The following is a 221,620-nucleotide window of genomic DNA, read 5'->3' as shown; positions in this document are numbered from 1 at the left end:
GAAAGTGAAGCTGCTCCGTCCTAACGAGGAAGACATCCGCATGGACGCGGTGTCCCGGTTCATTGGAGGATTCGGCGCTGAAAGCACCCAGGACCTCGAAGGACGCGGGCTCGACGTCAAGGTCGATCTCTTCCCTGAGCTCCCGCGCCAAGGCCGCATCCGGCATTTCACCGAGGCCGATCTTTCCGCCCGGCTGCATGAAGGCGCTCGCCCCGCGCTTGCGCATGAGGAGCGTTTGCCCGTCGGGGCGGATCAGGAGGGCAGCGGCGATGTGGATGGTGGTCAAGTTGATTGCCTTGCTTTGCGGCGGCGGAGCGCTGAATCACAGATGGGACAATAGGGTTGGCGTTAAGCGAGACCAACTGCACTGGGGGCCCAAGGGGCGAGGGCGTCGCGTTTGCCGCGGCGGCAAGCAGTGATCGAATTCAAATCGTTGTTAAGCGTCTTGATCGGATTCTACCTATGGTGGAGAATTCGATTCTGCTGCTATAACTCGCTGCACGAGAATCAGTTTAATTAGGATTGAGCGATGCATCTGAGGACTTTGTCCATCGAAAACTTTCGCGCTATCGAGTCAATTGATGTTGAGTTTACGGAGCGTGTTAACGTTGTCGTTGGCCCGAATGCGGTTGGGAAGACTACAATTCTGGAGGCGATCCGTCTGCCCAAGGCAGTCTTGGCTCCGCGTACTCAAAACGAGTCTGCTCAAGCACTTATTTCTATGGGTGCGGTTTCTCCCCACAATCCTCAGCAACTTATTGCAGAGGCGATCGCTCGCGACCCCTTAAAGCCCGTAATAATCCGATGCGGCTACCAACTTAATGCCGATGAGATTGCAACAGTCGCCGATGGACAGCAGCAACTAGTAACTCGACTTATACGTTCGCGATTAAACGACAATCTTTCACCTGCAAATTTCGCAGCTTTTCTGTCCTCTCAGGCCGGGCAATCAACTTTGCAGGAGGCGAGCAAGGAAATTGCTCAAGGGCTGGAAAGACTCCAGGCAATGAGAGGCATTTGCCGGCTCGATTTGCTAATCGATTTTCGATCTTCGCAAATTTCCACACCGGACCCGACGGGCGCAGCGATCATCGCTTTCCTTGATGAGCGCTTGTCTCCTGAAGAGACGAAGTTTAGTTACTTTCCCGCTGACCGAGCTCTACCTCGCGGTGAACAGCCAATACAACTTGGAATACAAGACGCGGTTCAGCAGCTTGAAGCACACAATTCACAGCCGCAAAGTAAGTATAATCGCCTGAAGAACACGATTTTCAACGCGATAGTGGGTTCTGAATCAGGACGAAACGCGATCCGTGAAAACTTTGAACGGATCTTCTCCGGCGTGCTGAAAGGCCGTGAGTTAGTAGGAGCGGGCGTTAATCAGTACGGTCTGTTGACGATCAACGTGAGAGATTTGGAATCCGGACGCGTTTTCGACATTGATGCAATGAGCAGCGGCGAAAAGGGACTAATTCTCACATTTCTCTTGATTGAACGAACTCTCGCAAACGGCGGCGTCGCTCTACTTGATGAGCCAGAGCTGCATCTAAACCCAGCAGTTTGCAAAGATATTCTCGCCTTCATGGTAGATGCTTACGCGATCAGAAAAGATCTGCAAGTAATTCTGTGCTCCCATTCCCCAGAGATACTTGCTGGCACATTTGGGCGCGAGGAATGCGCGCTATTTCACCTGGTATCCGGTACTCTTCTAAGCCGCGTGCGGAGAAGTGATGGAGAGGCCGTCGCCGAAGCACTTCGCCAGTTGGGTACATCGGAGAGCGAGGGGCTTTTATACAAAGCGACGATTTTTGTTGAAGGGGAGCATGACGTTGAGCTGCTCGAGTTGGGCTTTGGCTCTATTTTGCGGCAACACAAACTGAAAGATCTGGGAGGCCGAACAGAGGTCGAAAAGCAAATCAGACAGCTTCAAGAAGCAGAGAAGTCCGGCGTGACGTTGACGCCCAGATATTTCATTTTTGATAAAGATGACGTGCCCACAAATTTGGAGAGTTCGAGCAACATCAAGGTATTGCAGTGGGATCGTCGTTGTCTTGAAAATTATCTTATCGACGTAGACATCTTGACCACCTTATTAAAGGATACGGATATTGTCAGGACACCGATTGCGAGTGAGGGCGAACTCAGCCGACTTCTAAAGCAACTCGCTTTGGGGCATCTGGATGATGCAGTCGTCAAAGAAGTCTATGACGGCATGGCGTACGAAAACCCGGGTCGACGGCCGCGCGAGACTAGCGGCAAAACCTTCGAAGAGGTTTCCGCTATTCTGTACGGTCGGCTCGAGCAGATTTCGCAGCAGATATCTGGTCTTCACCAGCGGGATTGGCAGGTGAAATTCGTCAGAATGTGCGAGGCGCGAAAGGCGGAACTGCTGCCGCTTTGGGACGCGGAATGGAAAGAGCGCTGTGATGGAAAGCGGCTTTTTCGGGAACTGCAGCAAAATATTTCTATGAAGATTCCGATGCGGAGTTTCAAGCGACGTATCATGGAGCGGATGCGCGGAGTCCCGACAACTGACAACTGGCGAGCAATCGAGGGGCTTCTCAAGCAATTGATTGCCTGATGGCTGGAATATGGCGCGACGTGCCGTACGTGTGAGCGGCCAAGGTAGGCGAGTCCGCTGTCACACCCCTGTAAAACACCGGCTCTATCCCTCGGCACCATCTTTCTCCCACCGAGGGCAATCCCATGAAAACGCTTCTCTCCGCCGTTGCCGCAGCGCTCGTCGCCGGCCTCATGTCCACCACGGCTTATGCCGAAAGCCTGGTGCTTTATACGAGTCAGCCGAATGAGGATGCGCAGGCGACGGTGGATGCGTTCGAGGCGGCTAACCCGGGCGTCGAGGTCGAGTGGGTGCGCGAGGGGACGACGAAGATCATGGCCAAGCTGATGGCCGAGATCGAGGCGGGCAATCCGGTGGCGGACGTGCTTCTGATCGCCGACACGGTGACGATGCAGCGGCTGAAGGAGGGCGGGCATCTGCTGCCTTACAAGTCGCCGGAGGCGGCGGGCTACGATGCCGCGCTCTATGATGCGGATGGAGCCTATTACTCGACCAAGATGATCACGACAGGCATCGTCTACAACACATCCGCCGCGATGAAGCCGGAAGGCTGGCAGGATCTCGTGAAGCCCGAGGCCAAGGGCCTCGTCACCATGCCGAGCCCGCTCACCTCTGGTGCTGCCCTGATCCATGCCGAGACGCTTGCCGGCATTCCCGGCCTCGGCTGGGACTATTACAAGGCGCTTGCCGAAAACGGCGCGACGGCCGCCGGCGGCAATGGCGGCGTGTTGAAGGCGGTCGCGACCGGCGAGAAGGCCTATGGCATGCTCGTCGATTTCATGGCGATCCGCGAGAAGGCCAAGGGCGCGCCGGTGGAGTTCGTCTTCCCGGCCGAAGGCGTTTCCGCCGTCACCGAGCCGGTCGGCATTCTGAACACCGCGAAGAACGTCGATGCCGCGAAGAAATTCGTCGACTTCCTTCTCTCCGAGGAAGGCCAGAAGGTGGCGGTGAAGATGGGCTATATCCCGGCCCGCAACGGCGTGGCGCTGCCGGAAGGCTATCCGGCCCGCGAGACGATCAAGGTGCTGCCGGTCGATGCCGCGGCGGCGGTCAAGAATTCCGAAGCGGACCTCAAGACCTTCTCCGGCATTTTCGGGACGAACTGATCGCCTCATGACGCGAGCGGACGAGATCGCCCGCAGCCGGAGCGCGAGCGCTCCGGTGGAAGCTGACGCGGAAGGCGGCTCCGGGCTGAAACTCCCGGAGCCGCCTCGGCGTCTGCTGTCGAGGGTGCGGCGTTTCGGCCCATTGCGGTTTTTCTTCGGCGGCGGGGAGGCGGCGGAAAGCCGGCCTCCCCAAACGGCTCCCGCAAAACTGCCCGGCGAACTGACGCGGACGTTGCGCGTCCAGTTGCCGGCGATGCCTTACGTCACGGAAGATAACTCCCTCAAGGCGATGCCGCCGCATGGCGCCGGGGCAGGGCGCGCCTTCCGCGCCCGCAAGCGGCGGGCGGCATCCGGCGGCGAGCCGGGCTGGCTGCTGCCCTTCGTGCTTTGTGCCGTGCTGCTGCTCTCCGTGTTGCCTCTCGCGCGCCTTGCCGGGGCGGGGGTGAGCGGGCTTGTGGACGGTGAGGCGGCGCGGCTGATCTTCGAGCCAGCCACCTTCGCGGCGCTCCGCAACACGCTCGTCACCGCCACCGGCGGCATGGCCGTCTCGCTTATCCTGGGTTCGCTCTTCGCCTTCGCGGTGGCGCTCACCGATACCAGGGGCAAGCTCACTTTAAGCTTCGCCTTCATGCTGCCGATGATGATCCCGCCGCAGGTGACGGCGCTTGCCTGGGTGGGAATGTCGGGGCCGGCGAGCCCGTTGCTCAAGACGCTGGGGCTGGCGCCGCCGCTCGGCAGCCCGCAGCCGCTCTATTCGCTTTCCGGCATCGCGCTTCTTTTGGGCGTGCAGCATGCGCCGCTCGTCTTCCTGGCGCTCAAGGCCGGGCTTGCGGCGAGCCCGCGCGACGGCATCGAGGCGGCACGGCTTGCGGGGGCGGGGCCGTTCCGGGTCTTCCGCGACATCGTGCTGCCGCTGGCAACTCCGGGGCTGATTGCCGGCGGGGCGATCGCCTTCGTCTCAGGCGTCGGCAATTTCGGCATTCCGGCGATCCTCGGCATTCCCGCCGGGATCGAGACGCTGCCGACGCTGATCTTCAGCCGGCTGGCGAGTTTCGGCGCCGCCACCTTCGGCGAGATCGCGCTGATCTCGACGCTGATCGCGGCGATCTCCGCCGGCGGTCTGCTGGTGCAGCAGCGGGCGCTTTCCGGCCGCGACTATCGCCTCATCGGCCATTCCGGCGCGCGCGCCGCCTTCGCGCTCGGGCGCTTGCGCATCGCTCTCGAAGCGCTGCTATGGGCCGCGCTGGCGCTGGTGCTGGTGGCGCCCCTTCTCGCGCTTATCGCAAGCTCGCTGGTGCCGGCCTATGGCGTGCCGGTCAATTTCAAGACGGTATCGCTCAGTGCCTATGGTGAAATCCTCTTCCGCCAGTCGATCACGCTGACGGCGCTCAAGAATTCGCTCTTCCTCGCCTCCGCCGCGGCGCTCGGCCTGCTGGTCGTCACCGTGCCGGCCGCCTATCTTCTGACTCGGCGGAAGGGCGTGCTTGCCAATCTCGTCGCCATCCTGATCGAGATCCCCTATGCGCTGCCCGGCATCGTGCTTGCCGTCGCCTTCATCCTCACCTTCGCCGCGCGGCTGCCGTTCGTCGGCGTTTCGCTCTACGGCACGATCTGGATCATTCTCGCCGCCTATTTCTCCTCCTTCCTCGCCGTCAGCCTGAAGCCTGTCATGAGCGCGTTTTTGCAGATGGACCCCTCGCTCGAGGAGGCGGCAAGACTTGCCGGTGCGGGTTTCTCCCGGCGGATGCGCGACGTGCTGCTGCCGCTGATCGCGCCGGCGGCCGGAGCTTCCGTCATCCTCGTCTTCCTGATCGCGGCGAACGAACTGACGGTCTCGGCGCTGCTCTGGTCGGCGGGCACGCAGACGCTCGGCGTCGCGATCTTCAATCTCGACGACAGCGGCTCGTCCGATCTCGCCTCGGCGCTCTCGGTGCTCGTCGTCCTCCTGGTGATCGCGCTGATGACGGCGCTCGAATTTTTCGCAAAGTACCTGCCGGAGGGCGTGCTGCCGTGGCGCAACTGATCCTCAATCACGTGACCAAGGATTTCGGAGGCGGCCGGCCGGCGGTGGCGGACGTCTCGCTGACGCTCCGCCGGCAGGCCTTCCTCGCACTCCTCGGCCCCTCGGGCTGCGGCAAGACGACGGTGCTCCGCATGATCGCCGGCTTCGAGCAGCCGACGGACGGCTCGATCTCCTATGGCGAGCGGCGGCTTTCGGATGCCGAACGCGCGCTGCCGCCGGAAAAGCGCAACATGGCGATGGTGTTCCAATCCTACGCGCTCTGGCCGCACATGACCGTCGCGCAGAATGTCGGCTATCCCTTGAAGGTGAGGGGCATTTCCGGTGCTCAATGGCGCAAGCTCGTGGGCGAGGCGCTGTCGCTGGTCAGGCTCACCGACCTTGCCGAACGGCGGCCTGCCGAGCTTTCCGGCGGCCAGCGCCAGCGGGTGGCGCTCGCCCGCTGCCTCGTCACGCAGCCGGATGTCGTGCTGCTCGACGAGCCGCTCGCCAATCTCGACCAGCATCTGAGGAAGGCGATGGAGGAGACGTTTCGCGCCTTCCACGAGCGCTCCGGCGCCACCATGGTCTATGTCACCCACGACCAGGCGGAGGCGATGGCGCTCGCGACCGACGTCGCGGTGATGTCGGAAGGCCGGCTTCTGCAGGTGGCGCCGCCGGCGGAGATCTATGCCAGGCCGGAGGGCCGCATCGTCGGCGGACTGATCGGCCGCGGCAGCATCCTCCGGCTGCCGCTGGCGGAGAGCGGCGAAAGGCAACTCGGCTGGCCGGTGCTGCGTGAGGCCCTTGGGTCGCGCGGTGCAGATGGTGCGAGCGGCGGGCTGCTTGCCGACGTGCCCCCTGCCGACATGCTGGTCAGGCCGGAACACGTCCACCGCGGCACGGACGGCATTCTGATGCGGGTCATGTCGTGCGTCTTCGAAGGCGAGCGCTTCGCGCTCGATCTTGCGCTTGGAGATGGCCAGCGGCTGAAGGCCTTCAGCAGCGTGGCGATCGCCGAAGGGCAGACGGTGCCCTTCGTGATCGCGAGCGGTTGGCGGCTTTGAAATTGGCGCTGGGCCTGCGCGTTCAGTGCGTCGGCCCCGCCACTCACCCGCCATCCCCGGGCCCAGCACGGGACAAGGGTGCCGGTGCGCCGGTGCCGTGAAGGCGGGGGACGATCTCCGCTGCGGGGTGCACAATTCCCCATCCGCCATCCTCGGGCTTGACCGAGGATCCATCGTCAATGGGTTTTGTCGGCGGCGCTTTTCAACGCCTTGTGTTTGGATCCTCGGGTCAAGCATGACGGAGTTGATAGGCTTGAACTCGACCGAGCGAACACGGAGGGCCAGCCGGCAAGGGAAAGATCAGACCGCGGAGGATGCGAGGGTTGGCGTCTCCGCCGCCTGAAGACAGACTCAAAAACAAAACCAGTTGCTTTTTGCAATCATTGTTGTCATAGTGCCATGGTGATCAACAAGGGAGGTGACAATGAAGCTCTATCAGGGCATTGGGCCGAACTCTTATCGGGTCCGCATCTTCATGGCCGAAAAGGGCATCACGCTGCCGATGGTGAACATCGATTTCTTCAAGGGCGAGCACAGGGCGCCGGACTTCCTCAAGCTCAATTCGCTCGGACAGATCCCGGTGCTGGAACTCGATGATGGCACGATCATCACCGAAAGCGTCGCGATCTGCCGATATCTCGAGGAGACGCATCCCGAGCCGCCGCTCTTCGGCACCGGCGCCGTCAGCCGTGCCAAGGTCGAGATGTGGAACCGGCGCGCGGAACTGGTGATCTTCGCCACGATCGGCAATGTCCCGCTCCATTCCGAAGAGTTCTTCAAGGACCGCCTGACGCAGTTTCCGGCCTTCGCGGAGACTGAGCGGCAGGCCGTGCCGAAGAAATGGGCCTGGCTCGATCGCGAGCTTGCCGACGGCCGGCCGTTCCTCGCCGGTGAGAATTTCTCGATCGCTGACATCACCGCCGGCGTCTGCGGCTGGCTGGGCGAGGCCTTCGGCATGGAAATCCCGGGAACGCTCGAAAACGTGAAGCGCTGGAATGAGCGGGTCAGGAGCCGGCCGAGCTGGAACGCGTAAGGCGGCGACGCCGCGCCCACAGCGAGCCTCCGGTTCGGCGATGGGCAACCCATCGCCGGTCGAGCGGACATAGCCCGCGAGCCTTGGCCGCTGCCGATACGCGCTCGCCATTTTTTTGAGGCCGGCCGCACGTAGCTGTGGACTCGCCTCGTTTTTGCCCTTCTTGCCTTCTCCGTGGCCTTTTTGAGTTCCTAAAATATGTGACTGATTCGCGCCCGCACCGCTTTCGTCGCAGTTTCCGGGGACGGACGAGACCCCACGAAACTGCCCAAGGAGAAGAGCCAATGACAGAGTACAAGAAGCCGATCATCACCGAGATGCGTCCGAAAATCACTGTCATCGGTGTCGGCGGCGGGGGCGGCAACGCTATCAACAACATGATTGCCGAGAACCTGCAGGGCGTCGATTTCATCGCCGCCAATACCGACGCGCAGGCGCTTTCGATGTCAAAGGCGGAGCGGCGCATCCAGCTCGGCGCCGCCGTCACGGAGGGTCTCGGTGCCGGTTCGCTGCCGGATATCGGCAATGCGGCGGCGCAGGAGTCGATCGACGAGATCATGGATCACTTAGGCGGCACGCATATGTGCTTCGTCACGGCCGGCATGGGCGGCGGCACCGGTACCGGGGCGGCGCCGGTGATTGCGGAGGCTGCGCGGCGGGCCGGCATCCTGACGGTCGCGGTCGTTACCAAGCCTTTCAGCTTCGAAGGCAAGCGGCGCATGCAGACGGCGGAGATGGGCATCGATCGGCTGCGTGAGAGCGCCGACACCGTCATCGTCATCCCCAACCAGAACCTCTTCCGTATCGCCGACGCCAAGACCACCTTTGCCGACGCCTTCATGATCGCCGATCGGGTGCTCTATTCGGGCGTCAGCTGCATTACCGACCTGATCGTCAAGGAAGGCTTGATGAACCTCGACTTCGCCGACGTGAAGACGGTGATGAAGGGCATGGGCCGGGCGATGATGGGAACGGGCGAGGCGACCGGCGAGAGCCGCGCGATGATGGCGGCGGAAGCGGCGATCGCCAATCCGCTGCTTGACGAAGTCTCGATGCGTGGCGCCAAGGGCGTGCTGGTCTCGATCTCCGGCGGCATGGACATGACGCTGTTCGAGGTCGACGAGGCGGCAACCCGCATCCGCGAGGAGGTCTATGACGAGGCCGACATCGTCGTCGGCGCGATCTTCGACCGCACGCTCGACGGCACCTTCCGCGTCTCGGTGGTGGCAACGGGTCTCGACAGCCCGCGCACGACCGGCGACATTCAGGGACAGCCCGAGTTGGCCAACGGCCAGCCGGCACAGGTTCCATCGCGCACGCTGCAATAGTTCTTTGACGCAATTCCGGAGGGGAAACCGCTACACACTTTCCTGGAATTGCTCAGGCGGGGGAGCCGGAGAAGCAGCGGCAAAAGGCGAGCCTTCTCGCGCTGCAAGCTTCTCCGGCACTGTCTTTTCGGACAGTCCGGACGGCGAACCGCTTTACACTTCGCCTACAAATGCTTTTATCCCGGCAATCCGGCCCGCTCGAGGTCGGTGGCGAAGCGGTCGATGAAGTGTTCCGGCATGGCCGGAATGCCGCCGAAATAGAATTCGGCGCGCGCCTTTTCGAGCGTCATCTCCGGCCGGAATTTTAGAAGCTCGGTGAGCGCCGCAGGTGCCGCCCCGGCGTTGCCTTGGGCGCCGAGGACGGCCGTCAACACCATTGCCGGCCAGAATGTGGTGTTTTCCTGCCTGAGCGACGCGCGGGCGGCGGCTTCGGCCTCCGTGAGCCGGCCCGACTGGTAATGCGCGATCGCAAGCATGTTGTAGAAAGTCCAGAGATGCGGATCGCGCGGGCTCAGCCGGAACGCCTCGTTGATTTCGGCGATGCCCTCCTCGGGGCGCTCGACGTAGCAAAGGGCTTGACCGAGGGCGAAGTGGCCTTGCGCAAAACTCGCGTCGAGTTCGAGCCCATTGCCCAGATATCTGATGCCGCGTTCCGGCTGGCCGCGCAGCGCCAACGCCCGGCCAAGCGCGAGATGGGCAGCGGGCTCCCGGCTGTCGAGCGCGATCGCCCGCTCCGCGAGCCGGATGGCATCGGCGATCCTTGCACCCCGCTCCTCTAGGGCGCCGTACCAGCCGAGCTGGATATGGACATAGGCGAGCCGCGCATAGGCCTGCGCGAATGCCGGATCGACGCTGGTTGCGCGTTCGAAGAGGTCCTTTGCTATCCTCAGGTCGTCGAGGTTGAACTTATAGAGGTGCCAGAGACCTTTCAGGTAGATGTCCCAGGCATCCATGTCGGCGGCCGTCTGCCCGCGCAGCGCGGCAAATTCGATCATGCCGAGCTCGGGCCCGACCGTTCCGGTGATCTCGCCGGCGATCTCGTCCTGGAGCACAAAGAGGTCGTCGAGTGTCCGGTCGTAGCGCTCCGCCCAGAGAAGGGTGGCGCTCTCCGCGCGCAGAAGCTGGGCGGTGATGCGGATGCGGTCTCCGGACCGCCGGACGCTGCCTTCGATCACGTATTTGACGCCGAGGTCTTCGGCTGCGTTCCGGACATCGACGGGCTTGCCCTTGTAGGCGAAGGAGGAGTTGCGGGCGACGACCTGCAGCCAGCGGCAGCGCGCGAGCGTGTGGATGAGCTCTTCAGTGAAGCCGTCGGCAAAATGCTCCTGTTCGTCGACGCTCGACAGGTTGATGAAAGGCAGTACGGCGATCGACGGCCGCTTGCGGTCGGGCAGGGTGCGAGCGGACGGGGGCCGGTCGGACCGCGCCTGTCTGTCGGCTCCAGCCGTCGTCGGGGTCTCGGACGCTTCGTCCGGCGTCCAGCGCCAGGCGCGAACGGCGTGGCGAATGTCGGCGAGCGTGCAGCGGCCGAGATCAGTCAAGGGGAGGTCGAGCTTTGCTCCGATATGGTCGTGGACCTGTTGCGACAGGCAGATACCGCCCGGCGGGGCGATTTCCTGAAGCCGCGTGGCGACGATGACGCCGTCGCCATGGATGCCATCATCGTCGATTATGACGTCACCAAGATGAATGCCAATGCGTAAGTGCATGTGGCGGTCGGGGGCCACCGTCTCGTTGCGCCGGAGCATTGCCTGCTGGATCTCGAGCGCTGAGGCGACCGCCTCGACGACACTCGAGAACTCGGCGAGCAGGCCGTCGCCGATATACCTGACGACCCGCCCGCCGTGTCCGGCAATGGCGGGAAGAATGACTTCCGTCTGGTGGGCCTTCAGCGCCGCGAACGTGCCGGCCTCGTCGTGCCGCATCATCCGGCTGTAGCCGGAAAAGTCCGCATCGAGGATTGCTGCCAGCCGCCGCTTCATGCGCTCCGTCTCCTACAGCGCACTTGCGTCCGTTCAGGCGCTCGAAGGCCGCTGTAGCATTTAGATCGCCCCCAAAATTTAGGGAGACTTGCTGTGGAAGAGTAACAATCGCAGCATCGGGAGTCCATGAAGGCAGGCGCTGCTACGGAGCTTGTTCGATCAGCGACGGCGCAAAGCATGTGAGGAACCGGGCGATAGCGCAGTTCAACGCCCGCCTGCCGGTGTCACACGCCAGATTGTGTTGCCGACGTCGTCGGCGACCAGTAGGGCGCCTTTCCTGTCGATCGCCACGCCGACCGGGCGCCCCGCCGCCTTGTCGTCCCTGTCGATGAAACCGGTCAGCACGTCCTTCGGCGGGCCAGCGGGCTTGCCATTGCGGAAGGGTACGAAGATCACCTTGTAGCCGCTGCGCACGCTGCGGTTCCACGAGCCGTGCTGACCGACAAAGGCGCCGTTGCTGTAGTCCGGCCCGAGCCGCGCGCCGTTGGCGAATGTCAGCCCCAGCGAGGCGGTGTGGGCGCCGAGCGCATAGTCGGGCTTGATCGCCTTCTCGACAAGGTCCGGGCGCGGTGGCTTCACGCGCTCGTCGACATTCTGGCCGAAATAGCTGTAGGGCCACCCGTAAAAGCCGCCGGCACGCACGGAAGTCATGTAATCCGGCACGAGGTCGTCACCGAGCTCGTCGCGCTCGTTGACCGCGACCCAGAGCCTGCCGTCGTCCGGGTTCCACGAAAGCCCGTTCGGGTTCCTGAGGCCCGAGGCGAAGACGCGAGCGCGGCGGCTCGCAAGATCGACCTCCAGAACGGCGGCGCGGTTTCGCTCTGCCTCGATGCCGTTCTCGCCGACATTGCTGTTCGATCCGACGGTGACGTAGAGCTTGCGGCCGTCGCGGCTGGCGATGACGTCCTTGGTCCAGTGATGGTTGAGGTTGCCCGCGGGCAGGTCGATGATCTTCTCGGGCGCCGCTCTCATCCGGGCCTGGCCCTCGGAATAGGGAAAGGCGACGACGGCATCGGTGTTGGCGACGTAAAGTCTGCCTTTCGAAAGTGTCATCCCGAAGGGTGAGTTGAGACCCTCGATGAAGGTACTGCGCTTGTCGGCGACACCGTCGCCGTTGGTATCACGCAGGAGCGTGATGCGGTTGGCGCTCTCGGTGGCGGCGCCAGCCCGCTTCTGGGCCTGGTCCGTGAAGACCTTCTTGATGCTGAAATATTCGTCGTGTTTGGCGGGAGCATTGCTTTCGGCGACCAGCACGTCGCCGTTCGGCAGGACATGCAGCCAGCGCGGATGGTCAAGGTCGCCGGCAAAGGCGTTCACCTTCAGCCCGCGTGCTGCCTTCGGCTTCGCGCCATTCGGCCAGCCCTTGGCTTCCGCGATGTTGACCGTCGGGATCAGCGTGCGGCTGGGCGCCGGCAGTTTTGGGTGGGGACCGTAGCCACCGCTCTGCTCCACGCGTCCTTGTGCCGAAACGCCGGCGCAAGCCGTGACGAGCGCACCATTGAGGACGATAACTGCAATTCTAAGCGAACCGATTTTCATCTTGCGTCCTCCAAACGGGGTAAACTCACACCTCGGAATAAGACAAAATGCCGCTCCCCATTATTCCTCACCTCATTCCTAATAGCGGCGCCCGGCCATCGTTCCCTGCAATCTTTGCGTGGGGCGCGATTGAGGAGTATTCTTCGATGCCTGGGCGAAAAAGCCTATGTTTTCGGGAGGAAAAGATGAAACGCAGAACCCAGTTCGGGGGGAGGACGTCGCGTCGCAAATTCCTGAGCGGCGCAGCAATGGCCGGGGCGGCAATGGTGGCTGCGCCGAGTGTCGTCAAGGCACAGGGGCCGGTGAACATGCGCTGGCAGAGCACCTGGCCTTCGAAGGACATCTTTCACGAATTCGCACTCGATTTCGCCAAGAAGGTCAACGACATGACCGGCGGCGACCTCAAGATCGAGGTGCTGCCGGCGGGCGCCGTTGTGCCGGCATTCGGCCTGCTCGATGCCGTCTCGGAAGGGACGCTCGATGGCGGCCACGGCGTACTCGTGTATCACTACGGCAAGCAGACCGCGCTCGCACTCTGGGGCTCCGGCCCGGGCTTCGCCATGGATGCCAACATGCTGCTCGCCTGGCACAAATACGGTGGCGGCAAGGAATTGCTGGCAAAGCTTTATGAATCGATCGGCGCCAATGTCGTATCGTTCCCCTATGGGCCGATGCCGACACAGCCGCTCGGCTGGTTCAAGAAGCCGGTGTCGAAGGCCGAGGACTTGCAGGGTCTGAAGTTCCGCACGGTCGGCATCTCGATCGACGTTTTCACCGGTCTCGGTGCGGCCGTCAACGCGTTGCCGGGCGGCGAAATCGTCGCGGCACTCGACCGTGGCCTGCTCGACGCCGCGGAGTTCAACAATGCCTCGTCCGACCGCGTGCTGGGTTTCCCCGACGTCTCGAAGGTCTGCATGCTGCAGAGCTACCACCAGAATGCCGAGCAATTCGAGATCCTGTTCAACAAGCCGAAATACGAGGGACTGCCCGACCAGATGAAGGCGATCATCACCAACGCGGTCGAGGCGGCGTCACAGGACATGGCCTGGAAGGCGATCGACCGCTATTCGCAGGACTATGTGGCGATGCAGACCACCGACAAGGTCAAGTTCTACAAGACACCGGATGCGATCCTCAAAAAGCAACTGGAAGTTTATGACGAGGTGGTGAAAAAGAAGGCCGGAGAAAACCCGCTGTTCAGGGAGATCCTGCAATCACAGATCGCTTTCGCCGAGCGGGCAACGCGATGGGAACAGGACACCGTCGTCGGCCGGCGGATGGCGTTCGACCACTATTTCGGCCAGGAGGGTGTGGCCAAGGAGCTTTAGTTTGAGAGGGTCTTGGGCTTCCAGGCCCAAGACCGCAACGTCACCGATTGCAAATTGCAATAAGAGAGAGCGGTGATGCGGCCACGGCTGCGTCTGCCGCCGCCGTGGGAGGCGCGGGGTGAACGTTCAGCATATTCTCCTGAGAATAGATGCGATCAGCGTCTGGATCGGCAAGGCTTCCGCCTGGCTGATCATCGGCCTGATGACGCTCGTCTGCGTCGAGGTCGTCAAGCGCTACATCCTCAACATGCCGACGGCATGGATCTTCGACGCCAGCAATATGTTTTACGGCACGTTGTTCATGCTTGCCGGCGCCTATGCGCTGGCGCAGAACGCCCATGTGCGCGGCGATTTTCTCTATAGTTCGCTTAGGCCCCGCACGCAGGCAGTGCTCGACCTCTTGCTTTACATCCTGTTCTTCCTGCCCGGCGTCGCCGCCCTGATCTATGCCGGCTACGACTACGCGGCGCTCTCCTGGCGGATCGGCGAGCATTCGACCGTGACGGCGGAGGGGCCGCCGATCTACTATTTCAAGACGGTCATCCCAATCGCGGGCGCGCTGGTGATGCTGCAGGGGCTTGGCGAGATCGCGCGATGCGTCCTTTGTATCAGGACCGGGGAGTGGCCGGAGCGGCTGCGTGACGTCGAGGAGATCGACGTGGTCGCCGAGCAGCTCGCGCACAGCGAATATGTCGATCTGGAAGCCCGCGAAGCGGCGATCGAGCGGGCGCAAAACATCGAAAAGGCGGCCCGGCAACGGGGAATGGGGGGAGAGGTCGAACCGTGAGCGATCAGTTCCTCGGACTGACGATGCTGGTGCTCATCGTCGTCGTCATCATCATGGGCTTTCCGACCGCCTTCACGCTGATGGGGCTCGGCATGCTGTTCGGCTTCTACGCCTTCTACAATCCGGCCGAGCACTGGATCGACAACCGCGTCTTCGACCTGATGGTCCAGCGGACCTATGGGGCGATGACCAACGACGTGCTGATCTCTATCCCGCTCTTCGTGCTGATGGGCTATGTGATGGAGCGCGGCGCGCTGGTCGACAAGATGTTCTACAGCATCCAGCTTTCGTTCCGGCGGGTGCCGGCGTCGCTCGCCGTCGCGACGCTGATCGTCTGCACCTTCTGGGGCATCGCCAGCGGTCTCGTCGGCGCCGTGGTAGTGCTGATGGGCGTGATCGCCATGAGCCCGATGCTGCGCGCCGGCTACGACGTCAAGCTTGCCTCCGGGGTGATCACCGCGGGCGGCACGCTCGGGATCCTCATCCCGCCGTCGGTGATGATCATCGTCTATGCGGCGGTGGCGGGGCAGTCTGTCGTCAAGCTCTATGCCGCCACGATGTTGCCGGGCTTCTTCCTGTCGTTCCTCTATCTCGCTTATATACTCGGCTGGGCGGCGATCAATCCGAAGATCGCGCCGACGCTACCCGAGGAGCAGACGCGGGTTCCGGTGTCTGCCTGGATGCCCAAACTGCAGGCCGCCTATTCGCCAAACATGCTGGCCGGGCTTTTCCGCGCACTGGTCTCGCCGGCGAAGGCGCTGGCGCTGGAGACCGGCGAGGGGCGACTGACCTATTGGCGGCTCGTCAAGAACTTCGCGGCGGCGCTCGTGCCATTCTCGCTGACTGCCTTCACCCTCGCGCTGGTATGGTGGTATGCCGTCATCCATCCGCAGGCCACGGCCGAGGCGGAAGCGCCGGAGGGGCTGGAGCAGTTGGGCGCGCCCGCCGCCGATAGCGGACCGGCGGTCGTCAACGGGCCGACGACTGCCTTCTATGTGTCCTTCGGTATCACCGCAGCCATCGCTGCCCTGGTCCTCATCCGCTACTATCGCAACATGAGCGCGGAGCGGCTTCAGGTGATGAAGCTGCTCGCCTCCTCCGTCATGCCGCTCGGCATTCTCACCGTCGTCGTGCTCGCCGTCATCCTGTTCGGCATCACGACCGCAACCGAGTCCGCGGCGGTCGGCGCCGCCGGCGCCTTCCTGCTTGCCTTCCAGGCCCGCACACTCAACTGGCAACGCACCAAGGAGGCGGTGTTCCTGACTGCGAAGACCACGGCCATGGTGTGCTGGCTCTTCGTAGGCTCAGCACTCTTCTCCGCCGTCTTCGCCATCCTCGGCGGGCAGGCGCTGATCGAGCAATGGGTGCTCGCGCTCGATCTCACGCCCCATCAGTTCATGTTCCTGTCGCAGGCGATCATCTTCCTTCTCGGCTGGCCGCTCGAATGGACCGAGATCATCATCATCTTCGTGCCGATCTTCCTGCCGATGCTGAGGCACTTCGACATCGACCCGGTGCTCTGGGGCGTTCTCGTCTTCGTCAACCTGCAGGCGGCCTTCCTGTCGCCGCCGGTGGCGATGTCGGCCTACTATCTCAAAGGCGTTTCGCCGCCGCATGTCACCCTGAACCAGATCTTTGCCGGCATGATGCCCTACATGCTGATCGTCATCCTTTGCATGATCATCATGTATCTCTGGCCCGGCATGACGCTCTGGCTGCCGGAATATCTCTACGGTTGAGCGCGGGTGGCGTTTCGGCCTGCGCTACTGTAGTGAGAAAATTGGACGGCCGCGACATATTCTGTTCGCGGCCGACGGCATTCGTTCTCCCCTTACGCTGGCAATGGCGCCGGCTCGGCGTTGGCCTTGGGGAAGGGCCTGAAGGTCAAGGCAATCAGGAAGGCGCCAATACCGATGCCCCAGGCGCCGATATAGAGCCAACCGTAGCTCGCGAAGGTGTCGTAGATCAGGCCGCCGGCCAAGGGACCGGTGGCCATCCCCAAGCTGCCGGCCATTGCCGTTCCGCCGATGACGGTGCCCATCATGCGCAGCGGAAAATTCTCGCGGGCGATCACGGCGTAGAGCGGCATGATGCCGGCGTAGATGAAGCCGAACACCGCCGCCACGGCATAAAACGCTCCGAGATCGCGGACGAAAAAATAGGCCAGTGCGCCGAATGCTTGCAGCAAAAGCCCTGAGACCAGGACGCGCTTGGCGCCGAACCGGTCTCCGAAAAGACCGAAAGCGACGCGGCCACCCATGCCGGCCAGTCCTTCCACGCTGTAGATCGAGACCGCGGCGATCATCGGGATGCCGCAGCTGATCGCGTAACTCACCGTGTGAAAGATCGGGCCCGAGTGCGTGGCGCAACAGAAGAAGTTCGTCAGAAACAGGATGATGAACTGGGGCGATCTTACCGCCTGTGCCACGGACATGTCGGACCGCTCTCCGTCGGAGGAGGCGACGGCATTTTGGCTTTCGAGAGCGGGCGGGCGGCGCACGAGCAGTGCGACCGGGATCATCACGGCCCCGGTCAGGGCAGCGATGATCAGGAGAGAGGTTCTCCAATCATAGATGGTGACGAGCCAGGCTGCGAAGGGCGACATGGTCATGGGCGCCATGCCCATGCCGGCCGACACGAGAGACACGGCAAGGCTGCGCTGCGTGTCGAACCAGCCGGTGACGCAGGCCATCATCGGGGCGAAGATCGCGGCGGTTGCGCCACCGACAGCCAGACCGAAGACGAGTTGAAACTCGATAAGCGAAGTCGCCTGGCTCGCCAGCGCAAGCGCTGCGGCCAAGACAGCCGAGCCGATCGATACGACAAGACGAGGGCCCCAGCGGTCCGACAGACTACCCCAGATCATGCTCGCGAGCGCCATCGCGATAAACCCGATGGTCATGGCACTGGAAACACCGGTGACGGACCACCCGGTCTCCTCGGAAATGGGCCGGAGAAAAACCGGCAGCGAAAACATGGCGCCGATCGCGATGCAGCCCAACAGGCCGCCGGCGGCGACAATTACCCAGCGATATGGACTTTGCTTCTGAATATGCGCATTCGACATGGAAAGACCTCGCGGAAAAATTGGCGACGCCGCGCCTCGGAAGGGCGGCGCTTCTCAAAGACGAACGAGTTGCTTGAAAATCGACATGCCTCAAAAAAGAATCTGCAGCTGGCGCAGCGCCCAGGCTTACCTCGGCCTCCGTACGGCTCTGATCTTCCCGGCGCTTCCACCGCCGCAGAAGAAGCGATCTCCGCCGTCGGACTCAAGTCCGGACACGCCCATACCGGGCGGCATGTCGAGGCGCTCCAGAACCGCGCCCGTCTGGGGATCGATACGCCGGACATCGGCCCCGTCGCCTTCCCAGGTGCCGTGCCAGAGCTCGCCATCGATCCAGGTTACGCCGGTGACGACGCGGTTCGACTCGATGGTGCGGAGGACCTCGCCTGTTTCGGGATCGATCTGGTGGATCCTGCGGCCACGGTGCTGACCCACCCAAAGCGTGCCTTCGGCCCAGGCGAGCCCTGAGTCACCACCGCCGCCCGGTGCCGGGATTGTCGCGAGCACACGGCCGGTCTGCGGATCGATTTTCTGGATGCGATCCTCGGCGATCTGGAAGAGGTGCCGACCGTCGAAAGCGGTCCCCGCATGGGCGGCGACATCGATCGAGCGCGTGATTTGGCCGCTTTCCGGATCCACGGCGTTCAGCTTTTCGCCGGAGGCGAACCAGACCTGATGACCGTCGAAGGTGACGCCATGCACCTGCTCTGCTTCCGGGAAGGGACCGTATTCACGAAGAATTTCGGCGGCGGATCGTTTCATGATTTCCTCCTGGGACATGATTTCCTGCAGCATGGCACGAAGCCCGCCGCACCTTTGGTTTACATCGGTCCGATGGGCGAACATCGCTGCAGCCGGAAGCCTGCTGAAAAGTATCCGTCTTAATCCAGCTTGCAGCAATCCGGCCGTGACCGATGAGATCGCCGACCAAACTAGTCACTCGGCAGCGGGCCGGGGAGTAACAAGATTGTCGGGAAGCCGGTGAGCGGCGGGGTCATCCAGCGGCGCGCCGGCCCGCGGCCGAAGGACTGCACCTTGCCGGCCGCCGCAAGGGAATCTAGCGCGCGCTGCACCGTGCGCGGGCTCGCGCCAAGCGCGATCGCCAGCGCCGAGCTCGACCAGGACTCTCCGTCGGCAAGGAAGGCGAGCACCGCCGCGTGCCGCTCCTCGACCGGGGGCGCGAGCACGACGACCTCGCGGGCATGACGCGGCGCCAACGCAAAGCCTCGGTTCGTCGCGCTTATGTCCGCGAGCGCCCGAAGCTCGGCGCGCAGCCGCCCGATTTCCACCCGGAGCCGCGCGCGATGGGACTCATCAGCGTGTTTGGCGCGGAAGGCGCGGGAAAGCAGCGTGCTCCTCGGCGCGTCTCCCGGCCAGGCCTCGGCGAGCGCACGGGCCAGCGCGAAAAGGATCGGGCGCGTCGCGAGCGAGACCGTCAGTCTCTCGTCGCGCACGACATTGCGGCAAGCGTCGACGACGAGCGCCCCGGATGAAAGCAGCGCCTCGACCTCTTCGAGCAGCAGGGGTCGTTCCTTGCCTTGCGCGATCAGACGCGCCGCTGGCGTCTTCAGCACCAGCGATGCGCTTTCGACCTCCGCCGTCAGCGCCGGGATATCCGCCACGCGCGCGGCCTCGGCGGCGCGCGTGAGCGCGGCGCGCGCGGCCTGCGTCTGCACGCGCCGGGCGGCGATGCCCGCGACCGCCAGTTCATGGGCGGCTCGCAAGGCGGGCGGCAGCGGGGAGGGATCGAAGCCGGCGAGCATCCGTTCGGCCTCGTCGAGGCGGCCGATCAGGAGCAGGCGCCGAACCTCGACGTTCAGTGCATGCGCGGCATTCACCCGGTCGCCATGCGCTTCGAGCGTCGCGCGCGCGGCATCGAGCGCCTTTGCAGGCCAGGTGAGATCGCGCGAGACGAGGGCGATTTCGGCTTCGGCGACGACGCAACGCGCGCGTGCCACCGCCTCCTTCCTGCCGAAGGCGCGGGCGGCGCTCTTGAGAAGCGCCTTTGCCCGGACAAGGTCGCCGAGCTGCGCCATGGCGATGCCCCGGAGCGCGAGCGCGGGCGGGTCGTCGCGCAGCGCAACCCGCTTCAATGCGCCGAGCGGATCACCCGTCGCAAGAGCGTGTGCCGCGGCGGTGATCAGCGAGTCCATCGGAATCCCGTCACACTTGTCACTCTCACCATTCGAAATCCGCTCCTAACCTAGGACCAACGAAGCAACAGGTCGCGCCGGGAAGGTACGACGACAGATGGCCAAAGGAGAAGAGTGATGACGGCACATGTGACCGGAACCCGTGACGAGTGGCTCGCAGCACGGCTCGACCTGCTCCAGGAGGAGAAGGAGCTGACGCGGCGTAGCGACGAGTTGGCGCTCAGGCGCCAGACGCTGCCCTGGGTGCGGATCGACAAGGACTACCGGTTCGACACCGAGGAGGGAAACGTTTCGCTCAAGGACCTCTTCAAAGGTCGCTCGCAGCTCCTCGTCTACCATTTCATGTTCGGCCCCGACTACAAGGCCGGGTGCCCCTCCTGCTCCTCGATCGCGGATGGGTTCAACGGCATCGTCGTCCATCTTGAAAACCACGATGTCGCCTTCTCGGCAATATCGCGCGCACCGCTTGCAAAACTGCAGGCGTTCAAGCAGCGGATGGGATGGACCTTTCCCTGGGCCTCTTCGAACGACGGCGATTTCAATCGCGACTTCAGCGTCTGGTTCACGGAGGAGGAGCAGCGCAAGGGCACGATAGAATACAACTTCCGCCGCGAGCCGCCGGCGCCTGAGCCGCTTGCCGGCAAGACCGTTCAGGAGTGGCGCGGCGACGAGGGACCGGTCGCCCAAATCGCGGCCATGACCGGCACGGACGTTCCCACCTATACGCGTGACAGGCCGGGGGTCAGCGCATTTGCGCTGGATGATGGCGTCGTCTACCACACCTATTCCAGCTATGCGCGCGGACTGGATGGCCTGTGGGGCATGTATCAGTGGCTCGACCGGGCGCCTCTGGGGCGCAACGAGAACGGGATCTGGTGGCGTCACCGCGACGCCTATGGCCGGGGCTGAGTCAGATGCTGCGCCGTCGCGAGAGCTCGAACAGGATGCCGGCCGCAGGCAGCGGATCTGCCTGCGCCCCAGGCGCCGACGCCGCCGCTTTCGGTGCCGCCGACTGGCTATTATCCTTCGCGGCGGCGCCGACCTTCGCGATCATGGCGCTGCTGACCAGCGTTCTTGGCGGGTCGGCGGACATGCTCTGCTCGTCGATGGAGGATGCGTCGCGCTTGACCGGGATGGTGCCGATGTACCTGCTGATGAGCGTCTTCCATTCGGGACCATGGCTGAGGCTTGTTGCAAGCAGCCGAAGCCCTGGCCGCCGATCCTGATAATCTTTGGTTCCGGGGACGGCGTGGCCCGAAACCAAAAAACAGAGCCCGCTCCGCTGGAACGGACTCTGATGGTAGTTCGCGACGAAATGCCTGTCACATACTGGCGCTCATCTATTGCCAGAAACGCCGTGCCCGCCCGATGATGACTTCGGGCTAATCCGCTTGTAATCCCCCCCCTCGGGAATCGCCGCCATTCCTGCGAGTTCGTACTCCCAATCAGAGCCCACTGTCGGTAGCGAGCTCTGATCTAAATGGCTACTGAAATGAATTCTTAGAAAAGAATTCTCACGGATTTGCGAGCTCATATTTGCCAAATCCCACGCTCGGGTCCAGTAACTTTTAAGGGCGATCTGTAACGAAATTCGATTGTCTTCCGTGCGACGACGGTTGCTCCGGAACCAGTCCCAAATCCGAAACGTTGAGCCTTTCGTATGGCCTCCTGAACCGGGACAGACCAGGACGGGATTGGTCGAAAATTCAAGTCGTTACAGGCGGTTTTTCGCGCCTCCGATAGGGTGCGTGGCGCCGCGGGTTATCGGATTACGAAAGGAGACCAGAGATGGCTCACACCGACGCAAATGCGACGCATCATACCCAGAAGATGAAAGGCGAGCTGAACGCGCTGATCGACCATCTGCGCGAGGACATCGACAAGGTCGATGATCCGCAATTCAAGGCGATGTTCGAGACCTCGGCGGAGGTGCTCGGTGGGCTGGTCAAGGCCTTCAGCCACTACGAACAAAGGAGCGAGGCCGCCTGGAAGGCGTGACGGCGCTCGCGCCGACCGTGCCGAACAGCATCACTGCGTGCGCAGCGGCGGGGAGGGCACGTCGACGCGGATCAGCCCCGAAAAGTCGGGCGACAGGCCTGCCGCCTGAGCTCGGTCCTTGATGTGGGCGAGCGTGCGCAGTTCGGCGAGTGGCAGGTTCGTGTCCAGGGCGCCGAGGTCATAGGCATAGTCGGGAAGATAGCCGTTGACGATCAGCCGCCAGTCAAGGGGAACAACGTCGCCGACGGCGCGCATCATCTTGACGATGGTCGTCGTGCAGTTGGTCGTAATCGAGTTGTAGAATTCCGGCGTCGTGGCGAGCGCGTTGGCGTCCCGGACATATTCGAGCAGCAGCGTCCTGGCGGCTTCCGGCGGGGCTCTGAGGCGATAGATCTGGACGTCTTCTCCGCGAACGTTCGACCGCACGCGGACAACGTCGCGCTCGTCGGCAGCAACGATCACCAGCGGATTGCTCTTGAAGAGATCGGCAACGGGCGAGAACTGGCCGCCGATGCGCCGCCGGACCTCGATCGACCAGGCGAGCTGGTCGCCGCCATCGAAGCCGAAGCTCATGATCACATGCGCCATTTCGGGACCGGCCCAGTAGGACATGAAGAGGTCGAGCGAACGCAGCTTGTCGAGATCATAGGTGCGGATCGTCCAGCGCTCGGTGAAGTCGGTATTGCTGCGCCACTCGAAGTCGCGGACATTCGTCAGCGTCAGCAGGTTGCCGTCTAGCGCACCCGTCACCTGACGCGCGACGTCCGGGGCCCAATCGGCGTCCTTCGGCGGCCTGATTGTGCTCCACCAGGCGAGCATGATGCCAAGCGCCACGAGAAAGACGGCGCCGGCTCGGTAACGCCAGCGGGTGAAGAGCGCGACGACCGCCGCAAGGCCGAGCAGGATAAAAGCGCCGCTCGCTGCGGCTTTTGCTAGCGGTGGGCCGGGGAGCCGGTACCACAGAGCAAGCGCCGCCCAGACGGTGACGAACGCGATGGCAAAAGCGAGAGCGATGGCGACGAATATTCGCGTTGCGACACGCACTCCGGATCCTCCTCTTGTAGTGGCCACCAAATCGCGAGAGCTACGGATCGTAGTCGCCGGCGCACCGTTGACAATACCGGAACGCCACAGCCGCCGCGCCACGGTTCGCCCTCCTTGCCGGGCTAGCGTCCACCCGCCTCCTTCAGCCGCCGAACCAATGCCCGCCCGCGGCGGAACGCCGTCAGCGCCGCGCCGAGGGCGACCAACCAGAGGGCGATGATCAGCACCTCGTTGTGGCCTTGCCACAGAGGCTCGGCGATGGAGAGGGCCGCGGCGGCGGTGACTGTCGCCATGCGGTGCTGCTTGGCCATCGGCCCGGAAAAGTCGCTCGGATTCCCGATGGCACGGCCAAGTTCGCGGACATAGGCGGTGAGGACGGCGAAGGCGCCGGCAGCCCAGCCGAGTCCCGGCGTGCCGATGCCATAGCCGAGCCCCGTGAATATGAGGAGGTCGGCGACGCGATCCGGAAACTCGTTCCAGAAAGGGCCATCCGGCTCGCCCTTGCCGCCCTCGACGGCGACCATGCCGTCAAAGAGGTTGCAGAGCAGCCGGAGCTGGCAGAACAGGGCGGCCAAAAGCAGGCAGGCGATCCGCACCCCGCCCATGTTCTGCCCTGCCAGGAAGAACGCACCGCCGGCGAGAGCCGCGGCCACCATGCTCGCTTGCGAGATCTGGTTGGGCGTGATCGCCCGCGCCGCCATCCAGCGAGCGATCGCGCCGGCCCAGCGTGTGTTGCGGCTTGCAAGCGGCCGCCGGTCGCCTGTCTCGGTCATTGTTCGCCTCTTTTCCTGGAAATCGAATAAGCGTAGGACCACGCGTAGGTCGTCGAGACCAAGAGCGGGACTGCGACGGTCTTGAGTATTTCGGGCGTGCCACCGAGGGCGTGGAGCGACACCAGCAGGCTCGCCGAGCCGAGGCAGGCGATCAAAGGCGGCGCCCAGAAACGCTCAGGTCCGCTGAAGCGCTTCGAAAGCCCGTCGATCACAGACTTGAGGAACAGCGTAAGACCGGCCGATAGCGCGCCTTGCAGGACCCCGGAAACAAGCGGCTGCGGCATAGGATGAGCGCTGTTGGCGAAGACCGCCCAGCCGCCCATGGCCAGAAAGGCGAAGAGCACATGCACCGTGCTGCTGCGCGCCCAGTCCCTCAACACGGATCTCATGAGAGCGACCACCAATAGCGCACGAGATGGAAGAAGATCGGCGCCGAGAAGACGACGGAATCAAGTCTGTCGATCAGCCCGCCGTGACCTTCGATGAGATGGCCCCAGTCCTTGACGCCGCGGTCGCGCTTGATTGCCGACATCACCAGCCCTCCGAGAAAGCCCATGAGGGTGATGATGAACGACATGAGGCCGGCCTGAAGCGGCGTGAACGGCGTGATCCACCACAGGGCGGCCCCGATCAGTGTGGCGCTGGCAACGCCGCCGACAAAGCCTTCGACCGTCTTCGACGGCGAGAGTTTCGGCGCGATCCTGGTGCGGCCGAAGAGCTTGCCCCAGACATATTGCAGCACATCGCTCAGCTGCACGACGATCACCAGAAAGGCGATCAGCAGCACGTTGCGCCCCTCGTAGCCGGGTATGTCGAGGGTCAGCAGCGCCGGTACATGCGAGACGCAGAAGACGCAGATCATCAAGGCCCATTGCACTTCGGCGACGCGAAGCAGGAAGCGCTCGGTATCGCCCCGGAGCACCGAGATGATCGGCATAAGCAGGAAGGCATAGACGGGAATGAAGATCGAGAAGATACCGTATTCCTCGGCCCAGAGCAGATAATACTGGATCGGCAGGACGAGGAAGAAGGCCGAGGCGAGCGCCCAGTGGTCGGCGCGCCGGGTGTAGATCAGCGTGATGAATTCCCTGAGCGCCGCAAAGGAGCAGAAGGCGAAGAGGAAAAGGACACCGATCCGGCCGGCGATGAAGGCAAGGCCGATCAGGATGACCATCGCCCACCACGCCCGGATGCGGGCGTTGAGGTTTTCGACCGCGGCGTTCGGTTCGTTGGTCGCGAGACGTCGCTCGAGTATGTAGCCGACCGTGGAGGCGACGATGAGCACGCCGAAGATGCCGAGGACGAGGGTCACGAGATCGGAGCCTGCCGCAGTCATTCGCCGCTCCCTGCCGGTTTCGGAGCAAGCGCCAGGAGAGCGGCCCGCATCCGTTCGAGAAATGTTTCCTTGTCTTCGCCGGGTGCGAGGCGGAGCGCGCGGCCGAAGGTGACGGTGCAGATCAGCGGGATCGGCACGATCTCGCCCTTGGGCATGACCCGGTTCAAATTGTTGATCCATACCGGCACGAGATCGACCTCCGGGCGCTGATCGACCAGATGGAAGATGCCGCTCTTGAACGGGAGAAGCCGTTCCTCCGTCTGGTTTCGCGTGCCCTCAGGAAAAAGGATCAGCGACGAGCCGGCATCGATCGCCGAGACCATCAGCGCGATCGGATCCTGCGTCCGCTTCTCCCGTTCACGTTCGATCAGCACCGCATTGAAGACGTCGCGCCCGATGAAGGCGCTCGTTTGCGATTTCAGCCAATATTCGGCGCCGGCAACGGGGCGGGTCCGGTGGCGGAGCCTCGGCGGCAGCACGGCCCAGACGAGGACGAAATCGCCGTGGCTCGAATGGTTGGCAAAATAGACGCAAGGCTTGGCCGGCAATCCCTCTTCCGGCCAGATGGCGCGAACCGCGGTTATCGCGCGGGCGAACAGAACGAAGGCAGCCGCAGCAACCTTCGCAATCAAAGCCTTCATCCGGATCCCACCCCCGCCAGCCCCCTTTGACGCATGCGCAGACTGTAGCACGGCCATTGCGGCAGGGAAGACGCGTTGTTTGGTGCAAAGCGGGGACGCGACGGGGCCCGCCGAGGGCTGCGCATGCCGGGTCGAGGCTGAGCAAGAAGCGGGGATGACCAGTTTTGGCGCCAGAGGCCGCCGCAGGCTCGAATTACCGCCATCGACTCATGGCGGACATTCGCTACAGGCTCCGCTTTCAACAGTGCTCAGACTGCGTAAAGCTCAATCGGCTTATCGAAGCCTTTCAGGCGGTATTCGCGGCCTTCGCTTTCGGCCGGTTGGCTCTTCGCCCGCTCACAAACGGCCCTGGTGACGAGAATCTGCCCCGCTTCAGCGGCTGACTGGGCGCGAGCGGCCGTATTCACAACCGTACCAATCGCAGTCAGGTCGCGATGCGATCGGCCGAACTCTCCGAAGCTGGCCTCGCCGGAGTCGATGCCGATACCGACGCCGAGTTCACTTCCGCGCAGTCCGACACCCTCAGCCGAGTGACGTTCACGACGCAATTGGCAGCGGCGCTGAATCTCCCTCGCAGCGAGGACAGCACGTTCGGCGTGGTTCTCGCGGGGGATCGGAAAGTTGAATATAGCCATGACCGCGTCGCCGACCGTCTTGTTGAGAAGACCGTCGAATTCCCAAATGGCTGCGGCACATTCATCGTAGAAATCATCCAGCAGCGACGAGACGGCATCTGCCGAATGCGACTGCGAAAGCGTCGTATAGCCTCTCAGGTCCGCGAAAAGCACAGACACATCAACAGTGATCTTGCGAGCCTTCATCACGCGCGTGAACATGAGTTCGCAAATCGTGCAGGTGTTCGGATTCATCCGGCTTGGGCGGATGCCAAAGCCGCGAAAGGGAATGGAAGCCGGTCCGCGCAGAGGCACGGGAAGGCGCATCTGCTCCCAGCAGCCCTTGCAAATCCTCGATTGAGAAAACGACATCTCACCACCGCCCTTTTCCTGTCGCTCGGCGATCGTAGCACATCTGGGTACGCCGCCAATGTCCGCTCCGCGGAAGCGAGGCGCGAATTGAAGCGGCCTTCCGTGGTATATTCTGAAGGGGAGAATGAAACATGAGGTTGCCGCCGCCGGCACGGGAGCACCCGGCGAGCGGTTAAGGGAGGAAAGCATGGAAATTCCTGTTCCACTACACCCTTATCTTGACGCCGGCATGGGCAAGGCTAGCGCCACCTTCAACGGTGGGACGCTGGTCTGCGCCTGCAAGGATCGTCCCGTCAGGGTCCGCGTCAGCGGCGGGATTGCCCACAATCACGCCTGCGGCTGCACCAAGTGCTGGAAGCCGAAGGGGGCGGCCTTCTCGATCGTCGCGGTTGCGCCGCATGACAGCATCACGGTCGTCGAAAACGGCGACAAGCTCGAAATCGTCGATCCGACCGCGCTTATCCAGAGGCACGCCTGCAAGGAATGCGGCGTGCATATGTACGGGCCGGTGGAGCGCGAGCACCCCTTCCAGGGACTCGACTTCATCCATCCCGAACGGTTCGAGGAGAGCGGCTGGCCGGAGCCGGGCTTTGCCGCCTTCGTCTCCTCTATCATCGAAAGCGGCGTCGATCCCGCGAAGATGAACGGCGTGCGCAATCATCTGAGGCGGATCGGGCTGGAACCCTATGACTGCCTGTCGCCGGAATTGATGGACTTCGTCGCCACCTGGGTGGCGAAGAAAAGCGGCGCACTGAAGCAGTGATCGAAGGGAGCGGGCGGGGTAAGATCGATTTCGGCGCACCCGAGTGGGGCCGGCGCGGAATCGCTCCCGTCGGCTTCACGACATGGCTTTGCGAGCGGCTAGCGGAGGAGGGCGACCGTGGCAAACGAACTCAAGCATGCGCCGGATTTCAGCCTCAAGGGCAAGGTGACCTTTGTGACGGGCGCCTCGCGCGGGATCGGCCGCGCCTGCGCGCTGGCCTGCGCGGCCGCCGGCTCGGACATCGTGCTCGGCCTGCGCGACATCGCGGCGTCCGCGGAACTGATCGGCGAAGTCCAGGAGATGGGACGGAAAGTTCTTCCCGTGCAGCTCGATCTTTCGAAACGCGCCGACATCGAGACATCGGTTGCTGAGGCGATCGCGATGTTCGAGCGGATCGACGTGCTCGTCAACAATGTCGGGGTCGCGCCCGGCAATCTCGCGGAGGACGTCGTCGTGGCGGATCTCGACGAAATTCTGAACGTCAACGTCAAGGGCACGTTCCTGATGACGCAGGCGGTCGGCCGGCAGATGATCGCGCAGAAGGCAGGCCGCATCATCAGCATCAGCTCGCAGGCGGGCACCGTGACGCTGCGCAGGGAGGCGATCTATTGCATGAGCAAGGCGGCGATCAACCATCTCTCCCGCTGTCTCGCCGCCGAATGGGCGCGCTACGGCATCACTGTCAACACCGTCGCCCCGACCTTCATCTGGACCGACGGGACGAAGCCGGCGCTTTCCGACAAGGACTTCTACGAACGCACGCTCGCACACATTCCGCTCGGCCGGATCGGCGACACCGATGACGTCGTCGGCGCCGTCGTCTTCCTGGCCTCGCCAGCCGCATCGCTGATCACGGGCTTGAATCTCCTTGTCGATGGCGGCTGGTCGGTTGCCTGAGGCGAGTCTGACGGCGACATTGCGGGGTGTGGCGGAGGCGTGATTTGGCTTGGCGAAGCTGATATCCTGCGCGGACGGAAAACGCGGGGAGGAAAGGCCATGCGGATCGCGGTGATGGGTTCGGGCGGGATCGGGGGCTATATCGGCCTCAGGCTCGCGAAAGCGGGCGAAGACGTCACCTTCATCGCGCGCGGCGAGCATCTTTACGCGATGCGCAGCCGTGGGCTCCGGCTCGAAAGCCCGCTCGGCAATGTGAGCCTGTCGAATGTCAAGGCTACCGACGATCCCGCCGAGGTCGGTGTCGTCGATCTCGTGATCTTCGCGGTCAAGCTTTACGACAGCGAGGAAGCGGGGGCCGCGATCGCCCCGATGGTCGGGCCGAAGACGACCGTCTTGACGTTGCAGAACGGCGTCGACGGTGTCGATATCCTCGCGCGTTTCGTACCAAGCTCGCAGGTCGTGGCCGGCGCCATCTACATGTCCACCTATCTGGAAGAGCCCGGTCTGATCAGGCAGACAAGCGGGATGACGCAGATGACGGTCGGCGGGCGCAGCGATCTGATGGTTGCCGCCTTCCGCGAGGCCTGTGCGCGGGCCGAGGGAATCTCCCTCCAGGTGGTCGACGATGTCGAGCCGGTGCTGTGGATGAAGTTCGTGACTCTTGCGGCCTTTTCCGGCGGCACCAGCCTGATGCGCTCCGGCATCGGGGCGATCATCGCCGATCCGGAAGGCCGGAAGTTCATGGAGCAATTGCGCGACGAAGGCATGGCGATCGCCGCGGCCAAGGGTCACCCGATGCCGGAGGGCTATGTGCAGCAGGCCATGTCGCTTTGGCAGATGCTGCCGCCGGAAACGCAATCTTCCATGGCCAACGACCTTCAGCGCGGCAAGCGGATCGAGCTCGAATGGCTATCGGGGCGGATGCACGCCCTCGGACAGGAACTCGGCGTGCCGACCCCGGGGCACACGGCGGTCTACCGGGCGCTTCATCTTTACGCGAACGGCGCGCCGGCGCGGTGATGCCGTGCATTCCGGCATGAAGTTGGGCGACAACGCCAGGCGTCTGGTCAGACGCGCAAAGATTTCTCCAGCGCTTTGATTTGTCGCGCGATTCTCGTCTCCGGATCATCTCCGATTTATCGGACCCTGCAGCAGGAACCCCTCGACATTTGCCGTTCAATGCCTAAGCTCCGCGACACGTTGTTTTGCGGAATTGCCTGATGTCGCTTCGCCTTGCCACCTTCAATATTGAAAACCTCATGAGCCGCTTCGATTTTTCCGGCTTTCGCAATCAGTTGAAACAGGATCGGGTGCTGCGGCTTTTCGACGTCCGCAGCGAGGCGGAGTATCAGCGGCTGGAGGAGGCGCGCACGATCGCGCATACGGACGACACGCGGCAGATGTCGGCGCTGGCGATCGCTGATTGCGACGCGGATATCCTCTGCCTGCAGGAAGCCGACAACATGGCTGCGCTGCAGGCCTTCGAATACGGTTATCTCTTCCGCATGGTCGGCAATGGCTATCGACAGAAATACCTGATCGAGGGCAACGATTCACGGGGCATCGATGTGGCCGTGCTGATGCGCGAGGAGACCCGCGACGGCCAGCCGATCGAGTGCCTCGACGTCAAGAGCCATGCGGGGCTCACCTATGCCGACCTCGACCTTTTCAACGACGAGCTGGCGCAGACCAACCGGCCGGGCGACCGCATTTTCAAGCGCGACTGCCTGGAGGTGGACTTGAGGATCGGCGGCCGGCCGCTGACGCTTTATGTCGTGCACTTCAAGTCGATGGGGCCGGCACGGGAGGGGCTCGACGGCCGACAGGCGACGATGCCGCTCCGCGTCGCCGAAGCCAAGGCCGTGCGCCACATCATCGAAAGCCGCTTCGGGCGGGGCCGCACCGCCGACAAGACGTTTGCGATTTGCGGCGACATGAACGACTACCAGGAGAAGGTGGAGATCCGCGGCGACCGGCGCAACGGCTACGAATTCGTGCCGAGCGAGGAGGAGACCAGCGCACTCGACATTCTTTCGCTCGACGGTTTCGTCGAAAACCCGATGCTGCGCCGGCCGGTGCTCGACCGCTGGACGCTGTTCCACAGCCGCGGGCCACAGGAGCGGCATCTCTGCCAGCTCGACTATATTTGGCTGTCACCGGCGCTCAACAGCCGCAATGCCAGTCGGACGCCGGAGATCATCCGCGCCGGCCAGCCATTCCGCACCATCTTTCCGGAAGGGCAGGAGGTGGAGCGCTACCCGCGCACCGGTTGGGACCGGCCGAAGGCCTCCGACCATTGCCCCATCGTGATGACACTGGATATCTGACCATGAGCCATCTTCAAAGCAACCGCGCCGAATGGCCCGCCGAGGGCACGATCTTTCCGATTTCGGTCGTCCGAATCGATGTTTCCCCGGAGCCGCATCCGTTCCATGTGGCGGAGGTGGAGCGGGCGCGGGAAAGCTGGCAGCGCGAGATCGCCGCCAATCCGCATCTTTTCGACGGCAGGATGGTGCTGCAGCGAGCGATCCGCATCGAGGACGGACGCATTGCCGCGAGCGGCCACATCGTTCCCTATTCCACCTTTCTCTGGTGGCGCAGGAGCCGCGCGCCCGAAGCCTTGCATATCTTCGGCATGCCGCTGCTGCTTTCGTCGGACGGGGCGATAATCGCGATCCGCATGGGGAGCCACACCGCCAATGCTGGACGCGTCTACTGCCCCGGCGGCTCGCTGGAACCCGAGGATATCGTCGATGGGCGCTGCGATCTCGATGGCAACATTGTCCGCGAGGTGCGGGAGGAGACCGGCATCGAGCTCTCCGAGGCGACGGCGGAGCCCGGCTACCAGGCGGTGCACATGAACAGCACCCTGATCGTCTTCCGCATCCACCGGCTGCAGGGTACGGCCGACGAAATCGTTGCGCGGGTGGCGGAACATGTCGCGGCCGACCCGCATCCGGAAATCGACGAGGCGGTGGCGATCCGCGGGCCAGATCCTGAGGCACACAACTATCCGGGTTTCATCCCGCCGATCCTCGAATGGCTTTTTGTGAAGAACGGGAGATAGCGTTCGCCATCGTGGCAGATCGGATGGCGCCCCGCTTCTCGCTCGAATGCCTTTCGACTTTTATGAGGACGGGCTAATCTATCACGTGCTGCGTGTGGAGGCGGGATGATGAACGAGCGCGTCGAACGGCGAGTTGCGGTCATTATGGCCACCGACATCGTCGGTTACTCCCGCCTGATGGAGGCCGACGAGACTTCCACGCTCGACGCGGTCAAGCGGTTGCAGGCTTCCATTCTCTCACCGAACATCGCTGCCCGGGGCGGCCGCATCGTGAAGCTGATGGGCGACGGCTCGCTTGTCGTCTTCAGCTCGGCGGTCGACGCGGTGGACTGCGCGATCTCGCTTCAGGAAGAACTGGCGTCCGATCAGAAGGACGTGGCGCTCGACGATCGTATCCTGCTCAGGATCGGCATCAATCTCGCGGACGTGGTCATCGAGGGAGGCGATCTGTTCGGCGACGGCGTCAACGTCGCTGCCCGCCTGGAGGCGTCGGCCGAGCCTGGCGGCATCTGCGTCGCCGATATTGTTCACCGGCAGCTTGGCGCAAAGTGCCGTTCGGATTTCCGGGATGGAGGCGAGGTAGCGCTGAAGAACATTGCGCGGCCCGTGCACGTCTGGCACTGGAGGGACGCACCGATGGCGGGGCCATCGACGTCTTCGCCGGCCGCGCGAATGTCGATCGCAGTCCTGCCGTTCGAGAACCTAAGCGGAGCGCCGGATCAGGACTTTTTCAGCGACGGCATTACCGAGGACATCATCGGCGGCCTTGCGCGGTTTCGCTCGCTTTCCGTCATCGCCGCCAGTTCATCCTTCAGCTTTCGCGGCAAGGAGGCGGGGCTCAAGGAAATCGGCAAAAGGCTCTCCGCCACCTATCTGGTCGAGGGCAGCGTTCGGCGGTCAGGTGAACGGATCCGCATCACGGCGCGGCTCATAGAGGCGGCAAGCGGAGCGCACCTGTGGTCGGAGCACTACGACCGGAGCGTCACCGATATTTTCGCCGTTCAGGACGAGGTGACGCGGATGATCGTCTCGACAACCGTCGGGCAGATCGAGAGCGCCAATGTCCGACAGGCGCTGCGCAAGCCGACGACGAGTCTTGCGGCCTACGAATTCTACCTGCGTGGGCTCGTGCATATGCGCAGCTATGGCCCCGACGACAATGAGCAGGCCCGGCTCATGTTCGAGGCGGCCATAGAACGCGACCCGCAATTTGCGCTCGCTCACGCATATCTGGCACTCGCGAGGCTCGCGCTTCGCGGCTATGCCAACGCGCCGGCCGACATTCTCGACGCGGCACTGGCACTTGCGCGAAAGGCGGTGCGGCTCGATGAGGGTGATAGTGGCTGCGAGCGCTTGCTGGGCCTCATTCATTACTTCCGCCGGGATTTCGAGCTGGCGGAACGGCATTATCGCCGCGCCTATCAGCTCAATCCCAATGATGCGAACACACTGGTGCAGATGGGCGGGCTGCTCACGCGGCGTGGCAGGCTCGACGAGGCGATGCGGTGGATCGACGAGGGTTTACGCCTCAACCCATTCCCTCCGCAATGGTACAGCGTGACCCTCGGCAACACCCTCTACATCCTCGGGCGATACGAAGAAGCGGCGGCGGCGCTCAAGGAACAGCCCAATCCCGGTCAGTTCACCTGCGCACGCCTCGTTGCCTGCTATGCGCAATCCGGAAACGCGGCCGCGACTGAGGAGGCGAAGGCGCGCCTTCTGAAACTGTGTCCGGATTTTTCGACGGACGACTTCATCAACCGCGGCTTGCTTCTGGAGCGGCCCGAGCAGCGCGAGCTGTTTCGCCAGGGATTGCTGAAGGCGGGCCTGCCAGAGTGACCCTAGTCGGCAATTGCTGGAGGCGCAGCCGGAACACCGACCGCCCAAGACAATTGCACCTGTCGTTGGTGCGCTTCACCGCGCCAACTGCGAGCGGAACTCCGCAGTCGAATTGCTGTGCGGAAATGGTTGGGAGGGAGCCGGCACCCCGAGAAAGGAACAAAGCGGCTTCCAGCCGTCGGAAATCTCGTAGGTGAGAAGGCGCCCCGCGGGAAACGCTTTTGTTACCGCCGCATTGTGCGCTTCGTAAATAGAGATTGCGTGGTCGCGGTCGCCGATGCGCCCGCCGAATACGGTCTGTCCAACCACCGCCACGCCGAAGGAGGCCGGGTCGTTCGTAGCCGGATCCGACATGGGCCCGATCGTCTGCATGACACTCCTGTGCCAGGCTTCGGGGTCGCGAACTGTGAGTATGACCTTCGCATCGGGATAATAGGCGCTGAGTTCGCGCCAGAAATGTGCCGTCGGCCAGTCGACCGCAGAACGATAGCCGGCATAGGCCTCGTCCCAGTCTGGCAGTTGACCCTTGCCGGCGGCGCGCCACAGCGCCTTCTGCTCGGGGCTGCGGCCGACCTCGCTCATGTGATGACAGGGTCCGAACCCGATCTGCTCCAGCGCCAGCTTGAGTGAATGCGTGCCGGTGCGGCCGAAGCCGGCTCCAATGATGTCCAAAGCCATGATCGCCCCCTCCCGGCGCGCCTCGATCGGCCAGCTGGCCCCCAAACGTTGCCGATTGTCTAGTCTACCAATCTTCGGTCGTTCCGCCTACGCGTAAGGTTTGTTTCAGGGCCTTGTGAAGGATGCGCTCGCAGCTTGGTGGCAAGCCTCGCGGCGACGGGTTCAGGCCGGCAACCCCGCTTGCTCAAGCCCTCGCGCAGCCGTTCGGCATCCGGTGCTCGCGCCCGCACATCAGCTAAAGCCAGCCGCCGGTAAATCCCGCCCGGCGCAGGCCAGCGACGATCGGCTGGCAGCGGCGCATGATGTTCCAGAGGAGGCCGGTGCGGTAGTTTTCGATCATCAGAACGACCGGGCCCTGGTCGATGCCGAAGTGGTAAGGGCTTACCCACCAGCCCGGGTCGCTGTCTTCGACCGTGAAGGTCCGGTTGAAGGACGGCTTGAAGCCGTAGAGGCGGGTCATTCCCAAAGGCATCCTCGCAAAGTTCCAGACTGTCGGAATGACGATCTCCGGAGCGAAGGGCAGGGACGCCACGACCACCCAGGGCGAGACGGTGCCGTCGTCGGGTCCGAAGGGCGCACCGCGCGCGATGTAGTCGAAAAATTCCCTTTCCCCGCCATCGCCATTTCTCGTGATCCAGCCGGGACCGTCGCTCGCGGTGAAGCCCCAGCAGTGCTCGCCGTAGCCGGCAAAGTTTAACGGATTGCGGATGGCGTATTCACGCTGGACATAGGTCGCGTGTCGGCTGTTCTGGAAGTAGTCGCTGTCGTGGTGGCGCATGAATTCATCGCGGATGCCGCGGAAGTCGATCCACATGTGCGAGAGCTGGTGGGTGAAGAGCGGTCCCGAATAGAGCAGTTCGCGCCCGTAGATGTTTCGCCATTCGTAGCTTTCGGTATAGGCGGCATAGACTTCGGGCGGCAGCGGATGCGTCGGCGAACCCAATCCGAGGATGTAGAGCAGCAGGCCCTCGTCGTAACCGCGCCAGCGATAGGGGATGAAGCCGCTTTCCGGTCGCCATCCGTGGGTCAAGGTAAGCCCGTGGTCGCAGGCCCAGTTCCAGTCGGCCCGCTCGTAGAGCGTATTGGCAAGCCGCCGGATCTCGACCTCGTCGGCGCTGTCTCCGTCGAAGTAGGTGGCCACAGTCAAGGCGCCGGCGAAGAGGAAGGCGGAGTCGATCGTCGACAGCTCGCACTGCCAGACCCGGCGGCCGGTCTCGATGTCGAGGAAATGATAGAAGAAGCCCTTGTAGCCGGAGGCATCGGGCTCCGGGCCCTCGGGGCAGGCAAGCAGGAACGCCAGCTTCTTGCGGGCGAGCTTGGCCGCAAACTTGCGGATCAGGACGCCGCGCTCGACGACCACAGGAAGCGTCGCCAGTGCCATGCCGATGGCGGCGATGCTCGCCGGCGCGTCAGGCGCGGTCTTGTCGCGAACGAGGCCGTTGTCCGGGTTGGTGCAATGGAGGCAATAGAGGATCGTCGTGAACTGCAGCCGACCGAGGTCCTGTTCGGTCGGCATGCGCTCGAGTTTCGGGGCGATCGAGAGCATCCGTGACATATTGCTAGTCCGCTACGCCAGCAGTCTCGCTCAGACGTTGTCTCCCTCGGTCGATGTCCTCGGGCGGGCTGGCGGTGTGCTCTTCGCTCCCCACTTCCATCCGCTAATCTGAGGCATGTCGTCGCCGTATTTTTCGATATGCTCGCGATGCTCGATCAGCTTGGCGTGGATCGCCTGCTTGAAATAGGCCGCCCGCGCACCGAGCTGCGGCAGCCGGTCGATGACGTCCTCGACGAGGTGGAAGCGATCAAGCTCGTTCAGCACCACCATGTCGAACGGGGTCGTCGTCGTGCCTTCTTCCTTGTAGCCGCGAACGTGAAGGTTATCGTGGTTCGTCCTGCGATAGGTGAGCCGGTGGATCAGCCACGGGTAGCCATGGAAAGCGAAGATGATCGGCTTGTCCCGCGTGAACAGGCCGTCGAAATCGCGGTCCGACAGGCCATGTGGGTGCTCTTTCGCAGGCTGCAGCTTCATCAGGTTAACGACATTGATGACCCGGACCTTCAACTCCGGCAGGTGTTCACGGAGCAGCTGCACCGCCGCCAGCGTTTCGAGCGTTGGAACGTCGCCGCAGCAGGCCATGACCACATCGGGCTCGCTGCCCTGGTCACTGCTCGCCCAATCCCAGATGCTGACGCCCATGGCGCAGTGCCGCACGGCCTCCGACATCGTCAGCCATTGCGGTGCCGGCTGCTTGCCGGCGACGACCACGTTGACGTAGTCGCGGCTGCGCAGGCAGTGGTCCGTCACGCACAGCAGCGTATTGGCATCCGGCGGCAGGTAGACGCGGATCACGTCGGCCTTCTTGTTGACCACGTGATCGATGAAGCCGGGGTCCTGATGGCTGAAGCCGTTATGATCCTGCCGCCAGACATGGGAGCTCAGGAAGTAGTTCAGCGAGCCGATGGGTCTGCGCCACGGGATCTCGTTGCACACCTTCAGCCACTTGGCATGCTGGTTGAACATCGAGTCGATGATGTGGATGAAGGCTTCGTAGCAGGAGAAGAAGCCGTGGCGGCCGGTAAGCAGGTAACCTTCGAGCCATCCCTGGCACTGGTGCTCGCTCAGCACCTCCATGATACGGCCGTCCGGCGACAAATGGTCGTCTTCCGGATAGATCTCCGCCATGTAGCAGCGGTTGGTCACCTGCAGCACATCCTGCCAGCGATTGGAGTTGTTCTCGTCCGGGCTGAACAGCCGGAAGTTCTTGCTCTCCATGTTCGCCTTCATCACGTCGCGCAGGAACATGCCCATGACGCGGGCCGACTCGGCGACTGTCGCACCGTGGCCGGAAAACTCGACGGCATAGTCGCGGAAATCCGGCATCTTCAGATCACGCAGGAGCAGTCCGCCGTTGGCGTGCGGATTGTCGCTCATGCGGCGATTGCCCGCCGGAGCGAGCGCTGCGATCTCAGCCTTGAACCGGCCGTCGTCATCGAAAAGCTCCTCCGGCCGATAGCTCTTCATCCATTGTTCGAGGATCTGGATATGCTCCAGCTTGTCCATCTCGCCCATTGGCACCTGGTGCGAACGCCAGTAGTCCTCGCATTTCTTGCCGTCGATCTCAGCCGGGCATGTCCAGCCCTTTGGCGTGCGGAATACGATCATCGGCCATGCCGGGCGCTTGAGATTGCCGTTGGTTCGCGCATCGGCCCAGATTTCCCGGATTTCGCCGACGACGGTGTCTAGCACTCCGGCGAGCTGCCGGTGGACGTCCTCGGGGTCGCGTCCTTCGACGAAATATGGCTTATAGCCCATGCCCTCAAAGTACTTCCGTAACTCCTCCTTGGGGATGCGGGCGAGGAAGCAGGGGTTGGCAATCTTGTAGCCATTCAGGTGGAGGATCGGCAGCACGCAGCCATCGCGGGCGGGATTTAGGAACTTGTTGCCCTGCCAACCGGTCGCAAGCGGCCCGGTCTCGGCTTCTCCGTCGCCGACGACACAGGCGACGATAAGGTCGGGGTTGTCGAATGCCGCGCCATAGGCGTGGCTGAGCGCGTATCCGAGTTCGCCGCCCTCGTGGATGCTACCGGGCGTTTCGGGCGCGACGTGGCTCGGTATGCCGCCGGGGAAGCTGAACTGCTTGAACAGCCGCTTCAGGCCCTGCGCATCCTGGCTGATATTGGGATAGACCTCGCTGTACGTGCCTTCGAGGTAAGCGTGAGCGACAAGTGACGGCCCTCCGTGGCCGGGGCCGATGACGTAGATCATGTTGAGGTCGTCGCGCTTGATGACCCGGTTCAGGTGCACATAGAGCATGTTGAGGCCCGGGGAGGTTCCCCAGTGGCCGAGCAATCGCGGCTTGATGTGCTCGCGCTTCAGCGGTTCTCTGAGCAGCGGATTGTCGAGCAGGTATATCTGGCCGACCGAGAGATAGTTGGAAGCCCGCCAGTAAGCATCGAGCAGATGCAACTCGTCAGGCGAAAGAGGGGAATCGGTTTGGATTTCGTGTGCGGTTTCAAGCGTAGACATCGAATCCTCCTGATCGAAGCCGGAATGTCACAGGGCGACGATTTACGAGATGCGGACGTCGGAACTCACAACGCGCGGCAGCGGCATATCCTCCATATCCGCTGCGGCCCCCACAGCGCCGCGCGTCTTATAAGACGCGAAAGGGACGCTGTAGCACTTTAGAGACACACAGAGCCGTACTGCCTCCAGAATGGGCAGCGACAATGTCGCACAAAAAGCGCTCCGGGCACAGGAAAAATCAGAATGAACGCCCGTCCGCGGATCTGGCCATCAAATAAATCGCATCCGATTAAATCGAAACCGCTTGACATCACCCTTTCTCTCACGTATTTAACGCGCATCCGATTGAAGCGGATACGATGTAAATTGAAACAGAAAGGATTTCCCATGACCGAGAAGCTTCTTTTCACCGGCAAGACTCACAACACCGGCGGCCGCAATGGCGGCACGCGGAGCAGCGACGGCAAGCTCGACCTGAAGCTTTCGCAGCCGCACCCGGCCGCGGAACAGCTCTTCGGGGCAGCCTGGTCTGCCTGCTACATCGGAGCGATCGAGCTCGCCGCCTCGCAGCGAAGCGTCAAGCTTCCGGCCGGACCCGAGGTCGACGCCGAGATCGACTTGAACCTCGATGACGGCTCCTATTTCCTCCGGGCGCGCCTGAACGTGAGCCTGCCGGGGGTCGAGCGCGAGCTTGCAGAGGAGCTGATCGAGGCGGCGCACGGCATTTGCCCATACTCCAAGGCAACGCGCGGCAACATCGACGTGACTACCAGCCTCGCCTGAACGGGATCAGTCCGGTCTTCCTCTCAAGCAATTCCAGGGAATGTGCGAAGCGGTTTTCCGTCCGAATTGCTGAGTCTTCAAAGGGCAGGGCGGTTCACTCAGCGAAGCAGTGAGCCGCCCCGGCAGGCGGACCCGACGCCTCGCCGAATTTGCTGACACGACAACAAGATAGGACACGCGAATGCCCGACAGCCGCCTGAACAGATCAATACGGTCGAAGCCATCCTTGTCACGGCAAAGGCGCGCGGAGAGGTCGACTTCGGACTGGATCGCCAGTCCCATGCCCTGATGAGCTGCCTCGTGCCTTCGGCCGGTCGGAGTCGCACCTGCATTTCTTCGATGGCGTGGACGGCGGCTATGCCAAGGCGGCCGAGACCAGGGAGGCGAAGGAGCTTGCCGCTGCGTCGTCACGTAAGGTGAAGAAACATCAACTTCTTCCCGCTCGCGGCGTTATCAGCCTCAACCTCCGCGATCAACCGAGCCGCATAGTGACCTTCCAAAGTCATTCACGGCGCGGACGCGCCGCACGGCGTCGGCGACGCTGGGAGACTGCTGCATGTTCATTGAATCGCCTTCTGCCCATCCAGCGCGAATAATTGCGCAAGGCAGACTTGACAGGTCGCCGAAATAGGTAGATCGGTCTGCCTATTAGTTGGAGAGACAAAATGACCGAGCGAACGCCTGCCAAGGAGCGCCTGCTGAACGCCGCTGCCGAGCTGTTCTACCGCGAGGGAGTGGGGGCGACGGGGATCGATGCGATCACCGCCCATGCGGGGGTCGCGAAAATGAGCCTCTACAACAACTTTTCGTCCAAGGCGGATCTCGTCAATGCGTATATGCAGCGACGTCTCGATGAATGGCGGGACGTCTATCGGGAGCGGCTGAGAAACGCGACAACTGCGCAGGAGCGTATCCTGGCGGTGTTCGATTCCTATGTGGACCATGCGGCCCTTGCCTATGAGTGGGGGTTTCGAGGGTGCGGGCTCCTCAATGCCGCGGCGGAGCTTCCCGTCGGTGATCCCGGCCGGGCGGTCGTCGCCGTCCAGAAGGAAGAGGTGGAGAGGCTGTTCAAGGAACACCTCCTCGAGATGCAACCGGAAGCCGGCGTCTCGATCGACGAGACCGCGCAACATCTTTCCTTTCTGCTCGAGGGCGCGATGTCGCGTGCGGGTCTCGACGGGCATGACGCACGGCTGAAGACGGCGCGCAAGATCGCTATCTCGATTCTGGAGCGATTTTCATAAGTAGCGCGAGATGCTGGCGGAAAGCCGCGCGCAGTTTTCATCCCGCAACGATTCAAAGTTCTACAGCCACTGTTGCACCTCTGGTTAGACGCGCGGCGCTGTAAGAGCGCGTTTTTTTCCCGCGCTCAAGTCTTCCGAATTCTCACAACTTCTGCCAACGCCAGAACGGACCCCATAAATGAGCGAAGCTGTAGCCGCGGCCTCGTACCGCACGAGAAAGGGAATCTGGTCGGTTCTCATCCTGGTCATTCTCGAAGCGGCTCTGGTGATTTCCTGGAGCGCCGGCTTCGTCGGCATCCGGTTTGCGATCGATCACGCGCCGATATTCCTGATCCTTCTCTGGCGAAGCCTCGTGTCCGGGCTGCTCCTGCTTCCCTTTGCGCTCATCATGGGGCCGGCGATGAGGTGGAAAGATGCCTTCTCGCAGATGTTATTCGGCGCGCTGGCGATGTCCGGTTACCTCGCCGGGTTCGCGCTTGCGATCTCCTATGGGGTGCCAACGGGCCTCGTCGCCCTGATCGCCGACATGCTGCCGCTGGCGGTCGCGATATTGTCCTGGCCAGTCCTCGGGCAGGCGCTGACAGCGCGCCAGTGGCTCGGATCCTTGCTCGGCATGGCCGGCGTCCTGATCGCCTCTGGCTGGTCACTCAACATGGGCGACGTGCCGCTCTGGGCCTATGGCCTGCCTGTTCTCGGCACGCTTTCGCTCGCAATGGCGACGCTGCTGCAGAAACGCAGCCCCACCAGCGCCATGCCCGTCTACCAGAGCCTGTGCATCCAGTGCCTTTCAGCGTCCGCGATCTTCGCCGGGTTCGCCTGGCACGAGGGAGCTGTTCTCCCGGTTCTCGACAGGGGATTCATCGGCGGCATTCTCTGGCTCGTCTTCGTCGCGACATTCGGAGCATGGAGCCTCTACTACATCGCCCTTCGCAAATCGTCTCCGGCCCGGGTTACGGCAATCCTCTATCTGAGCCCGCCGGTGACGATGATCTGGGCCTGGGTGATGTTTGGCGAGCCCTTGTCCTTTGCCATGGCCGGCGGGCTGGTCGTTTCGCTCGCCGGCATCATCATCGTCGCGCGATCGCAAAAGCCGACTCACGCGGCATAGGGCCACCGGTCGGTCGATGACGAGTCAAGACATCATGGACGCCGGATCGCGATTACCCCCAAAATGTTAGTGGAAAAGTGGGAAAAATCTGGCAGGTTGTACTCGTGTTGTTAAACCATTTTAGCACGTTTTCAGGGCCCACTTCTCCGGAAGTGGGCTTCTTTAATTCCTTTGGATGGTGGCCTCTTCTCACCCAACAAATGGCGAACACGCTCGCGTAGGCAATGCCGTTGCCGCCGCAAGCGGCGATTGGTGGCCCTATCGATTTAGTGCATGTCGCCAAAAAGGGTGTGCCGGTTTTCGGGACAACGACATGCATGAGATCAATGACCCAAGCGCGTCGCACGACGCCGATTGAACGCGACGCGCTTTGGCGGACAATCGGCCAATTCTGGCACGATTGCAGGGCCAACATTATTGACGTCAAACTCAGGCCCGCCGGTTTCATTCCAAATGGCGGGCTCTTTTTTCACTGCTTCCGGAAACGTCGATGCAGGCGGCGCAGCATCCCTTGCGCGTCTGATAAAAAGCGCGGTGCTGGGCGTTCCCGCCGGCGCTCACAGAATAGCTCTTATGGGCTAGTAGACATGCAATTTCAGTTTGGCAGAATGATTCGGCTACAACTTTGTAGCGGTCATATCATCACCCATTCCTTTTCAGTAGCAATTTAGAGCAGAGCCCTGAGAGATGACTGGGGCTCTGTTTGCTGCTGCTCATTCAACGAAGGGATTAATTACAGGCCTGTCCGAGCCGGACGGGAGCTTGTCATCCATCTTGCGGCTGTGGGGCGTCAGGGGCAGGGCCGCCCTCCAGAAACGCCACAACCTCGGCCTGCATGTCGAGGCAAAGGTTCTGATATTCGCGCAACAGTTCCTCCCGCAGAGGATACTCGTTCCGCAGGCTTTCGATGGCTCCCGCGGCAAGAGCGTAGGCTTCGAACAGATCTTCCATCTCCTGGTTTTTGATGGCCCGAAGCTTTTGTCGGTGACGTGGTAACGCCAGTGCGAGCCTGGCTCTTCCGTTGCGCACTAGGGACATTGCCGCAACCCCGGCAGTGCCCGCCGGATTGCGGACACTGCTGCTGGTTTGTGTGTGGCGTGTACGCCGACCTCGGATGAAGGACGACGTCCTATAAATTCCGAAGCTCACACTTTGTTCCGTGACATGCAGTAAGCCGATCACCGCTCGCCCTGGATGGCGCGCAGGAGGTTGTCGCGCAGCCTCGCCACGCTCTGCTGTACCGAGTGGAAGTCGTCTCCGAGCCCGGTGGCATCCGTCAGCGACGCGCCGGGCTCGGCGTCTACCAGGCTGCGGCCGGCCGGGGTCAGGCTCACCCGAACCTGGCGCTCGTCTTCCGGGTCGCGGCGACGGCTGATCAGACCGATCTGCTCGAGCTTCTTGAGGATCGGCGTCAGCGTGTTGGATTCGAGGAACAGTTTTTCGCCGAGTTCGCCGACCGTCTGGTCGTCCTTTTCGGAGAGCGCCACCAGGGCGATGTACTGGGTGTAGGTGAGGCCAAGCTCATCCAAGATCGGTTTGTAGGCGCGGCCGAAGGCAAGATTTGCCGAGTAGATCGCGAAGCACAGAAAGTTCGCCAGCTTCGGCTTTTCCTTGCCTGGCTGCGGGGAATCGGGCGTGATCGCGTCCTGGTTCTTTGCTGTCTGGGAAGGAGTCATGGGCATTATTCAATCCGGTTCTTTGCTGTCGGAGTTTATATAAATCGTATCCGATTAAATCGCAATGGTATTGATGCGGTTCGAGCGATCTGGATCGCATCCGATTTAAGCGGCCTCTTCTACCTCCCGAGGGCGACACCCCTCTATCGGGCATCTCCCCCACAAGGGAGGAGACCGAGGAGGCACCGCTCTGCACCACCGCCACCTCCTAGAGTGAGGTTGACCCTGTCGAGGAGACACGCGGGGGAGCCCGCGCCTTGCCAATCTTCCCCCTTGTGGGGGAGATACCCGGCAGGGCAGAGGGGTGTCAGCACACTTCTGCGAAATTGCTTCGCCGCGACCCGGTTTCGCTCCAACTTTTTGAAACGCAAAAGCGGAGCGGGCCCGGAGTTTGCCTCGGTCGGTGCGAGCGGTTGCGGATTCGGTGGACTGTCGTGTAGCTTGCCGCCCAAGGACAGGAGGAGGTCATGGCTGACACGAGTTCCGGTACCGCCAGGATGCTGACCGGCAAATGTCTCTGTGGGGCAGTCGAATACCGGGTGGCGGACCGGTTCGAATATGCGATGAACTGCCATTGCTCGAATTGCCGGCGTGCCACCGGTTCGGCCTTCAAACCGTTCGCCGGCGTCAAGCGCGGCGAACTCAGCCTCGTTCGGGGCGAGGACGCGCGCCTCGTCTATGGAGACGAGGGTGAGGCGCATGACGTTCATTGCTCGGCCTGCGGCTCACTGCTTTATTCCGTCGTGCGCGAGGGTGCCTATGCGCATGTGACGCTCGGCACGCTCGTCGATGCGCCGGCGATCCGGCCCTCGGCGCACATCTTCGTCGGGTCGAAGGCGGAATGGTTCCAGATCACCGACGACCTGCCGCAATACGAATGCTTTCCCGGCGATTGAGGCGTGCCGCTTTTCACACCGTCACGACGACCTTGCCGAACTGCTCGTTCGACTCCAGGAAGCGATGCGCCTCGACGATCTTTTCGAACGGAAAGGTCCTGGCGATCACTGGCCGGAGCGAACCGTCCGCCAGCCCATCGAGGACAAAGCTCTTGGCGGCAGTGAGCCGCGCCGGATCGGCGACGATCTCATGGACCAGGTAGCCACGCAGCGTCAGGCTCTTGCTCAGCACGGCAAAGAGCGGGAAGGGCGTGGGCTCGGGGCTCAGGCCGCCGTACTCGATGAGGGTGCCGCCCCGTGACATGGCCGCCGTCAGCGGCTCGAAGACGGGGCCGCCGACTGCGTCGAACACCACGCGCACGCCCGCCGGGCCGACGATCTCCCTTAGTCGGGCTTCGAGATCCTCCTCGGCGGAGGCGATCACATGCGCGGCGCCGAATTCGGTGAGGGCCTGCTTCTTGGCGGACGTGCGCGTGACGGCGATCCCGGTCGCGCCCACCCTGTTGGCAATCTCGATCGCGGCGAGTCCGACGCTGCTCGATGCGGCGGTGATGACGACGAAATCCTCCCGGCGCAGTCCGGCGATGTCGATCAGCGCGCCATAGGCGGTGAGATATGGCATCCAGACGGCGGCGGCCGCTTCGAAGCCCAGCGATGGCGGGTGCCTGACGACGAGCCTCGCCGGAAAGCTGGCAAGCTCGCCATAGGCAGGCCAGCGGACCATCGATGGGGGCGGCACGACGCTAACGGCGTCGCCCGGTGCGAAATCCTCCACACCTTCACCGACCGCTTCGACGATGCCCGCCGCCTCGAGACCCAGACCGGAGGGCAGCGGCGGCGTCTCGATATAGGTGCCGGAGCGGATCAGCGCCTCGGCCCTGTTGAGGCCAAGCGCCTTGACGCGGATCTGGACCTCGCCCGAACCGGGCCCAGCAACATCGATATCCTCGATGCGCAGGACCTCGGGACCACCGAGCTCATGAAACGGACGACACGGACCATCGGCACAACTCCAAAACATTTTAACTGAATGAGCTATGCCAGCGCGCTGTCGGGGGATAAATAGCGATCAAGGCAGGAAAGTCGAAACCAGGAGTTATGAATATGGATCGCCTTGCGAGCATGGCCGTCTTCGTCAAGGCCGTCGATCTCGGCTCGTTTGCGGCTGCCGCGAGTGCTCTCGATCTGTCCGGACCGATGGTCGGCAAGCATGTGCGGTTCCTTGAAGAGCGGCTCGGCGTACGCCTCCTCAACCGCACGACGCGGCGCCAGAGCCTGACGGACTTCGGTCGGGCCTATTATGAGCGCTGCCGCGTGGTGCTCGCCGAAGCCGAGGCTGCGGATGCGCTCGCGGCCGATCAGTTTTCCGAGCCGCGCGGACGACTTCGGGTGACGATGCCGGCGCTCTTCGGTCGGCGCTGTGTCGTCCCCATCCTTCTCAAGCTTGCCGAGCGATATCCGGCCCTCGAACTCGACCTGTCGTTCAACGATCGCTTCGCCGACCTTGCGGGCGATGGCTTTGACCTTGCGATCCGCAGCCTGGCAGCCAGCAGCCGCAATCTGGAGGACAGGGCAGGGACGATCGCGCGTCGCCTCGCGCGCCATCACATGGTCGTTTGTGGCTCGCCATCCTATCTCGATAGGCACGGCCCGCCACGGCAGATCGAGGACCTCGGCAGCCATCACGGCATCATCTACAGCCGGTCGGGCCGTGTTCACCCCTGGCTGTTTCCGCGTGACGATGGGCTTCCGGCAGAGGTGACGCCGCGCAACCGCCTGCGCCTCGATGATCTCGACGCGATCGCCGACGCCGCCGTCGCCGGCCTGGGGCTTGCCTGGCTTCCCGGCTGGCTTGTTCGAGAGCGCATCGAGGCAGGTGCGCTCGTGCCGCTCCTGTCCGATCAACCCGGGCTCCACTTCGACAATCATGCGCTATGGCTGCAGACGCCGTATCTGCCGCTGAAGGTGCGATTTGCGGTCGATGCCTTAGCGGCCCAGTTGCCCAGGCTCATGAGGTGACGGTGCGGACTGTACCGTCGACGAGCGCGGCGGGTCTTCATTTCATGGGCCAAAAATCACCGCGATCCGGACCCTGCCGGGGCGCATTCGAATGCCGCAACGGGCCGGGAAAACCCTTTGAGCCGCCGACGTTTCATTGCGCTGAAGGCGTCCGGGCTGCCAAGCTCGCGATAGACGTTCTCCGAAACAAGCGTCTGATCGGCGGCAGCAGCCGAACACAGGCGGGCCGCGAGTTGCACCGTGGTGCCGAAAAGATCGTTGCTGTCCTCGACCGGCTCTCCGCTATCGATGCCAATGCGGATGTGGATCGGTTCGGCGTTTCCGCTGTTGTAGCGCCGGAAATCACGATGAATCGCGATTGCGCAATCAACCGCGTGCTTCGTCGACGCGAAGGATGCCATGATCCCGTCGCCGGTGTGCTTCACCTCGCGCCCGCCAAACTCGTTCAGGCACCTGTGCACGATCGAATCGTGCGCTCTGACCAACTCGGTGGCCATGCGGTCCCCAAGGCGCGCCGTCATTTCCGTGGAGCCGACGATATCGGTGAACATGATGGCGCGATGCCCACAGTCCTTGTTGTTCTGCAGATCGCCGGCGAGCGGCTCCGGGTCCTGGATACGACCGAGAAAAGCCTCGACGGCCGAAAGCGCGACCTCGACGATCTCGCCGGCAACATGCCCATGCGCCTCGCGATGCACGCACTGGGCGGTTTCCTTGTCCGGGGCGTCGATGAGGCAGAAAGTGGTGCCGCGCTGCTGGTCGAACCAGTAGGTGAGGAATTTTACGCCATACTGATCCTGGATTTCGAGATCCTTGCGATGCGCCTCGGCGACGTCGGCTGCTGTGTACCCCTTGAGGTCATGCCGGTCCATGAAGATGGCCATTATCGCCCCCGCTGTTATCTCATCTCGCGTGTTGCAGTCTATGTGCGATCCCATTGATGAGCAATCGCTAAAGTCCCGAGTGTCGCCCGGTGGAGGCGGAGCTCGTTGCTTGCAGCTGTACAGAACGATGAAGTAGTTCAAAGTGACCTCTGTTCGGGGAGCCCACGGAGGCAATGTAGGTTCGATGAAGACTTCCGAGACTGAGGTTCTGATCGTCGGCGCCGGACCTACGGGGTTGGTTCTGGCGCTGTGGCTGAAGCGGCTCGGCATCGATTTGAGGATCATCGACAAGGCGCCCGGGCCGGGCGAGACCTCGCGGGCGATCGCGGTGCAGGCACGCACGCTCGAATTCTATCGCCAGCTTGGCATCGTCGACGACGCGCTGGCGGCCGGCATCCGTGTCGAGCGCCTGGCCGTGCGCACGCCGTCGGGGATCGCCGCAACCTTGAAGCTCGGCGATTTCGGTGCCGGGCTCAGCCGCTATGCCTTCGCCTTCGCGCTACCGCAGGACATTCACGAGCGCATCCTGATCGGCCACCTCGAAAAAATGGGCGTTGCCGTCGAGCGGCGCGCGGAATTCGTCACCTTCAAGCAGGATGCCTCAGGCGTGACCGCGACCGTCACGAAGGACGGCACTAGCGAGGTCATCCGGGCCGCTTATCTCTGTGGCGCGGACGGCGCGAGCAGCACGGTGCGCCATGGCATGAAGCTCGGCTTTCCGGGCGGCACCTACGAGCAGTCGTTCTATGTCGCCGATGTGGCGGTGGAGAATGCCTGCAGCGGCCTGAACGTCTGCCTCGATACGCATGGCTTCGCGATCGTGCTGCCAGTGCGCCAGTCGGGCTCGGTGCGGCTGATCGGCATCGTGCCGGGCAGCCATGCGGCGGAGGAGACGGTCCGCTTCGAGGCGATCCGCGCCGAGGTCGAGCGGCTCACCGGCGTCGTGGTCAAGGCGGCCAACTGGTTCTCCACCTATCGGCTCCACCACCGGGTCGCCGAGCATTTTTGCGTCGGGCGGGTATTCATCGCCGGCGACGCCGGCCATATCCACAGTCCGGCCGGTGGGCAGGGCATGAACACCGGCATCGGCGATGCGGTGAACCTCGGCTGGAAGCTCGCCGCCGTTCTCGGCGGGTGCGCGGACGCGCGGCTGCTCGACAGCTATGAGCCGGAGCGGATCGCCTTCGCCCGGCGGCTGATCAAGACCACCGATCAGATGTTCCGGGTGTTGACCAGTCGGTCGACGCTCGCCGGTCTCTGGCGCCGCTACCTGATGCCGAAGATGATCGCCCTCTTCGTCGCAAACAGGGCGGGCGCGAGACTCGCGTTTCGGACAGTGTCGCAGATAGGCATTGACTACCGCGAAAGCGCCATCAGCCGCGGCGGGGCCGGCCGCGTGCGCGGTGGCGATCGGCTCCCCTACGTCGAGGGATTGGCTGATGCCGGCGAGGGGGACAATTTCGCGCCGCTTTCCTCGCTTGACTGGCAGATCCATGTCTATGGCGCAGCAAGTCCGGCATTTCGCGCGGCGCTGGCTCCGACCGGAGTTCAGATCCACGCCTTTGCCTGGACACCGGCCGCCGGAGCGGCTGGCTTGAGCCGCGATGCCGCGTATCTGGTGCGCCCGGACGGCCACGTAGCGCTGGCCGTGGAAACGCAAGACCCGGGTTCGTTCCTCGGCTATATCGCGGAGTTCGCCATCAAGGTTGGCGTGGCGACGCGCGGACCGCAGTGAGGCGCCTGCTCGCGCGCAATTTTGCCTTGCCGCGCGCGCGATGGCATTGCAAGGTCTTCGATGGAGCGCCGCGATGCCTGCGGATGACTTCGTGTGTGCGACACGACATTGAAACGAGCGTGATTTCCTTCGCAGGGCCGGTCGGCTCTCCACAGCCACGCGCGACAGTGCCAGCGCGTCTGATCAAGAGGCGCAGGTCGCTGTAGCATTTTGAATTTCTGCGTGATTTTCTATTTGAATCGGTTCCGATTTGAGGAAACATGCGGTACCGGCGAGGGGGATGAATGACACGGCGCTACGCGATCTACGACGTGTTCACCGAGAAGCGTCTGGAGGGTAATCCTCTCGCCGTAGTGTTCGATGGCGACGGCCTGAGCGACGGCGCCATGCAGGCGATTGCCCGGGAGTTCAATCTTTCGGAGACGGTGTTCGTGCAGCGGCCTGGAAGTGCCGCCCATTCGGCGCGGCTGAGGATCTTCACGCCGGTGCATGAATTGCCCTTTGCGGGCCATCCGACCGTCGGGGCCGCAGTGGCGCTGGCGGAAGCCAGCCATGGCGATTACGGCAAGCCGCTCGACCTGATGCAGGTGCTCGAGGAACGGGTGGGGCCGGTGCGCTCGGCGGTGCGGCTGAAGCCGGGGGAGGCGAGCTTTGCCGAGTTCGACCTGCCGCGCAAGCCGAGCCGGCTCGACGCGCGCTTCGACAAGCAGGCGATCGCCGACGCGCTGAGCGTGAAGGCAACGCAGATCGGATTCGAGAACCACGTGATCTCGTTCTGGACCGCTGGCGTGCCCTTCGTCATGGTGCCGCTGCACGACGTCGGCGCGGTGGCGGCGGTGGAATTCGACGCGCAACGGTGGGAGCAGCTTGCGCCGATGGCCGAAGGCAGGCTCGCCGGCGCCTATCTCTACTGCCGCGGCGGCGTCAACCACATGGCGCGCTTCCACGCCCGCATGTTCAACCCCGAGAAGCGGGAGGATCCGGCGACCGGCTCGGCGGTCGCAGCCCTTGCCGGCGCCATCAACCTCTTCGACGAACTGGTCGACGGGCACCATCCGATCCTGATCGAGCAGGGGGTGGAGATGGGGCGGCCGTCCTTCCTTCACCTGCATCTCGACATCGCCGGCGGCAAGATCGCGACCGCCCGCATCGGCGGCCATGCGGTCAAGGTTGCGGACGGCGAGCTGGCGGTCTGACGTAGATTCACGGACATTCGTTCTGCAAGGCGAACGGGAGCAAAAGATATGGCATTGCGTATAGTTTCGCTGAACGCATGGGGCGCCCGGGTGCATGCGCCGCTGATCCGCTATCTCGCCGAGATCGACCCGGATGTGCTCTGCCTGCAGGAGGTGACGCGCACGGCCGCCTCGCGCGCCAACTGGCTGGTCTACCGCGACCGCGGGCTCGAATTGCCGCAGCGCGCCAATCTCTTCGACGAGATCGCCGCCGTGCTTCCGGGACATGACGGTTTCTTTTGCCCGACGGCGAGGGGCGAGCTCTTAGACGGCGAAGACGTGGCTCCGAGTTTGGACTGGCCACCTTCGTCCGCAAGTCGTTGCCGGTCATCGGCCAGGCGCTCGACTTCGTTCATGGAAGCTTTTCGGCCGACGGTTGGGGCGCGCATCCGCGGGCGCGAAACGCTCACTGCCTGCGGCTGATGAGCTACGCGGACAGCTTCACCATCACCATCGCTCATATGCATGGCCTGCGCGACCTTGCCGGCAAAGAGGACACGCCGGCGCGCCGGGCGCAGGTGGAGGCGCTGGTGAGCCTGGTGGAGCGGGTGCGGCGCGACAACGAGCGGCTGATCGTCTGCGGCGACTTCAATGTCCTGCCGGGAAGCGAGACTTTCGAGGTGCTGGGGAAGCTCTGGCTTACCGATCTCGTGACATCACGCGGCTTCACGGATACTCGGACCTCCTATTACGAAAAGGAGAACCGCTTCGCCGATTACATGCTGGTGACGCCGGAGGTGAAGGTCAACCGCTTCGACGTGGTCGAGGAGCCGGAAGTTTCCGACCACCGGGCGCTGCTCGTCGAGGTGGGGTAGGCGAGCGGCGGGCACCGTGCGTCCTTCCTGGCGCGCAAAAGGGCAATGCAACACGTTGAATTCAAGCGATCACGCAGCGGCAGCCGACCGGATCTCCACCGGGACGCCCTGTTTGAGCGTGTTGGCGACCATGCAGATCGCCTTGGCGCGATCAATGATCGCCTGCGGATCGGAGCCGTCGAGCGTTTCGCAGCTGACCGACATGGCCGCGGCCGTCGTCAGCAGCGGCTCGCCTTCGAGCTCCACCGTGACGGTGACGGCGATCTTGCCGAGGGCGACGCCCATCTGGTGCGCGGCGTAACGAAGATCGTTGCAGAAGCAGCCGCCAAGCGCCAGCGCCAGCAACTGCGCGCCATTGAAGCCGAGCCCCCGGCCGCCCGCCTTGCCCTCCGGCCGGTCGACCACGACGGTGTGGCTTCCGGCCCAGCCGATCGCCGCCTCCGTGCCTTCGACATTGCGCAATTCAACCGTCATCGACGCCATTTCTTGCTCCTCCAGAACGCCGGCCTGATGAGCGCAGTTTAGAACGGGACGGGGGATAAGCGTGAGCGGTTTTGCGCAGCCGAGGCGCCGCACCGACGAGAGGAAAGGGGCGGACGGCGTCGTCCACGCGAGCTGCACCACCGGTTTCGCCGCCTCACTGTGAGCCGTTGAAGAATTTCCCAAAAATTTTGCAAAGGGTGCTGGACAAGCCGGGCGAACGCCATTATACGCCCCACCAGACCGCAGCGACGCGGTTCTGGACGGGTGATTAGCTCAGTTGGTAGAGCAGCTGACTCTTAATCAGCGGGTCCACGGTTCGAGCCCGTGATCACCCACCAGCTACTTTCATGTTTTTGTTTCTCGCATTCCTGTAAGCTGCCGGTTTCCAACAAATTGGAAACGGTTTTCAATTCACGTTCCGTTCTTGTCCCTGAAAGCAGCCGGCTCGGTCTCGCTCCAGCGGGGTTCCATGAGCTCCATCGGATGCGACGGCATATTCTTCAGTTGGGTAAGCCGCTCGCAACGTGTACTTCTCGCGGCGCTTCTGCCACCCACGGGTTATCGCTGCGTCAACCTGAAGGTAGTATCATCTGCGGACCCATAGGGGCGGCGCAAGCTTCTTGGATCAGCATCGGCCGCTCTTCAGTACTGGGGAGGAACAGGTCATGGCGAATCTGATCGGTGGCATCGGGCCTTATCCCGGGCTCGACAATGACATCTTCGGGACGAACGATCCGGACATCATCTTCGGAGACCCCTTCACGACGGGTAATACATTTGGTGTCCTCGAGATCGGCGGCGCCCTGTCCTCGGGGCAAGGCGGCAGCGACCGCCTTTTCGGCCGCGGCGGTGACGACACCATCTTCGGCGACGCCTGGGCGATAACCGACCTGGGTCGCGGCGGCGACGACCGGCTCGACGGGGGCAATGGGATCGACACGCTCTACGGTGATGCCTTCTCGATTGATTCTTTCGGCGCCGAGGGCGGGAATGATCGGCTCGACGGGGGCAGAGGGAACGACATACTCTATGGCGATGCCTTCGAAATGGCTTCCGGGCGCGGGGGCAACGACAGGCTGGATGGCGGCGCTGGAGACGATACCCTGTCTGGTGACGCACACGCCACAGAGGACTTTTTCTTCGGCGGGGACGACCGGCTTGAAGGCGGCAACGGGAAGGACACACTCTACGGCGATAGCGTCACGACGCTGTTTTTGAGCAGCGGCTTCGGCGGCGACGACCAGCTCTACGGCGGCTCGGACGATGATATCCTCTACGGCGATTTTATCGGCGAGCGCGGCGCCAGCGGCGGCAACGACCTGCTCGACGGAGGCACGGGTGACGACGTCCTCTATGGCGATGTGGAGAGCGCCGTGGATACCGACGGTGGAACCGACACCCTGATCGGCGGCCGTGGCAACGATCAGCTCTGGGGCGATGGCGTGCTTGGCTCTAGTTTTCCTGGCCCCTTCCCCGACTTGACGGGTGCCGACCAATTCCTGTTTGCCCGCTACAGCGGGCGGGACCAGATCTTCGATTTCGGGATCGACAAGGATGTCATTCAGATCTCGGGCTATGGATACACGAGTTTCGCCGACCTGTTGCCCAACATCAGCGACGATGCCAATGGGAATGCCGTTCTGCATCTGAATGGCACGGTCGACCAGGTCACCCTGCTCGGCGTGCAGACGGACGAACTCAGCGCTGACAACTTCATCTTCTCGAATGCGGGCTTCGCGCTCGTTTGACTGAGGGAAGCCTGAAGAAGCTCTCACGTCGGCCGCCGACTCTGCGGCTATCTCTGCGCGAGCAGCGAGCCATCGACCGTGCCCGGCGCTGCTGCGGCGAGGAAAGGCGGCGGGCGGCGACCGACAATCCGAGCGCCTCGGCTTTTTTCCTGCCAACGGCAGTTTCGCTAAGTCCTGGTGACTTAAGGAAACATGCAGCAAATCAAAGCGCTGCAGCGTCCTTTGCGCGATAATCGCGCTGTGTGTAGGACTTTAGTCCCATATGGAAATGGGCCATAAGTCTTAGCCCAATTTGGCTTTATCCCATTGAGCGCGCTGGGTAATCCTTGACTGCAACCTGTGCTGTGAGACCATTCAACCTTCTGGTTGTAGTGCGTAGGGTAGGGGGACAATGAACTTCGACGATGACGTTGAACTGGCGCTCGCTCTGGCCTGCGAAGAACTCCAGATGACCCGAGACGAGATAATCCGGCTCATCCTTCGTGAGTGGCTGGAGCAGTACGGCTTTCTGTCCGTCCATGAGTTGGACGAAGGGAACGGCGACGGAAGGGGGTAGTGCATAGTATGAGTCTCTTCCGTCGCCGACGAGGTGCAATGACATCCCGGGATCATGCCGAACCATCTCCGCGCGTTCGTTGCAGATCGCGCTGGCCTGGACAGCTTCTGCCAGGTTGAGGGGCCGAAGGCCGCCACCGAGACAACTACGAGGCTAAGAGCCTTCACCCTCGCGAGTGAACACCAGCCATCGCCGTTCGTAAATCAGCGGCAGCGGGAGCAATAGTCAAAGTTGCGGTTTGATCGTCAGCAGCCCGATGCGGATGCCCGCTAGCACGGGACGATCGAAGCGACCGGCCCACCAGGAAGAGTGTCGACGCGAGGCATGGTGCGCGCGACATGTGCTGCAGTCTGCGACGATGTGCGCATGAACAGAGGCCCAAAAGTCCGCGAACCTTACGGCGACGCGCCGCAGTTGTTTAATTGCGCGTCCGGGTGGCGGTCTAAATTGAACGGACTAGTCGCCGATCGCCACTGTGCTATCCTCGGTAGTGAGGTAGGGCACAAGATGAATATCGCACGTGGCCTCTTTCGACTGTGGTTGATCGTCTCTGCGCTTTGGGTGCTGACACTGGTCGTCTACGTTGAAGTCGAAGGACGGCGGCGAGACGTGACGGATGGAGGCTCCATCTTCGTCAAGGGCTGGGCAGTGGTCACCGACGGGTGGAAAGCCGAGAAAGAGGCAGCATCCATAAGGGAAAAGGCCGCGACACCCGGAAGTGCGAGCATTGTCGTTCCAGACGAAATCAACAGCCGACTTCAAGCCGGCAGGCGAGTAGAAAACGCGGCTTTGTTTTTCGGCGGCATGCTGCTGGGGCCGCCGCTTATCCTGCTTGTGCTGGGGGCCTGGGTGATCCGCGGTTAGGGTAAGGTGTCGCGGCCGCCTGGACGCGCCATTTTCAACTTTATTCTAATCGGGCAAGATCCAATTCGGCTTGTTGCCGCAGTTGCTCAACTGTTATTGCCTCACAAACGCCACTTTACTAGGGTCCACGCGCGGCCACGTGGCAAAGGGGCAATCATGTCGATCAAGGCGATAGACCATTCCGGTTTCCAGGAGACGGTCTCCGTTGTCCCGGCGGGAGAGGCTCCCAAGAAGATGGGGTCATCCTTTTTCCGGGGTAGCGCCAGCAACTTCAATCCATACGGCTCCGACCACATGAAGGACGACTTTGCGTCGCGCTTCCTGCTTAAGGGCTGGACCCCGGACAAGCCGTTCATCTCTCCCACGACGAACGTTACTGCCTTCGGTTCGTGCTTTGCCGAGAACATCAGCAAGCATTTAGCGAAGCTGGGATTCGATGTATCAAAGAACCGCGATCGAGACATCTACATCTCGTCGATGGGCGAGGGCCTGGTCAATGTCCACTCGATCGTCCAGCAGTTCCGTTGGGCGCTCGAGGGTATAGCGCCGCCGACAAATCTCTGGCATGGCTACAAGGCCGAAGAGTTCGACCTGACGGAAGAGATCCGGACGCGCACCCGGGACGTGTTCCTGAAGACGGACGTCTTCATTCTGACGTTCGGCCTGTCGGAAATCTGGTACGACGAGTTGACGGGCGGCGTCTTCTGGCGTGCCGTTCCGATGAAGCACTACGATCCCAGCCGGCACAAGTTCCGCGTTTGCACCTTCGCCGAGACGAAGGCCTGCATCCAGGAGATCATCGAGCTCATCGGAAAACACGTGCCCCAGGCGAAGATCGTCGTCACCGTCTCGCCGATTCCGTTGATCGCGACATTCCGGCCCATCGCCTGCCTGACGGCCAACTCGGCATCCAAGGCGATCATTCGGGCCGCCATCGACGAGACGATCCGCGAGCGCAGCGATGCATGGGCAGGGCGCCTTTATTACTTCCCCGCCTACGAGATCGTGACCGAGGCGTTTCCGAACCGTTTCGTCGAAGACGGCAGGCACCTGCAGAACATGATCGTGCCCGCGGTGATGAATTTGTTTCAGGCAACCTTTTGCAACACCGACCTCACGATCGAGCAGGCCGAGACCATGCTGAAGATCGCGCGGCTGCAGTCGGCCAATACTCTGGACGACCATGCGCTATTTTCACAGGCAAGGTTTGGCCCGAGGTTCGGCGCGATGGTCAGGCGTCTTGTCGGGCGCAAGAGGGCGGCTAAGTCTCGCTAAAGAGCGGCGTCCTGTGCTGGGGCGTACGGAGTTTGCTTAGCGCATCGGCCCGAAAATCGGACCCGATTTTCGGAAAGCACGATGCGTGGAATCAAAGAGTTACAGCGTCCTTTGTGCGTCCTAAAGGACGCACGGCGCTGTAGCTATCGCCACAAACGCGAAAGCGCGCTTGTTTGGGCCAAGCGCGCTCGAGGCGAACGATCTACCGAAGGGGTGCCGGCACCCTCGATCGAACGGCCAAATATAGCACCGAAACGTGAGACGAACAACGCGTCGGGCCGCCTGAAGGGATGCGCGGGCCTCTGAAGCGCGGTGCTTATTTTGAGTTACATAGCCCGCGCGCTGTTGCATATTTGCGTCGATGACGAATTACGCACCCGTTTTCTCAGGAAGATCGGGCCTGGGCGGCAGAAAATTGTCCATATTGGCGACTAGCCGCGCGTTTCAGATTTAGTGAAACGTAATATAGGCAACCTGATGCGCGGATACCTGATCCTCTCCGAAGCAAGAAGCGGCTCCAGTTGGCTGAGTACTCTCCTCGGCAATTCCGGCGAAATGGGATTGCCGGCCGAGTGGCTCGCTCCAAAGGCCCATCAGTTGGACGCGAAGACCCTGCCTTTCGAGGCGTTCTTCGCGGAAATCATCAGGAAATGCTCCACCGCAAACGGGGCGTTCGGCATGAAGATCTTTCCGAACCAGCTGTTCGTGACCCAGGAGCGCTACGGCCGGGACTTCATCCGCCATTGCCTCGCCGAGCATGAGACAGCGCTGGTCTTCCTGAGGCGCAGGGATACGCTGAGACAGGCGATTTCCTTTGCGCGGGCGCGTCAGACGCGCGCCTTTGCCGCCCACCACGGAGCAAAGGCGGAGCCGCGCTATGACTTCGAACAGATCGCCCGCTGCTTCTTCTATATCCGGGAAAGCTACAACTTCTGGCAGACCTACCTGGACCTCTTGGCTGTGCCCTTTACCGAATTTGCCTACGAGGATCTTGCCGGCGACCCGCACCCTTTCATCGCGCATGTCGCGGAACATCTTGGGGTTGGCATCCCGGCAAGGATCGAAACCAGGATGGCCGTTCAGCGTGATGGCATGACGGAGGAATGGATCGCGCGCTTCAACGACGATTGCCGGTCGGGAGACCTGCTCAGGGCCTACGACCGTCGCGAACACATTCCGGGCAAGATGCGCAACTTCGCGAAACTGGCGACCGGCAAGCTCGAACCGCGCTATCCTTTCGCGTTTTAGCTGCTGGTGCGCGGTGAGGAAGTCACCGGCTGCCGAGTTGAATTCCGGTGATGATCCCGATAAACGCAGCTATCGTAGCGGCACCTGGAGCGGATCTTGAAGGACCTTCACTACCCCTTTCGTCTTTTCGACCATGAAAACGGGCGGGGTCAACGAAGCCTTCTCGACCGGATCGTGACGAGGTACGAAACCTTCAAGCTGGCGGCGCGCGAGCGCAAGCGGGAGCGCACCATCGACATGACATGTCTGAACGAGGGCGGTGCGCGGCCGCTCGGTCGAGACGACATTCCGGTCGTCTTCAACACCCACAACGATCAGAAGCTCATGCCGTCTTTTCTCGCGCACTACAGAAGGCTCGGCGTCTCGCGCTTCATCTGCGTCGACGACGTTTCCTCGGACGGCACGCGCGAATATCTCAGCTCGCAGCCGGATGTGGATGTCTGGACGTCTCCGCTGCGCTACCGGGACGCCCGGCGCGGGCGCGAATGGCGCCAGACGCTGTTCGAGCGCTACGGCAAGGACCGTTGGTATCTCAACGTCGACTCGGACGAATTCCTGATCTACGACGATTGCGAACGCCAGCCGCTTCGCAATCTCATCCGGGCGCTCGAAGCGCGCGGCGAAAAGCGCCTCGCGGCCCCCATGCTCGACATGTACCCGATCGGCCCGCTTGGTTCGGCAACGCTCGACGGAACGGATGCGCGGATGCCCTGGGAGATCGCCGATCACTTCGACGGCGCAGGGTACGAGATCACCTACACCAAGCGTGCGATCAGCATTACCGGCGGACCTCGCAAGCGGAAGTTCGCGCATGTGCTGGAACTCATGAAATATCCGCTGATCTTCTGGGACAGGGACTGCAACCTGGGTGTCAGCATTCACCAGCCGCTTCCGTGCGAGCGGAATTTTCCGGCGATCTCCGGCGTGCTGCTGCACTTCAAGTTCTTCTCCGACTACAAGGAGAAGATCGAGCACGCGGTGACGGACGGACAATATTTCGCCGGCGCCGCCGCCTATCGTAAGATGCTGGACGATTTGCAGCGCTCCGGCGAATTCGACTTCCAGAGCCCGGACTCCGTGCGGTTTTCCGGCTCGAAGCAGTTACGTGAACTGGGCTTCATTGCGCCTGTCGCGTTCACGCCGGACTGAAACAGGTGTGCAACGCTGCGCGAAGAGCAGCCGAACCCGGGCGCATCTCCATCTGCGCCGACGATAAAGTTTGAGCCTTCTCGCGCCGCAGACGCGGCGCGGCAGGATTCCTGTGACAGGCACAGGAATGAGGTGCGCATACGTCAGCGCCGGCGGCCCGGAACCGCCGCGAGCGCTTTTGCCCTGCCGTGTGGTTGCGATCGTATCGCCATACCGACATCGAACTCGGCCTTGACTGCCTTCGATGACCGCCGGACTGTCGAAACAAGCGAGCGCCTGCGCGACGTAGGTTTTGACCTCATCTGAATATTTCGGATTGGCCATCTCTCTATAAAGGCTCCATCAAGGTATGCTCTTTGCGGTCGCGTGCAACGATGATGGAGGCACAAGTGGACGACCGTGAAATAGAGCGCCGTGCAAAGAAGCTCTGGGAGCTAGAGAACCCAGGGCGGCCGTGGCAGCCTATCGCGCACCGGATTGAGACGGGGCAAGACCTCTCCACGGGAGCAAACGAAGAGGACCGAGAGCGTTACCGGCAGCGCGTTCGCGATGGTGAATGATCGGGACTAGGCGACCCCAAGTTGGCAGGTGCCGCACGCATGTGCGATCTGCGCTTTGGCGATCTCTGGTGGCCGGTTTGCAGCGTCGACGATTGCACGGACGCCTGCGGCATCTGCCCCGTAGCAACAACGACGCCCACGAACTCTTCGACATCCTGACCGCGGATGACGAACACCGGGCGGCCTGTCGATCGGCTGAACTTGGGAGCGCCGGATGCATCCGTCTCTTGTGCAGCGTGGTAGAGCTCGTGCTCGACCAGCGCCATGAACTCGGCGTTTACGCAGAGAACGCTTTTTACGATTCGAACCTGCTTAGGGGGCGCAGCCCACTTGCACGCTTTTAACGCTGCCGGCCACACCCGTAAGGGCCGATCCAGGCGCTGGTTGCAGGCCGGGAATGAGCCACGCGGCTTACTGTCTCCAATGAAGATCGTCTCTGATATGATCTGATAACCTTTAGCGCGCCTTGCCTTTGCCCAGCGGCTGGGCGAACTTCCCATCTCGGGCATTCTTCAGGACTGGCATTCGATACCTATGAGCAAAACCGTTTTAGACAATTTGACCGGCATGTACTTCACCCTCGACGCTCCCGATGGAACCTATGGGACAGGCCAGGTAATTCGCCTTGCTGCCGAGGGCGTCTATTTCGTCCGCTTCGACGGCAACGAGGTGACCTTACCGCTGGAGCTCGTGACCGTTGGCGAGATGCTGGAAACGACTGAGGAGGAGTACAAGCTCTGGCGGTTCTTCGACACGATCGAAGAAAGGGATAAGTGGATCGAGTGGCTAGATGCGCCGTCTAAGCCACGGGTCGTGTCGCTTGTGAAACCAACTAAGTAACACCTTCGAACCTGTGACCTCCAGCTTATGAGTCTGGACAGCTACCGGGCTGCTCTACGCCGACGAAAGGTGCCTTGCCCAAGGGCTGCTCAAATCCACCCATGGCGACGCCGACCGTCGGCACAAAACGTCGGTCATTCAGTGGCATCTGCCCAGAGCGAGGCGGGCTCGTGAAACTGAAGGCGACCACCCTACCGCATAGACGGCGGTCATCGGGTGGTCACCTGCGCTCTCGCGTCTTACTTAGCTCGGTCAACGCGAAATACGCGAGAGATGCGACAAAGCCAATTGCTCCCGCAAAAAGCGCAACGACACCACCGAACCACGCTGCGATCACTATTGCGAATCCGTAGACCGCGGTGGTGGTGGTGATAATTTTGAATGCGAGTTTCGAGTCACCAGTTGGCAGCATGCCAACAACTTAGCAACCATTGCGCTCGTTGCTAGCTCCCGGCTGAGCCACGCAGCGTACGAACCTGAGGATGCGTCGGCTTTCCGGCAGGCGATCGTCGGCGGCCGCCATGCGGTGATAGCCGCGGGCGGCGCGGATTCCGTACAAACGTGATCTCTTTATGCTTTTCCCCACTTCGTAATGCGATGGCCTGCAAGTGCCCTGGATTGGTGGTGTTGGCAGTATTTCCCGGCAGCCTTGGCAGCACAGAAAAGGTAAGGGCCGCCGTTGTTGAGGGGCCACTTGCATTCGCCAGGGAGCAAATCCTCTAGATGCTTGGCATATGGCAAACGCTTCACATCGTAATCGGAGACCGGGATTGGTTCTCCCTCGTGCGGCGTGTACAGCTTGCGCGTTTCGACCTTCCTCGGAGCCGGTAGAGGCCTTTTGGGCCTGGTACTCCTAGATCGTTGTTTCTCCGGGAAAAACGCGCGATTTCGAAATGCGATCCCAACGATCACGTTTCGGCTGACACCCAAACGCGAACCGTGAGCGTGAACACTCCCGGCGATTTCTTGTCTCCGCTATGACAACACGCTCCGTCATCCCTGCGGCAGCCGCAACCGCAAGCGCGGGGTCATCCTTCGCGGCTCTGACTCAACCGCATGGCATCAACGGAACGGAAAGGACCGCAACAGGCGATCAATCGTCTCCGCGGATGGAACGGCGGGCGCGTTGCCGGCCACCGTGCCAGCCGCCAGCAGGCTATCGAAATCGACCGGACCGGGGAGGGGCGCGCCGCGGAAGCTGAAGTAATCGGCAAACTTGAATCCGTCGCCCTTTATCTTGCCGTGGGGCTCCATCCAGATCGAGGGCACGCCATAGGCGTCGGCGACGATGAGGCCGTGGAGACTGCTGGATATCACCAGTTCACTGGCGGAAATCGCCTCGCAAATTTTCCGCGGGTCTCCGAGAAGATTGAGAACCCTCCAGTGCCTGGGCAGGGAGGTTCCGTAGCGCTCCAGAAAGGTCTGGTAGGTGACGAAGTGCGGGATGACCACAACTTCCGACGTGGCGACAACCTTCTTGGGCCAGATCAGCGGCAGCAGGATCGCCGGATCCCCGAGCGCAATGTCGCGGTCGGGCGCGACTCTTGCCTTCGACAATTCGCCGCGAACCGCGTCAAAGACGAGGCGCTGTGGCCAGAGCGCCGGCGTTCCGCTGTTCATGAAGCCGGAACCCCAAACGTGCAGTGTCCGCCAGGGGCGCTTGCGCCAGAACACGTATTTCTTGCGGCTGTAGCGATAGTAGGCGTCGATGATGCTGCCGACACCGATGAGTTCCGCCCGGGCGGGTTCGACATAGGTCGGCTCGACGGAAAACACGTCCTGGAGGATATCAGCCATCAGATTGTCGCCGAAGTTTTCGGTGGTCTTGCCGAAGCTCTCGCCGACGGTGGCGGAGAAGACTTTCACTTTGCGCACGCGCGGACTCCTGTGAAGCCTGCTCATCAGGCCTGCTGGGAAGCATCATTGACGATCGCTTGCGAACGCCGCATCCATCGCGTCATTCGCAGCATCGTGGTCATCTACCGGACCTGAGGCGTCGCGCGTGTTTTCAGGTACGCAAGGTCGCCGCAGCACTGCGCACTGCTGTATGATTTTGTCCTTAAATTGGCCTACTGCATGTTTGCTTAGATCGTACTCGATTTAAGGGTAAAAACATGCAGCACTTCACAGTGCCACAGCGTCCTTTGCGCGTCTTACAGGACGCGCGGCGCTGTAGAGATCACGCAGTGATTCATTTGAAAGTCCTAATCAAGTCGTGAAATACCCGAATCCTGATCCGAGAGGAAGGCGGCGGTCGACGGCTTGTGTCAGGGCGCACGATACTGCCGAAAGCTCACAACGGCGGCAAGGCAGGGAAATCGGCCCGCAGCCCTTAAACTTGGTCCGGGCAATCGCTATATGGCTTACTGCGGCCCGTGCGTCTGAAGACGCACAAAGGTCGCTGCAGCACTTTAAACTGGTGCATGGCTCTCTTTCAAACCGGATTGAAGAACCATGCACGGGCCGGGATCCGGCCGGAGGAAACAACGGGAATGGATGGCATGCAGCGTTTTGGACGAGTTCTGGCGATGGTCGCGGTTGGCCTAACAGTCATGCTGACGGTGGTCGACGTGGCCGAGGCACGGCGCGCCGGCGGCGGTTTCGGCTCGCGCGGCAGCCGCACCTTTTCCACCGCGCCGATCACGCGCACGGCGCCGACCAATGCCGCGCCGATCGAGCGGTCGATGACGCCGCGGCCGAATTCGGCGACCAATCCCGCGACCAACCCCGCGGCGCAGAACGGAATGGCCGGCCGGCGGCCTGGCTTCTTCAACGGCTTCGGCGGCTCGATGCTCGGCGGTCTGATGATGGGCGGCCTGATCGGCATGCTGCTCGGCCACGGCCTTGGCGGTGGCGTCGGCTTCCTCGGCCTCCTGCTGCAGGTGGGCCTGATCATCGGCGCGATCATGCTGGCGATGCGGTTCTTCCGCGGTAGCCAGCAGCCAGCCTATTCGGGTGCGGGCGCTTCGGCCCGTTCGTCGGCTGCCGCCTCGTCAGGAGGGCCGTCCTTCCGCATTCCAAACATCGGCGAGGGAATGGGCAGGGGGGCGACCTACGGGCAGGCTGCGACTGCGCCTTCCGTTTCCGCGACTTCTTCCGCCGCAGCCGCAGGCGAAACCGACGAAATCGGCGTCACCCAGCGCGACCTCGACCGCTTCGAGGCAATGCTGAAGGAGGTGCAGGCGGCTTACGGTGCCGAGGACTATGCGGCCCTGCGGCGGCTGACCACGCCGGAAGCTATGTCCTATCTCGCGGAGGAACTCAGCGAGAACGCGACGAGCGGGCTCAAGAACGAGGTTCGCGACGTCAATCTCGTGCAGGGCGATGTCGCCGAGGCCTGGCGCGAGAACGGCATGGACTATGCGACCGTCGCGATGCGCTACGAGAGCATCGATGTGATGCGCGACCGCTCGACCGGCCGCGTCGTCAGCGGCGACGCCGACAAGCTCACCGAGGCGGTCGAGCTCTGGACCTTCCTGCGCAAACCCGGCGCGGAATGGCAGGTCTCCGCCATCCAGGGCGTTCAGGCGTGAGGCCCGGCTTCTATTTGGAGTGATGCCCGATCTACGTCGCAGCCTCTCCGAGCGCCCCAGGATCTGCCCCCCTCTGCCCTGCCGGGCTGCCCGGCAGGGCAGAGGGGGTATTTCGCCATTGCTACCTGATCGGTAGCCGCGTGGCGCCATCATTCCCGATTTCGTGACCGCATATTCGCTTAAGCACGGCGCGGTTTGAGCGTAGAATTACGTGGGCGCTCGACGTGGCCTAACCGCTCAAGGTGTGCGCGCGGGCGCGCACGGTCTTGACGAAGACGATCATTGCGTGTCTGTTCTGACGGGCAATGATCGGTGTAACGCCTTGAATTGCTGGAAAATTCTTTTCGTTGCGGGCGTTGGAGCAAGGGGATGGACATCGCTGGTAAGAGGCTGAAAGGTTCGGCCGATCTGGTTTCGCGGACAGAAGGGGGACCGGACCATCCGACAGCCGCGGGGCGCACATCGTCGCTCTTGCTCGGTGTGGCGGCGCTCGTTCTCGCAATGGCGGCCTCACCGTTTACCGGCTATGCCCAAGGGGCAGCGGACTGCAAGAGTTCCGCCGGTCCGGAAACAAATTGGCAGGACTGCAACAAGCGGCTGCTCATGCTCGGCGGCAGCGACCTGGAGGGGAGCAATCTCACCAATACCGATTTCACGCTGACCGATCTCAGGGGGGTCACGCTTCGCTCCGCCAATCTCGAAAAGGCGACGCTGATGCGCGCCTCGCTCGCCGGCGCCATCGCGGACAAGGCGAATTTCAGCCGGGTAGAGGCCTATCGCGGCAATTTTTCCGACATTTCCGCCGAGGGCGCTTCCTTCGTGGGCTCCGAACTGCAGCGCACGGATTTCAGCCGCGCGCGCCTGACAGGCGCCGATTTCGAGAAGGCCGAACTGGGGCGCGCAAACTTCAATAAAGCGGTGCTGACGGGCGTCCGCTTTTCGATGGCCAATCTCTCGCGCGCCAATCTAAGCGGCGCGGTCTTCGAGGGTCCGATCGAGTTCGACCGCGCGTTCCTGTTCCTGACGAGGATAGAAGGCCTCGACCTTTCGGCCGCGACCGGGCTCGAACAGGAGCAGGTCGACCTTGCCTGCGGCGACGCGGCGACGAAGCTGCCCGCCGGCCTTGTCGTCCCGTCCAAATGGCCGTGTCCGACCGACGACGACTGACGCACGGTTCGCCTGCGTTGGACGCGGTAGATGGGAATTATCCGCTGCGCGGAACGCTGCGCCGGTGGAGGCTGTCGGTTTGGACGGTTGTCCGGCCGCTGTTTGGCGCCGGGCTTTCCTCTTGTTCCGTCATCCCCGGGCTTGGCCCCGGGGTCAAGCCCGGGGATGACGGCGCGGTAGGCGGATTACGGAGAGTGACGGCGCGATGCCGTGAATCGCGATAGTGGAGCGGATCTGCCGGGATCCCTACGTGCTTCCTGAGATTTAAGCGTAAGATTCCGCCGTAAACCAACGTGGATTTCCATCGCGCGCCTATCGCGCCGCGCGCCTGCAGCGCGGCGCGTCGTCTCAAGACGCGCAAGGGATGCTGTCGCACTTTGAATTGCTGCATGTTTTTGTCGTTGAATAGGCTACGATCTAAGAAAACAGGCAGTAGGTAACCGCCATGATGAAACGCCGATGGCCGCTTGCTGTTGCTCTCTGCCTTCTCGGCAGGCCCGGGCTTGCGGAACCCGTTGCCGTCGATCTCGAACTCGTCATTGCGGTTGACGTCTCCTATTCGATGGAACCGGAGGAGTTGGGCGTGCAGCGGGCCGGCTATGTGGAGGCCTTCCGCAGTCCGGAGGTCATCACGGCGTTGCGTGGTGGACCACTTGGAAAGATTGCCGTGACCTATGTCGAATGGGGCGGCAAGGCGGTTCAGGTGATGCCGTGGACGCTGCTCTACGACGCCCGGACTGCGCGGGAATTCGCCGAGGCCTTGGAGCGCCAACCGATGCGACGCATCGGCTTCACCTCGATCTCGAACACGCTTGCGGTCGGTCGCACGCTTTTCCAGACAAGCCCGTTTCGCTCGAGCCGTCGCGTCATCGATATATCGGGCGACGGCCCCAACAATGCTGGGGCGCCGGCGCCGCTCGCGCGCAACAACACCGTTGCCCAGGGGATCACCATCGATGGCCTTCCCATCATGCTGCGGAGCGCGCCGGACACGGCGTCGATCCCGGATCTCGACGTCTATTACCGTGAGTGCGTCATCGGCGGCCCAGGTTCCTTTCTCCTGAAGGTGAAACACATCGACGAGTTTGCGGCAGCGATCCTCGCGAAGCTCGTCATCGAGATTTCCGGGTTGGAAGTGAGCCAGCAGGCAGAAACGAGGGTGAGCCCCATCCAGTATGGGCAACCCTACAATTGTTTCATCGGTGAAGAACTGCAGGAGCGCGCGATCGGCCGGTAGATTGCTCCAATGTTCACCTGAAGAAATGGAGCCAACCCTTTGAAGTTTCCTGTTCGGGCTGAAAGCCGCTTCACACTTTCCTCAAGCCGTGGCCCGCTTTATCCTCGCCTTGCCAGTTCGCCCCTGCGCTCCACGCAAGGCGACCAGCCGCGCGTGAAACCCATACCCATCGCGATCTGGGCCAGTGCCAACTGCTCGCGAAGATGCTTGCAGTCGGCGAGCAGGGTGCGGATCGTCGCCTCGGCGTCGCCGTCGTGCCAGGCGAGCGCGGCTGCGACCTCGTCCAGCCACTCGTCGAATTCCTCGATATCGGAATGCTCCGCGGCGGACATGAATTCTCCTTCTCCGTGGATGGTCGGAGTTCTCGCTTCGTTGGATTTCAGATTGGCGGTCGCATCGCCGATGGATGTTCTTATTATGTTCTAATTTGGGCAGGAGTCAATCGCGTTTTGCAACGGAAAACCTCCCACATTTTTCCTGGAGTTGCTCAGTTTAGCCGCTCGCCGAAGAACGCTTGCGGAAACAATGAGAACATCGGCTTCTTGCTGAGTTCGATCGCGGACCGGTTTTTCGAGCTGAGCCATCGCCGTACGGACTGTTGCGGCGGCTCGCCGGAGGCAACGGTGATCGACCGGCCCATGAGGTCGAGGCGGCGGCCGCGATAGCCGAGATCGGCCGGGTGCCGGCCGAAACGGGATGGGCCGAAGTCCACGCACCAGCGCTTCCGATGCGGAAAAGGCTTGGCAAGACCCGCCGCGAAAAAGGCCCAGACGTCGATGTCCTTGAGGCCGTTCACGCCGTCGAGATAATGCAGCGCACTGCCTTGGGCCAGCGCAATGAGGAGCAGGCGATCACGGTAAAGACAGGCGACCGGTGCGCGATCGAAGATGGCAGCGAGCGTGCGAAGCGCGACGGCGGCGATTTCTTCGAGGTCCGCGGGCGTGAGTCGTTCATAGGATCTTTCGCTGACCTTCTCCATCGTGAGTGCCCGCTCTCGTCGTACCACATTCAGGTGTCGCTGGACGACGATAGCCGCAAGGCCGGTGTTCTGCAAAATTGGTGGGGAGCGAGCCAGAGGCCGGATGCGAATCGCAGCCCCCCGGAAGCAGTTCGACCGGTCTCGCGAATTCTTTCCGGTGCGGACGCGCGGCACCAGGCGCCGCGGTTCCGCAAACGGAGTGCGCTACTCCGCTTCCCAGACCGAATTGGCGTCGCGGATGACTTTCTTGATCTTCTTTTCCTTTTGCCAGTCGCGGCCGATGTCTTTAATGACCGGGCGTTTCTCGGGCGAGAAGATATAGCTCTTCCTGTTGCGGACGTATTCTTCCAGCGCCGGGTTCACGCCGTAATAGAATTGTTTTTCGGGATCTCTCGCAGGATCCATGAGGCTCGCGCAGTCCCGCACGAATTGACCTCTGAGAAGCGACGGCGAGGTGGTGAAGATCGGGAAGGCGGTGAACTTCGGGATCTTGATGCCGAACAGCCGCACATATTCATTGCGCTTATGAAAATGGCCCTTCTTCGCGATGTCCCATTTCTGCTCGGCGGTGTGGAGCGACACTTGCGCGATGGCGGGATCCTCAAAGGCGGCGAAGACGTCCGGACCGATATCGGTGAGGGCGATCCAATCGTCCTCCAGGTGCAGCACGAAGTCTGCCCCGGTCGCCGACCAGAGCCGCCGGACGGCGCCGACGAAGCTCGGAATTTCCGGCTCGAAGACGATCGCCGCCGGAAACCGGCTGCGGATCAGCGCGAGGCAGGCGGCGTGGGCCGCCTCATCTCCGAAGATCGGATCGAGGTTCATGTAGACATTTTCGATCTCGAAGTGATCGAGCATCCGCGTCGACAGGCTTTCGAGCGTCGCGGCGAGCAGATCGGGGCGCCGGGCGGCGACGATGCAAACGTCAATTTTCGGCATAAATGCAGCCTTGCGTTGAGGCGGGCGGAGGCGTACACGGCTTCGCCGGCGGCGTGCGGTTGAGCAGGGGGCTGATCAAGCGCCGCTTATATAATCAGGTCAGCAAGGGCCTGCAACGGGGGAAAACATGGCTCGCGTAAGTATCGCAGTTCCTATCTACAACGGTGCCGAGACGATTTCCGAAAGCCTGAATTGCATTCGAAGCCAGAGCTTCGAAGATTTCGAAGTTGTCATCTGCGACAACGCCTCCACCGACGGCACCAGCGAGATCTGCGCCGAATTTGCGCGACAGGACAAGCGCTTTCGCCACGTTCGCAGCAATATCAACGTGCCGGTAATGGAAAATTTCAGGAAGGCGCTTAATCTCGGCGAAGCCGAATATTTCATGTGGCGAGCCGATGACGACCTGACGGACGAGAACCATCTCGAGGCGACGGTAAACGCGCTCGACCGGGAGAGCGACGCCCGGCTGGCAGTGACCCCGGTCCACCGGGTCAACACGTCGACGGGGCGGGAGGCCGATTATCCACTGCCGGTGAGTGAGGGCGCCGATCGCCTGTCACGGGCGAAGGCGACCTTGCTCGGTTGTCACCCGAGCTGGTTCTACGGCCTCTGGCGGCGCCAGGCCGTCGTCGAGGATATGGCGGTGCTCGGAGACTACCCCTATGCCTGGGCGGCGGATCACCTCACCACGATGCGGGCCATGATCAACGCAAAGGTGGCGTTCGCGCCTGAGGCGACTTTCACGCAAAGGATCATGCGTGAGGGAAACTATCATCTGCTGCCGGCGGAGCGTCTGGCGGCGCGGCGGAAATACGTCGAGATCGCGCGCCGCCTCATCGCCGAAACGGACTATACGGCCACGGAGAAGACCATCTTGAGAAAGGCGCTCGAGCAGCACGCGAACAAGCGCGTGGCGCCGTGGTTCCGGATGTACAAGCGGGCGCTCCGGCAGCGGATCAAGGCAATCTTCAGCGCGGCGTGATGTTTCGGCGGGGCGACGGACGTCGCACATGTCGGATAGCGGCGACGGTTGTCGCGGCGTGTCGATGGCGCACGCCAGTTTTTTTGATTGAGACCGGCATCGCCACTTGATCGATCGATGATTTATCCGTAGCGATGCCCTGCCGCTTTGCTCAGTGGGGATCAACACATCATGGAAATTTTTACGTCTGCCGGCTTGCTGGCGCTTCTGCAGGTTATTGTCATCGACCTGGTGCTTGCTGGGGATAACGCCGTCGTCATCGGCCTTGCCGCCGCCGGGCTTCCGATCGAGCAGCGCAAGAAGGCGATCCTTGTCGGCATTCTCGCCGCGACCGTTCTTCGCATCGCGCTTGCCAGCGTGACCGTCCAGCTGCTCGAGATCATCGGCCTTGTGCTCGCGGGTGGCATCCTGCTGCTCTGGGTCTGCTGGAAGATGTGGCGCGAACTGCGTGAAGCCCAAGGCAATGACGGAGCGGGCGAGGGAAACGGAGAGACGCAGAAGAAGACTTTCATGCAGGCGGCGATCCAGATCGTCGTCGCCGACGTATCCATGTCGCTCGACAACGTGCTTGCGGTTGCGGGCGCCGCCCGCGAGCACCCGACGGTGCTGGTGTTCGGCCTCATACTGTCGATCGCAATGATGGGCGTTGCCGCGGGCCTCATAGCCAAGCTGCTCAACCGCTACCACTGGATCGCCTATATCGGTCTGGCGATCATCCTCTATGTCGCGCTCGACATGATCTATCGCGGATCCCTCGAGGTCTGGCCGCACGTCGTGCCGGTCGTCGCGGCGATCGCGGGCTGATCTCGTTTCCGCTGACCTTCGCTTCCGGTGCTGGGCCGTTTCGCAGCCCAGCACTTCCGAAGAATAGTGCCGTAGGCCACGGCCTCCGGCGGGTGACGTCCGACGATGCGTCCAGCTATTCCTGCGCCCGCCTATCTCTAAACGGCGCCGTTGTGCGATCGACTGACCGCAGGGGCTTGTAGTCGCCCGCTCGTCCGATGACCGGTTCGGACCATGAAATTCCTCAGCCAAGAAAACGGGATCGGTGTCGGGAGACGCGCCGGTCGTTCGTCCTCTGCTTGCATGATTCCTCAATCGGGATTCGATTTGAGGATAAGATCATACGGTGTTCAAACTGCCACAGCGACCTTTGCGCGTCTCAAATCACGCGCGACGCTGTCGAGGAGAAACGCACAACGGGAGAGAGACCATGAGGACGATTATCGCCATTTCTCAAGTCATGCTGGACGGCGTCAAGCAATCACCCGGAGACTTCCAATGATCCCGACCATTACCGCCTTTGAACGGTCGCCCGATCGTGGCAAGGGGCTGGCGCGTGATATGCGTGTTCGCTGGGCGCTCGAAGAGGTGGGCCAGCCTTACGACGTTCGTCTTCTTTCGTTCAAGGCAATGAAGGAACCCGCGCATCTTGCGCTTCAACCTTTCGGGCAGATTCCGACCTACGAAGAAGGCGATCTCGCCCTGTTCGAGTCGGGGTCGATCGTGCTCCATATCGCGGAGCGCCATGCGGGCCTGCTGCCAGAGAATGCGAACGCCCGGGCGCGCGCGATCACATGGATGTTTGCCGCGCTCAACACGGTGGAGCCGCCGATCTTCGACCGCGCTCTCTGCACGATCCTCGAGCGCGACAAGCCTTGGTACGAGCAGCGCCTGCGGTACCTCGAGGACAGCATCCGCAACCGGCTGGGCAAGCTTTCCGATCGCCTTGGCGATGCCGAGTGGCTCGACGGCGGGTTCAGCGCCGGTGACCTGCTGATGGTGACGGTGCTGCTTAGGTTGAAGGGGTCGAGCATACTCGACGAGTATCCGAATCTCTCCGCCTATGTCGCCCGCGGCGAAGCGCGACCCGCATACAAGCGTGCTTTCGATGCTCAGTTGGCGGTTTTCACCGCCGCATCGACCGGCTGATAAAGGTGGAATCTTCCTGAGACGTGCGGCGCTGATATGAAAGGTCCCAGGGCGGTGCAAAGGGGGCGGGGCGCATCGCTCTGGGACCTCTCACGCCTACGGCGGCGGGGGGCTAGCCGTTGATTCCGCAGGCGTTTCTGTCCCGCACTATGCATCCGGAGAAATGCTCGGCAATGGGCATCAGACCTTTGTCACGCCGCATCGGACTTAGGTCTGATACATCGCGGTGGATGAATGCCCTAACCTTCTTGCAATGGAGTGAGGACTTCCGACCCAACCACTGCGCATCTTATTGCACCAAACCGTTCCGGGATGTCGGCAATGAAGAGATTCGCGTTTCTGGCAGCGCTCGCCGCGCCGGCCGTTGCTCTTGCCCTCGCCATAGCTGTTGTCAGTTGGCTGGAGCCGACGGCGGGCGTATCAAATGAGATCACGGCATCAACCGATCGGCAGATGCGCGTGCCGTGATCTCGACGACAAATCTTCTCGCGAGGCAGCCGCCGGGAGATACCGGAGACAGCCGGGGCCGTCGCGTCCCGATGGATTGGCGTCAGCCCGTTCATACCCGCGTGGAAAAGCTGCCGCTCGACATGCTCACAGACCTCTTCAAAGCTCGACCGGATCCAGGATATCCGCGGTGTCGTTTTTCGGCGACCCGACTTTCCTGTCGATCGCCCACATCACCATCAGCTCGGCCGGGAATGGTCTCATCAGGTCGTAAGGGTCCGGTTCGGGCGACAGCCAGCGTTCGTAATCCTCTGGGTGCAGGATCACCGGCATCCGGTCGTGGATCGCTGCCATCATGTCGTTTGGCGGGCAGGTGATCACGCAGAAGGTGCGGATATCCTCGTCCGTCTCGGGATTGCGCCAGGTCTCCCAGATACCGGCAAGCGCGAAGGGCTCGCCGGAACTCATGGCAATTGCGTAGGGCTGCTTGTCCTTGCCGGTGCTGTAGATGTCCTTCCATTCGAAAAAACCGTCGATCGGAATGAGGCAGCGGCGGTCCGCATAGGCACGCTTGAACATGCCGTTGGTTGCGATGCCTTCGCACCGCGCGTTGATCGGCGGACGGCCGGGTCTCTGTTGCTTCATCCAGCCGGCAACGAGGCCCCAGCGCGCGCTCACGAAGGTTGGCCCGAACACGTCCGGCTCGCGGATCACGTCGCGTATGATGATCGGGTAGTAGAGCGTTGGCGCGCCGTTATAACGGGGAAACTGGTTCGCCAGCGCTTCGGCGCCGCGCTCGCGCTGCGCAAAGGAAAAGGCGCGAAACAGCCCCTCCAGCGTGCTCTTGATATAGACGCGTCCACACATCCTCGATCCTCCGCTCGCCCGCCAAAGGGTAGTGCGGTAGTCCGGGCCGTCAACCGTCGCTTCTTCCGCGCGAGGTGCGCGACGGCGGACGCCGTCGTGCAGTTTGCTTTGTCGCCGTGGAAGCTGGGACGAGGGGGCGCTGGTTAATGATCCGCTCCCGTACGCCCGGTTCGCCGAGGTCCCAGTAGATTCCCGCCATCAGCGCCAGCCCCCCGCGGGCGATCAAGAGCGGAAGATGTTCGTTCGGTGCGTGCTGGGAGCATCCCGGATAGGAATGCGGGACCCATACGGTCGGGAGTTCAAGGATATCGGAGAAAATGTCGTTCGGCAGGATGGCGGGCTTCTTTCCGGTGGTGCGAACAATCGAGTCCCCCGTCCACCTGACCCATGGATGCCGGGGATCCAGCCGTGTCGCGCGAAAAACCGCGTCGCTCGACTGGGTGATCCGCACATGGGAAAAGCCATGGCGGTCGAAGTGCCGTCGGAATGCGTGCCCCAGCGCAGGCTTGCTCCCTATTCGCTGCCTCTCGGGATCAACCCCGCCACGATCCGGTCGGAAGTCCGCCCGCTGTCTGCCAGCCCTTTGGCGACGCCGGCCCTGTCCGCCGCGGGGCGGTTCTGGCTCATCTTTCTTTTGCCCTCGATCCGGGTGATCGGCATTCTGAGCCCGATGATGCCCTTGAGTTGTGTGTGGACGAATGCTTCGGGCGCATCCGTCACCGCCCATCGCTCCGGTCGCTCCTGTTCGTGGAGATTGGTGAGCCGCGTGACCACCCCGAGCAGGCGCTCGCTGTCGTCGTAGAACTCTACCGGTCCATAGGCGTGCACCGCCGCATAGTTCCATGTCGGGACGACCCTGCCGTGCTCGCGTTTCGATGCGTACCAGGAGGGGGTGATGTAGGCATCCGGCCCCATGAAGATCGCCATGGCGTCGCCGATCGGCGGGGTCCTCCATTGCGGATTGGCTTTGGCGAGATGGCCGTGGAGCGTCCCATGCTCGCCTTCGTCCGGATCGAGGAACAACGGCAAAGGCGTCGCCATCAGGCCATCGGCGGTGGCCGTCACGAAGTGGCAAAGCCGTGCCTCGCGCATCATCGCGTGGAGTGTGGCGCGATCGCCCTCTCTGAAGGCTGGTGGTGTGTACATCGAGCGTTGCTCCCTGTGTCCTCAGGCATGGTCATTTCGCGAACTTCCGTGCACCGGCGACGCAGAGGATGACCCCGACCGTCACTGCGAGCATCAGCAGGCTTACCTCTTCATGGAGCAATGTGGCGGCCAAGGCCAGTCCGAAAAACGGCTGCAGCAGCTGCAATTGCCCCACGGCCGCGATGCCGCCCTGGGCCAGTCCCCGGTACCAGAAGATAAAGCCGATCAGCATGCTGAACAGGGAAACATAGGCGAGACCGAGCCAGCCTGGCATGCCCACCTCCGCGAATGACGACGGCATCAGGGCGAGCGCGATCGCGAGCATGACGGGCAGCGACAGGACGAGCGCCCAGGAGATCACCTGCCAGCCGCCAAGGATGCGCGACAGTTTCGCGCCCTCGGCATAGCCGAGTCCGCAAGCGACGATGGCCGCCAGCATCAGGGCGTCGCCGACGGGCGAGGCCGTGAGGTCCTGCATAAGGGCAAAGCCGACGACGAGCAGGCTTCCCGCGACGGAAAACATCCAGAAAGCGGGACGAGGGCGCTCGCCGCCCCGAAGCACGCCGAAAGCCGCGGTTGCAAGCGGCAGCATGCCGACGAAGACGATCGAGTGCGCCGAGGTAACGTGCTGGAGCGCAAGCGCTGTCAGCAGCGGGAAGCCTACCACGACGCCGAGTGAGACGATTGCAAGGGAGAAGAGCTGGTCGGTGGTCGGCCGCTTCTCCCTGAAGGCAAGGAGCAGGCACAGGGCAAGCAGGCCAGCAATGCCGGCCCGGGCAACGGTCAGGAACACCGGATCGAAATCGAGCACGGCGGCACGTGTCGCGGGCAGCGAGCCGCTGAAGATCAGCACGCCGAGAAAGCCGTTGATCCATCCGCTGGTCGTCTTGTCCATAGCTTGGTCCTTTTTCTCGCCGGTACTCGGCCGAAGACTTTTTCGCGCGCTTATTTGAACGCGCAACGCTCTGGTGCCGCCAGAGACAATACAGTACAGTTGCACAAAACTGTTATGCATCATGGAGCAGTACAGATGGGCGTTGCAGCGACGACTGAGGGTGGTGGCACACGTGTGGCGGCAGTGATGAGCGCCATCCGGCAGCGCATCGCCAACCGCAGCCTGACGCCGGGGAGCAAGCTGCCATCGGTCCGCGCCTTTGCGGCGACCATGCAGGTCTCGACTTCGACCGTCGTGGACGCCTACGAACGGTTGGTCGCCGAAGGGGTGATTGCGTCGAGACCGGGCTCCGGCTTCTACGTTTCCGGGCAGGTCGTGCCTCTGGCATTGGCCGAGGTCGGACCCCGGCTTGACCGCGCCGTCGATCCGCTATGGGTTTCCCGGCAGTCTCTCGAAAGCAGCGATACGACGCTCAAGCCCGGCTGCGGCTGGCTCCCGCCGTCCTGGATGCCAGGGGCGGCATTGCGCAAAGGGCTGCGCGGCCTCTCGCGGGCGGAGGACGCGGCTCTTACCGATTATGGTACACCGCTTGGTTTTCCGCCGCTCCGTCAGTTGCTTGCGCGGCGCATGATGGAGCGCGGCATCGAAGCCTCGCCCGACTGCATCATGCTGGCGGAGTCGGGAACTCAGGCGATCGACCTTCTCTGCCGCTTCTTCCTCGAAACGGGCGACACGGTTCTTGTCGACGATCCGTGCTATTTCAATTTTCATGCGCTGCTGCGCGCTCACCGCGCCAAGATCGTCAGCGTGCCCTACACTCCGATGGGCCCGGACATCGAGGCTTTCGCCAGGGTGGTCACGGAGCACCGGCCGCGCCTCTACATCACCAATTCCGCCATCCACAATCCGACCGGTGCGGTGCTCTCTCCCGTTGTCGCCCATCGGGTGCTGAAGCTGGCGGACCAATTCGACCTCACCATCGTCGAGGACGACATCTTTGCCGATTTCGAGCTTACCCCCGCGCCAAGACTGGCAGCTTTCGATGGTCTCAGCCGCGTCATCCACATCGGCAGCTTTTCGAAAACCCTGTCGGCCTCGGCGCGCTGCGGCTTCATCGCCGCACGCCGGGAATGGATCGAGGGGTTGGTGGACCTCCGGATCGCCACCTCCTTCGGCGGCGGACGCCTTTCGGCCGAGCTCATCTATAACGTCTTGAGGGACGGCGGCTATCGCAAGCACATGGAGACGCTCCGCGCGCGACTGGCCCGCGCAATGGCCGAAACCGGTTCCAGGCTGAAACAGCTCGGCATCGAGCCTTGGCTGGAGCCGCAGTCGGGCATGTTTCTCTGGTGCCGCTTGCCCGCGGGCCTCGACGCCGCCGACATTGCCCGGGAGGCGCTGGCAGACGACGTGGTGCTGGCGCCAGGCAATGCCTTCAGCCTTTCACAGTCGGCTCAAGAGTTCATGCGGTTTAACGTTTCGCAGTGTCTGGACGATCGGGTGTTTGAGACGCTCGGGAAAGCGATCGACAGGCGGAGATCGCCGGGCGTTTCGGTGCGGGGATGAGCACACGCTCGTGAAGTCAGTTGTGTGGGTGGGGTGCGGCCACCTACCCACCGCATTAGGTCAGTTGGACCACCGGCCGTCCCACCCACCTCATTCCTGCGCTTGTCACAGGAATGAGCAGCGCCGCGTCTGCGGCGCGGGAGACCCCTCGATATCGGCGGCGCGAATGATCGCGGGTTACCGCGCAGAACGCCGGACCCACATCTCGTCCGTCTCGACTACTGGAGGCCTCGTCAGCCACGGCGCGGACGCGCCGTGGCTGGATTCCTGTGACGAGCACAGGAATGAGGTGGAGGGTGGGGATGCGCTACTGCCCAACTGACTTGATGAGAGCCCGTTGCGCTTCGCGCCACCAAGGAGCGGAAGAGCGCCCGACCCGACCTCATGTTACGTCACCAGCGACCGAAGCGCGACCTATGAAAGCGCGGCTGGTGACCGCGATGACGAGTGCGGCGACGATCAGGACTGCGGCGACGGCGAAGGTGATGCGCATGCCGGCGGCGACGGCCTCGGGGGCTGCCGTGGTGATCTCGCTGGTGCCGGACGCGAGCGCGAAGACCGCCCCCATGAAGGATGCGCCGGTGACGAGGCCGAGATTGCGCGAGAGATTGAGCATGCCGGAAACGATGCCCCGCTCGCCGGCCCCCACATCCTTTATCACGGCGGTGTTGTTGGCCGCCTGGAACAGGGCGTAACCGGCCGTGACCATGACGATCGGGGCGACATAGCCGGCGACACCGAACCCTGCCGGGAGCAGCGAGAGGAGGAAGGCGCCGGTAGCGATCGCTGTGAGCCCCGCGACGGTCATCGGCTGCGCACCGAGCCGGTCAACGAGGCGGCCGGCGGGGACGCCTGCGAGCGCCGCGACGAGGGGGCCGGCGGACATGACGAGGCCGACGATGGCGGCGTCGAGCCCGAGCCCGTGGGAGAGATAGAACGGCCCCACCACCAGCGTCGCCATCATCACCGTCGAGACGAGTGCGCTCATCGTGAGGCCGGCGGAAAGCACCGGATCGCGGAACATCGCGAGGCGGAGCAGGGGCGAGGCGGTTCTCGCCTCGGCAAACAGGAAGAGGCCACCGGCGAAGATCGCTGCCAGCAACAGGCTCATGTTGAGCGGACCGAAACTGCCCCGGCCGATCGTCATGGCGAGCGCGTAAGCGGCGAGCGTCAGCGCCAGCAGCAATGTGCCGATCGTGTCGAAGCCCGCCCGATCCTTGGGGCGCTCGCGGTCAGCGGGCAGGGTGCGGAACGCGAGGGAGAATGCCGCGACGCCGAGCGGCACGCCGGCTAGGAAAATCGCCCGCCAGCCGAGGCCGGCGATCAGCAGGCCGCCGAGCGAGGGACCGAGAGCAGTACCGATCGCCGATGTCGCCCCAAGGAGCCCCATGGCGCTGCCGGTCCGTGCCTTCGGCACCGTCTCGCCGACGAGCGCCATCGCAAGCGCCATCATGATCGCCGCGCCGAGACCCTGCGCCGCCCGCGCCGCGATCAGCATCGAGAGCGTCGGCGCGACGCCGCAGAGAACCGAAGCAACGGTGAAGAGGGCGATGCCGGAGACGAGTAGACGGCGCCGGCCGACCATGTCGCCGAGCCGCCCGACGCTGACGATGAGGGTGGTGATGGCGAGAAGATAGGCAAGCACCACCCATTGCACCTGCTGGAAGGAGGCGTCGAAGGCCTCAGTCAGCGCCGGCAGGCCGACATTGGCGATGCTGGTGCCGAGCGAAGAGAGCAGCATGGAGAGGGAAAGGGCGGCGAGCGCCCAGCGAAAGGAGGGCGCGCGTTCGCCCTCTTCGGCGATCCCCTCTATTGGTCGCGTCGTGGTCGTCATCGGGGTGAGCTCCTTTTCCGGCTTTGTACGGGCTTGCGGAAAGGTAGCTCTTTGCCGGACATGGCGGAACACGCATCATTTGCACTTCGTTCGTGCGTTTGACGCCATGTCACGTTCGGCTATAGTCGCGCCATGTCGAAGCCCGACCTCAACCTGCTTGCCACCCTCGACGTGCTGCTTTCGGAAGGCAGCGTTGCCCGCGCGGCCAAGCGGCTGCGGCTCAGCCCGTCGGCGATGAGCCGGGCGCTGGCGCGGCTGCGCGAGGCGACGGGCGATCCGCTGCTCGTGCGGGCCGGGCGCGGCCTGGTGCCGACACCGCGCGCACTCGAACTCAGCGCGCGCGTCGGCCGGCTGGTCGAGGAGGCCGAAGCGGTCCTGAGGCCTCAGGAAAGGCTCGATCTCAAACGGCTCGTGCGGACCTTCGTTCTCAGGACGAGCGATGGCTTCGTGGAGAATTTCGGACCGGACCTCATTTCCCGCGTCGGCGAGGAAGCACCCGGCGTGCGGCTCTGCTTCGTGCCGAAGCCGGACCGCGGCAGCGGGCCGCTGCGCGAGGCCGCCATCGACCTCGAAACCGGCGTCGTCGGCGAGGCGACCAGTCCGGAGGTGCGCACGCAGGCGCTCTTCCGGGACAGGTTCGTCGGTGTCGTGCGCATGGGGCACCCGCTTTGTGAGGGCGAGGTAACGGCCGACCGTTACGCCGCCGGCTGGCACGTCCTCGTTTCACGGCGCGGGCTCGACAAGGGGCCGCTCGATGAGGCGCTGGAGGCGCTCGGGCTCGAACGCGAGATCGTTACGATCGTCGGCGGCTTTGCCGCGGCCCTGGCGCTCGCCCGCGCCTCCGACCTGATCGCCAGCGTTCCCGAGCGACACACCGGGGCGCTGAGGGCCGGAATGCACAGCTTTCCGCTCCCGGTCGTCACGCGGGAAATTACGGTGTCGATGCTTTGGCACCCGCGCTTCGACGCCGACCCGGGCCACCGCTGGCTGCGCGGATGCGTGCGCGAGGTTTGTGGCAGGCCGCGCGCGGATTGATCGGCGGGTGGTGGTGACGCCTGTCCCCCATCAGGTTAGTTAAGCCAGTTGTTGCCGCGGCCAGCAACCACCGTCATTCCTGTGCTCGTCACCGGAATCCAGCCACGGCGCGTCGGCGGTGCGAGAGACTCCACCTGATCGAAAAAACGAGTGGCTTCGGGTATTTCCTCCGCGACGTCTCAAATGCTGAAGGCACTTCAACCACGGCGCGGTCGTCTGCGACCGCGAGGAACCACTTGCCATCCGCAATGTTTCGTAATAATTGAAGTTGCATGAAACGTGATAGTCGACTCTCCTCAGTTCTACATGCGCTCCTCCACATGGCCGAGCACAACGGCTCCATGACTTCGGAAGCGCTTGCGCAGTGCATGAACACCAATCCGGTCGTCGTGCGCCGGACGATGGGGCTCCTGCGAGAGGCAGGACTCGTGGCCTCCGCGCGCGGGCATGCCGGGGGGTGGACCATCACCGCCGATCTCAGCACCGTCACGCTGCGTCAGTTGCACGAAGTGCTGGGGGAACCTGCGATCTTCGCCATCGGCAACCGGAACGAAACGCCGGATTGTCTCGTCGAGCAATCGGTGAATGCCGCGCTCGACGCCGCCTTCGCAGACGCCGAGGCGCTTCTGCTGGAACGGTTTGCCCATGTCACCCTGGCCGACCTTGCCGCCGACTTTGCCCGTCGGCATGCGGAGCGGCGCACCAACGCATGATCCCTTAAATCGAAATCCGATCCAAGGAATCATGCGGCAATTCAAAGCGTTACAGCGAAATTTTCGCGTCCGATCGGACGCGCGGCACTGCGAGAGGAACAAGTGATGCAGAATGATGTGATCGTCGTCGGGGGCAGCTACGCCGGAATGGCCGCCGCCCTCCAGCTTATCCGTGCCCGTCGCACCGTCCTGGTGATCGACGCAGGGCTCAGGCGTAACCGCTTTGCCAGCCATTCCCACGGATTTCTCGGCCAGGATGGCATGGACCCCGCCGAAATTGCCGCAAGCGCGCGGGCGCAGCTGATGGCCTATCCAACGCTGACATGGGTCGACGGCCGCGCGGAAGCCGCCGGAGGGGTCAAGGACGCCTTTGCCGTCACGACTGCGGATGGTGCCCAGCATGAGGGGCGGCGGCTGCTTTTTGCCGTCGGCGTGACCGATCAGCTGCCTGAGATCGAGGGCATGGCGGAACGCTGGGGGAGGAGCATTTTCCATTGCCCCTATTGCCACGGTTACGAACTGGAACGGGGGCGGATCGGGGTAATCGCCACGGGGCCGATGTCGGTGCACCAAGCCCAGCTCATTCCCGAATGGGGCGAGGTGACCTTTTTCACCAATGGCGCGCTGGCGCTCGACGATGCTGCCCGCGCCGACCTGAAGTCGCGCGCCGTGACGATAGAGGAAACGCCGGTGAGAAGGATCGAGGGCCATGCCGATGTCCTTCTTGCTGACGGGCGGACCCTCTCATTTGCCGGGCTTTTTACCGCTTCGCGCAACGCCCCTGCGGCGCCGATCGCCGGGACGCTCGGCTGCGAGATCGACGAGACGCCATTCGGCACACAGATCCGCACCGACGCCACGAAGGAAACGACGGTTCCCGGCGCTTTCGCCTGCGGCGACGTAGCGCGCACACCCCATTCGGTCTCGCTCGCCGTGGCCGACGGGGCATGGGCGGGCGCGCAGTTGCATCGGTCTCTGGTCTTCTGACGCATATGGCCGTGCGCCCCCATTCCTTCGCACGGAGGACGAAGGATCACGGCTCAGATCGGCGGATCGGGGCAGCGCTCCGCGGCATTGGTAGGGGCGCTAATGCATGTCGCCCAAAAGTGTGCATCGGTTTTGGGACAACGACATGCATAAAGGCAATGACCTAAAGCGCGCGACGCGCTTCAGGTCCCGCCGCGACGGCGCCGCTGCGGCTTTACATTTCTTCACATTCTCCGAGAACGCTCGAAACGTCGCACTGTTAGCTTTCCCTCCATTGCAGCCGTTGCTGCGGAGTGACAGGAGACCAACTATGGAAAACGAGGACAAGAACCTGGCGAGCCCGGCCGCCAGCCAACCCACTTCGACGGGATGGAGCCGGCGCGCCGCGATCGGCGGTCTCGCGGCCGTCGCGGTTGTCGGCGGGATCGGTTTTGCAGCCGCGCGCAGCGACGATTTCGACTTCGGCATGGGCCGTTTCGGCATGGGCGGCCACATGATGCACGCGCATATGGGAGGTGGCTTCATGGAACACCGGATCGGCTCCGTGCTCGACGAGCTCGACGCGACACCCGAGCAGGAAGACAAGCTTTGGGACATCATCGACAAAGCGCGCTCCGAGATCAGGCCGACATTCCGGGACTTCCGCGAGACGCGTGAGGAGGTTATCGAACTCCTCGGCGCTTCGACCATCGACCGCGCGGCCGCCGAGAAGCTGCGCAGTGAGCGCATCGCGGCCATCGACGAGGCCTCGCGCAAGATGACGACCGCGCTCCTCGACGCCGCGGAAGTGCTGACGCCGCAGCAGCGCGCCAAGCTCGTCGAGCATTTGAAGGAGCGCAGGGCCCACGGCCGGTGGTAAGGCTTACTTGGCTGGGCTACCGCATGTTTCCTTAAATTTTATGCGGTTTAGGGATAAGAACATGCAGCAACTCAAAGTATTACAGCGAGCTTTGCGGGTCTGATGATGCGCGGCGCTGCAGGCGAGTGAACGGAGCGCAAGAAATGGCGGAACGGGTCTTGATCGTTGACGACGACACGCGCCTCTCCGCCATGCTTGCCGACTACCTCTCCGGGAACGGCTACACCGTCCACACCGCGGCGACGGCCACGGCGGGCCTTGCCGACCTCGGCCGTCATGGGCCGGACGCCGTGATTCTCGACATCATGCTTCCCGACTTCGACGGCTTCGAGACCTGCCGGCGCATGCGCGCCGTCTCAGACGTGCCGATCCTGATGCTCACGGCCAAGGGCGAAGAGACAGACCGCATCGTCGGGCTGGAACTCGGGGCCGACGACTATCTGCCGAAGCCCTTCAATCCGCGCGAACTGCTGGCGCGGCTGAAGGCGATCCTGCGCCGCCGCAACGGCAGCGCGGCGGTTGCGCGGACCTTTCGCTTCGGGCGGCTGGAGATCGATCCGGGATCCCGCGCGGTCAGGGTCGACGGCCGCGAATGTGTGCTGACCAGCCACCAGTTCGACCTGCTTGTGGCGCTTGCCGAAAATGCCGGCCGCACGCTTTCGCGCGAGCAGTTGATGGACACGGTCAAGGGGGAGGAGTTGGAAGCCTTCGACCGCTCCATAGACGTGCATATCTCGCGCATCCGGGCGGCCATCGAGAGCGACCCGAAGCATCCGAAGCGCATTATCACCGTGCGCGGCACCGGCTATGTTTTCGCCCGCCTCCAGGACGACGAGAGATAAGCATGTCGCCCAAAAGTGCGCAGCGGTTTTGGGATAACGACATGCGCAAACCCAAAGATGCATGTCGCCCAAAAGTGCGGAGTGGTTTTGGGATAACGACATGCATCTAAACAGAGACCTAGAGCGATGCGCAGCCGGCTGTTCCTGAAAATCTACCTGACACTGCTGGCGAGCCTTGCCGCGGTCGCTGTCGCCAGCGCGGCCTTCGTATGGCTGGGGCAGGGCGAGGAGGAGTTGAGTTGGGAGAGCCAGCGCGCGCGGTTTGTCACCGCGCTCATTCCGCCCGATATGGATCGGTCGTCGGTCGAGGCGACGTTGGAGCGGTTTTCACGGGCCTTCGACGCCGACATAGCGGTCTACGACCCGCGCGGCAAGCTGATCGCGAGCGCCGGTCGCCCGCTCCCGCCCTACATTATCGAGCGGCCCTGGCACCACGGCAGAGGCAACTTTCACACCATGGTGACCGAGTTGCCCGACGGTCGCGCAGTCGCCGCGCGCATGGAGCGGCCCTTCCGCCCGGCCGGCCGCAATCCGCTCGCCTATCTGGCGTTGATCGCCGGCGTCATCGGGCTCGCCGCCTATCCCGTGGTGCGTCACCTCACCCGTCGGCTGGAGCGGCTGCGCGGGGGCGTGGATGCCTGGGGCAGGGGTGAATTCGTAGCGCGCGTGCCGGAGGACGGCAGCGACGAGGTCGCGGCGGTGGCGAAGAGCTTCAACAAGGCCGCCGATCATGTCGAGCGGTTGATCACGTCACACCGCGCTCTGCTCGCCAATGCCAGCCACGAATTGCGCTCGCCGCTGGCGCGCCTGCGCATGGCGATCGACCTTTACGAGCAGGCGCCGGACGAGAGTCGCAAGGAGGAGATCGTCCGCAACCTCGCCGAGCTGGACACGCTGGTCGAGGAGATCCTGCTCGCGAGCAGGCTCGACCATGTGGAACAACTCGATGCGCCCGAGTCCGTCGACCTGCTGGCCTTGGTCTCGGAAGAGGGGGCGCGCAACGGCGTCGAGGTCTCCGGCACGCCGGCGACTGTCACAGGCGATGCGCGCCTCATTGGCCGGCTCGTGCGCAATCTTATGCAGAACGCGCTGCGCCACGGCGGTCCACCTGTCACAGCCACTGTCGCGCGGGAAGGCAGTATGGTGGAACTCAGGGTCCGCGACCACGGCCCGGGCATACCGGACAGCGAGAGCGCCCGCGTTTTCGAGCCGTTCTACCGGCCCTCGGGGCGCAGCGAGGCCACAGGTGGCTGGGGCTTGGGGCTGGCGCTGGTGCGCCAGATCACCGAGCGCCATGGCGGTGCGGTGCGTTATGAAGCTCCGTCTGGCGGCGGCGCCTGCTTCGTGGTGACGCTTCCGGTGCATACTGCGTGATTTCCGCAAATCGGAGTCGATTTGAGGACAAAATCATGCATGGTGGCAGCAGGTTGTGCGGCAAAAGCCGCTAAGGCCCTCCCGCTACAGGTTACGCGGAAGTAGTGACGAATGGATGTAATGCTCTCGAAAGCGGCCGTTCAATCCAATCGTGTGGTTACCGTGACAGCCGAAATCGAGTGGCTCCACCTTGGTCAAAGAATGCACGGCGTTGCAGGCAGCCTTCCTCCACGCTTGGGAAGCGAGCGAAGGACTCGTGACGTTTAGGTTACGTCTGCATGTCCTTAAACCGTAGCGATTTAGGGATAAAACGTGCTGTCATTCAAAGTGTCACAGCCGCTTTTTGCGCGCCCGACAAGACGCGCGGCGCTGTTGGGGGGAGAGGCCGATGTACATTCTCTATGGGGGTGACTTCACCCGCGCACCGCTCGTCCAATGGGTGCTCGAGGAAGGTAAAATCGAGTACGAACTCAGAAAAATAGACATTTTGAATGGCGAGCACCGTACAGCGGAATTCCTTGCTATAAACCCGGCCGGCCTTGTGCCCGTGCTGATTACGCCTGACGGCGACGCGCTCTATGAGGTGGCCGCACTGATGTTATATCTGGCTGACCGGCACCAGCTTACGGATCTCGCTCCTTCGCCGACAGATCCGGACCGGGGACCTTTTCTCTCGGCGGTTTTCCATGTCGCGGGGGACATACAATCCGAGATGAAGCGCTTTCATTTTCCGCACCGGTTCTCGCTGAGATTGGCGGATAGCGCCGGGGTTCAGGATCTCGCAAAAACGCTCGTCCTCAGCCGCCTGGACATCATGAATATGAGGCTGGAAAAAAGGGGACCATATGTCCTTGGAAGCCGCTTCTCCCTTGCAGATTTCTACCTGTGCTTCTGGGTCGCGTACCTCGATCGCGAAGGCGTGTGCCTGCAGTTTCCGTCGATTGCCCGACTGTACGACCTGGTTCGATCTCGTCCGAGCGCGATCCCCTATCTCGAAGAGACCGAGCGGATGGCAGCAGCCTACGCAGAGATGATGAAAAAGAAGCCCGGCGGCGTTATAGCCTGACTCACCGCAACGCTTTCTCCAAGGCATCACGGTTGCGGATCAGCCAGGCGACGCTGCGGGTCTGCCAGGCGATGCCCCAGACGCGCGGGGCGATTTCAGTTCCGGGCGTGATCTGCTGCTCGATCACCTCGTTTGCCGCGCTTTGAGCCGCGAATTCGATGATCCGGTAGCCAAGCCGATGCCGCGCTTCGGCTGGCAGGCCGTAACCGTCCAAGAAGAGGCGCACCTGGCGCAGGCGGCGCCCGGCATCAGGCAAGCCGTTCATCTCGGCGACGTCGTCATCGTAAAGTTGCGCGTTGTTCCAGGCTGCCATGGCGATTTCGGTCAGCCGGTCTACGGGGCCTGCCGCCTCCCAGTCGATCAGCGCGACCGGCTTGCCGGCCCTCGAAACGACGTTCCAGGGTGCCGCATCGCAGTGCCCGATGATATCAGGCCTGCCGACCCCGCGGCCAAACCAGGGGCGCCAGAGCGCATCCGCCGGAGGGCGAAAGGATGCAGTCGCGTCGTGCAGGCAACGCATGAGGCTGCCCAAGGCATGAATGGCCTCGTCCGACCAGGGCGCCGGATTGATGACCTCGCCTTCGATGTAGGTGAGGACTTCACGGCCTCGCTCGTCGAAGCCGTCTCCGACGACGCGGGGCGCGCCCGCGAAGCCGGCATCCTCAAGATGGCGCAGCAGAGATTGGACCGAACGCGCCCAGGGACCGGTCTCCCGGATGACCACGCCACCTCGTCGGCTGACAGCGGTTCTCTCGCCGCCGGCAAGCGGCGTGAAATCGGCTTCTTTCGTCATGGGCGAATGATAGCAGCCGTGCGGTTGAGGAGAAGGGCGCGCTGTGCCTGCTAAGCGCTGCGCCTTCCAAGATTTGAGAAAGCCGCCGTAAAAATTTGAAATTGCGCCGTGATCCTGTTTCTCCAGGAAACACGTAGTGATTCCGCCGCCGGCGTATTCACCGGACCTCCGACGTCCGTGGTTTCATCGGCTGGCTCGGGCGGCGGGGTATAGATGTTGCCCTGATCGAGGGAAAGGATCGTCAAGATTGAGATCATCTTCGCTCTCCTCATGCGCCGGTCGGCCTTATGGAGAGCAGTCTCCGCTGATAGGGGCTTACGGTCCTGTAGTCACCGCCGAAAAGTTCCAAAAAGTTGCAAAGGGCTGCGGTCAAGTCTCGACGTCTGCGCGTCAGCCTTCTTCGAGGCCAGCCTTCGCGAGCCCTTCGAAGACCGGGGCAATTCTCAAGTCCCTGCCGGGCTGGCCGGCGCGGATGCGGGCGATGGTTATACCGGGAGCGATCTTCCTCAGCTCAGCGAGGTAGCGATGTGCTTCTTCCATGCGGCCGAGATGGGCGTTGGCCGCGACAAGTGCCCAGAGCGTCGGGTCGAAATTCGGGTTGCTGGCGTGCGCACGGGCGGCCCAGGCGAGCGCTTCAGGGTACTTGCGGCGCATCATCTCGACGTAGGCGATGCCGCAGAGCGAGAAATGCGCGCCGCGATCTCCCGGGCTCAGCCGGTTCGCCCGATGGAAGTGGGAAAGCGCCTGATCGAGGCTGCCGCAGTGAAGGTGACCGATGCCCGCCCGAACCACGACCATCAGGTTGTTGGGGTTGGCCTCCGCCGCCAATTGCAGCACGGCCAAGCCCCAGTCGTAGTCCTTGGCGGTCTGGAGCAGGGCAACGCCGCAATGCGCCATCACCATGGCGTCGCCCGCCGCCTGTTCAAGGCCGCGGCGCGCGAAGGCTGCGCATTCCGCTACGTCGTCGGGGCCGAGCGGCGGCCAGCCCATGGTGTGGCGGTGTTCGAGCGCCCAGGCCGCATGAGCAAGCAGGTGCGCATTGTCGGGCTCCTGCTCGAGACCCTTCTTGAGCAGCGCATAGGCCTCGGCATTGTCCTTCTCCGTTTCGGTGGAGATCTTTGCCAACGCCTGCAGATAGATGTCGTAGGCGGCGATGCTTCCCGGACGCTCGCGCCGCGACCGCTCGATTTCGGCGGTCTGGATGTGCGGCTCGACAAGCGTCGCGACGTTTTCGGTGATCCGGTCCTGGAATTCGAAGACGTCGTCGAGCTCGCCGTTCAAGGTCTCAGCCCAAAGATGTGCGCCGCTGCCGCCGTCGACAAGCTGCGCCGCAATCCTCAGCCGGCTGCCCGAGCGCCTTATACTGCCTTCGAGCACGTAGCCGACGCCGAGGTCCTTCGCCACCTGCCGCACGTCAGTGAAACTGCCCTTGTAGGCATAGGAGGAATTGCGGGCGATCACCGCGAAGCTCCGGAAGCGGCTCAGCGCCGTGATGATGTCGTCTACGACGCCATCGGCGAAATAGTCCTGGCCGGGGTCGCCGCCGAGATTGGCGAAAGGCAGGACGGCGAGGGCAGGGCGCGTCGGCAGTGCGGCCTCCGCATCTCCAGACCGTGCGCCCGGCTGCACGAGGCGATAGCCGACGCGCGGCACCGTCGCGATCCATTCCTGCCCGTCAGGCGCTGGGCCGAGCGCCTTGCGGAGTGCCGCGATCTGCACCGTGAGATTGCTTTCCTCGACGACCATCCCGGGCCAGCCGCGCTCCATCAGTTCCGTCTTGGAGACAATGCCGCCGGCGGCGTCGAGCAATGCTTCGAGAAGAGCCAAGCCCCGCTGGCCAAGAGCGACGGATTCGCCATGCCGCAGCAGGAGGCCGCGGGCGGGATCGAGGACAAACTGGCCGAAGGCACGCCGCGACTCCATCATGCGCGAAATATAGCCGATCGGACAACCGGCGGAAACGGGCGCCGTTTCTTCAATCGCGCGTGGCACTGACGACGAGGGCGGGGAGAGGCAGGCGGACGATGCCGTTGTCGGTGAAGGGCTGAAAGTTTTCTCCGAGCGCCTCTTCTATCCGCGCCCGTGCTGCCGGCTCCTGCCTGTCCAGCACCATGGTCGAACGGACGAAGGCATGTCGGAAGAAGTCGGAAAGCTCAGCGACGGGGAAGTCGAGGGTGGCGGGGATGTCGCCGAACGTGACGTCGGTGAAGCCGGCCCCATGGAGCACCCGCATTGCTTCTTCCCGCTCGGCGAAGCGGAACAAGGGCGGGGCGGGCGGCAGGTCGACATCGAGCGTACCGTGGCTGCTGACGACCTCCGGAAGGATGCGGAACAACGGCGAGACGTCCGGGCCGCGCCAGACGGTGAAGGCGTAGCGGCCGCCGGGCTTCAATACCCGCGCGGCCTCGGCAATCGCCCGGTCAGGGTCGGCGAGATGCAGGGTGCCGAAATTGTTGATGACGCGGTCGAACGCGGCGTCCCCGAAGATGAGCGCCTCGGCGTCGCCGACTTGGAAATGGACGTTGCTGGCCTTGGCTTTTGCCGCTGCGACCATCTCCTCGGAAAAGTCGACGCCGGTGACGATCGCGCCGCGTGCGGCGGCCGCCAGGCTTGCCTCCCCAGTGCCGCAACAGACATCAAGCGTCGAATGGCCACGGCTGATCCCGGCAGCATTGAGCAGAGCTGCTATGCCGTAGCGGCAGAACCGGCCCGAATAGCGATCGTAGATCCGGGCGCGCTCGCTCCAGCCGCGATGTTCGAGCGTTTTGAAGGTCGGTTGCGTAACCATGGATCGGCCCCCTCCACCAAAGGGCGATTGTATCATGCTTTGGTGGGGTGGGAGACGCGTGAGATCGTCTCCGCCACGCTTCCGTTACCGATGCGACAAGGCAAGCTCAAGGATAACGGGGAAGACGGGGCACACGCGCCGTCGATCCCTGCAGAGGTTTCCGCGTGCGGAAGCGAAGCAGCCCCGGGGAGCCTTCCGCCAGGGCTGCTGTGTCGAGGAACCCGCTCACTCGGTCGTGGGCGTGGTCAGTTCCTGTTCGTCGGTGTCGACTACGAAGACGGCGAGCAGTCTTGCCGATTCCGTGTCGCTGGCGTTCGCGCTGACGCCGTGAAGGGCGCCGGGCTCTTCGTAGAAGTTTTCGCCGGTATTGTAGACCTTTTCCGGCGAACCGTTGACGCTGCTGCGGATCGCACCATCGAGCACCGTCGCATAAATGAAGGCGGAGTCCGGGTGCATGTGGGCGGGCGACGAGCCGCCCGGCTCGTATTCGACAAGCACGCCCTTCATGCTCTTGCCGGGGACGTTCGGAAGGGGCCGGTCGAATACGATCGTCACCTTGCCGGCAGGCCGGTCGCCGGCCGAAGCTGTGGTGATCGCGAGCGCTGCAAATACAGCGGCTGAGAGAAATCGTGTAAACATTGCAATTCTCCTTCGTGGCTAAAAAACTGTCGTTCGCCGCCCCTGATCCTGGATCGCGGATCGGGGGGCGTTGTTCGAGACGTCTGGTCAGCGGCTGCTTACTGAGCCTGTGATCGGGCAAGCCAGTCCTCGAAGCGGGTCGCGCCGAGGCGCGGGTTCTCGCCGGGAGTGAGCGACTGGTCATCGAGAACGGCGCCGAAGTAGCGTGCGTGGACGTCCGGCACGACCTTGCGCGTGTCCTTCGTTGCCTTGAGAAAGCGCCTAATCACTTCGTCGAGAGGGATCGCCTCCGGACCGGCGACTTCGACGGTCCCGTTGACCGGGGCTGCGAGCGTGACGTCGGCGAGCGCCGCCACTACGTCATCCGACGCGATCGGCTGGAACAGCGCCGGCGACACGCGGATCTCGTCTCCGACGGTGGCCGACTGGGCAATGCCGCCGACAAACTCGAAGAACTGCGTGGCGCGCAGGATGGTGTAGGGAATGCCGGAGCCCTTGATGAGGTTTTCCTGTGCGACCTTCGCCCGGAAATAGCCGTTCTCCGGAAGCCGCTCGGTACCGACTATCGAGAGAGCAACATGGTGGCGCACGCCGGCGGCAGCTTCCGCGGCCAGCAGGTTGCGGCCCGACGTCTGGAAGAACTCGAGCACCGCCTTGTCTTCCCATACCGGAGCGTTCGCCACATCGACGACGATGTCGGCGCCGTCGAGCGCTTCCGCCAGCCCCTCGCGGGTGATGGTGTTGACGCCCGTGTTAGGGGAGGCGGCGAGCGCATCGTGGCCGCGCTCCTTGAGGGTCTTCACAAGCTTCGATCCGATGAGGCCGGTGCCCCCGATGACGACGATCTTCATGGCTTCTCTCCTTTTCTCCCGACCGCAACCATTGCCGTCGATCTGGGTGGAGAGTGCCCCGGCGCTCGAGGGAAGTCCTTGCGGCGAGCTTGAAATGAGCTTGAGGGAAGCTTGGTTATTCGTCCAAGGGTGCTATCAAGGGGGCGGAATCATTCGCCAAGGGATACCGACGTGCCGTTCGTTTTTGGAGACTACGTGCTCGATCCGGAGCGCCGGGAGCTTACGCTGCGTGCGGAAGTCGTGGCCGTCGGGCCGCAGGTCTTCGACCTGTTGCTGCACCTCGTCAGAAATCGCGACCGCGTCGTCAGCAAGGACGACCTGCTACAGGCGGTGTGGGGCGGCCGGATCGTATCGGAATCGACCATCACCAGCCACATCAATGCAGTTCGCAAGGCCATCGGCGACAGCGGCGAGGAGCAGCGCCTCATCCGCACCGTCGCCCGCAAGGGCTTCCGCTTCGTCGGCGAGATCAGCATCGACGAGATTGGGGAGCTAGGGCAGCGCGACGGGCGGGGCGTCTTAGAACAGGGCTCCGGCGTGCAGAAGGAGCCGCCCGCGCCGACACTCGTCCTTCCGGATAAACCCTCCATCACCGTCCTGCCGTTCGTCAATCTCAGCGGCGATCCGGAGCAGGAATATTTCGCCGACGGCGTGGTGGAGGACATCATCGCGGCTCTTTCGCGGATGCGCTGGCTGTTCGTCATCGCGCGCAATTCGAGCTTCACCTACAAGGGGCGGGCGGTCGACGTGAAGGAAGTCGGCCGCGAGCTTGGCGTGCGCTACGTGCTCGAGGGCAGCCTGCGCAAGTCCGGCAACAAGGTGCGCATCACCGGTCAGCTCATCGACACGACCACCGGCGCGCACCTATGGGCGGAGCGCTTCGAAGGCACGCTCGACGACATCTTCGAGCTGCAGGACCAGATAGCCGAAAGCGTCGTCGGCGCGATCGCGCCGCAGCTCGAACGGGCGGAGATCGAGCGCGCCAAGCGCAAGCCGACGGACAGCCTCGACGCCTACGACTATTACCTGCGCGGCACGGCGAAGGTGCACAACGGGACCCGTGAGGCAATCGAGGTGGCGCTATCCTTGTTCTACAGGGCGACTGAGCTCGACCCGGAATTTGCGTCGGCCTATGGCATGGCGGCCTGGTGCCATTTCTGGCGCAAGGTCAATGGCTGGATGTCCGATCGCGCCGGCGAGATCGCGGAGGGTGCGCGGCTGGCGCGCCTTGCGGTTGAGCTCGGCCGGGACGATGCGGCGGCGCTGACGCGGGGAGGACATGCGCTCGCCCATCTCACCGGCGACCTCGACGGCGGCATCGCGCTCCTCGACAGGGCGAAGTTTCTCAATCCGAATCTCGCCCCGGCCTGGTTCCTCGGCGGCACGCTGCGGGCTCTCCGTGGTGAAACAGACGCCGCTATCGAGCACCTGGCGCATGCCGTACGGCTCAGTCCGCTGGATCCGGAAATGTTCCGGATGCAGGTCGGGATGGCCCTGGCGAATTTCTTCGCGGGGCGCTTCGATTCCGCCTCGGCCTGGGCGGAGAAGGCGCTGGGGAACCTGCCGAGCTTGCTCCCCGCGGCCGTCGTGGTGGCGGCAAGCCACGCGCTTTCCGGGCGCCCGGAGGAGGCACGGCAGGCGATGCAGCGGCTGCGCGCGCTCGACCCGTCCCTCAGCGTCTCCAACCTCGGGGACTGGATGCCGATCCATCGCCCGGAGGATCTTGCGCGGCTCGCCGAGGGCCTGAGATTAGCCGGCGTGCCCGAGTGACGGCGGCACATCGCATGAGCGTGAATTGCGCTCAGGCGAGCCACGCGCGTGGCCGCGGCGACGTGATCGCGTTCTCTGATGCCGCTCAGGAAAATACCGGCATCCGCAATTACGCGGGTTTTTCTCGCAGCCTCGATCGACACGGCCTCCGGCGTATACGTCGCCTTCAATCGCTCCGACACCCGCGGGCTGCTAATCGAAGGTGTTTCGCTTGCGGCGCTCACGTCTCCCGACGTGATGTTCGGGCATCGTCAGCTGATTGCGAAAAACGCAGGTGCGACGTTCGCGGGATCCTGTATCTACAGCGCCGCGCGTCCTGTCAGACGCGCGGAAGACACCATCGCACTTTGGATTGCTTGCAGTTTTTAACCTTGAATCGGCTAGGATTTAAGGAAATAGGCGGGAGCGAACATGCAGTGGCTGGACCGGGCAAAGAAATGGGCGAAGGGCATCAAGCGGGATGTCGTCGTTCTGTGGTTGGCGGCGCGTGACCGGCGCGTTCCCTCGTATGCGAAGCTCGCCGCCGGCGCGGTCGCGGCCTATGCCCTGTCGCCGATCGACCTGATCCCCGACTTCGTTCCGGTCCTCGGATATCTCGATGACCTCGTCATCGTCCCAATCGGCATCGTCGCCGCGCTCAAGCTGATTCCAACCGATGTTCTCACGGACTTGCGCATCGAAGCAACGAAGCGCACCGAGCGTCCCGTCAGTCGAGGCGGGCTGGTTGCGATCATCGCGATATGGCTGCTGCTCGCGGCCCTCATCGTCTGGATGGTGATCGGCGCGGCCGTTCGCTGAGGCAAGGCTGTACCTATCGTCCCTCGCCTGCAGCGTCGCTGCGTCCTTTCAAGCGCGCCTATGATTTCACGACGGTTTTTATCTTCGCCACGGCCTCGAGCGTCCGATGAACCGGGCATTTGCCGGCAATTTCGACGATCTTGCCGCGAAGCTCTTCCGAGACTTCGCCGTCGATGGAAATGACGCGCTCGAAATGGTCGATCCTGGCGCTGCCGCTGCGCTCCGACTCGGTGCATTCCTCGCAGTCCTTCGCGTGGATCTTGGCATGCGAGACGTCGACGCCGATGCGGCCGAGCGCAAACCCCTTGTGCTCGGCATAGAGGCGCAGCGTCATCGACGTGCAGGCGCCAAGCGCGATCGACAGAAAATCATAGGGCGAAGGGCCGGAATCGAGCCCACCCACGGTTTCGGGTTCGTCGGCGAAAAGCCTATGGCCGCCGGCCTGGACCGCGTTCTGAAACTTGCCTTCGCCCGTTTCCATCACGCGGACATGTTCGATCGGTTGCGTGCCCTGTGGCGTGTCGGCGACGAGATAGCGCGTCAGCCATCCCGAGATGATCCGACCGGCGAAGGCGGCGTCTTCAGGGTCGGTGAGCAGGTGATCGGCCTTGTCCAGCGAAACGAAACTCTTGGGATGCTTCGCCGCGAGGAAGATTTCGGTGGCGTTCTCGATCCCAACCGTCTGGTCCAGCGGTGCGTGAAGGATGAGGAGCGGCTTTTTCAGGCTCGAAACAGCGGCCTTGATGCGTTGCTCACGCGCGTCCTCGACAAATTGCTTTCTTATGAGGAACGTGCGCGCGGCGAGATTGACGTCGGCCGAGCCGCTCTTCTCGATCTCCTCGAGGCTTGCACCGAAGTTCTTCAATACGTGGCCGACATCGGCCGGCGCCCCGATGGTGGCGACGGCGCGCACTTCAGGAATGTCTCTGGCGACGGCGAGAACAGCTGCGCCCCCGAGCGAGTGGCCGATGAGCAACGACGGTGCCGCATAGTGTTGACGGAGATAGTCGGCGGCCGAAAGCAGGTCTGCGACATTGGAGGAGAAATTCGTCGAGGCGAATTCGCCCCCGCTCGATCCGAGACCCGTAAAATCGAAGCGAAGGACACCGACGCCTTCGCGCGCAAGCTCGGCCGCGACGCGGCGTGCTGCCACGAAATCCTTGGAGCAGGTGAAGCAATGGGCAAAGATTGCGTAGGCGCGCAATGGCCCGTTGGGCAGATCGAGGCGGGCGGCAAGGATTGCGCCAGAATGACCGGGAAATTGGAGCCGTTGCGTATTGAAGGCCATGATGCGCTCCTTTGCTCTAAAGGAAATGCTCATTCTACATCTGCAGCGGCGACCGGGTACTTACACCTTTGCGCGTCTTTTCAGGCCCTACAGGCCACGAAAGCCTGCTGCTGGCTTGTCGGTTGCTGTGCGGCAAGGCTTCTTCTCCCTTCTTCATGCTGCGTGCAACGTGCCCGGCGTATCCGCCGGGCGCTTCAGAGTTCGCTCGAACGCAACAGTAGTCTCCGCGGCCGGAGACCGGCGGGCGGTTATTCGGCCGCCGACCGCCGGGGCAATACCCAGTTGGGGCGCGGGAAGTGGCAGGTATAGCCGTTGGGGAAGCGCTCCAGGTAGTCCTGGTGCTCCGGCTCCGCCTCCCAGAAGTCACCCACAGGCTCGACTTCGGTCACCACCTTGCCCGGCCACAGGCCCGAGGCTTCGACGTCTGCGATGGTGTCCTCGGCTATCCGCTTCTGCTCTTCATCGACGTAGTAGATCGCCGACCGGTAGGAGAGGCCGATGTCGTTGCCCTGTCGGTTCTTCGTGGTTGGATCGTGGATCTGGAAGAAAAACTCCAGGATCCGCCTGTAGCTGATCTTCTCGGGATCGAAGACGATCTCGATGCCCTCGGCGTGGCTGCCATGATTGCGGTAAGTCGCGTTCGGCACGTCGCCGCCGGTGTAGCCCACGCGGGTCGCGACGACGCCGGGGAGCTTGCGGATCAAGTCCTGCATCCCCCAGAAGCACCCACCGGCCAAAACAGCTCTCTCGGTCATTCAGATATCCTCTACCTGGTTGATATACTCGCCGTAGCCCTCGGCCTCCATTTCCTCACGCGGAATGAAGCGCAGCGAGGCGGAATTGATGCAGTAACGCAATCCGCCCCGATCCTTCGGGCCGTCGGGAAACACATGGCCGAGGTGGCTATCGCCATGCTTCGAGCGCACCTCGGTACGGATCATACCATAGGAGTCGTCCCTGAGTTCCTTGACGTTTGCCGGCGCGATCGGCTTGGTGAAGCTCGGCCAGCCGCAGCCGGAATCGAACTTGTCGGCCGAGGCGAACAGCGGCTCGCCGGAAACGATGTCGACATAGATGCCTGGCCTCTTGTTGTCATTATATTCGCCTGTGAAGGGGCGCTCGGTGCCGTTCTGCTGGGTCACCCGAAACTGCTCGGGTGTCAGCTTGCTGACCGCTTCGTCGGTCTTCTTATAGGTCATTGCCTGTCTCCGTTGTTTAGATCTTGATCGAGCAGCGCCGATCGTTCAGCTAGGTGATGGCAGCGTCCCGACGGCCGCTTCCACACGACGTGCGAGTTCGAGGAGGCTGCTGTCACGCCCGTGCGCACCGTCAATCTCGAGCCCTAGCGGAAGCCCGTTTTTAGACAGGCCCGTAGGAATGCTGATACCTGGCAAGCCGGCCAAGCTCGCGGCGATGGTGTTCTTTGCCAGAACCAAATCGCTGACCTCCTGATCTGCGATTGAGAACTTCGACTGCTGCTCGATCAATGGTGCCGTGCAGGGTGTCGTTGGAAAGAGAAGTGCGACAGCCCCGCTGCGGGCAAAGGCTTCGCTGAATCGACGTTGGATTTCCGGACGATCGAGTGTCAGTGCTGCCTCATATGTCTCGCGAGAAATATATCCAGGTCCGTTCGGTAAAACGACGTGCCCCCAAGCTTCTCTTAGGCCAGGTTTCAAGCCGTTATAGATTGCGTCGAACGAAGTAGGAATTCCGTTGTAATGAAGAAATCCCGAGATCGCATCCATCGTCTCATGGAAAAAGATGTTCCACGTTGCCCTTTCGGTGATCGAGGAGAAGTCTTCTCCGAGGTCTATTGCGACAATCTCGGCACCAGCCTTGCGTAGCCGCCGAACTGTGTCTTTGAAATGCGCCTCGATGTCGGGCTCGACCAGATCAAGATGCTGCCGAGGCGCATAGGCTAACCTGACACCCTTCAGGTCAGATCGATCGGAGCGTGCGGTCCGTTCAGCCTTCGTGACGATTTGATCAATCAGGGCGCAGTCTTCGACATTGCGCGCAAGCACGCCTGTTGTGTCGAGGGTATGAGAGATCGGCGCGACCCCGTTGCCTGGCCACCGTCCCGTCGTCGGCTTGAAGCCAACCACGCCACACAGCGACGCAGGCACCCGGATCGAACCTACCGTATCGCCCCCGAGGGCCGCGGGTACGATGCGAGCCGCGACGGACGCGCCCGCCCCACTCGAGGAGCCCCCGGAGACATGATTGCGGCTATGAGGGTTTTTCACCTGACCATAGGTGCTGTTGTTGCCGGTCAAGCCATAGGACATCTCGACAAGGTTATTTTTGCCAAAGACAACGCCGCCAGCATTCTTGATCGCGGCAACGACCTCCGCGTCCTTCTCCGGCACGAAACCTTCGAGATTCCGCACACCAAGCGTCGTTCGCAATCCTTTAGTCAGATAGCTGTCCTTGACCGCTAACGGAACGCCGAGAAGGGGAGCAGTGGAACCAGCGGCGCGTGCCTTGTCCGCATTTCTGGCCGCCGCCAGCGCAGCTGCTTCATCTATCGTGATGAACGCATTCAGATCGGAGTGCGTCCGGGCGCGCTGGAGGAGAGCGGCCGTGTATGACTCCGAGGAGATGTCGCCATTACGAATGGCGGCTGCCGCTGCGACGATGCCAAGCCCGGTGAGCCCTTCCGCTTCCGGCTCCGAGGCTGTTTTAATGAATGCTTCGTTCTCGTGCATGATAACCTCACTTTAGCCCAGGACGACCAACATGCCATCGGCCGTCACGTTCAGGGCCGCGCAGTTGTCAACTGCGCGGCAGCGCATCGGAGAGCGATCCTCAGTGCGTGTGAGGAGCCGCCGTGTCAGGGACGGTGAACGTGTGCGTCACCTCCTGCCCGGGGATCACGTTGTGATTGGCGTCGACCAACCGGATATTCACCTTGTGCGGGCCGGGTGGGAAATTGGCTATATCGACGGTGTTGTTGTCACTCGCGTCCGCCCACCACCACGGCAGGTCATCGACGATAACGTGGAGATGTCCGATGCGTGGAGACACGTCGACGGCGCCCGCCCCAAACACCGGCACGATGCGTAGGTTCTCCACCCGGTACTGGGCCCAGTAGACACCCTGGGCAATCCCTTCAGGAAGCGGGGGGTCTACGATCAGCTTAGGCGCGGGCTCGTTCTCGACGGCAACATAGGGCGAGGGGCCGCGGATCTCCCGCGCGCTCTGGGCGAAGGCGCCGGTTGCGAGCACAGTAGCGGCAGTGGCGGCGGCAAGCGTCTTGATGAGCAGGATCATTTCAGTCGTTCCTTTGGTTTAGAGACCCGTTTCCTTCTGCCGGATATAAACATGAGCCCGGCAGGCGAAGGACCGAATAGTCACGTCTCGGGAAGCTCTCTTTTACGTTGTGAGCGAACGATCCCATGTCACGCCTCGGTCTCACGGCTCGCGGGTCGGTCCGAACCGTTGGGCGAAAACTGACGCATGCTCGTATCTTGAATGTGTTCGGATGCTCGCAAACTGTATCGCTATGTAGGAGCAAGGGCGATCCAACACCACCAACGCCTTCCAGGAATGGCAAAGTCTCAGGCACCCTTCCACAGTAGCGGCCGCGGCGCGAAGCCGAGTTTTGCTTTTGCCCGGCCGTTGGAGGCTCCGGTCAGGCGGGTGTGATAGTAGACCGCTTCCTCGCCCGCCGCTGTCAGCGCGTCTTCCACGCTCACGCGCTTGGGCTCCGGCGCATCGACCGAGCGGGCGAAGGCCGGCAACCATTCGGAAACGGGGAGGGGATCGTCGTCGACGACATTGTAGACGCCCGGCTCGGCGTAAAGCGATGCGACCGTCGCGGCGATCGCGTCGTCGATGTGCACGAACGACCAGACGGCGTTTCCTTCACCGATAATCGCCGATTGACCATTGCGCGCCTGATCCGCGATCGCTCCCGCCGGCCTGTACCAGGTGCCAGGACCATAGAAGAAGCCGTAGCGCAGCACGACGCCGTCGAGCGACCGCGAGGCAAGCACCCGGTCCTCGTAGGCGCCGATGGTGCGCGTGCTTTCGCCGATCTGGCCGGGCGCGTCGTATCTGAGCCTTGCGGTCTCGTCGGCGAGCTCTCCCGCCGGGGCCTCCAGGTAGAAGCCGCGAGACTGCAGGATGTAGCGGCCGACGCCGAGCTTTTCGGCCGCGGCGAGCAGATTGGCGCCGCCCTCGCGGTGAAGACGGGTATCGTCGGGCATCGCCTTGATGATGTCGGCCGGGTTGGCCGGAAGCCGGGTGAGCTGGTCGATCACCACGTCCGGCGCCGCCACCTCGATCGCGCGATGGACCGCCTCTGAATCGAAGGCATCGGCGAACGACATCTCCACTCCGAGCTCACGCAGACGATCCGACCCCGCTCCGGGGCGCGTCATGCCGGTTACCTGATGGCCGAGGCTCGTGAGCGCCCGCACCAGCGGCAGGCCAACGGCACCGGTGGCACCTGCGATGAATATCTTCATAGCCAAACTCCCTGACCTGGGGCACTTCATGGTTTCAGTGAATACCGCGAAATGGCCCTAAATCATTGAAAGGACAGGCTTCTCCCGTTTAGTTCTCGAGTGTAGCCTGTGGCGTATTGCGGAAACTGATCGCCATGCGGTTGTAAGTGTTCATCAGGCCGATCGCGATCGTGAGATCAACGAGTTCGCGCTCGTCGAACACGGCACGCACGGCCTCGTAGGCTTCGTTCGGCACGTTGGTTTCGGCAACGCGCGTGACCGTTTCCGCCCAGGCGAGGGCGGCCCGCTCACGCTCGTCGAAGAGATTGCCGGCTTCGCGCCACGCCTGCACCAGCGCGATCTTCTCGATCTTCTGCCCTTTTTTGATGAGGTCGCGGGTGTGCATGTCGAGGCAGTAGGCGCAGTTGTTGATCTGCGAGATACGAAGATAGACCAGATCGACCAGCGCCGGGGGGAGGCTGCTCTGCATGACGTAGCCGTAGACTCCGCCAAGCGCTTTGACGCCGGCCGGTGCGATCTGGTTGTAGTCGAGACGCTTGCTCATATGTCTTGTCCTCAAAGGTGTTTCGTTTGAACGCTGGTTCACTCGTGCGGGGTGGTGATGTTCTTTTCGCCGCTGTCGTGGACGATGACGGCGAGCAGCTTTGCGGGCTTGATCTCGCTCGCATTGCGGCTGACGAGATGGGCGGAGCCCGGTGGTTCGTACCAGCCCTCGCCAGCGCGGTAGGTTTGGGTTGGTCCGTCGTTTACCTTCGACTCGATTTCTCCGGAGACGACGTAGGCGAAGATGAAAGCAGACTTTGCATGGTCGTGCGGAAGCGAGGCCCCGCCCGGCGCATAGTCGACGATGAGCGCGCTCAGCGTCTTGCCCGGGATGTTGGGCATCGCCTTTTCGAAGTGGGGCGTAACGGTTTCGCCAAGATCATGCGCTGCGGCCGGCATCGCGGTGGCTATGGCGAGGGCGGCGCCGACAGCGCCAATCAAAGGTCGTATGGTCATGACGACGGTTCTCCTTTGCGTGTGGCCAGGATGACGTTTTTTCCTTGCCGCCTAGAAATGACGGTCTTCTGGTTCTAAAAAAAGCACCAAGAACCGGCAAAAATCGTGTACCAAGAGTGCATGGACGAGCCGCTGAAACTGGAACTCGACCGGTCTGCGAAGACGCCGCTGGCCGAGCAGATCCGCAAAGGCATCAGCACCGCGATTGAAAGCGGGGTGCTCGCCCCGGGCGCGCGTCTGCCGTCCTGGCTCGATCTTGCGGCCCAGCTTGGTGTTGCGCGCGGCACGGTGCGCACGGCCTACGAGAAGCTCTCCGCTGCCCAACTGATCGTCGCATCCCGCGCGGCGGGAACTCGTGTCGCGGATCGTCCCGCCGGCATTACCCGGGTCGAGCAGCCGCCCGATCCCGGCTCGTTCATGGAGCTGTATCTGGAGATGATTGCGGGCCCGGCGATCTTCCAGATGGGCGTGCCTGCACAGGAAACCTTTCCCGCGACGCTCTTCGCCAGGATCCGCGCGCAGGCCGTGCGGGCGGAGTCGAGCGCGCCGGCGATGTACCCCGACCCGCGCGGCGAACTCGAACTGCGGCGGGAAATCGCCGCCTATCTCGCCGTCGCACGCCGCATCGAGTGCTCGCCCTCGGAGGTCATCATAACCGGCGGCTACGCCAACGGGCTCGGGCTGGCGCTCCGCGTCCTCGGTCTCGAGGGGAGGAAGGTGTGGATGGAGGATCCCGGTTTCCCGTTCACCCGGCACGGGCTGGAGCTCGCCAGATTGTCGCTCGCGCCGATCCCGGTCGATGCCGACGGCATCGATGTCGACCACGGCATCCGCCATGCCCCGGATGCGGCGCTGGTGGTCGTGACGCCCGGCCAGCAGGCGCCGCTCGGGCCCACCCTGTCACTCGCGCGGCGGTTGCGCCTTCTCGACTGGGCAGCTCGGAGCCAAGCCTGGGTGATCGAGGACGACTATTTGAGCGAACTGCAGCTCGATGGCCGCGCTGCACCGGCGCTCGCCTCGCTCGATCGCGCCGGGCGCGTCATTCACATTGGTTCCTTCAGCAAGACCATCAGCCCCGCGCTGAGGCTCGGCTTTGTCGTCGCGCCGCCGGTGCTCGCATCCCGCTTTGCGGAGGTCGCGGCCTGTCTCGCGCCGCCTCCGGGACCTTCCGTGCAGCTCGCAACCGCCGAATTCATGCGCGAAGGCCACTACATGCGGCATCTCAGGCGCACGAAGCGCGTCTATGCAGCCCAACGCGACGCCTTGCTGAAAAGTCTTCGGCCGCATGCCGGGAAGATCACTGTTGCCGGCCTCGCCGTGCTGCTGCACTTGCCGGACGGCGCGCCGGACGTTTACATCGTCAGGGAAACGCTGGCTTTCGGAATGGCCCCGGCTCCGCTCTCCGTCTGGTATGCGTCGCCGGATTCCGCAAAAGCCGGCTTGCTGCTGGGCCTCGCGACGGCACCGCAAAGGCAGCTCGCAAGATCCTGCGACCGTCTGCAGGGGATCATCAGCCGCTTTGTGTGACGGCGACGGAGTATTCGGTACGGCAAGGCATCTCCCCGAACACCCGTCAGTTATGTCTCCGGGCTAAACAACAAGCACAGGGATGACGGCGAGAAGCACTCGCCAAACCCATTAGGCTACCGTCGTGCCCTGCTTAAGTGCTCCGCTGGCATGCCGGACTCTTCGTATCAAAGTGTATCGAGATATCTCGGCTTCAGCATTCAATTACATTGCTGCGGCAGTCGCGAAACATCCCATACACGAACAGCGCGCTTTTGTGGGCCATCAGCCGAAAGGGCAGGAAGCCCCGGCGATGACGAACCGCACAAAGGAAGTAACCATGGCCGCCAAATCCGCACATCAATTGTTGGGACACGCCGTTGTAGGAACCAACGATCTGGCAACTGCCGCAAACTTCTATGACAAACTGTTCGCTCTGTTCGGGGTCGGACGCATCCTGGAACAGCCCGGCAGGGCAATCTACTTCGGCACGACGGGCCTCGAGTTCGGTGTTACTAATCCCTACAACGGCAAGGATGCCACGATCGGCAACGGCAACATGGTTGCGCTCAGCGCGCGCTCTCGCGCTCACGTCGATGAGGTGCATGCGCTTGCCCTGAAGCTTGGCGGGACCGATGAGGGCAAGCCGGGGCCGCGCGGCCCGAACGAGGACGGTCCGTATTGCGCGTATTTCCGCGATCTCGACGGCAACAAGCTGCTCGTCTTCCGCGCCGGCCCGGATGAAGCCTAACTCTTTGAAACTACGCAATTCCGGACGGGAAACCGTTACACACTTTTCCTGGAATTGCTCCAAAACCGATTGCTCGAAAGGTCGAACAATCGCCTTCGGTGAACCCGCAACAATCCTTGAACCCAGGTGCTTCAATGACGAGCTCCATGATGATCGGCGTGGCCGCCGCGCTCTTTGCCGCCTTTGCGTGGTCGCTGAACTTTGTCGTCCCCTTCGTCATAGGCGACTATTCGGTCTTCGACTTTGCGCTGTTCCGGTTTGTGATCTCCGGCGTTTTGGGCTTGGGATTTCTGGCGTTCGCCGGAAAGGCCTTGCGCGGGCTAAGGTTTCGCGACCTGTTGACAACAGCCTGGCTTGGTTTCATCGGGTATCTCGGCTACTTCCTGACCGTCGTCGGCGCGGCGATATTTGCGGGTCCCGTGATTGCGCCGGCATTTCTGGCATTCGTGCCGGTCGTGCTGGCGATCGTCGGCAACTTGCGCCGGAGAAGCGCGGCATGGAGCTCCCTGATCCTGCCGCTCACATTGGCTGTCATCGGCTTGTCCCTCGTCAACGTCAGTGTGTTCGATGCTGCCAGCATGGCGACGACACGATCACTCTCGATCGGCATTCCGTTGGCGATTGCCGCCGTATTGCTGTGGACGTGGTTCGGCATTGCCAATGAGAGTGCCCTTGCCAAACGTCCAGGCATGGATGCTGGGATCTGGACCGCGCTTATCATGACCGGCGGCGGGATCGAGATGCTGGCCTTCATGCCTGTCGGTCTTGCGCTGGGCGTATTCGAGATACCGCGGCTTGGTCTCGGCTGGGACGTCGCTGCTCCTCTCTATCTATGGGGAACGGGTATGGCCCTTCTGGCCTCGGTCGGCGCTGCATGGGCGTGGACGATTGCATCGCAACGGCTGCCTGTCGCTCTTTCCGCGCAATTGATCGTGTCAGAAACAGTCTTTGGCACGCTATTCGGCCTGGCCGTGCATGGCCGTTCGCCAACGGTTCTGGAGATTGCCGGAATAGCGGCTCTGACGGCAGGTGTCCTGACCGCCGTCCGGGCCTTCCATGGAGGGGGCAGGCAATCGGCAGTGGCTTAGCGTTTACGCCCGGAACTGTGCCGCCGCCATCCGTGCGGCTCGCTGATGCAGCCGAGGACGTCGCGGATCGACACACTGGCGGGATGGCATCGAGCCGCGTTCGCAAGCGGAGACGATCTTTCGGAACCCAAAGCCGGCCTCGGCCGTTGCATTCCCCATGATAAAAGATCCGATACGACGCTCACTGAGTGCGTTGGCGACGGCCACCGCTCGTCCCCAGGCGTTTCTGATCGTCATAGCCTACGGTGCGCTGTGGCTGATCCTCGAGCCTGAGACCTTCGACATGCACGGCTTGACCACGCTGATCGTCTGGACCATGACGTTGATCATTCAGCGTGCCGAACACGGCGACACCCAGGCGATCCACGCAAAACTGGACGGACTGCTTCATTCCGACCACAGGGCTCCGGATAAGCTCGCGGAGATCGACGACGCGGAACCCGAAGACATCGAAAGTGCCAGGCAAAACAGCTAGTGCATTTCGTTGTTCGGTGTTCGTTGCGGAAGCAAGTCATTAGTGTGATCGCGCCGCTCCATCCGTGATGTTCCCAGCCACGGAGCCGAATGTCACCCAAATGACCTGAATTGCGATCTTGAGTGCTCTGATCATGATATCCACTCGCGGCGGCGGCGCGACAAGGTTTCAGTTGTCTTGGTCCACTACTGCACTTCTAGAGCGGTTCCGGTTTTGACTGAATCGGAGGGGATTCCGTTTTAGTCCGTTTTGTGATTCAAGATGCTGGCTGGAGCGGAGGCCAGCATCCGATGACGCGACCTCTTTCGAACGATCTTCGTGAACGTGTTGTTGGCGCCATTTCGGCGGGGGAAAGCTGCCGATCGGTGGCGGCTCGTTTCGGCATTGCCGTATCGTCGGCGGTGAAGTGGTCTCAGCGCTATCGTTCGAACGGGTCCGTGGCGCCCGGCAAGATGGGCGGCCACCGCAAGCATGTGCTGGAGCCGCACCGTGCGTTCATCGCGGAGCGGATCAACCAGACGCCGCATTTGTCGCTGCGCAGGCTGAAGGAAGAGCTGGCGGCGCGTGGGGTGAAGGTGTCGCACGATACGGTCTGGCGGTTCCTGCGCCGCGAGGGGTTGCGGTTTAAAAAAAACGCTGTTCGCCCTTGAGCAGGCCCGTGCCGATATTGCCCGCCGGCGGCAACGCTGGCGCTCCTGGCAGTCCGGTCTCGATCCGAGACGGCTGGTGTTCATTGACGAAACCTGGATCAAGACCAACATGGCGCCGCTCTATGGCTGGGGGCCACGAGGCAAGCGCCTGCGCGGCTTTGCCCCGCACGGCCACTGGCGCACGCTGACCTTTGTCGGCGCTTTGCGCCACGACCGGCTGGCAGCGCCTTGCGTCTTCGACGGACCGATCAACGGTCGGTGTTTCCGCGCCTATGTCGAACAACAGCTCGTGCCCGTGCTCGAACCCGGCGACATCGTCATCATGGACAATCTCGGCTCGCACAAGTCGGCGGCCATCCGGCAGATGATCCGAGCCGCCGGCGCGCGGCTCTGGTATCTCCCGCCATACTCGCCCGATCTCAATCCGATCGAGCAGGCCTTCGCCAAAATCAAACACTGGATGCGGGCGGCTCAGAAGCGAACCGTCGAGGAGACATGGAAATACCTCGGCAGCCTTGTCCCCTCACTCCAGCCCGACGAATGCAGCAACTACTTCGCCAACGCCGGATATGCTTCTGTCAAAACCTGAAACGCTCTAGACAGTGCTGAGCGCTGGTGATCGCTAGATCCGGCTCAGGAACTGGAGCACACGCAAGGTGAGCAGCGCGGCGGCGTCGGCGTCGTATGAGGGGAGGGAGCTGTCGGCGAAGTAGTGCTGGTCGCCGGGGTAGAGGAAAAGGGCGGCGTCCTCCACCTTTTCCGCTATCTCTCTGGCGGCATCGATGTCGCCTTCGCCGACGAAGATCGGGTCGTTGTCCATACCGTGGATCTGGACCGGGACGTCGTCCGGCCAAGGGCCGAAGGCCCAGGCGCCGCTGATCGGCAGGCAGGAGTGGAAGAGCAGCGCGCCGCGGGCTCCGGGTCGGGTTTGCGCAAGCTTCTGCGCCGGCAGCACGCCGAACGAGAACCCGGCATAGACGAGATCGTTGGGCAGGTCGTCGGCGATGCGGACGCCGCGCTCGCGCATTTCGTCGAAGCCGATCGCTTCGATATAGGCGAGGCCTTCGGGGATGCTCCGGAACGTGCGGCCGTCGAACAGGTCCGGCGTGTGGACGGTATGCCCAGCTTGCCGCAGTTCGTCGGCAAACGCGTTGATGCCGGGGGTCAGCCCCTGGGCGTGGTGAAACAGCAGGACCTCGACCATGGGACGCCTCCGGCGGAATGGAAGGGAACAGGCAGCGGGTCGTCATCCGCTTGACCGCGAGGCGTGCGCCCGTTTGCGGAGACGCGCTCCCTCACCACACGGCTACCATACGGGGACGCGGACACTCAAGCGTGGCGTGCGACAACTCCTTCCTACTCAAGCACGCGTTAAATCGGCCCCTTACTCGGAAGCGCGCGCCAGCCCGTGCGCCACCAGCCGGTCGATGAGTTCGGCATAACCGACTCCGCTTGCTGCCATGGCTTTCGGATACATGCTGATATCGGTGAAGCCCGGAATGGTGTTGAGTTCGTTGATTAGGAAGCGCATGTCCGGTGTCAGGAAGAAGTCGACGCGCGCCATGCCGTCGCAGCCGACTGCCCGGAAGGCCATTGCGGCCGTCGCCCGGAGCCGGACTTCGATCTCTTCGGGCAGTTCCGCCGGCACTTTCAGAGCCGCCCCGTCCTCGTCGATATATTTGGCGTCGTAGCTGTAGAAGCCATGGCTTGCGGCCGGCACGATCTCGCCCGGACGGGAAACGAAGAGCCCGCCTTCCGGATCCTCCAGTACGCTCAACTCGATCTCGCGGCCGCGGATGAACTCCTCGGCCAGGAGCTTGCGGTCGTGCCTGAAACCCTCCGCAAGTGCGGCCGCATACTCCTCTTCGGTCGCGACCTTGCTGACGCCGACGGAGGAACCCTGGCGGGCGGGCTTGATGAAAAGCGGAAGCCCGAGCGCGCGCTCGAGTTCGGCAAAGGCCGGCGCGACGCCCAGGTGAATGGTGACGGATCGCGCGGTCGGCAGGCCCGCCTCGTTGAGCAGACGCTTGGCAATGTCCTTGTCGAGCGCGGTGGCGGAACCGAGAATACCGCAGCCCACGAGCGGCACGCGCGCCACCTCTGCAAGCCCCTGCACCGCACCGTCCTCGCCGTGGAGGCCGTGAAGCACCGGGAAGAGCAGGTCGATCTGCGGCAGCGGATAGGGCGCGTCATCGATCGGGATCGCCAGGATACGTCCCTTGCCGCCCGGCACGAGCGAGACTTCCGTGCCGCTCTGAGCCTTCGCGAGCGTGCCATTCTCGAAGCGGCTCAGCAGCCATTGCCCCTCGCGGGTGATGAAGATCGGGACGGCATCGTATTTTTCGGGCTCCAGCGCGCGCATGACATTGGTCGCCGAAAGCACCGAAACATCATGCTCGGCGGAGCGTCCACCGAAGAGTACGGCAATGCGCAGTCTGTTCGAAGAAGTGGCCACGAAAAGCTCCCAGAAAATCGGGTTGAACGGCTTACTGCATAGGCCTCAAATCGCGACCGATTTAAGGAGAAAATTGCGGGGTCGCCCGCAAGTCAGCGCCCGGCCCCGCCATTTTTCCTACAAGCTTAAAGGTCCGGATCGGGTGGACGGACTAAGCCGCTCGCGCGGCAATGGCGCTTGTGGCTGGCGGTGCGTTTCCTGATCGACGTCGGTTCTTTGTGTCTCGGGTTCCTGGCCTGACGATTGAGACTTCTCAATCTGATGGACAGGAGGGTCCGATGACAGAGGAGAAGACCACCGCGCTGCGTGAGCGGATGATCGAGGACATGCGCATCCGCGGGATGGGCGACAAGGCGCAGCAAGGCCACATCCGGGCGATCAAGGATTTCGCGGCCTTTCTGGGGCGCTCACCCGACACGGCGACGCCGGAGGAGTTGCGGGCCTACCAGCTACACATGACCAATGCCGGGGTGACGCCCTCGACATTCAATGTCCGGATCATCGCGCTCAGGTTCTTTTTCGGGATCACCTGCGGGCGCGAGGAGATGAAGCGGTACATGCAGTTCCAACGCAAACCGCAGAAGCTGCCGGTCGTCTTGAGCGTCGAGGAGGTCGCCGACCTGCTGGCCGCGGCTCCCGGGCCCGGGCTGAAGTATCGGGCGGCGCTCAGCATCAGCTATGGCGCCGGGCTGCGGGCGTCGGAGGTGTGCCACCTCAAGGTCACTGACATCGACAGCGAGCGCATGCTGATCCACGTCGAAGAAGGCAAGGGCGGCAAGGATCGCAAGGCCATGCTATCGCCGGGCTTGCTGGATCTGCTGCGCGATTACTGGCGGGAGGCGCGTCCGCGGGGATGGTTGTTTCCCGGCAAGCCGAAGATCAATCCGATCTCGCCGCGCCAGCTCAACCGGGCCTTCACCGCGGCCAAGCACATGGCGGGCATCGCCAAGCCCGCAACGCTGCATACCCTGCGCCACAGCTTCGCCACGCATCTGCTGGAGGCGAACACCGACGTGCGGGTGATCCAGGTTCTGCTCGGCCATGCCAAGCTGAGCAGCACCGCCCGCTACACCCACGTCGCCACCAAGTTGATCCGCGACACCATCAGCCCGTTCGAGCGCCTGAAGCAGTTGGAGGATCTCACCCTGAGGCGTCGGCTGGAATGAAGCGCGCGCCGGGGTGCCCCGGCAAAAGCTGGAGATCGCTGACATCTTCCGAGCCTATGGGCCTGCGTGGCGGCGAGCCAATGCCGGGCATGTCAGCCTGACCCAGCTCAAGGTCATGGCGGCGATCGAAGCCTGCCGAACCGAGGCGCTCGGCGGGCATGTGGCGGCTTGCACCAAGTGCGGGCATAACCACATCGCCTATAATTCCTGCAAGAACCGGCACTGTCCGAAGTGCCAGGGCCCCGCGGCGCGCGACTGGATGGCCGCCCGCGCCGAAGACCTGCTGTCGGTCGAGTATTTCCACGTGGTCTTCACCCTGCCGGCCGAGATCGCGCAGATCGCTTACTGGAACAAGAAAGCTGTCTACGACCTGCTGTTTCGGGTATCGGCCGAGACGCTGAGCACTATCGCCGCCGATCCCCGGCAGCTTGGCGCGCACATCGGCATGACCAGCGTGCTACACAGCTGGGGATCGGCGCTGATCCATCACCCGCATGTGCACATCATCGTGCCCGGCGGCGGGCTGTCGCCGGATGGCACGCGGTGGATCTCATGCCGCCCCGGGTTCTTCCTGCCGGTGCGGGTTCTGTCGCGACTGTTCCGGCGGTTGTTTATCGCAGGGCTGCGGGCACTGCATTGCGCCGGCGATCTGAGGTTCTACGCTGATCTGACAGCTCTCGCAGAGGCTGACGCGTTCGCCGCCTGGCTGGCCCCTTTGCGCAAATCAGAATGGGTCGTCTATGCCAAGCCGCCGTTCGGCGGTCCCGAAGCGGTGCTCGCCTATCTCAGCCGCTATACCCACCGGGTGGCGATCTCCAACAGCCGTCTGATCAGCGCCGATGCCGAGACCGTCACCTTCCGCTGGAAGGACTACCGGATCAAGACCGGCGACCGTCAGAAGGTGATGCGGCTGGCCACCGACGAGTTCATCCGCCGCTTCCTGCTCCATGTGCTGCCCGACGGTTTCCACCGCATCCGCCATTACGGCCTGCTCGCCAGTGCGGGCCGCAAGACCAAGGTCGCAAAGATCCGCGCTCTGCTCGGAGCGGAAACGGCCAAACACAATGATCCGCCAAGCGCTGAGACGATCCCGCTCACTCTGAGACAGCCATGCCCCGAGTGCGGTGGCCCGATGCGCATCATCGAGATCTTCCGACGCGGTCAGAAACCCAGAGCCCGGGCGCCACCGAGAAAGCAGGCCGCATGACAAGGTGCCCGTCACATTGGCCAAAGCCGACCCGAAAACACTCTGCATTCCGGGATCGGATCGCTTTGCGCCCAATAACACTGAGCATCGCAAAAGCGTCGAAATCGGCACCAACGAGACCGCCAGATCTGCTTCCGATCATCGCCTCCCACACCCTCGGGTCGGCGCCTTTGCGTCTGTCGGCAGCGCCGAAGTCCACAACAGACGCCCGCGGCCCCGCGCTTTCCCCATAGGTCCCACCCAGCCTCCGCGGCTTCCTCCTTCCAAGGTTTGTCAACGCGGGCCGCCCAACGCCAGCGGCAAACGTCGCGCTGCGGCCCGCATCGAAAAACCTTCAGGCAAGGTGCCGTTCGGCTCGTCTGCCAGAACGAACACGTTGCGCCGTGAGCAGACGTTCCCGGCGCCGCCTGAAACCGGACCTTCACTGCTACCGCCCGAATCGACTTTTCGGTGCATCCTATTGATGAAGTCCGACCGTACGCCTTGATCCACCGGTGGCCGCGTCCCATGCCAGAACGTCACCTTGGACCAGCCGCGTCCTCCATAGACGCGCGACCATCGGACTCACAGATGGTCATTTCAGCCAGCCGACGAACGACGCAGGCCGTGCGGTCCTCTTTGCTCGGGTCGTGCGGCCTAAGGACTTCTGGAGTATGCTGAAGAACCTTGCACTCCGAGTAGACGGAGGAGGAGCCATGGACGTCGGTGCCTGGCTGCGCGATCAAGGGCTGGGACAGTACGAAGAAACGTTCCGCCAAAACGACATCGATCCTGAAGTCCTAGGAGATCTTACGGCCGAGGACCTGATTGGGCTTGGCGTCGCTTCAGTCGGGCACCGTCGTAAACTGCTTGCTGCCATCGCCGCACTGCGAGAGGTCGCTCAACAACCGAGCGGCTCAGCCGGGGTTGGCGGAACACCTGTAACCCTACCGGAGCCGGAGCGCCGCCAGCTCACCGTGATGTTCGTCGACCTTGTCGACTCGACCAGGCTTTCCTCACGACTCGATCCAGAAGAAATGAGCGAACTGCTGCGGGCCTATCAGGGTGCGGTGGCGAGTGCTATAGCGCGCTTCGAGGGCCACGTTGCCAAGTACATGGGCGATGGCGTGCTCGCTTACTTTGGCTACCCGCGTGCTCACGAGGATGAGGCCGAACGAGCGGTGCGAGCGGGGCTTGCCGCCATTGACGCAGTGGGAAACCTGCAACCACCGCATGGGGAGACACTGCAAGCCCGCGTCGGCATCGCGACCGGCTTGGTGGTTGTCGGCGAACTGATTGGCGAAGGTGCAGCGCGTGAGGAGACGGTAATCGGCGAGACGCCCAATTTAGCGGCACGACTGCAAAGTGTCGCCGAGCCGGGAACGGTGGTGGTGTCATCCACCACCCGGCAGCTGATCGGCGGCCTGTTCGATCTCGCCGAGCTCGGCTCCCAACCAATGAAGGGCTTTCCTGCGTCCGTACCCGCTTGGCGCGTGCTCGGTGAAAGCTCTGCGGAAAGCCGTTTCGAAGCCCTGCACGGGGCGAGCTTGACTCCGCTCGTCGGTCGCGAGCACGAGATAGGACTCCTGCTTAAGCGCTGGGAAGCGGTCAAAGAAAGCGAAGGCCGTGTGGTGTTGCTAGCGGGCGAGCCCGGCATCGGCAAGTCGCGCCTTGTTCGTGCCCTGCGTCGGCGTCTCGAAGGCGAGCCCCATACGACTGTAAGTCACTACTGCTCGCCCTATCATCAGACCAGTCCGCTTCATCCGGTTATCCGCCTTCTGGAGCGGGCAGCTGGCTTCGCCGCGGAGGATCCCCCCGCAGTGAAACTGAGCAAGCTCGAAGCGCTGCTCACGCAATCGACCGAAGACGTCGCCGAAGCGGCCCCGTTGCTCGCGGCGTTGCTGTCTGTTCCAGCGGACGATCGCTATCTGCCGTTGGAGTTGAGCCCGCACCGGCAGAAGAAGCGGACGCTGGAGGTACTCGTTGATCAGCTCATCGGGCTCGCGGCGCGTCGGCCCGTCCTGGCAGTATATGAGGACGTGCATTGGGCAGATCCAACCTCGCTGGAGCTATTAGATCTCGTTGTTGATCGCGTGCAGGACTCGCCCGTGCTGGTGCTCATCACATTCCGCTCCGAGTTTCTCCCACTGTGGATGCACTATCCGCACGTTACGGCATTGACGCTTAGTCGTTTGAGCCGTCGGCAAGGCGCAGATATGGTCGAGAGCCTGACCGGCGGCAGGTCTCTGCCTGACGAAGTGCTCAACCAGATCGTCGGACAGACAGACGGCGTGCCGCTCTTCGTCGAGGAGCTCACGCGCGCGATACTGGAGACCAACTTGCTTAAAGACGAGGGCGATCACTACGCTCTCGCGAGTCCCGTGTCGGCGATCGCAATTCCAGCTACGCTTCAGGAATCGTTATTGGCTCGGCTCGACCGACTTGCGCCCGCCAGGGAGTTAGCGCAGGTGGCGGCCGCAATCGGTCGAGAATTCTCGCATGAGCTGCTCGTGACCGCCGCGCCGTTGCAGACGAGCGAGGTAGAGGAAGCACTGGACGACCTCATTGCTTCAGGATTGGTGTTCCGCCACGGGACTCCGCCGCAGGTGACCTACAGCTTCAAGCACGCACTCGTACGCGACGCTGCCTACGCGACCCTTGTGCGCACGAAACGACAACGGTTGCACGCGGCGATAGCCACAGCAATCGAGCAACGTTTCCCCGAAACTGTCCAGACGCAGCCCGAGCTTCTGGCCCAGCACTATGCGGAGGCCGGGCGGCTGGAACCTGCAGTCAATTACTGGCTCAGGGCCGGGCAAGCAGAGATTGCGCGCTCCGCAACCACCGAAGCGATTACACATCTGACAAGAGGGCTGGAACTGCTTGAAGGACTGCCTGATGATGCCGCGCGATGGCGGCAGGAACTCGAACTACAAGTCGCTCTCAGCGTCGCCCTGATGACAGCCAAGGGTTGGGCAGCGCCAGAGGTCGGCCGGGCCAACGCGCGAGCACGCGAATTATGCGAGCGGATCGGGGATAAAGGCAGGCTCTTCCCTGTCCTCTACGGGGAGTGGGTCTTCCACGTCGTGCGCGCCGAGCTGGAGGCGGGAAGGAAGGCGGGAGAGGAACTGCTCAAGCGCGCGCAGGAAGAACGGGAGGCGTCCGGGGAGACTGTCGGTAACCGCATCGCCGGAACCGATGCCTTCCTTCGCGGCGAGATTGCGACTGCCCGTAAATATCTGGAACGGTCGCTCGCCCTTTATGACCCGCAGCAACACCGCTCTCTTGCGTACCTGTTCGCCCAGGATCCTCGGGTGGCGGGACTATCGGTCCTCTCCTGGACCCTCTTCGCTCTCGGTTATCCCGAGCAGGCTGAGGCCAGGAGCAACGAGGCATTGGCGGACGCAAGGGAACTTTCCCACCGCAACACCCTCGGTTACGCCCTGCTTTACGGCTGCATCCTGTCACAGCTTCGCGGCGACTGGCGAGAAGCGCGAGATCGGGCGGATTCACTGATCACGCTCGCAAGAGCGCAGGGCTCTCCGCACTTCCTGGGTGCAGGCACGATCGTTCGAGGCTGGACGCTAGCAGAGACGGGTGAATTGCCGGCGGCCATCACCCAGGTTCGAGAGGGCTTGGCGTCGTGGCAGATGACTAGAGCGAGATTCCTGGTTCCATTCTTTTTGAGCTTGCTCGCGCGCGTCGAGACCCATGCCGGGGGAGCACAGCGGGCCTTGGATTTGCTGACCGACGCGCTGGATCGAGCGCGCGAAACGGGCGAGCGGTGGTTCGAGGCGGAATTGCATCGGCTGACGGGCGAGCTGATGCTTAAGCTGCCCGCGTTTGATCGTGCCGAGGCGGAAGCACGACTCCGGCACGCGGTCGAGATAGCGCGAGGGCAAAACGCTGACTTATGGGAGTTGCGCGCGGCGACAAGCCTAGGCCGACTATGGGTCGTGCAGAAGCGGTTTGGCGACGCTCATCACCTGCTTGCGCCACTCTACGGCAAGTTTACCGAGGGATTCGCGACATTGGATCTGCAATCGGCCCAACGGGTGCTTCGTGAGACAGCCGGCTTCCATGGCAAGTTATCCGACTAGTCAGCCGTTGCAATGTTCCGCCCTAGGCTGCGCTGACAGCACGTGGGACGGCAAGGATGTGGTGTGATCGAGCGTTACCACTGCAGTAGACGTTCGCTTTCCGGCAACGAATTAGAGCTCCTGAATATCCGATCCGGAGTCAAGACTGGTGGTTCTGCTCACTGAGGGAATCATCGTTTAGGGTCGAGAATTCGCGTTCCTCAGAGGTCGCAGCCTTTCACGGCTCCACTGATCTGTTTTCCGGACCAATCGAAGCGAAGCGCAATTCGGTGGTGCGAGCATCTGCCTCACGCTCTCACAAAACGATAAGCGTTGTGCTTACGCTCCGCGTATCCGAGACCCGGATAGCTCCAGTTCCGACAGGTCGATCGAGAGGACCTCGCCTTCGCCCGCGACTCTCGAGACCACCGCTCTGGCGACGGTGGACTTCGCCATTCCTCCGGGGCCCGCGACGGTCACCAGGCGTCCCTTGCCGAGCTGGTCGGTGATTGTCGCGAGAGAGTAGTCGCGTCCGAAGATCCGGGATTCCGGACGCTCGCGCTGAAGCTTGTGAGGCGGTAGGGAAGAAGCGGCCCTTGGACCGTGGTGCTCCACCGGGGCGATGAAGGTGTACCCGCGGCCGGGTATGTTTGCGATGAAGCGCGGCTCGCGTTGCGTGTCCCCTAATGCTTTCCTTAGCGCGGAGACGTGCACGCGGAGATTGGCCTCATCCACAAAAGTGTCGGGCCAGACTTGCCTCACAATCTCCGCGTTGGTCTTCAACTCGCCGGGATGGGAGATAAGAAACAGGAGGATATCCAGGGCGCGGCTTCCCAGCGGAACCACGCGCCCGTTCCGCGACAGGCAGCGCCTGACGGGCACTACCGAGAACGGCCCGAAATGGAATGCCTCTTCCACGTTAGCGTCCCCCTGCGAGAGCGTGCAGGTTGAGCCTAACGCGCCGGGGATGTCAAATTGCAAAGGCTCTTGGGGCTTGGCGGCTTCCGCCTTTGTGATCGGATCGACGATGCCGCCACATAGTCTTGAGCGTGGGCTTCCATCCCCGATTCGGATACCTGAAGGCGCGCGATAATGAGGAGGTACGCTCGCTTTAACAAACAACGGAGCGGCTGCAATGGCGCGCAATCCGGGCAATCACCACGACTGCCTCCGATGACCGATGCGGTCGAGACGCGCCCTTTGTGCCGATACCGGCAAGGTGCGGAAGTGGGTCCAATATCGGCCGCATGCGCTACGGCCCGATCTGGATCTCTCCCTCGATCCGGGTGATCTCAAAGTCGCTGATCAGTATATCGAGCCTGATTTTCCAAAGGCCGGGGAGGGGCAGCAGGAGGTCGGACGTGCGCCAGGTTCCGTCCGTCGCCTTGCTCGCCTTGCGTTTGATCTCGGCGACACCGGCGGACGGGTTGGAGAAGACGAAAGTGACTTCCTTCGGGTCCAGCGCGGAGAAATCGCCGGCCATGACGAGGGCGGAGGCTTCGACCGGTCCCGGTCTTCCGGGTGTGATCGTTATTTCCGCCATCGCCTTCTCACCGTGAATGTGGACCGAGGCGGGCTCCGCTGCGACCGACACCAGCGCGCGCGGTGGCGGCGTGAAACGCCAGGAAGCCGCCACGCCGAAAATCATCAGCACCACAAGCGCCTCCGCTGCGATCGAGCGTACGAGATACCGTGTGGCGCCTTGATCGCCGGCTTCCACGCGGCCGGTCAGCACCCATCGATTGATTGCCGCCAGAGCAAAAAGAATGAGGAGGAGAGCGAGCTTGACCAGGAATACATTGCCATAGGCCGTGTCGAGAAGGGCCGACGGCTGGCCCACCTGCACGACCAGGAGCACGATGCCCGCCGCCACGAGAAGGGCGATGGAGAAGGGAATGAAAACGGAGAAGCGATGCAGGGCCTTGAGGGCATGCGCACGGCCGGTCTGGAACAGCCTTGCGATAGGCACCAGGGCACCGACCCAGAGCGTGATCGCGATCGCATGCAGGAAGACGCTCGGGCGCATCAGCCATTGCGGTTCGGCGGCGCTGGCATGGCCGCTGAGGGAGAGGGCAGCCGAACCCGTCAACAGCGCCAGGAGCGAGGTCCAGCGCGCGACCTGCCGCCGGCGCGAGAGCAGCGCGACGCCTGCAAGGGCGAGCGCGGCGATCATCACGACAACAGTCCTGCCGAAGCTTGTTCCGAGTCCGGTCGACCAAACCGATGGTTCGGCCAGCGCGGAAAGCGGCATGCCGAGCGCATCCAGCCCCTGAAGCCCGGCGGATAAACCTGTCCCTCCCAGCCCGATGCCAAGCATGGCCGTTATGAAGCGCAGCCCGGCTCGCGCGCCTTGCAGCAACCAGCTCAAGGCGAAGACGCCGCCGATGCCGAAGAACAGACCCGCATAGAGCGCCACCCGGCCCAGCCAAAGTGCGGCGCGCACCGGCCAGTCGATCACTTCGCCGGCGTAAGTGGACCTGCTTGGCGACCTTATCGAAAAGACGATCGAGCCGCCGACCGGATGCCCGTCTTCGGAGACGACGCGCCAAGACAAAACGTGCGTGCCTGCGGAGAGGTCAGGCGGTACCTCGATTTCCACCGTGCGGTCCCGGAGGGTAAACCGCTCGAGTGCGACTGCGGAGCCATCCGGCTTGACCAGTTTCAATGCCAGAGGCGACACCGGCTCGCTGAACGACAGCGCAAGCCTTGCGGGCGCAGCCGGAACGACTGCGCCATCCCGCGGCTCGGTCGCTGTCAACGACGCATGGGCGAGCGCCGCCGTCGCCAGAAACAGCCAGGCGAGAACAGCGATCGTTGCCCGGCCAAGACCGGGCGGGAATTTCATGGCCGCGAGCGTGTACACCGGGTAACCCAGACGTCGAAGGAGCCGGCGCCGAAGCGCCAGCTTATTGGCTCAATATTCAGCGCTCAATGTCCAGAGACTTTTTCGAGCAGTTTCAGGCCCGGCGCCGGCAATTCGAGGTCGTCGGACGACTGGCCGGCAGCCGGAATCTCGATCCAGCGCTCGGCGAGGCCGCCGGCGCACTCCTGCACGACCGGGAAATACAGCGTCTCGCCGGCCTTGAGGTCGGGCGTCAGGAAGACGCGCAGCGCGAATTCGTCGTACTCGTCGTCGGCGAGGCTTCCGCCGCTCCAGATCAACTCCTTCACGCCTTCGCTGGTCGGCGTGCCGTAGTAGTCATAGGACTTCGCGTAAGTGCCCTTGACCTTCTCGATGGTCCAGCCGGCCTTCGGCTGCGGCTTGACCGCAATGACGCCTTCGGGGATCTGCACCCGGACGGTCGTCGTCGGCTTGCCCTCGCAGCCGTGCGGCACCTGCAGGATCGCCTTGTAGGTCGAGCCGACGGGCGCCTCCTTGACCTGCAGGCTGACATGCGCCAGCGCGGCGCCGGTTCCAAGCGCCAGAATGGCTGCGGTCGCAATGAACGTCTTCAACATATTTCGTCTCCATGTCGCCGGCGGTTCGGCCCGGCGGTGATCAAAATGGCACGAGGGCCTGACAGAATGCCGGGTGTCTTCCGCCTGCGAATGCCAGGCGCGGTTTCTCGGCTTCATATTGGATTGGATGCGCTGGCGCGACTAAACGTTCGCGAAATCAGCGTGGCGTAGATATTTTCACGCCTTGCGCGGAGGCGCCCTTGGGCTTCCTTGAAACTCTTTCAGCCATTGGCGAAGTTCGGGACCATCCCTTGCTACAGGGAGATTGACGGGCGGCGCAGACGGCGCATCGAGAACGTAGAGCTGTCTCCCCGGGATCGCAGGATGCGCGAACATCCCGCAAGCGAGCGTGCAACAGTCCGGCTTTTTCGAGTGATCGGTCGATGGCGCCGGGTCATGCGTCCCGTGGTTCGCATCTGAAATGCAGAGCGGGTTTCCGAACGTATCCAGCCCGAGCGGCTTGGTGCCGGCCGCAAGCCCGCTTGCAGCCTGCAGAACGAGCATGCATGCGGCGACAAGCGCCACCCAAATGCTCTTTCTACTACGCAGGTGCTTCAGCATGATTGCTCCGATCGATCACCCATCTATCAGCGGAGACTCCATTTGAATATGCTCTCGGTCAAAGAAGTTCGAGGGAAATGCCTGCCCGGGAGGAGAAATCGCTGGAGATCCGCAGCATAAGTCCCTTGGCTGATCTCGAAGAGGCACATGCGCTTATCGATGCCATGAGCCAATGGCGCATCGATCAAAGGGTATTCTTGTAGATCCGACCGTCCTTCATGATGACCTTCAGATTGTTTCGGTCGGCGATCAGTGAGATGTCGGCCAGCGGGTCGCCACCGACCAGCAGCAGATCGGCGAGCGCGTCCGCTTCGATGACGCCGAGCTTGCCGGTATAGGGGCTCCGCGGCCCCGAGAGGGCAAGCAGTTCCGCATTGTCCGCAGTCGCCATCTTGAGTACTTCAGCCGGCGCATGCCACCGGATGAGCTTGGCGAGCTGCGCTCCCTGGCGGGCCGCGATCCTTTCCGAAAATAACGTGTCGGTGCCGAAAGCCGTCTTGACCCCGTGCTTCTTCGCAAGCTCGAAAGCTGTGTCCGTGCCGCTGATGACCTGCATCTGGGAAAAGCGTTGCGGCGACCCCTCCGGAAATGGTGCCGCGTCCTCGTCATCCAGAAACGGCTGAAGGCTCCACCAGATGCTCTTCTCCGCCATCAGCCTGGCGGAGTCCTCGTCGGCAAGATGCCCGTGCTCGATGCATTTGACACCCGCCGCGATCGCCAGGCGGATGGCTTTTGGCGTGTAGGCGTGCACCGTCACGTACGTGTTCCACCCCGCCGCCGCCTCGACCGCGGCGCGGAGCTCTGCTTCGGTATATTGCGTGGAGTCGAGCGGATCATGGTCGGAGGTGACGCCGCCGCCCGCCATCACCTTTATTTGGCTCGCACCCTGGAAAAGTTGCTCGCGCGTTCGCCGCAGCACCTCGTCGACCCCATCGGCGATGGCAGCCGCGCCGCTGCGCTCGGAAAAATGCAGCCGGTCGCCATCTTCGCGGGGCAGATCGTGAACGGTGCGAAAGTCTCCGTGGCCGGACGTTTGCGAGATCATCGCACCGGCCGGCCAGATGCGGGGACCGACGATCGTGCCATCGTCGATCGCCCGCTTCAGCGCGAACACGGGCCCACCGACATCCCGTGCGGTGGTGAAGCCCTGCATCAGGAAGTCGCCGGCAGCGCGCGCGGAGCGCAACGCCAGATAACTGGGATCGGCGGTCAGCGCCACCGCCAGGGGAATCGTCGAGAAGGCGAGATGCGTGTGGGCGTCGATCAGCCCCGGCATCAACACGCCGCCGGCGCCGTCTATCGTCAGCGCTTCCGCGGGCGCGCCGCCATCCTCCACCGATTTGATCCTGTTGCCTTCGACGAGCACCTTTACACCCTCGCGAAGGGTCGGGGAGGTACCATCGAAGAGGCGGATGTTGGTGAAGAGGATCGGTCGAGCCGGCGCAGGGGGAGGCGACTGCAACTGCGCCGACGCGGTTGTTCCCAGGCCGACACCGGTCACCATTGCTGCCACTCCGGTCATGAAAGTGCGCCGGGAAAAGCCAAGCTTGACGCGCTCGGCAATGTATCGGATTTCGGGCCTGTGGCAGAGGCATCCAATGTGGTCGGGTGGAGCCGTCGTTGCCGCCGAGCAGTCGAACATGACATTCCCCCCTCGCGATGATTACCAAACGAAGATCGGACGGCATGCGACGCCCGTAGTTACGCCGCCGCCAAGCTTCACTCACCTGCCGGAACATTGCCCAGACTGCCGGCTGGCAGCCTAATCCTCAAATCGGATCCGATCTAAAAACATGTAGTCATTCAAAGTGCTACGGCGACCTTTGCGCGCCTGAAAAGACGCGCGGCGCCGTAGGTCTATTTGTGTTGATTGCGACCGAGGACCTTGCCCATCAGCAGCATGATGCCTATCGCGATGAAAACGACGCCCGCGGCCATGTATCCTGCCGCCCCATAGCGGTAGCCTGACGCAGCCAGCAGGAAACCGATCACGACAAAGATCAATCCGCCGACCTTGCCGATCAACAGGCTGGACTTCTCATCCTCCAAGGCCATGATGACATCCCCGTCGCGTGGAGCCGGCATGAATATACAACGTCTGCGCGCTCCGGTCGAGCAAAAGCGGACACGCATACCTTGTGCCGGCGACCTCTCGGTCCGGCCGGCGCTCGCGCCCGCGACAGCACGATTGCATCCTTTCGGGCGCCTCAGGCCAACACGGCCACGCCCTTGTCGGTCTCGCCGGTTCCGGCGGCGGACCATCGCTCCGCTGCAAGCTCAATGAACGCCTTGACCAGCGGCGAAAGGTGCCGGCTGCTCGGGTACAGGACATAGAGGCCACCGGCCGGCGTCGTGTAATCGTGAAGAACGCGACGCAACCGCCCGTCGTTGATAAGCCCCTCGGCCATCCTTTGGGGCACCTGGGCGATGCCGTAGCCGGCGATCGCGGCGGCAACGACCGCCTGCATTTCATTGGCGGCGAAGCGTCCTGCCACGGTGACCGCTTCCTGGCCGTGCGGCCCGTCCAGCATCCAGTGCGCGCTGGCAGCGGAGGGGCCTGCGATGACGCACTCGTGGCGGGTGAGGTCCGCCGGTCCGTCGGGAACCCCTGAGTGCGCGACATAGTCCGGGCTGGCGCACAGGAGCCTGTGCGTGGATCCCAGCTTGCGGGCGATCAGGGTAGAGTCTGCAAGGATGCCGGTGCGGAAAGCGAGATCGATTCCGTTTTCGACCAGGTTGAGACTTTCGTCGGTCAGGCGCAGTTCGACCTTGGTTTTCGGATACATTGCAAGAAAGTCGACCACTGCGCGGGTAAGGAAATGGCCGCCGAAGCCGACAGGAGCGGAAATGCGAATTGTGCCTGACGGCTCCGCCCTCGCTTCCGCGAGGCGTAGATTCGCTTCCTCGATCGTCCTGAGCGCCTGGCTGCTCTGCTCATAATAGAGACGCCCGGCGTCGGTCATGTTGAGGCTGCGCGTCGTACGCTGGAGCAAGCGGACACCGACCTCACGCTCGAGCGCGGCAATGCGGCGGCTGACGGTCGTCTTGGGCATGCGGAGCTGGCGTGCCGCAGCGGTAAAACTGCCGGCTTCGACGACGCGAGCGAACACCACGATATCGTTGAGATCGAGCATTGTATCCTGCTGTGGGACAAAGTTTTCCAATTATAGGCCATTATGGACCAATGCGGCAGGCCCTAGCTTTGCTCTTATTGAAAACAAAGGAGCGGACACATGACCACCAAGCGAAACGTTCTCGTCACCGGCGCCACCGGCCAGCAGGGAGGCGCCGTCGCGCATGCACTGCTCACCAGAGGACACCGCGTCAAGGCGTTGACCCGCAAGCCGGACAGCGATGCCGCGCGGCAACTGGCGTCGGCGGGTGCGGATGTCGTGGCCGGCGATCTCGGTGACGCGGCCTCCATTCAAAAGGCCGCAAGCCACGTCGACGCCATGTACCTGATGGGCAACAGCTATGAGGCGGGCACGGAGGACGAGACCCGCCAGGGGATCATTGCCGCCGATGCGGCGAAGGCCGCCGGCGTCGGGCACCTGATCTATTCTTCCGTGGCCGATGCCGACAAGAAGACGGGCATTCCCCACTTCGAAAGCAAGTATCTCGTCGAGAAGCATGTCGCCGGGCTCGGCATCCCTTACACGATCAGCGCGCCGGTCGCCTTCATGGAGAATATCGTCGCTCCGTGGTCGATCGATGCACTGCGCCAGGGCACCTACGCCTTCGCAATGCCCGCCCGTCGCTTCCTGCAGCTTGTGGCCCTTGCGGATATCGGCGCCTTCGTTGCCGCCCTTGTCGAGCGGCGCGAGCATGTGTTCGGCACGCGCTTTGATGTTGCCGGGGACGAACTGTCCGGCGAGGAACAGGCGAAAATCCTCTCGCAAGCGATTGGTCGCACCATCAACTACCAAGAAATCCCGATCGATGTGGCTCGCCAGCAAAACGAGGATGCGGCGCGTATGTTCGAATGGTTCGACCGCGTCGGCTACGACGCCGATGTCGCGGCATTGCGCCGGGAGTTTCCGGAGGTTCACTGGCACAGCTTTGCCGACTGGGCGCGCGCGTTCGATTGGAGCGCTCTTGAGCGGACCTCCGCTGCCAGCTGAGTTCCCTTGCGGTGATCGTCATTCCCGTGCTTGTGACAGGCGAGGGCGATCGAACGTGAAGGTCCTCCGCGCCGCGGCCGCGGCGCTACTGGACACCTTTTGACAGGCATAGGAGTAGCTATAGCCCAGGCGGTTGGGATCTCCCGGGCGCGTCGAAGAATGCCTCCGCAAGGCGTGGCTAATTTTCGCTACTTTGAGATGCGGTGCTCCGGTGGCAAACTCAAATCAGACGGGAAATTTTCCTCCCGCATTTCGCCCACGCCTGGCCCCTCCCAATGGGCGAAAGACCTCGGAGCCCCGGGTTCCCCTACCGGGGCTTTTTCTTGGTACCTTCGAAAAAACTCCAAGGACTACTGCGCCCGTCCGCCCTCTCAACAGTTCGCCCGGTCTCGACACGAGAACCAAAATCGTCTCGGCTGCCCGGTCTCCGATTGGACCGCAGCTCAGCCCCGGCGCAGGACCCAGCGGAGCGCGGCGGCGATCGATAGGCCGAGGAGCGGCCAGACGGCCCAGAAAGTTCCGTCGAAGGTGAGGAGGTTGACGGCGATGACGATGAGGGCGGCGAGAGCAAGCAGGCCGAAGACGCGGTCGATATCCGTTCTCCGGCGCAGCCAGAGCAGGGCGTAGACGATCGCAAAGCCGAGCAACGGCCAGACGGCCCAGAGCACGCCGTCCCAGGTGAGGAGGTTTATCGCGACGACCGCGGCGGCGAGAATGGCGAAGACCGCGAACTTGCGGGCGCGGGGCGCTGCGGGAGAGGTCTCGGAAGGCGCTTGCGGCCGGGCGGCTCCGGCACCGGATCGTCGGCCCCAGGTGCCGGCGGGTGCCGCTGGTCCCGAGCCTTGAGACGCTGTGCTTGTCCCGGTGGGCGCCCGTGACCGTGCTGCGTCGGAAGTGGGTTGCCCGTCCCGTCCACCATCCTCCCGGTTGCCGATCCTGACCGCGTAGCTCGCGACGCCGCCCTCGATGTTCTTCACCTCGAGCTGGCCGAGGAAGTCGAAGCTGACAGCGACCTTGTTGCGCACCTGGTCGTAGACGGTGTTGGAGATGACGATGCCGCCGGCGGATGCCGTGGCCTGCAGGCGGGCGGCGATATTGACGCCGTCGCCGTAGAGGTCGTCGCCCTCGGCGATCACGTCGCCGAGATTGATGCCGATGCGAAAGCGCATCTGCGTCTCGCTCGGCCGATCGGCGTTAAGACCGGCGAGCTCGTTCTGCACATCGACCGCGGCGCGCACCGCCTCGACCACGCTCGGGAATTCGGCGATTAGCCCGTCGCCCCAGGTGTTGACGACCCGGCCGCCATGCACCTCGATCAGCCGCGCCATGGCATCGCGGTAGCGCTTCAGGGTCGCGAGCGTGCCTTCCTCGTCCGCCCCCATCAGGCGCGAATAATCCTGGACGTCGGCCGAGAAGATCGTCGTCAGCTTGCGGCGGGTTTCGGACATGTCCATTCGTCCTTGCTTCGGGTCCGTCTACAGCGTCGACCGATCGCCTCTGATCGGGAAAGCTGCCCGGCGGAGCTCACGTCTGTTTAGAGCGTGATCCGATCAGCTTGCAATGGCGAAATCGGGGACGCGAGTGTCGATACTCCCCTCTGCCCGGCCGGGCAGAGGGGAGTGCAGCCGGGACGGTGAGGAGCTGCTACGACGCGCGAACTCCCGGCGGCCGAGTATGCGGTAGGGCCGCCCGACGTTCCCGCTTCCAGGACTGCAACCATCTGGCGGAACAAGTTCGGCCGCTGCGGATTTGTGGTCTTCATGAAGAACATAGCTTTTCTAGCAGCATCGCTGACATTGGGCCTCTGCGGCTCCGTCGATGCCGGGGAGCTTAAGCCGGAAGCCATCAACAAGGCTGCGCTCGCCTCGATCCCGCCCGAACGACCGTCCAAGGCCTCGCCGCGACCGGATCCGGCCATCGTCCATCTCCAGGTTCTTTTGGACCGCGCGGGTTCGTCTCCCGGAGTGATCGACGGCTACTATGGCGAGAATGTCACTAAGGCGATCGCCGGGTTCGAAGCCATGCAACGCCTTCCCGTGGATGGAAAGCCGGACCCCGAAGTTATTGGCCGGCTTCCCGACGAAAAGCCGGTCATCGAGCCCTACGTCGTTACCAAGGAGGATGCCGAGGAACTCGTCGAGCGCATTCCCGCAGACTACGCCAAGCAGGCCGAGATGAAGCACCTCGGATATACGAGCGTGGCGGAGAGGCTGTCGGAGCGATTCCACATGGACATCGACCTCTTGAAGGCGCTCAATCCGGGCTCGGCGTTCGCCGTCGGGGACAGGGTGTCGGTTGCAATGCCCGGCGCCTCGAAGTCGGGCAAGGGCAAGGTCAAGCGGATCGAGGCGCGCAGGCGAGCGGGCCAGGTCGCGGCGTTCGCGGACGACGGCTCGCTGATTGCCGCCTATCCTGCCACGATCGGCAGCGAAGAGACACCTTCGCCTTCCGGAACGCACAAGGTGAAAGGGGTCGCTCGACAGCCCGTCTACGTCTACAACCCGAAAATCAACTTCAAGCAGGGCGATAACACCAAGCGCCTGACACTGCCCGGCGGTCCCAACGGCCCGGTGGGCAGCGTCTGGATCGATCTGACCAAGCCAACCTATGGGATTCACGGCACGCCGGAACCCTCGCTCGTCGACAAGGTGGGCTCACACGGATGCGTGCGGCTGGCAAACTGGGACGCCGAGGAACTGGCGGGGATGGTCAAGCCGGGGGTCGTCGTCGAGTTCACGGACTGACGGCACGGCAAGGGGCCTCCTGCCCGCTTGATGACAAGGCTTCGCGTTCTCCTGAAAAGCGAGTTCACAGCGCTACAGCGCCGCGCGTCTTTTTAGACGCGCAAAGGGCGCTGTAGCACTTTGAATTGCTGCATGTTCTTGTCCTTTAATCGGTTACGATCAAAGGCGACATGCAGTAGGGCGTCGTGGCTGGAGCGTGATGTCGCCTGCACCGAGGCTCCGACCAAATGGACGCGAACCCGCTCCGCTTATTTCTGTCGAGGTTGCGAAAGCTCTCCTCCGGCCGAAGCCAGCTTTCCCGACCGCTTGGCCGCGACCGCTTCGACCAATGTCCGGGCGGCGTTGCGGACCTCTTCCTGCACAGCCTCGTCGGCATCGAGCTCCTCGTGGCTCGATGCGTAGGGTTTCCAGTAGCCGATGTAGCGATCCAGTTCCGCCAAAGGGCCGGCCGGTTCGAGGTGCATGTAGCAAAGCCAATCCGACAGGCTGCGCCGAACGTTCTCGACACCCTCCACGTCGCCATGCACGATTACGGAAAAAAGTCGCCCGGCCAGATGTCGAGGATAGTTCCAGCCTTCGAGCTCGATCGCCTTGGCGAGCTTCGCATCCTTGCCCTTCGTCAGGGTCGGATCGGGGTTGCCGCCGTCGGCGCAAACCAACCGGTCCATCATCAGTTTTACCGGCGAGGAGACGTGATACCAGTTCACCGGCGTCACGATCAGGATGCCGTGTGCCTCGACCCACATCGGATAGATCTCGTTCATCCAGTCGTCGACCTGCCCGAGCGAATAGTTCGGATAGCAGGAGCACGGCCAGTGACAGAGCGCGGGAGAAGTGGAGAAGCATGCCTTGCAGGGGTGGATCGTTCGTCCGTATTCCGAAGCGAGACGATGCAACTCCAGCACGGTCGTCTTCACCCCAGCCGCCTGGTCCATCGTCTCCTGCGCGATCTTCATCAGTCGGTAGGATTTCGACATTTCGCCGGGACAGGTGTGTTCGCTACGGGACGACCCGGAAATCAACAGGATGCGCGCCGGACCATCGGCGTCCATATAACGCTCTTGCGCGGCATGAACCGCATCGCGCGCCGCAAGCCAATCCACGGACAGCTCGTATTCCGCATCGCTGAACGCAGCACCAGCCTTGCGGGTGCGCGGCGATTTTCGCTGATGCTCATAGGCGTCCCATGCCGCCGAAGCGATCTTGTCCAGTTCGGATCGAAGGCTATCGAATGCCGGATCCTGAAACCGGCTGAGGAAGCGGCGGCGAAATTCGGTCTCCGCGAGTCTCGGACTTGGAGTTCCCTTGCGCGGCTCGATGGCTGCCGGCGACGGCTTTGTGGGGTTTTTGGACATCGCACACCTGCGTCGTTGGAAGACTTGTGAGCTGTAATCGAGCACTATGCCGATTGTTCCAACCGCCCACTTCGGGCGCTGTCTGTGAGAGCGATGATCGGCGGGGTACCCAAGGGGCGTCATGCTGATGTGGGCGAGTTGGGCCGCTTCGAGACGTTCTCGCCGTCTGATGCTAGAGTGTCGCCTTGACCGGAGGGCGTCCATTTCTGGCTCTATATCTAAGCGCGAGGCGTCGAAATCAGCACAGACGAGGTCAGGGCTATGCACCAGTTCACAGTCACCGTCACAGAAAAGTTCGAGGCAGACACGGCCGAGGAGGCCGCCTTGCTCATGTATCAACAGCTGACCAAAGAGCCGGCGCCGCTCAATTATTCGGTCACGGATGAGACAAGGATCACCACCAGTCTGACGCTGGAGCGGGAAAAGGCGGACGAGTTCGCCAGCGTCGATCACACCGCAGATCCCGGCAATTGGTAGCGCCTGGCCGAAGCGCTGAAACCTCGCCATTCACGACGCGGGCGCGCCGTGGCTGGCAGCTGTGAGGAGCACAGGAATGAGGGAGTTCTGGGCTACAGCAGAGCAAAAATCTGCCGGTAAATGTAACGTAACCTGTTGCTGGTGCTGCGCGGCCGACTAGCGCGCGTCATTTCCTGCCGCCACAGAACGAGAATGTACGCGGTGATAATTTCCCGGACGCAGGGCTAACGACAAGCGGAAAGCACTTCGATATAGATTGTCTGACCTTCAAATGGCTGAAATGCGAGACGGCTTAATATACTTCTTTCGGGTTACAGTACTACTCAGAAATATTCGTTTCCTGAACTATGGAATATGGTAAGAGGTAGAAGGGGATAGGGGATTCTACTGCAGTAGCTGATGCTCGGCGTGAGCGCGGCTCGGGGGAATCAAAATAAGTTTTCAAGATGTTTGCCGGGCCAGCCATTTGAGAAGCGCTGGTCGGGGAGGGCGAGGCGTATGAGTAGTTTTCGCCCGATGAGGGGCTCCGGCTTCAGCGAGGGGAAACCGGCCGACATCGGCCGGTTTCCCACCCTCTTCGAGAACGCGATTTCGTCGCGACGAATTTCCCAAATCTTAAAGAACGCGGGGCGCTCAAGGGGATGGGAAAGGTAACTGAATTTTTTCAACGCATTCAAACAGGTTGCATCGATCGATGCACCAGCAACGGGGGTTAGGGGGCAAGTAGAATGAGTTTCTTCACGACAAGCTTCATGACGGACGGGTCGTATGACTCCAGTCTCAGCCAGTCCGCGCAGGGGCAGCTCTCGTCGAGCTACACCGACGCGCTCACGGAAGCGCTGCAAGATGTAACCGTCGCCGACTACATCGGCTTCCTGGCCAATCAGGGCGGCCTTTCGGTTGATGACGCGCTTGCCGTAAAGGCTGCGGTCATCGCCGGGGATTTCACGCTTTCGGACCTTTTCGCAGCCGCCCAGAGCAAGCTCGGCCCTGTCGACGGCGCCAGCATCACGGATCCGGCACCGACGATGCTGGTCAACGGCGTTGAGATCGACCTGACCGCGATCCTCACCGGTATCGACACCGAAACCTGGTCGACGGTGCAGGCGAGCGGCAAGAAGCTCGACACGATCTATCATACCCGGGAGTTCTACACGGATACGCAGGAGCCGGCCGACTACGATGCCGGCTGGTCCAGCGACAACCAGCCTCCGAGTGCCGAACCGATCCTGAAGGAACTGACCGAAGACGTTGCTGCGTCTCCGATCGACCTCCTTGCAACCGCTTCCGATCCGGATGGCGATACGCTTTCCGTCGTCGCCGGCAGCCTGAGTTTTTCGGTTGACGGCGATGCGGGGTCCACGACACCTCCCGCCTACATCACTGTCGTCGACAACATCGTAACGGTCGATACGTCGCACCCGGATCTCCAGCCCGGAGGGGCAATCGATCTGAAGCTCGGCGAGACGCTCACGGTGGTCGTCAATTACACCATCGAGGATGGCCAGGGCGGCACGACCACCAATGCATTGACCATCGAAATAGCCGGTTCTGCGGACATCTACACCGGTACCGAGTCCTTCACCTTCCAGAAAATCGGCGGCGATATCACCGAACGGTCGTTTTCGGGCTCTTTCACGGTGGATGTGGACGGTTTCGATGGCATCGTCACCGTGAGCGGGGATGCCGATCTGAACAGCGTAAGAGAGAGCCTCGGGGGCACGGTCGACAGTGGCTCGTTCAGCATTGTCGGCACCGAGTCGAACAGCAGCACAACAGAAACGCTGAACCCGTATTCCAAGACGGTGGTCCTCAGCGACGCCGATTTCACCGACGGAACGATCGCGTTCAATGGTACGTTCAGCCAGCAGGTCGCGAACGGCTCCACTGTCGCCGTCCAGCTCGAATATAACTACTGGGCCTGAAGCCCGGCAACTGCAAACCACATGGCCCGGCAACCGACCGGGCCATGTGTCATCTGCTGCGGGTGAAACTTGGCGCAGTGGGGCGGCATGGTTCAGCGTTCCGCCGCCGACGTCGTCCGTCATCCTCGAGGGTCAAGCCCCGAGGATGGATATGGGAGTGACGGTGAGTCCGGCGTTGGCGCAAAGCCAGGGTGCGTCGGCGCCGTGCATGTCTCACCTTTCAGTCTCCATAGTGATGGGTGTACTCGCCTGCTTCAAAATCCGCGAACCGCAGGGGCCAGCGCTTTCCGGGCCAGACATAATCCACCCGGCCGTCCTCGGGCCGGTAGACGGCGGTGTAGAGGGTCGGGAAGCGCGGGTTTCGCGCATGGACCGGCGGCTGTAGGAAGCGGTCGGTCAGGCCTTCGAGCGACATCGAAGGTTCGTCCAGCGCCTGCAGGAGCGCGCGCTGCCGCGCCAGCGAATTTGGCGGGGCCCGTTCGGAGCGCTGATGGTTGGCGCATGCCTTGAGGCGGGTGATGACCGGCCGCTGGCCGGGGCCGAGGAAGAGGGTCGCGTATGTGCCCGATCGATCGAGCAGTGTCACGTTCTGCGCAAGCGCCACCGGGATACGGCAAAGAGTCTCTACGGCCTCACTGACGCGACGGCAGGTTTCGAGCACGTAGCGGACCATGAGAATGATCGAAAAGCCGCGGCCCTGGAGGCGGCCGCCACCAAGCGTTACGCTCGCGACCAGCCCTTCCTCGTTCATTCCGTCGACGCAGCCTCCCCAGGGGCGCTGCGCCTTCGCGATCACCTTGAGACCCGACCACGCGGTGAGCTCGAAGCGATCCGAAACGATATCGGGCGGATAGTCGAAGTTGCGGATGAGCGCCGGGCCTTCTTTTCCGAGCCAGACCGCCTGGCTGCAGCCGTAGCCTTCCGGCGCGGGGCGATAGTGGCTGAGCATCCGGTGCGCGAGCTCGTCGTCGCCAACGAGAGCGCAGACATGCTCGTAGTGCGGGAGGAGCTCGGGCATGTGCTGCGCAAGCGCTGCGCGACATTCGCTGACAGTAGGCGCGGCGGGGCGTGACGTGACGGCCCGGCCGAAATACCAGCTCTCCACACCGGCCCGACCGGCTGTGAAGCGGGAAAGCCAGTCTTTCCCGGGCCGATCCTCCCGCGCTGATACGAAGGTCTTCTCCATGGCGGAGTATAGGGAGGGAATTCCGCGGATGCAACGTGGACGTGGAGGCGCGGTTGCCGCGCCACCCCTCAGCCTCGGCCGCTATGCGCAACACCTCGACGTGTTCGAGGGGCCGCAGCAGCTCGATTGTGAGGCTGTGGCCTGCTCGGCGAGCCATCGGTCGCGAGGTTTGCAGCTCGCGGGTCGGGGCGAAAGGCGAACCAAAAGGGCTTCGTCCCGCTCGACGGGCTCGTCGGCGCAGTAAAGCTGCATCGGCCTCACGCCATCACTGACCTCGAACGTCAATTTGGCCGATCCGTCGAGGGCGACGTGTTCGGAGACTTTCCTGATGATGGCCGAGAACTTCCCGGCTGGCATGTGCGTGCGTTCGCCGCCGTCGACGTCCCATAACTGGACGAAGATTTCCGTCCATGCCTCGGGGTTCGCGCCGCAATCGAGGGCGGAGAACTGGCCAGCCTTCACTTCCGTGACGTGGTATCCGGGGCGGACGATCTTTCCGTCATATTCGAAGACGAGCGGCTTGGCCGCAGTTTCCTTCAGCCGCTCGAGCAGCGATCCGAGTGTGATGTCGCTTTGCGCATGCTGGCTATTGTCGATCAGTGTCATTTCGGTTATTCCTCGTTTCAATAGTTTTAGGATTCTTGAAATATGGAAGAACGTCAAGCCCTGATGTCATTCGCGGCACTGTCTCAGGAGACCCGGTTGGGGATCGTCAGGACACTCGTGGTGGCGGGTCCAGGCGGCATGGCCGCCGGCGCGATCGCGGAGACGATGGGCGTCTCGCCGTCGAACGTCTCCTTCCACCTGAAGGAGCTGGAGCGGGCCGGACTGATTGCCCAGAGGCGCGAATCCCGCTCGATCGTCTACAGCGCCAGCTACGACGCGCTTGCCGAACTGCTGAAGTTCCTGATGGAGGATTGCTGCGTCGGGCACCCCAGCGTGCGTGCGCCATTGACCGGCGCCGACGATGGTTGCTGCGCGGTGTCTTCCGCGTCGGCCGAAGGCGAGAATGTCTGACATGAAGCCCGGCATCCCCGCGGCCATCGTCGCCGCGCTCGGCCTCACGCAGATCATCGGCTACGGCACGCTCTATTACAGCTTCAGCATCCTGGCGCCGGGGATGGCACGCGACCTCGGCCTGAGCGTCGAGCAGGTGTTCGGCATCTTTTCCGCCTCGCTGTTTGCGGGCGGGCTTTCGGCTCCATTCGTCGGGGGATTGATGGATCGGTTGGGCGCGGCGATGATCATGACCATTGGCTCGGCCGTCTCGGCGCTCGCCCTCCTGCTGTGCGCCTGGTCCCCCTCGATAGCGGTGTTTGCACTCTCCATCGTCCTCCTGGAAGTTGCATCCGGCATGGTGCAATACCAGGCGGCTTTCGCCGCGCTCGTCGAAAGCCGCCCAATGGCGGCGTCACGCAGTATCACCTATCTCACATTGATCGGGGGCTTCGCCTCGACAATCTTCTGGCCGATCTCCGCGAGCCTTCACGAGCATTTCTCCTGGCGGGAAATCTACATCGCCTACGCGGTGTTGAATCTGATCGTCTGCCTTCCGCTTCATCATTGGATCATGCGGAGCAGGAGGTCCGAAGCGGCCAAATTCACCGGCAAGGACGGCCACGCGGTTGTCGGTGCGCTTCCGGTCGAGGTCAGGCGGCGCGGCATGCTCCTTGTGTCACTGGCTTTTGCCCTGCAGGGGTTCACGCTTTCGGCGATGCTGACCCACATGGTTCCGATGCTGGGAGCGATCGGTTTCGGGACGGCAGCGGTCGTGATCGGCTCGCTGTTCGGGCCCTCGCAGGTCCTGAGCAGGCTGATCAACATGGCATTCGGCAAAAACCTGGCGCCGCCTGTACTCGCGACGCTGTCCGCCGCGCTCATCGTTGCCGGCGTTCTTATCCTCGGCCTGTCCGGAACCTGGCTGCCCGGGGCGGTGGCTTTCGCGATCTTCCTTGGCCTTGGGTCCGGTATCAACAGCGTAGCGCAGGGCTCCCTGCCACTCTGGATGTTCGGGTCAGCGGGCTACGGAGCGATAACGGGCCGCATGGCCGCCGCACGGCTGGCTGCGGGCGCAATGGCACCGTTCGTTTTCTCCGTGTTGATGGAGCGTTTCGGAAGCGACGTCGCCTTGATGGCCAACGCCTGCCTTGGTGCAGTCGGCATGGCCGCCTTCGTCGCGGTGGCGTCGTCCGCCAAGCGCACGGCCACCGCAACGTCGTGAAGCTCGATCGAGCTCAGAGCGGACTACAGCGCCGCGCGTCTTATCAGACGCGCAAAGGTCGCTGTAGCACTTTGAATTGCTGATGTTTTTGTCCTTAAATCGGCTAGGATTTAAGGAGACATGCAGTAAGCTTTCCAAGTTGAGCCTCAAACCTCGGCTCTCTGGATCCACTCTGCAATTTTTGCCGCCGCATCTGACGGGGTCAAACGCGTCACATCGAGCTTTAGCAAGTTCGTCTCATCTATACCTGCGAGGATTTTGCCCTGTATGTGGTTTCTCCTCGCCATTTCAGCATCGCGCGGTTTCCGCATCGCGGCCCGCGCGCCTGCCTCGATACGGCGAATGTTCTCTTCAAGATCGCAGTGCAGATGCACGACGAAGAACGGTGCCCGCTCGCGGCCAAGGCGCACAATCCGCTGCCACTCTGCGTCGCCCCAATCGCTGCTTCCGGCAAGAACCGTCGTTAGTACGACGGGGATTTCGGCCGGAAGTTTCAGAATCAGGTTATGCGCGACCGCTTCGATCTTTTCGACGGTTTCGATGAAATCCGGCGATTTGAATTCCGTCAGCGCGAAAGCGACATTGTAAACACTATGGATGTCCAGCAGCCGGCCCGAGATCTTTGATATGAGTTCCTGACCGATCGTCAGCTTCCCCACGCCAGGGTAGCCGTTCAAGACAATGATCATGGCTGCTCCTCTTAATGAAGTTGCATGAATACAAAGCTTGGTTGTATAGCGTTGATCTACCACGCCGTGTTTGCCTTGACGACTGCCTGGTCCAAGCGGCCACTCGGCGACACCGTCGGGCAATCGGACCGTGCCGTCATGGCTGGCGATCGAAACGATCCGAGACGATATCGGGCGGGGGTAGGGGATTGGACTTCAGATTTTTTTGAACCTGCTCGATCAGCAAAAGCAGGGCAATGGTAATCATCGCCGCTCCGGAAACTGGCACACTATGCGGGCGACCATCGGGCGGGTCCGCAAGACGATCTTGGAACCGACGCCGACCAGCAGACCAGAGCACAGTTCATCATGTGCAAAATCCCCATGGCGACGATCTGGGTGGATGCGGCGCAGTAGCGAGCGCGCGCTGCCGCTCAATACCCAACCGAGAGATACTTCGATGCGAAGAGTTCCGCGAGCTCCTGCCGGCAGTCGACCAACGGTCGTACCTCTTGGCTGGCTTTTGCAATCGCCATGGCACCGGAGTAGGTGGCGATCACCAGTGTCGCCAGGCTGCGAGGATCTATGCCGGTAACCCGTTTTGACTCGACATCCTCCTGAAACTTTGCCGACAGCGCCTCCTGCCAGCCGGCGAAAACACCGCTCAGCGCCTCGCGCATCTCTTCATCGTGCGGGGAAATCTCCATCGCCATATTATTGAGGGGGCAGCCGGAAACCGAGCCCTTTAGCGTCAGTTCGCCGATGATGTTTTCGAAGATGAGATCGATGGCCGCTGGCGCGTCCGCACAGGTTTGAAGCGGCTCGATCCATGTCTGCCGGACGGCTTCGGCCACCCGATCGCGGATAACTGCCAATCCGAGTTCGCGCTTTGCCGGAAAATGATGCGCCATGGCCCCACCAGATACTGAAGCCTTTTCCCGCAGTTCCAGCATGCCCGTAGCGAGGTAGCCCTGAGCAACGAAGGCATCATAGGCCGCGTCGACAATCCTGCGACGCACCGCGCGGGGGTCATTGGTTCTCTTGTTTCCTGCCATGGTAGCCACTTGCAAACTCCATCAAGAGTAGCAGGTTGACAAAACAGGTCAATCGTCCTCTTATTGAGACAGGACAATCGACCTGTTTTTGTGGGGCTACCATGCATACCGTCTTCGAACTCCGCCGCTACCGACTCCGTCCAGGCGGGAGGGAAGCCTTGATCGGGCTGTTTGACAACGAATTTATCGAACCGCAGGAAGCGCTCGGCATGCGCGTCGAAGGCGAGTTCCGCGATCTTGACGATCCGGATGCCTTCGTGTGGGTTCGCTCTTTCGCAGACATGGAGGCCCGAACGGAGGCGCTCAAATCCTTTTATTCGAGCGCGATCTGGAAGAAACATGGGCCGGCTGCCAACGAGACGATGCTCAACTCAGATAACGTGTTGCTGCTAAAGCCTGTTGGCGGCGTGATGCCGTTCTCCCACAACCGGGCGAGAAAAGAGGAGGTGGAGCAGCAAGAAGCTGAAGGCCTCGTCATCGCGACTATCTGCTCTCTGGCCCCCGGAACGGAGGACGAATTCGCCGCGCTCTTCATCCAGGAGGCGCTTCCGGTTTTGCAGGATGCCGGCGCTCGCGTTGATGCTGTTCTTGTCACTGAGCGGAGCACGAATGGCTTTCCGCGACTCCCCGTCCGCGAGGGCGAGACGGTGCTTGTTTGGTTCGAATGCCATAAGGACGAGGCTGGCCTGGCCCGCTACCGAGAGCGCTTAGGACAGAACGCCAAATGGACGGAAGAGGTCTATCCACGAATGGACGGCCAGTGTTGGCGAAGGATCGAGGTGGCACGCTTGACGCCGACGCCGCGATCACTTTGCACTTGGTAGATTGGCGCAGTGCTGCTGCTGCCGCGTCCGCAGTAACGAAATCGGGAACGCCTGCGGTCTTGCCACGGCTTTAATTTTTGCTTTAAAAACAAGCGCCTCCGGGACCAGCCGATCCGAGGGCAGGGCGACCATCATCATTTTCAGATGGCCGGGTTTCGTCGCAACATGCAGAGCAGCGGACGGACGGATGGCGAAAGACTATGCACCTCGCCTGGGCAAGTTCACAGGCCTGGAGCAGCCGGCAATCTTGACGTTCGGGACCTTTCAGGCGCCGGAATTTTCCGCCGCGCGGCTGATTGGAGAATTTGCCGAAGGAGGGACGCCGGTAAGGCTCGAAACCAGCGATGCCTACCTCGTGTGCACCGAACGAAATCAATTGCCGTCCTGGCACTATTGGATCGATGGGCGACCCGCTCAGATGTCTGCCCGTGTGACTGGGCAATCCCTTTTGCGCGATCTCAACCAGGAGCACTCTTCGCTGGCGTTTGGATGTACCGACTGTCTTTCCTTCTACATTTCCCGGCACGCGCTGCAAAAATTTCAGGAGGAGCACGGGCTCAGGCCGACCGGCGAGCTCAGGACCGCCGGGGGCACCGCCCTCGACGATACGGTCGTCCACAGCCTCGGCGAGTGCCTGTTGCCGGTATTCAAGGAGCCCGCGGCGGCCAGCCGAGTGTTTATCGACCACATCGGCATGGCGTTGATGTCACATCTGTCATTGAGCTATGGCGTGCACGACGGGCAGGGACGGCTGCCTCGAGGAGGTCTCGCGCCCTGGCAGGAGCGCCGTGCCAAGGACTTGCTGATGGCGAACGTGAGCGGCAGCATCAGCCTTGAGGAACTGGCGAAAGGATGCGGACTTTCCAGGAGCCATTTCGCGCGTGCTTTCAAGGTGACGACGGGATCAACGCCGCTTCAGTGGCTCGCGCAACAGCGCATCGCGCTCGCTCAAGGGCATCTTCGATATTCGTCCTTGTCCCTCCATGACATCGCCGAGCAATGCGGGTTCTCCGACCAGGGCCATTTCAGCCGCGTCTTTTCGCAGCATGTCGGAGAGACGCCGGGTCGCTGGCGACGCTCGGTGTTGAAATGATCCAGGGCCCTTCAGGATCAAATGGAAGCAGTTCTGTTGTGGCCAGCAAAGGCCATCGTCGCTACCATCGGCAATGCGGAAGCGGTATCGTCACTGATGGCGGGACTTGCGCCGTGCGGCAGGCTGGTGCTGCTTGATGCGGACAAGGACCCGTTGCCTGTGTCGGCCGGTCATCTCGTCGTGGCCGAGCGCAGCGTACTCGGATCGATCACCGGCACGCCTTGCGAGAACGAGAGGGCCCTCGACTTCAGTGTCCTGACCGGCGGGCGCACCCAATCGAGACGATGCCGCTCAAGAAGCCAGCCCTGCCAGAAGATGAAGTCCGGTGACGCCAGGTTCCGGAAGTCATGTCTATGAAGGAGATCAGTCATGCGCATAAACGACGACCTGTCGAAACCAGTCATCGTCCATGGCGCGAAGCTGGACTGGGTGCCAAGTCCCGCGGCCGGTGTGGACCGGCGCATGCTCTTCCGCGTCGGCGGCGAGGTCGCCCGCGCCACCTCGATCGTGCGCTATGCTCAAGGCAGCGCTTTCCCTCGCCACATACACAGCGGCGGCGAAGAGATCCTCGTGCTGGAAGGAGTCTTCCAGGATGAGCATGGCGACTACCCGGCGGGCTGCTACTTCCGCAATCCGCCCGGCACCTCGCATATCCCCGCCGCGAAGGAAGGCTGCACCATCTTCGTGCGGCTCTGGCAGTACCGTGACGGGGATCAGACCCAGATCGTTCGCCAGCCCGGCGAGGGCCAACATACAACGCCCCGCCCGGGCGCCAGCGCCGCGACCATCCTGTTCGATGATAGCCGGGAGGAAGTCCGGCTCGAAGACTGGCGGGCCGACGAAACCGTCACGGTCGCAAACACGCGCGGGTTGGAGTTCCTCGTCCTCTCGGGCAGGCTGACCATCGGTGGCGAAACACTGAAGCCACAGAGTTGGGGCCGTTTGCCGGCCGGCGCCGACCTGACGGCGACCATCGGCCCGGAAGGCGCACGGATCTGGCTGAAGGACGCGCCTCTGATGCACCCGGATGTGCTCCAGATGCCAGAATAGTCCTCGCCCGCAGACACTTAAGTGAGAGCTTGACTTTTTGCCAGGCGCACCGTTACTTAAGTGTATGGTTGAACGTTCTGAGCAACTCGACAGGGCCTTTCACGCGCTCGCAGATGCGACGCGCCGGGGGATTCTCGATCGCCTCTCACGGGGGCCGGCCTCGGTGAGCGAGTTGGCCAAGCCTTACAACACCTCGCTTGCCGCGATCCATCAGCACGTCCAGGTGCTCGAGGCGAGCGGGCTCGTGGTGACGGAAAAGCGCGGTCGCACGCGCGAATGCCGGATCTCCAGCGAGGCGGTCCGGCGTGTCGAAAGCTGGTTGAACGAGCGCCGCCAGGTCTGGGAGAGCCGGTTCGATCGGCTCGGCGAACTCATCGAAAGCAGTGAATTCAAGGGTGAAGCCGGACCTTCGGATCCGGCGGCGGGAGGAGACCATTGATGACGGAAGTGCCTTTCTTTCACGGTACGTTCACACTGAAACGCGTGTGGGCGGCCCCGCCCAGCCGGGTATTCGGCGCATGGTCCGATCCGCACCTCAAGGCACAGTGGTTCACCGGCCCGGCGGAACGTTGGACATTGCTGCGCCGGTCGATGGATTTTCGCGTGGGCGGGCTGGAGGTACTCGAAGGCCGCTTCAACGAAAGCGGCCTGGTAACGCGTTTCGAGGCCCGCTTCCATGTGATCGAGCCCGCCCGGCGCCTCGTCTATGCCTATGACCTGCATCACTCCGGACGCTTCCATTCCGTCACCTTGTCGAGTCTGGAACTCGAAGCGCAAGGGGAGGGAACCCGCGTCTCCTACACCGAGCAGATCGTGTTTCTGGACGGCAAGGACGGCACTGCCGATCGATGCCACGGGACCGGAATCCAGTTCGACATGATCGAAACCACCCTTCAACTAGGCGGAGACGCGCAATGACGATTGCACTTTACGGGCACCCGTTTGCCTCGTTCGTATGGAAACCGCTGATCGCGCTCTACGAGCGGAACGTGACTTTCGAATTCCGGATGGTCGATCCCGCCAATCCGGAGAATCAGGCGCGGATGGGCGAACTCTCGCCGACGGGACAATTTCCCGCGTTGGTCGATAGGGACAGGGAAGTCACGCAAAGCAACGCGGTGATCGAATATCTCGACCTGTTCCATGGAAGTGGGACGCCGATGGTGCCGGAGGATCCGCGCGAAGCGCTCGAGGCGCGCATGATGACGGACGTGTTCGACGACTATATCCATGCGCCGATGCAGCGGATTGTCGGAAATGCCCTGCGCAGCGAAGGTGAGCGCGACCCGCGCGGCGTAATCGACGCGCGTGCCCTGCTCGACCGGTGCTACGCCTGGCTGGAGCCACGCCTGCAAGCGAAGGAATGGGCCGCTTGCGGTCGGTTCACGATTGCCGATTGTGCCGCCGCACCGGCGCTTTTCTATGCCGACTGGGTTCATCCGATTCCCGAACACCATGCAGCGCTCGCCGCCTACAGGGCACGGCTTCTCGCCCGCCCCTCGGTGGCACGGGTCGTCGACGAGGCACGCCCTTATCGGAGCTTTTTTCCGTTGGGAGCACCCGATCGAGATTAGTTCTCGCAAGGCCCGCCGCAAGCGCGTCGGCAGGAATGCCTGGAGGCAAGTGACCATGGTAGAATATAATAGGTTACTCGCTGTTTTAGGCCGTGTGGACGAATGTTGATCCGGCATAGGGCTGCGAAACAACGACGGCGTTGCCTCGGACTGTCCATCAAGCTTTGCCATAGGGCGAGGTATCACCGGAATGCCGCCGTCGAGCAACGAGGAGCCCTGGCCCGGGTGGTTGCCATATCGGGGTGAAGAACCCATGGAACGACGCGACAAGGAACAGGAGAACCTTTCTCGGCTTGAACGGGCCGCGCAACAGACTGCTGATCCACAGACCATGCAGCAGAAGGCGAACAAGCCCGAGGAAAAATCTCGCTTCAGCTTTCGTAAGGCAGACGTCTGGTGGATGGTTGGCTTCGCTGCCGCCGCCTTGCTGCTTTTTGGCATCCAGGTGCTGCTCAGTTGGCGCATAGAATGGCTTGACGCACCTTTGCAGGTGCGCGTGCGGAACTACGTCAGGGGCGCCCTTGTCATTTTCGTTTTGCTGACCGTGGCGAACGTTATCGAGGTCTTTCTGATAGGCCGAATTCCCAATCGTGTTTCGCGTTTCAACCTGAAACGTATTTTTCGATTGGTCGTCGTCATCGCCATCGTCTTCGTGGCCATTTCAGTTTTATTTGTGAACTGGTACGGGGCGGTGGTTTCGCTCGGCCTGATTTCATTGATTCTCGGCTTTGCGCTGCAAATGCCGATCGCCAGCTTCATCGCGTGGATTTATATTCTGGCCAGGGCGCCTTATCGCGTTGGTGACCGCATTCGCATCGGCGATGCCCATGGCGATGTCGTTGATGTCAGCTATCTCGACACGACGTTATGGGAATTCGGCGGCGAATATCTTTGGACCGACCATCCGAGTGGACGCATCATCAAGTTTCCGAACTCCACCGTGTTTGACACGCCGGTCTTCAACTACTCCTGGCCGCTGTTTCCCTATGTCTGGAACGAAATCAAGTTCCAGCTCGCCTATGAAAGCGATTTGGAATTCGTGGCGCTAGTCATGAGAGAGGTAGTGGAAGAGCAGATCGGGGATATCATGAGCCAGAAGGTGAAGGTCTATAAGCACATGCTATCGAAAACGCCGGTGGACGAACTCGAAGTGAGGGAGCATCCCGTGGTTCATTTTCGCGTCAGTGAAAACACCTGGCTCGAGGCCATCGTGCGTTACCTCGTGCCGCCGAAGGAAGCGGGGCGTACCAAAACACGCTTGATCAAGGAAATGTTGGCGCGAATGAATGCAAAGCCTGATCGCGTGCTATTTCCGAAGAGCAATTTGAGGTGAACTTCCCGACGCCGGCGAACGGCTTGGAAGCGACAGCACTTTCGTCCAAAGCGGCCACACACCGCCACGACGCCATTGACCGTATGGTATCCTGAGCGTCGTGGTGTTCTGCGACAACAGGGAGGAGGTGGAACGGTGTTTTTCATACGCTGCTCGCCTTGTAGCAATCGTGGCGCTTGTGGCCGGGCTCTGGCAGATCGTGCTCGGGCTGGTCATATCGACAGGTTATCTGGATCCGGATCTCGTGTCGCGGTTCACGACGGTTTCATCGTTGGGCGAAGCGATCGATGAAGGGCTGTACTGGATCATGTTCGCTGTCGCGCTCGGAACGCTCGCGGAGATAGGATTGGCTGTTCGCAAGCGGCGCGAATGAATGCCGGCGCACGTAGTATCTGTTTCCTTGAATCGCAGCGGATTTACGGACAGACACCCAGTAATTCAAAGTGCTGCAGCGTCCTTTGCGCGTCTCATACGACACGCGGCGCTGTGGTTGCGAGCGCCGTGCTCAGGCTTGCGGGGGTCGAGTCCACAAGCAACTGGAAGAACATGCCAGCCGCGTCTCGGGGGTTGGTGGCGGCAAACCAATGAGGCTCGGTCATCACGACGACGCGTCCCTTCGCGTCGCGCTCATCCTGCTTCGGACTCGTAAATCGCGCATGCCGCCCCGGTTTTCGAACAGAAAGCGATTTCGAATACACCGGACGGTTTGCCGTCCGGCACGTCATAGATTTGCAGCACGTAACCCTTGAAGCTTCGACGGTCGCCGCGCTGATCGAGTTCACGCAGGATCGATGGGCTGAGCTTGTCCCGGTCGACCGGTAACGGTGGCGTCCAGAAAGGACCCAATGCCGCATCTTCGAGCAGACGCGCATCTCTCTCGCTCCTGTGGGGTAGAGGGCGCTCTTTTAGGGTGGACGCAGCGAAAGTACCAATTTCAGGCCGGTTGTGACAAGCGCTGCAGCTTTTCGATGGTTTGCTGGGCGCCTGATAGGACGCACGGCGCTGTTGCCTAAGAAAGAGGAGGTCCCAGAGCGGTTTAGAAGGGACAATCGCGGTAGGCTCTGGGACCACTTTTCGCGCCAACTGCGGTGTCGGGGACTATTGGTATCGTTGGCGCTCTATCGTCACAATATGTTTCAGACGGAGGGCTCGCAACCGTCCTAGGACCTTTGGCTTTGCCGCTCGGACTTAAGTCCTGCGGCTGGAACAGTTCTCTCGTTACGCTCGTTGACCTTTCATCCAACAGAGGAGGTAACAATGAGAAAACTTATACTCATCGCTGCGGCAGCTGCCCTCCTGGGTGGCCCCGCGATCGCTCAGAATAGCAACAATGGCAACCGCGGCACCGCTGCAGGTATCGCCGGCGGTGCGGCGACGGGCGCCATTATCGGTGGCCCGGTCGGTGCTGGCGTTGGCGCCGTTGTCGGAGGCGCACTTGGCGGCGCTCTGGCACCGCCGCCGCCAAGAGTGATTACCCAGGTCCAACAGATGCCCGCACCGCCATCGGTCGTCATTCGCAAACGGATCGCCGTTGGCCAGCCTCTTCCCGAGACGGTCGCGCTGACTCCTATTCCGGACGCTCCGGAATACTCGGTGGCCGTGGTCAACGACCAGCGGGTGATCGTCGAACCGAGGTCGCGTACCGTGGTCCAGATCGTCAGATGACGGCCTGACCTACAGCGTCCCGCCTCTTGCCAGATGCGCGAAGGACGCTGTGGTACTTTGAGTTACTGCCTATGCAGTAGCCATCCGTTTTCATGAACATACCGAAAGTTGTGGCGCGATCATCGGGCAACATCTTTCACCAACAGGAGCCCGCCGCCCTCCCGGCGGGTTCTCCCCACAAGTTCATGCAAAAATCGAATATGGGACCTTTGTCCCTTGTCCTGCTGGACCAAAGTCCATGGATCGCGGGGCGAAAGAGGACGATACTTCCGCTCTTTGGGAGGGTGCCGGCGGCATGCACCGACACAAACCTATAGTGATTTCAGTATTGATTTAGAGCGGGGGCCTTCGGCAAGGAAAGCGTAGGGCCCCGCTTGATGGGCGCGCGGCGGGCTCTCAATAGGGCCGTCGGTTTGAAAGGTGCGCCGCTTCTCCTTGGTAGCTTTTCTCGTTCGTCCCAATGAACAGCGCGACGTTTCTCGCGACTTGTGCGACAATGAGCGATGAGATGTCCCTGATCCCGTGGTGAGGTCAGATGTACGTCAATCGACGCCTGGATGCAGCGGAAAGGCGCATCGCCGAGGGCGCCCGTCATGTGCTGATCCAGCGGGAAATCATTGTCAAATTAAAGCATCTTGGCAGCGACACCAGCATCGCTCGCCAGCTGCTGTTCACGTTTGAAATGAACTTGGCTTTCTACATCGTCGAGCGCGACCGACTCATCAGGGAAATGAAGGCGCTCGCGGGAAAAACACCGTAGACCTTTGGCGCATCGGTCATTCAGAGCATGGGGCGGGCGCTACTGCATTTTTCCTTAAATCGTAGCCGATTTAAGAAAAAAGCATGCAGCAATTCAAGGTGCTGCAGCGTCCTTTGCGCGTCTGATAAGACGCGCGGCGCTGTAGTCGATCCTGCATTGGGACGGGGTCGGGTAAAGGCGATCTCCCCGCCCGTCACTGAGTTCCTGACAGACGCTGCCGCAGGAAAGGCACGGTAAGCATTTTCAAGAGCGCCGGATCGCGAATGCCGAGGTGATAATTGAAGATCAGGCGCGTGAGTGTACCCTCTGCCACGGTGCTGGCGCGGAGCATCTGATGATCCTCGAGCAACTCCTCGAACACTGCGCTGAGCATGTCGACATCGGGAAGGGGAATGTGCGGTCTGATCGGCATAGCTCATCTTCCTCCGTTGGCACGACAGCGCTATGACGCTAGCAGGGCGCTGAATATTCCCGCAGATGGCCAGATGATGCGTTCTGGTGCGAGGCGCTGGCTATTAAATATATTAATCAGGGCGTCAGTACGCGCCGTTCTGCCCGTCGGATGCGCTAAAGCGGAATGAGGAGAAGTGTGCACGGTGTTCGCCCCCGTTACACTCTACCTCATTACGATCGACCACGTTCATGATTTTTGGGTCGATTCAACCTAAAATTATCGTGATCGCCTGCCTTAAATCGATTCCGGAGTGAAGAATCGCGCTCTCGTCGACCGGCGGCCCGTTGCGGTTGCAATTCCGCGTCATCGGAATGACGACACACTTGTTACTCGCACTCCTCGAGATCCCGGGTCAGACTGAACCTACGAACAACAACGGGCGAGGAGCCGCCGTGACGCGCGGCGCATCGCTCCGGATCAGGAGGTTCAGAAACAATGATTACGCCAGCCGAGAATACACGCAAAGCCGGAAACCCTGCCATGCGCACCCCGCCGGTCGTATCGCCCGAGGCGTGGGAGGCGGCCCGGCAGAAGCTGTTGGTCAAGGAGAAAGCTCAGACCCGCGCCCGTGACGCGCTCGCCGCCGAACGCCGGCGAATGCCGTGGATGGCCGTCACGAAAGACTATGCGTTCGAGGGGGCTGACGGCAAGGTCAGTCTCGCTGACCTCTTCGACGGCCGGCACCAGCTGATCGTTTACCGCGCCTTCTACGAGCCGGGCGTGTTCGGCTGGCCCGAGCACGCCTGCCGCGGCTGCTCCATGGTGGCCGACCAGGTGGCTCATCTCGCGCACCTCAATGCCCGCGACACGACGCTCGTCTTCGTTTCGCGCGCACCGCAGGAGGAGATCAAGCGGCTGAAGGCGCGAATGGGCTGGGACATGCCGTGGTTCACCATCACCGACAGCTTCGACGCCGATTTCGGCGTGGACGAGTGGCACGGCACCAACGTGTTCTACCGCGACGGGGACCGCATCTTCCGCACCTATTTCATCAACAATCGCGGCGACGAGCAGATGGGGGGAACCTGGAACTACCTCGACATCACGCCGCTCGGACGGCAGGAGGTCTGGGAGGACTCGCCTGAGGGCTACCCCCAGACCCCGACCTACAAGTGGTGGAACTGGCACGACAGCTACATCGCGGATGCCGCGCCCGACAAGAAATGGGTCGAGGTGTCGGACGCCGGCGAGGCGGCGATGCGGAAGCATGACACGGACAAGAGGTGAGCGGGTAGCGACGACGGCTGGTCGGGTGAGGCGACCAGCCGCCTACGGCAGCTGCGACCCCATGAGGATCGCCGTCAGATGGACTTGAGCGAGACGCGCTTTTCCAACTTGGCGGCATCTTCCTTGCGTTCGCTGTAGCGGTCGACAAGATAGTCGGAGGCATCGCGGGTCAGCAGCGTGAACTTGACCAACTCCTCGCAGACGTCAACGACGCGGTCGTAGTGGGACGACGGCTTCATGCGTCCGTCTGAGTCGAACTCCTCGTACGCCTTGGCGACGGACGACTGGTTCGGAATCGTGATCATCCGCATCCAGCGGCCGAGCAGGCGAAGCGTGTTGACGGCGTTGAACGACTGCGAGCCGCCAGACACCTGCATAACGGCGAGGGTCTTGCCTTGGGTCGGCCGTATCGAGCCGATCGAAAGCGGTATCCAGTCGATCTGCGCCTTCATGATTCCGGTGATCGCCCCGTGGCGTTCCGGGCTCACCCAGACCTGGCCCTCCGACCATTCGGACAGGTCGCGCAGTTCCTGGACCTTCGGATGGCTGGCGGGCGCGTCGTCCGGAAGCGGCAGGCCGGAAGGGTCGAAGAAGCGCACTTCGGCTCCGAAATGCTCCAGCAACCGTCCGGCCTCCTGGGCAAGGAGCCGCGAATAGGACACCTGACGAAGCGATCCATAGAGGATCAGGATGCGCGGCGGATGGGTCGAGAATGGCGGCCGGAGCGCGTCGACGTCCGGCTTGAGGAGATGGCGCAGATCGGCGGCAGGAAGATCAGACAATGCGGCGGCCTTCTTCATCAAGAACCTTCTCTCCATCTTCCTTGACGAACGGTCCCTTGAACGCCTCGGCGGGCAGGATGTCGAGAACGGCCTCGGACGGCCGTGCCAGCCGGGTGCCCATCGGAGTGACGACGAAGGGGCGGTTGATGAGGATCGGATGCTCCAGCATTGCCGACAGGAGCTGCTCATCGGAGAGTGCCGGATCGTCCAGACCGAGCTCCGCATAGGGCGTTCCCTTCTCCCGGATGGCCTCACGGACGGAGAAGCCGGCGTCGCGGATCATCTTCGCGAGTTCCTCGCGGGTCGGCGGCGTTTTCAAGTAGTCGATGACCTTTGGCTCGATGCCGGCGTGGCGGATCAGGGCCAGTGTGTTACGCGAAGTCCCGCATGCGGGGTTGTGATAAATGGTGACGTCCATGGTCATTCGGCTTCCTTGACGGTTATGGGAGACACTGCCGTGTTTCGTTCGGCGAACATCCATCCGACGACGGCTGTGGCGACGAGTGCGCCGACGACTTCGGCGACTATGAAGCCCGGCACGTCCGTTGGGCGGATGCCCGAAAATGTGTTCGAGAATGCGCGGGCGACGGCGACGGCGGGGTTCGCGAACGAGGTCGACGCCGTGAACCAGTAGGCCGCCGTGATATAGAGGCCGACCAGCCACGGAATGGCGTCGGCGCGGAAGCGCAGGCCCGCGAGGATCGTGAGGACGAGTCCGAAGGTGGCAACCGCCTCGGCGATCCACTGGCCTGTTCCCGTGCGGACCGTTTCCGACACCTGGAACAGGGGAAGGTCGAACATGGCATGGGCGATCAACGTGCCGGCGATGCCGCCCACGGCCTGGGCGAGGATGTAGAGCACGGCCGCCGTCGCCTCGATCTCGCGCCTTGCCGCAAACACCATCGTCACGGCCGGATTGAAGTGCGCGCCGGAGATGGGGCCGAGAATGCTGATGAGGACGACGAGGATCGCGCCCGTCGGCATCGTGTTGCCGAGCAGCGAGACCGCCACGTCGTCGGAGAGACGGTCGGCCATGATCCCGGAGCCGACGACGGTCGCGACAAGAATTGCGGTGCCAAGGGCTTCCGCGGCAAGGCGGCGTTTGAGATCGAATGCCATGCTTCAGCCAGCCTTCGGAATATCGCGACCGATCTCGTCCAGCCTTCTTTGCAGGGCGAGCTTGTCGAGGCTCGTCATCGGCAGGCTGACAAAGATCGAGATGCGGTTGTTCAGCATCCGGTAGGTCTCGGCGAAGGAAAAGTGCCGCTCGGTCTCGCTGCCCTCGGCCGCGGCCGGATCAGGCACGCCCCAGTGCGCGGTCATCGGCTGACCGGGCCAGACCGGACAGGCCTCGGCGGCGGCCCTGTCGCAAACGGTGAACACGAAATCCAGTTGCGGCGCACCGGGAACGGCAAACTCATCCCAGGCCTTCGATCGGGCAAAGGATGTGTCGTAGTTCAGTCCCTTGAGGAGCTGCATGGCAAACGGATGCACCTCGCCCTTCGGATGCGACCCCGCCGAGTAAGCCTTGAACCTGCCCATGCCGAGCCTGTTCAGAATGGCTTCGGCGATGATGGAGCGGGCCGAGTTGCCCGTGCACAGAAAGAGGACGTTGTAGACCCTATCGCTCATGTCATTCTCCCAACTTGTCTCATCGTGTTTGCCCCTCCTCCTTGGGAGTGCAGCATGGGGTCAGATCGGTAATCAACGGCGCGCAGAGATTGGCGTTGCCGCCGCAGCAATCCTGCAGGAGGTAGAGCATCACGGACCGGAACCGATCGAGATCGACGCGGTAGATGATCGAGCGGCTTTGCCGCTCACCGCGAACCAACCCCGCCTGCGAAAGCGTCGCGAGATGCGCCGACATGGTGTTTTGCGGCACGTCGGCCAGTCTGGCCAGCTCACCCGCCGGCACCCCTTCGGGTTCGCGTTCGACCAGCAGGCGAAACGTCCTCAGGCGCGTCGGCTGCGCAAGGGCGGCTAGGGCAGTGATCGCTTGGTTTTCATCCATATATCCAGAATAATGGATGCATATGGCAAGTCAATGACGCTGCCACCCTTAAACTAAAGTGAGGTCCGCGTTCAGCATTCCTCGGGCGGCTTGAGGTGCCGGAATTGCAGCAGCAACAGGAGGTCGTAGGTGATCTTCAGTCCGGCGCAGATGAGGAGCGGCGAGGCGCGATAGGACGCAGCAAAGAGAGCGCCCGCAAGCGCTGGGCTGGCGGCTGCGGCAAGACTGCGCGGCACCGAGGTGAAGCTTGCGGCAGCAGCGCGTTCCGCCTCTGTTACGACTGCCATCACATAGGACGAGCGTGTCGGCACGTCCATCTGCGACAGTGCCGCTCGGATGAGCAGCAGGACAAGCACCAATGGGAGGCTCGGCGCGAATGCCGCAAGCGCCAGGGCGATGCTGGAGGGAATGTGCGTAAACACCATGGTGTTGATGAGCCCGACCCGCTTCGATAACCACGCGGCGACGGGAAACGAGAACGCCGACAGCACGCCCGTCCAGAAGAAAAACACACCGGCTTCAAAGAGCGAGAGGTTGAACCGCTCGAACAGCCAGAGGGCGAGCAGCGACTGGACCACGAATCCGCCGGCGAATGCATCGAGGCTGAACAGGGCTGCAAGCTTCAGGACGATGGCACGCGAGGGGCCGAGTGCCGTGGTTTTGTCGGATTCGCGGCTCGCGGGGCGAGACGGTATCCGTGCATAAAGAAGGCCGCCAAGGATGCCCACGACCGCGTAGAGAACGAACATCAGCTTGATGGCTGCCAGATGCCCCAGCGCCAGGCGCGTCATCAGGTCGGGCAGTGCCGCGGCGAGTGCGCCGACTGCGCTTGCGAGCGCGCCGACGAGGCTGTAGCGAGCGAACATCCTCGTGCGCTCGACACTCGCTACTTCGCGGGTGAGCACCGCATGCTCCAGCGGCACGAAGACGCTCACACTGCCGGCGGAGGGATTGATCGTGCCGGCAAATGCGACCACGAGCAGCAGCGCATAATCGTTGATCATGGACATGGCCACACCGCTGGCGACCATCAGGCTGGCGGCTGCCAAAAGCAGACCGCGCAGATCATGGCGGGCGCCGAGAAACCCGATGGCGATCGTCAGGAGGGCAGAGCCAAAGAGCGATGCTGTCGCGATGACGCCGACTTGCAGCGACGAAAAGCCGAGGGCGAGCAGGTAGACTGGCAACAGGATGGCGACGAAACCGTCGCCAAAGTCGCGCAGAGCCCGCGCTGCGAAAAGATATGTGGCCGGATGAATGCCTTGCACCGGAGTAGCTCCGCTCTAAACCCACCCCATCAGCAATCCACAGAAGAGGCCGGTGAGGGAAGAGCCGGCCAAGACCGTCAGCATGCCTATGTTGAAGCGGAACACTGCGACCATCGCCGCGAGCGTCAGGATCAGCGATGCCACGTTGACGGAACTCAGGACCGGAACGTCGATCGTCATGCCGAGCCAATGCGCTTCATAGAGTTCGCGAAACAGCACGTGCAAGGCGAACCAGACCGCCAGGTTGAGGATGACGCCGACGACCGCGGCCGTGATCGCGGCCAGTGCGGCCGACAGAGCCTTGTTGCTGCGCATCGTCTCCATGAAGGGTGCGCCAAGGAAAATCCAGAGAAAGCAGGGCACGAAGGTCACCCAGGTCGTCAGCAGTCCACCCAACGTGCCGGCAAGCAAAGGATTGAGGGAACCCGGCTCCCGGTAAGCGCCCATGAACCCAACGAACTGCGTCACCATGATCAGCGGGCCGGGCGTTGTCTCCGCCATGCCGAGACCGTCAAGCATCTCGCCGGGCTTCAGCCAATGATAGTGCTCGACCGCCTGCTGGGCGACGTAGGAGAGAACGGCGTAGGCGCCGCCGAAGGTGACCATGGCCATCTTGGAAAAGAAGATCGAGATGTCCGTGAAGACGTTGCCCTGTCCCAGAAATACCAACAGGGCGAAAACGGGCCCGCCCCAGAGCAGCAGTCCGACCGCGGCGACCTTGAGCGGCCAGCTCATCGGTGGGCGGGCGTGGGGCGGAATCTCTTCGCCAAGTGCGCTGTCGACGTCGGCGACCTGTCTGCCGCCGACCTTGCCGTGGCCATTGCTCGCAAGAAACGCCGCCCAGCCGGCCCGGCCGCCAAAATAGCCGATGACGCCCGCGGCCAGCACGACCATGGGGAAGGGGGCACGGAACAGGAAAAGCGCGATGAATGCCCCGGCGGCGAGCGCCAGCATGACGTTGTTCTTGAGCGCCCGCCGGCCGATGCGAATGACCGCCTCGAGCACGATTGCCAGAACCGCGGCCTTCAATCCGAAGAACAGCGCCTGGACGGCTCCGACATTTCCGAAGATGGCGTAGATCCAGCTTAACGCCATGATGGCGACGGCGCCGGGAAGCACGAAAAGGGTCCCGGCGACCAGCCCGCCCTTGGTCTTGTGCAGGAGCCAGCCGATATAGATCGCAAGCTGCTGCGCCTCCGGCCCCGGCAGCAGCGTGCAGTAATTGAGCGCGTGCAGGAACCGCGTTTCGCCGATCCAGCACTTCTCCTCGACGATGATGCGATGCATTATCGCAATCTGCCCGGCGGGGCCGCCGAAGCTCAAGGCAGCCACGCGCGCCCAGACGCGGAGCGCCTCGGAGAAGGAAATACCGTGGCTCAACTGGTGCTCAGATGCGGGGCTGGTGTTCCGCAGAATCCCGGTCAACATCACGCTCCCTTTTTCGGCCAGTTGTGCGTTTCGTCGGTGGCGTCGCGGCACCAGCGGTAAAACGCGTCGTAAAGAAGCAGGCCTGCCTCAAGTTGTTCATTGTCGTCCGCGTACATACGCGACAGGCCGAGCGATGCGGCAAGAAGGCCGGGAGCTTGCGGTGAGAGGTCCAGGCGCGCCGTGTCGGCGCCGCGCACAATCGTTGCAAGGTGGAGCAGGGGATCCGTCGCAAGCCCGAACTCCTCAACCATCACATCGAACGTACAGAGTTCGCCGCGATGGCTCAAGCGGATCGGGGCGTCGATGTCGAACGGCGTCGCCTGGAAGCGATCCGCGACCGCCTCGACTTCCGATGGGGCAACGAACAGGAACACCGCGTTGGGATCGATGAAGCGTCGGATGAGCCAAGGGCAGGCAATCCGGTCGATCTTCGGCCGCGATCGTGTCACCCAGACGGTGCGCCCCTGTTCATCGCGCTTGGGCAAGACGGAGGCGGGAACCGCCGGGTATCCGGACCCGGCCCAGGCTTCGAAGCCGCCCTCGAGCACATCGGCTTTAATGCCGGCGTGGCGGAGCCAGGCGGCAATGCCGTGACTGAGCTTCTTGCCGCGATGGCAGATGACAATCACCGACTGACCGTAGAGGTCATCGATCCAGAGCTGCAATTCGCGGTAATCGCGCCGGACCGAGCCGGGGACCAGCCGCGGATCGGCTGCGAAATCCTCGTCGGTGCGCACATCGATAAGAGCCGGGCATTTCGGGGTGCCGATAAGGCGGGCAAGCTTTTCGGATGAAATTTCGAGAAGTGACGGCATGGCGCGTCCTCCGTCTAGCGGTTGATCGGACGCGATGCTTCGGCTGTCGCCTCGTGGGGTGATCGCAACCCCATGCGGGGTGTTTTCCGCTCTTCAGCCGGCGCTGTCAAGCAAGATAGCCGCAAAGCATCCCGCGATCAGAGCGCGTCGCGCTCGGTGCGCAGGTTGGAGACGACGCGCCGATTCTGAACCTGGCAGGAGCGGTCCGTGCAGTCACGAACCTCGCGGTCGTTGCCGTAACCCTTGGCCCACAGGCGGTTGGCATCTACGCCCTTCGAGACGAGATAGGCCATCACCGCGTCGGCGCGTTTCTGCGACAGCGTTTCCATGTTTGACGCGGACCCGGAATCGTCGGCAAATCCCTGCAGCTTGACCAGCCAACGCGGGTTGCTGTTGAGCCAGATGGCTTGCTTGTCCAACGTCGCCATGGCGACGGAATCGAGCGCGGACGAGTCCTTCGTGAAGTAGGTCCGCCGGCCGACATTCAGGATGAAGTCCTCTTCGCTGCCGGCCACGACATTTTCGAAACCGGGCGCCGGATCGTTGGTCTGTCCGGTGATCGGCGCCGCGGTCGGCTCTTCCAACGCGGCGATTTCAGTGGTGGTGTTGCAGGCGGCGAGCGTCAGAAGCATGGCCGCGGCGGCGAGCAGCCTCGTGCATCCGGTCAAAGCAGACATCAGCGTGATATTCCTCATTCGACCGGGCCTCATTCGACCGCAGTTGCCTGGCTGACCTCAGCGGCACTTTCGGCCTGGTCGGCAATGTGCGGCAGCACTTGCACCGCGGTGCCGATGGGGCAGCGCTGATAAAGATCGATTGCATCTTCGTTGAACATGCGGATGCAACCGCTGGAGGCATCCCTGCCGATGCTGCCCGGCTCCAGCGTCCCATGCAAGCGATAGCCGGTATCTACACCATCGCGAAGCAGGTACATGGCGCGCGGGCCAAGCGGATTCTTCGGCGAGCCTCCCTCGACCGATTCAGGCAGTTCGGGGTGGCGCTCACGCATCTCTGGCGGCGGCGTCCAGCGTGGCCAGAGCGACTTCCGATCGATCGTGGCGCGGCCATACCATTTGAAGCCCTCGCGGCCGACACCGACGCCGTAGCGGATGGCGGTCTTGTTCTCCATGATCAGGTAGAGAAAATGGTGCCTGGTATCGACAACGACTGTGCCGATCGGCTCACTGCTGAAATATTTGACAACCTGGCGGCGCCACTTCTTGTCGATCTTGGCAAAGTTGGTGCTTCGGTACGTCACACCATTGTCGACGGCGGTGCCGGAAAAATAGGAAGACGCCGCTGCGAGTGTGGGTTTCTGGATCGTTACGGTCCCAAGTGACGCCAACCCACCAAGCACAATATCCCTGCGCGTCCACTCCATCGGCCATATCCCCCTCAAAAGCCAAGCAGCGAAGTGGCAGTAAATCAGATTTTTCATTTGCCACAACATAAAATTGCGGGGCTTTGGGGGGGTAAGCGAGGCGAACGAATGATGTCAGCGCAGCTTCTTGATTTTGGCCTCCTCGACAGCGGCAATGAAGGATGCGCGGGCCTGCTCCCACGGATAGATGCCGAACATTGCATCGGTGCACTGATTGAGCGCGGTCAGGTAAGCGGCTCCCTGTTCGATGGTCCAATGCTCATTGAGCAGGCGAACCGCATGAGCTGGCGTCCAGACGATCTCGACTCGCTCGCCCAATTGGACGATGACGGCTTCTCCCCAGTTTTCGTTCATTGCCTCAACTCTGCGGTCAATGCGGGCCTAACCGTACACGCAGGCAATGGTTCCTGCGAACCGGAGTGTCCTGACGATAAAGTCACTAGCGCAGCCTCCTACTCGAAGGCAGGCGCAACCGTAGCCTTCGCAACTGTGGCCGCGGTCCAGAGCACGCCAGCCCAGCCGGCAGAAGGCGGAGCAGCGAGGCCCCAATCCAGAAGGCGAGCATCGTCGCGCTCACCTTCCGAAAGTTACTCGGCAGTCGGAGGGAGGGTCTCGGAGGACTCGCCCGCATGCGAGCCGAAGGGGGCCCGCTCTGGGAAAAAGCCAGGAAATTGACAGCGGTACGGTGGGTTTTCCTTTATTATGACAATAACAATTGTGATACTTTGATGACAGGCAGCCGGCGCATGCGTTTGGGGGGCTGCCGCGGAGAATGTCCTGCTCCGAAGGGGGGAAGATCATTGGGGCTGATGCTGGCTCGGCAGATTTGCCGATAGGGAGGCTTGTCTCGTCAGCGATTACCATCGAAGCGTTAGAGGGGGCGGAAAGGGAGACCTGACATGGCTTTACTCGAAGACGCATTGAAAGGTAACGTCCTCACCAGCGTTGCCGATCGTTGTTCCCATAGCAAGACCGATGATCAAGGCCGTCATCAAGGCCGGCCTGGTTGCCTATGATCAGGGCCGGATTGCTGCGGCTGAACTCGGCGAAGGCTACGAAGATCTCGTGGCTGAAGCGCGTGCCGAAATGGGGAGTCCCAACGGTGGGACGGAGCCCGCTAAACGTCCGGCGGCGAAATCAACATCGTAACGGCGAAAAGCAGAGACAGACACGTAATCATCACATCGCCGGCAGCCTGCCGCATGTTTCTTGAATCGTAGCCGGTTCACCGACATGCAGCAATTCAACTTGCTACAGCGCCCATCCGATAAGACGCGCGGTGCTAGAGAAGCTGCCGGCGAGGGACGGTCGTATGCCCCAAATGGCAACAGGTGGGCCACGCAGGCGCGAAAGGCCCGGGTCGAGCAGCGGCGGCGCACACGGTCGCCAAGGCGACCTTCAGGATCAGCCGCAAGGTGTGGCCGTTGCCGATGCCGTTGCGCCGACGCCTGTCTCCATCCGGCTGGTGCACGCCGCGGCACCCGGGAGAGCGCGTCTTCATATCGATGCGCTCGTGGAAAGCAACCAGGTTCAGAGATTTCTCGAGCGTACTCTCCCTGCGATTGGCGGCGTTTCCGGTGCCGCGGCGAGTCCGCTCACCGGCAATCTGCTCGTTCATTACGATCCAGCCACGCCACTCGAGGCGATCATCGGGCGGATCATCGAGCTCCTGCAAAGCGGCATCGGGCCGTCCGACGACGATTCCCGTGACAAAAAGGGCTGGCACCATCTGGACACGGAAGCGGTAGCGACCGACCTAGCGACGTCCCGCACACGTGGATTATCCGAAGACGAGGCGCGGGAGCGCCTGGTGGCTGCGGGAAGCAACGCTCTACCAGCGCTTCCAACGCGCTCCAACCTCGGCATCTTTCTCGCCCAGTTCGATAGCGTACCCGTCGCGCTGCTGGCCGGTGCGGCGGTCGTCTCCCTCGTCACCGGAGCCTTGCTCGAGGTCGGGGCGATTTTGGCGGTGATGGGGGTGAACGCCGCCATTGGCTACAGGACCGAGACCGGAACCGAGCGGATCATCCAGAGCCTGAACCTGCCGGCGCCGCAGGCCGCGAGAGTAATTCGCGATGGCGATCCGCACGAGGTGGCGGCGGAGACGCTTGTCCCGGGCGATGTTCTGATGCTGGAGCGCGGCATGGTGGTGCCGGCCGACGCGCGCCTGTCCGCCGTGCGCGGACTGACCGTCAGCGAGGCGGGATTGACCGGCGAGAGCATGCCGGTCCGCAAATCCGATGCGCCCGTAGCCGTGACGCTTCCGCTCGCGGAGCGGACCAGTATGGTCTACCGCGGCACGGTGGTGACGGGCGGGAGCGGCACAGCCATTGTTGTGGCGACGGGCGCGCGGACCGAGATCGGAAGAGTTCAACAGCTCGTCGGCGCAACCTTGGCGCCGCAAACACCCATGCAGCGGCAAATGGGCGAACTGGGGCGACAACTCGGATGGCTGACGCTCTATGCGGGCGGACTCATTGTCGGCATCGGCTGGTTGCGCGGGATCGCGCTCTACCAAGCCGCCCGATCGGCCTTGTCCGTTGTCGTGGCCGCGGTTCCAGAGGGTCTGCCCGTGCTCGCTGTTACGACACTCGCGCTCGGTGTCGAGGACCTGCGACGACGCAATATTCTCGTGCGCCGGCTCGAAGCTGTGGAGCCGATGGCAGCCGTGCAGGTCGCCTGCTTCGACAAGACCGGCACCCTGACCTTCGGCCGCATGTCCGTGGAAGTCGCCGTCTGCGGAGACCAGATTTACCAGGCTGGAGAGGGCAGTCGGCTCGACGGCCATGATGATGCCGTGGCGCACCCAAACGGAAACGACTGCTTGAGAAGGCTGCTCACGATCGGCTGTCTCTGCAGCGAGGCGGAGGTCGAGGCAGACGAAGGCGACAGTATCCTCAACGGTTCGGCTACCGAGAAGGCGCTCGTCCAGGCAGCGATCGACAGTGAAATTGACGTTGCCGCATTGCGTCGAGGGTTCCCGAAGGTGTCTCTGCAGCAACGCACCGAAACCTACCGTTTTATGGCGAGCGCGCATGCCAACAACGGTCGCCTGCTTCTCGCCGTGAAAGGAAGCCCTCTCGAAGTTCTCGATCGCTGCCGGTGGGAGGGACTGGCCGGCGGTGGGCGCAGGCCTCTGACGCCGGAGCGCCGCGACCGGATCGAGGGAATCAACGCCGAACTGGCGGATCGCGCGCTGCGGGTTCTCGGTTTTGCCTATCGCGATGTTGGCGACGAAACGCAAGACGAACCGGCGGTTGCGGAACTGACATGGGTTGGCCTCGCCGGCCTGGCCGATCCCGTCCGCCCGGGTTTGAAATCGCTGATGGCGGAGCTTCATCGGGCCGGACTCCAGACGATCATTCTGACCGGCGATCAGCGGGCGACGGCCCGAGCCGTCGCCCATAAGGTCGGCCTGAACGGGACGGGAGACATTGACATTGTCGACGCCGTCGACGTTGACCGCATGACGGAGGCCGAATTGGCGGTTGCGGCGCGCCGGGCGCAGGCCTTCTCGCGCGTCAGCCCCGCACAGAAGCTCAAGATCATTCGTGCCCTGCAGCAATCGGGAGCCACGGTGGCGATGATCGGCGACGGTATCAACGACAGTCCGGCGCTGCGCGCAGCCGATGTCGGTATCGCTTTGGGTCGGGACCCGTACGCAGCGGCACGCGAGACGGCGGACGTCTATCTCGCCACGGATGATCTGGGCGGCCTCATTCCGGCAATCGAGAGAGGCCGCACCACCTTCACGAATATCCGCAAGGCGATACACTATCTCTTCAGCACGAATTTCAGCGAGGTCCTCGTCATGCTGTGTGGCATGGCCGTGGGCCTTGGCGAGGTCCTCTCGCCGATGCAACTCCTGTGGATCAATCTCATCTCCGACGTGCTGCCGGGACTCGGTCTCGCGATGGAGCCGCCGGAAGCCGCCGGCATGCAGGACGGGCCCATGGTCGCGGACAAAGCCCTGCCTGGAGTCCAGAATCTCGCCTCGCTCACCAGCGAGGCGGCGCTGCTCGGCTCAGGCGCCATGGCGGCAGGCCTCTACGGCGCGATGCGCTATGGGACTGCTTCGCCGATCGTGCGGACCATGACCTTCGGCGCTCTGGTGACGGCCCAACTGCTCCATGCGATCACCTGCCGCTCGTCCACGCGTAGTGTTTTCGATCGCGGATCCAGCCCCGCCAACCCGGCACTCACGGGCATTCTGGCCGGTTCGGTGGCGGCGCAGTCGGCTGCCTTGTTCGTGCCCGGCATCCGCAGACTGCTCGGCCTCGCACCGCTCGGCATCCTTGATGCAGGCATCATGCTCGCCGGCGGAACGCTTCCGTTTGCAATCGCCGAGGTGCGCAAGTCGGCTCTCAGCGCCAGCACGAGCCATGCGAGCGCGCCGCTCACCTTCACGCGAGCGCCAATGGCGCCTGCCAATGAGTCCCGCCCCAGGCTGTTGGAGGCGCCGGCCAACGTGTCATGGCTACGTCCGCATGGTGCGAAGTAACCAGACGCCACATCACATGACAGCAGCTCAATTGGTTTGGGGATGCTTTTCGCCCTCTTTCCTGTGACGAGAACACGAATGAGGGCAGGGGGTTGCGGCACCGCGACCGGCTACTGCATGATCCTTAAATCGGAATCGATTTAAGGATCATGCAGCCATTCAAATTGTTACAGCGACCTTAGCGCGTCCGATTGGACGCGCGGCCCTGTAGGCGCGCGGCATTTTCGCGGGTTCCCTTCAAGACGGCGTTATTGATGGGGTGGATCGAAACAACTACGCCGCGGCGGGAAGGCGTTGCTCCGCAATTTCCAGGCCGGCCGGTGCGACAGGCGTGGCTGCGGGGCCCGCGAGCCAGAGCGCAGAGCGGGTTGCTGCCTCGACACCCAGTTCGACCATCAGACCTCCCGGCTGGCGCGAGATCAACGCCAGCGCGACCTTTACGATCAGCGCGCCGAGATCCATTTCGCCCCCTGACAGCGTGCGAATGTGTGCATCGATCCGCGCGACAGGCGGCAGCGTCTGGCGCTCGCAGACGGGTTCAGGTCGGGCATTTGCGAGATCGAGCCCGTGGTTCAGGGCGGTCACGTCACACGGTTCGTTATGCTCGATCAGAACCGTTGCGGTGAGTGGGTTGACCTGGACGGCGAGAACGCCTTCGCAGGCTAGGAGATTTGCCCGAAGTTCGTTGAAGTACGCTGCGTGATGTCGTCGTGCCGGGATCCTGATGCGCACTCGCCCCCGTGCGCGATGGATGATCTGGGCATAATTTCTGCTCGGCATTGCTCGTCTGCTCATCGTGTTCCGGAATTTCCAGCCCCACATGGGGTCCGCGTTGCGGTCCATATAGGCCGCGAGCATGACAGTATGACTACAGTCGGAATGGCCTTTAGCGCCGCGCGTTCAATCGGATGCCACAGTACACGACAGCAGCCAGCTTCTGCCTCGTTGGTTGGGTACGGCAATGCATCTCCTCCTGCCCTCGTTCCAGGCGAAATACCAATTGAGCTGCCGTCGCGTATTGTGATCGGACGCGCAAAGGTTGCTGTCGCATCCGATTTGAGCAGCCATGCAGTAGCCGCTCCGCACGAAGAATGCGGCTACCCGATCAATTGAGAGGTGAGAAAGATAAGGCTGCCGGCGAGGGCGCCGACGATGGTGCCGTTCATGCGGATGTACTGGAGATCGCTGCCGACGACGAGTTCCAGGCGCTCCACGAGCGTCGGACTGTCCCAGCTTCTGACGACTTCCGTCACAAACTTGCCGATCTCGTGACGCCAGGAGACCAGATATACGGCGAGTTCCTCCAGAAACGCGTCCATATGTTTCAGCATGGCCTGGTCGGTCGCAAGCGTCTTGCCGATGAGCATGCAGATCTTCTCAACGGCCGCGCGTGCTTTCGAGGTTGGCTGCGACAGGTCTTCGAGCATCACTCGCGAGGTCTCTTGCCAAACGGCGGCGACCCAGGCCTGAACATCCGGATGCTCGAGGATACGATTTTTGGACGCGTTGATCTGCTTGCGCTGCTCCGGGGAATTGATGAGCTCATTGATCAGATGGGCGAGCGCCTCGCGAAACTTAAATCGCACCTCGCTCTCCGGCTCCCTGAGGTCGTTGAGGAGATCGGCACAGCCGGTGATGATCGCGTCGGCAATTTTCCGGTTTATGGTCTTCGGGATCCACCAGCGACTGCGTTGCTGAACCAGAAGGTAGATCTGGTCGCGGTTGTCTTCGAGCCACTGGGCGGCGACACCCAGGACGCGTTCGAACAGGACATCCGCTTCGCCGCTTGCGGTAACCATGTGAATCACGCGGCCCATGACGGGCGCGATATCTGTTTGCCGGAGCTGCCTGCCGAGCGTGCGCCGGACGAACTCGCGCAGGTCGTGACTATCAAGAGAGCGAACGAGGTAGGGCATCGCTGCGACGACGGCGTTTGCGATGACCGGTGCAGTCTCCGGGGTCGACAGCCATCTCGCAAAACGCTGCGCCGCGTTGGCGCTCTTGAGCTTGCGCAGCAACACTTCCTGGGTCAGGAAGTGACGTTCAATGAAACGGCCAAGGGTCTGCCCGATGCGCTCCTTGCTGTTCGGGATAATGGCCGTGTGCGGAATGGGAATGCCCAACGGGTGCCGAAAAAGCGCCGTCACCGCGAACCAATCGGCAAGCCCGCCGACAATTCCCGCCTCGGCCGTGGCGCGAAGCAGCCTTGTGGCGAAGCCGGGGTCGGCAACGAAATGTGTTCCGACAAAGACGGCGCCCATGGTGACAAGAAGCGATGTCGCCAGGGTGCGATTGCGCTTGAGGCGCCGCCGCAGGAAATCTTCGGAACGAGGCGGCGGTAGGGTGCCTGAAGCCGGGGTTGGGGTATCAAGTGATCGAATGCGATCCGGTGCCATGGCATAACCTCTCTGATCGACGCGCTGCCGGGGCTCAGCCTACAGCGACCTTTGCACGTCCGATTGGACGAGCGGCGCCGTAGAAAACTTTTCAACACCCGACAACCACAGAATCAACAAGCATGGCAACAGCTGCTATAATGTTCGTTCGGGCGTGGATCGCTGCCCGTGGTCAGGCGTGGGTGTCTAACGATACCCTGATACATCCGTGTTGGTCACCCTTTGGGGGAGATGGACGACATGCTGCCGATCGCCTTCCTTGAACATGAGTCACCCGGGCGCGTGCGCCTGAAAGTTCCTTCCAAGCGTGGCGATGCATCATTCTTCCAGGGCGTCGCGCGGGATCTCGCCGACAACGGCGTTATCGCCGAGCTGAAGACGAACCATCAGACAGGTAGTATCACCATATGGCACTCGAGTGATATCGACGCGCTCCGCGACGACGCCGCGGCCCGCCGTATCTTCGAGCTTCGTGCCGAGCGACCCGGCACACTCAGCAACCGCGCCGTCGTGCGCGCGCTGAAACCCGTGGGTCACACCGGTCTTCTCAAGGCGGCTGGCGCGGGGCTTCTCGGGTTCGGTCTTTTGCAGGTCTTGCGAAGGCGAACATTGGGCCCTGCAAGCGAATTCTTCTGGCATTCTTACGCAGCGCACCGCCTCCTGGGGAGCCCTATGTTGTCCTCGGCTCTGGGAGGGATCGGCCTTCTGCAGCTCATGCGGGGGCGCGTGCTCGGATCGGCTTCGGGATTGTTGTTCTATGCCGTGGTGGTTCACTCCCTAGTCCATGCCGTCGAGAAAGAGCGCGAGCGCGCCGAGTGACAGACTCGGCCCAACGTCGGCTACCTGCGTCTTTTCAGCCGCACAAAGTCGCTGTAGCACTTTGAATTGCTACGGCGCTTTCATGAGCCTCTGACAGGCGTCACCTGTTCTTCCATCACCCGTTTCTCGCCATGCTTTCGTGGAGGCGAGATCTGAGAAAGGCTGAGGCAGGTAACGGAGGTTTGTCGAGACCGCTGGCCAAATAGGACCAGCTTACAGTCCTTCCACATTTCAGTTAGGGGCTGGCAGATTCTAAGACCTTTGCGTCCGTCTTATAAGACTAAAGTCCGTGGCGCGGAGCAGCCGGCTCCCGTAAACTCCTATTATAGTAAATAGGATGACCTCTGGTGTCGGTCTGTGCCAAAGGCATGGGCCGTTTTTTTTCTGCATCCAGTAGAAAAAACTACAATACCCAAAAAAGCATCCAGAATGCCCTTGCCATGTAAAGAATGTAGCCTCGAACGATTGTCCGCGTACGAGGCTAATAACTTACGCCACCCTTACTAGACCGTTGGATATATTTACAAATCTTGGTGGGAATGTGAAGTTTCGGCTGCAACTCACTCAGGATGCCAGGCGTTGGTCGACCTGATCACAAAACCCAGTGATTCCGCGGTTGAACTGCATGCTACGCTCTTGACGAGTGGCCATCTCGTCTACATCCACTATTTTCGTGCAGTGGCAATTCTTCAGATTCTCGTTCTGCATGCATGTCGTGTCTTCATGCTGCGGGGCTTTGACGAGCAAGTTCCTCCGTCGAATCGCTTCTTAATCGTGAACGACATTCTGTTTCATGACACGACGATGTATTTGGCGATAATATCCGGAATAATTTATTCAACGCGTCTTTCAAAGAGACCCACCTTTCTGTTTTACAAGCAGCGATTCCTAAGAGTCGTCGTGCCATATATCGTGATGTCTATGCTGTTCTCGACGCTACTATTCTTCAGATGGAACGGCGTTGAGGGCATCCACGATTTAATCGCGCTCACAAAGTTTCTTTCCTACAACGTTCTTTGGGGCGAAGCTCAAAACACCTATTGGTATATCCCGGTGGTTGTACTGCTCTACGCGCTCAGTCCGATCCTTCATCGGCTGCTTACCACTGCCGCGAGATACCCGATGCTAATTGCGGCCGTTACCTTGCCGCTCTTTTTCTCTCGGACAGGAACCGACGTCACGATCGCCACGTGCATCTTCTTCACCGGCACCTACGTCATCGGCCTGTACATGGGTGAGGACGTGGAGGGACGTTTGGGCGCGATCGCCCGATATCTGCCGCTGCTCGGCGTTGTTGCGGCTATCACGACGGCTTTACTCTGGTTCCTATACACTCATGGCATAGACAAATGGGGGCCGACATCGCTGCGGGAGAGCGTACATTTTGTCCAAAAGCTCGCTCTTGGCGCTCTCATCCTGATCTGGCTTTGGCGACGGTGCAAGGACCTTCCCCTGGTGGTTGCACGCACTTTGGATCTGGTCGCATTGAGTGCTTTCGGACTTTATCTGCTGCACGGCTTCGTTTTTCGCATCTGTCTTCGGATCGCGTCCGCTGTTGTTGCATCACCCGATTCGACCTGGAACTTGATCGGCGGAGGAGCCATCATCTTCTGTCTCGGATTGCTCAGCTGCCTAGTGATCATCTTCCTGTTGCGCGTACTGCTCGGCAAGCATTCACGCTTGTTGGTTGGCTGAAGCGTACCGATCGCAAACGCTGCATGATTTATCCTTAAATCGGAATCGATTTAAGGATAAATCATGCAGCAAATCAAAGTGCTACAGCGGCCTTGGCGCGTCCGATTGGACGCGCGGGCACTGTAAAGCGCGTCGCGTTCATCGGACGCATGCGACACGCTTTAGGTCACTGCTTTTATGCGTGTCGCTCAAAACCGCTGCGCACTTTTGGGCGACATGTATTAGCCCAAAACATGGGAGGACAGGTGCAGGCCCGCCGCCCTTCAACCTCTTGTTCGCCTCGCTCGGCGCCGGTACCGCAGCGACTCTCAAGATGTACGTCGCGGAGAAGGGCTGGCAGCTCGCGTCTCTTGATGTGGAGCGTCCGCATTGTAGAGGGGAATGCCATTGATGGTCCGCACCTCGAGGGTGGTGTCACCTGGCATGAATAATGCGGCCGCGCAAGCAGGCCGCGGGGCTTCCCATCGAAGTTATTGTTCGATACGGTAGAACGATGCGATGGCGTTTCGACGATATCCTGGCGTTTGTTCGCGTGATGGAGGCTGGCAGCATCACGGCCGCCGCCGAGCGCATGAATCTATCTAAGTCTGTCGTCAGCAAGCGTATCAGTGATCTGGAGCACGCTTTGGGCGTCGAGCTTTTTCTGCGGTCGACCCGTCAGGTTCGACCGACAGAAAATGGCGAGGCTTTCCACGAGCGCATTGTCCCGCTGCTGCACGAGATCAATGAAACAGCAGAAAGCCTGTCAGCAAAAGGGCAGAGGCCCCTGCAAGGGCAGCTCCGCATCACGGCACCAATGTCGTTTGGTATCATGTATCTCGGTCCGTTGATTGCAGAATTTGCGCGGCGCCATTCTGAATTGGAGATGGCCATCGATTATGAGGATCGTCTCGTTGACCTCGTTCACGGCGGTTACGATCTTGGCATCCGCATAGGGCATCTGAAAGATTCTCGCCTGAAGGCGCGCAAGCTTTGCGAATGTACGCGGCTCGTCTGCTGTAGTCCGAGCTATGCAAAGGCACACGGGCTTCCAAAGAGTGTCGCCGAACTCACCGAGCACACCTGCATCGATTACGCCTACGTTCACGCCAATCGCATCTGGGATTTCGAAAGCGAAAGGGCCGGTGGGAAGCCCGTATCGGTCACCATGCGTAGTCGAATCGTCACGAACAATGGCGAAGCAATGAGAGATATGGCGGTTGCGGGGGTGGGGATCGTATCAATGCCGATGTTCCTCGTAGCCAAGGAGCTGCGCGAAGGAACGCTTATCCCGGCGCTGCCCCCTGGCACCGTGCAACCCCCTTATACGATAGCCGCGATCTATCCGCCAACACATCACGTATCTACAAAGATCCGGATGTTTATCGACTACCTTGTGAAATTCTTCACCCCGCCGCTTCCTTGGGAGGGGCTGATGGAAGTTGCTGAGCAGTCGCCATTGCTGGCTTCGCGAGTGTCGGCAGACGAAGACGCCATCTAGAACGGTTGCCGTATCGCGTCTGGCTATACCCTTGGCTTGTACTGCGGGAAGGCGCTACCTTACGATGCGCTGCACGCCGGCAGCCCCTTTAAGGCTTCCGACATCACCGACAGCTACCCGACGCTTGCTGTGATAGCGTCGCTGGGGGCCCGATTGTTCGATCTGCCCTGACACAGGGTTCTGTAAGCGCAACTAGTCTTAGTCTAGCAAAGCGGTTTCAACTCGCGTTAATTTAGCTCGCGCCCCTTCAGTTCTAGAAACACACCAAGGCGCCACCACAGCCCAAGAGGAAGGATTACTCCATGACCGCACCCGCTAATTTCAATGGGGCTCGTCCGGTGATCGACCCCAAGGACGCCGCGATGCTGTTGATCGATCATCAAAGTGGTCTCTTCCAAACCGTGGCCGATATGCCGATGCCGGTATTGCGTAATCACGCTATCGCGCTCGCCAAAATGGCCACGCTCTGCAAGATACCGGTAATTACAACAGCGTCTGTTCCGCAGGGACCCAATGGCCCCCTGATTCCCGAGATTCATGAGGCCGCACCGCACGCTCAATATGTCGCGCGCACGGGTCAGATCAACGCCTGGGACAACCCAGATTTCGTTGAGGCTGTGCGAAAGACTGGAAAGAAGACGCTGATCGTCGCAGGCACGGTCACGAGCGTATGCATGGCGTTCCCCGCAATCAGTGCCGTTCAGGAGGGCTATAAAGTATTCGCGGTTGTCGACGCCTCTGGCACCTACTCCAAGATGGCGCAGGAGATCACGCTGGCTCGCATCGTGCAGGCTGGTGTCGTCCCGACAGACACCGCCGCTGTCGCGTCTGAGCTGCAGAGCACTTGGCACCGCGACGATGCCCAGCAGTGGGCCGAGCTGTACACCCTGATCTTCCCGCCCTACAAGCTGCTGATCGAAAGCTATGCAAAGGCGCAAGAAGTCATACAGAAGAACGAGCAGCTCGACTCCAGTCGCGCATAGGCACTCTCCAACCTCAATCGGAGAGCTGACAGCACTATCAAGGCGACGAATGATGCGAGGCCGCCGTGATCAACGATCTTCCGGCAGGACCAAAACATCGATTTGAATTGCGAAGTGAGAAGGACGTGACCGTTGATCTACGCGATCTAAGGTGGGCACTGGTCACGTCCCAACACCGCAGCCTGAGGCCTTCTGCGGCTTTCGGTAACAGGGTCACTCTCTTTGCCAGCGACGATCATGTCACCTTCGCAGTAAACGGCATGAATTTCTCCGACAGCTCTGGCAAAACCACTTTGTCTCTCTCAGCCAACACAACGTGAAGATCGAGACCAGGCCGTGCCAGATTATGCGCGTAATTCTCCAAGTTGAGCGGACTCCATGCCTTTCGGAGATCGGTGAGCTCAATTACGGGCTCAAGGCTGTCACGTATCGATTGGGTCGCGCGCCCCCCGTCCAAACCATGTCTGCGAGACTACCCGCCGTCAAAAATAATGAGGCCTTCGATACACCCGGATCATGCGCAGCGATCAATCCCGCAACCCATGAGCCAAGGCTCATGCCGAGAACCGAGACCTCTCGATAGTCTTCGCTCTTCAGCCAGCGGATGAGCTTTCGCCCGTCCCATACGGCCTGCCTTACAGATTGGATCGTTCGGCCGAGATTCGAACTAAGCATATAATCGGCGTACAGCGAGCCGGGACGGCTGCGCTCGAAGTGATAAGGCATAGCAATCTCGACAACCGTGATCCCACGCTGCGAGAAAACTTGGCAATCTGACGATTTCGGGCGCTGGCATTCCAGTGATGAAAAATCACCAATGCCTGATCGAGCGAGCCGCTCTCGGTGATTTTTGCCCAAACGACGTTGTTCTCTTCGACGTCAGTAGAAATGCCCGATGGAAATCTGAGCCACCCATCGTCCCTTTCAAAGCCCTGAGTGCTCCCGCTCGGCTCATCGTAAAAGCTTGAATCAGACAGGGCCTGGTCCGCAAGGACACAAAACTCGTCGATGGTTTCTATCCTCTTCTCGCCCGGAATGGCCCTGCCGGCGTCGAGAATGAAATCCGTTACTTTCTTCGCTTCCTCACCGCGCCGCGCCCGCCGCTCGTCCCAACGATCAAGCCAATTATGATACACCTGGTTGCTTCCTAACTCGCTTGCTCGCCATCGCCCAAACTCTGGATCAAAGAGACCGTACGTCGCGAGCAGCACTCCAACGCCGACGAGGATCGAAAAGCCCTCAAAGGCATCGATCAACAAGTAGCTGGCAAAGAGCAACCCTACGACTGCAGACATCCTCCGTAGAGGCACGCGAAACCGCTTTCCGACACCCAAGCGGATGGAACCGTACAGAAAAACGATACAGGTCGAAATGGCGACTAGGAGGCTGCTGTAATGCGTTGGCATCCTATAGCTAAAAGCTATTGCCGCCGTCGTGGCGCTCATACATGGTCGAAGACATATCGTGGGCTATCCAGGTCACGATATCAGATCATTATGAGTCTATGCCCTAGTTCGAAAGCAGCGCTTCGATCAGGGCATAGGTTGCCCGAACTCGCGCTTCATTGGGATAGTTCCTGTTCGCGAGGACGACGATACCGAGGTTCTCGCGCGGAAGCAGCACGACATAGCCGCCGAAGCCGTTCGTCGATCCCGTCTTGTTGATGATGACATCCTTCTGCGGGGCAAGCGCCGGCTTGATCCTTTCTGCCTTCTGCGGATGAAGGATGAAATCATAGCCGTTACCCGCCACCATCGTCTCGAGATCGACGGGCCAGGGGTACTGCTCCCAGATCATGTCCTGCGTGAATTTGGCGGTTCTGAACTGGCCTTCCCGAGTGCGCTCAACAGCCGCTTTCAACTCCGGGGAAACGGTCGCGTTTCCGAGTTCCACATCCAGGAGCTTCAGCATGTCGCGCGCGCTCGATTTGATGCCGTAGGCTTCCGCGTCGAGGACGCCCGGGGTGACGCGGATCGGCTTGTCGGTCTTGCGCTCGTAGCCGAAGGCGTAGTTGTCCATCGCCTTGGCGGGCACGTCGATAAAGGTGTTCTCAAGACCGAATGCGGGGATCAGCACCGTCTCGACCGCCTGCGTATAGTCCATTTCCATCGCGCTTGCGGCGATGTGGCCAAGAAGGCCGATGCTGATATTGGAATAGCTGCGCGTTCCAGGCTGTGGCGGCTGCCAGTCCTGGAGCCAATTCACGAGCTCTTTCGTGTCCGCGATGTCATCGGGAACCTGCAGCGGCAGCCCGCCGGAATGATGGGTCGCGAGATCCATGAGTATCATGTCGTTGCCGATCGAGCAGGCGTCGGCGCACAGATGGCGGGAAACCTTGTCATCCAGGGATAGCTGGCCGCGCTGTTCGGCGAGCGCCGCCAGCGTCACGTTGAAGACCTTGCTGATCGATCCCAGCTCGAAAAGCGTGTCGGGGTTTACCGGACGGTTGTCGGCACGTGATGCGAGGCCCGTCGCATAGAAGCCATGCTCGCCGTTCTTGGTCATGCCCACGACGAGCCCGGGAATCTTGTATTCCTCGATGACGCCCGCAAAGGCGGCGCTCGCTTTCGACTGGAAGGCGTCTTCGTTTGCCGCAGCGGGCGAGAAGGGGAGCGTTGAGACGATCAGGCTGAAAGCTGCCAGTTTTAGGCTTGTCATTTGTGACCTTTCTGTCGGCGACGAATCGGGTGGTGGATATCTCAACCTCTGCTAGAGGGCAAAGTCATGACAGAAATGTCGAAGTGTCTGGCAAATTGTGGACGCGCGGAGGTTGACGGTGGAGATCGGCATGGGCGCCGGAAGCGGACGCTGGGCACCGGGCGGGATTCCAGTCGCGCCGGCGATCGGAAACATCGTATAGTAGGCATCCGCATCGGCCACTGGTCGGGTCCGTGGTCGCCGCATCCGGATTCTGACAACGCTGTTGTTTTCGCCGGCGCTGTCAGACATCGCGTCCTTGAAAAGACGCAATTCCCGGACGGAAAACCGTTACACCCTTTTCCGGGAATTGCTCCTCTAGACTGCGCAATTCCAGATGGAAAACCGCTATACACTATTCCTGGAATTGCTTTAAACGGAGTTCGATCGTGAGCGTTGCCTTCGTCAAGGAAGAAAGTGCCGAAACGGCTGCGGAAACCCTGCTGCCCGACCGTGCGATTTCACCCCATCCGAACCTGGTCACGGAAGCGGGATTGAAGGCGCTCGAAATGCAGCTCCGGCAGGCGCGCGAAGCCTATGATGCGACGAACGCGATCGAAGACGTGAACGAACGGCGGCGGCAGGCGGCAAACCCGTTGCGCGATCTGCGCTACTTTGCGGAACGCGTTCGCTCGGCCCAGCTTGTGCCCGACCCGACATCAAACGACACCGTTGCCTTCGGCAGCACGGTCACCTTCAGCCGTGACGACGGGCGTGTGCAGACCTATCGGATCGTGGGAGAGGACGAAGCCGATCCTAAGGCGGGATCGATTTCCTATGTCTCGCCGGTCGCAAGGATTCTCATGGGCGAAGCCGTCGGCGATGTCGTCGGCGTCGGCGATCAAGAGCTCGAGATCATCGCAATCTCTGCATGAGGCGAAGGAACGGCCCCGGAAGAGAGGCTTAAACGGCATTTATACCGGTTCGCCCGCCATCGCCGCGCGGCCGGTGATCTCCTCGATGTCTATGCAATAGAAAACATGCGGGGAGGCGTCTGCGATCGGCTGCGGGCCGGGCTTCAGGCCGCCCGGCTCCCACCAGTTGACGTGCTTTTCGAGGAGCGACCAGGCATGCAGGCGCTCATGGCGCCATTGATCGGTATCCGGCAGTTCCAGGTAGCGGCCTGAGAGGACGACGCTCTTCCACTGGTTGTGGCTCACAAGCTCGTCGACCTCGACGCAAACGCAAGGATTGTCGCGCATCCACTCGATCTTCTGTCCGAGCATCGAGAAGCCGTAGAGGCATCGGCTGGCGAGCGCATAGTGGATCGGAACGATATAGGGCCTGCCCTCCCGGCAGCAGGCGAGCCGGCCGAGGCGGCCCGAGGCGACGAGCGCGATACATTCCTGCTCGGTCATTTCCCTGACGAACATGACACCCCTCCTTAACGGCAGCGCCGCGCGTCTTGTCGGACGCGCAGGGGATGCTGCAGCACTTCGCGTTGCATGTCTTATCCTCAAATCGGCTGCGACTTAAGGAAACATACAGTTGGTTTCGGATCGCGCACTCTTCCCGGAGCGCTCTCTATACCATCCATGAAAGAAGCTTTTAGTCGCTCGCCGGGGCGCGCACCTTGATGCCGATCAAGGAGACGCAGCGAAGGCGAAAGTGCGGGGCAGGGCCTCGCTGGCCCTATTCTTATGCCGGCTACCGTTCAGCCGGGCTTGCTGGCGCGGCCGAGCGGCCCGATACGAGCGTCAAGCGAGGGGAGGCGGGCTTTGTCGCTTGAGGGGGCGCGATGCCGGCGGGCTTCGGCGCGTTCCCCGTCGCATCACCCAACGTTGGCACAACATGCAGGGCTTCGACAGTCCCATAGGCGGGCTCCCGTTCGAGCGCGGTAGCGATCTTCTTCAGCATTTCCCTCACACGAAAGGCATGCCGGGCGGCGGCCTCGGCTTCGGTCGCATAATAGGCGGCGCTCATCGCCTCGATCAGGTTCAAGGCGGCGAGATTGACGACGGCGTAGGTTTCGGCGCGCATCATGACCACCTAAAACTGCTGGCGATGATTGTGGGTGCCGACCTGGCGCTGGTCGCGGCCGGTGCCACCTACGGTAAATTCGCGCTCGTGGTTGAGCGCGAAGAAGGCGTCGTCAGTGAGCTCGGAGGCGGGCAGGGCCTCGCGCTGGAACACATTGCCATCGGCGCCGAGATGCCAGGCAAGCGAGGCGAGGCTGGAATAAACACTCGCCAGAAAGGTCTTCAGCGCCTGCTGGTTCTCGGCATCGCTCGATCGGCGAAGATCGGCGGCAAAGAGTTCGTCGATGTGGCCGTGCAGGCCGGATTTTATCATGAGGATGGACATGCCGGCGCGCTCTCCCGGTCACCGATGGGTCTGGCTGCCGCATCGGTCGTGTTGTTTGTGTTGACCGCAACATCGCGTGCGACTTTGTCTATGTCAACACGGATCGTGTTGTTTTGGTGTTGTCGACATGGAATTTTGTTCGATGGGGGAATCAAGAGCGGCGCGGGGCGCATCCACGCAGCTCAACTGACTTGATGGGGGCAACGGGCATTCCCCGTTCCGTCATCCTCGGGCTTGACCCGAAGATCCAGAACCGAGTCACCGCTTATGTTCAGGGCGCCATCTGCTGTCCGTGTTCGGATCCTCTGGTCAAGCCCGAGGATGACGGCCGGTAGGGTGAGGCGCCGCCACCCGCGCCTCACGCGTTCCCGGCGAGTGCGATGTAGTGGACCGAGTGGACGGTGTTGGCGTCGAAGCGGAGTTCCTTTGGCGGGTTGAACTGCTCGAGCACCAATTCGGCGGTGTTGTGGCGGACGAACTTCTTGACGTAGGCGAGCAGCGCGCCATTTTCTTCGAGCCGGATCTGGGCGATCACGTAGTCGCCGCGCCTCACCGGACGTTTGGGGTCGACAAAGCAGACCTCACCGTCCTCATAGCGCGGATACATGGAATCGCCGGAAACCGAGACTGCATAAGCGCCGGAAATGTCCGAGAGGATCGGCGGCGCCATGACTTCGTACAACACATTGCCATTCATTAGGAATTCACCATCCACTCCGCCGACGGCTTGGCCGAAGACCGGGATCTTTTTGCCCTGGCCCACGATCGGGGTGACACTCGTGCCGTTCGGCTTGTAGACGCCCACTGGCTCCACGGGCGCAGCACTGTTGCCGGTCCGGCGGTCGCCCTCCAGCAGCCAGTACGGATCGACATTGAAACGGCGGCCGTAGATCTTGGCTTCGGCGAGTTCGAAGTCGTTCTGACCGTTTTCGTGGGCGCGATAGGTCGAGGCGACGACGCCAAGCGCGTTCGCGGCATCGGAGGCAAACCGATAGCCGGCCTTCCGGCGCGCCTCGCGCAATCTTTCAGCTTTGTCGCTCATGGCTCGGAACATGTTTCTTGCTCGTGGTTCGGAACATATCGACATGAATAACACAAATCATGTTGACATGACAACATGAACAATGTCATTCATGCCGACATGGAAACGCGAACAACGGAGGATGGTGATGAAGAGGCGGCAGCGTAAGATTTTACCGACCTTCGTCCGGTGCGCGCCTTTCAAGCCTTCGGCGGTGCCCTAGATCAGTCTTGTGGAGCATCTACTGCGATGCGCGAAGGGGGACCGAGCGGCGTCGGCAGAAGGGCGCCACGCACGATCTTCCCCGGCTTTGAGGTGTGGAAAAGCCCGCGCCCCGTGGTTCTTGGGAGTGTGGGGTGCAGACGGAAACCGCTTCGCACTTTTCCTGCACTCCTGAGGTTTCTTGGGGGGGCGGGCTGCAGACGGAAAACCGCTTCGCACTTTTCCTGCACCCCGCAGAACTGATCGCCGCTCTCCTCCCCGGCGGTCAGCGCGAAGCCCTGCCGGCTGGATCTCAACCGACAGGGCTTCGCACCCGAACCAGACGTCGCCGACCGCGGCCGAGGGAGTTCCCGCCGGTTGGCTCCGTGCGGGAATTCGAGAACATCGATGGATGGCGGATCGCGGCGCCGGTCTCGACAAAAATGATGGCGAAGACGGTGCAGGTGGCTGTGTCCGTCGACCGCTTCGTGCAGTTACCATGTCGGTTGAGAAAAACTTAGCCGGCAAATGAATTGAGCCATTGTTGGGCTCGCAGAACAAGGGCCGGCAAAGAGCGCGCCGGCAGGGGAAACAGCAGAGAGGAATGACGAACCCTTCGGAAGAAACACAGTCGCAACTGGCACGGCTCAGCAAGCACTACGGCGCCGTGCGCGAACGGCTGGTCCGGCCGACAAACGCGGTCGTTTCGGCGGCCGCGGCGGCGGAGCTCGAAAGGCGGGTCCAAGCGCTTGCGAGCGACAACGCGGCGAAGGCGCGGCGGATCGCGGCGCTCGAGACGGAGCTTGCCGATGCCGGGGCGCGGCTGATCGCCCAGGCGCAGGTGCTGCTTGGACAGCGGGCGGGCGAGGAGGCCGAGGACGGCGACCGGCCGCCGGTCGAGGAGATCGTTGCGGCGGTGCTCGAACGGTTCCCGGGGGTCAGCTGGGAGGACATCATCAGCGTGCGGCGCGAGCGCCGGCTGGTCGAGCCCCGGCACGCCTGCATGCGCGCCGTCTACGACGCCCGCAAGGACCTCTCGCTACCGCTGATCGGCCGCATCTTCCGCCGCAACCATGTGACCGTACTCGGCGTCGTCCAACGGCGATCCGCGGAGGCCTGAGCCGGTCGTGGCTTGGCGATCGGCGTAAGCGTTTCAAGGAGTTGCGCTTGATTTCAGAGAAATCGATTCACGTGCTCCGCGCCCGACTGGGACGAGACGGACGGACATTTTCCTCACCGTGCTCTCCTATCGCGCGGCGAGGAACGGATGCCGGGAACCACTTTTCCTACCCCGCTTCTTGTTGACGCGGGCTAGACGCAAAACCGCTTCACACTTTTCCTACCCCGCTTTTGAAAGGACCCCGAAAATGACGAGCAAAGCCCACAAACTGCGTGCAAAGCGCAAGGCCCAGCTTGGACGCCCGCGCAAGGTCAATGCCGCGCGCTTTGCCTGCGGCAAGATCCGGCCGGAATGGTCAAGACAGGAGAGCGAAAAGGAGATGATCGCGGTGGCACTGGCGGCGCGCAAGCGCATGCACGGGCTGGACACAACGAGCGCCTTTGCCGGCTACACGCTCGGCCGCCTGTTCCTGGACGGGCGAATCACCGCCGAGCAGCGCGAGGCGGGCGATGACTATGCCGTGGCGATGGCGCGCTATTATCATCGGAACGGCATTGCCTACCCGAGCGTGCGGGCCCAGGCGCTCGATCGCGTCGCGGGACACCCGGGCGAGACGACCGAGGAGCGCGCGCGGATCGCGCTGAAGGCCGCCGATCGGATGATGCGGCTCGACAGCGTGCTTTCCGGATGCGCGGAAGGACGGCAGGTGAAAACCACTGTCTTCAACGTCTGCGTCATGGACTATGAGGGCCTGCGGCTGATGCCGGAGCCGCAACTCGCATGGTTGAAACGCGGCCTCAACGCGCTGCTCTTCGACAAGGGCTTGCGTGAATATGGAGAGGGCGGTGCTCTGTTTGAGCAATTATAGGAATATTTTCCTTGACACTGGCAGTTTCCAGTGTCTGGAGCAGCCTCCTGCCACAGCGCCGCGCGTCTAACCGGACGTGCAAAGGTCGCTGTAGCGCTTTGAATTGCTGCATGATTTAAATCGATTCCGATTTAAGGAATCATGCAGCAATGACGACATCCCACAGCCTCACGGCGCTGTTGGCGGGGGCGTGATGCCCAGGTAGTAGTCGTTCTGGTGGCTGCCCTGGTATTCGTTGGTGTAGCGATCGCGGGCCGCCCCCAGGTTCGCCGGCGGAATCCGATAAGAGCGCTGATAATAGATGCTGCCGGTGGGCATCGGATCGACGTAAACGACGTCCGGTGTCGGATCGGCGTAGTAGATACTGCCTGTCGGCGCGCGATCCACATAGTACATGTCGGCAAGGGCCGGTGCGGCCGCGCCGACAAGGGCGGATGTGAGGACGAGTGTTTTCAGAGATACTCTCATGGCATTGCTCCTGTGTCCGTTCCAGCATCCGGCCACAGCACGGACGCCGTGCAGCATGCGCCCTCTCTCCGGCGCCCGAACGTCACTTCCGACGCAAAAAGGCCACCTCCCGCATTTTACCCCTAAAACGATCCCGGTTTAAGGGAACATGCAGGACGAACGCTGCGGTTGAGACGATAACGCCGTAGCGGCAAGAGCGTTCCCGATGGTCGGCGCGGGCGTGACAGGGCGTTCCTCAGTTGGCATGATTTTTCGCTCGGCCGTAGCCGCGAATTTCCTCATTCCCCGTGCTTGTTGTTTAGCCCCGGGGACATGGCGGACACCTGTTCGGATACATCACTGACGGATTGCGTTGGTCAAGTTGATTGTTGCGATGTGACGGGCAGCGAAGAAAACGCCGTAGTGGCCGTCGCGGTCGAGCGGGCGTCTCGCGAGCAAGATATCGCAGTTTTTTCGCGGTGGGTCGCGCGGTACCGTGATTCGGCCATTATTTGAACGAAATGCTTTCCTGCTGCTTGCGTAATTGCTTGAATCGAAACCGATTAAGGACAAAAATATGCAGCAGACTTAGAGTTCCGCAGCGCCGTTTGCGCGCCACGTTTGACGCGCGGCGCTGTGGAGGAAAAGGTGAAGCCAATGAAGAGGCTATCTATCATTGCCTTGTCGCTGGCGACGGCGCTGACGAGCGTGCCGCCGGCCATGGCGTTTCCCACCATTTCCGCTCCGACGGCCCCGAAGATCGGGGTGCCGGATGTGCAGCCGGTCCAGTACTGGCGTCATCGCGGCGGACACAGGGGCGGATGGGGCGGCCATCACGGCGGCCATCATCACCACCATGGCGGCGGCGACGATGACTGGGCCTGGGCGCTCGGCGGGCTTGCTGTCGGAGCGCTCCTCGGCGGCGCGCTGGCGCAGCCGAGTTATTACGGCCCCGGCTACTACAATGGCGGCTACTACGATAGCGGCTACTACAATGGCGGCTACTACGCCCCGACCTACCGTCCGCGCTACTACGCGCCGCGCTATTACCGCCAGACCTATTATGGTGGCAATGCGCACACGAACTGGTGCTATGCGCGCTACCGGTCCTATCGGGCTTACGACAACACGTTCCAGCCCTATTACGGTCCGCGCCAGGTGTGTGTCTCGCCTTACTATTGACGGTGGATACGGGTGACCCGTGTGCTGAGGGTACCGCGCGTTAAAACACACGCGCGGGGGATGCTATTTCCTTGAATTCGGCGGCGCGCAGGAGAGCCGCCCCATGCCGCGGCCGACGAGGCAGCAGCGAGTGGACGCGCGGCCCTGCAGGTCTTGAGGGGGAGCATTCAGTAGCCAGCCTACTGCATGTTTCCCTAAATCGTGCCCGATTTAAGGAAACAAACATGCAGCGCTTCAAAGTGCTACAGCGCCCTTTGCGCGTCCGATAAAACGCGCGGCGCTGTAGGCGAGAGAGCTTGCGGGGTCGCGCGGCCTTTCAATGCCAGATGGTGTATATTGACGGGGGATCAATTCTGCCGTGAGAAACGTTCCTTCATGAAGGAAGGGAAAGGTGAAGCCCGTGAAGATTGCAGCCACCATCGCACTTGCGCTCCTGACCGCCGTTTCGGCCGCGCCGCCGGTCAAGGCCCAGACGCCGTGCATCGGCGTCTGCATCGGCGTGCCGCTCAGGGGAAACTATGGCACTAACTACGGCAGCGGCTACCGGGGCATGTCCCGCCACGAGCTTTTCATCGAGCGGGAATACCGGGACTTCCAGGTCAACCGTTATCCGAACTCCGGCGCCGCCGCGCGCTATCGCGGCCAGCCTTACGACATAGGCATCGGCCCGGGCGCGACCGTCGGCGGGCCGAAGCCGCCAGCACTCGACCCGGGACGCGTGCGCCGGCAGCAGCAGCTGATCCGCTACGACGCCAATGCCCATATGCGCTGGTGCCGCGAGCGCTACATCTCCTACCGGTCGACCGACAATACCTTCCAGCCCCACGATGGACCGCGCCGCGCCTGCAATTCGCCATATAACTGAGCGGGCAGGGGAAGCCAGCGGTGGCGCTTCGCGTGCCGGAGGCAGCCGGCACTATTTACATCCGCTTAGCGCCCCGTAAGCGGTCATTAATAGGCCGGCGGACGCACGGCTCGTTTCGACCCTGGCTGTGTAAAAACGCTGATGCCACGGCCAATCGTTGGATATGAGCGTAGCTCGAGCGTCATGGTCGGCGGTTTTGCTTTTGAGCGCGCTCCAGATGCTGAATTGGCCTCTTATCGGCCTTTGACGAGAGTTTCGTGCACGTAAGAGGCGAGGCGCTCACCCCCGTATTGCCGCCACCAAGGCCTTGGAGCCGATGATGTTCATGACCCGGGTCATGTTGTAGGCGAGGACGTGCAGCGCCATCTCCGCGCGCACGTTCGGCAGGCGCTTGGTGAGAAAGTGCGTGGCTCCCATCCATGATTTGATCGTCCCGAAGGGATGCTCGGCGGTCACGCGGCGTTGCCGCATCTTATCAGGATCAGCATCAAGCCTTGCCTGCATCGCCTCGAGATGATGCTCATGCTCCCAACGCTGAATGCGCCGATACTTGCTGGTCGTGCATTTCGACCTCATGGCGCAGCTTGGACAATTGCTCGACCAGTGGCGCCGGATCATCAGGCCCGCCTCTTCTCGCGTGAACCGGTAGATCAACCGTTCGCCGGCCGGGCAGAGATAGACATCCTCGTCCTTGAGATACCGGAAGTCCTGCTTGACGAAGAGCCCCTTGATCCGATTGCCCGACGTCATGGGCTTGGGCATGGTCACCGTGACCTTCTGCTCGACGCAGGCGAGAACCTCTTCGCTGTTGAAGTAACCGCGGTCAGCCACAACCTCGAGATGGTCTGCCTCAAAGGCTTGCTTGCTGGCCTTGGCCATGGTGGCAAGTTGCGCCCGGTCGTTGCCGACATTGGTCACCTCATGGGCGACGATGAGGTGATGTTCGGTGTCGACTGCGGTCTGAGTGTTGTAGCCGACCATGCCTGAGCCTCGGCCGCTGGTCGCCATGGACCGGCTATCGGGATCGGTGAGCGATACCTGCTGGTCGGGCGTTTCCAGCATCTCCCTTTCGATCTCCTTGAGCCGAACCATCTCCTGCCGCAGCCGTTCAACCTTCTCCTGCAGGCGCTCGATCTTGGCGGCATGAATGTCGTCGCGCTCCTGCCGGTCGGCGCTGTCCATCTGGTGGAGATATCGGGCAACGCTCTCTTCGATCTGCGCCATGCGCCGCGCCAGCTTGCCCTTGGTGAAGTTCCGGTCCCGGTTGTTGACCGCCTTGAACTTGCTGCCGTCGATCGCAACACTCGGCTTGGCGAGAAGCCCTATCTCGCGGCACAGCCGCACAAAGCCGGTACAGACCTTCTTGATGGCACCACCGTTGTCGCGTCGAAAATCGGCGATGGTCTTATGGTCAGGCACAAGACGCCCAACCAGCCACATCACCTCGATATTGCGTCCAGCTTCGCGTTCGAGACGCCGGCTCGACTGGATTCGGTTCAGATAGCCGTAGATGTACAGCTTGAGCAGGGTCGAGGGATGATAACCTGGGCGCCCGGTATTGCTTGGCTCACAGCGCACGAATCCGAGATCGGCCAGATTGAGCTCATCAACGAAGACGTCCACCACCCGAACTGGGCTATCCTCATGCACCCAGTCATCCAACTGTTCGGGAAGCAGTGTACCCTGGCTCCTGTCGACACCCTCGATATACCGCTTCATGAAGCCCCCTCGACTCATGTCAAAGGGTATCATGTTCGGCGTTTTTACACAGCCTGGACCCTTAGCGGTCATTGCTGCTCCGACTGCGGCCCGCCGCCTGCATGGAAGGCGTGGTCGCCGAAGCCGACCATCTCCACTCGAGGGGGAGATGGTCGGCAGACCAGAGGGGGCGCTGTCCCGCCGGCGTCTCAGCGCTCGAGCCCCTAATTCAGCACCCTCCCATCAACCTCCGCGACGCTCCGCGTGCCCGTCAGTGCCATGGTGACGGATAGCTCGTTGCGCAGGATTTCGATGGCTGTCGCCACGCCCGCCTCGCCGCCAGCGCCGAGGCCGTAGACATAGGCGCGACCGACCAGGCAGGCCCGGGCGCCAAGGGCCAGCGCTCGCATCACGTCCTGGCCCGAGCGCACACCGCCGTCGAACAGCACCTCCACCTCCGAGCCTACCGCTTCGGCGATCCTCGGCAGCATCGAGATGGTCGAGGGCGCGCCATCGAGTTGCCGGCCGCCATGGTTGGAAACCACGATGGCGTCGGCGCCGGCCTTGCTGGCGCTGCGCGCGTCGTCGACGTTGAGGATGCCCTTGAGGATCAGCTTGCTCGGCCAGATGCTCCGGATCCAGTCGACATCGCTCCAGTTCAGCGCTGGATCGAACTGATGAGCCACCCAGTCCGCGACGGCCGTGACGCTGTCCTCGCCCTTCACGTGGCCGACGAGGTTGCCGAAAGTCCAGCGCTTTGCCGTGAGCATGCGAGCAGCCCAACCCGGTCGGCTGGCAATGTCCAGGATGGTGCGCGGCTTCAGCGCCGGCGGCACCGAAAGCCCGTTTCTGACATCGTCATGGCGCTGCCCCAGCACCTGCAGGTCAACAGTGAGCACCAGCGCGCTGCAGCGGGCTTCTTGCGCGCGCTCGGCCAGCGCGCGCACGAAGCCGCGGTCCTTCATCACATAGAGTTGGAACCAGAACGGCTTGCCGACCGCTTGGGCAACGTCTTCGATGGAGCATATCGACATCGTGCTCATTGTATAGGGAATGCCTGCGGCTTTCGCGGCGCGGCAGGCGAGGATCTCCCCATCGGCCCATTGCATGCCGCCGAGGCCGATCGGCGCAAGGGCCACCGGCAGCGACACCTTCTCGCCGAGGATCGTGGTTGCCGTGTCGCGATGCTCGACGTCGACCAGCACCCGCTGCCTGAGCGTGATGCGCTCGAGGTCGGCGCGGTTGGCGCGCAGCGTCTGCTCCGCATAGGAGCCGGCCTCGGCATAGTCGAAGAAGACGCGCGGCACCCGGCGACGCGCCGCCCTGCGCAGGTCCTCGATGCAGGTCATATTTGTCATGAGCTTTGGCTTCACCGACGCTGCGTCGGCCGTGTCAGGCGGTGTTACGATCCCTGTCGGGACATCGAGCGCTGTGGGGACTACCCGTTCCATCGTCGTCCTCCCATCGAATATTCGCTTGCGTTGATCATTGAAGGCCGCGTGCCCGCTGATGTAAATTCACTAGCGAGTATACTTACCGGCGATGGCGGCGCGCCCCATGCCCAGAGCGTCCGAGGAGACCAGGTCCGAAATCCTGCAGGCGGCTTACAAGCTGTTTCGCCGCCGCGGTTTTTTCCGCGTCGGCATGGATCAGATCGCGGATGCCGCGGGCGTCACCAAGCGCACGCTCTACTATCACTTCGACAGCAAGGACGCGCTGCTGACCGCGGTGCTCGCCTCGCAGCACGAGCGCAGCTTCGCCGACTTCCAGAATTACGGCATCGACCTGTCGGGCGGCGCGGACGCGCTGATCGACAAGCTGTTCGAAGGCTTGGTCAAGTGGTCTTCCAAGCCACGCTGGGCGGGCTCCGGCTTCACCCGGCTGGCCATCGAACTCGCCGATCTGTCCGGCCACCCCGCGCGCTCGATAGCGCGTGAGCACAAGGCCCTGTTGGAGCAGCATTTGGAAACGCTTCTCGCCGAAGCGAACGTGCCGTCGCCGAAGGAGCGGGCGCGCGAGCTGTTCCTGCTGATCGAAGGGGCGATGGTCATGATCCTGATCCACGGGGACCGTGGCTACTGCATCGCCGCGGCGGACGCGGCGAAGCGGCTGATCAGCCTGGGTCCCTCGCCCCGGTGAAACGAGGGATGCGCGCGGAGCACGTCCGGCCTATGTCCGGCTTGCTCGTTGTTATAGTCGCGGCCGATGCACTCCTCGGCTGCTGCCAGGTTTTGAAACAAGTCGGTGTAAAACAGACGGACGAGAGATTTTGCGGCATTCGGTGTTATAGCGGTCTCGCCAGGGCAGGCTTTTCTCCACATTGAGCAGCTTATCACAGCATACTTGCAACGACTGCTTTCCTGAAGGTTTTTCGATGCGGGCCGCAGCGCGACGTTTGCCGCTGGCGTTGGGCGGCCCGCGTTGACAAACCTTGGAAGGAGGAAGCCGCGGAGGCTGGGTGGGACCTATGGGGAAAGCGCGGGGCCGCGGGCGTCTGTTGTGGACTTCGGCGCTGCCGACAGACGCAAAGGCGCCGACCCGAGGGTGTGGGAGGCGATGATCGGAAGCAGATCTGGCGGTCTCGTTGGTGCCGATTTCGACGCTTTTGCGATGCTCAGTGTTATTGGGCGCAAAGCGATCCGATCCCGGAATGCAGAGTGTTTTCGGGTCGGCTTTGGCCAATGTGACGGGCACCTTGTCATGCGGCCTGCTTTCTCGGTGGCGCCCGGGCTCTGGGTTTCTGACCGCGTCGGAAGATCTCGATGATGCGCATCGGGCCACCGCACTCGGGGCATGGCTGTCTCAGAGTGAGCGGGATCGTCTCAGCGCTTGGCGGATCATTGTGTTTGGCCGTTTCCGCTCCGAGCAGAGCGCGGATCTTTGCGACCTTGGTCTTGCGGCCCGCACTGGCGAGCAGGCCGTAATGGCGGATGCGGTGGAAACCGTCGGGCAGCACATGGAGCAGGAAGCGGCGGATGAACTCGTCGGTGGCCAGCCGCATCACCTTCTGACGGTCGCCGGTCTTGATCCGGTAGTCCTTCCAGCGGAAGGTGACGGTCTCGGCATCGGCGCTGATCAGACGGCTGTTGGAGATCGCCACCCGGTGGGTATAGCGGCTGAGATAGGCGAGCACCGCTTCGGGACCGCCGAACGGCGGCTTGGCATAGACGACCCATTCTGATTTGCGCAAAGGGGCCAGCCAGGCGGCGAACGCGTCAGCCTCTGCGAGAGCTGTCAGATCAGCGTAGAACCTCAGATCGCCGGCGCAATGCAGTGCCCGCAGCCCTGCGATAAACAACCGCCGGAACAGTCGCGACAGAACCCGCACCGGCAGGAAGAACCCGGGGCGGCATGAGATCCACCGCGTGCCATCCGGCGACAGCCCGCCGCCGGGCACGATGATGTGCACATGCGGGTGATGGATCAGCGCCGATCCCCAGGTGTGTAGCACGCTGGTCATGCCAATGTGCGCGCCAAGCTGCCGGGGATCGGCGGCGATAGTGCTCAGCGTCTCGGCCGATACCCGAAACAGCAGGTCGTAGACAGCTTTCTTGTTCCAGTAAGCGATCTGCGCGATCTCGGCCGGCAGGGTGAAGACCACGTGGAAATACTCGACCGACAGCAGGTCTTCGGCGCGGGCGGCCATCCAGTCGCGCGCCGCGGGGCCCTGGCACTTCGGACAGTGCCGGTTCTTGCAGGAATTATAGGCGATGTGGTTATGCCCGCACTTGGTGCAAGCCGCCACATGCCCGCCGAGCGCCTCGGTTCGGCAGGCTTCGATCGCCGCCATGACCTTGAGCTGGGTCAGGCTGACATGCCCGGCATTGGCTCGCCGCCACGCAGGCCCATAGGCTCGGAAGATGTCAGCGATCTCCAGCTTTTGCCGGGGCACCCCGGCGCGCGCTTCATTCCAGCCGACGCCTCAGGGTGAGATCCTCCAACTGCTTCAGGCGCTCGAACGGGCTGATGGTGTCGCGGATCAACTTGGTGGCGACGTGGGTGTAGCGGGCGGTGCTGCTCAGCTTGGCATGGCCGAGCAGAACCTGGATCACCCGCACGTCGGTGTTCGCCTCCAGCAGATGCGTGGCGAAGCTGTGGCGCAGGGTATGCAGCGTTGCGGGCTTGGCGATGCCCGCCATGTGCTTGGCCGCGGTGAAGGCCCGGTTGAGCTGGCGCGGCGAGATCGGATTGATCTTCGGCTTGCCGGGAAACAACCATCCCCGCGGACGCGCCTCCCGCCAGTAATCGCGCAGCAGATCCAGCAAGCCCGGCGATAGCATGGCCTTGCGATCCTTGCCGCCCTTGCCTTCTTCGACGTGGATCAGCATGCGCTCGCTGTCGATGTCAGTGACCTTGAGGTGGCACACCTCCGACGCCCGCAGCCCGGCGCCATAGCTGATGCTGAGCGCCGCCCGATACTTCAGCCCGGGCCCGGGAGCCGCGGCCAGCAGGTCGGCGACCTCCTCGACGCTCAAGACGACCGGCAGCTTCTGCGGTTTGCGTTGGAACTGCATGTACCGCTTCATCTCCTCGCGCCCGCAGGTGATCCCGAAAAAGAACCTGAGCGCGATGATCCGGACATTGAATGTCGAGGGCGTCACCCCGGCATTGGTCATGTGTAGCTGGTAGGCCCGCAACTCCTCCGGCGTCGCCGTGTCGGGTGAGCGCCCCAGAAAGGCCGCGAAATCCTTGATCGCCCGGATGTGGCCTTGCTGCGCCTTGTCGCCCATCCCGCGGATGCGCATGTCCTCGATCATCCGCTCACGCAGCGCGGTGGTCTTCTCCTCTGTCATCGGACCCTCCTGTCCATCAGATTGAGAAGTCTCAATCGTCAGGCCAGGAACCCGAGACACAAAGAACCGACGTCGATCAGGAAACGCACCGCCAGCCACAAGCGCCATTGCCGCGCGAGCGGCTTAGTCCTGCCACCCAATTCGGACCTCAGCGTTCTGACGTGCAAGGTCCACCATGGGCCAGGAGCGGTCGCCGGCGTTCGTCCGGAATGAGTGCCAATTCAGGAACGGTTGAGCGCCGGGTCGTCCAGCGCCGGATTGTAGAAGAGCGAGAGCGTCAGGCTTCGCGCGATGCGCTCTGCCGCGGCCATGAACCAGGCCTTCGCGTCGTTGTTCGGGGCAATGTCGTCAAGGGTCTCGGCAAAGAGCGCCAGCCATTTCGGGAAAAGCTCCGGTGACATGTTGGCGATGCCGAGATGCGCCTGAACCGGCTTTCCGCCATAAGCACCGCTGCGGAAGGCAACCGAGGACCAGAAGCTTTTCATCTTCTCCATATGCTCCGGCCAGCGTCCCGAAAGCCTTGCGTCGAACACCGGCCCAAGCTCCGGATGTGCGAGCACCCGGCCATAAAAGGTGTCGACCAACCGACCGATGAACGCGTCATCGATCCCGAGTGCTTTCATCTCCGCTTCCGCGCGTTCGCGGATCGCTGCGGGTTGCACGGCTCGAGCTTGCAATTCGTCGTTCATTCCATCACCCACTGCATCATTCCTTAAGTCGGATAAAAACATGCGGCAATTCAAAGTGCTACAGCGTCCCTTGCGTGTCTGATAAGACGCTCGGCGCTGTAGCTCGGCCGCCCCTGCGGCCCGCGCCATATATGGCCCTTGCTCAGGCGACGCGTGTAACTAAAGCGCGTCGCGTTCAATCGGACTCATGCGACGCGCTTTAGGTCATTGCTTTATGCATGTCATTGTCCCAAAACCGCTGCACACTTTTTGGCGACATGCATTAAATCAGTGAAGCGTGGTCCGCGGCGTCCCACCTTTAAATAGCGCCAGCAGCCTGATTCCGTGCTGCAGAAGAAGCTCGGCCGCAGGCAGGTTGCTTGTCACGAGGTCGCCAGCGCAGCCGTCTATGATTCTCGCCAGGCTGATCGAGTTCGCCGCATACCGGTCGTTCCCAATTTCCTGTGCCTTCTCGGCCGTCGCTTCAAGCGCATTGGCGACGGAGGTCATCAAATCCGAGCGCTCGCGGAGCGTCATCGCATCCAGGGTCTTGGCAGATTCTCGCATGGCCGTCCCTCCGTTCGTCGGGTGGGAGTTGGTCGCGCGTAGCCGGTCAGCCGTGCGGACGCCTACCACCTTGATTCATTGATTGATTATCGGATTCCGGGAGCTCCAGAGCCGCTTCCCACGTGACAGATCGGGATTCAACACGGCTAATTCAAGGCATTGCTACAATGCGCTCCGCGCAAGACTGCGATGTTACTTCGGGAACAATTCGATGATGGGGCATGTTCTATCTTCACCATTGACAGCGCGCAGTACCTCCTCCCGCTGCGCAAGCCAATCGATCGGTTCCGCTCCTCCTCCCAAGGGGCCGATCAAGAGACCCCGACGCCTCCTCCCGGCTCGGGGTCTTTTTCTATGGCACGGCTATGGCACTGCATGACTGTTCTGCTTCCTTGACCGCTTGCCTTCCCTTACAATCCCTCCCGGATAGAGAGGAGTTCCGCCATGAGCGAAGACGCCTTCAACATGTCGCTCCGCAAGTTCCTGAAGGAAGTCGGCATCACGTCGCAGCGCAAGATCGAGGAGGCCGTGCGCGAAGGGCAGGTCGGCGGCAGGAAGCTGAAGGTCCGCATGACGCTGACGGCGGAAGGCACCGGCCTCAACCACGTGGTGGACGGCGAGATCGAACTTCCATAGGCCGGGCAAAGCGACCGTCACGCTTTACCTTGCATCCTCGCGCTTCTCTGGCGCAAGCTGGCCACATGATCGTTCTGTTTACGGATTTCGGCCTCAGCGGGCCCTATACGGGACAGATGAAGGCTGTGCTGCACCGGGAAGCGCCAGGAATTCCCGTCATCGACCTCTTCGCCGATGCACCGGCCACCAATCCGGCGGCATCGGCCTATCTTCTGGCCGCCTATGCCGTGTGGATTCCGGCCGGCACGGCCTTTCTCTGCGTCGTGGATCCGGGCGTCGGTGGCGAGCGGCCGGCCGTGGTCGTGGAGGCCGATCAGCGGTGGTATGTCGGCCCGGGCAACGGCCTGTTCGAGCTTGTCCAGCGGCGCGCCGGAAAGACGCGCTCGTGGGAGATCGACTGGAGGCCCGAACAGTTGTCGGCCAGCTTCCACGGGCGGGACCTGTTCGCGCCGGTGGCGGCGATGCTGGCGCGCGGCGAGCCGCCGCCCGGCCAGCCGCGCGACGATGTCGGCCGGCAGCCAGACTGGCCGGACGACCTTGCCGAGATCGTCTATCTTGATCACTACGGCAACGCCATGACCGGCCTCAGGGCGGCCATGCTACCGCCCGATGCGAAACTTGCGGCAGCCGGCCGAATGCTGGAGCGGGCCGGAACGTTCAGCGACCGGTTGCCGGGCAGTGTCTTCTGGTACGAGAATTCGAACGGGCTTGCCGAGATCGCGGTCAACCAGGGCCGCGCGGACCGAGAGCTTGGCCTGGCGGTCGGCAGCCCGGTCGAGATAACCTCTTGAGAAAGGAGGAACTTATGACCGAGAATATCGCTAAGAAGTCCTGCACTCCATGCCGTGGCGGCATACCGCCGCTGACCAGGGACGAAGCCGCCGGCTATCTTTCGGAAACACCGGGCTGGGATCTCCTGGACGACGGGCATCTGATCCGCCGCAAGTTCCAGTTCGACGATTTCAAGCAGGCGCTGGCCTTCGTCGACGAGGTCGGCCGGCTGGCGGAGGAGGAGGGGCATCACCCCGACGTCTGCTTCGGCTGGGGCCATGCGGAGGTCTCGCTGTGGACCCACAAGATCAAGGGCCTGCACGAGAATGATTTCATCATGGCGGCGAAGATCAACCAGTTGCCGAAGGCATCCTGATTCTCCGGTCAGGCCGTGTTGCCCAAAGCTGTGCGAAGACGCGGATCCGCAGGCCGGACGTTACCCCGGCGGCTATCTTTCTGGCCAGCCGGCGCGCGTCGCCGGGCGATCGTTGGCGTGGCTCCAGAGTGCTTCACCAGGCGCGGACACACGCCTCTGCGGATCAGTGACGCATTTAGCGCTCATGGACTTGCCGGCAACCTCAGGAATCCGGTCACGCGAACCGGGCTGCGCTTCTCGCGCGTGCCTTTTCGGCTTCTTCCTCGCGGTTGCGCGGCGCTTGCGATGTCTCCAGGGAATCGATGAGTTCGCGGGCGCATTGCGCGATTGAGCGCACCGCGCGATCGAATGCCGCTTCATTCCGTTTCGACGGTCTGGTCGTTCCGCTCAGCTTGCGCACGAACTGCAGCGCAGCATCGTGGATTTCCTCGTCCGTCGCCGGCGGATCGAAATTGGACAGGGTTCTTATGTTTCGGCACATGATTTGCTCCCGGTTATCCTCTCTGTGATGTTAGCGCCCGCAGGCTGATCTCGTCCAACGGCTATTGAGATCCAGTCCTTTGCTGGCCGAGCACCATGCGGTTGGCCGTCATGCGGTTATCTGCGTGGCTTTTGCCGCGGATGATGCCATAAAGCACACCCGGCGTCGCGCGATCCCAGGCGATGCCTTGGCCAGTGTTTTTCAATGGCACCGTCGCGATCCATTTCAGCACGGACCCGGTCTCCGGACGCTCCATCATGTAGGCCTCGGCGGCATCGTGCCCAGTCAAGTAGAGTCTACCGTCGGGTCCCCAGGATCCGCCCGAATTGCTCATGTCCCCGAATTTCTCGAGTACTTCATCCGGCAGACCCCAAGTCTCGGCAATCCGCCAGTCGCGGTCAAAGCGGACGACCTGCGCCTTATTTCCAGAGGCGATTGGACTGAAGACCCGGTTGTAGTTGGCGAATGCGCCCCACCATGAACCGTCGTGGTAATCGAGCCAGGTAAGGAAGCCGCGATCGATGCCGAGGGCATGCGTATCGACGTGCTGCATGGTTGCTGCGTTAAAGACCTCTACCGAGTTGGCCGCCGGCCATTCGGGAAAATTCGAGTGCGCCGCGTATATTTTTCCGTCAACTACGGCGGCGCTGTTGAAGTGCTTGATCGGCCCACCCTTTTGCTCTTCGAAAACCGCGACCCGCTCGCCGCTCGCCTTGTCATATTTGGCGATCATGCGGTTGTCGACGGCGTAGAGGTGTTCGGCATCCACGCCTACCCCTTGGGTCGCCTCGGGAATCGCGAATTCCCGCACCAAATCCGCCCCGATCTGTCGGCGAGGCGCCGCAACGCCCGCGATCACGATGCTGGCGGCGAGGGTGAACCCGGCCGAGAGTAGAACGATACTCGCCCGCAAGCGCGCCTCCATCTGCTCGCGTCAATTTTTTCATACCATCCTGCTACCGCATGATTTTGTCCTTAAATCGGAAAGGCTTTGGGAGCAAAGTCATGCTGCATTCGAAGTGCTGCGGCGTCTTTGCACGTCTTGTAGGTAGGCAATAGCTGCTCGAACCCGGCAGGGTCTCATGGGGGGCGAGTTTGAGAAGCGCGAGTTTTCCGTCAGTCGTCGTGAATTCCTGGTTGCCATTGCGTCACTCGGAACCGGTCTCTTGCCACAGCCCGCCGCGGCGGCTCCCGTTGTTGCCGGTGACTTTGATGGAACGGCCAGGTCCGCTCTCTCGACCTTGTGCAGCCGGTTGATATGCAACGGGCCAAAGACTGCTTCGAGCCCATACTCACCGTCGCACAATCTGCTATGGTGATCTAATGTTCGCGACCAATCCTTACGAGTTTCGCAGAGCGACCCTTGATGATCTCGCTTTACTGAACGCGTGGCGGTCGAACCCGCATGTCCTGGAATGGTGGGGTTCTGGTGAGCCGTATGGTGAAGCAGAACTGGTTGATCCTCGGGTGGCTCGCTGGATCATTTCAATCAACGAACGGCCCTTTGCGTTCTTGCAGGACTACACGGTGCACGGATGGGAAGATCACCATTTTGCCGGTCTTCCCAAAGGCTCGCGGGGAATTGATCAATTTATCGGAGACCCCGAAATGGTCGGCGTTGGACATGGTTCAGCGTTTATCGGAATGAGGATGCAGGCTCTTTTCGATGAGGGCGCACCTGTGATCGCGACCGATCCGCATCCAAACAATGCAAGGGCGATAGCCGTCTACAAGAAGTTGGGGTTCGAGCCGTCTGGACCACCTCAAGAGACCGGATGGGGCTTGATCTTGCCAATGCTGGCGAGGCGGTAAGCAGAATGGATGCGACGACCGCAATGTCCGCATTGCAATCGCTCTCATGCTGACTGCGGGCTTCCGCTCACCACCCAAGCGCATGGCGACGGCAATGTTGGCGCGCCTTTGCGATCACTTCGGCGAGAGCGGCGCGACGGCCTACGCCACGCGTGGAACTCGCGGTATAACTGCGCTGTGTCCTTGAAGCACAACCCATAGCGTGTCACAGATCTGCCGATAGGATCGCTATCGGACATGCGGTGTGTGGCTTAATGGGTGCTTCAAAAGGGGAGATGACTGGGCAGCCGCGCATTAAGCCGGCCCGGATCTTACTGTTCGTTTGGGTGCAGCTTGGTGTGCTGCCTGTATTTGCCAAGATGATCGGGTATAACTTCCTGCCATCTGTCGAATGGGTATCGAGGACAAGCATTTCAGGACTTGCGACTGGGCTGGTCTCTGCTGCCCTGCTGTTCTGGATTGCCCGGAACGGCATGGAAATCGCTCCGGGCGGCCCCTTCAGGAAGGCTATCGGGGTCATCGCCGCTCCGTTCATTGGTTACATTCTCGGAAAGAACGTCGTCATCATCGCCGCTCCGATGATTCTTGCGTTGATCGCAGGCCATCAGGTGGAGCTCCCTTTTACCGTGGCAGACGTCGACCGTAATGGCGGCCGTCGCTGCAACTCACCGCTTGATCTGCAAGGGCTGCCGCTCAGAGCATTTGCGGCGTTCCTGGCAGGCAGGGCTTGGCAGCCGGTAGCCACGTCGTGGTCATCGGCCACGGCACCAATATAGGCGTCTTCGCAGAAAGTCTGCGCCGGGTCGATTGAGGTGGACGACCGCCTTGGATCACGAACGGCCGTCGGGCTTAGTCTAGGCGACGCCGGGGGACGTGAAAGATCGACCCGTTGCAAAATTTCGCAGGGTTCCACCTTTTCCCTGTCGGAAACCGAGTGCTTCATTCGTCCTCAGGGGGTGACCGCCCTGGGGGTGGAGAAAAACGGTTGGCTGCCTATTTCGGAGGGTGGCTGCTTCAAAAGCGAAAGGAACATGTGATGTCGAAGAACACGATTTGCCTCTGGTTCGACAAGGACGCCGAGGCTGCCGCTCGCTTCTATTCAGAGGTCTTTCCCGACACCAGGGTGACTGCCGTGCACCGTGCACCGAGCGACTACCCGTCCGGCAAGGAGGGCGACGTGCTGACGGTCGAATTCACGGTTGCGGGCATTCCTTGCCTCGGCCTCAACGGCGGTCCCATGTTCAAGCATAACGAAGCCTTTTCATTCCAGATCGCCACCGACGACCAGGAGGAGACCGACCGCTACTGGAACGCCATCGTTGGCAATGGCGGGCAGGAGAGCGCGTGCGGCTGGTGCAAGGACAAGTGGGGGATTTCCTGGCAAATCACGCCGCGTGTACTGACCGAAGCGCTTGCTGCTGGCGGTGCCGAGGCTAAGCGCGCCTTTGATGCCATGATGGACATGGGGAAAATCGACGTCGCCGCGATCGAAGCGGCCCGGCGCGGCTGACGCTTCGTCGGGTCTCGCCCGCCAGAGAGGACGCTCTATTGCAAACAGAGGCGACCGCCTTGGAACAAGTGCGGTCGCCGGCGTTCGCCCGGATGCACCTGAAGCGGTCACTTTTGCAGCGCCCAGACACGCAAAGAGCGGATTTTGAATGCCTTAACTGAATTCTATGGCATGCTGCTTGATGCAATCCGTAGGAGGGCGTCTATGGACCGCAGACTGGCAGCGATCCTCGCCGCTGACGTCGTTAGCTTCAGTCGGCTCATGGAGGCCGACGAATCCACGACGCTCCGCTCGTTGGTGGCCCACCAGAGCGAGCTCTTGAACCCGAAGATTGCAGAGCACAACGGCCGGGTCGTAAAGCTCATCGGCGATGGCATTCTCGCCGAGTTTCAAAGTGTTTTGGAAGCGGTAGCCTGTGCTGTCGACATACAGCGCGCGATGATCATTCGAAATGACCCAATTCCGCCGGATCACCGCATTGAGTTCCGGATCGGCATTAATTTGGGAGACGTCATCTTGGAGAATGGCGACATCTTCGGCGACGGCGTGAACGTCGCGTCGAGGCTGGAGGGGATTGCACGGCCAGGCGGAATCGCCGTATCGGCCGCTGTGCGCGATCTTGTCCGGGAACGGCTGGACATCACCTTCGAAGACACTGGAGACCAGTACCTCAAGAACATCACGCGGCCGATCCGCGTCTATCAGCTTCATCTGGAGGCGCAGACGCCGGATGCAACCAACCTGATCGACACGCCCCTTGCCCTGCCGAAACGACCGTCGATCGCAGTGTTGCCGTTCGAAAACATGAGCGGCGATCCGCAGCAAGACTATTTTGCCGACGGCCTGGTCGAGGATCTCATCACGGAACTGGCCAAGATTCCCAGCCTCTTCGTGATCGCGCGCAACTCGAGCTATTTCTACAAAGGAAGGCCTGTTGACGTGAAGCAGGTCGCTCGGGAATTGGGCGTACGCTACGTGCTCGAAGGCAGTGTCCGACAATCCGCCAACCGAATCCGCATCACGGGACAGCTTTTGGAGGGGACGGGTGCGACGCACGTATGGGCAGATAGGCTCGAGGGCTTCGCCGAGGACTTGTTCGATCTTCAAGACCGTTTCGTGACCAGCATCGTCGGTGCGCTGGAACCGTCGATACGCCGAGCCGAAATTGAACGTGCGCTGCGAAAACGGCCGGATGCACTGGACGCATACGACCTCTATTTGAAAGCACTCCCGCACACCTATGCGAATTCGCCGGCTGAAACGCAAAAAGCGCTGCTGCTTTTGGAGGCCGCCCTGAAGCGCGACCCGAACTATGCGCTGGCACATGCCTATGCGGCGTGGTGCCATGAGCAAAGTTACTTCCGCTGTGGATTTGACGAACGGGATAAAACTCTTGCGTTGGAACACTGCAATGCCGCGCTCAACCTTGGTGTCGATGATCCGCAGGCCCTAAGCATCGCCGCCTTTGTCAAGTCCAATTTCACGCATGACTACGACGCGGCCATTATCGTTCTGGATCGGGCGCTGGAGCTCAATCACAATTCGGCCCTCGCATACGGCTTCAGTGCCCTGGTAAATGCCCATAGCGAGCGAAACGAAAGAGCCATCGAGCATGCACTGCTTGCGCTGAGGCTCAGCCCGTTCGATCCCCTGAATTATCATCCTTACTGTGCGCTAACGCTGGCCCACTGGTTCAGCGGCCGCTTCGGGGAGGCCGCCACCTATGCGGCGCTTGCTGTCGGAGCGAACCCGAACTTCAGCGTCGCCTATGCCTACTTCGCGGCGGCACAGGTCGAGTTGAACAATTTCGAGGCGGCAGGAGAGGCTGCAAAGCGCCTTGTCGAGATCGCGCCATCGTTCACGATCGGCGGCTTCACCCGAATGGGGCCTTTTCGACCCGCGTCGATACAATCGCTGGCGAACGCTCTCGGGAAGCTGCCGCTGCCTCCATGATCGGTACCATTTGCCGTCGTGAGCGCACTTCCCGCTACGCGCAAATTGCCAACATTGAGTTCGGCTGGCGGGAGAGCAGCTTTTTCTTGCTCCAGATTCGTTCCCGAAATAACCGCTTGCGGTTTACGGGCGACTGTTATCGGTCTGTTGCAACCAGCGTGCGATCGATGGGTAGGCTGTCAATCCACGAGCGCCTGTTTGCAGTGTTCGACGGCCGTTCGACAGGTTCCCCGTTCATGGTGCTCTGAATTGCGACACGATTTTTGACGACATGGATATGGCTCTACCCCCCGCGGCGCCAGGATTGGCTCAAGTCGCTGACGATGTGTTCTCCGCCCGATGAAAGGTCACGCGCGCAATCCCGGCCGGCGTGAACACGCCGCGGACGGGATTTGCTGCAGTTGAAAGGTGGCTCCATGCTCCGATCCTTATACGACTGGACGATGTCTCTTGCCGGGAAGGGCTCATCGGAAAGATGGCTCGCCGCCATTGCTTTTGTCGAAAGCTCCATCTTTCTCGTGCCAGCCGACGTTCTTTTTGTGCCCATGGCCCTGGCAAGGCGGGACCGGGTTTGGCGCTACGCGCTTATCGCCTCAGTCGCGTCCGTGCTCGGCGGTATCGCCGGCTGGCTTATCGGATATTACGCATTCGAGACAGTCGCCCGGCCGATACTGGAGTTTTACGGGAAGCTCGACACTTTCGATCACCTGAGCCAGTCCGTTGACTTCTCGACGATCGTACTGCTCCTGATTACCTCGGGCTTTGCGCACCTGCCGCCGATCAAGGTCGTGACCATTCTGTCTGGGGTTGCTCACGTGAACATCTGGTTGTTCGCCATTTCCGCCGCGCTCGCACGCGGGTCGCGGTTCATGCTTCTAGCCTGGCTTTTGCAGCGCTACGGCGAGTCGGTACGCGATTTCGTAGAGCGGCGGCTGACACAGCTCGCGACCGCTGCCTGCATGGCGGCTTTCTTCGCTTTCGTTGCCTATCGCTACATCGTTCATTAGAGCGCCGTGCGTTCAAATGAACGCATAAAGGACGCTCTAGCGCATCGGCCCGAAAATCGGACCCGATTTTCGGAAAGCACGATGCGTGGAATCAAAGAGTTACAGCGTCCTTTGTGCGTCCTAAAGGACGCACGGTGCTGTAGCGCTTTGATTCTAGAAGAAAAGGCGCCGGCCTAAGCGGCGAAAGTGGGTGTCGCCGTCGCGGCAGCCCTTTACAGCGCCGCGCGTCGAATGCGGCATTGGCGGCCATTGAAGCTTCACCCGAGAAGTCGCGCCTTCGCCGTTGCAGCCACTTCGTGCGTCAGGTCTACCAGCCGGTCGGCGGCGAGGCGGCTGATCTGCCAGAAAAGCGGCACGTCCAGCGGAGTGTGGGGGATGAGCTCGACGAGCCGCCCGGAAGCCAGGTGCTCTCCGGCGAGGAGGGCAGGGTTCATGCACCAGCCCATGCCGGAGAGGCTCGCATCGAGAAAGCTCTGCGTCGATGGCAGCCAATGGGTGGGGTAGGCAAGATCCTGGCCAAAGGCCTGACGAATCCAGCGACTTTGCAGCCTGTCTTTCTGATTGAAGGTCAGCGCGGGCGCGCGGCCGATCGCCTCTGTCGTGACACCATCGGCGAAGTATTTCGCCACAAATTCGGGACTTGCCGTTGCATGATAGCGCAGTGCTCCGAGGGAGGTGCGCCGGCAGCCCGGGATCGGCTTCTCTACGCTGGTGACAGCCGCGAGCACGCGGCCGCGCTGCAGCCATTCGGCCGTATGCTCTTCGTCGTCGATTGCAACATTCAGAAGATACCGGGATCGCTTGGAAAAATTCGAGATGGCCGGCAGGAACCATGTTCCAAGGCTGTCGGCGCTGGTCGCGATGTAAAGCGTCACTTGCTCGCGCGGCTTGTCAGGATCGGCAAGCGCCGGAAGAAGCTCCATCAACTCGCCTTCGAGCATGCCGACATTTTCCATGTGCCGGCAGAGCCATGCCCCCTTCTCGGTTGCCGTGCACGGATTTCCCCGGACGATCAAGACCACGCCGAGGCGCTCTTCCAACTGCTTCACCCGCTGGGAGACGGCCGACGGCGTGACGTTCAACGCGGCAGCTGCCTTTTCGAAGCTGCCGGTCTGGACGACGGTCGCCACTGCGTGAAGCGCAGGGTAATCGAGCATGGCATTAGCTCTACTTAATTGAGTTTATCTCATTTAATTATCCTAAGTCCCGGACGTCCGCTAGAGAAATGCCGACTCTTTCGTTTGCGGAGCATTTCGTCAGCATGGACCTTCCGATCTATATGACTGGCCTGATGATGGGCTTGAGCCTGATCGTCGCAATCGGTGCGCAAAACGCCTTCATCCTGCGCCAGGGATTGCGGCGCGAGCACGTGTTCGCCGTGTGCCTCACATGCGGCGTCTCCGATGCCATCCTGATCCTCTTGGGCGTCACCAGCCTCGGGCAAATTGCGGCCATGCTGCCCTGGCTTGACCCCGCAATGCGATTTGGGGGAGCGGCCTTTCTCATCTGGTACGGCGCAAAAAGCCTACATTCTGCAGTTCGATCTTCCGGAGCCCTGACGGTTGAAGAAGAAGTCTCTTCCAGGTTCTGGCCGACCTTTGCGACCTGCCTCGCGCTCACCTGGCTCAATCCGCATGTCTACCTGGATACAGTCGTGCTTCTCGGCACCATTGCGACACGCTTTCCCGGGCAGGAAATGCTGTTTGCTGCCGGCGCCATGTCGGCTTCCTTCCTGTTTTTCTTCGCGCTTGGCTACGGTGCCAAGTGGCTGCGCCCGGTTTTCTCTCGGCCCTCGGCATGGCGGGTGCTGGATCTCGCGATCGCCGCCGTCATGTGGACGATCGCCTACAGGCTGTTGAGCGGGATGTAATCCCGTTCAGGTGCGCCGCTGTTTTCGGCGCGTCTATGGTCCATTTGGAAGTTTTGAGAACTATTTGGGAGCGCTTAATTACGAAGCGGTTCGTAGCCTGCAGAATTCAACCTCCAAAGCATATGGAGGTTGCCATGAACGATACTCTGACCCTTGCGAAAGCCCGGTATCAGGCGGCGCTGCCGGCAACGCCTGCGGGACTGGCGGAAGTGTCGCGACGGCACCACAGCCTTCCGGCCCTGCGAGGCACGAGACATGAGACCGAGGCGGAGATCGCCAAACCCTTGGCTGAACACACCGCAGCCAACGGTCTCTTTCGGCTTCTCGGCACCTTGGCCACGCATTGGAGAACCTGGCGAGGTAGCCGGGCAATTCGGGCAGAGATCGACGATTTGAGCGACGGACAGGTGCGTGATCTGGGTGTCTGCCGCGTTGCGCGGAGGGCGCGGTGGCTCGACGGCGCGGATACGCGACTTCCGATGGATTATTTTTACCGGATCCATCCGGACGTCTGACGGCAAGGGCTAGGGGGACGTGGATGTCGAGCCTCGCCGGATTATGCCGTTCTGCAGGAGCGTATCCGCAAGGCCATTGACGACCGCGAGCTCGGACCGGAAGCCGACGCTGCCGGGCTCGCATCCGTGGCCTCGGCCATCATGCATTCGCTCGCTATTCGAGCGCGCGCCGGCGAGCCGAGAGATGCGCTCGACAGGCTCAGCAACGCGGCGGTCGACCTGATCTGCGGGAAGAACGACCGGACTAGATGCGGGCTGCGCCTTCGCGCAGACAGATCAGGCGCTCTTCGGTTTCTTCTGCGAACGGACAGCTTTGGCAGACGTGTTCAGCGCCACCGCGGCGCGGATGAGCAACTTCAGCGCCTCTTCATCGATCGTTTCGCCCTCGCGGATATCGATCGCACGCCGGGTGTTGCCTTCGAGGCTGGAGTTGAAGAGGCTGGCGGGGTCCTCGAGCGAAGCGCCCTTGGCGAAGGTCAGCTTCACGACCTGCTTGTAGGTCTCGCCGGTGCAGATGATTCCGGCATGCGACCACACCGGAACGCCTCGCCACTTCCACTCCTCGACGACTTCGGGGTCGGCCTCCCGGATGAGCGACCGGACCCGGGCGAGCGTTTCGCCCCGCCAATCGCCGAGCTCTTCGATTCTGGCATCGATCAGCCGAGAGGGAGAGTCTTCTGCTTTTCCGTCCATCGGTCGCCTTTCTTCGTGGTTGTTGAAGCTTATTTCTGGAACTACTCCAGCTGAGACTCAATGGCCGCCTTGTCGATGATAGACCAGACCGTTTCGATCCGGCCGTCCACAAATTCGTAGAAGACATTTTCGGCAAACTGGACTTTTCGGCCGTTGACGGCGAGGCCGAACAGCATGCCTCTTGGGGTGCAATCGAAACGTAAGCGGCTCGCAATGCGGGGCGGCTCTGAAACCAGCAGTTCTACGTCGAAATAGAGATCGGGAATCGCGGCGAAATCGTCTTCGAGCATGCTGCGATATCCTGACAGTCCGATCCGCTTGCCGTTGTAGTGAACGTCCTCGTGAACGAAGGCCCCCAGATTCGGCCAATCATGGCTATTCAGGCACTGAATGTAGCCTCGATAGAGGTCGGAAAGTTCGGCTCTTGTCATGACCGCGGCTCACTCCCGCTCACATTCGTTCGCCGGGTATTTCGCTCGCCTGCTTGAACCAGGCGGCGAGCTGGGCCTCGTCGAGCTGATCGTTCTCGTGGATGTGGAAATGGCGCGCGTGCTCCATCTTGGACGCGACGGGGGGAGGCTGGTTCAGCGAGGCGCCGCGGAAGAAGGTCAGCTTGATGTACTTTGTGAAGCAATGAATGCCGAGGAACCAGCTCTGGCCGTCCATTCCGTAGAGCGGCGAGTTCCACTTGACCGCCTTCTGTACGTCGGGGACGGTGCGCACGATGAGCGCGTCGAGCCGGCGCCCGACGTCGCTCTTCCAGCCCGGCATGGCCGCGATATAGGCCTGCACGGGCGCGTCGCCGTAGCCCTTGGCGATCTGTGGATTGCCGCCCGAAAGCAGGGTCGGCTCCGTGGCCGCCGCCGGATACTCCTTCGCCGCAGCATTTTCGGATTTGCTGGCTGATGACCTGGCGATCGACTTCCGGGGTCCGGCGGGCTTCTCGCCTTCGCTGACTTGATGGACGTCTTGTCTGGCATGCGCTCGCTCCACTGCTGCATGGTTCCTCAGTCGGAATCGACCTTTGCGCGTCTCAAAAGACGCGGGTCGCAGTAACGGACGGCGCCAAGGATACGTTGATTTCCGGTGATGTCGACCCGCTGGGCAGTCCCGCCGTGCGGCGTTATCGAGCACCAGACCAGCTCAGGGCCGTCGGCGGGGAGTTACGGCGCGGCGCGGCAAGGGGATGCTCTGTATTGGCAGACGTGATAAGCGATCGGTCAACCTGACCGGTCAACCTGATACCCAGGGAACAACAAGCATCCCGCGAGTGTTGCTAGACCAATATAAAAGACCCTGGTAAGCACACATGCGTTTGATCTTGATAGTTATAGTTCTTTCCGTCATCAGCATACTGGCCTTCAAATACGCCGATAGGTCATTGGGCAATGCACCAATCGCCGCCACGGCGGAGGAACTCTCCGAACATTAGCGGGACGAGGGAAGGGCGCGCGGTTTTTCCGCCCGCACCGCGCCCGGCGCAGAGCGGGTTTTGACATACTCGGGCCCGGATCGGAAAGCCGGGCGGCCGGATTATTCCTGGCCTTTCACCAGTGTCGGCCATTCGCTCGTGGTGCCCGGCTGCACCGGCCGCTCCAGATAGGTCGAAAGCACGACATAGCTGCGTGTTGCCTTCACGCCGGGCGTGTCGTAGAGGCGCGCCAGCAGTCCTTCGAGCGCATGGGTGCTTTCGGTGCGAACCTTGAGCAGCATGCAGGTGTCGCCCGCGACCGAGTGGATCTCCTCGACTTCAGGATGCTGCTCGATCGCAAGCAGCGCCGGCGTCTTGCCCCAGCCGGTCGTGTCGACATGGACAAAGGCGAGCAGGGTCTTGCCCAGCGCCTCGGGGTCGACCAGAGCCGCGACGCGGCGGATTACGCCCGAGCGCCTGAGGCGTTTCACGCGCTCGTGCGCGGCCGGCGGCGAAAGGCCGACGCGTTCGCCGAGTTCGGCGTAGCTCGTGGTGGCGTCCTCGACCAGAACGCCTAACAGCTTTCGGTCCATCGCGTCGAGTTCACGGTCGGCGGGGCGCTTCCGCCGAATGTCATCTGTATTTTGGTCCATTCCGAAATTGCCTCTTGTTGCCGAATATCGTTCTGCGATTATGCGGGAATGGCGAACATCAATCAATCCATTCCAAACCTGTCCGCGGAGAGGGCGCGTATCCCGCCCTTCGCCTTCGTGCTGACCACCTGCATTGGCGTCATCGGCTCCAACTCGCTGGCGCTCGGTCCGATTGCGCCGGAAGTGGCGCGGAGCCTCGGTGCGGACGTTCCCGCCGTGATGACGGCCTCTGGCGCCTTCGGTCTCGGCACGGCGGCGAGCGCCATTTTCCTTGGCCGCCTCATCGACCGTCATGGCCCGCGCCGCATGCTGGCGGCGGCGCTGATCCTGCTTGCCGTCGGCCTTGGCGGCAGCGCGGCCGCGCCGACGCTGCCGCTGCTGGTCGCTTTCCAACTCATCGTCGGCATCGCCGCAGGCATCGCGCTTCCCTCGATCTATACGCTGGCCTCGATCATCGCGCCCGCCGGGCGCGAGAGCGAGACGATCGGCCTGGTGCTGACCGGCTGGACGCTGAGCATGGTGGCCGGTGTGCCGCTCTCGGCCGCCATCGCCGATTTCGCCGGGTGGCGCACGGTTTATGTCGTCGTCGCGACCGCGACCGTTCTCGCCTGCGCCGCCGTCCGGCTCGCCGCGGTCACGAGGGTTGCGGTCACCGGGGATTCTGAGGGCAGGCATGTCGGCGAGGGCAGGGCTACATCGCCGCTCGCGGCGCTTGGCGTTTGCGGCGTCGCGCCGCTTCTTTCCGCCTGCGCGGCGTTCATGGCGGCCTTCTATGGCGTCTACGGCTATATTGGCGACCATCTCCATGCCGCACTCGGCCTGCCTGTCAGTGCCAACGGCCTCGTCGCGGTCTCCTACGGGTTCGGCTTCGGCGGCGCGGCCTTTCTCGACCGGCTGATCGATCGCTTCGGTGCAGGCAGGTTGCTGCCGCTCATTTTTCTCGCCGTCGCCGGCGTCTATGTTGCGATGGTGGCGGCGAGCGGCTCCTACATCGCGATCCTGGCGGTGGTGTTTCTCTGGGGGCTCGTCAACCACTTCGGGCTCAACGTGCTCATCATGCGACTGACCGCGCTCGATCCCGCAAAACGCGGCGCCATCATGGGGCTCAACAGCGGCGTCACCTATCTAGCCCTCTTCGCCGGTACGATCGGCTTCGGCGCGGCCTATTCCGCAAACGGCTTCTTCATGCTGCCACTGGCGGCAGCCGGGCTGATGCTCACGGCCGCTTTGTTCGCGGCACGGGCGCCACAAAGTAAAATTCCGCAATAGCAATCCGGTGACGTCGGAGAGCCGCTTGCCGGAGAAGAGGCGGTTTTGATCGGCTGTTTTCGTGTTTCGGCTGTTTTCGTGCTAAAGTGCCATAAAAATTTGGGGGCCATGTGTAGAAACGGGAGGAAGAAACATGGCTATCCAGGTCCCGACGGATTTCCGGCGCGTGATTGTTGCCGCGTCGGTCGGAAACATCATCGAATGGTATGACTTCTATATTTTCGGGAGCCTGGCCGCAGTGCTGTCGGTCAAGTTCTTCGAACCATCGCATCCGGTCGCAGCGCTCCTGAGCACGATTGCGCTGTTTACTGCAGGCTTCCTGATCCGTCCGCTGGGGGCGTTTCTCTTCGGCTGGATGGGTGACAGGGTCGGCCGCAAATACACGTTCCTGATTACGCTGAGCGGCATGGGCCTCGGCACTGGAGCGATCGGCCTGATCCCGACCTATGATGCGATCGGGCTTACCGCCGCGTTCCTGCTCTTCGGCCTCAGGATGATCCAGGGCCTGTGCCTCGGCGGCGAGTATGGCGGCGCCATCACCTATGTGGCCGAGCATGTGCCGGATGAACGCCGCGGCTACTATACCGGCTGGCTCCAGACTTCTCCGACGCTCGGGATCGTCGTGTCGCTGGCCGTGGTCATCGCCACGCGCACCTACTTCGGCAATGAAGTCTTCGAGGCGTGGGCATGGCGCGTGCCGTTCCTGCTGTCGTTCCTTCTGGTTGCGATTGCCATCTACATAAGGCTCCAGCTCCAGGAAACGCCGATCTTCGCGGAGATCAAGGCCAAGGGACAGATGACCCGGAATCCCTGGAAGGAAGCGTTCCTGAGCGCCAACGCCAAATATGTGGGGATTGCCACCATCGTGCTGATCGGGCAGGGAGTGGTCTGGTACAGCGGCCAGTTCTGGGCCCTGTACTTCCTGCAGCAGGTTTCCAAGGTGGACCCGCTGAGTTCGTCCTACATCGTCGGCGCAGCGCTGCTCCTTGCAACGCCGAGCCTGATCCTCTTCGGGTGGCTCTCTGACATCGTCGGCCGCAAGCCCGTGATCCTCGGAGGTATGTTACTCGCCGCGATCACCTATTACCCGCTGTATCTGTGGCTCGGAACAGTGACGCAGCCGGACAACATCAACTTCCCGATCGCGATCTTCATCATCTTCATCCTCGTCTGCTACGTCGGGATGGTCTATGGGCCGGTCGGGGCATTCCTGGCGGAATATTTCCCCGGGAGGATCCGCTACACGTCGGTGTCGGTGCCCTATCACATCGGCAACGGCTGGGGCGGCGGGCTGGTGCCCTTCATCACCTCGGCAGCGTTCGCGGCCACAGGCAGCATCGGCTATGCGCTGCTCTACCCGATCGTCGTTCCCGCCATCTGCTTCGTGCTCGCCGTGTTCCTGATGCCCGAGACGCGTCAGGTCAGCATATGGCAGCCGGCTGAGCCAACGGCTGGGTGAAGTCGACTACATGCGATGATGCCAGCGTCGTGCGTCTGAACACGCGCGGCGCGGGTGCGGGCGTGAACTGCCGGGGGCGCACCCTTTGCAAATTTTCCGCCTCTGCAACAGAATGTAATCCTGCGCCACGGATGCAGCAGCCAGGGAGGACATGATGGGCATCTACCGTGACGTCGTCCTGCCGAAACTCTGCGATCTGTCCATGCGCAACGAGCGCCTGCTTCCCTATCGCGAGCGGGTGATCGGCGCGGCGGAGGGGCGCGTGCTTGAGATCGGCTGCGGATCCGGCCTCAATCTGCCGCACTACCGCCCGGTGGTCCGCGAAATTCTGGCGCTCGAGCCTTCCCCTGGTCTCGTGGCCATGGCACGTCGCGTGCCGCATTCCGCCATACCCGTCAACTTCATCGAAGCCTCCGCCGAGGCGATTCCGCTCGATGACGGGAGCGTCGACACGGTGGTGACCACGTGGACCCTGTGCACCATTCCCGAGGCGGCCGAGGCACTTTCGGAAATGCGCCGCGTGCTCAAGCCCGGGGGCAGGCTGCTGTTCGTCGAGCACGGGCTTTCACCCGACCGCGGCGTGCGCTGGTGCCAGGATTGCCTCAACCCGATTTGGCGGCGCATCAGCGGCGGCTGCAATCTCAACCGTCCAATCCGGTCGCTGATAGAGGAGGGCGGGTTTCGGGTCGACCGGGTCGAGACCGGCTATATGCGCGGGCCGAAGCCGATGACCTTCATGTACGAAGGCAGCGCCCGGCCGAAGTAACTGGATATCCCGGCCGTGAATCCTTGCCAGGGCAACATGCACAGTGCCGGGAGCCAGACGAACAAGCTCGGCCATAAACTATTTACCTATCGACTGAACCTCGCAGCAACATCTCTCCGCTAATAGTGGCTCTTCATAGGTGGGCTTGGGCGCTGAGATGCAGATATCAATTTATATACTGCTGGGTATTGCCATGATTATTGCCAAGGGACGGCAGGTGCACAGGCTGCTTCGCAGCCGTAGCTACAGCTGGAAAAGCGCCGGCTTCATTTTCCTCGCCTGGTCGGCAATGACCCTGCCATTCATTGTTTCGGCCTGTGACGAGGTTGCCTGCGAATGGAGCCCGAACGTCGGCTGGTGGGCCGATTTGCTCCATCAGCTATCGCCCTTCGACAGCCTTGGTGCCGGCACGACGGTCACGGTGGTGTTGATCACCTATATGGTGCTGACGATCTACTTTCTCGGCCACTGCCTTGGTTGGATGCTTTATGGAACCAAGAGGCTTCTTCGGTTCGCGGTGTAGTCGTCGCGAGGCTCAGCCGGCGCCATTTGCCGGAACGGCTGCTGGGACTGGAAACTATTCGCAGCATTGAAGTTGCTGCTGTACCGGCGGGCACTTCACCGAACCATACGAGCAGAACACGCAGCAATCTCCTGGGCGGGGACGCAGCAGCGTCTTGCAGTTGGCGCACTCGTAATAGAACTGGCAGGCATCGGTCGGCATTGTCTCCTGCCGGGTGAAACCGCAATGCGGGCAGGTTAGCACGGATTCATGTACGACAGTCTTCATGCAGTAGACCTTCCTTCAGGTTACGCAATTCACTCTCGCAGAGGGGCGGAAGGCGACGCCGGTCGCCGTTCCGCCTTCGATGTGTCGTCCGTTGCAAATCAGTTCATGGTCATTCGGTCGCGTAGACCTCCGGTGCCTTGCCATCCTTGGGCACGGTGTAGATCACGAATTTTTCAGTCTTTGTGCCGCTCATGCCGGGCGAGCCCATCGGCATTCCCGGGAGCGTGATGCCGGCGATCGGGGGTTTTTCCTTGAGGAGCTTGCGCACGACGTTGATCGGTACGTGGCCGTCGATGACATAGCCGTCAATGAAGGTGGTGTGGCACCCCTGCATGTCTTCCGGTACGCCGGCCTTGTGGCTGATCGCGGCGAGTTCTTCGGTTTCCTTGACATCAACCTTGAAGCCGTTGTCGCGCAGATAGGCGACATAGCCCTCGCAGCAGCCACATTCCGGACTTTTATAGAGCGTTGCCTGCTGCGACTGGGCGAGCGCCGGCGTGGCGAAGGCGATGAGAGCCGCGAGGCTCGTGAGGCGGATCATGCGTCTCATTTCAATTCTCCATGGGTAAATCTGCGTGAGTTCCGTTTGTTTCAGGCGACGCGCAGCATCCTGCCGCCGGGACTGCCGGGGACTTCGACGACATGGGGCCGTGGATGTGTGTTCTCATCTCGAAGTCCGCTTCGGCACGAAAAATGTACGCGTTCGCTCGTCCGGCCCGTCGCGGTAGCGACAGCCGGAGATCAACCGATGTCGGTGGTTCGTGGCGGGGCGGGATCGGGCGGCGGCGTCTGGCCGTCGAGGGCCAGATCGGGAGCGACGACCGAAATCGGCGTCTCGCCGTCCGGCACGACTGCCGCAAGAGGGAGCGGCGCAATGATCGGGGCGGCACAGACATTGCCGCAGGCCATGGCCTTCATACCGCTATCGTCCGGCTGGTCCGGGCAACCCTGGCAGTCGCCATTCTCCACCATGTCGGACATGATCATGTTGGACATCGTCGCCATTCTAGCGGCCATGCTGCTCGCCTCGGCGAAAGACGCGCCCATACCCACGGCGAGGAAGACCGCGAGGAGAAAGGTGGCGATTTGTCTTGGTGCATGCCGTCGTGCCAAAAGCACTCTGCGCTTCCAGGCGGCATGCAGCCGTCGGATCAAACACTGCTGCATGGCAGCAGAACAATTGCGCCGATTTCCGTGAAACACAAGGCGCGGCGCCCGCTCTGCAACGGCTCGGCCTGTCAATATTGCGTGACGAAAGCGCACACCGGCTTCAGTGCGATTTGGGCACCCTCACGGATGGCCATGAAAAGGCGCCGCCTTGAGCACGAGGCGCTCTTCTTCCAAAAATCGAGCCGCCCTGGGGCTGCTGAACAGAACTCCCAGAGTCGGCGGTGAGGAAGCCGATCAATCGTCGGGGATCGTCAGTTCAGTTTCGTCCGTGTCGACGACGAAGACTGCCAGAATTTTGGCGTCTTTGGTATCGCTGGCATTGGCGCTGACCTGATGGTGGTCGCCAGGAGATTCAACCCAGTTTTCGCCGGTGTTGTAGATCTTGACCTCGCCGCCATTGACCTGGCTCTTGATGCGCCCCTCGATCACCGTTGCATAGATGAAGGCGCTCTTGGCATGCGTGTGCGACGGGTTGTGTCCGCCGGGCCCGTATTCCACCAGGACGCCCCGCATGCTCTTGCCGGGAACATGGGGCAGCTTCTGATCGAATACCGTCGTGATCTTGGCATTGTACGGCTCGTCGGCGAGTGCAGGTGCGGCGGTAATCAGTGCGAAGGAAAAGGCAGCAGCAATGGGCCTGAACATCAGATGTCTCCTCTATGTATGGGCTCCTGCTGCGATCTAATCGATGAATAGGCGGTTCAAGACTAGGTATACGTTGGTTTGCGGCCCGGGTTTGGGGAAGGGACGCAGCGGGGCTACCTGCTATGGGCCGCATCGTCTACGGTTGATGTCTGGCTCCTTCAGGATCTGCGCCATCTGCAGATGGGCTGCAAGGTGGACGTAACGGAGGTTCGCCCGGCTCGCCTCGATCCGGCGAAGCAATCGCGCTCTCGCGGAATGCCATGTCCAACGCGGCTTCGCCGGCGAGCGTCAGCGCCCGGCTCGACGCATGGATGACATGGAGCGATGGCACGTTGCCGGCCAAAGGCGACCGGAGGGCGCTGGCGGAAGAGATTGGCGTATCGCCGGAGGCGCTGTATCGGGAAATTTTGAGGCGGCGCTCGCAAGACCGGCGGGCATTTGGAACGGGAACGATGATCGATGGATGACAGGGCAATCGAGGCGACCGGAGGCGCGGATCACCGCAGGGGGAGCGCCGGCGAGGTCTTTGCGGCGTTCCTGAAGCTCGGCTTGACCTCCTTCGGCGGTCCGATCGCGCATCTCGGCTATTTTCGCGACGAGCTTGTCGTCCGCCGGCGCTGGATCGACGAGAAGGGTTATGCGGATCTCGTGGCGCTCTGCCAGTTTCTGCCCGGTCCAGCCTCGAGCCAGGCCGGTTTCGCGCTTGGGCTCCTGCGTGGAGGGCCGTTGGGTGCGGCGGCCGCCTGGGCCGCCTTCACGCTGCCATCGGCGATCCTGCTCGTGCTCTTTGCCTTCGGGGCGGCGTCGTTCGGCGGACCGATCGCGTCGGGCATCATCCACGGCCTGAAGGTCGTTGCCGTCGCAATCGTCGCCCAGGCAGTGTGGGGCATGGCGAGGAACCTCTGCCCGGACCGGGAACGCGCAAGCATTGCGCTTGCCGCGGTGCTGATCGTCGTCATCGTTTCCGGCGGGATTGGCCAGCTGGCGGCGATCGTGGCCGGCGGGCTCGCCGGACTGTGGCTCTGCCGGACGAAGGGCGAGGCGATTTCCGGGCATGTCAGCTTCCCAGTGTCGCACGCCACGGGTTGGATGGCGCTCGTCCTGCTCTTCTGCCTGCTCTTCGGCCTGCCGGTCGCGGTCGCGGCCACCTCGTCGCAGGGGCTCGCGGTCTTTGATTCGTTCTATCGCGCCGGATCGCTCGTCTTCGGGGGAGGGCACGTCGTGCTGCCGCTCCTTCAGGTGGAGGTCGTGCAGCCCCGCTGGGTCACGGCCGACCAGTTCCTTGCGGGATACGGCGCGGCACAGGCGGTGCCGGGGCCGCTCTTCACCTTCGCCGCCTATCTCGGCACGGTGCTCGGCCCCGAACCTAATGGCCTGCTTGGTGCCATCATCGCGCTTGTTGCCGTCTTCCTGCCGGGCTTTCTGCTCTTGATCGGCACCATTCCATTCTGGGATTCGTTTCGCGCAAGGCCCACGGCGCAGGCGTTGATGCGCGGTGCAAACGCTGCGGTGGTGGGCGTTCTCGGGGCGGCGCTCTACCAGCCGGTCTGGACCAGCGCGATCATCGGTCCGCACGAATTCGCGCTCGCGCTGACCTGCTTCGTACTTCTCATGGCCTGGAAATGTCCACCCTGGATCGTGGTCGTCGTGGCGGCGATCGGTGGCGTGCTGATCGGCCTCGCCTGAGAGCTCGTCTTTCGCGGCCATGCGAGCAGTTGCCGACCTGTGACGAGGAATGCGGGGAGGGAGATGCGTTACTGTACCGCAACCGACGGGGCGGCATTACACTGCTGCCGTGCACCGTGGCGTCGGATGAGACGCGCGGCGCTGTAGCCGAGCAACGCCACGAGCAATCGTCCGGAGGAGACCGCCATGGCAGAGGCGAATGAAGGCGAGGACCAGGTCCTGCAGATCATGACGACGGAGCACTTCGTGCTTCAAACCGCGCGGTCGGGCACCATCCAGGAAGCGAACCAGCGCGCGAACCTGTTCCTCACCTCGGTTTCGAGCGCGACGATCGCGCTTGCTTTCGTCGCGCAGGTCACGCAGATGGGTATGCCGTTCGTGCTGTTCAGCCTGATCCTGCTTCCTTGCCTTTATTTCATCGGCCTTGTCACTTTCGTGCGTGCCGTGCAGGTCGCGATCGAGGACATGGTGCATGCGCGCGGCATGGCGCGAATACGGCACTACTACGTCGAAAGCGCGCCGGTCATGCGGCGCTTTCTCATTCATGCCATTCACGACGATCGCTCGGCCGTGCTTGTCCACAAGGGTCTCAAGTCGTCGCCATGGCAATTCTTCGTGACGACGGCGGGAATGGTGAGCACCATCAATGGCGCGATCGCCGGCGTTTTCGCGGGCGTTGTCGCGCAATCGGCGCTCAGCCTGCCGGTCCTGCTCAGCGTGTGCGCCGGGCTTCTGGTTTTCGCTGTGAGCATCCTGCTGCTGCGGCGCTATCATCTGAATGCCTGGGCGGCGGCCGAAGAAAGTTTGACGGTCCTTTTCCCCGACGCCCCGGGCGAATGACGTTCAAGAACAGGAACATGCGGCAATTCAAGTGCTACAGCGTTCTTTGCGCGCCTGATCAGACGCGCGTGCTGTAGCGGAGCGTGACCATGGCCACGAAGAACGGCGCGACGACTACGCCCGGTATCCAGCTCGGCCTTGCCGAGAATTGGCCGCAGTTTGCGCTGCTCGTTCTGATCAACGCCTTTGTCGGCGGCATGGTCGGGATCGAGCGCACCGTCGTGCCGCTGATCGGGGCGGAAGAGTTCCATATCGCTTCGACGACGCTCGTCGTCTCCTTCATCGTCAGCTTCGGGATGGTGAAGGCGTTGGCCAACCTCGTCTCCGGCCAATTGGCGGATCACTGGGGGCGCAAGCGCGTGCTTGTGCTTGGATGGCTTTTCGGCCTGCCGGTCCCGTTCATGATCATTGCTGCGCCGAGCTGGAGCTGGATCATCGCGGCCAATGCGCTGCTCGGCATCAACCAGGGACTTGCCTGGTCGATGACCGTGATCATGAAGGTCGATCTGGTGGGGCCGAGGTCACGCGGGCTCGCGGTGGGGCTGAACGAGTTCGCGGGCTATCTCGCAGTCGGGGTGACGGCATTCGTCACGGGTTACCTCGCTTCGGAATATGGGCTGCGGCCGGCGCCGATCTATCTCGGCATCGGCTACGCGGTGCTCGGGGCGCTGCTTTCGATCCTCGCTGTTCGCGACACGCGCGATCACGTGCGGCTCGAGGCCTCGTCACGCCCGGAACAGCCGCCCTCAATCGGCTTCCGCGAAGTTTTCACGCTGACCTCTTTCCGGGACCGCAATCTTTTCGCTGCCTCGCAGGCCGGCCTCGTCAACAACCTCAACGACGGCATGAGCTGGGGCATCTTCCCGCTGTTCTTCGCCTCCTTCGGCCTCGGCGTCGAACGGATCGGCATTCTCAAGGCGATCTACCCGGCGACCTGGGGCATCCTCCAGATCGCGACCGGTCCCTTGAGCGACCGCTGGGGGCGCAAGGGGCTGATCGTCTGCGGCATGTGGGTGCAGGCCGCCGGACTGTTCCTGACGGCGCTGACCCGGCAATTCGAATGGTGGCTGGTCGCGAGCCTCCTCATCGGCCTCGGCACCGCCATGGTCTATCCGAGCCTGATCGTCGCCGTCTCCGATGCCGCGCATCCCGCCTGGCGTGCCCGCGCGCTCAGCGTCTACCGCTTCTGGCGCGACCTCGGCTACGCGATCGGGGCGCTCATGGCGGGGCTGATCGCGGACCGTTTCGGCCTTGGCGCGGCGATCGCATCGGTCGCCGCCCTCACATTCCTCTCCGGCGTCGTCGTTGCCGCGCTGATGCGGGAGGGCTCGCCGTAGCTGTTCTGAGTATCTGCGGGGCAGGCGACCGACTCGCCCATGGCGGTCATGACCGGAGCCTGGAGAGCGTAGCCGGTCGCCGCTGGAATTGGGTGGCCAGACCCGAGGAAGACGATGAGCACTGCCTCGTCCTCTCCCGACGCCGGAGCATGCCCGAGAGACGCGAAAGCGCTGACGGCTGTCTTGCGCCAAATGCGAACATCCATTAGCCCTGTTATCAACCGTACGGTTGACTAGGAGCGCGTCATGGATGTCTTCGAGCGCGAGCAGGCTTTTTCGGATAAGTTTGACTGCAGCTTCCCATATCGAAACCTCGGCGAGGCGGCCGCTCTCATTGAAGAAGCGCGATCGATTTCTGCCAACGCCGCATTTTGCGTCCTGTACCAGATCGCGTGTCCGCCATCCTCTGCAGAGATATCGAGGGAAACTCAACAAGAGTTGCTAACCATGTGGGTCGACAGTGCGGCGTCCCCCCTTGCAGCTTCGATTGTCATTTTTGCCCGCCACGTGTTCAACGGGGGTGTTGTAACAACAGAAGAAGCATTAGCCCTAATGCACCAGGTAGCAGCGGCTGATGGACAGTATGCTGCGCTGGCAGTGGTTTCTCATCTCGCTTACGAAGGGCTTGAAGGAGATGAGTTCGACATGATCGACATCCTAGAGCAGCAAATTCGGACGCAATGGCATGAGGCTCCCGCAGCGTAGGTCAAGCTCTTGACAATGACCGCTTCGGGGGCCAAGCCGAAGTTCGTGCAAGCGCCGCTGTTGTCGGCATTGCGCCATGCCCTGAGTCGCCACAACGATGAGCCCTGCCACACCGCTATGCAGAAACCAGCTTCTTTTCCGCCGCGAAAGGGCTCAGGCCAAGCCAGGTCTGCATCTGGCTCGCCACCTGACGATCGCCCGTGAGCACAAGCTTTCCATCGCCCATCGCCTGACGGACCGTCGTCAGTCCCATCCAGATCGCAGTCATGGTACGCAGGTCGGTGGTGACGTAGAGGTCGATATCGAAGCCGGGATCGACTGCGCAGAGATCCACCCCGGCGCCGGGCTCGACGAGAAGCCACCACCGCCGGCGAGCGGCAGGCAGTTCAGGATAGAGGAACTGAATCACGCAGCGCCGCGGCGGCAACGTCGTGGGATCGAGATTGCGGTGTATGTCCCACATCAATAGCGACGGATCGAGATGTTGCAGCGACACATCGGCCTCGAACCAGCGCTGGCCCCATATGCCCATCGTCTCGACCACCGGCTTCAAGTCCCGTCCGGCAGACGTCAGGTGATACTCAAGAATTCCCGGCTCGGTCTGCGAAGCAACGCGACGGACGATACCGGCGTCCTCGAGATCGCGCAGCCGCTTGATCAGGAGGGCCGGGGACATGCGCGGCACGCCTCGGCGCAGATCGTTGAAGCGCGTCGAGCCGGCCATCAGCTCACGCAGGAGCAGCATCGTCCAGCGTGTGCACAGCACCTCGGCAGCCAGGGCCACCGGACAGAACTGTCCATAGCTTGCCTGTGTCATGGTGAACCTCCTCCCCAAAGCGCGCCGCATTCGACTGGAGCCATGCGACGCAGTCTAGGTCTTTGTTTTAATGCATGTTTTTATCCTTAGATCGACTACGATCCAGAGAAACATGCAGTCGGTTCACCATACGCTACGGCAGGTGGGCTGTCCTGGCTAGTTCAGATTCTAAACCGGGGCGCTTCAGTTCCTGAACTAGAGCGCGCGACCTCTCTTGTGCGATCTCCGTAATCGTTGCGCCAACGTCGGCGCAAGGATGGGAGGATCCGGGAATGGGAGACCAATGGGTATTCAAGAGCGAAACCTACGATAACTGCAATTGCGCCATGAATTGCGGCTGCCAGTTCAATTTGCCAAGTACACATGGCTATTGCCAGTCCGCCTACACCGGCAACATCGTTGAAGGCCACTTCAACGACACGCCGCTAGCGGGCCTGACCTGGGCGGCGCTCTACAAGTGGCCCGGTGAAATCAAGGACGGAAACGGCCGGCGTCAGATCATCATCGACGAGCGTGCGGACAAGGCCCAACGGATCGCGCTTGAAACGATTATCTCGGGCGGGGCCTGCCCGCCCTTGAGCAATCTCTTCGCAGTCTTCGCCAGCACCTGTTCCGATTTTTGCGAAACGTTGTTCCTGCCGATCGATCTCAAGGCGGACTTCGATGCCCGAACCGCGAAGGTCAGGATCCCGGGCGTCTTGACGAGCAGCGCCAGCCCGAAAATCAACGAGTTCACGGGCGAGCCGTTCCACATCGCGCTGGCACGGCCGAGCGGCAGCTTCGAGTTCACCTACGCGGAACTCGGGCTCGGCACGACCACGGTCACCGGTGATATGGAAATGGCGTTCGAAGATTCATGGGCCGATTTTTGCGTTCACCACTTCAATCAGGATGGCCTGGTCCGGGAAAGATCAAGGCTCACGGCATGGCTCGGATAGTATCGAGCCAAAGGGCATAAAGAGATGTCGATCGATGCCGCCGTCGAGAGCGCGTTCAAGCGCGACAGGATTGTTGTCCTCACTGCACTTTCCACCGTCGTTGTGATCGCGTGGACATATGTTCTGGCCGGGGCGGGCATGGGTGTGTCAGCCCTCGGGACGATCTGCGTCACCCCGGGCAGAGCAGGCATGCCGATGATGACGCCCGCCGTCTGGGACATGAGCCACGCCGCGCTGATGTTCATCATGTGGTGGGTGATGATGGCCGCCATGATGCTCCCCTCGACGGCACCCGCGGTGCTTCTGTTCGGGGCGATGAGCCGCCGGCAAAAGGAAAAGGGCAATCCCTTTGTCCCAACCTCGCTCTTTGCCTCAGCCTACCTGATTGCCTGGGCGGGCTTCAGCGTTGTGGCAGTCGGTTTGCAGTGGGGCCTGGAGCGTTCGGCGCTATTGTCGCCGATGCTGGATAGTGCAAGCGCGACGCTCGACGGCACGCTGTTGCTGGCAGCGGGTATTTACCAACTGACCCCGCTCAAGCGAGCTTGCCTGCGCCAGTGTCGCTCTCCGCTGCATTTCATCCTCACCCATTGGCGCGGGGGAACGACCGGAGCGTTCCGCATGGGAATCGAGCAAGGTGCTTATTGCGTCGCCTGCTGCTGGTTCCTGATGGGGCTCCTGTTCTTCGGCGGCGTCATGAATCTCTTCTGGATGGTGGGTCTCATGACATTCGTTGTGCTGGAAAAGGTCCTTCCGATGGGCTCTCGGCTCGGCAAGCTTATCGGCGTAGCACTAATCGTATGGGGCGCGGCCGTGCTGGTGGGGGAGACGCCGCTTCGCTTCCTGGAGTTGGTGTGAGCTTGCCCTTGAGACGAAAGACAAGCTCAAGTGTTTCGAAACTTCAGGGGCATCAGGCCGCCCGCGGGCTTTTCAGAAGCGTCTTGAGGTTCAAGCCAGGGTCGGCCAATGCCACGGGGTCGGGGCTGACGCCTGCGGCAATCAACATCTCAGCCAGTTTGATCTCCTTGGCCAGGCTGTTGCCGAAGCCGAGGCCCGCCGCAGCCACGAGGCGTCCATCGTCCAGATAGAACTCGAGTTCGCCGGCCGCGGCTGAGCGCACGACGCGCTGATGCGCTGGCTGCGGCAGCCCCGCTACCTGCAAGCCAAGATCGTACTGGTCGGACCAGAACCACGGGATAGCGGCAAAGGTCTCGGCTGCACCGGCCATGTTTCGCGCTGCGGTTTCGGCCTGCGTCCTTGCGTTCCGCCAGCTTTCATAGCGAACATGCCCGCCACCTAGTTGCGCCACCGCCGCGCAATCGCCGGCAGCGAATATGTCGGGGGCGCTGGTACGAAGAAAGCTGTCCGCCAAGACACCGTTGCCGGTTGCCAGTCCTGCCGCCTCGGCCAGCGCGATATCGGGCAGTACGCCGATCGCCGCGACGACGACGTCGGCGGGCACATCGCTGCCATCGGCGAGCACAACAGCGTTATCCGTGATTTCGGCAACGCCCTGTCCGAAGTGGAAATGCACGCCTTCGTCCATATGCCTCGCATGCAGCTTTGCGGCAAAACGCTCGGGAACTGCACGTCCGAGCGGCTTCGGTGCCGCTTCGACAATGCTGACGGCGATGCCTTTTCCACGCAGGACTGCCGCGAGCTCCATTCCGATCAAACCGCCGCCAATGATCGCAACGCGCCTGCCGGCTTCTGCATGGGAGAAAACCATCTTCGCATCTGCATAGGTGCGGAAATCGAGCGCGTGGTCCGCTCCCGGGCATGTCAGGCGTCTCGGACGCGCGCCTATGGCGAGAAGCAGCTTTTCATACCTCAGCGCCCGCCCGTCGCCTAAGGTCACGGTTCCGGCGTCGGCATCGAGTTTCGAGGCCGACACTCCGGGCAAATAGTCGATGCCGGCCGCCGCCAGCGCTTCGGCTGCGCAGATCGGCTTCATCTGCACCGCACCGTCTCCCGGTTTCGACAGCGGCGGGCGCTCATAGGGCAGGTGAGGCTCGGCTCCGACCAGCGTGACCGATCCGGAATAGCCCGCTTCTCGCAGGGCGAATGCTGCTCGGGTGCCGCATTCCCCGGCACCGATGATGACGATACCGTCCATGTGCTCTCCAATCGTGAGAAGACCGGCGCAACCAGCAGGGGCGCCGGTCGGGGAGGATCAGTTCTGTTTGGCGTATTCGGCCATGTTCTTGGGCGTGACCAGTTCGAAGGGCACCCAGACCTCCTTGTCGACGCTCTTGCCGCGAGCGAGCGCCACGGCCGCATCCACGGCGCTCGCCGACTGTCCCCTGGCGTTCTGGAACACCGTCACATCGAGATCACCGGCGGCCATGGCGGCAAGGCCATCCTGCGTCGCATCGATGCCGACGACGATCACATCATCCATCGACATGCCCGCGGCCTTGAGCGCCTGGATCGCGCCGATCGCCATCTCGTCATTGTTGGCAAAGATCACATCGATCGGCTGTCCGGCTGTGACCCAGTTCGTGGTCAGATCCATCGCGTTGGTGCGCGTCCAAGCGGCGGACTGCTCGTCGGCGATGGTCACGCCCTTGCAATCACCTGCCGCCAGCGTTTCCTTGACCGACGACGTACGGTCACGCGAGGCCTGGTGGGCCAGATCTCCCATTAAGATGTAGACCTGCGCCTCGTCTGCCTTTCCCATTTCTTTCAGCAGTTCGCAGGCCGCCTCCGCACCGAGCCTTCCGGAGTCGATTTCCTTCGAACCGACATAAGCCTGCTTTTCCGGCAGCTTATCGATGTTTTCCGGCTCGAGATTGACGTAGACGAGGGGAATTCCAGCTTTCCGAGCCGCCTCGCTGATGCCGGGAGCGGCGGAGGTGTCCGTCAGGGTTATGATGATCCCATCCACGCCCGCAGCGATGAAGTTGTTCACCTGGTTGATCTGCTTGGAGATGTCGGTCTGCGCATCCTCGATCTGGAGAGTGACCCCGCCCACCTGGGACGCCCTTGCGTCGAGCCCCTGGCGCAGCAATGTCTGGAAGTTGTTGTCGAAACTCTGCATCGAAACGCCGATCGTCTCGGCCGATGCGGTACCAGCCATCAAGGCAGCCAGAACGGCCGCCGCAACAGTCGATTTCATTTCATCCTCCCTTCGGGGGTGCCGGACCACCCAGTTGCATCCCGGAGGCCCATCGGGCCCAATGTCGCGCAGCCTTAGAGCACCGTGCGTTCGAACGAACACACGCAGAACTCTCTAACTGTTTGATTTTATGGAGTTTTATTCGCTTCTATCGATTTCCGCCTGAAAGCGGGTCGTTCTAGTCCAGGGCCACGCGAACTTCTCCGTCCACCACCTCGGCCGGATAGGTTTTCAGGTTCTCGCAGGCGGGAAGCCTGAGCGCTTCGCCGGTGCGATAATCGAAGGCGCCGGAATGCTTGGGACATTCCACCTCGAAATCCATCACCAATCCGTCGGCGAGATGGATCGCCTCGTGTGTGCAGAGGCCGGCGGTGCAGTAGACACTGTCGTCTGGCCCGCGGTAGATCGCGTAGGTGCGCCCGCCATGGTCGAAGCGGATGGCTCCTTCCTGTTCGATGTCGTCAAGCTTGCAGGCAGAGATCCAGGTCATTGGGCGGTTCCCCCGAATTCGACGCGAGCCTTGCGGGCCGCGAGTTTTTCCTTGCGCTTGCGATAGCGTTCCTGCATCCGCGCTTCGCCTTCCGGAGAGCCGTCGTGCCAGGTGCCGAACCATTTATCGAGCGGGATCAGGGCGTCGCCGTAGTTCACCTCGAAGTATTTGTGGTGCAGGTAGTGCGCATAGGCATGGCTATCGATGAGCTTGTCCTCCCCGATCTCGACCTTGTCGAAGCCGACATGGCCGGGAATGGCTCCGAAGCCCGCATAGTGGAGCTGATAGAGCATGAGGATAGGGTTGGAGGGCAGGATCAGGTGATAGAACGCCGTTCCGAAGTAGAGCAGGTGCTCGACCGGATGCATCGACAGCGAAGACCAGGGCGAGGGGTTCACCGAATTGTGGTGGACCGAATGCACCCTCTTGTAGAGGAAGGGCGTGTGGATGAGCCGGTGGATGCAGAAGAAGTGGAACTCGTGAATGATCGGCACCACCAGCGCGACAACGGCAAGCGTCCACGGATTTTCCGTGAAGCTCAGCCAGGGCGCATAGCCGTTGGCATAGGCCCACAGCATGGCGACTTCGACCGCGGTCCAGACGGTCACGCCCGAGAGAAACGTGCGCAGAATATTGTCGACGCTCTGGCTCTCGAACCAGAATGCCTTGCTCTTCTGCTCGGCCGGGAACTTTCCGTTGTACTTGAAGCGGTTCTCCTGCCGCTTCAGGACATAGAGATGAAGCTCGAAAGCGCCGTAGAAGAAAAACACGCAAATCGCATTGACGGCGTAAAGCCAGGCGATCCAGCCGATGGCGAAAGTCTGCATCGTGTTGATCGTCGGAATCACCCATGCCCAGTAGGCCACCGCCGATGCCGCGAAGATCACGTTCCAGGGAAGGAAGTAGTGCGGCAGCCACTTCAGAATTGCCATCAACCGGGGCGGAAAGACGAACAGCGGCGCGGTTTCGACCGGCCGGTTCGGCGCCCAGTCGCCGCGCTTGTTGCGCGTTCCATATTGTAGGTCGTCCATTGCGCTCTCCCTGGGCGGTCGCGCCCGCACAGATTCTCTCGATCAAAGGAGAGCGCGTCGCGCGCCTGATCCGGTGTCGCTCCGTTTCGACGCTCCGTCTCTCCTCCCTGACTTGACAAATATCAGGAGGCTTTCTGAACACCGAAACCTTCCTTGATCAAATTAGATCAAAGCGCCTCGGCGGTGATGGTAACGAAGCGAATGGGAGCGCGATCCGGCTCGATCGCAGTCAAGCCGATGCGACGCAGGATCAAATCGAGCGCACGCTGGGCCTGCGCCTCGGGAGCCTGATCCAACACCACGTCCATGATGCCCTCTCGCAAGGCGGTGCTGGTGTAGTCGGTCAATTCGTGCCCGACGAACAACACGTCCCGGCCCCGGCGATGACGGCGCAGGACCTGGATCAGAGCGGAGTTTGCGCCTCCGGCGTTATAAAGCCCGACGAGATCCGGATACATTTCAAGCGCAAGGGACAATGACTCCGCGCTGTAGTGCTCTTCGTCGCGGCTGAAGCCGAGCCATTCAAAGGCGATGGGGCCGGGGTGTTCATGAAAGTAGTCCGAGAACCCGCGGATACGATCGCGGTGCACCTGATAGATCGGATGACACAGCCCAATGACCGGGCCCTCTGCCCGCGCCATGCGGGCTATGAAGTGAGCCGCCGTCCGTCCGGCGGCGTAATTGTCAATTCCGACGAATTCCCCCGTGCTCTCGGATGCTCGGGTTACGACATGGACGACCGGCACCCCTCGCGCAACCACCGCTTCCACGGCCGCACTGATCAGCGGGCTGTTGGGAACCGCAAGGATCAGACCGGCACGCGGCAGGTCGGTGGAAAGGATGCGCCTTGCGATCTCGTCCGGCTTCATCTCTTCGGTGAAGCTCCGGTGGACGATCACCAGAGGATCGAGGGTCGCGGCAATCCTCTCGAACGCCTTGGAGAGCCGTCGGTAGAAAGTGGTCTCGGGGCGAACCATCAGCACTTCGATACGCAGCAGTCCCCGATGAGCGTCGGGAAGCGTGCGCGGGTAGTTCAAAGTGCGCGCGGCAACGACGACCTTCTCGACCAGTTCCGGGCGAACGCCTCCGCGCCCGTTCAGGACCCGCTCGACCGTTGCGGTTCCCACTCCGGCCCGGCGGGCGATGTCCTGGTAATTCGGCTTGCTCACATTCTGGTCCCTCGGATGGGCTTTGCATGCTTTCCTAAATCGTGTCCGATTTCAGGGGCAAAAACATGCAGCAATACGGCCGTCGGCGAGAGGGGCTGGTTCGGGCCAATTTGAGCGCGGGGGGTGGATGTCAAGCTCACCGGCGACGGAATGCTGGTCGAGTTCTCAAGCGTGGTGAACGCGGTGGCCTGCGCAATGGAAATCCAACGCAAGATGCGCAAGTGGAACGCCGATGTACCCTCGCCACGATGCCGCTTGAGGTGGTATCTTGAAGGGGCGCCAAACAAGGGGACGCGGAGGGTCGCTTGTGATCGTGTAACGCCTACTGCTACAGAGAATAGGGGAGGAAAGACATGTCGGCCAAAATTCTGCAAATCAACTACAAGCTCAACGGACCGAGGGCCGAGTACGAGAAAGAAAATCTGCCCTATGCTCAACCCATCGCGGACATACCTGGCCTGCGCTGGAAGGTCTGGATCATTAATGAGGCCCAAAGTGAAGCCGGCGGGATCTACCTGTTCGACGATGACGCCGCAGTGCAAGCCTTCGTCGACGGGCCAATTATTGCGGAGATGAAAGGTGACCCGACGTTGAGCATCAAGGCGTTTGACGTGATCGGGGAACTCACGTCCATCACGCGTGGCCCCGTGAAGTAGTATTCTCGGAAGTTAGGAGGCGCATGTGACAGTTGAGACAACGGGACGAAACGCCCCCCGCTGTCGCGCCTCGGACAGGAGCTGTAGGTCTGATTCCGGCCGTTACACACATTTCCCGGAATTGCTCTAATCCAGCATGACGACCGCTTCGACCTCGAAGAGCATCGGGTCAATTGCCAAGGTCGTTGTTCGCGGTCCTCAGACGGCGCTTTCAGGAAAGGGCTTGACTTCCTGCTCGATGGCCTCGCTCCCGGACAATGAACATCCTGCCGCCGCCAGACGCATTCGGTTGATAGACATTTCCAATGGACGTCCTACAATTCCACGGCACTGCGTTCTGCGAAGGCGTTTGACATGGCTGAGGAACGCGCCCAACGGCGTCTTGCCGCCATAATGGCTGCCGATGTGGTCGGTTACAGCCGCCTCGTCGAACTGGACGAGAGCGGCACGCTGGCAACGTTGAAGGAACGCCGCAAGCAGATCCTGGAACCGCTGGTACGCGAGAATAATGGCCGTGTCGTCAAGACGATGGGCGATGGAGTGCTGGTCGAGTTCGCAAGCGCGGTCAACGCCGTGACCTGTGCGATCGAATTCCAGCGGCGGATGCAGGCGGCAAACGAGGGACTTGCAGACGACCGGCAAATTCTTCTGAGAATTGGGATCAACCTAGGCGACGTCGTCGTCGAGAGCGGCGATCTCTACGGCGACGGCGTCATCATAGCCGCGCGGCTCGAGGCAATGGCCGGTCCGGGAGAGATCTTCGTCTCCAGCAGCATCTATGATCAGGTCCGCCGGCGGCTCTACTGCGAATTTGACGACCTTGGCCCGCACGCCATCAAGAACGTGGCCGAGCCGGTTTCCGTTTATCGCATCGAGACTTCGGCCTGGGGCCAGCATGGCGCCGCGAAGGCGCCGTTGCCGCTGCCGACCAAGCCTTCCATTGCCGTCCTGCCATTCACCAACATGAGCAACGATCCGGAGCAGGAGGTTTTTGTCGACGGCTTGACCGAAGACCTGATCACCGACCTCTCCAGGGCCAGCGGCCTGTTCGTCATCGCCAGCAATTCCGTTTTCGCCTACAAGGGCAGGCACACGGATGTGCGCCGCATTGCCCGCGAGCTTGGAGTTCGTTACGTGTTGGAAGGCAGCGCACGCCGTGCCGCCGGGCGGGTTCGCATCAATGCCCAGTTGATCGACGCCATGCAGGGGGACCACCTGTGGGCGGAGAGGTTCGACCGCGGGCTCGAGGACATTTTTGCCGTCCAGGACGAGGTGACGAGCAAGATCGTCGAGGCGCTGGTCGGGCGATTGACGGCGACGCCGGCGCGAAACAGGCCGACGGACATGGAGGCCTATGATCTCTGCGTCCGGGCGCGTTCGCTCGGCCTGCAGACGGCCGGCGCCGCAAGGGAGGCGATCTTCCTGCTGCAGCGGGTAATCGCACGCGATCCGGACTATGCGGAGGCCCATCGGCTGCTGGCGCTCAACCTTTGGCTGAGCTGGGAATTCTGGGATCAGCCGATCGATCCCAACCGGCCGCGAGCCGTCGCGGAAGCGCAAAAAGCGGTCGCGCTCGACCCCAATGACGCCGGCAACCGCTGGGTGCTCGGCATCATCCTCGGCCATGAGCGCCGCTGGGAGGAATCGGATGCGGAGTTCGACCTTGCTCTGAGGCTCGATCCCAACCATGCCGACGCCTGGGCGATGCGGTCGGATCTGATCGTGCTCGCCGGGCGGCCCGGCGAAGCCATCGAGCACGTCCGAAAGGCCCTCCGGCTCAATCCTCACCCGCCTGGCTGGTATTATTGGATGCTGGGTCAGGCCCAGTATGCGAGCCGCGACTACGAGGCGGCGGTCCAGACATTGCGCCGCCCGGAAACCTACCGCGCGACCTCGCGCCGCCTGCTTGCGGCAAGCCTGGCGCGGCTCGGGCGGCTGGATGATGCGCGGACGGAGGCGCAGCTCTTCATGATGAACAACCCGAACTTCACGATACGGCAGTGGTCGGATTCGCAACCGTTCCGGGATGAAGAGCTCAGGCGGTATTTTATCGACGGTTATCGCCTGGCCGGTCTGCCGGAGTGAGGTCAGCCGCGTTGTTGCAAGAACTTCATCGCGGCGTGGGCGGCGGCTTGCGCTTGGAACTCGGAGGCAAATTGCCCCTCGGCCGGATAGGTCACGCCGCGGAAGGTGAGGACGAAGGCCCAGCGGCCGTTCAATCGCTTCTCGACCTTGATCGTGGCATCGGGCTTGTTGTCGGAGTTCAAAGCGGTTTCCTCGAAAGTTTTGTCGGGCAAGCCCGTTGGAGTGTAACTTGCGCATTCGCGAGTGAAAGGCAAGACGGGAAGGGCTGCATGCCGTCCACACATGTTGGAGCGTCATTGCCGCAGACGTTGGGGCACTGTCGATCAGATTTTCTTGCCTCGATTCGCCATTTTTTAAGAAGAAGCCGGCAAGTTACTCGAGATTTCTCAAGTCGACGTCGAGTTGAGGGATCATGTGGCAATTCAAAGCATTACAGCAGGCATTCGCGCGTCATGAGACGCTTGATGCTGTAAGGCGGTTCGGAGCACATGATGGGCTACGATTGGACCGGCGAGAGAACGCGCCGAATGAAAATGTTGCGCGCCTGCGCCTATGCGGTGCTCTGCGGTGCGATCGCCGCCTTTTTCGTTACGGCGGTTGTCAAATGAAGGGCGGTCGGCTGCAGCGCTGCGCGTCTCACTGAAAACATCCATCTGATTTCTTTTCTTCTTCGGGACGTCCTGCCTTGTGGGCGTGAAGAATTCCGTCGTAGCGGGTACGCCGGAGATGCTTCTGGAACCTTCTCCCCGCGTAGGCCGTTAAATTTGCTCGGCTCGTCGAAGAATGCGAGCGTTCGGCATGGATGTGCAGAAGGCAGGAATGGCCAGGCTGCTTTTGGCAGCCCCGGAGTTGAGGGACAGCGCTTGGATGATGCAGGATCTCGTGTTTCTGCATCTATGCGAGGTATACGAGCACGCGTGCCTCCAACGCGATGTTCTGCGATGCGCTTCCGACAAAGACGATGAAAGCTTGCTCCAGTTCGAGGCAAAGTGCAGAGCTCTGGAAGTTGCTGCAATCGCCTACATCCGCGAGCAGCGGAAGTTTTCGGGCATTGTCTGATCGGCGACTTCGATCAGGGGATCAACGTCGCGACCATGAACGCCGCAACCAGCGCGCACGCGGCAATCACCACGACCCACTCGACCATCCTCGCACGCGGGACAGGGACCATCGGCAGTCCTCCGCTTTGAAACTGCGCAATTCCCGGACGGAAAACCGTTACGCACTTTTCCTGGAATTGCTCTGTTCAGGCTGGCAGGGAAACGTTCAGCGAGGATAAAGGTTCATGTCACGCCGCGATGCCGCCGGAAATACGCGTGACGTTTCCGGCGACATTGCTGTGGATTCAGGAGACTACGGATGCGGGGCCTATTCCACCGCGTGGACTGGGCCGAAGCGTTCCATGATGAACGAGGTCTGGACGGCGGGGCCCTGGAGGCGGTCGGTCTTTTCGAGTTTTACCGTCGGCATTTCGGCTGGCTGCGTGTGCTGCTGCCAGGAGGTGGTGAGAAACAGGCCAGCGCCGGCAACAAATCCGATGGCAACATAGATCCAGTGATTACGCATGACTGAAGCTCCTTCTGTCGGAAGGCAAATGCGTGAGGGCTTGTCTGGTTCCCCGGTATCGGTCCGGGAGCCAAGGGTTGATCAAAGTCTAAAAAATAAGTGCCGCACCGTCATTTCTTGCTGTTACAGTATAAATATTTGTCGGCTTGCCGGTTTTTCTAGCCTCGCTCACGTCTTTTTTACCGGCAGGTCGGGGCAATGGTTTTTCCCTCGGCGTGCGCGACAGCCAACCACCGGCCTTACGGCGCGATGATCATTCGTCTCTCGCTTTGCTTGCGGAAATGCCACCAATACAATCATGCCCAAGCCCCTTGAGCATCGACCCGTTTCGATTGAAGCAGAGGGCTCTGTCTTATGCAAGGAAATTATAATATACGTTTGTATAGCAAGGGCTTGGGCCGGATTTTGCAGGCGGGTGCCGTGGGCGATTGTGTCGGTGGTGCGGGCGGGTTGGGCAACGGGCGGCTTCCGGAAGGTGGGTTACAAGTAGCCAAAATGCTGTCGCTAAATCGGCGATCGGAAGCTTTTCGTTTTGCCCGCTCTTGCGGTCCGCGGGTGAATTGGATTATTCCATAAATCAAGGATAGGAATTTTGTCCTGATGCGACGGCTGCTTTTGGCAGCCGTTTCGATTTCTGAGCTTATCAAACCATCGTCAAACAACGGATTACGGCAGCCGCCGCGCGTCTCACGATGCGGCGCGGCGCCGTATGCGGCCGGTGATGCGCCTTGATGGAACAGCGACCTTGAGGCGTCCGAGAGGATGCGCGGCGCTGCGGCCTTGGCAGCGTCACCGGCCGCCCCCGCAGCCGCCCGACCGAACGCAAGGCGCAAGACGCTTGAACGACGTTGACACAGAGGCGCAACGCGACGGCCGGGCGGGCTGCGGAGGGCGGAAATCGAAATGCTACCGCAAATCCTCCAATTCGGCGAAGAGCGTGCCGAATTCGACGCGGCCTTTGTTCGCGACCGCGTCGGGGAACTGGAAATAGAGCTGCTCGGCGAGGGGCAAACCTCCGCCGACGAGAACTTCTTCGGTCTTGCGACGGTCGGGCGAGCGTAACAGCCAAAACGCACCAAGGAGATGCTCATGAGCGACCGGACATTCCCTTTGAGGAAAAATACTACTGCCGGAAATATTCAGCGGCAAACGCTACTCGCGCCAAGCCCTGGATACATCAGTCCGGAGGATGCGAGAGCTTATGCAGAAAGCCTGCTTGAAAGTGCCTTGTATGGACCAAGCTCCTATTTGCCAGAAGGGACCAGGAAATCGCTCGGCGCGCTTTCCGGCGACAAAAGGGAACACTTCGGCACTTTACCACCAGGGCCGCGAAAAGGCTTAAGCGGGATGCAGAAGAATCTTGAAGACGCAAAAATCGAGCTGACCTATCTCATACCTAAGATTACCAACCCGGATGGAGCTTCCGTCTTGTCCAGCATTCAGGCTATGCAGGAGAAACTCGATGACGACGAGAAACGGAGATTTTACGAAGATCCTTATGTGAGGGAACCGAACATTGAAGAAGGCTCGCTGGCTCAACGGCGCCTCGAAAGGTCTGGCCGGGGAGCGGAGCGCAAGATACCGTATTCGCCTACGGGTGATTATCCTTGGGTTGACGCAGAGAACCGCAAGATCGGCGCTCAGAAGCTATCGAGGATGTTTGGAACCACCTTGCTGGAAGCGCTTAGAACGTGGCGAGAGTGATGTCCGCCGGATTATCAAAGGTCCTGGACTCCCTCTGTACCGCTTACTCGCTGGCGACGTTCGTTGGCCCGCGGGTCCTGGTATTCGATGTAGATCTTTCCGAACTCGACCTTGCCCCGGAGAGCTAAATACCGAGGCAGTTTATAGTAAAGGGTTTCGATATGGAGTTTGCCCTCCACCCGTACTGGCACTTGATATGACTTGTCGGCAAAAAGACAACAATAGGCCGGCTCCTCCGGATCCCCGTGCACGCTGAGGTAATAGTAGTTGCTGGAAGCGCCGCTGATAGTGACCTCATGCTTTCCGACCTTTATGGTGCAGTAATAACTAGAGCCGCACCTGCCGGTTGCTTGCGAATAGTTTCCATCGAATTTTTCGATCCATATTCTGACTTGATAGGATGGGTCATCTAACTTTTCCTTGGCGGCAAGAACTGTGGCCGATATGGCGAGCAGGAATACAGTAACGAAACTGCGCATGGTATCTCTCGAGGTCGCTATTGCACTGCAATTCAAACTGATTCGCGATTCTGGCGCAATTGTGGGTAGCGAAACGGGAATCGTTGCACGCTCAATCATGGGAACTTCCGGCGGGTGGAGACAAATACAAGGGAGGCGGTGCAGATGATCGACGACGATGTCTCGAGCACGCCCTCGGGCGAAGCGGGCGACGAGCCTAGCGCCGGTATGGCGGGGGTGACGAAGGGCTCGCGCACGCGGCTCGGCGGGGCCTTCCTCGAAGCGGTGCAGGCGGACTTCGAGGCGCATGGCGTCGACGTGATCGCGCGGCTGCGCGAGGAGAAGCCGGAATCCTATCTGAAGCTCCTGGCCTCGATCTTGCCCAAGGATCTTTCGGCGAATGCCAACGCGCTGGACGAGCTGACGGATGAGGAGCTTGTCCGGCGCATCCGGATGCTCGATCAGACGATCCGGCCGCTGATCGAGGCGCCGGCGAAGAGCAGGACGGCGCGGAAGTCCGTACGGACGCGGCGGCCGGCGGGACGGCGTTCCGGACCGGAGCAGGGCTGAGTCCTGCAGCAATTCAAAGTGTTGTGGCGAGTTTTGAATGTATGGAAGACGTATGCCGCCGCAGGTTGGGCAAGAATGAGGTGGAAGCCACCTCATCCCGATTGCATCAGCGCGCCCGTGAGACGCCGGCGGGAACTGCGGCCTCGCTGCCCGAGAAGATGATGACTGCGAACATCAGTACGCCGGCGAAGGCGATAAGCGAGGAAATGGCGACGATCGGTTCCATCGCTGTGTTTCCGGAAAGCATGAGATAAAGCGACGGGATCAGCACGGCGACGCCGAACGTGTAGACGACGTACTGGATCACCGCCAGGCGCTTCTCGGCCTTGCGTGGGTTGAGTGCGTGGTAAACGCCGAAGAGCGCCATGGTGACCCAGCCGAGCAGGTTGGCGTGGGCATGGGCGCCGGTCGGCGCGTGGTTGCCTGAAATCGACATGTGAAGGCCGATCGAGATGCCGGCAATCAGGAAAATGATGGCGGTCTTGAAGTAAAGATTTGCGATACGTGGCATTGGTTCTCCCCCTCTGTAGCCGTAGGAAATCTAGCATGTTCTCAAGAAGCTGAGAACAAATGCATACAAGGATCTTTGGCGCGCCGGCGCTGTTACCAATGATACAGTCGAAATATTGGCGGGGACAGCGGCGCGGCGCAGAATTATCCTCTGAGACGTGAGGTTTAGCGGTCGGCCGACGCAGTCTCATCGGAACTTATTGCGGTTATGGGCATTCGGTAGGAATGACAAACCATCCGCGGCGGCGCGCACGCGCCAATGTCACAGTGGCAGCTTGTAATTGCTGCGTAATTCCATCCGCGGATCGAATTATGCGGCGGAGGATCGCAATATGCTTGGAACCGTACTTCTCGTTATTTTGATCCTGCTCCTGATCGGCGCGTTTCCCTCCTGGCCCTATTCGAGCGGCTGGGGCTACGGCCCTTCCGGCATTCTCGGCGTCCTGGTGGTCGTGCTGGTGGTCCTGCTGTTAATGGGCAGGATCTGAGCAACCTCGCGGGGGTGGATGGTGCTGTTACCAGCTTGCACCATCGATCAATCGGTGCGGGATTTCCTCCCAGACGGCGCGGTCGAACATCCGCATGTTGACCCCCATGCGCGAGGCGTTGCGCCCGCGCGGCGACCAATGCGTCGTGCAGCCGCAGCGGCCGCAATGATGCATCGTGAGTGTTGCGTCGCCCTGGACATAGCCGACGAGCGTTTTCTGTTCGTCGATGACGGTGACGTCGCTCGCAGGATAATAGCCCCAGAGGGCGCCGAGCCGGCTGCAGATCGAGCAGTTGCAATCGCCAAGCGTCTCGGGGCGGATGGGAACGGTGATGCGCACCGACCTGCAATGGCAATGACCTTCTATCATGGGGCGTGCCTCCTTCAGTAAGCCGGCTCGCTTCAAGCATTGGCCAGCGCGGACGGAAGCGCAAGGGTGGAAACCGGCCGGAGGCGGAACCGAGACCGCAACCCAGGCGTTTTCAGGGCAAGTACGAAGGCCCAGCGCGGCCTGCTGCATGAGGACAAAATCATGCAGCAGATGAAAGTGTCACAGCTTTTGCGCGTCCGATCGGACGTGTAGAGCGCCGCGAGACGCGCAGGCAACCGCGTCAGCCCCATCCAGTCGGGCCTTCCCGGACGGGGCAATTCACTTCATCTGGAGATCGACGAGGTTATCTCAGTCGACACCGCCGGGACGGCTGGTGTGCGATTTTGGGCCAAGGCGACATGAAGAACCGCGGACACGGCAATGGAGAAGGTGAGAGCAGCTATCGAAGCGCCAAGACCAGTTTTGACCATCTCCATCCCCTTTCAAGCGCGTTGTTGTCGTCCGTCTCTTCAGAGCGTGGGATGACGTTAATCATGTGGCGCCGATTGAGATGTTCCCCCGGTAACGTGAAATACGGTTAACGGCCGGTTTATGGCGGCAGTCGCGCGTCGAACTGGCGTGCCTCGTGCGTCTGATAAGACGCGCGTGGCGGCCATAGTGCGGTTGTTATTGCAGTGGCGGGATTGCCGGCCGTGGGGCGGCCGAGCGATTTTCGCGACAGTTCAAGCTCTCGGCTTATTTGGTGGTGATGCCGTGGGCGGGAGCGCCTTCATTCGACCAGCAGGAGCAGGGTTCGCCGGCCGGACCGGTGCCGTAGTAGCACTGCGTCTGGGGGGTCTTGCATAGGCGCGGCGAATTATCGACGACAGCGGCGGCTATCTTGGAACGGCGCGCGGGTGCGGGCGCCTCCGCGGTCTCGGTGCACGAGGACGCCAGCGCCGAGAGGCAGAGCGTAATCAATAGCGTACGGCTGATTCTCATGCGGTGGAATTTCCACGACTTCTCGCCAAAGGCAAGAGCCAAAGATGGAACAATGCGCGAACCGGCGGAGAAAAAATGCCAAATCGATCGACCGGGCCTGCAGCGGCGATGGCTGGCGCCTCCGCGCGGCCGCGCGATCTGCGCGCGTTGCTCAAGGAACAGGCGGTGCTTATGGCCGAGCTCGACCGGCGGCGGCGCACCAATATTCTCGCCGGTTACCGGCCCTATGCGAAGCAACGCGAATTCCATGATGCGGGTGCCGCGGTGCGCGAACGGCTGTTCATGGCCGGCAATCAACTGGGCAAGACGCTTGCCGGCGCGGCGGAGGCGGCGATGCACCTGACAGGGCGCTACCGGACTGGTGGCGGGGCCGGCGGTTCGACCGACCGGTCGTACTGCTGGCGGGCTCGGAATCCTACGAGCTGACTCGCGACGGCGTGCAGCGGCTGCTGATCGGTCCGCCGCTCAACGAGGAGGATTGGGGCACCGGCTTCATTCCGAAGGCGGCAATCCAGGCGACCACGCGGCGTTCCGGCGCGTCCGGCGCGCTCGACAGCGTGACGGTGCGCCATGTCACGGGAGGCGCCTCGACGCTACTCTTCAAGGCCTACGAGCAGGGGCGCGGTAAGTGGCAGGCCAATACGGTCGACTATGTGTGGTTCGACGAGGAGCCGCCGGAGGATGTCTATTTCGAGGGGATCACCCGCACCAATGCGACGCGCGGTGCGGTCGCCGTCACGTTCACACCGCTCAAAGGGTTAAGCAGCGTCGTGGCGCGGTATCTGATGGAACAGTCGCCGGATCGCGAGGTCATCACCATGACGATCGAGGATGCGGAACACTATACGGCGGAGGAGCGGCAGCGGATCATCGACAGCTATCCGGCGCATGAACGGGAGGCCCGCACAAAGGGCGTCCCTGCACTCGGTTCGGGGCGCATCTTTCCGGTGGCGGAGGAGGCGATCCGCGTCGATCCGTTCGAGATCCCGAAGCACTGGGTGCAGATCGGCGGGCTCGATTTCGGCTGGGACCACCCCTTCGCCGCCACGGCCTGCGCGTGGGACCGGGACGCCGACGTCTTCTATGTGACGAAGACCTATCGCGAGCGCGAGGCGACGCCGATCATCCACGCGGCGGCGATAAAACCCTGGGGGACGTGGCTGCCCTTTGCCTGGCCACATGACGGCCTGCAGCACGACAAGGGCAGCGGCGAACAGCTTGCCGCGCAATATCGCGCGCAGGGATTGGCGCTGCTTGCCGAGCGGGCGACCTTCGACGACGGCACCAACGGCGTGGAGGCGGGGCTATCGGATATGCTGCAGCG

At 62.1% G+C, this 221,620-nt stretch carries 223 protein-coding genes, 1 tRNA gene and 8 pseudogenes (2 of these 232 cut by a window edge); 120 read left to right on the top strand and 112 right to left on the bottom strand.

What is annotated here, in order from left to right:
• Nucleotides 1-286, bottom strand: partial view of an NUDIX hydrolase gene (locus QA637_RS10080; protein ID WP_234887018.1) — the 5' portion only. It extends 110 nt beyond the left edge of the window; 286 of the gene's 396 nt are visible here — the first part of the coding sequence; its start codon is at nt 284-286; the stop codon falls past the left edge of the window.
• 243 nt (nt 287-529) lie between these two features.
• Here QA637_RS10080 and QA637_RS10075 point away from each other — a divergent pair, with 243 nt between their 5' ends.
• The 6 genes from QA637_RS10075 (at nt 530) to ftsZ (ending at nt 9,114) form a co-directional block, all read left to right on the top strand.
• The gene (locus QA637_RS10075) at nt 530-2,581 is read left to right on the top strand and encodes an AAA family ATPase (RefSeq protein WP_153441412.1); all 2,052 of its coding nucleotides are present in this window, start codon (nt 530-532) and stop codon (nt 2,579-2,581) included.
• Between the two features lie 125 nt (nt 2,582-2,706).
• Nucleotides 2,707-3,687, top strand: a complete 981-nt coding sequence (locus tag QA637_RS10070) for an ABC transporter substrate-binding protein (protein WP_153441413.1) — start codon at nt 2,707-2,709, stop codon at nt 3,685-3,687.
• Between the two features lie 7 nt (nt 3,688-3,694).
• Nucleotides 3,695-5,710 (top strand): ABC transporter permease, encoded by a 2,016-nt coding sequence (locus QA637_RS10065; RefSeq protein ID WP_153441414.1) that lies wholly within the window; start codon nt 3,695-3,697, stop codon nt 5,708-5,710.
• Nucleotides 5,698-6,753 carry an ABC transporter ATP-binding protein gene (locus QA637_RS10060; protein WP_184108552.1) on the top strand — a complete coding sequence of 352 codons (1,056 nt, stop codon included), beginning with the start codon at nt 5,698-5,700 and terminating at the stop codon, nt 6,751-6,753. Before QA637_RS10065 ends, QA637_RS10060 begins: the two co-directional genes overlap by 13 nt.
• A gap of 424 nt (nt 6,754-7,177) precedes the next feature.
• Complete coding sequence (locus tag QA637_RS10055; RefSeq protein ID WP_153441415.1) at nt 7,178-7,786, top strand: glutathione S-transferase family protein; 609 nt, start codon at nt 7,178-7,180, stop codon at nt 7,784-7,786.
• Nucleotides 7,787-8,070: 284 nt separating this feature from the next.
• Nucleotides 8,071-9,114, top strand: coding sequence for a cell division protein FtsZ (gene ftsZ / locus QA637_RS10050; protein WP_153441416.1), 1,044 nt, complete (start codon nt 8,071-8,073; stop codon nt 9,112-9,114).
• Nucleotides 9,115-9,290: 176 nt separating this feature from the next.
• Here ftsZ and QA637_RS10045 read toward each other — a convergent pair whose 3' ends face one another.
• Nucleotides 9,291-11,096, bottom strand: coding sequence for an adenylate/guanylate cyclase domain-containing protein (locus QA637_RS10045; protein ID WP_283061307.1), 1,806 nt, complete (start codon nt 11,094-11,096; stop codon nt 9,291-9,293).
• Nucleotides 11,097-11,300: 204 nt separating this feature from the next.
• Complete coding sequence (locus QA637_RS10040; RefSeq protein WP_153441418.1) at nt 11,301-12,635, bottom strand: PQQ-dependent sugar dehydrogenase; 1,335 nt, start codon at nt 12,633-12,635, stop codon at nt 11,301-11,303.
• A gap of 185 nt (nt 12,636-12,820) precedes the next feature.
• Here QA637_RS10040 and QA637_RS10035 point away from each other — a divergent pair, with 185 nt between their 5' ends.
• From QA637_RS10035 to QA637_RS10025, 3 genes are all read left to right on the top strand, one after another.
• Entirely contained in the window at nt 12,821-13,963 is a 1,143-nt protein-coding gene (locus tag QA637_RS10035) for a TRAP transporter substrate-binding protein (protein ID WP_153441419.1), read from the top strand.
• A gap of 118 nt (nt 13,964-14,081) precedes the next feature.
• Entirely contained in the window at nt 14,082-14,750 is a 669-nt protein-coding gene (locus QA637_RS10030; protein ID WP_184108553.1) for a TRAP transporter small permease subunit, read from the top strand.
• Complete coding sequence (locus tag QA637_RS10025) at nt 14,747-16,489, top strand: TRAP transporter large permease (protein ID WP_184108554.1); 1,743 nt, start codon at nt 14,747-14,749, stop codon at nt 16,487-16,489. The genes QA637_RS10030 and QA637_RS10025 overlap by 4 nt, the downstream gene beginning before the upstream one ends.
• A gap of 92 nt (nt 16,490-16,581) precedes the next feature.
• On the opposite strand, the gene QA637_RS10020 is transcribed toward QA637_RS10025, so the two are convergent.
• The 3 genes from QA637_RS10020 to QA637_RS10010 form a co-directional block, all read right to left on the bottom strand.
• Nucleotides 16,582-17,817: an MFS transporter gene (locus QA637_RS10020; RefSeq protein ID WP_283061305.1), complete on the bottom strand. Its 1,236-nt coding sequence runs from the start codon at nt 17,815-17,817 to the stop codon at nt 16,582-16,584.
• A 126-nt stretch (nt 17,818-17,943) separates the two neighbouring features.
• Nucleotides 17,944-18,576, bottom strand: a complete 633-nt coding sequence (locus QA637_RS10015; protein WP_153441421.1) for a Vgb family protein — start codon at nt 18,574-18,576, stop codon at nt 17,944-17,946.
• Nucleotides 18,577-18,746: 170 nt separating this feature from the next.
• Nucleotides 18,747-19,967, bottom strand: a complete 1,221-nt coding sequence (locus QA637_RS10010) for a helix-turn-helix domain-containing protein (protein WP_153441422.1) — start codon at nt 19,965-19,967, stop codon at nt 18,747-18,749.
• A 117-nt stretch (nt 19,968-20,084) separates the two neighbouring features.
• Between QA637_RS10010 and QA637_RS10005 the strand changes: the two genes are divergently transcribed.
• The gene (locus tag QA637_RS10005; RefSeq protein WP_153441423.1) at nt 20,085-20,876 is read left to right on the top strand and encodes a DUF899 domain-containing protein; all 792 of its coding nucleotides are present in this window, start codon (nt 20,085-20,087) and stop codon (nt 20,874-20,876) included.
• 1 nt (nt 20,877) lies between these two features.
• Here QA637_RS10005 and QA637_RS30875 read toward each other — a convergent pair whose 3' ends face one another.
• On the bottom strand, nt 20,878-21,231 hold the full coding sequence (locus QA637_RS30875; RefSeq protein WP_346283755.1) for a hypothetical protein: 354 nt from the start codon (nt 21,229-21,231) through the stop codon (nt 20,878-20,880).
• A 524-nt stretch (nt 21,232-21,755) separates the two neighbouring features.
• On the opposite strand from QA637_RS30875, the gene QA637_RS09995 reads away from it, so the two are divergent.
• Nucleotides 21,756-21,965 carry a hypothetical protein gene (locus tag QA637_RS09995; RefSeq protein ID WP_153441425.1) on the top strand — a complete coding sequence of 70 codons (210 nt, stop codon included), beginning with the start codon at nt 21,756-21,758 and terminating at the stop codon, nt 21,963-21,965.
• Nucleotides 21,966-21,995: 30 nt separating this feature from the next.
• On the opposite strand, the gene QA637_RS09990 is transcribed toward QA637_RS09995, so the two are convergent.
• The 6 genes from QA637_RS09990 to QA637_RS09965 all read right to left on the bottom strand — a co-directional run bounded on the left by QA637_RS09990 (nt 21,996) and on the right by QA637_RS09965 (nt 26,745).
• A complete protein-coding gene (locus tag QA637_RS09990) occupies nt 21,996-23,009 on the bottom strand; it encodes an Lnb N-terminal periplasmic domain-containing protein (RefSeq protein WP_184108555.1) in 1,014 nt (337 codons plus the stop codon).
• Nucleotides 23,010-23,131: 122 nt separating this feature from the next.
• The gene (locus QA637_RS09985; protein ID WP_153441426.1) at nt 23,132-23,782 is read right to left on the bottom strand and encodes a CDP-alcohol phosphatidyltransferase family protein; all 651 of its coding nucleotides are present in this window, start codon (nt 23,780-23,782) and stop codon (nt 23,132-23,134) included.
• Nucleotides 23,779-24,171: a hypothetical protein gene (locus tag QA637_RS09980; RefSeq protein ID WP_283061304.1), complete on the bottom strand. Its 393-nt coding sequence runs from the start codon at nt 24,169-24,171 to the stop codon at nt 23,779-23,781. Before QA637_RS09980 ends, QA637_RS09985 begins: the two co-directional genes overlap by 4 nt.
• Nucleotides 24,168-25,118, bottom strand: coding sequence for a phosphatidate cytidylyltransferase (locus QA637_RS09975; RefSeq protein ID WP_153441428.1), 951 nt, complete (start codon nt 25,116-25,118; stop codon nt 24,168-24,170). Before QA637_RS09975 ends, QA637_RS09980 begins: the two co-directional genes overlap by 4 nt.
• Nucleotides 25,115-25,759 carry a lysophospholipid acyltransferase family protein gene (locus tag QA637_RS09970; protein WP_153441429.1) on the bottom strand — a complete coding sequence of 215 codons (645 nt, stop codon included), beginning with the start codon at nt 25,757-25,759 and terminating at the stop codon, nt 25,115-25,117. The genes QA637_RS09975 and QA637_RS09970 overlap by 4 nt, the downstream gene beginning before the upstream one ends.
• A 248-nt stretch (nt 25,760-26,007) precedes the next feature.
• Entirely contained in the window at nt 26,008-26,745 is a 738-nt protein-coding gene (locus QA637_RS09965) for an adenylate/guanylate cyclase domain-containing protein (protein ID WP_428843109.1), read from the bottom strand.
• Between the two features lie 187 nt (nt 26,746-26,932).
• Here QA637_RS09965 and gfa point away from each other — a divergent pair, with 187 nt between their 5' ends.
• The 6 genes from gfa (at nt 26,933) to QA637_RS09935 (ending at nt 33,311) form a co-directional block, all read left to right on the top strand.
• The gene (gene gfa, locus QA637_RS09960) at nt 26,933-27,508 is read left to right on the top strand and encodes an S-(hydroxymethyl)glutathione synthase (protein ID WP_153441454.1); all 576 of its coding nucleotides are present in this window, start codon (nt 26,933-26,935) and stop codon (nt 27,506-27,508) included.
• A gap of 117 nt (nt 27,509-27,625) precedes the next feature.
• A complete protein-coding gene (locus QA637_RS09955; RefSeq protein WP_184108556.1) occupies nt 27,626-28,405 on the top strand; it encodes an SDR family NAD(P)-dependent oxidoreductase in 780 nt (259 codons plus the stop codon).
• 99 nt (nt 28,406-28,504) lie between these two features.
• Nucleotides 28,505-29,425 carry a ketopantoate reductase family protein gene (locus QA637_RS09950; RefSeq protein WP_153441430.1) on the top strand — a complete coding sequence of 307 codons (921 nt, stop codon included), beginning with the start codon at nt 28,505-28,507 and terminating at the stop codon, nt 29,423-29,425.
• 200 nt (nt 29,426-29,625) lie between these two features.
• Nucleotides 29,626-30,732: an endonuclease/exonuclease/phosphatase family protein gene (locus QA637_RS09945; RefSeq protein WP_153441431.1), complete on the top strand. Its 1,107-nt coding sequence runs from the start codon at nt 29,626-29,628 to the stop codon at nt 30,730-30,732.
• Between the two features lie 2 nt (nt 30,733-30,734).
• Nucleotides 30,735-31,472, top strand: coding sequence for an NUDIX hydrolase (locus QA637_RS09940; protein WP_153441432.1), 738 nt, complete (start codon nt 30,735-30,737; stop codon nt 31,470-31,472).
• Nucleotides 31,473-31,577: 105 nt separating this feature from the next.
• Nucleotides 31,578-33,311 (top strand): adenylate/guanylate cyclase domain-containing protein, encoded by a 1,734-nt coding sequence (locus QA637_RS09935; protein WP_153441433.1) that lies wholly within the window; start codon nt 31,578-31,580, stop codon nt 33,309-33,311.
• A gap of 75 nt (nt 33,312-33,386) precedes the next feature.
• Here QA637_RS09935 and QA637_RS09930 read toward each other — a convergent pair whose 3' ends face one another.
• The 3 genes from QA637_RS09930 to QA637_RS09920 form a co-directional block, all read right to left on the bottom strand.
• Nucleotides 33,387-33,989 carry a sulfotransferase family protein gene (locus QA637_RS09930; RefSeq protein ID WP_153441434.1) on the bottom strand — a complete coding sequence of 201 codons (603 nt, stop codon included), beginning with the start codon at nt 33,987-33,989 and terminating at the stop codon, nt 33,387-33,389.
• 235 nt (nt 33,990-34,224) lie between these two features.
• Nucleotides 34,225-35,544, bottom strand: coding sequence for a glucoamylase family protein (locus QA637_RS09925; RefSeq protein WP_283061301.1), 1,320 nt, complete (start codon nt 35,542-35,544; stop codon nt 34,225-34,227).
• Nucleotides 35,545-35,574: 30 nt separating this feature from the next.
• Complete coding sequence (locus QA637_RS09920; RefSeq protein WP_153441436.1) at nt 35,575-38,016, bottom strand: phosphoketolase family protein; 2,442 nt, start codon at nt 38,014-38,016, stop codon at nt 35,575-35,577.
• Nucleotides 38,017-38,403: 387 nt separating this feature from the next.
• Here QA637_RS09920 and QA637_RS09915 point away from each other — a divergent pair, with 387 nt between their 5' ends.
• From QA637_RS09915 to QA637_RS09895, 5 genes and pseudogenes are all read left to right on the top strand, one after another.
• A complete protein-coding gene (locus QA637_RS09915; protein WP_153441437.1) occupies nt 38,404-38,799 on the top strand; it encodes an organic hydroperoxide resistance protein in 396 nt (131 codons plus the stop codon).
• 195 nt (nt 38,800-38,994) lie between these two features.
• Nucleotides 38,995-39,194 (top strand): annotated as a pseudogene (locus QA637_RS09910) (DUF3095 family protein); the annotation flags it as partial.
• 270 nt (nt 39,195-39,464) lie between these two features.
• Entirely contained in the window at nt 39,465-40,043 is a 579-nt protein-coding gene (locus tag QA637_RS09905; protein ID WP_153441438.1) for a TetR/AcrR family transcriptional regulator, read from the top strand.
• Nucleotides 40,044-40,221: 178 nt separating this feature from the next.
• Nucleotides 40,222-41,151, top strand: a complete 930-nt coding sequence (locus tag QA637_RS09900; protein ID WP_153441439.1) for a DMT family transporter — start codon at nt 40,222-40,224, stop codon at nt 41,149-41,151.
• Nucleotides 41,152-41,913: 762 nt separating this feature from the next.
• A complete protein-coding gene (locus tag QA637_RS09895; protein ID WP_153441440.1) occupies nt 41,914-42,147 on the top strand; it encodes a hypothetical protein in 234 nt (77 codons plus the stop codon).
• Between the two features lie 182 nt (nt 42,148-42,329).
• On the opposite strand, the gene QA637_RS09890 is transcribed toward QA637_RS09895, so the two are convergent.
• Complete coding sequence (locus QA637_RS09890) at nt 42,330-42,827, bottom strand: MarR family winged helix-turn-helix transcriptional regulator (RefSeq protein ID WP_153441455.1); 498 nt, start codon at nt 42,825-42,827, stop codon at nt 42,330-42,332.
• 467 nt (nt 42,828-43,294) lie between these two features.
• Between QA637_RS09890 and QA637_RS09885 the strand changes: the two genes are divergently transcribed.
• A complete protein-coding gene (locus tag QA637_RS09885) occupies nt 43,295-43,723 on the top strand; it encodes a GFA family protein (protein WP_283061299.1) in 429 nt (142 codons plus the stop codon).
• Between the two features lie 13 nt (nt 43,724-43,736).
• Here the strand turns inward: QA637_RS09885 and QA637_RS09880 are convergent, their stop codons facing one another.
• Nucleotides 43,737-44,744, bottom strand: a complete 1,008-nt coding sequence (locus QA637_RS09880; RefSeq protein WP_153441442.1) for a zinc-dependent alcohol dehydrogenase family protein — start codon at nt 44,742-44,744, stop codon at nt 43,737-43,739.
• 83 nt (nt 44,745-44,827) lie between these two features.
• Here QA637_RS09880 and QA637_RS09875 point away from each other — a divergent pair, with 83 nt between their 5' ends.
• A complete protein-coding gene (locus QA637_RS09875; RefSeq protein ID WP_153441443.1) occupies nt 44,828-45,742 on the top strand; it encodes a LysR family transcriptional regulator in 915 nt (304 codons plus the stop codon).
• A 56-nt stretch (nt 45,743-45,798) separates the two neighbouring features.
• On the opposite strand, the gene QA637_RS09870 is transcribed toward QA637_RS09875, so the two are convergent.
• The gene (locus QA637_RS09870) at nt 45,799-46,626 is read right to left on the bottom strand and encodes a nickel-binding protein (RefSeq protein ID WP_283061295.1); all 828 of its coding nucleotides are present in this window, start codon (nt 46,624-46,626) and stop codon (nt 45,799-45,801) included.
• A gap of 184 nt (nt 46,627-46,810) precedes the next feature.
• On the opposite strand from QA637_RS09870, the gene QA637_RS09865 reads away from it, so the two are divergent.
• From QA637_RS09865 to QA637_RS09855, 3 genes and pseudogenes are all read left to right on the top strand, one after another.
• Complete coding sequence (locus QA637_RS09865) at nt 46,811-48,361, top strand: FAD-dependent monooxygenase (protein ID WP_184108557.1); 1,551 nt, start codon at nt 46,811-46,813, stop codon at nt 48,359-48,361.
• Nucleotides 48,362-48,645: 284 nt separating this feature from the next.
• Nucleotides 48,646-49,557 (top strand): PhzF family phenazine biosynthesis protein, encoded by a 912-nt coding sequence (locus tag QA637_RS09860; protein ID WP_153436332.1) that lies wholly within the window; start codon nt 48,646-48,648, stop codon nt 49,555-49,557.
• Between the two features lie 48 nt (nt 49,558-49,605).
• Nucleotides 49,606-50,411, top strand: a pseudogene (locus QA637_RS09855) (endonuclease/exonuclease/phosphatase family protein).
• A gap of 69 nt (nt 50,412-50,480) precedes the next feature.
• Here QA637_RS09855 and QA637_RS09850 read toward each other — a convergent pair.
• Complete coding sequence (locus tag QA637_RS09850) at nt 50,481-50,894, bottom strand: OsmC family protein (RefSeq protein ID WP_153436331.1); 414 nt, start codon at nt 50,892-50,894, stop codon at nt 50,481-50,483.
• A 262-nt stretch (nt 50,895-51,156) separates the two neighbouring features.
• On the opposite strand from QA637_RS09850, the gene QA637_RS09845 reads away from it, so the two are divergent.
• The 7 genes from QA637_RS09845 (at nt 51,157) to QA637_RS09815 (ending at nt 57,734) form a co-directional block, all read left to right on the top strand.
• Nucleotides 51,157-51,232: transfer RNA gene (locus tag QA637_RS09845), tRNA-Lys, on the top strand.
• 327 nt (nt 51,233-51,559) lie between these two features.
• Nucleotides 51,560-52,642: a calcium-binding protein gene (locus QA637_RS09840; RefSeq protein ID WP_153436330.1), complete on the top strand. Its 1,083-nt coding sequence runs from the start codon at nt 51,560-51,562 to the stop codon at nt 52,640-52,642.
• A gap of 391 nt (nt 52,643-53,033) precedes the next feature.
• The gene (locus QA637_RS09835; protein ID WP_153436329.1) at nt 53,034-53,198 is read left to right on the top strand and encodes a hypothetical protein; all 165 of its coding nucleotides are present in this window, start codon (nt 53,034-53,036) and stop codon (nt 53,196-53,198) included.
• Nucleotides 53,199-53,705: 507 nt separating this feature from the next.
• Nucleotides 53,706-54,062, top strand: a complete 357-nt coding sequence (locus QA637_RS09830) for a hypothetical protein (RefSeq protein ID WP_153436328.1) — start codon at nt 53,706-53,708, stop codon at nt 54,060-54,062.
• Between the two features lie 156 nt (nt 54,063-54,218).
• Entirely contained in the window at nt 54,219-55,337 is a 1,119-nt protein-coding gene (locus QA637_RS09825; RefSeq protein ID WP_153436327.1) for a GSCFA domain-containing protein, read from the top strand.
• 477 nt (nt 55,338-55,814) lie between these two features.
• Entirely contained in the window at nt 55,815-56,585 is a 771-nt protein-coding gene (locus tag QA637_RS09820) for a Stf0 family sulfotransferase (RefSeq protein WP_153439477.1), read from the top strand.
• A gap of 171 nt (nt 56,586-56,756) precedes the next feature.
• On the top strand, nt 56,757-57,734 hold the full coding sequence (locus tag QA637_RS09815; protein ID WP_184108565.1) for a glycosyltransferase family 2 protein: 978 nt from the start codon (nt 56,757-56,759) through the stop codon (nt 57,732-57,734).
• Between the two features lie 529 nt (nt 57,735-58,263).
• Here QA637_RS09815 and QA637_RS09810 read toward each other — a convergent pair.
• On the bottom strand, nt 58,264-58,560 hold the full coding sequence (locus QA637_RS09810) for a putative metallopeptidase (RefSeq protein ID WP_234886866.1): 297 nt from the start codon (nt 58,558-58,560) through the stop codon (nt 58,264-58,266).
• A gap of 268 nt (nt 58,561-58,828) precedes the next feature.
• Between QA637_RS09810 and QA637_RS09805 the strand changes: the two genes are divergently transcribed.
• Entirely contained in the window at nt 58,829-59,134 is a 306-nt protein-coding gene (locus QA637_RS09805) for a hypothetical protein (RefSeq protein ID WP_153439479.1), read from the top strand.
• 1,062 nt (nt 59,135-60,196) lie between these two features.
• Here QA637_RS09805 and QA637_RS09800 read toward each other — a convergent pair.
• The gene (locus tag QA637_RS09800; RefSeq protein ID WP_167528223.1) at nt 60,197-61,009 is read right to left on the bottom strand and encodes a polysaccharide pyruvyl transferase family protein; all 813 of its coding nucleotides are present in this window, start codon (nt 61,007-61,009) and stop codon (nt 60,197-60,199) included.
• A 626-nt stretch (nt 61,010-61,635) separates the two neighbouring features.
• Between QA637_RS09800 and QA637_RS09795 the strand changes: the two genes are divergently transcribed.
• From QA637_RS09795 to QA637_RS09785, 3 genes are all read left to right on the top strand, one after another.
• The gene (locus tag QA637_RS09795; protein WP_153439541.1) at nt 61,636-62,667 is read left to right on the top strand and encodes a Tim44 domain-containing protein; all 1,032 of its coding nucleotides are present in this window, start codon (nt 61,636-61,638) and stop codon (nt 62,665-62,667) included.
• 501 nt (nt 62,668-63,168) lie between these two features.
• Complete coding sequence (locus tag QA637_RS09790; protein ID WP_153439542.1) at nt 63,169-63,834, top strand: pentapeptide repeat-containing protein; 666 nt, start codon at nt 63,169-63,171, stop codon at nt 63,832-63,834.
• Nucleotides 63,835-64,279: 445 nt separating this feature from the next.
• On the top strand, nt 64,280-65,071 hold the full coding sequence (locus QA637_RS09785) for a DUF1194 domain-containing protein (RefSeq protein WP_234886867.1): 792 nt from the start codon (nt 64,280-64,282) through the stop codon (nt 65,069-65,071).
• 98 nt (nt 65,072-65,169) lie between these two features.
• Here QA637_RS09785 and QA637_RS09780 read toward each other — a convergent pair whose 3' ends face one another.
• The 3 genes from QA637_RS09780 to QA637_RS09770 form a co-directional block, all read right to left on the bottom strand.
• Entirely contained in the window at nt 65,170-65,403 is a 234-nt protein-coding gene (locus QA637_RS09780; protein ID WP_153439482.1) for a hypothetical protein, read from the bottom strand.
• Nucleotides 65,404-65,558: 155 nt separating this feature from the next.
• Nucleotides 65,559-66,050: a hypothetical protein gene (locus tag QA637_RS09775; protein ID WP_153439484.1), complete on the bottom strand. Its 492-nt coding sequence runs from the start codon at nt 66,048-66,050 to the stop codon at nt 65,559-65,561.
• Between the two features lie 204 nt (nt 66,051-66,254).
• A complete protein-coding gene (locus QA637_RS09770) occupies nt 66,255-66,989 on the bottom strand; it encodes a glycosyltransferase family 2 protein (protein WP_234886868.1) in 735 nt (244 codons plus the stop codon).
• Between the two features lie 127 nt (nt 66,990-67,116).
• On the opposite strand from QA637_RS09770, the gene QA637_RS09765 reads away from it, so the two are divergent.
• The 4 genes from QA637_RS09765 to QA637_RS09750 all read left to right on the top strand — a co-directional run bounded on the left by QA637_RS09765 (nt 67,117) and on the right by QA637_RS09750 (nt 70,374).
• Nucleotides 67,117-67,974 (top strand): glycosyltransferase family 2 protein, encoded by an 858-nt coding sequence (locus tag QA637_RS09765; protein WP_153439486.1) that lies wholly within the window; start codon nt 67,117-67,119, stop codon nt 67,972-67,974.
• A gap of 171 nt (nt 67,975-68,145) precedes the next feature.
• Nucleotides 68,146-68,778: a TerC family protein gene (locus QA637_RS09760; protein ID WP_153439490.1), complete on the top strand. Its 633-nt coding sequence runs from the start codon at nt 68,146-68,148 to the stop codon at nt 68,776-68,778.
• 477 nt (nt 68,779-69,255) lie between these two features.
• The gene (locus tag QA637_RS09755; protein WP_283061287.1) at nt 69,256-69,906 is read left to right on the top strand and encodes a glutathione S-transferase family protein; all 651 of its coding nucleotides are present in this window, start codon (nt 69,256-69,258) and stop codon (nt 69,904-69,906) included.
• A 321-nt stretch (nt 69,907-70,227) separates the two neighbouring features.
• Nucleotides 70,228-70,374, top strand: coding sequence for a hypothetical protein (locus QA637_RS09750; RefSeq protein WP_153439494.1), 147 nt, complete (start codon nt 70,228-70,230; stop codon nt 70,372-70,374).
• Nucleotides 70,375-70,512: 138 nt separating this feature from the next.
• Here the strand turns inward: QA637_RS09750 and QA637_RS09745 are convergent, their stop codons facing one another.
• From QA637_RS09745 to QA637_RS09730, 4 genes and pseudogenes are all read right to left on the bottom strand, one after another.
• Nucleotides 70,513-71,220, bottom strand: a complete 708-nt coding sequence (locus QA637_RS09745; protein ID WP_153439496.1) for an SOS response-associated peptidase — start codon at nt 71,218-71,220, stop codon at nt 70,513-70,515.
• A 160-nt stretch (nt 71,221-71,380) separates the two neighbouring features.
• Nucleotides 71,381-71,710: pseudogene (locus QA637_RS09740) on the bottom strand (M20 peptidase family dipeptidase); the annotation flags it as partial.
• A 23-nt stretch (nt 71,711-71,733) separates the two neighbouring features.
• On the bottom strand, nt 71,734-72,366 hold the full coding sequence (locus tag QA637_RS09735; protein WP_283061286.1) for an FMN-binding negative transcriptional regulator: 633 nt from the start codon (nt 72,364-72,366) through the stop codon (nt 71,734-71,736).
• 31 nt (nt 72,367-72,397) lie between these two features.
• Complete coding sequence (locus QA637_RS09730; protein ID WP_153439498.1) at nt 72,398-73,261, bottom strand: DMT family transporter; 864 nt, start codon at nt 73,259-73,261, stop codon at nt 72,398-72,400.
• Nucleotides 73,262-73,396: 135 nt separating this feature from the next.
• On the opposite strand from QA637_RS09730, the gene QA637_RS09725 reads away from it, so the two are divergent.
• A complete protein-coding gene (locus tag QA637_RS09725) occupies nt 73,397-74,827 on the top strand; it encodes an aminotransferase-like domain-containing protein (RefSeq protein ID WP_153439500.1) in 1,431 nt (476 codons plus the stop codon).
• Between the two features lie 382 nt (nt 74,828-75,209).
• Here QA637_RS09725 and QA637_RS09720 read toward each other — a convergent pair whose 3' ends face one another.
• Entirely contained in the window at nt 75,210-76,661 is a 1,452-nt protein-coding gene (locus QA637_RS09720; protein ID WP_153439502.1) for an MFS transporter, read from the bottom strand.
• A 132-nt stretch (nt 76,662-76,793) separates the two neighbouring features.
• Between QA637_RS09720 and QA637_RS09715 the strand changes: the two genes are divergently transcribed.
• The 7 genes from QA637_RS09715 (at nt 76,794) to QA637_RS09685 (ending at nt 83,537) form a co-directional block, all read left to right on the top strand.
• A complete protein-coding gene (locus tag QA637_RS09715) occupies nt 76,794-77,696 on the top strand; it encodes a LysR family transcriptional regulator (protein ID WP_283061284.1) in 903 nt (300 codons plus the stop codon).
• 272 nt (nt 77,697-77,968) lie between these two features.
• Nucleotides 77,969-78,409, top strand: a complete 441-nt coding sequence (locus QA637_RS09710; RefSeq protein WP_153439506.1) for an RrF2 family transcriptional regulator — start codon at nt 77,969-77,971, stop codon at nt 78,407-78,409.
• Between the two features lie 105 nt (nt 78,410-78,514).
• Complete coding sequence (locus tag QA637_RS09705) at nt 78,515-79,396, top strand: NAD(P)/FAD-dependent oxidoreductase (protein WP_283061282.1); 882 nt, start codon at nt 78,515-78,517, stop codon at nt 79,394-79,396.
• A 310-nt stretch (nt 79,397-79,706) separates the two neighbouring features.
• Nucleotides 79,707-80,255 carry a Spy/CpxP family protein refolding chaperone gene (locus QA637_RS09700; RefSeq protein ID WP_153439510.1) on the top strand — a complete coding sequence of 183 codons (549 nt, stop codon included), beginning with the start codon at nt 79,707-79,709 and terminating at the stop codon, nt 80,253-80,255.
• Nucleotides 80,256-80,398: 143 nt separating this feature from the next.
• The gene (locus tag QA637_RS09695; protein ID WP_153439512.1) at nt 80,399-81,097 is read left to right on the top strand and encodes a response regulator; all 699 of its coding nucleotides are present in this window, start codon (nt 80,399-80,401) and stop codon (nt 81,095-81,097) included.
• 126 nt (nt 81,098-81,223) lie between these two features.
• Nucleotides 81,224-82,471, top strand: coding sequence for a sensor histidine kinase (locus QA637_RS09690; RefSeq protein WP_283061280.1), 1,248 nt, complete (start codon nt 81,224-81,226; stop codon nt 82,469-82,471).
• Nucleotides 82,472-82,859: 388 nt separating this feature from the next.
• Nucleotides 82,860-83,537, top strand: a complete 678-nt coding sequence (locus tag QA637_RS09685) for a glutathione S-transferase family protein (protein ID WP_283061279.1) — start codon at nt 82,860-82,862, stop codon at nt 83,535-83,537.
• 1 nt (nt 83,538) lies between these two features.
• Here QA637_RS09685 and QA637_RS09680 read toward each other — a convergent pair whose 3' ends face one another.
• From QA637_RS09680 to QA637_RS09655, 6 genes are all read right to left on the bottom strand, one after another.
• The gene (locus QA637_RS09680) at nt 83,539-84,330 is read right to left on the bottom strand and encodes a phosphotransferase (protein WP_283061278.1); all 792 of its coding nucleotides are present in this window, start codon (nt 84,328-84,330) and stop codon (nt 83,539-83,541) included.
• A gap of 50 nt (nt 84,331-84,380) precedes the next feature.
• Nucleotides 84,381-84,587 carry a hypothetical protein gene (locus tag QA637_RS09675; RefSeq protein ID WP_153439518.1) on the bottom strand — a complete coding sequence of 69 codons (207 nt, stop codon included), beginning with the start codon at nt 84,585-84,587 and terminating at the stop codon, nt 84,381-84,383.
• Between the two features lie 133 nt (nt 84,588-84,720).
• Nucleotides 84,721-86,256, bottom strand: coding sequence for a winged helix-turn-helix domain-containing protein (locus QA637_RS09670; RefSeq protein ID WP_283061277.1), 1,536 nt, complete (start codon nt 86,254-86,256; stop codon nt 84,721-84,723).
• Between the two features lie 49 nt (nt 86,257-86,305).
• Nucleotides 86,306-87,118, bottom strand: coding sequence for a class I SAM-dependent methyltransferase (locus tag QA637_RS09665; RefSeq protein WP_283061276.1), 813 nt, complete (start codon nt 87,116-87,118; stop codon nt 86,306-86,308).
• 225 nt (nt 87,119-87,343) lie between these two features.
• Nucleotides 87,344-87,757 carry a cupin domain-containing protein gene (locus QA637_RS09660; RefSeq protein ID WP_153439524.1) on the bottom strand — a complete coding sequence of 138 codons (414 nt, stop codon included), beginning with the start codon at nt 87,755-87,757 and terminating at the stop codon, nt 87,344-87,346.
• A gap of 98 nt (nt 87,758-87,855) precedes the next feature.
• Entirely contained in the window at nt 87,856-88,608 is a 753-nt protein-coding gene (locus tag QA637_RS09655; protein WP_153439525.1) for an SDR family oxidoreductase, read from the bottom strand.
• Nucleotides 88,609-88,779: 171 nt separating this feature from the next.
• On the opposite strand from QA637_RS09655, the gene QA637_RS09650 reads away from it, so the two are divergent.
• On the top strand, nt 88,780-90,378 hold the full coding sequence (locus tag QA637_RS09650; protein WP_283061275.1) for a winged helix-turn-helix domain-containing tetratricopeptide repeat protein: 1,599 nt from the start codon (nt 88,780-88,782) through the stop codon (nt 90,376-90,378).
• A 411-nt stretch (nt 90,379-90,789) separates the two neighbouring features.
• Complete coding sequence (locus QA637_RS09645; RefSeq protein ID WP_283061274.1) at nt 90,790-91,176, top strand: YkvA family protein; 387 nt, start codon at nt 90,790-90,792, stop codon at nt 91,174-91,176.
• Between the two features lie 58 nt (nt 91,177-91,234).
• On the opposite strand, the gene QA637_RS09640 is transcribed toward QA637_RS09645, so the two are convergent.
• From QA637_RS09640 to QA637_RS09605, 8 genes are all read right to left on the bottom strand, one after another.
• Entirely contained in the window at nt 91,235-92,464 is a 1,230-nt protein-coding gene (locus QA637_RS09640; RefSeq protein ID WP_283061273.1) for a bifunctional alpha/beta hydrolase/OsmC family protein, read from the bottom strand.
• A 248-nt stretch (nt 92,465-92,712) separates the two neighbouring features.
• Entirely contained in the window at nt 92,713-93,219 is a 507-nt protein-coding gene (msrA, locus tag QA637_RS09635) for a peptide-methionine (S)-S-oxide reductase MsrA (protein WP_153439529.1), read from the bottom strand.
• Nucleotides 93,220-93,663 (bottom strand): peptide-methionine (R)-S-oxide reductase MsrB, encoded by a 444-nt coding sequence (gene msrB, locus QA637_RS09630; RefSeq protein WP_153439530.1) that lies wholly within the window; start codon nt 93,661-93,663, stop codon nt 93,220-93,222.
• 45 nt (nt 93,664-93,708) lie between these two features.
• Entirely contained in the window at nt 93,709-95,172 is a 1,464-nt protein-coding gene (locus QA637_RS09625) for an amidase family protein (RefSeq protein WP_153439531.1), read from the bottom strand.
• 100 nt (nt 95,173-95,272) lie between these two features.
• Nucleotides 95,273-95,737, bottom strand: coding sequence for a DUF6130 family protein (locus QA637_RS09620; RefSeq protein WP_151613259.1), 465 nt, complete (start codon nt 95,735-95,737; stop codon nt 95,273-95,275).
• A 287-nt stretch (nt 95,738-96,024) separates the two neighbouring features.
• Entirely contained in the window at nt 96,025-96,936 is a 912-nt protein-coding gene (locus tag QA637_RS09615; protein ID WP_283061272.1) for an NAD-dependent epimerase/dehydratase family protein, read from the bottom strand.
• An 88-nt stretch (nt 96,937-97,024) separates the two neighbouring features.
• On the bottom strand, nt 97,025-97,480 hold the full coding sequence (locus QA637_RS09610) for a carboxymuconolactone decarboxylase family protein (RefSeq protein WP_153439533.1): 456 nt from the start codon (nt 97,478-97,480) through the stop codon (nt 97,025-97,027).
• A 38-nt stretch (nt 97,481-97,518) separates the two neighbouring features.
• Nucleotides 97,519-97,935, bottom strand: a complete 417-nt coding sequence (locus tag QA637_RS09605) for a cupin domain-containing protein (RefSeq protein WP_153439534.1) — start codon at nt 97,933-97,935, stop codon at nt 97,519-97,521.
• Between the two features lie 120 nt (nt 97,936-98,055).
• Here QA637_RS09605 and pdxR point away from each other — a divergent pair, with 120 nt between their 5' ends.
• From pdxR to QA637_RS09580, 5 genes are all read left to right on the top strand, one after another.
• Nucleotides 98,056-99,462, top strand: a complete 1,407-nt coding sequence (gene pdxR / locus QA637_RS09600; protein ID WP_153439535.1) for a MocR-like pyridoxine biosynthesis transcription factor PdxR — start codon at nt 98,056-98,058, stop codon at nt 99,460-99,462.
• Nucleotides 99,463-99,754: 292 nt separating this feature from the next.
• Nucleotides 99,755-100,192: a VOC family protein gene (locus QA637_RS09595; protein ID WP_153439536.1), complete on the top strand. Its 438-nt coding sequence runs from the start codon at nt 99,755-99,757 to the stop codon at nt 100,190-100,192.
• 134 nt (nt 100,193-100,326) lie between these two features.
• A complete protein-coding gene (locus QA637_RS09590; RefSeq protein WP_153439537.1) occupies nt 100,327-101,280 on the top strand; it encodes a DMT family transporter in 954 nt (317 codons plus the stop codon).
• Nucleotides 101,281-101,473: 193 nt separating this feature from the next.
• Nucleotides 101,474-101,755 (top strand): low affinity iron permease family protein, encoded by a 282-nt coding sequence (locus tag QA637_RS09585; RefSeq protein ID WP_283061271.1) that lies wholly within the window; start codon nt 101,474-101,476, stop codon nt 101,753-101,755.
• Between the two features lie 290 nt (nt 101,756-102,045).
• A protein-coding gene (locus QA637_RS09580; protein WP_283061270.1) for an IS630 family transposase occupies nt 102,046-102,994 on the top strand; the annotation gives its coding sequence in 2 pieces (ribosomal slippage) (nt 102,046-102,381 and nt 102,383-102,994; 948 coding nt in all).
• Nucleotides 102,995-103,027: 33 nt separating this feature from the next.
• Here QA637_RS09580 and QA637_RS09575 read toward each other — a convergent pair.
• The gene (locus tag QA637_RS09575; protein WP_153439539.1) at nt 103,028-103,609 is read right to left on the bottom strand and encodes a dienelactone hydrolase family protein; all 582 of its coding nucleotides are present in this window, start codon (nt 103,607-103,609) and stop codon (nt 103,028-103,030) included.
• A 180-nt stretch (nt 103,610-103,789) separates the two neighbouring features.
• Entirely contained in the window at nt 103,790-104,860 is a 1,071-nt protein-coding gene (locus QA637_RS09570; protein ID WP_184108561.1) for a D-alanine--D-alanine ligase family protein, read from the bottom strand.
• Nucleotides 104,861-105,138: 278 nt separating this feature from the next.
• Between QA637_RS09570 and QA637_RS09565 the strand changes: the two genes are divergently transcribed.
• The 3 genes from QA637_RS09565 (at nt 105,139) to QA637_RS09555 (ending at nt 111,312) form a co-directional block, all read left to right on the top strand.
• Complete coding sequence (locus QA637_RS09565; RefSeq protein ID WP_153437046.1) at nt 105,139-106,026, top strand: tyrosine-type recombinase/integrase; 888 nt, start codon at nt 105,139-105,141, stop codon at nt 106,024-106,026.
• A gap of 13 nt (nt 106,027-106,039) precedes the next feature.
• Nucleotides 106,040-107,233, top strand: a complete 1,194-nt coding sequence (locus QA637_RS09560; RefSeq protein ID WP_283061269.1) for an IS91 family transposase — start codon at nt 106,040-106,042, stop codon at nt 107,231-107,233.
• Between the two features lie 695 nt (nt 107,234-107,928).
• Nucleotides 107,929-111,312 (top strand): AAA family ATPase, encoded by a 3,384-nt coding sequence (locus tag QA637_RS09555; protein ID WP_283061268.1) that lies wholly within the window; start codon nt 107,929-107,931, stop codon nt 111,310-111,312.
• Nucleotides 111,313-111,630: 318 nt separating this feature from the next.
• Here the strand turns inward: QA637_RS09555 and QA637_RS09550 are convergent, their stop codons facing one another.
• The 7 genes from QA637_RS09550 to QA637_RS09520 all read right to left on the bottom strand — a co-directional run bounded on the left by QA637_RS09550 (nt 111,631) and on the right by QA637_RS09520 (nt 118,445).
• A complete protein-coding gene (locus tag QA637_RS09550) occupies nt 111,631-112,209 on the bottom strand; it encodes a winged helix-turn-helix domain-containing protein (RefSeq protein ID WP_346283754.1) in 579 nt (192 codons plus the stop codon).
• A gap of 334 nt (nt 112,210-112,543) precedes the next feature.
• Complete coding sequence (locus tag QA637_RS09545) at nt 112,544-114,154, bottom strand: copper resistance CopC/CopD family protein (RefSeq protein WP_283061267.1); 1,611 nt, start codon at nt 114,152-114,154, stop codon at nt 112,544-112,546.
• A gap of 65 nt (nt 114,155-114,219) precedes the next feature.
• Nucleotides 114,220-114,750 (bottom strand): YcnI family copper-binding membrane protein, encoded by a 531-nt coding sequence (locus QA637_RS09540; RefSeq protein ID WP_153442722.1) that lies wholly within the window; start codon nt 114,748-114,750, stop codon nt 114,220-114,222.
• A 177-nt stretch (nt 114,751-114,927) separates the two neighbouring features.
• Nucleotides 114,928-115,311, bottom strand: coding sequence for a DUF2946 family protein (locus QA637_RS09535; protein ID WP_184109010.1), 384 nt, complete (start codon nt 115,309-115,311; stop codon nt 114,928-114,930).
• Between the two features lie 184 nt (nt 115,312-115,495).
• On the bottom strand, nt 115,496-116,953 hold the full coding sequence (locus QA637_RS09530; protein ID WP_283061266.1) for a metal-dependent hydrolase family protein: 1,458 nt from the start codon (nt 116,951-116,953) through the stop codon (nt 115,496-115,498).
• 215 nt (nt 116,954-117,168) lie between these two features.
• Nucleotides 117,169-117,366: a hypothetical protein gene (locus QA637_RS09525; RefSeq protein ID WP_153442726.1), complete on the bottom strand. Its 198-nt coding sequence runs from the start codon at nt 117,364-117,366 to the stop codon at nt 117,169-117,171.
• Between the two features lie 152 nt (nt 117,367-117,518).
• Entirely contained in the window at nt 117,519-118,445 is a 927-nt protein-coding gene (locus QA637_RS09520; RefSeq protein ID WP_153442728.1) for a LysR family transcriptional regulator, read from the bottom strand.
• 99 nt (nt 118,446-118,544) lie between these two features.
• Between QA637_RS09520 and QA637_RS09515 the strand changes: the two genes are divergently transcribed.
• Nucleotides 118,545-119,432, top strand: coding sequence for an NmrA/HSCARG family protein (locus tag QA637_RS09515; protein WP_153442729.1), 888 nt, complete (start codon nt 118,545-118,547; stop codon nt 119,430-119,432).
• A 443-nt stretch (nt 119,433-119,875) separates the two neighbouring features.
• On the opposite strand, the gene QA637_RS09510 is transcribed toward QA637_RS09515, so the two are convergent.
• Complete coding sequence (locus QA637_RS09510; RefSeq protein ID WP_153442731.1) at nt 119,876-120,880, bottom strand: adenylate/guanylate cyclase domain-containing protein; 1,005 nt, start codon at nt 120,878-120,880, stop codon at nt 119,876-119,878.
• 312 nt (nt 120,881-121,192) lie between these two features.
• On the opposite strand from QA637_RS09510, the gene QA637_RS09505 reads away from it, so the two are divergent.
• Nucleotides 121,193-122,176: a L,D-transpeptidase family protein gene (locus QA637_RS09505; RefSeq protein ID WP_153442733.1), complete on the top strand. Its 984-nt coding sequence runs from the start codon at nt 121,193-121,195 to the stop codon at nt 122,174-122,176.
• Nucleotides 122,177-122,424: 248 nt separating this feature from the next.
• Here QA637_RS09505 and QA637_RS09500 read toward each other — a convergent pair whose 3' ends face one another.
• Nucleotides 122,425-123,531, bottom strand: a complete 1,107-nt coding sequence (locus QA637_RS09500; RefSeq protein ID WP_153442734.1) for a flavodoxin family protein — start codon at nt 123,529-123,531, stop codon at nt 122,425-122,427.
• A 261-nt stretch (nt 123,532-123,792) separates the two neighbouring features.
• Between QA637_RS09500 and QA637_RS09495 the strand changes: the two genes are divergently transcribed.
• Both QA637_RS09495 and QA637_RS09490 read left to right on the top strand, forming a co-directional pair.
• On the top strand, nt 123,793-124,008 hold the full coding sequence (locus tag QA637_RS09495) for a hypothetical protein (protein ID WP_153442736.1): 216 nt from the start codon (nt 123,793-123,795) through the stop codon (nt 124,006-124,008).
• A 728-nt stretch (nt 124,009-124,736) separates the two neighbouring features.
• Nucleotides 124,737-125,933, top strand: coding sequence for a hypothetical protein (locus QA637_RS09490; protein ID WP_153442738.1), 1,197 nt, complete (start codon nt 124,737-124,739; stop codon nt 125,931-125,933).
• A 220-nt stretch (nt 125,934-126,153) separates the two neighbouring features.
• Here QA637_RS09490 and QA637_RS09485 read toward each other — a convergent pair whose 3' ends face one another.
• Nucleotides 126,154-127,119 (bottom strand): C45 family autoproteolytic acyltransferase/hydrolase, encoded by a 966-nt coding sequence (locus QA637_RS09485; RefSeq protein WP_153442739.1) that lies wholly within the window; start codon nt 127,117-127,119, stop codon nt 126,154-126,156.
• Between the two features lie 81 nt (nt 127,120-127,200).
• Nucleotides 127,201-127,725: a DUF6428 family protein gene (locus QA637_RS09480; RefSeq protein ID WP_153442741.1), complete on the bottom strand. Its 525-nt coding sequence runs from the start codon at nt 127,723-127,725 to the stop codon at nt 127,201-127,203.
• 42 nt (nt 127,726-127,767) lie between these two features.
• Between QA637_RS09480 and QA637_RS09475 the strand changes: the two genes are divergently transcribed.
• Nucleotides 127,768-128,136 carry an ArsR/SmtB family transcription factor gene (locus QA637_RS09475; RefSeq protein WP_153442743.1) on the top strand — a complete coding sequence of 123 codons (369 nt, stop codon included), beginning with the start codon at nt 127,768-127,770 and terminating at the stop codon, nt 128,134-128,136.
• Between the two features lies 1 nt (nt 128,137).
• Nucleotides 128,138-129,340 carry an arsenite efflux MFS transporter ArsK gene (gene arsK / locus QA637_RS09470; RefSeq protein ID WP_283064941.1) on the top strand — a complete coding sequence of 401 codons (1,203 nt, stop codon included), beginning with the start codon at nt 128,138-128,140 and terminating at the stop codon, nt 129,338-129,340.
• Between the two features lie 146 nt (nt 129,341-129,486).
• Here arsK and QA637_RS09465 read toward each other — a convergent pair whose 3' ends face one another.
• Nucleotides 129,487-130,029, bottom strand: coding sequence for an AAA family ATPase (locus QA637_RS09465; RefSeq protein WP_153442836.1), 543 nt, complete (start codon nt 130,027-130,029; stop codon nt 129,487-129,489).
• A 413-nt stretch (nt 130,030-130,442) separates the two neighbouring features.
• Nucleotides 130,443-131,063: a TetR/AcrR family transcriptional regulator gene (locus QA637_RS09460; protein ID WP_153442745.1), complete on the bottom strand. Its 621-nt coding sequence runs from the start codon at nt 131,061-131,063 to the stop codon at nt 130,443-130,445.
• A gap of 158 nt (nt 131,064-131,221) precedes the next feature.
• Between QA637_RS09460 and QA637_RS09455 the strand changes: the two genes are divergently transcribed.
• The 9 genes from QA637_RS09455 to QA637_RS09415 all read left to right on the top strand — a co-directional run bounded on the left by QA637_RS09455 (nt 131,222) and on the right by QA637_RS09415 (nt 137,310).
• Complete coding sequence (locus QA637_RS09455; protein ID WP_283064842.1) at nt 131,222-131,887, top strand: NIPSNAP family protein; 666 nt, start codon at nt 131,222-131,224, stop codon at nt 131,885-131,887.
• A gap of 187 nt (nt 131,888-132,074) precedes the next feature.
• A complete protein-coding gene (locus tag QA637_RS09450; RefSeq protein WP_283064841.1) occupies nt 132,075-132,980 on the top strand; it encodes a helix-turn-helix domain-containing protein in 906 nt (301 codons plus the stop codon).
• 21 nt (nt 132,981-133,001) lie between these two features.
• Nucleotides 133,002-133,337, top strand: a complete 336-nt coding sequence (locus QA637_RS09445; RefSeq protein ID WP_283064840.1) for an MDR/zinc-dependent alcohol dehydrogenase-like family protein — start codon at nt 133,002-133,004, stop codon at nt 133,335-133,337.
• Between the two features lie 12 nt (nt 133,338-133,349).
• Nucleotides 133,350-134,030 carry a cupin domain-containing protein gene (locus QA637_RS09440; RefSeq protein ID WP_283064838.1) on the top strand — a complete coding sequence of 227 codons (681 nt, stop codon included), beginning with the start codon at nt 133,350-133,352 and terminating at the stop codon, nt 134,028-134,030.
• 64 nt (nt 134,031-134,094) lie between these two features.
• A complete protein-coding gene (locus tag QA637_RS09435; protein ID WP_153442753.1) occupies nt 134,095-134,469 on the top strand; it encodes an ArsR/SmtB family transcription factor in 375 nt (124 codons plus the stop codon).
• Nucleotides 134,469-134,948, top strand: coding sequence for an SRPBCC family protein (locus QA637_RS09430; RefSeq protein ID WP_153442755.1), 480 nt, complete (start codon nt 134,469-134,471; stop codon nt 134,946-134,948). The genes QA637_RS09435 and QA637_RS09430 overlap by 1 nt, the downstream gene beginning before the upstream one ends.
• Entirely contained in the window at nt 134,945-135,604 is a 660-nt protein-coding gene (locus QA637_RS09425; protein ID WP_153442757.1) for a glutathione S-transferase family protein, read from the top strand. The genes QA637_RS09430 and QA637_RS09425 overlap by 4 nt, the downstream gene beginning before the upstream one ends.
• A gap of 253 nt (nt 135,605-135,857) precedes the next feature.
• Nucleotides 135,858-136,937: a mechanosensitive ion channel family protein gene (locus QA637_RS09420; RefSeq protein ID WP_153442759.1), complete on the top strand. Its 1,080-nt coding sequence runs from the start codon at nt 135,858-135,860 to the stop codon at nt 136,935-136,937.
• Nucleotides 136,938-137,106: 169 nt separating this feature from the next.
• Nucleotides 137,107-137,310: a hypothetical protein gene (locus tag QA637_RS09415; protein WP_283064837.1), complete on the top strand. Its 204-nt coding sequence runs from the start codon at nt 137,107-137,109 to the stop codon at nt 137,308-137,310.
• A gap of 254 nt (nt 137,311-137,564) precedes the next feature.
• Here the strand turns inward: QA637_RS09415 and QA637_RS09410 are convergent, their stop codons facing one another.
• Nucleotides 137,565-137,783 (bottom strand): hypothetical protein, encoded by a 219-nt coding sequence (locus QA637_RS09410; protein WP_283064836.1) that lies wholly within the window; start codon nt 137,781-137,783, stop codon nt 137,565-137,567.
• A gap of 411 nt (nt 137,784-138,194) precedes the next feature.
• Here QA637_RS09410 and QA637_RS09405 point away from each other — a divergent pair, with 411 nt between their 5' ends.
• Both QA637_RS09405 and QA637_RS09400 read left to right on the top strand, forming a co-directional pair.
• The gene (locus tag QA637_RS09405; protein WP_153442765.1) at nt 138,195-138,602 is read left to right on the top strand and encodes a DUF1236 domain-containing protein; all 408 of its coding nucleotides are present in this window, start codon (nt 138,195-138,197) and stop codon (nt 138,600-138,602) included.
• A 535-nt stretch (nt 138,603-139,137) separates the two neighbouring features.
• Nucleotides 139,138-139,362, top strand: coding sequence for a hypothetical protein (locus QA637_RS09400; protein ID WP_153442767.1), 225 nt, complete (start codon nt 139,138-139,140; stop codon nt 139,360-139,362).
• A gap of 193 nt (nt 139,363-139,555) precedes the next feature.
• On the opposite strand, the gene QA637_RS09395 is transcribed toward QA637_RS09400, so the two are convergent.
• Entirely contained in the window at nt 139,556-139,774 is a 219-nt protein-coding gene (locus tag QA637_RS09395; protein WP_153442769.1) for a hypothetical protein, read from the bottom strand.
• Between the two features lie 477 nt (nt 139,775-140,251).
• On the opposite strand from QA637_RS09395, the gene QA637_RS09390 reads away from it, so the two are divergent.
• On the top strand, nt 140,252-141,043 hold the full coding sequence (locus QA637_RS09390; protein ID WP_283064834.1) for a DUF899 domain-containing protein: 792 nt from the start codon (nt 140,252-140,254) through the stop codon (nt 141,041-141,043).
• A gap of 74 nt (nt 141,044-141,117) precedes the next feature.
• On the opposite strand, the gene arsH is transcribed toward QA637_RS09390, so the two are convergent.
• The 11 genes from arsH to QA637_RS09335 form a co-directional block, all read right to left on the bottom strand.
• Nucleotides 141,118-141,843: an arsenical resistance protein ArsH gene (arsH, locus tag QA637_RS09385; RefSeq protein ID WP_167528409.1), complete on the bottom strand. Its 726-nt coding sequence runs from the start codon at nt 141,841-141,843 to the stop codon at nt 141,118-141,120.
• The gene (arsC, locus tag QA637_RS09380) at nt 141,818-142,249 is read right to left on the bottom strand and encodes an arsenate reductase (glutaredoxin) (RefSeq protein WP_167528410.1); all 432 of its coding nucleotides are present in this window, start codon (nt 142,247-142,249) and stop codon (nt 141,818-141,820) included. Before arsC ends, arsH begins: the two co-directional genes overlap by 26 nt.
• The gene (locus tag QA637_RS09375) at nt 142,246-142,944 is read right to left on the bottom strand and encodes an aquaporin (protein WP_153442773.1); all 699 of its coding nucleotides are present in this window, start codon (nt 142,942-142,944) and stop codon (nt 142,246-142,248) included. Before QA637_RS09375 ends, arsC begins: the two co-directional genes overlap by 4 nt.
• A 3-nt stretch (nt 142,945-142,947) precedes the next feature.
• Nucleotides 142,948-143,457: an arsenate reductase ArsC gene (locus QA637_RS09370; protein WP_153442775.1), complete on the bottom strand. Its 510-nt coding sequence runs from the start codon at nt 143,455-143,457 to the stop codon at nt 142,948-142,950.
• A gap of 19 nt (nt 143,458-143,476) precedes the next feature.
• Nucleotides 143,477-143,836, bottom strand: a complete 360-nt coding sequence (locus QA637_RS09365) for an ArsR/SmtB family transcription factor (protein ID WP_283064830.1) — start codon at nt 143,834-143,836, stop codon at nt 143,477-143,479.
• Nucleotides 143,837-143,907: 71 nt separating this feature from the next.
• Entirely contained in the window at nt 143,908-145,104 is a 1,197-nt protein-coding gene (locus tag QA637_RS09360) for an MFS transporter (RefSeq protein ID WP_184109008.1), read from the bottom strand.
• 15 nt (nt 145,105-145,119) lie between these two features.
• On the bottom strand, nt 145,120-146,532 hold the full coding sequence (chrA, locus tag QA637_RS09355; protein ID WP_153442779.1) for a chromate efflux transporter: 1,413 nt from the start codon (nt 146,530-146,532) through the stop codon (nt 145,120-145,122).
• On the bottom strand, nt 146,532-147,347 hold the full coding sequence (locus QA637_RS09350) for a chromate resistance protein ChrB domain-containing protein (protein WP_153442781.1): 816 nt from the start codon (nt 147,345-147,347) through the stop codon (nt 146,532-146,534). Before QA637_RS09350 ends, chrA (QA637_RS09355) begins: the two co-directional genes overlap by 1 nt.
• A gap of 137 nt (nt 147,348-147,484) precedes the next feature.
• Nucleotides 147,485-148,042 (bottom strand): OmpA family protein, encoded by a 558-nt coding sequence (locus QA637_RS09345; protein ID WP_167528411.1) that lies wholly within the window; start codon nt 148,040-148,042, stop codon nt 147,485-147,487.
• An 11-nt stretch (nt 148,043-148,053) separates the two neighbouring features.
• On the bottom strand, nt 148,054-148,728 hold the full coding sequence (locus QA637_RS09340) for a L,D-transpeptidase (RefSeq protein ID WP_153442785.1): 675 nt from the start codon (nt 148,726-148,728) through the stop codon (nt 148,054-148,056).
• A 114-nt stretch (nt 148,729-148,842) separates the two neighbouring features.
• The gene (locus tag QA637_RS09335) at nt 148,843-149,082 is read right to left on the bottom strand and encodes a DUF982 domain-containing protein (RefSeq protein ID WP_153442787.1); all 240 of its coding nucleotides are present in this window, start codon (nt 149,080-149,082) and stop codon (nt 148,843-148,845) included.
• A gap of 621 nt (nt 149,083-149,703) precedes the next feature.
• On the opposite strand from QA637_RS09335, the gene QA637_RS09330 reads away from it, so the two are divergent.
• A complete protein-coding gene (locus tag QA637_RS09330; RefSeq protein WP_283064827.1) occupies nt 149,704-149,877 on the top strand; it encodes a DUF5132 domain-containing protein in 174 nt (57 codons plus the stop codon).
• Between the two features lie 163 nt (nt 149,878-150,040).
• Nucleotides 150,041-153,229, top strand: coding sequence for a cation-translocating P-type ATPase (locus tag QA637_RS09325; protein WP_283064826.1), 3,189 nt, complete (start codon nt 150,041-150,043; stop codon nt 153,227-153,229).
• Between the two features lie 273 nt (nt 153,230-153,502).
• Here the strand turns inward: QA637_RS09325 and QA637_RS09320 are convergent, their stop codons facing one another.
• Both QA637_RS09320 and QA637_RS09315 read right to left on the bottom strand, forming a co-directional pair.
• Nucleotides 153,503-154,009: a hypothetical protein gene (locus QA637_RS09320; protein ID WP_283064825.1), complete on the bottom strand. Its 507-nt coding sequence runs from the start codon at nt 154,007-154,009 to the stop codon at nt 153,503-153,505.
• A 317-nt stretch (nt 154,010-154,326) separates the two neighbouring features.
• Nucleotides 154,327-155,625: a DUF445 domain-containing protein gene (locus QA637_RS09315; RefSeq protein WP_153442797.1), complete on the bottom strand. Its 1,299-nt coding sequence runs from the start codon at nt 155,623-155,625 to the stop codon at nt 154,327-154,329.
• A gap of 240 nt (nt 155,626-155,865) precedes the next feature.
• On the opposite strand from QA637_RS09315, the gene QA637_RS09310 reads away from it, so the two are divergent.
• From QA637_RS09310 to QA637_RS09295, 4 genes are all read left to right on the top strand, one after another.
• Nucleotides 155,866-156,444, top strand: coding sequence for a hypothetical protein (locus tag QA637_RS09310; protein ID WP_153442800.1), 579 nt, complete (start codon nt 155,866-155,868; stop codon nt 156,442-156,444).
• A gap of 579 nt (nt 156,445-157,023) precedes the next feature.
• Nucleotides 157,024-158,139 (top strand): acyltransferase family protein, encoded by a 1,116-nt coding sequence (locus QA637_RS09305; protein WP_153442802.1) that lies wholly within the window; start codon nt 157,024-157,026, stop codon nt 158,137-158,139.
• 430 nt (nt 158,140-158,569) lie between these two features.
• A complete protein-coding gene (locus QA637_RS09300; RefSeq protein WP_283064821.1) occupies nt 158,570-159,619 on the top strand; it encodes a LysR family transcriptional regulator in 1,050 nt (349 codons plus the stop codon).
• A gap of 302 nt (nt 159,620-159,921) precedes the next feature.
• On the top strand, nt 159,922-160,602 hold the full coding sequence (locus tag QA637_RS09295) for a hydrolase (protein WP_283064819.1): 681 nt from the start codon (nt 159,922-159,924) through the stop codon (nt 160,600-160,602).
• Nucleotides 160,603-160,861: 259 nt separating this feature from the next.
• Here the strand turns inward: QA637_RS09295 and QA637_RS09290 are convergent.
• The 3 genes and pseudogenes from QA637_RS09290 to ampC all read right to left on the bottom strand — a co-directional run.
• Nucleotides 160,862-161,738: pseudogene (locus QA637_RS09290) on the bottom strand (RcgR family putative quorum lactone hydrolase); the annotation flags it as partial.
• Nucleotides 161,739-162,090 (bottom strand): annotated as a pseudogene (locus QA637_RS09285) (RcgA family putative transporter); the annotation flags it as partial.
• A 21-nt stretch (nt 162,091-162,111) separates the two neighbouring features.
• Nucleotides 162,112-163,260: a class C beta-lactamase gene (ampC, locus tag QA637_RS09280; protein ID WP_283064818.1), complete on the bottom strand. Its 1,149-nt coding sequence runs from the start codon at nt 163,258-163,260 to the stop codon at nt 162,112-162,114.
• 428 nt (nt 163,261-163,688) lie between these two features.
• On the opposite strand from ampC, the gene greA reads away from it, so the two are divergent.
• Nucleotides 163,689-164,174 (top strand): transcription elongation factor GreA, encoded by a 486-nt coding sequence (gene greA, locus QA637_RS09275; RefSeq protein ID WP_283064816.1) that lies wholly within the window; start codon nt 163,689-163,691, stop codon nt 164,172-164,174.
• A 39-nt stretch (nt 164,175-164,213) separates the two neighbouring features.
• On the opposite strand, the gene QA637_RS09270 is transcribed toward greA, so the two are convergent.
• The 4 genes from QA637_RS09270 to QA637_RS09255 form a co-directional block, all read right to left on the bottom strand.
• On the bottom strand, nt 164,214-164,672 hold the full coding sequence (locus QA637_RS09270) for a pyridoxamine 5'-phosphate oxidase family protein (RefSeq protein ID WP_153442809.1): 459 nt from the start codon (nt 164,670-164,672) through the stop codon (nt 164,214-164,216).
• A 274-nt stretch (nt 164,673-164,946) separates the two neighbouring features.
• Nucleotides 164,947-165,282 carry a hypothetical protein gene (locus QA637_RS09265; RefSeq protein WP_153442851.1) on the bottom strand — a complete coding sequence of 112 codons (336 nt, stop codon included), beginning with the start codon at nt 165,280-165,282 and terminating at the stop codon, nt 164,947-164,949.
• Nucleotides 165,283-165,288: 6 nt separating this feature from the next.
• Nucleotides 165,289-165,603 carry a hypothetical protein gene (locus QA637_RS09260; protein WP_153442811.1) on the bottom strand — a complete coding sequence of 105 codons (315 nt, stop codon included), beginning with the start codon at nt 165,601-165,603 and terminating at the stop codon, nt 165,289-165,291.
• A gap of 358 nt (nt 165,604-165,961) precedes the next feature.
• On the bottom strand, nt 165,962-166,645 hold the full coding sequence (locus QA637_RS09255) for a LexA family transcriptional regulator (RefSeq protein ID WP_283064813.1): 684 nt from the start codon (nt 166,643-166,645) through the stop codon (nt 165,962-165,964).
• Between the two features lie 784 nt (nt 166,646-167,429).
• On the opposite strand from QA637_RS09255, the gene QA637_RS09250 reads away from it, so the two are divergent.
• A complete protein-coding gene (locus tag QA637_RS09250) occupies nt 167,430-167,945 on the top strand; it encodes a helix-turn-helix domain-containing protein (RefSeq protein ID WP_153442815.1) in 516 nt (171 codons plus the stop codon).
• Nucleotides 167,946-168,192: 247 nt separating this feature from the next.
• Nucleotides 168,193-168,813 carry a hypothetical protein gene (locus tag QA637_RS09245; protein ID WP_153442817.1) on the top strand — a complete coding sequence of 207 codons (621 nt, stop codon included), beginning with the start codon at nt 168,193-168,195 and terminating at the stop codon, nt 168,811-168,813.
• Between the two features lie 168 nt (nt 168,814-168,981).
• Here the strand turns inward: QA637_RS09245 and QA637_RS09240 are convergent, their stop codons facing one another.
• Together QA637_RS09240 and QA637_RS30985 are read right to left on the bottom strand one after the other, a co-directional pair.
• Entirely contained in the window at nt 168,982-169,338 is a 357-nt protein-coding gene (locus QA637_RS09240) for a hypothetical protein (RefSeq protein ID WP_380784563.1), read from the bottom strand.
• Nucleotides 169,339-169,559: 221 nt separating this feature from the next.
• Nucleotides 169,560-169,797: pseudogene (locus tag QA637_RS30985) on the bottom strand (hypothetical protein); the annotation flags it as partial.
• Between the two features lie 120 nt (nt 169,798-169,917).
• Between QA637_RS30985 and QA637_RS09235 the strand changes: the two are divergent.
• On the top strand, nt 169,918-170,442 hold the full coding sequence (locus QA637_RS09235) for a BA14K family protein (RefSeq protein WP_153442821.1): 525 nt from the start codon (nt 169,918-169,920) through the stop codon (nt 170,440-170,442).
• Nucleotides 170,443-170,842: 400 nt separating this feature from the next.
• On the top strand, nt 170,843-171,307 hold the full coding sequence (locus QA637_RS09230; RefSeq protein WP_283064939.1) for a BA14K family protein: 465 nt from the start codon (nt 170,843-170,845) through the stop codon (nt 171,305-171,307).
• A 279-nt stretch (nt 171,308-171,586) separates the two neighbouring features.
• On the opposite strand, the gene QA637_RS09225 is transcribed toward QA637_RS09230, so the two are convergent.
• Entirely contained in the window at nt 171,587-173,026 is a 1,440-nt protein-coding gene (locus QA637_RS09225) for an IS1182 family transposase (protein WP_283064810.1), read from the bottom strand.
• A gap of 203 nt (nt 173,027-173,229) precedes the next feature.
• Entirely contained in the window at nt 173,230-174,363 is a 1,134-nt protein-coding gene (locus tag QA637_RS09220; protein ID WP_283064938.1) for an alpha-hydroxy acid oxidase, read from the bottom strand.
• 184 nt (nt 174,364-174,547) lie between these two features.
• Here QA637_RS09220 and QA637_RS09215 point away from each other — a divergent pair, with 184 nt between their 5' ends.
• Entirely contained in the window at nt 174,548-175,144 is a 597-nt protein-coding gene (locus tag QA637_RS09215) for a TetR/AcrR family transcriptional regulator (protein WP_153442823.1), read from the top strand.
• A gap of 559 nt (nt 175,145-175,703) precedes the next feature.
• Here the strand turns inward: QA637_RS09215 and QA637_RS09210 are convergent.
• From QA637_RS09210 to QA637_RS09195, 4 genes are all read right to left on the bottom strand, one after another.
• Nucleotides 175,704-176,897, bottom strand: coding sequence for an IS91 family transposase (locus tag QA637_RS09210; RefSeq protein WP_283064808.1), 1,194 nt, complete (start codon nt 176,895-176,897; stop codon nt 175,704-175,706).
• Between the two features lie 13 nt (nt 176,898-176,910).
• Entirely contained in the window at nt 176,911-177,798 is an 888-nt protein-coding gene (locus tag QA637_RS09205) for a tyrosine-type recombinase/integrase (RefSeq protein WP_153437046.1), read from the bottom strand.
• A gap of 221 nt (nt 177,799-178,019) precedes the next feature.
• Nucleotides 178,020-178,487, bottom strand: coding sequence for a group III truncated hemoglobin (locus QA637_RS09200; protein ID WP_153439229.1), 468 nt, complete (start codon nt 178,485-178,487; stop codon nt 178,020-178,022).
• A 267-nt stretch (nt 178,488-178,754) separates the two neighbouring features.
• A complete protein-coding gene (locus tag QA637_RS09195) occupies nt 178,755-179,033 on the bottom strand; it encodes a hypothetical protein (protein WP_153439227.1) in 279 nt (92 codons plus the stop codon).
• Between the two features lie 444 nt (nt 179,034-179,477).
• On the opposite strand from QA637_RS09195, the gene QA637_RS09190 reads away from it, so the two are divergent.
• The 3 genes from QA637_RS09190 to QA637_RS09180 all read left to right on the top strand — a co-directional run bounded on the left by QA637_RS09190 (nt 179,478) and on the right by QA637_RS09180 (nt 180,816).
• A complete protein-coding gene (locus tag QA637_RS09190) occupies nt 179,478-179,669 on the top strand; it encodes a DUF6494 family protein (RefSeq protein ID WP_153439226.1) in 192 nt (63 codons plus the stop codon).
• Between the two features lie 65 nt (nt 179,670-179,734).
• A complete protein-coding gene (locus QA637_RS09185; protein WP_153439224.1) occupies nt 179,735-180,460 on the top strand; it encodes an SAM hydrolase/SAM-dependent halogenase family protein in 726 nt (241 codons plus the stop codon).
• Between the two features lie 14 nt (nt 180,461-180,474).
• The gene (locus QA637_RS09180; RefSeq protein ID WP_153439221.1) at nt 180,475-180,816 is read left to right on the top strand and encodes a 4a-hydroxytetrahydrobiopterin dehydratase; all 342 of its coding nucleotides are present in this window, start codon (nt 180,475-180,477) and stop codon (nt 180,814-180,816) included.
• Nucleotides 180,817-181,030: 214 nt separating this feature from the next.
• On the opposite strand, the gene QA637_RS09175 is transcribed toward QA637_RS09180, so the two are convergent.
• A complete protein-coding gene (locus QA637_RS09175; RefSeq protein WP_153439220.1) occupies nt 181,031-181,297 on the bottom strand; it encodes a DUF2277 domain-containing protein in 267 nt (88 codons plus the stop codon).
• Nucleotides 181,298-181,358: 61 nt separating this feature from the next.
• Nucleotides 181,359-182,222 (bottom strand): cycloisomerase, encoded by an 864-nt coding sequence (locus tag QA637_RS09170; RefSeq protein WP_153439218.1) that lies wholly within the window; start codon nt 182,220-182,222, stop codon nt 181,359-181,361.
• Between the two features lie 398 nt (nt 182,223-182,620).
• On the opposite strand from QA637_RS09170, the gene QA637_RS09165 reads away from it, so the two are divergent.
• The 6 genes from QA637_RS09165 to QA637_RS09140 all read left to right on the top strand — a co-directional run bounded on the left by QA637_RS09165 (nt 182,621) and on the right by QA637_RS09140 (nt 187,579).
• Complete coding sequence (locus QA637_RS09165) at nt 182,621-183,109, top strand: GNAT family N-acetyltransferase (protein WP_283064804.1); 489 nt, start codon at nt 182,621-182,623, stop codon at nt 183,107-183,109.
• Between the two features lie 254 nt (nt 183,110-183,363).
• Complete coding sequence (locus QA637_RS09160) at nt 183,364-183,885, top strand: hypothetical protein (protein WP_184109050.1); 522 nt, start codon at nt 183,364-183,366, stop codon at nt 183,883-183,885.
• Between the two features lie 260 nt (nt 183,886-184,145).
• Nucleotides 184,146-184,619, top strand: coding sequence for a VOC family protein (locus QA637_RS09155; RefSeq protein WP_153439214.1), 474 nt, complete (start codon nt 184,146-184,148; stop codon nt 184,617-184,619).
• Nucleotides 184,620-184,880: 261 nt separating this feature from the next.
• Complete coding sequence (locus tag QA637_RS09150) at nt 184,881-186,572, top strand: adenylate/guanylate cyclase domain-containing protein (RefSeq protein ID WP_167528218.1); 1,692 nt, start codon at nt 184,881-184,883, stop codon at nt 186,570-186,572.
• Nucleotides 186,569-186,820, top strand: a complete 252-nt coding sequence (locus QA637_RS09145) for a hypothetical protein (protein ID WP_283064803.1) — start codon at nt 186,569-186,571, stop codon at nt 186,818-186,820. The genes QA637_RS09150 and QA637_RS09145 overlap by 4 nt, the downstream gene beginning before the upstream one ends.
• Nucleotides 186,821-186,988: 168 nt before the next feature.
• A complete protein-coding gene (locus QA637_RS09140; RefSeq protein WP_153439210.1) occupies nt 186,989-187,579 on the top strand; it encodes a YqaA family protein in 591 nt (196 codons plus the stop codon).
• A gap of 257 nt (nt 187,580-187,836) precedes the next feature.
• Here the strand turns inward: QA637_RS09140 and QA637_RS09135 are convergent, their stop codons facing one another.
• Entirely contained in the window at nt 187,837-188,736 is a 900-nt protein-coding gene (locus tag QA637_RS09135) for a LysR family transcriptional regulator ArgP (protein ID WP_153439208.1), read from the bottom strand.
• 104 nt (nt 188,737-188,840) lie between these two features.
• On the opposite strand from QA637_RS09135, the gene QA637_RS09130 reads away from it, so the two are divergent.
• Nucleotides 188,841-189,449 carry a LysE/ArgO family amino acid transporter gene (locus QA637_RS09130; RefSeq protein WP_153439233.1) on the top strand — a complete coding sequence of 203 codons (609 nt, stop codon included), beginning with the start codon at nt 188,841-188,843 and terminating at the stop codon, nt 189,447-189,449.
• Nucleotides 189,450-189,583: 134 nt separating this feature from the next.
• Nucleotides 189,584-189,964: a hypothetical protein gene (locus QA637_RS09125; RefSeq protein ID WP_184109053.1), complete on the top strand. Its 381-nt coding sequence runs from the start codon at nt 189,584-189,586 to the stop codon at nt 189,962-189,964.
• Between the two features lie 276 nt (nt 189,965-190,240).
• On the opposite strand, the gene QA637_RS09120 is transcribed toward QA637_RS09125, so the two are convergent.
• From QA637_RS09120 to QA637_RS09105, 4 genes are all read right to left on the bottom strand, one after another.
• Nucleotides 190,241-190,657, bottom strand: coding sequence for a DUF1801 domain-containing protein (locus QA637_RS09120; RefSeq protein WP_153439206.1), 417 nt, complete (start codon nt 190,655-190,657; stop codon nt 190,241-190,243).
• Between the two features lie 41 nt (nt 190,658-190,698).
• Nucleotides 190,699-191,088: an ester cyclase gene (locus QA637_RS09115; RefSeq protein WP_283064802.1), complete on the bottom strand. Its 390-nt coding sequence runs from the start codon at nt 191,086-191,088 to the stop codon at nt 190,699-190,701.
• Nucleotides 191,089-191,107: 19 nt separating this feature from the next.
• Entirely contained in the window at nt 191,108-191,575 is a 468-nt protein-coding gene (locus tag QA637_RS09110) for a DUF1801 domain-containing protein (protein WP_283064936.1), read from the bottom strand.
• Nucleotides 191,576-192,190: 615 nt separating this feature from the next.
• Nucleotides 192,191-192,721 (bottom strand): Lrp/AsnC family transcriptional regulator, encoded by a 531-nt coding sequence (locus QA637_RS09105; protein WP_153439200.1) that lies wholly within the window; start codon nt 192,719-192,721, stop codon nt 192,191-192,193.
• A 48-nt stretch (nt 192,722-192,769) separates the two neighbouring features.
• Here QA637_RS09105 and QA637_RS09100 point away from each other — a divergent pair, with 48 nt between their 5' ends.
• From QA637_RS09100 to QA637_RS09085, 4 genes are all read left to right on the top strand, one after another.
• The gene (locus tag QA637_RS09100; RefSeq protein ID WP_153439198.1) at nt 192,770-193,990 is read left to right on the top strand and encodes an MFS transporter; all 1,221 of its coding nucleotides are present in this window, start codon (nt 192,770-192,772) and stop codon (nt 193,988-193,990) included.
• Between the two features lie 133 nt (nt 193,991-194,123).
• Entirely contained in the window at nt 194,124-195,449 is a 1,326-nt protein-coding gene (locus QA637_RS09095) for an MFS transporter (RefSeq protein WP_153439196.1), read from the top strand.
• Between the two features lie 154 nt (nt 195,450-195,603).
• Entirely contained in the window at nt 195,604-196,215 is a 612-nt protein-coding gene (locus tag QA637_RS09090) for a class I SAM-dependent methyltransferase (protein WP_153439194.1), read from the top strand.
• Nucleotides 196,216-196,408: 193 nt separating this feature from the next.
• Nucleotides 196,409-196,738: a hypothetical protein gene (locus tag QA637_RS09085; protein WP_153439192.1), complete on the top strand. Its 330-nt coding sequence runs from the start codon at nt 196,409-196,411 to the stop codon at nt 196,736-196,738.
• A 54-nt stretch (nt 196,739-196,792) separates the two neighbouring features.
• Here QA637_RS09085 and QA637_RS09080 read toward each other — a convergent pair whose 3' ends face one another.
• The 4 genes from QA637_RS09080 to QA637_RS09065 all read right to left on the bottom strand — a co-directional run bounded on the left by QA637_RS09080 (nt 196,793) and on the right by QA637_RS09065 (nt 198,820).
• Complete coding sequence (locus QA637_RS09080; protein WP_428843129.1) at nt 196,793-196,939, bottom strand: GDCCVxC domain-containing (seleno)protein; 147 nt, start codon at nt 196,937-196,939, stop codon at nt 196,793-196,795.
• Between the two features lie 175 nt (nt 196,940-197,114).
• Nucleotides 197,115-197,555: a DUF411 domain-containing protein gene (locus QA637_RS09075; RefSeq protein ID WP_153439188.1), complete on the bottom strand. Its 441-nt coding sequence runs from the start codon at nt 197,553-197,555 to the stop codon at nt 197,115-197,117.
• Nucleotides 197,556-197,746: 191 nt separating this feature from the next.
• Nucleotides 197,747-198,022, bottom strand: a complete 276-nt coding sequence (locus tag QA637_RS09070; RefSeq protein ID WP_234886860.1) for a hypothetical protein — start codon at nt 198,020-198,022, stop codon at nt 197,747-197,749.
• A gap of 387 nt (nt 198,023-198,409) precedes the next feature.
• Nucleotides 198,410-198,820, bottom strand: coding sequence for a cupin domain-containing protein (locus tag QA637_RS09065; RefSeq protein ID WP_153439186.1), 411 nt, complete (start codon nt 198,818-198,820; stop codon nt 198,410-198,412).
• A gap of 284 nt (nt 198,821-199,104) precedes the next feature.
• On the opposite strand from QA637_RS09065, the pseudogene QA637_RS09060 reads away from it, so the two are divergent.
• The 5 genes and pseudogenes from QA637_RS09060 to QA637_RS09040 form a co-directional block, all read left to right on the top strand.
• Nucleotides 199,105-199,287, top strand: a pseudogene (locus QA637_RS09060) (Crp/Fnr family transcriptional regulator); the annotation flags it as partial.
• The gene (gene chrA, locus QA637_RS09055; RefSeq protein ID WP_153439184.1) at nt 199,280-200,506 is read left to right on the top strand and encodes a chromate efflux transporter; all 1,227 of its coding nucleotides are present in this window, start codon (nt 199,280-199,282) and stop codon (nt 200,504-200,506) included. The pseudogene QA637_RS09060 and the gene chrA (QA637_RS09055), both read left to right, overlap by 8 nt.
• 186 nt (nt 200,507-200,692) lie before the next feature.
• Complete coding sequence (locus tag QA637_RS09050) at nt 200,693-201,346, top strand: hypothetical protein (protein WP_153439182.1); 654 nt, start codon at nt 200,693-200,695, stop codon at nt 201,344-201,346.
• 89 nt (nt 201,347-201,435) lie between these two features.
• Nucleotides 201,436-202,683, top strand: coding sequence for an MFS transporter (locus QA637_RS09045; RefSeq protein ID WP_283064797.1), 1,248 nt, complete (start codon nt 201,436-201,438; stop codon nt 202,681-202,683).
• Nucleotides 202,684-202,929: 246 nt separating this feature from the next.
• Complete coding sequence (locus QA637_RS09040; RefSeq protein WP_283064795.1) at nt 202,930-203,388, top strand: hypothetical protein; 459 nt, start codon at nt 202,930-202,932, stop codon at nt 203,386-203,388.
• Nucleotides 203,389-203,503: 115 nt separating this feature from the next.
• On the opposite strand, the gene QA637_RS09035 is transcribed toward QA637_RS09040, so the two are convergent.
• A complete protein-coding gene (locus QA637_RS09035; protein ID WP_153437482.1) occupies nt 203,504-204,205 on the bottom strand; it encodes a winged helix-turn-helix transcriptional regulator in 702 nt (233 codons plus the stop codon).
• A 272-nt stretch (nt 204,206-204,477) separates the two neighbouring features.
• Between QA637_RS09035 and QA637_RS09030 the strand changes: the two genes are divergently transcribed.
• Nucleotides 204,478-205,143, top strand: a complete 666-nt coding sequence (locus tag QA637_RS09030) for a DUF1326 domain-containing protein (RefSeq protein WP_153437483.1) — start codon at nt 204,478-204,480, stop codon at nt 205,141-205,143.
• 24 nt (nt 205,144-205,167) lie between these two features.
• Nucleotides 205,168-205,998 carry a DUF2182 domain-containing protein gene (locus QA637_RS09025; protein WP_153437484.1) on the top strand — a complete coding sequence of 277 codons (831 nt, stop codon included), beginning with the start codon at nt 205,168-205,170 and terminating at the stop codon, nt 205,996-205,998.
• Between the two features lie 52 nt (nt 205,999-206,050).
• On the opposite strand, the gene QA637_RS09020 is transcribed toward QA637_RS09025, so the two are convergent.
• The 5 genes from QA637_RS09020 to QA637_RS09000 all read right to left on the bottom strand — a co-directional run bounded on the left by QA637_RS09020 (nt 206,051) and on the right by QA637_RS09000 (nt 210,948).
• The gene (locus QA637_RS09020) at nt 206,051-207,256 is read right to left on the bottom strand and encodes an NAD(P)/FAD-dependent oxidoreductase (RefSeq protein ID WP_153437485.1); all 1,206 of its coding nucleotides are present in this window, start codon (nt 207,254-207,256) and stop codon (nt 206,051-206,053) included.
• Nucleotides 207,257-207,313: 57 nt separating this feature from the next.
• Nucleotides 207,314-208,258 carry a substrate-binding domain-containing protein gene (locus QA637_RS09015; protein ID WP_153437486.1) on the bottom strand — a complete coding sequence of 315 codons (945 nt, stop codon included), beginning with the start codon at nt 208,256-208,258 and terminating at the stop codon, nt 207,314-207,316.
• Nucleotides 208,259-208,436: 178 nt separating this feature from the next.
• Nucleotides 208,437-208,748 carry a Rieske (2Fe-2S) protein gene (locus QA637_RS09010; protein ID WP_153437487.1) on the bottom strand — a complete coding sequence of 104 codons (312 nt, stop codon included), beginning with the start codon at nt 208,746-208,748 and terminating at the stop codon, nt 208,437-208,439.
• Nucleotides 208,745-209,779, bottom strand: coding sequence for a sterol desaturase family protein (locus tag QA637_RS09005; RefSeq protein ID WP_153437488.1), 1,035 nt, complete (start codon nt 209,777-209,779; stop codon nt 208,745-208,747). Before QA637_RS09005 ends, QA637_RS09010 begins: the two co-directional genes overlap by 4 nt.
• Before the next feature lie 167 nt (nt 209,780-209,946).
• Nucleotides 209,947-210,948 carry a LacI family DNA-binding transcriptional regulator gene (locus QA637_RS09000; protein ID WP_184108828.1) on the bottom strand — a complete coding sequence of 334 codons (1,002 nt, stop codon included), beginning with the start codon at nt 210,946-210,948 and terminating at the stop codon, nt 209,947-209,949.
• Between the two features lie 353 nt (nt 210,949-211,301).
• On the opposite strand from QA637_RS09000, the gene QA637_RS08995 reads away from it, so the two are divergent.
• Both QA637_RS08995 and QA637_RS08990 read left to right on the top strand, forming a co-directional pair.
• Nucleotides 211,302-211,604, top strand: coding sequence for a YdhR family protein (locus QA637_RS08995; RefSeq protein WP_153437489.1), 303 nt, complete (start codon nt 211,302-211,304; stop codon nt 211,602-211,604).
• A 354-nt stretch (nt 211,605-211,958) separates the two neighbouring features.
• Nucleotides 211,959-213,689 (top strand): adenylate/guanylate cyclase domain-containing protein, encoded by a 1,731-nt coding sequence (locus QA637_RS08990; protein WP_283064779.1) that lies wholly within the window; start codon nt 211,959-211,961, stop codon nt 213,687-213,689.
• Between the two features lie 2 nt (nt 213,690-213,691).
• On the opposite strand, the gene QA637_RS08985 is transcribed toward QA637_RS08990, so the two are convergent.
• Entirely contained in the window at nt 213,692-213,871 is a 180-nt protein-coding gene (locus tag QA637_RS08985) for a hypothetical protein (RefSeq protein WP_153437491.1), read from the bottom strand.
• 616 nt (nt 213,872-214,487) lie between these two features.
• Between QA637_RS08985 and QA637_RS08980 the strand changes: the two genes are divergently transcribed.
• A complete protein-coding gene (locus QA637_RS08980) occupies nt 214,488-214,748 on the top strand; it encodes a hypothetical protein (protein ID WP_153437492.1) in 261 nt (86 codons plus the stop codon).
• A 309-nt stretch (nt 214,749-215,057) separates the two neighbouring features.
• Here QA637_RS08980 and QA637_RS08975 read toward each other — a convergent pair whose 3' ends face one another.
• Nucleotides 215,058-215,255, bottom strand: a complete 198-nt coding sequence (locus QA637_RS08975) for a hypothetical protein (protein ID WP_153437493.1) — start codon at nt 215,253-215,255, stop codon at nt 215,058-215,060.
• 903 nt (nt 215,256-216,158) lie between these two features.
• Between QA637_RS08975 and QA637_RS08970 the strand changes: the two genes are divergently transcribed.
• Both QA637_RS08970 and QA637_RS08965 read left to right on the top strand, forming a co-directional pair.
• Entirely contained in the window at nt 216,159-216,317 is a 159-nt protein-coding gene (locus QA637_RS08970) for a hypothetical protein (protein WP_153437494.1), read from the top strand.
• Nucleotides 216,318-216,344: 27 nt separating this feature from the next.
• Complete coding sequence (locus QA637_RS08965) at nt 216,345-216,959, top strand: hypothetical protein (RefSeq protein ID WP_283064778.1); 615 nt, start codon at nt 216,345-216,347, stop codon at nt 216,957-216,959.
• A 14-nt stretch (nt 216,960-216,973) separates the two neighbouring features.
• Here QA637_RS08965 and QA637_RS08960 read toward each other — a convergent pair whose 3' ends face one another.
• Nucleotides 216,974-217,537: a hypothetical protein gene (locus QA637_RS08960; RefSeq protein ID WP_153437496.1), complete on the bottom strand. Its 564-nt coding sequence runs from the start codon at nt 217,535-217,537 to the stop codon at nt 216,974-216,976.
• 45 nt (nt 217,538-217,582) lie between these two features.
• On the opposite strand from QA637_RS08960, the gene QA637_RS08955 reads away from it, so the two are divergent.
• Nucleotides 217,583-217,987 carry a hypothetical protein gene (locus QA637_RS08955; protein ID WP_153437497.1) on the top strand — a complete coding sequence of 135 codons (405 nt, stop codon included), beginning with the start codon at nt 217,583-217,585 and terminating at the stop codon, nt 217,985-217,987.
• A 106-nt stretch (nt 217,988-218,093) separates the two neighbouring features.
• Here the strand turns inward: QA637_RS08955 and QA637_RS08950 are convergent, their stop codons facing one another.
• Nucleotides 218,094-218,498, bottom strand: a complete 405-nt coding sequence (locus QA637_RS08950) for a hypothetical protein (RefSeq protein ID WP_153437498.1) — start codon at nt 218,496-218,498, stop codon at nt 218,094-218,096.
• A 331-nt stretch (nt 218,499-218,829) separates the two neighbouring features.
• Here QA637_RS08950 and QA637_RS08945 point away from each other — a divergent pair, with 331 nt between their 5' ends.
• Nucleotides 218,830-218,985: a DUF3309 family protein gene (locus tag QA637_RS08945; RefSeq protein WP_153437499.1), complete on the top strand. Its 156-nt coding sequence runs from the start codon at nt 218,830-218,832 to the stop codon at nt 218,983-218,985.
• A gap of 27 nt (nt 218,986-219,012) precedes the next feature.
• Here QA637_RS08945 and QA637_RS08940 read toward each other — a convergent pair whose 3' ends face one another.
• Both QA637_RS08940 and QA637_RS08935 read right to left on the bottom strand, forming a co-directional pair.
• On the bottom strand, nt 219,013-219,354 hold the full coding sequence (locus QA637_RS08940) for a GFA family protein (protein WP_153437500.1): 342 nt from the start codon (nt 219,352-219,354) through the stop codon (nt 219,013-219,015).
• 696 nt (nt 219,355-220,050) lie between these two features.
• Nucleotides 220,051-220,296, bottom strand: a complete 246-nt coding sequence (locus QA637_RS08935; protein WP_153437501.1) for a hypothetical protein — start codon at nt 220,294-220,296, stop codon at nt 220,051-220,053.
• Between the two features lie 108 nt (nt 220,297-220,404).
• On the opposite strand from QA637_RS08935, the pseudogene QA637_RS08925 reads away from it, so the two are divergent.
• Nucleotides 220,405-221,620 (top strand): annotated as a pseudogene (locus tag QA637_RS08925) (terminase large subunit domain-containing protein) (it continues 205 nt past the right edge of the window).

The sequence above is a fragment of the Sinorhizobium terangae genome (genome assembly GCF_029714365.1).
GTDB lineage: Bacteria > Pseudomonadota > Alphaproteobacteria > Rhizobiales > Rhizobiaceae > Sinorhizobium > Sinorhizobium terangae.
The sequence above is the reverse complement of the archived record's forward strand: the minus strand, read 5'-3'. Positions and strand labels throughout refer to the sequence as shown.

Excerpts from the sequence above, each read along its gene's own strand:
- QA637_RS10075 (WP_153441412.1), top strand. The coding sequence starts at position 530 with ATGCATCTGAGGACTTTGTCCATCGAAAACTTTCGCGCTATCGAGTCA.
- QA637_RS10070 (WP_153441413.1), top strand. The coding sequence starts at position 2,707 with ATGAAAACGCTTCTCTCCGCCGTTGCCGCAGCGCTCGTCGCCGGCCTC.
- QA637_RS10065 (WP_153441414.1), top strand. The coding sequence starts at position 3,695 with ATGACGCGAGCGGACGAGATCGCCCGCAGCCGGAGCGCGAGCGCTCCG.
- QA637_RS10055 (WP_153441415.1), top strand. The coding sequence starts at position 7,178 with ATGAAGCTCTATCAGGGCATTGGGCCGAACTCTTATCGGGTCCGCATC.
- ftsZ (WP_153441416.1), top strand. The coding sequence starts at position 8,071 with ATGACAGAGTACAAGAAGCCGATCATCACCGAGATGCGTCCGAAAATC.
- QA637_RS10045 (WP_283061307.1), bottom strand. The coding sequence starts at position 11,096 with ATGAAGCGGCGGCTGGCAGCAATCCTCGATGCGGACTTTTCCGGCTAC.
- QA637_RS10040 (WP_153441418.1), bottom strand. The coding sequence starts at position 12,635 with ATGAAAATCGGTTCGCTTAGAATTGCAGTTATCGTCCTCAATGGTGCG.
- QA637_RS10035 (WP_153441419.1), top strand. The coding sequence starts at position 12,821 with ATGAAACGCAGAACCCAGTTCGGGGGGAGGACGTCGCGTCGCAAATTC.
- QA637_RS10020 (WP_283061305.1), bottom strand. The coding sequence starts at position 17,817 with ATGTCGAATGCGCATATTCAGAAGCAAAGTCCATATCGCTGGGTAATT.
- QA637_RS10015 (WP_153441421.1), bottom strand. The coding sequence starts at position 18,576 with ATGAAACGATCCGCCGCCGAAATTCTTCGTGAATACGGTCCCTTCCCG.
- QA637_RS10010 (WP_153441422.1), bottom strand. The coding sequence starts at position 19,967 with ATGGACTCGCTGATCACCGCCGCGGCACACGCTCTTGCGACGGGTGAT.
- QA637_RS10005 (WP_153441423.1), top strand. The coding sequence starts at position 20,085 with ATGACGGCACATGTGACCGGAACCCGTGACGAGTGGCTCGCAGCACGG.
- QA637_RS09995 (WP_153441425.1), top strand. The coding sequence starts at position 21,756 with ATGGCTCACACCGACGCAAATGCGACGCATCATACCCAGAAGATGAAA.
- QA637_RS09985 (WP_153441426.1), bottom strand. The coding sequence starts at position 23,782 with ATGACCGAGACAGGCGACCGGCGGCCGCTTGCAAGCCGCAACACACGC.
- QA637_RS09980 (WP_283061304.1), bottom strand. The coding sequence starts at position 24,171 with ATGAGATCCGTGTTGAGGGACTGGGCGCGCAGCAGCACGGTGCATGTG.
- QA637_RS09975 (WP_153441428.1), bottom strand. The coding sequence starts at position 25,118 with ATGACTGCGGCAGGCTCCGATCTCGTGACCCTCGTCCTCGGCATCTTC.
- QA637_RS09970 (WP_153441429.1), bottom strand. The coding sequence starts at position 25,759 with ATGAAGGCTTTGATTGCGAAGGTTGCTGCGGCTGCCTTCGTTCTGTTC.
- QA637_RS09965 (WP_428843109.1), bottom strand. The coding sequence starts at position 26,745 with ATGTCGTTTTCTCAATCGAGGATTTGCAAGGGCTGCTGGGAGCAGATG.
- gfa (WP_153441454.1), top strand. The coding sequence starts at position 26,933 with ATGGAAATTCCTGTTCCACTACACCCTTATCTTGACGCCGGCATGGGC.
- QA637_RS09950 (WP_153441430.1), top strand. The coding sequence starts at position 28,505 with ATGCGGATCGCGGTGATGGGTTCGGGCGGGATCGGGGGCTATATCGGC.
- QA637_RS09945 (WP_153441431.1), top strand. The coding sequence starts at position 29,626 with ATGTCGCTTCGCCTTGCCACCTTCAATATTGAAAACCTCATGAGCCGC.
- QA637_RS09940 (WP_153441432.1), top strand. The coding sequence starts at position 30,735 with ATGAGCCATCTTCAAAGCAACCGCGCCGAATGGCCCGCCGAGGGCACG.
- QA637_RS09935 (WP_153441433.1), top strand. The coding sequence starts at position 31,578 with ATGATGAACGAGCGCGTCGAACGGCGAGTTGCGGTCATTATGGCCACC.
- QA637_RS09930 (WP_153441434.1), bottom strand. The coding sequence starts at position 33,989 with ATGGCTTTGGACATCATTGGAGCCGGCTTCGGCCGCACCGGCACGCAT.
- QA637_RS09925 (WP_283061301.1), bottom strand. The coding sequence starts at position 35,544 with ATGTCACGGATGCTCTCGATCGCCCCGAAACTCGAGCGCATGCCGACC.
- QA637_RS09920 (WP_153441436.1), bottom strand. The coding sequence starts at position 38,016 with ATGTCTACGCTTGAAACCGCACACGAAATCCAAACCGATTCCCCTCTT.
- QA637_RS09915 (WP_153441437.1), top strand. The coding sequence starts at position 38,404 with ATGACCGAGAAGCTTCTTTTCACCGGCAAGACTCACAACACCGGCGGC.
- QA637_RS09905 (WP_153441438.1), top strand. The coding sequence starts at position 39,465 with ATGACCGAGCGAACGCCTGCCAAGGAGCGCCTGCTGAACGCCGCTGCC.
- QA637_RS09900 (WP_153441439.1), top strand. The coding sequence starts at position 40,222 with ATGAGCGAAGCTGTAGCCGCGGCCTCGTACCGCACGAGAAAGGGAATC.
- QA637_RS09890 (WP_153441455.1), bottom strand. The coding sequence starts at position 42,827 with ATGACTCCTTCCCAGACAGCAAAGAACCAGGACGCGATCACGCCCGAT.
- QA637_RS09885 (WP_283061299.1), top strand. The coding sequence starts at position 43,295 with ATGGCTGACACGAGTTCCGGTACCGCCAGGATGCTGACCGGCAAATGT.
- QA637_RS09880 (WP_153441442.1), bottom strand. The coding sequence starts at position 44,744 with ATGTTTTGGAGTTGTGCCGATGGTCCGTGTCGTCCGTTTCATGAGCTC.
- QA637_RS09875 (WP_153441443.1), top strand. The coding sequence starts at position 44,828 with ATGGATCGCCTTGCGAGCATGGCCGTCTTCGTCAAGGCCGTCGATCTC.
- QA637_RS09870 (WP_283061295.1), bottom strand. The coding sequence starts at position 46,626 with ATGGCCATCTTCATGGACCGGCATGACCTCAAGGGGTACACAGCAGCC.
- QA637_RS09865 (WP_184108557.1), top strand. The coding sequence starts at position 46,811 with ATGAAGACTTCCGAGACTGAGGTTCTGATCGTCGGCGCCGGACCTACG.
- QA637_RS09860 (WP_153436332.1), top strand. The coding sequence starts at position 48,646 with ATGACACGGCGCTACGCGATCTACGACGTGTTCACCGAGAAGCGTCTG.
- QA637_RS09850 (WP_153436331.1), bottom strand. The coding sequence starts at position 50,894 with ATGGCGTCGATGACGGTTGAATTGCGCAATGTCGAAGGCACGGAGGCG.
- QA637_RS09840 (WP_153436330.1), top strand. The coding sequence starts at position 51,560 with ATGGCGAATCTGATCGGTGGCATCGGGCCTTATCCCGGGCTCGACAAT.
- QA637_RS09835 (WP_153436329.1), top strand. The coding sequence starts at position 53,034 with ATGAACTTCGACGATGACGTTGAACTGGCGCTCGCTCTGGCCTGCGAA.
- QA637_RS09830 (WP_153436328.1), top strand. The coding sequence starts at position 53,706 with ATGAATATCGCACGTGGCCTCTTTCGACTGTGGTTGATCGTCTCTGCG.
- QA637_RS09825 (WP_153436327.1), top strand. The coding sequence starts at position 54,219 with ATGTCGATCAAGGCGATAGACCATTCCGGTTTCCAGGAGACGGTCTCC.
- QA637_RS09820 (WP_153439477.1), top strand. The coding sequence starts at position 55,815 with ATGCGCGGATACCTGATCCTCTCCGAAGCAAGAAGCGGCTCCAGTTGG.
- QA637_RS09810 (WP_234886866.1), bottom strand. The coding sequence starts at position 58,560 with ATGGCGCTGGTCGAGCACGAGCTCTACCACGCTGCACAAGAGACGGAT.
- QA637_RS09805 (WP_153439479.1), top strand. The coding sequence starts at position 58,829 with ATGAGCAAAACCGTTTTAGACAATTTGACCGGCATGTACTTCACCCTC.
- QA637_RS09795 (WP_153439541.1), top strand. The coding sequence starts at position 61,636 with ATGCAGCGTTTTGGACGAGTTCTGGCGATGGTCGCGGTTGGCCTAACA.
- QA637_RS09790 (WP_153439542.1), top strand. The coding sequence starts at position 63,169 with ATGGCGGCCTCACCGTTTACCGGCTATGCCCAAGGGGCAGCGGACTGC.
- QA637_RS09785 (WP_234886867.1), top strand. The coding sequence starts at position 64,280 with ATGATGAAACGCCGATGGCCGCTTGCTGTTGCTCTCTGCCTTCTCGGC.
- QA637_RS09780 (WP_153439482.1), bottom strand. The coding sequence starts at position 65,403 with ATGTCCGCCGCGGAGCATTCCGATATCGAGGAATTCGACGAGTGGCTG.
- QA637_RS09775 (WP_153439484.1), bottom strand. The coding sequence starts at position 66,050 with ATGGAGAAGGTCAGCGAAAGATCCTATGAACGACTCACGCCCGCGGAC.
- QA637_RS09770 (WP_234886868.1), bottom strand. The coding sequence starts at position 66,989 with ATGCCGAAAATTGACGTTTGCATCGTCGCCGCCCGGCGCCCCGATCTG.
- QA637_RS09765 (WP_153439486.1), top strand. The coding sequence starts at position 67,117 with ATGGCTCGCGTAAGTATCGCAGTTCCTATCTACAACGGTGCCGAGACG.
- QA637_RS09760 (WP_153439490.1), top strand. The coding sequence starts at position 68,146 with ATGGAAATTTTTACGTCTGCCGGCTTGCTGGCGCTTCTGCAGGTTATT.
- QA637_RS09755 (WP_283061287.1), top strand. The coding sequence starts at position 69,256 with ATGATCCCGACCATTACCGCCTTTGAACGGTCGCCCGATCGTGGCAAG.
- QA637_RS09750 (WP_153439494.1), top strand. The coding sequence starts at position 70,228 with ATGAAGAGATTCGCGTTTCTGGCAGCGCTCGCCGCGCCGGCCGTTGCT.
- QA637_RS09745 (WP_153439496.1), bottom strand. The coding sequence starts at position 71,220 with ATGTGTGGACGCGTCTATATCAAGAGCACGCTGGAGGGGCTGTTTCGC.
- QA637_RS09735 (WP_283061286.1), bottom strand. The coding sequence starts at position 72,366 with ATGTACACACCACCAGCCTTCAGAGAGGGCGATCGCGCCACACTCCAC.
- QA637_RS09730 (WP_153439498.1), bottom strand. The coding sequence starts at position 73,261 with ATGGACAAGACGACCAGCGGATGGATCAACGGCTTTCTCGGCGTGCTG.
- QA637_RS09725 (WP_153439500.1), top strand. The coding sequence starts at position 73,397 with ATGGGCGTTGCAGCGACGACTGAGGGTGGTGGCACACGTGTGGCGGCA.
- QA637_RS09720 (WP_153439502.1), bottom strand. The coding sequence starts at position 76,661 with ATGACGACCACGACGCGACCAATAGAGGGGATCGCCGAAGAGGGCGAA.
- QA637_RS09715 (WP_283061284.1), top strand. The coding sequence starts at position 76,794 with ATGTCGAAGCCCGACCTCAACCTGCTTGCCACCCTCGACGTGCTGCTT.
- QA637_RS09710 (WP_153439506.1), top strand. The coding sequence starts at position 77,969 with ATGAAACGTGATAGTCGACTCTCCTCAGTTCTACATGCGCTCCTCCAC.
- QA637_RS09705 (WP_283061282.1), top strand. The coding sequence starts at position 78,515 with ATGCAGAATGATGTGATCGTCGTCGGGGGCAGCTACGCCGGAATGGCC.
- QA637_RS09700 (WP_153439510.1), top strand. The coding sequence starts at position 79,707 with ATGGAAAACGAGGACAAGAACCTGGCGAGCCCGGCCGCCAGCCAACCC.
- QA637_RS09695 (WP_153439512.1), top strand. The coding sequence starts at position 80,399 with ATGGCGGAACGGGTCTTGATCGTTGACGACGACACGCGCCTCTCCGCC.
- QA637_RS09690 (WP_283061280.1), top strand. The coding sequence starts at position 81,224 with ATGCGCAGCCGGCTGTTCCTGAAAATCTACCTGACACTGCTGGCGAGC.
- QA637_RS09685 (WP_283061279.1), top strand. The coding sequence starts at position 82,860 with ATGTACATTCTCTATGGGGGTGACTTCACCCGCGCACCGCTCGTCCAA.
- QA637_RS09680 (WP_283061278.1), bottom strand. The coding sequence starts at position 84,330 with ATGACGAAAGAAGCCGATTTCACGCCGCTTGCCGGCGGCGAGAGAACC.
- QA637_RS09675 (WP_153439518.1), bottom strand. The coding sequence starts at position 84,587 with ATGATCTCAATCTTGACGATCCTTTCCCTCGATCAGGGCAACATCTAT.
- QA637_RS09670 (WP_283061277.1), bottom strand. The coding sequence starts at position 86,256 with ATGATGGAGTCGCGGCGTGCCTTCGGCCAGTTTGTCCTCGATCCCGCC.
- QA637_RS09665 (WP_283061276.1), bottom strand. The coding sequence starts at position 87,118 with ATGGTTACGCAACCGACCTTCAAAACGCTCGAACATCGCGGCTGGAGC.
- QA637_RS09660 (WP_153439524.1), bottom strand. The coding sequence starts at position 87,757 with ATGTTTACACGATTTCTCTCAGCCGCTGTATTTGCAGCGCTCGCGATC.
- QA637_RS09655 (WP_153439525.1), bottom strand. The coding sequence starts at position 88,608 with ATGAAGATCGTCGTCATCGGGGGCACCGGCCTCATCGGATCGAAGCTT.
- QA637_RS09645 (WP_283061274.1), top strand. The coding sequence starts at position 90,790 with ATGCAGTGGCTGGACCGGGCAAAGAAATGGGCGAAGGGCATCAAGCGG.
- QA637_RS09640 (WP_283061273.1), bottom strand. The coding sequence starts at position 92,464 with ATGGCCTTCAATACGCAACGGCTCCAATTTCCCGGTCATTCTGGCGCA.
- msrA (WP_153439529.1), bottom strand. The coding sequence starts at position 93,219 with ATGACCGAGAGAGCTGTTTTGGCCGGTGGGTGCTTCTGGGGGATGCAG.
- msrB (WP_153439530.1), bottom strand. The coding sequence starts at position 93,663 with ATGACCTATAAGAAGACCGACGAAGCGGTCAGCAAGCTGACACCCGAG.
- QA637_RS09625 (WP_153439531.1), bottom strand. The coding sequence starts at position 95,172 with ATGCACGAGAACGAAGCATTCATTAAAACAGCCTCGGAGCCGGAAGCG.
- QA637_RS09620 (WP_151613259.1), bottom strand. The coding sequence starts at position 95,737 with ATGATCCTGCTCATCAAGACGCTTGCCGCCGCCACTGCCGCTACTGTG.
- QA637_RS09615 (WP_283061272.1), bottom strand. The coding sequence starts at position 96,936 with ATGAAGATATTCATCGCAGGTGCCACCGGTGCCGTTGGCCTGCCGCTG.
- QA637_RS09610 (WP_153439533.1), bottom strand. The coding sequence starts at position 97,480 with ATGAGCAAGCGTCTCGACTACAACCAGATCGCACCGGCCGGCGTCAAA.
- QA637_RS09605 (WP_153439534.1), bottom strand. The coding sequence starts at position 97,935 with ATGACCATACGACCTTTGATTGGCGCTGTCGGCGCCGCCCTCGCCATA.
- pdxR (WP_153439535.1), top strand. The coding sequence starts at position 98,056 with ATGGACGAGCCGCTGAAACTGGAACTCGACCGGTCTGCGAAGACGCCG.
- QA637_RS09595 (WP_153439536.1), top strand. The coding sequence starts at position 99,755 with ATGACGAACCGCACAAAGGAAGTAACCATGGCCGCCAAATCCGCACAT.
- QA637_RS09590 (WP_153439537.1), top strand. The coding sequence starts at position 100,327 with ATGACGAGCTCCATGATGATCGGCGTGGCCGCCGCGCTCTTTGCCGCC.
- QA637_RS09575 (WP_153439539.1), bottom strand. The coding sequence starts at position 103,609 with ATGGTCGAGGTCCTGCTGTTTCACCACGCCCAGGGGCTGACCCCCGGC.
- QA637_RS09565 (WP_153437046.1), top strand. The coding sequence starts at position 105,139 with ATGACAGAGGAGAAGACCACCGCGCTGCGTGAGCGGATGATCGAGGAC.
- QA637_RS09555 (WP_283061268.1), top strand. The coding sequence starts at position 107,929 with ATGGACGTCGGTGCCTGGCTGCGCGATCAAGGGCTGGGACAGTACGAA.
- QA637_RS09540 (WP_153442722.1), bottom strand. The coding sequence starts at position 114,750 with ATGTTGAAGACGTTCATTGCGACCGCAGCCATTCTGGCGCTTGGAACC.
- QA637_RS09535 (WP_184109010.1), bottom strand. The coding sequence starts at position 115,311 with ATGCTGAAGCACCTGCGTAGTAGAAAGAGCATTTGGGTGGCGCTTGTC.
- QA637_RS09530 (WP_283061266.1), bottom strand. The coding sequence starts at position 116,953 with ATGTTCGACTGCTCGGCGGCAACGACGGCTCCACCCGACCACATTGGA.
- QA637_RS09525 (WP_153442726.1), bottom strand. The coding sequence starts at position 117,366 with ATGGCCTTGGAGGATGAGAAGTCCAGCCTGTTGATCGGCAAGGTCGGC.
- QA637_RS09520 (WP_153442728.1), bottom strand. The coding sequence starts at position 118,445 with ATGCTCGATCTCAACGATATCGTGGTGTTCGCTCGCGTCGTCGAAGCC.
- QA637_RS09515 (WP_153442729.1), top strand. The coding sequence starts at position 118,545 with ATGACCACCAAGCGAAACGTTCTCGTCACCGGCGCCACCGGCCAGCAG.
- QA637_RS09510 (WP_153442731.1), bottom strand. The coding sequence starts at position 120,880 with ATGTCCGAAACCCGCCGCAAGCTGACGACGATCTTCTCGGCCGACGTC.
- QA637_RS09505 (WP_153442733.1), top strand. The coding sequence starts at position 121,193 with ATGAAGAACATAGCTTTTCTAGCAGCATCGCTGACATTGGGCCTCTGC.
- QA637_RS09500 (WP_153442734.1), bottom strand. The coding sequence starts at position 123,531 with ATGTCCAAAAACCCCACAAAGCCGTCGCCGGCAGCCATCGAGCCGCGC.
- QA637_RS09495 (WP_153442736.1), top strand. The coding sequence starts at position 123,793 with ATGCACCAGTTCACAGTCACCGTCACAGAAAAGTTCGAGGCAGACACG.
- QA637_RS09490 (WP_153442738.1), top strand. The coding sequence starts at position 124,737 with ATGAGTTTCTTCACGACAAGCTTCATGACGGACGGGTCGTATGACTCC.
- QA637_RS09485 (WP_153442739.1), bottom strand. The coding sequence starts at position 127,119 with ATGGAGAAGACCTTCGTATCAGCGCGGGAGGATCGGCCCGGGAAAGAC.
- QA637_RS09480 (WP_153442741.1), bottom strand. The coding sequence starts at position 127,725 with ATGACACTGATCGACAATAGCCAGCATGCGCAAAGCGACATCACACTC.
- QA637_RS09475 (WP_153442743.1), top strand. The coding sequence starts at position 127,768 with ATGGAAGAACGTCAAGCCCTGATGTCATTCGCGGCACTGTCTCAGGAG.
- arsK (WP_283064941.1), top strand. The coding sequence starts at position 128,138 with ATGAAGCCCGGCATCCCCGCGGCCATCGTCGCCGCGCTCGGCCTCACG.
- QA637_RS09465 (WP_153442836.1), bottom strand. The coding sequence starts at position 130,029 with ATGATCATTGTCTTGAACGGCTACCCTGGCGTGGGGAAGCTGACGATC.
- QA637_RS09460 (WP_153442745.1), bottom strand. The coding sequence starts at position 131,063 with ATGGCAGGAAACAAGAGAACCAATGACCCCCGCGCGGTGCGTCGCAGG.
- QA637_RS09450 (WP_283064841.1), top strand. The coding sequence starts at position 132,075 with ATGGCGAAAGACTATGCACCTCGCCTGGGCAAGTTCACAGGCCTGGAG.
- QA637_RS09445 (WP_283064840.1), top strand. The coding sequence starts at position 133,002 with ATGGAAGCAGTTCTGTTGTGGCCAGCAAAGGCCATCGTCGCTACCATC.
- QA637_RS09440 (WP_283064838.1), top strand. The coding sequence starts at position 133,350 with ATGCGCATAAACGACGACCTGTCGAAACCAGTCATCGTCCATGGCGCG.
- QA637_RS09435 (WP_153442753.1), top strand. The coding sequence starts at position 134,095 with ATGGTTGAACGTTCTGAGCAACTCGACAGGGCCTTTCACGCGCTCGCA.
- QA637_RS09430 (WP_153442755.1), top strand. The coding sequence starts at position 134,469 with ATGACGGAAGTGCCTTTCTTTCACGGTACGTTCACACTGAAACGCGTG.
- QA637_RS09425 (WP_153442757.1), top strand. The coding sequence starts at position 134,945 with ATGACGATTGCACTTTACGGGCACCCGTTTGCCTCGTTCGTATGGAAA.
- QA637_RS09420 (WP_153442759.1), top strand. The coding sequence starts at position 135,858 with ATGGAACGACGCGACAAGGAACAGGAGAACCTTTCTCGGCTTGAACGG.
- QA637_RS09405 (WP_153442765.1), top strand. The coding sequence starts at position 138,195 with ATGAGAAAACTTATACTCATCGCTGCGGCAGCTGCCCTCCTGGGTGGC.
- QA637_RS09400 (WP_153442767.1), top strand. The coding sequence starts at position 139,138 with ATGTACGTCAATCGACGCCTGGATGCAGCGGAAAGGCGCATCGCCGAG.
- QA637_RS09395 (WP_153442769.1), bottom strand. The coding sequence starts at position 139,774 with ATGCCGATCAGACCGCACATTCCCCTTCCCGATGTCGACATGCTCAGC.
- QA637_RS09390 (WP_283064834.1), top strand. The coding sequence starts at position 140,252 with ATGATTACGCCAGCCGAGAATACACGCAAAGCCGGAAACCCTGCCATG.
- arsH (WP_167528409.1), bottom strand. The coding sequence starts at position 141,843 with ATGAAGAAGGCCGCCGCATTGTCTGATCTTCCTGCCGCCGATCTGCGC.
- arsC (WP_167528410.1), bottom strand. The coding sequence starts at position 142,249 with ATGACCATGGACGTCACCATTTATCACAACCCCGCATGCGGGACTTCG.
- QA637_RS09375 (WP_153442773.1), bottom strand. The coding sequence starts at position 142,944 with ATGGCATTCGATCTCAAACGCCGCCTTGCCGCGGAAGCCCTTGGCACC.
- QA637_RS09370 (WP_153442775.1), bottom strand. The coding sequence starts at position 143,457 with ATGAGCGATAGGGTCTACAACGTCCTCTTTCTGTGCACGGGCAACTCG.
- QA637_RS09365 (WP_283064830.1), bottom strand. The coding sequence starts at position 143,836 with ATGGATGAAAACCAAGCGATCACTGCCCTAGCCGCCCTTGCGCAGCCG.
- chrA (WP_153442779.1), bottom strand. The coding sequence starts at position 146,532 with ATGTTGACCGGGATTCTGCGGAACACCAGCCCCGCATCTGAGCACCAG.
- QA637_RS09350 (WP_153442781.1), bottom strand. The coding sequence starts at position 147,347 with ATGCCGTCACTTCTCGAAATTTCATCCGAAAAGCTTGCCCGCCTTATC.
- QA637_RS09345 (WP_167528411.1), bottom strand. The coding sequence starts at position 148,042 with ATGAGGAATATCACGCTGATGTCTGCTTTGACCGGATGCACGAGGCTG.
- QA637_RS09340 (WP_153442785.1), bottom strand. The coding sequence starts at position 148,728 with ATGGAGTGGACGCGCAGGGATATTGTGCTTGGTGGGTTGGCGTCACTT.
- QA637_RS09335 (WP_153442787.1), bottom strand. The coding sequence starts at position 149,082 with ATGAACGAAAACTGGGGAGAAGCCGTCATCGTCCAATTGGGCGAGCGA.
- QA637_RS09330 (WP_283064827.1), top strand. The coding sequence starts at position 149,704 with ATGATCAAGGCCGTCATCAAGGCCGGCCTGGTTGCCTATGATCAGGGC.
- QA637_RS09325 (WP_283064826.1), top strand. The coding sequence starts at position 150,041 with ATGCCCCAAATGGCAACAGGTGGGCCACGCAGGCGCGAAAGGCCCGGG.
- QA637_RS09320 (WP_283064825.1), bottom strand. The coding sequence starts at position 154,009 with ATGCCGAGCAGAAATTATGCCCAGATCATCCATCGCGCACGGGGGCGA.
- QA637_RS09315 (WP_153442797.1), bottom strand. The coding sequence starts at position 155,625 with ATGGCACCGGATCGCATTCGATCACTTGATACCCCAACCCCGGCTTCA.
- QA637_RS09310 (WP_153442800.1), top strand. The coding sequence starts at position 155,866 with ATGCTGCCGATCGCCTTCCTTGAACATGAGTCACCCGGGCGCGTGCGC.
- QA637_RS09300 (WP_283064821.1), top strand. The coding sequence starts at position 158,570 with ATGCGGCCGCGCAAGCAGGCCGCGGGGCTTCCCATCGAAGTTATTGTT.
- QA637_RS09295 (WP_283064819.1), top strand. The coding sequence starts at position 159,922 with ATGACCGCACCCGCTAATTTCAATGGGGCTCGTCCGGTGATCGACCCC.
- ampC (WP_283064818.1), bottom strand. The coding sequence starts at position 163,260 with ATGACAAGCCTAAAACTGGCAGCTTTCAGCCTGATCGTCTCAACGCTC.
- QA637_RS09270 (WP_153442809.1), bottom strand. The coding sequence starts at position 164,672 with ATGTTCGTCAGGGAAATGACCGAGCAGGAATGTATCGCGCTCGTCGCC.
- QA637_RS09265 (WP_153442851.1), bottom strand. The coding sequence starts at position 165,282 with ATGATGCGCGCCGAAACCTACGCCGTCGTCAATCTCGCCGCCTTGAAC.
- QA637_RS09260 (WP_153442811.1), bottom strand. The coding sequence starts at position 165,603 with ATGTCCATCCTCATGATAAAATCCGGCCTGCACGGCCACATCGACGAA.
- QA637_RS09255 (WP_283064813.1), bottom strand. The coding sequence starts at position 166,645 with ATGAGCGACAAAGCTGAAAGATTGCGCGAGGCGCGCCGGAAGGCCGGC.
- QA637_RS09250 (WP_153442815.1), top strand. The coding sequence starts at position 167,430 with ATGACGAACCCTTCGGAAGAAACACAGTCGCAACTGGCACGGCTCAGC.
- QA637_RS09245 (WP_153442817.1), top strand. The coding sequence starts at position 168,193 with ATGACGAGCAAAGCCCACAAACTGCGTGCAAAGCGCAAGGCCCAGCTT.
- QA637_RS09240 (WP_380784563.1), bottom strand. The coding sequence starts at position 169,338 with ATGCTGCACGGCGTCCGTGCTGTGGCCGGATGCTGGAACGGACACAGG.
- QA637_RS09235 (WP_153442821.1), top strand. The coding sequence starts at position 169,918 with ATGAAGAGGCTATCTATCATTGCCTTGTCGCTGGCGACGGCGCTGACG.
- QA637_RS09225 (WP_283064810.1), bottom strand. The coding sequence starts at position 173,026 with ATGAAGCGGTATATCGAGGGTGTCGACAGGAGCCAGGGTACACTGCTT.
- QA637_RS09220 (WP_283064938.1), bottom strand. The coding sequence starts at position 174,363 with ATGACAAATATGACCTGCATCGAGGACCTGCGCAGGGCGGCGCGTCGC.
- QA637_RS09215 (WP_153442823.1), top strand. The coding sequence starts at position 174,548 with ATGGCGGCGCGCCCCATGCCCAGAGCGTCCGAGGAGACCAGGTCCGAA.
- QA637_RS09205 (WP_153437046.1), bottom strand. The coding sequence starts at position 177,798 with ATGACAGAGGAGAAGACCACCGCGCTGCGTGAGCGGATGATCGAGGAC.
- QA637_RS09200 (WP_153439229.1), bottom strand. The coding sequence starts at position 178,487 with ATGAACGACGAATTGCAAGCTCGAGCCGTGCAACCCGCAGCGATCCGC.
- QA637_RS09195 (WP_153439227.1), bottom strand. The coding sequence starts at position 179,033 with ATGCGAGAATCTGCCAAGACCCTGGATGCGATGACGCTCCGCGAGCGC.
- QA637_RS09190 (WP_153439226.1), top strand. The coding sequence starts at position 179,478 with ATGAGCGAAGACGCCTTCAACATGTCGCTCCGCAAGTTCCTGAAGGAA.
- QA637_RS09185 (WP_153439224.1), top strand. The coding sequence starts at position 179,735 with ATGATCGTTCTGTTTACGGATTTCGGCCTCAGCGGGCCCTATACGGGA.
- QA637_RS09180 (WP_153439221.1), top strand. The coding sequence starts at position 180,475 with ATGACCGAGAATATCGCTAAGAAGTCCTGCACTCCATGCCGTGGCGGC.
- QA637_RS09175 (WP_153439220.1), bottom strand. The coding sequence starts at position 181,297 with ATGTGCCGAAACATAAGAACCCTGTCCAATTTCGATCCGCCGGCGACG.
- QA637_RS09170 (WP_153439218.1), bottom strand. The coding sequence starts at position 182,222 with ATGGAGGCGCGCTTGCGGGCGAGTATCGTTCTACTCTCGGCCGGGTTC.
- QA637_RS09165 (WP_283064804.1), top strand. The coding sequence starts at position 182,621 with ATGTTCGCGACCAATCCTTACGAGTTTCGCAGAGCGACCCTTGATGAT.
- QA637_RS09160 (WP_184109050.1), top strand. The coding sequence starts at position 183,364 with ATGGGTGCTTCAAAAGGGGAGATGACTGGGCAGCCGCGCATTAAGCCG.
- QA637_RS09155 (WP_153439214.1), top strand. The coding sequence starts at position 184,146 with ATGTCGAAGAACACGATTTGCCTCTGGTTCGACAAGGACGCCGAGGCT.
- QA637_RS09150 (WP_167528218.1), top strand. The coding sequence starts at position 184,881 with ATGGAGGCCGACGAATCCACGACGCTCCGCTCGTTGGTGGCCCACCAG.
- QA637_RS09145 (WP_283064803.1), top strand. The coding sequence starts at position 186,569 with ATGATCGGTACCATTTGCCGTCGTGAGCGCACTTCCCGCTACGCGCAA.
- QA637_RS09140 (WP_153439210.1), top strand. The coding sequence starts at position 186,989 with ATGCTCCGATCCTTATACGACTGGACGATGTCTCTTGCCGGGAAGGGC.
- QA637_RS09135 (WP_153439208.1), bottom strand. The coding sequence starts at position 188,736 with ATGCTCGATTACCCTGCGCTTCACGCAGTGGCGACCGTCGTCCAGACC.
- QA637_RS09130 (WP_153439233.1), top strand. The coding sequence starts at position 188,841 with ATGGACCTTCCGATCTATATGACTGGCCTGATGATGGGCTTGAGCCTG.
- QA637_RS09125 (WP_184109053.1), top strand. The coding sequence starts at position 189,584 with ATGAACGATACTCTGACCCTTGCGAAAGCCCGGTATCAGGCGGCGCTG.
- QA637_RS09120 (WP_153439206.1), bottom strand. The coding sequence starts at position 190,657 with ATGGACGGAAAAGCAGAAGACTCTCCCTCTCGGCTGATCGATGCCAGA.
- QA637_RS09115 (WP_283064802.1), bottom strand. The coding sequence starts at position 191,088 with ATGACAAGAGCCGAACTTTCCGACCTCTATCGAGGCTACATTCAGTGC.
- QA637_RS09105 (WP_153439200.1), bottom strand. The coding sequence starts at position 192,721 with ATGGACCAAAATACAGATGACATTCGGCGGAAGCGCCCCGCCGACCGT.
- QA637_RS09100 (WP_153439198.1), top strand. The coding sequence starts at position 192,770 with ATGGCGAACATCAATCAATCCATTCCAAACCTGTCCGCGGAGAGGGCG.
- QA637_RS09095 (WP_153439196.1), top strand. The coding sequence starts at position 194,124 with ATGGCTATCCAGGTCCCGACGGATTTCCGGCGCGTGATTGTTGCCGCG.
- QA637_RS09090 (WP_153439194.1), top strand. The coding sequence starts at position 195,604 with ATGGGCATCTACCGTGACGTCGTCCTGCCGAAACTCTGCGATCTGTCC.
- QA637_RS09085 (WP_153439192.1), top strand. The coding sequence starts at position 196,409 with ATGATTATTGCCAAGGGACGGCAGGTGCACAGGCTGCTTCGCAGCCGT.
- QA637_RS09080 (WP_428843129.1), bottom strand. The coding sequence starts at position 196,939 with ATGCCGACCGATGCCTGCCAGTTCTATTACGAGTGCGCCAACTGCAAG.
- QA637_RS09075 (WP_153439188.1), bottom strand. The coding sequence starts at position 197,555 with ATGAGACGCATGATCCGCCTCACGAGCCTCGCGGCTCTCATCGCCTTC.
- QA637_RS09070 (WP_234886860.1), bottom strand. The coding sequence starts at position 198,022 with ATGGCCGCTAGAATGGCGACGATGTCCAACATGATCATGTCCGACATG.
- QA637_RS09065 (WP_153439186.1), bottom strand. The coding sequence starts at position 198,820 with ATGTTCAGGCCCATTGCTGCTGCCTTTTCCTTCGCACTGATTACCGCC.
- chrA (WP_153439184.1), top strand. The coding sequence starts at position 199,280 with ATGGATGACAGGGCAATCGAGGCGACCGGAGGCGCGGATCACCGCAGG.
- QA637_RS09050 (WP_153439182.1), top strand. The coding sequence starts at position 200,693 with ATGGCAGAGGCGAATGAAGGCGAGGACCAGGTCCTGCAGATCATGACG.
- QA637_RS09045 (WP_283064797.1), top strand. The coding sequence starts at position 201,436 with ATGGCCACGAAGAACGGCGCGACGACTACGCCCGGTATCCAGCTCGGC.
- QA637_RS09040 (WP_283064795.1), top strand. The coding sequence starts at position 202,930 with ATGGATGTCTTCGAGCGCGAGCAGGCTTTTTCGGATAAGTTTGACTGC.
- QA637_RS09035 (WP_153437482.1), bottom strand. The coding sequence starts at position 204,205 with ATGACACAGGCAAGCTATGGACAGTTCTGTCCGGTGGCCCTGGCTGCC.
- QA637_RS09030 (WP_153437483.1), top strand. The coding sequence starts at position 204,478 with ATGGGAGACCAATGGGTATTCAAGAGCGAAACCTACGATAACTGCAAT.
- QA637_RS09025 (WP_153437484.1), top strand. The coding sequence starts at position 205,168 with ATGTCGATCGATGCCGCCGTCGAGAGCGCGTTCAAGCGCGACAGGATT.
- QA637_RS09020 (WP_153437485.1), bottom strand. The coding sequence starts at position 207,256 with ATGGACGGTATCGTCATCATCGGTGCCGGGGAATGCGGCACCCGAGCA.
- QA637_RS09015 (WP_153437486.1), bottom strand. The coding sequence starts at position 208,258 with ATGAAATCGACTGTTGCGGCGGCCGTTCTGGCTGCCTTGATGGCTGGT.
- QA637_RS09010 (WP_153437487.1), bottom strand. The coding sequence starts at position 208,748 with ATGACCTGGATCTCTGCCTGCAAGCTTGACGACATCGAACAGGAAGGA.
- QA637_RS09005 (WP_153437488.1), bottom strand. The coding sequence starts at position 209,779 with ATGGACGACCTACAATATGGAACGCGCAACAAGCGCGGCGACTGGGCG.
- QA637_RS08995 (WP_153437489.1), top strand. The coding sequence starts at position 211,302 with ATGTCGGCCAAAATTCTGCAAATCAACTACAAGCTCAACGGACCGAGG.
- QA637_RS08990 (WP_283064779.1), top strand. The coding sequence starts at position 211,959 with ATGGCTGAGGAACGCGCCCAACGGCGTCTTGCCGCCATAATGGCTGCC.
- QA637_RS08980 (WP_153437492.1), top strand. The coding sequence starts at position 214,488 with ATGGATGTGCAGAAGGCAGGAATGGCCAGGCTGCTTTTGGCAGCCCCG.
- QA637_RS08975 (WP_153437493.1), bottom strand. The coding sequence starts at position 215,255 with ATGCGTAATCACTGGATCTATGTTGCCATCGGATTTGTTGCCGGCGCT.
- QA637_RS08970 (WP_153437494.1), top strand. The coding sequence starts at position 216,159 with ATGCTACCGCAAATCCTCCAATTCGGCGAAGAGCGTGCCGAATTCGAC.
- QA637_RS08965 (WP_283064778.1), top strand. The coding sequence starts at position 216,345 with ATGAGCGACCGGACATTCCCTTTGAGGAAAAATACTACTGCCGGAAAT.
- QA637_RS08960 (WP_153437496.1), bottom strand. The coding sequence starts at position 217,537 with ATGATTGAGCGTGCAACGATTCCCGTTTCGCTACCCACAATTGCGCCA.
- QA637_RS08955 (WP_153437497.1), top strand. The coding sequence starts at position 217,583 with ATGATCGACGACGATGTCTCGAGCACGCCCTCGGGCGAAGCGGGCGAC.
- QA637_RS08950 (WP_153437498.1), bottom strand. The coding sequence starts at position 218,498 with ATGCCACGTATCGCAAATCTTTACTTCAAGACCGCCATCATTTTCCTG.
- QA637_RS08945 (WP_153437499.1), top strand. The coding sequence starts at position 218,830 with ATGCTTGGAACCGTACTTCTCGTTATTTTGATCCTGCTCCTGATCGGC.
- QA637_RS08940 (WP_153437500.1), bottom strand. The coding sequence starts at position 219,354 with ATGATAGAAGGTCATTGCCATTGCAGGTCGGTGCGCATCACCGTTCCC.
- QA637_RS08935 (WP_153437501.1), bottom strand. The coding sequence starts at position 220,296 with ATGAGAATCAGCCGTACGCTATTGATTACGCTCTGCCTCTCGGCGCTG.